This window comes from Janthinobacterium sp. GW822-FHT07H11 (assembly GCF_058798615.1).
The window spans coordinates 172,233-402,918 of sequence record NZ_CM179507.1; the positions used below are offsets into that span (position 1 = coordinate 172,233).

Consider the following 230,686-nt stretch of genomic DNA (forward strand, 5'->3'; position numbering starts at 1 on the left):
CCGTTGGCTTTCAGCTTGGGCAGGGCCGCATCGATCCACTGCTCCGTCCAGCGCAGGTAGTCGGCCACCGACTGCTGGTCCGAGGCATTGCCGTAATCCTTGCCCAGGTTGTACGGCGGGTCCGTCAGGATCAGGTCCACCGAGCCATCGGGAATACGCGCCAGCCCCGCCAGCGCGTCTTCGCAATACACCCGGTTGACCCAGTCCGGCCGCTCCGCCGTTGCCATCATGGCTGCGGCTTCAGACGCAGTTCGGCGCTGCGCGCGTGCGCCTGCAAGCCTTCGCCATACGCCAGCGTGGCGGCGACGCGGCCCAGGGTCTGCGCACCCGCCTCGCTGACGTGGATGATGGACGAGCGCTTCTGGAAGTCGTACACGCCCAGCGGCGACGAAAAGCGCGCCGTGCGCGAGGTCGGCAGCACGTGATTGGGACCGCAGCAATAGTCGCCCAGCGATTCGGACGAAAAACGGCCCAGGAACATGGCGCCCGCGTGGCGGATTTTATCTGCCCACTGCTGCGGATGCTCCGCCGAGATTTCCAGGTGCTCGGCGGCGATGGCATTGGCGATCTCGCAAGCCTCTTCCATGCTGCGCACCTTGATCAGGGCGCCGCGGTCGGCCAGCGAGGTGCTGATGGTGGCCTGGCGCGGCATCGTCGGCAGCAGCCTGGCGATGCTCGCTTCCACTTGCGCGATGTAGGCGGCGTCGGGGCACAGCAGGATGGCCTGCGCCAGTTCGTCGTGCTCGGCCTGCGAAAACAGGTCCATGGCGACCCAGTCCGGGTCCGTCGTGCCGTCGCACAGCACGAGGATTTCCGACGGCCCGGCGATCATGTCGATGCCGACGATGCCGAACACGCGGCGCTTGGCGGCGGCCACATAGGCGTTGCCGGGGCCGACGATTTTATCCACAGCGGCGATCGTCTGCGTGCCGTAGGCCAGCGCGCCGACGGCTTGCGCGCCGCCGATGGTGATCACGCGCGTCACGCCCGCGATCGCGGCGGCGGCCAGCACCATCTGGTTTTTCACGCCATCGGGCGTCGGCACCACCATGATGATCTCGCCCACGCCCGCCACGTGCGCGGGAATGGCGTTCATCAGCACGGACGACGGATACGCGGCCTTGCCGCCCGGGACGTAGATGCCGACCCGGTCCAGCGGCGTGATCTTCTGCCCCAGCACCGTGCCATCGGGCTCGGTGTAGCTAAAACCGCGCAGTTCTTCGCGCTGGCGTTCGTGGAAGGCGCGGATGCGCTGCGCGGCGATCTGCAGCGCCTCGCGCTGGGCCGACGGCAGGCCGTTCAGGGCCGCCTGCAGTTCGGCTTGCGAAATATCAAAGGCCGCCATTTCCGCCGCGCCGCCATGCGGGATGCGGTCGAAACGGTTGGTGTATTCCAGCACGGCGGCGTCGCCGCGCGTTTTCACGTCGGCCAGGATTTTTGCGACCGACGTTTCAATCGCCGCATCGGTGCCCGCCTCGAACGCCAGCAAGGTGTCGAGCGATTGTTGGAAACCATCCTGGCTTGAATCGAGCTTGCGTATCTGTATCGGCATAATCGGCTTTCTGCTACTGAATGTGTTGTCTAGGCTTGCGAGGCGCGTTCAAACGCCTCGATAATCGGCTGCAAGCGCTCGCGCTTGAGCTTTAATGCCGCCTGGTTGACCACCAGGCGCGACGAGATTTCCATGATGTGCTCGACCTCGACGAGGTTGTTCGCGCGCAAAGTGCTGCCCGTGCTGACCAGGTCGACGATGGCGTCCGACAGGCCGACCAGAGGCGCCAGCTCCATCGAGCCATACAGCTTGATCAGGTCGACGTGCACGCCCTTGGCGGCGAAGTGCTCGCGCGCCGTGTGCACGAACTTGGTGGCCACGCGCAGGCGCGCGCCCTGGTGCACGGCCTTTTCATAGTCAAAGCCGGCCTGCACCGCCACCGACATGCGGCAGGAAGCGATATTCAGGTCGATCGGCTGGTACAGGCCTTCGCCGCCGTGTTCGAGCAGGACATCCTTGCCCGCCACGCCGAAATCGGCCGCGCCGTACTGCACGTAGGTCGGCACGTCGCTGGCGCGCACGATGATCACGCGCACGTTCGGATCGTTGGTGGCCAAGATCAGCTTGCGCGAAGTCTCCGGGTTTTCCAGCACCTTGATGCCGGCCGCTTCCAGCAGCGGCATGGTGTCCTCAAAAATGCGGCCCTTTGACAGCGCCAGGATCAGCTGGGAGCTGTCACCGTTGTTCGATCCGTTCATGCTCGTTCCTTGTTATTTAATACGTACGATGTTCGCGCCGACGGCCGACAATTTCACTTCCATGCGGTCGTAGCCGCGGTCGAGGTGATAGATGCGGTCGATCAGGGTTTCGCCGTCGGCGGCCAGGGCCGCGATCACCAGCGAGGCCGAGGCGCGCAGGTCGGTCGCCATCACGGGCGCGCCGCGCAACTGCTTGACGCCGGCGATGATGGCCGTGTTGCCCTCGATGGTGATGTCGGCGCCCAGGCGGTTCATTTCCTGCACGTGCATGAAGCGGTTCTCGAAAATCGTCTCGGTGACGCGGCTGGCGCCATTGGCGATCGTATTGACGGCCATGAACTGCGCCTGCATGTCGGTCGGGAAGCCCGGGTATTCCGTGGTGCGGAAGCTGACGGGGTTCGGACGGGCCGACATTTCGGCGCGGATCCAGTCGGCGCCGAAGGTCATCGTCAGGCCCATGGCGCGCAGCTTGTCGAGCGCCGCGTCGAGGATGTCGGTACGCACGTTGCGCAAGGTGATGTCGCCGCCGGTGGCCGCCACGGCGCACAGGAAGGTACCGGTTTCGATGCGGTCGGCGATCACCGCGTGCGAGGCGCCGTGCAGGGCGTCGACGCCCTGGATCACCAGGCGGCTGGTGCCGATGCCGTCGATCTTCGCGCCCATGGCCACCAGCAGGTGGGCCAGGTCGGTCACTTCCGGCTCGCAGGCGGCGTTTTCCAGGATGGTCTCGCCTTCGGCCAGGGTCGCTGCCATCAGCAGATTCTCGGTGCCGGTGACGGTGATCATGTCGGTGACGATGCGCGCGCCTTTCAGCTTGGCGCACTTGGCGTAGATGTAGCCGGCCTCGATGCGGATCTCGGCGCCCAGCGCTTCCAGGCCCTTGATGTGCTGGTCGACGGGGCGCGAACCGATGGCGCAGCCGCCCGGCAGCGAGACCTTGGCTTCGCCGAAGCGCGCCAGCATGGGGCCCAGCACGAGGATCGAGGCGCGCATGGTTTTCACCAGTTCGTACGGCGCTTCCAGGGTGGTGATGGCGCTGCCGTTGAGGACCACGCGGTCGCCGTCCTGCTGCACTTTCAAGCCCGTCTGGCCCAGCAATTTGAGCATGGTGGCCACGTCGTGCAAATGCGGCACGTTCGTCAGGTCCAGGTCGCCCGCGGTCAACAGGCCCGCGCACAGGATGGGCAGGGCGGCGTTTTTCGCGCCGGAGATGGCGATGTCGCCGTTCAGGCGGTTGCCGCCGTTGATGAGGAGCTTGTCCATGTGCTTATCCTTGGAATTCTTCAGGTGTCAGGGTTTTCATCGACAGCGCGTGGATTTCCTCGCGCATGCGGTCGCCCAGCGCCGCGTAGACGATCTGGTGACGGGCGATCAGGCGCTTGCCGGCAAACGCGGGCGAGACGATCACGGCCTGGAAGTGCTGGCCATCGCCCTCCACTTCGAGGTGCGTGCATTCGAGGCCGGCCGACAGGTAGCCGTGGATCAGTTCTGGAGTGGTGGTCACGATAAGTCCTTGATATTGAATAATGTAGTGATGTGATGTGCCGCAATCAATGGCGCAAACGATAGCCGCTCTTCAGCAGGCGGATCGATGCCAGCGCCAGGATCACGAGGAAGCCGGCGACGATGGATAGGCTGAGCCACGGGCTGACGTCGGAGGTGCCGAAGAAGCCGTAGCGGAAGCCGTCGATCATGTAGAAGAAAGGGTTCAGGTGCGACACCGTCTGCCAGAACGCGGGCAGCGAGTGGATCGAATAGAACACGCCCGACAAAAAGGTGGCCGGCATGATCAAAAAGTTCTGGAAGGCGGCCAGCTGGTCGAATTTCTCGGCCCAGATGCCGGCGATCAGGCCCATGGTGCCCAGCATGGCGGCGCCGAGGAAGGCGAAGATGACGATCCACAGCGGCGCGACAAACGACAGGTCGGCGAACCAGCAGGTGATGGCAAACACGCCAAAGCCCACGGCCAGGCCGCGCGCGACGGAAGCGAGTACATACGCCGAGAAGATTTCCCAGTGCGACAGGGGCGTGAGCAGCACGAACACCAGGTTGCCCGTGATCTTGGACTGGATCAGCGAGGACGAGGAATTGGCAAACGCGTTTTGCAGCACGCTCATCATCACCAGGCCGGGAATCAGGAAGGCCGTGTAGCTGACGCCGGGGCTGGGCTCGACGCGGCCGTCGAGCACATGGCCGAACACCAGCAAATACAGCATCGACGTGAGCACGGGTGCGGCCACGGTTTGCGTCGCCACTTTCCAGAAGCGCAGCGTCTCTTTGTAGACGAGGGTGCGAAATCCTGTCGAAATCATACGGTACCTTTATCCATGATCTGCAAGAAGATATCTTCCAGGTCGGCTTGTTGCAATTGCATTTCATCGATCTCGACACCCGCTTCGCGCAGGCGGGCGAGGATTTTCTCGACTTCGCTGTATTCGTTGACGCGCAGGCTGAACTTGTTCGGCGCCTGCTGCTCTTCCGGGTGCAGCACCAGGTGCCGCAGGTCGGCCGGCAGGCTGCCGTTTTTCAGGTGCAGCTGCAGCTGCGAGCCGGCGATGCGGCGGATCAGCGCCGACATGGTATCGAGCGCCACCACCTTGCCGGTCTTCAGCATGGCCACGCGCTGGCACATGGCTTGCGCCTCTTCCAGGTAGTGGGTGGTCAGCACGACCGTGTGGCCGCCTTCGCGGTTCAGGCGCGAGATGAACTTCCACAGGGTCTGGCGCAGTTCCACGTCGACGCCGGCAGTCGGCTCATCGAGCACGATGACGGGCGGCTTGTGCACCAGCGCCTGCGCGACGAGCACGCGGCGCTTCATGCCGCCGGACAGGGCGCGCATGTTGGTGTCGGCCTTGCCGGTCAGGTCGAGGTTTTCCATGACCTCGTCGATCCACTTGTCGTTGTTCGGCAGGCCGAAGTAGCCGGACTGCAGGCGCAGGGTCTCGCGCACGGTGAAGAAGGGGTCGAACACCAGTTCCTGCGGCACCACGCCCAGGTTGCGGCGCGCGTTGCGGAAGTCCTTGACCACGTCGTGGCCATGGATCTTGACGGTGCCCGCGTCGGGCCGTATCAGGCCGGCGATGATGGAAATGAGGGTGGTCTTGCCGGCGCCGTTGGGACCGAGCAGGCCGAAAAACTCGCCCTCTTCGATGGCCAGCGACACGCCGCCCAGCGCCTTGAGCGATTTATAGCTCTTTTCTACATTCGTGATTTGAATTGCGGTCATGTGCTTGTTTCAAGTGTAATGCGTCTGGTGTGATGCGCCGGTGTCGGGGGTGCGGCAGCCGACAGGCCGGTGCAGGGCGCCGCCTTCGGGCGAGGATGGCGCAACAGTCAATTATAGTTGGAAAATTCGTGGAACACTTGGAGATCAATCCGGCGGCACTGCTGGCCTGGCGGCTTGAAAGCTACTGCTGATGCGGGGAGTGGGACAGGATCAATGATGATGCAGGTCGGACGGGCTGCGTTCGGCGATGCCGCCGGCGCTGGCGCAGTCGTCGGCGCTCAAGGTGCTCGAGACGAGCGAGCAGACGCCATACAACTTGGTGAGGTTTTTCAGATTGTTCGGCAGGTTTTTCAGCTCCAGCACGCCGCCCGCGTCCTGCGCGGCGCGTTGCCACGTCAGCATGACGGAGACGGCGGCCGAATCGACGGCCTTGACGTTGCGCAAGTCGAACTTCGTCTGGCCCGAGCGGATGGCGTCCAGGCCCTGCTCCAATGCCGAGGTGGCATTGTGCACGGTCAGGGAAGTCAGGGACTGCAAGGTGTCGAGAGAGTCGGGCATGGCGTCGGGCTGCGCTGGTCTGGAGCTGGGTCAGGAGCTATATGATAGCCGATTATTTGGCTTTGGCGGCAGGACGGCTGGCCAGTGCCTTGTTTTTTGCCGCCAGGGTCTTGATCAGGCCATCGATGCCGCCCTTGCTGATTTCGCTGGCAAAGCTGCTTTTGTAGGTTTCCACCAGCCACGCGCCCAGCACGTTGATGTCATAGATCTTCCAGCCGGACGGGGTTTTCGCCACGCGGTAGTTCAGGGGCACGGGTTCGCCGCGCGCCACGTTCACCTGCGAGCGCACTTCCACTTCCGTATCGCTCGGGTCGGCGCGCAGCGGCTTGAATTCCACGGTTTCGTTCTTGATCTGCGACAGGGCGCCCGAATACGTGTAGATCAGCAGGGTGCGGAATTCGGCGGCCAGCTGCTTTTGCTGGTCCGGCGTGGCGTCGCGCCAGTGGCGGCCGGCGGCCAGCGAGGTCATGCGCTGGAAATCCACGTACGGCAAGATCTTGCTTTCCACCAATTCGGTGACGCGCTTGATATCGCCGGCCTGGATGGCCTTGTCCGTCTTGGCCGTATCGATCACGTCCTGGCTGATGCGTTTTACCAACACATCCGGCGCTTCCACGGCGGGCGCGGCCTGGGTGGCGGTGGCAAAGGCGATGGTGGCCATCGCGAGCAATTGTTTCATCAATTTCATGGTTCTACCTTTCATGGTGTTGCTATGCACCGGCTGGCGCTGATCGCAGCCGTGGTGTTCTTGTACCGCAGTTTACTCCTGAGGCCTGGCCTCGGAAGCAACGGTATTGCTACCAGATGTTACGAGATCGGCGGCAGCGACCGGTTCGGCCGGGACGGCAGCCGCAGCCACCTGCGGCTGTTTCGCCTCGTCTTCCGATTCGTAGTAGCTGCTGTCGTTCTTCGGCACCTTGCGGTCGCGGCGGTCGGTATCACCATCGAAGACCTTGCTTTCGCGCGCCTGCAGGAAGCCGTCGCGGATGAATTCATAGCGGTCCAGCGCGGCCGCTTCCATCAGGTTCGTCGCGTCGAGCAGCGCGGCGCGCTTGTCGACCACGCGCGTCACCGTGCCGATATTGCGCACCGAGACAGGCTCCTTGTAGCGCCATGGGTCGCCCGTGATGTCGAGCGGCAGGGCGACCGTGTCGCGCACCGTCGATGGGCCCAGCAGCGGCAGCATCACGTAGGGGCCCGGCTGGACGCCGTACCAGCCCAGGGTCTGGCCAAAGTCTTCGTTATGCTTGGGAATGCCCGCCTGTGAAGCGATGTCGATCAGGCCGAAGATGCCGAAGGTCGAGTTCATGCTGACCCGCACGACGTCCTGCAGGCCCGCTTCGCCCTTGCCTTGCAGCAAATTATTCACGGCGCTCCACACGTCGGACAGGTTGCCGAAGAAGTTGCCCACGCCCGTCTGCACGAACGATGGCGTGACCGTCTTGTAGGCCGTGGCGGCCGGCTTGAGCGCCACCTGGTCGACGGTGTCGTTAAACTTGAACATCGCGCGGTTATACCCTTCCAGCGGGTCGCGCGGATTGCTGCCGGTGGCGCAAGCGCTCAGGGTGGCGGCGATGGCCAGGGCCAGGCCGATACGCGCCAGGCTGCCTTTGGTATTCATGGTCGACTCGCTCATTTGCTGTCCTTTCCTTCCGCTGCCTTGCTGTAGATGAACTGATTGATCAGGTCTTCCAGCACTGTGGCCGATTGAGTGCGGGCGATCTTGTCGCCCTCTGCCAGGTTGGCCAGATCACCGCCCGCTTCCAGGCCGATGTACTGCTCCCCCAGCAAACCGGCCGTCAGAATCTTGGCCGAGCTGTCTTTCGGAAATTTATAACCGTCTTCGATGTCGAGCTTGACCAACGCCTGGTAGGTCTTGTCGTCAAACGTGATCTGTGCCACCCGGCCCACCACCACGCCGGCGCCCTTGACGGGCGCTTGAGGCTTGAGGCCGCCGATATTGTCGAACTTGGCACTAATGGTATACGTCTTGCTGAACGACAGCGAGCTCATATTGCCAGCCTTGAGTGCCAGAAACATCAATGCCGCCACGCCCAGCAAGACGAACAAGCCAACCCAGACATCCAAAGATTTACGTTGCATAAACAATCCTAAATAATTTTTACTTGCCGCCACCTGTGCAGACACTGCCCAGGCGGCTAATTTTTACGCCGGTGACGGAATTACTTGCTAAACATCAACGCTGTCATCATGAAATCGAGCCACCACACCATCAGCGACGAAATAACAACAGTGCGCGTGGTGGCGCCCGACACGTCTTCCGGTGTCGGCTGCGCCTGGTAACCCTGGAACAGGGCGATGAAGGTCACCGCAATGCCGAACACCAGGCTCTTGATGGTGCCGTTGCCGACTTCTTTCCAGACATCGACGCCGCTTTGCATCTGCGACCAGAACGAACCTTCATCGACGCCGATCAACATCACGCCAACCAGGTAGCTGCCGATGATGCCGACGGCCGTGAAGATGGCGCCCAGGATAGGCATGGCGACCACGCCGGCCCAGAAACGGGGCGCCAGCACGCGCTGGATGGGGTTCACGGCCATCATTTCCATGGCCGACAACTGCTCGCCCGCCTTCATCAGGCCGATTTCCGCCGTCAGCGAGGTGCCCGCGCGGCCGGCGAACAGCAGCGCCGTGACGACGGGGCCCAGCTCGCGCGTCAGCGACAGCGCCACCAGCAGGCCCAGCGACTGCTCGGCGCCATACGTCGTCAGCGTGTAATAACCCTGCAAGCCCAGCACCATGCCGACGAACAGGCCGGACACGGCGGTAATCACCAGCGAGCGATTACCGATAAAAAACAGTTGCTCGATCACCAGGCGCGGACGGCGCCACAGGCCGCCCGAGGAGGCGATGATGAGAAAGAACGCACGCACGGCAAAGCCGAGGTCTTGTACCGAACGACGCAACCATGCTCCGATCGCCGCCAGGAAACGCGCGATCATCGGCCCGCTCCCGCATGCAGGCCCAGGTCGTCGGCCAGCGACTTGCCCGGATAGTGGAACGGCACCGGGCCATCGGCCTCGGCATTGACGAACTGCTTCACGTACGGATGCGTCGACACGGCCATCTCGGCCGGCGTACCGTGCGCCACAATCTTGCCCGATGACAGAAAATAGACATAATCAGCGATGGCAAAACACTCCTTTACATCGTGCGATACCAGGATAGACGTGGAGCCCAGCGCATCGTTCAGATTGCGGATCAAATTGGCCGTCACGCCCATGGAAATCGGGTCCAGGCCGGCGAACGGCTCGTCATACATGATCAATTCGGGGTCGAGCGCGATGGCGCGCGCCAGCGCGACGCGGCGGCCCATGCCGCCAGAAATCTCGGCCGGCTTCAATTGCGCCGCATTGCGTAAACCCACGGCGTGCAGCTTCATCAGCACCAGGGTGCGGATCAGCTCTTCATTGAGGTCCGTATGCTCGCGCAGCGGGAACGCCACGTTCTCGAACGCCGTCAAGTCCGTAAACAGCGCGCCGTGCTGGAACAGCATGCCCATCTTGCGGCGCAGCTGGTATAACTGCTCCGTCTTGAGCGTATGCACGATCTGGCCGTCGACATTGACGGAACCGGAGCCGGGGCGCAGCTGGCCGCCGATCAGGCGCAGTACGGTCGTCTTGCCACTGCCGGAACCACCCATGACGGCCACAACTTTTCCACGTGGGAAATCCATTTGAAGGCCCGATAAAATCGAACGCTCTCCATAGGCAAAGTGTAAATCACGGATTTCAACAAGATTTGGCACGACGAAGCTCACTATTTTAATGGCGTATTGTAGTGCAGAAACGCCAATCTCTGCTGAGACACCCCCTGGCACGGCCCGGGACAGGGGGAGAATACAACACTAATGAATCGAAAGTCAGATATTTTATTGTAAAAAACGCGAGCCTGCACGTGCGCCGCCCCCACAAACGGCGGCATGACGAAAAGAACAAAGGCCACGACGCATCGCGCGCCGTGGCCCTGGCTTGATCCAGCTCAAATCTTAGCGTGGCAGCAGCGACGATCCCATCAGGAAGGCATCGACGGCGCGCGCGCACTGGCGCCCTTCGCGGATGGCCCACACCACCAGCGACTGGCCACGGCGCATGTCACCGGCCGCAAACACTTTCGGCACCGACGTCTGGTAGCAGCCTTCGCCTTCCGTACTGGCCTTGACGTTGCCGCGCGCATCCGTATCGACGCCGAACGCTTCCAGCACTTGTTGCACAGGTGAAACAAAGCCCATGGCCAGGAAGACCAGGTCGGCCTTCATCTCGAATTCCGAGTTCGGCACTTCGCTCATCTTGCCGTCTTTCCATTCCACGCGGCAGGCGATCAGCTTTTCCACCTTGCCGCCCTTGCCTTCGAAACGCTTGGTGGCCACGGCCCAGTCGCGCTCGCAGCCTTCCTCGTGCGAGGACGAGGTGCGCAGCTTGGTCGGCCAGTACGGCCAGACCAGCGGCTTGTTTTCCTGTTCCGGCGGCTGCGGCATCAGTTCGAACTGGGCCACGGAAGCGGCGCCATGGCGGTTCGAGGTGCCGACGCAGTCGGAACCCGTGTCGCCGCCGCCGATCACCACCACGTGCTTGCCCGTGGCCTTGATCTGGTCCTTGAGCTTGTCGCCCGCGTTGACCTTGTTTTGCAGCGGCAGGAAATCCATGGCGAAGTGCACGCCTTTCAAGTCGCGGCCCGGCACGGGCAAGTCGCGCGGCTGCTCGGCGCCCCCGGCCATGATGACGGCGTCAAATTCTTTTTCCAGGTCTTCCGGGAAAATGGTTTCCTTGGCCCAGTTGTTCACATGGGCGGGGAAATCCTTGCCGACCAGTACGCTGGTGCGGAAGACCACGCCTTCGGCTTCCATCTGTTTTACGCGCAGGTCGATGTGCGATTTTTCCATCTTGAAGTCGGGAATGCCATAACGCAACAAACCACCGACCCGGTCGCTCTTTTCAAATACGGTGACGGCATGGCCGGCGCGCGCCAGCTGCTGCGCCGCCGCCAGGCCGGCGGGGCCGGAACCGACGATGGCCACTTTCTTGCCGGTACTGAAAGAGGCCGGCTGCGGCGTGACCCAGCCGTGCTCCCAGCCCATGTCGATGATCTTGTGTTCGATGGACTTGATGCCGACCGGATCTTCGTGGATGCCCAGGGTGCAGGCCGACTCGCACGGCGCCGGGCAGATGCGGCCCGTAAATTCCGGGAAATTATTCGTCGAATGCAGGGTATCGAGCGCTTCGCGGTAGGCGCCGCGATACACGAGGTCATTCCAGTCGGGAATGATGTTATTCACGGGGCAACCCGTGGTACAGAAGGGAATGCCGCAATCCATGCAGCGCGCGCCCTGCACGGTCGCCTGGGCGTCCGACAGGTGCAAGACGAATTCCTTGTAGTTCTTCAGGCGCGCGGCAGGCTCCAGATAGTGCTCGTCCTGGCGCTTGAATTCCATGAAGCCGGTAATTTTACCCACGATGTTTCCTTTGTATTTGGCTGGCGGGGAGCGGCCTGGCCGCTCCCGTATCATTGTTCTAGCTGGCTCAGGCGGCGACGGCCTGCACTTCCATGGCGGCATCGGCTGCCATTTCGATCAGTGCGCGCTTGTATTCGTTCGGGAAGACCTTCACGAACTTGCCGCGCGCCGCGGCCCAGTCGTCGAGCAGGACGCGGGCACGGGTGCTGCCCGTGTGCTTGAAGTGACGCTCGATCAGGCGCTTGAGGATCACTTCATCGGCTTCCGGCGCGCCGTCGCGGTGCTGGCTGTGCCAGGCGTCGCGGTCGACGTGCTGTTCCGCCGCCGACACGACCTTGTCCAGGCTGACCATGGCCGTGTTGCACTTGCTGGCAAAGTCGCCGGCCGGGTCATACACATAGGCGATGCCGCCCGACATGCCGGCCGCGAAGTTGCGTCCCGTGTTGCCCAGCACTACCACCGTGCCGCCCGTCATGTATTCGCAGCCATGGTCGCCCAGGCCCTCGACCACCGTGGTGGCGCCCGAGTTGCGCACGGCAAAACGTTCGCCGGCCACGCCATTGAAGAACGCTTCGCCGGCGATGGCGCCGTACAGCACCGTGTTGCCGATGATGATGTTGTCCACGGCCCAGCCGCGGAACTCGGTATTCGGCCGCACGATGATGCGCCCGCCCGACAGACCTTTACCCACGTAATCGTTGCCTTCACCCACCAGGTCGATCGTGATGCCGTGCGCCAGGAAGGCGCAGGCCGACTGGCCCGCCGTGCCTTGCAATTGGATGTGGATGGTGTCGTCCGGCAAGCCGGCATGGCCATATTTCTTCGCCACTTCGCCGGACAGCATGGTGCCCACCGTGCGGTTCAGGTTGCGCACGGGCGAGATGAACGAGACGCGCTCGCCCTTTTCCAGCGCCGCGCGCGCTTGCGCGATCAGCTTGTGGTCGAGCGCCTTTTCCAGCGCATGGTCCTGGAATTCCACGTGGCGGCAGGCTTGGCCACTTGGTGTTTCGGGCTTGTGGAAGATGGCCGAGAAGTCCAGGCCCTGCGCCTTCCAGTGCGAAATCGCCTTCGATTTGTCGAGCAGGTCGACTCTGCCGATCAGCTCGTCATACGTGCGGATGCCCAGCTGCGCCATCAATTGACGGGCTTCCTCGGCCACGAAGAAGAAGTAATTGACGACATACTCGGGCTTGCCCGAGAACTTGGCGCGCAAGACCGGGTCTTGCGTGGCCACGCCCACCGGACACGTATTCAAGTGGCATTTGCGCATCATGATGCAGCCTTCGACCACCAGCGGCGCCGTGGCGAAACCGATCTCGTCGGCGCCCAGCAGGGCGGCGATGACCACGTCGCGGCCCGTCTTCATCTGGCCGTCAGCCTGCACGCGGATACGGCTGCGCAAGCCATTCAAGACCAGCGTTTGTTGCGTTTCCGCCAGACCCAGCTCCCACGGCGTGCCCGCATGTTTCACGGACGACAAGGGCGAGGCGCCCGTGCCGCCGTCGTGGCCGGCGACGACCACGTGGTCGGCCTTGGCCTTGGTGACGCCGGCGGCCACCGTGCCGATGCCCACTTCGGACACCAGTTTCACGGAAATCGAGGCGCGCGGGTTGGCATTTTTTAAATCATGGATCAGCTGCGCCAGGTCTTCGATCGAATAGATGTCGTGGTGCGGCGGCGGCGAAATCAGGCCCACGCCCGGCACGGAAAAGCGCAGGCTGGCGATGTATTCGGACACCTTATGGCCCGGCAACTGGCCGCCTTCGCCCGGTTTCGCACCCTGCGCCATCTTGATCTGGATCTGGTCGGCCGAGTTCAGGTAGGCGGCCGTGACGCCGAAACGTCCCGACGCCACCTGCTTGATGCGCGAGCGCATGGAATCGCCTTCCTGCAGCGGAATGTCGACGACGATCTGCTCGGCGCCCACCACCGACGCCATGGTCTCGCCCTGGCGGATCGGGATGCCCTTCAATTCCTGCGTGTAGCGGTTCGGATCTTCGCCGCCCTCGCCCGTGTTCGACTTGCCGCCGATGCGGTTCATGGCGACCGCAAGCGTTGCGTGCGCTTCCGTGCTGATCGAACCGAGCGACATGGCGCCCGTGGCAAAACGCTTGACGATTTCCTTGGCCGGTTCCACTTCATCGAGCGCAATCGCCTTGGTCGGGTCGAGCTTGAACTCGAACAGGCCGCGCAAGGTCAGGTGACGACGGCTCTGGTCGTTGATGATTTGCGCGTACTCCTTATAGCTGGAGAAATTGTTGCTGCGCGTGGAATGCTGCAGCTTGGCAATCGCGTCCGGCGTCCACATGTGGTCTTCGCCGCGCACGCGGAATGCGTATTCGCCGCCCGCGTCGAGCTTATCCATCAGCACGGGATCGTTGCCGAAGGCCAGCGCGTGCAGGCGCAGCGCTTCTTCCGCCACTTCAAACACGCCGATGCCTTCCACGTTCGAGGCCGTGCCCTTGAAGTACTTGTCCACCAGCGACTTGTTCAGGCCGATGGCTTCGAAGATTTGCGCGCCGCAGTAGGACATATACGTGGAAATGCCCATCTTCGACATGACCTTCATCAAGCCCTTGCCGACCGCCTTCGTGTAGTTGTAGATGGCCTTGTCACCGGACAAGTCACCGGGCAAGCCGTGCGCCATCTCGGCCAGGGTTTCCATGGCCAGATACGGGTGGACGGCTTCCGCGCCATAGCCCGCGAGCAGGGCGAAGTGATGCGTTTCGCGGGCCGAGCCCGTTTCCACGACGAGGCCGGTGGACGCGCGCAAACCCTTGCTCACCAAGTGCTGGTGCACGGTGGAGGTGGCCAGCAGCGCCGGGATCGCCACCTGGTCGGCGCAGATGGCGCGGTCCGAGACGATCAAAATATTGTGGCCGGATTTCACGGCATCGACGGCTTCCGCGCACAGCGAGGCCAGGCATGCTTCCACGCCTTCCTTGCCCCAGGCCAGCGGGTAGCAGATATCAAGTTCGTACGACTTGAACTTGCCGCCCGTGTGGGCGCTGATGTTGCGCAGCCGCGCCATGTCGTCAAAGCCCAGCACCGGCTGCGATACTTCCAGGCGCATCGGCGGGTTGACGTTGTTGGTGTCGAGCAAGTTCGGTTTCGGGCCGATGAACGAGACCAGCGACATCACCATCGCTTCGCGGATCGGGTCGATCGGCGGATTCGTCACTTGCGCGAACAACTGCTTGAAGTAGTTATACAAAGGCTTCAATTTGTTCGACATGACGGCCAGCGGCGAGTCATTGCCCATCGAACCCGTCGCCTCTTCGCCGGCCAGGGCCATCGGCGCCATGAGGAATTTCAAGTCTTCCTGCGTATAGCCGAACGCCTGCTGGCGGTCCAGCAACGATGGCTGGGCTTTTTCGCCCTGCGCGCGGTCCTGCTTCGCCTGTCCTTCGGCCAGCTTGATCTCGTCGAGCTTGATGCGCACCGAGTTGATCCACGCCTTGTACGGCTTGGCGTTGGCATAGGTGTTTTTCAGTTCCTGGTCGTCGATGATGCGGCCCGCTTCCAGGTCGATCAGGAACATCTTACCGGGCTGCAAACGCCATTTCTGGATGATTTTCGATTCCGGGATCGGCAACACGCCCGATTCCGACGCCATCACCACCAGGTCGTCGTCCGTGACGATGTAGCGGGCCGGACGCAAGCCGTTGCGGTCCAGCGTGCCGCCGATATGGCGGCCATCCGTAAACGCCATGGCGGCGGGGCCGTCCCACGGTTCCATCATGGCCGCATGGTATTCATAGAAGGCGCGGCGGTTGTCATCCATCGTCGTGTGGTTTTCCCACGCTTCCGGAATCATCATCATCATCGCCTGGGCGATCGGGTAGCCGGCCATCAACAGCAGTTCCAGCGCATTGTCGAAGCACGCCGTGTCGGACTGGCCTTCATAGATCAGCGGGAACAGCTTTTGCAGGTCGTCGCCCAGCACGGCCGACTTCATCACGCCTTCGCGCGCGCGCATCCAGTTGAAGTTGCCCTTCACCGTGTTGATCTCGCCATTGTGCGCGATCAAACGGTAAGGGTGGGCCAGCGGCCATTCGGGGAAAGTATTCGTCGAGAAACGCTGGTGCACCAGGGCCAGGGCCGAGATGCAGCGCGCATCCTGCAAGTCCTTGTAATACACGCCCACCTGGTCGGCCAGCAGCAAACCTTTATAGACGATGGTACGCGCCGACATCGACGGCACGAAGAATTCCTTGCCGTGCAGCAGTTTCAAGGCCTGGATGGCGTGGCCCGACGATTTGCGGATCACATACAGTTTGCGCTCGAGCGCGTCGGTGACCATGATGTCCGGGCCGCGGCCGATGAAAATCTGGCGGATGACCGGTTCCTTGGCGCGCACGGTGGGCGACATCGGCATGTCCGTATCGATGGGCACGTTGCGCCAGCCCAGCACGACCTGGCCCTCGATGCGCACGGCGCGTTCGATTTCCTGTTCGCAGGCGATGCGCGACGCGTGTTCCTTCGGCAAGAAGACCATGCCCACGCCGTATTCGCCAGGCGGCGGCAATTCCACGCCCTGCTTGGCCATTTCTTCGCGGTAATACTGATCGGGAATCTGGATCAGGATGCCGGCGCCATCGCCCATCAGCGCATCGGCGCCCACGGCGCCCCGGTGATCGAGGTTTTTCAGAATCAGCAAACCCTGTTCGACGATCGAATGGGTCTTGTTGCCCTTGATATGGGCGACGAAACCGACGCCGCAGGCATCGTGTTCATTGGCTGGGTCGTACAGGCCTTGCGCTTTCATGGGCTTCTCCGCTGCATATGACTATCGAAAAACTAGAGTAGTGCAACGCAACAAAAAACTCAACTAGAATAATTAGGGTCGGAGTCGAATTAAATTCTATTCCGTCGCTCTAAAAATTTAATAGGGACATAGTCGCAAGCATTTCAATAAAACGTCAGAAACAAACCACTTTTGTTTTAAATGCGAATGCTTTTCAATTGGCGTCGGCGTCGGCGACGCTTTTGCGGGGACGTCCGCGCTTGGCAGGCAACACTTGCCGCTGCATTTTCTGCTCCAGCGCCTGCTTGAAAGCGTCGGAACCCAGGGGCCAGCCCTTCAATACAGCCTGTTCCACCACCTTGACCTGGCTGCTGCCCAGGCCCTGCTCGACCAGGCGCAGATACGCCGCCTCGCGGTCGAACGGCGTATTGCCCAGCGCCCAGTACAGCGCGTGGTCGGTGATGACGGGATCGGGCCGCACGCCCGCATGATGGGCATAGCTGGACCAGGCATGCTCGAGCGCCTGCGCCGCCAGCCCCGTCTGCACGGGCACGCATTCGAGGTAGCGGCAGCAAGTGAGGAAGAAATTGTCGGGATCGATGACGGACGTTTTGTAGCGTCCCTGCCACAACGCCCCTTCGCGGCCGTATTTCTGATTGAAATACGGCACGTAATAGCGTCCCAGCCACTGCATCAGCTGCCCCAGGCCCGTCGCATCGGCTGGCGTGGCCAGCAAATGTAGCTGATCAGGCAATAAAACATAGGCGTGGATGGCCACCTTGAACATTTTCGCGCCTGTTTTCAGCCAGGACAAAAATTGCGCGTAGTCGGCCGCGTCCTGGAACACGGCTTGGCGGTTGCTGCCGCGCTGGATCACGTAATGGGGCAGTGCTGGAATGATGAGACGGGGCAAACGGGCCATGGCAAGTGTCAGTAAATATAGGCTAAGGCCTTGATTTTACACACTCCGGAGCGCAGGACGCGACTCTGACCCTGTTTTATTGAAAATACCGAAAAAAACGATGGACTCTGTCCCTGAATTATCTTGCAGGAGACTAGACACCTTCGCAGGCGGCAAGTTGGTAGTCCCAGCGACCACCCTGATCGAGGCAACTATCGATTTTCCACTCCTTGCGCAGCCAGAGCGCGGCACTGGCCAGTGCAACGATCAACAACAGGCCAGACAGGAATCGCCGTTTCATGCTGGCCGCCTCTGGCGGTCAGGACAGATTAAAACTGGCCGACAGGCTGTAGCCCTCGCCATACGCGCTGCGCAGCGGCAAGTCCTGGCCCAGGCCCGTCTTGGCTTTCTTGCGCAGCCGGTACACGAGCATGTCGACCCGGCGGCCCGCATCGGGGTCTTCGCCGCCCATGCCGGCCACGATGACGTCGCGCGGCACGGGGCGGGTGTTGATGGTCAGCAAGTGCAGGAAGTTGAATTCTTTTTCAGTCAGGGCGATGACGGCGCCCATCAGCTCAAGTTGGCGAGCACTTACTTTCAAGGTCCACTTGCCAGGCTCGGGCACGGGGTCTTGCGGCCCCACGCGGCGGTCGAGCGCCTCGATGTGGGCGGCCAGTTCGGGAAACTTGATCGGCTTGGTCAGATAGTGATCGGCGCCCAGGCGCAAACCGAGGATGCGGCTGTCGAAGGCGACGCGCCCCGTCAGCACCAGCACGCCGATTTGCGGATACAGCTGGCGCATGCGGGGAATGACATTGAAGCCGTCCTCATCGGGCAAGCCCAGGTCCAGCACGACCACGCCGACATTGCCATGGCTCAAAGCCGTCCACATGCCGCCAGCGGAACTGGTGATATGGACTTCGTGTTCGAGCTCCACCAGGAACTCCGCCATGTCTTCGGCGTAGTCCAGATTGTCTTCGACGATCAATATTTTCGTCATTGCTACGCCATTCTTTGTTAGTAAGCAAACCGTGGGCAAACCATGCCATTCACTTCTGCACCATGATGGACGGCGTAATAGGTTTACGTCAAGGAATTATCACGGTTGACTTCAGAGGAAGCAAGGCTTTTCCTTGTATAGACAGGGAGCGGCAGCCAAATGCGGAAAATGGCGCCGCCTTCGGCTAGATTATGCCCGTGCAGGCTGCCGCCGTGCACCTCCACCACGGCACGCGCCATGTACAGACCCAGGCCCGCGCCGGCATGCGTGGCATAGCTTCCACGGAAACCTTTATCGAACAGCTGCGCCAGTTCTTCTTCCCGCAAGCCGGGCCCCGCATCGCGCACGCACAGGGCCACGCCGCCCTCGGGCACCAGCCTGGCCGACACGATGATGCTGCTGCCCGGCGGGCTGAACTTGACGGCGTTATCGAGCAGGATTTTCAGGCACAGGGCCATGCCCGGCACGTCGCAGCGCAGTTTGGCCGGCAAGTCTTCGTCGAGCTCCAGCCGCACCGGGTGGCTGGCGGGCACGCCGGCGGCCGCCTGCTGCAGCAAGGCCAGCGGCGCGATGCCGTCGGCGGCCCGCTCGCGGCCGATGGCCGCCATGCGTTCGGGCGACAGATAGTCGGCTATCATGCCCAGCAGGCGGTCGACGGCCGTCTGGATTTTCACATAGCGCTTGCGCGTGGCCTCGTCGGCGTCTTGCGACGTCGAGACGAGGCGCTGGATGGCGCCATCGATGGTGGCCAGCGGCGTGCGGAATTCATGCGACAGCATCGAGGCGAAGCGCTTCTGCTCCTTTTCGCGCTCGGCGTCCCGCGCGTGCGCCTGCGTCATGTCGCGCACCGTGCCGACGATGCTCATGCCATGGCCCGCCTGGCCCGGGACGATGGTCGAGCTGATTTCCAGTGCCAGCAGGTGGCCGTCGGCATGCGGCAATTCCACTTCGCGCAGCAGCGTCAACCGGCTGGCATCGCCCGCGCGCCAGCGCTGCAGGCGGGCCGGCACCTCGGCCGCCAGGCGTGCCGCGTGCTCGTGCAGGGTGGGCGCGTCGTAACCCGTCATGCGCTGCGCTGCGGGACTGATGTAGCTCAATTCCAGGGTCTCGGCATCGAGCAGGAAGGCCGCGTCGCGGCCGTGTTCAAGCAGCAGGCGGAACCGCGCCTCGCCGGCCCGCGCGCGCAACAGGGCGCGGCGCAACTGGACAAAGCGCAGCGCCATCAGGATGGCGCCGGCAAGCAGCAAAAGTAGAATGGGCAGCATGCGTTACACCTGGCAAGAAAGAATTGCCAAGTATAGAGCCAGCCGCGCCGTTAATCTTCCAGCGGCGCGAAAATCTGCTGCAAGTCTTCCTGCGTGAGGGCCATCTTCTGCGATTCGCCTTCGGCCAGGATCGATTGCGCCAGCTCCGATTTCTTTTGCTGCAGCAGCTGGATCTTTTCTTCCAGCGTGCCCTTCGCGATCAATTTGTAGACGAACACGGGCTTGTCCTGGCCGATGCGCCAGGCGCGGTCCGTGGCCTGGTTTTCCGCCGCCGGGTTCCACCACGGATCGTAGTGGATGACCGTGTCGGCCGCCGTCAGGTTCAGGCCCACGCCGCCCGCCTTCAGGCTGATCAGGAAGATCGGCACGGCGCCCTGCTGGAAGGCCGCCACTTGCGCGCCGCGGTCTTTCGTTTCGCCCGTCAGCAGGGCGTAGGGAATGTCGCGCGATTCGAGTTCTTCCTCGATCAATTCCAGCATGCTGGTAAATTGCGAGAAGACGAGGATCTTGCGCCCTTCGTCGAGCAAGTCTTCCACCATCTGCATCAGGTCGAGCAGCTTGGCCGAACCGGCCGACTGCTTCTTCGCCGGCAGCGATTTGACCAGGCGCGGGTCGCAGCACACTTGCCGCAGTTTCAGCAGCGCTTCCAGGATGACGATCTGGCTGCGCGCCACGCCCTTCTTGTCGATTTCTTCGCGCACCTTTTGATCCATCGCAAGACGCACGGTTTCATACAGGTCGCGTTGCGGTCCTGTCAGCTCCACCTTGCGCACCATTTCCGTCTTCGGCGGCAGTTCCTTGGCCACATTGTCCTTCGTGCGGCGCAGCAGGAACGGTTTGATGCGGCGGTTCAGCAGCATGCGGCGCAGCGGGTCGTCCTGGCGCTCGATCGGATGGCGGAACTGCGTATTGAAGGTCTTCTCGTCGCCCAGCAAGCCCGGCAACAGGAAGTGGAATTGCGACCACAATTCGCCCAAATGGTTTTCCAGCGGCGTGCCGGACAAGCACAGGCGGTGGCGCGCGCGCAGCAAGCCCGCGCTTTGCGCCGCCTTGCTGCGCGTATTCTTGATGTAGTGCGATTCATCGAGGATGACCAGGTGGAAATCGTGCTCGCGCAGCTTTTCCTCGTCGCGCGGCAGCAGCGCGTAGGTCGTCAACACCAGGTCGCAATCGTCGATCTGGTCGAACTGCTGGGCGCGGTCCTTGCCCTGCAGCAGCAGCACCTTCAGGCCGGGCGCGAACTTGGCCGCCTCGTCCTGCCAGTTGCCCATCAAGCTGGTCGGCGCGATCACCAGGGCCGGATGCGTGAGGCGGCCCGCTTCCTTTTCCACCAGGATATGTGCCAGCGTCTGCACGGTCTTGCCGAGGCCCATGTCATCGGCCAGGATGCCGGCCAGGTCGTGGTCGCGCAGGAATTGCATCCACGCCAGGCCATCGGCCTGGTAATCGCGCAGGGTCGCCTGCAAGCCAGCAGGGGCCGCCACTTTTTGCACCGAACCGAACTGGCTCAGCTTGCGGCCCATGGCGCGCAATTGCTCGCCGCCCATCCATTGCATGTCCAGGCCGCGCGCCAGGTCTTCCAGGCGCGCCGCGTCCAGGGTCGACATGCGCACCGCGTACTTGATCTTGTCGCTGAAATACAGTTCGCCCAGGGTATTGAGGATGGGCCGCACCCTGCCCCACGGCAGCGCGACGCGCGTGCCGTCCGGCAAGGTCGCCAGCATCTGGTCATCGTCCGCATGCGCCTCGATGACTTTCGGATTGAAGTCGTTGGGCGCGTTGCGGATCAGCTGCACCAGCACGGGCAGCAGCGGCACTCTTTCCTGGTTGACGACGATGCCCAGTTCCAGTTCGAACCAGGCATTGCCGCTGTCCGGGTCCTGGTCGTCGATCTCCGCGTACCAGTCGCCCACGTCGCTCACGTCGTAACGGTACTTGGCCGTCTTTTCCACGATCCAGCCCTGTTCCAGCAAGGCCTCGATGCCGGTGTCGGCAAAGCGCAGCCATGCCGCCTGCGTGGGCAGCAGCAGGGCGCCCTTCAAGCCGCTCAGCGGGGCGGAAGCGGGCTTCTTGAATTGCAGCTCGGCCAGGGTCGCCAGCGCGCGCGCCTCGTCCGCCGTATTGCGCTGGATAATTTCCGTCACCTCGCCCACCTGGCGCACCACGCGCTGGGCCGGGTCGAACGAGACTCTTTCGCCATCGTAATCGTAGGACAGCACGGCAAAGTCATGCCAGCGCTGCAGGCTGCCATCGGCCAGCATGGCGCTATCGAGCAGCAGCACCGGTTGCGCGCGCACATCCTTGCGCAAGCGCTGCGGCAACGGTTGCGGCAGCGGCATCAAATGCTGCAAGCCCTGCGCCAGCAGCAGTTGCGACACGCGCACCTTGTCGTTCGCGTTCAGGGGCGGCGCCTGCGCCACCAGCGCCTGCAGGTCGGCCAGGGAAATCTCGGAGCCGCCCTGGTTCAGTTCCAGCACGCCGCACGACAGGTTGTCGATGTACCACGGCGGATCGGTGGGCAGCATGTAGTCGATCTGGTCGGCGCCATGGTGCTTCGCGCCTTCCGGCGGATCGACTTGCCAGCCCAGGCGCATGGTCTTGCCCTCGTCGCGCCAGAACAGGCGCGCCGGACGCACGGGACCTTCCTTCAAGGGATACACGAGACCGTTGCCGACGTCGGCCCAGGAATTGGCCCACAACAGCTTGTCTTGCTCGGCCAGCATTTTCAGCAGGGCCGCGCCCACCTTGCCCTTCGGCTCCGTGGCGCTGCCCGTCTGCGAATTCTGGCCGCTGCGCATGGCCACGAAGAAGCGCACGAGGTCTTCGTCGGCGGGCGTCAAAAACGTAGGCGGCGCCGACAGCAGCGAAAAGATCTCGCTGATGGGCGAGGCCGCCGCCACGTCGCCGTTCGGCCGCAGGCGCGCCTTGTACAGGCACAGGGCCACGTGGCGGCCGCCGCTGGTAGGGGCCAGCACGTAGATCAATCGATGCTGGTTGAGTTTGGGATCAGGCTCGGCAATGGTCAGCACGGCCTTCGGATGAGCGGCCGCCTCCACCCGCTGCAGCCAGGTGGCCACGGCATACGGCAAAGGCGCTCCCGGGCTACTTGCCGGGGCAACTGGGGTTTCACTGGTTTCGTCGCGGGTAAAATCCATGGGGCGCATTATTGTGTAAAGGTCGTATCCAAATCGGCAACAGGCAATATTATCCGCCATACAGGCCTTGCTGGCTTGATTCACACACGCTCTTTGAGCAGTTTTAATGCGCGATGCCTAAAAAATAAGTATGTAATACGACACTTGGGGTCCGCTGGCGGAAAAAAAGGCCCGTCATGGGCCTTTTTTGCACCGCCTGTGGAGGGATTATCAGGCCGGCACAGTTTCTTCTTCGGCCACGCTGGCGGCCTCGACTACCGGTGCGGTGCTCGTATCGGCCGGTGTAAAGTTGCGCAAAAACAAGAAAAACTGACCCATCATCTGCGTCCACAATTGCAGATTGATATTCAGGTACTCGCGGCTGACGCCGCCGGCGACCAGCACATCCATTTCCAGCACGACGAAATCGCCATGCTGGGCCACGCGGGCAAAGCGCTTGCTGCGGTGCCATTCGGCCAGCAGGCCATTGGGCAGCTCGCCGCCCTGCACGCGCAGCGGGCAGCTCAGGGTCAGGTCCGCATACTGGCCGGGCGCTGCTTCATTGCCCCACAGCACCTGAAAGCCGATGCCGTGGCTGGCGCTATGCAGGCGTACCACGCCATCGTGCTCGATGCTGGTCACGGCGCAGCCGGCCGTCTTGATGGCGTCGGCCGTTTGTTCGGCGTTCAGGGTGGTCAGCAAGTTGGTGTTGGTGTTTTCCATGGTCATTCCATTTCAGTCAATAAAATTATTGGGGGGCCGGCGCGGGCGCGGCCGGCGTTTCGGTTTGACGCGCATCAAAGCGGCCCTGGTACAGCTGGTCGCCGTACTGCTGGGCGATTTGCTCGAGTTTCACGCGGCTTTGCGCGGCGAACGGCTGGCGCGCCTGCATGACGCCGAGCACGTCGAGGCCTTCATACGCTTGCAGGATGTCTTGCCCGGCCGCATACAGCTGGGCATTCTTGCTTTCGCAGCGCGCCAGCGCGCCGCGCTGCGCCGCCACTTCGCCATCGAGGCGCGCGCGCTCCGCTTCGATCTGCTTGCCCGTGGCCGCCAGCTGCTCGCCGGCCTGGCGGTACTGCGCCAGGCTGGCCGCCGCCTCTTGCGCGGCGGCGGCGCTGCGCTGCTGCTCGGCGGCCAGTTTTTCCCGCTGCGCGCGCTCCTGCGCCAGCTGCGACTGGCTGCGCGCCAGTTCCTTTTTCAAGCCCTCGCTGGCGGGCGCGGCGGCCGGCGCGGCCTTGGCGGCAGGCGCGCCCTTGGCTTTGAGCAATTCCAGCTCGCCGCGCGTCTGCTGCAATTGCGCCGTGACATTGCGCAACTCGGCGCGCAAACGCTCTTCCATGCCTTGCCCCTTCTGGCCCTGCGCCTGGGCCGCGCCACCGGCCAGCAGCATCAGCAGCAAGGCCGGCAGGCGCGTTTTGTTCAGTATCAACATCATGGCTCCTTAGAAACGCGCGTTCAGTTCGAGCTGCAGGGTGTCGATCGACAGGGCCGAACCGAACACTTCGCGGCTCGATGTCCAGCGGCCGCTGAACCAGGTGTTCTTGTCGATCGCATACGCGCCGCCCAGGTAATAGCCGCGCGCATTCGTGCCGCCCAGGTGGAAGGTGGAATCGTTGTAGGCGTCAGGCAAGGCATCCGGTTCGATGCGCTTGTAGCCGAGCAGCACGTTCCAGTCGCCGCGCGCCTGCGTGTTCGCCTTGCCCAGGGTCGCCTGCAGCATGTAGGCATTGCCGCCGCTCCTGAAATCGGCCTGCGACACGCCGCCCGTGCCGCCGAAGTTGTTCATGATGCCGCCCTTGGCGCGCGCCCACATGTCGCTCTTGTCGTAGGCCATGTTGCGCACATAATCGCCTTCGATGCGCAAGTCCGTGCCGCCGGCCACCTTGCTATCCCAGCGCGCATTGATATTGGCCAAGCGGAACTTCGACGCCAGGCCCACGAACTGCGGCTGCGGCGTATTCGCCGGATCGAGCGGGTTCAGCGCGATATTGCGCAGCAGCATCAAGCTATTGCCCTTCTGCATGCTCGACGGACGCGACCAGTCCGTATTGCAGCCATCGGCGCCCGCGTACAGCGCGCACGGCTGCGAATACTCGCCGCTGATGTTGCGGAAGTTGTAATAGGCCAGCGCGCCGCGCAATTGATGGTCGCTATTGATCTTCCACGAGGCGCCCACTTGCGCGCCGAGCAGCCATTTGTTTTCGCTCGACATTTTTGCCTGGCTGCGGCTCGGCGCATTGTCGGACGAATACTCGAGCGGAATGATGCCCAGGGTACCGAACACGGTGACGTCCTTGGCCGCGCCCACCGGCTGCTGCAGCTTGGCGGCGATGCCGTCGAAATTGAGTTCGCTGGAAAACAGTTCGTCGCTGGACACAAATGGGTTGTCGAAGCGGCCCGCCGTCAGTTTCAGCCAGGACGCGGGCTGGTACGACAGCCAGGCCTGGTCGAGCCAGATGTTTTTCTTGCCCAGGCCGCCACCGAGAGTTTGCGTGGTCGACACCGGGCTGTCGTCGTTGCCGCTGGCCAGGCGGATGCCCGCTTGCGTGCTGTCGGAAATATCGGCCAGGATGCCCAGGCGGGCACGCGCGCGCAGCAGGTGCTTGCGGTCTTCGCGCGTATTCAGCAGCGCCGGCAGGGCCAGGTTGGTGTTCGCATTGACGTCGTAGCCGCTGCCGCTGTTGAGCGAACGCCAGTCGATCTCGATATTGCTGTTGGCCATGTCGTAATAGCGCGATTCGTAGCGCGCGCGCACATCGCCTTCGACGCGGATGCGCTTGGTCCAGGCCGGCGTCTCGTTCGGCGCCGCCCAGCCGCCGGCCTTGGCCTCGGCCAGCACCTGCCCCTTGATTTCATCGCGGATCTGCTCGCGCACGGTGTGCGACAGATACGGCACGCGCACGTCGCCCGGCTGCACCTGCGCCAGGGCGGCCGGCGCGGCGGCCGGACGCGCTTGCGCGGCGGCCAGCGCTTCGCTCTGCGCCTGCGCCAGCAGGGCTTCGCCGGCATCCTTGTTCAGGGCGCCGCTCTGGATCAGGCCGCGGATCAGCTTGACCATGGTGCTGTCGGCCGGGACGGCCTGCGCCTGTACCGCGCCTGCCGCCATGCTCAGGGCGAAGGCGGCCAACGCCAGCGGAAGGCGGCGCAGGCGCTGTGGGGAAGAAAATAGGAGGTTCATCGCTTCTTTCGGTAAAAATGAATATGAATTAAGGACACTATGGCCGGCGGCCTTTGATCGACACACGCGCCGGGAAACGCAAGGACGCCGGCGGCCGCTCGTCGGCGCGGAAATCGCGCACCATGGCCAGCACCTGCTCGTCCGTCTGCGCATTGCCCGTGCCCTGCACCAGCTGCACCTTCGTCGTCCTGCCGTCCGCATCGAGCCACAGGTCGACGCGGATGTCGGCGAACGCCAGCTGGCGCGTGCGCGGGTCGCGCGCAAACGCCATCTGCAGGGCGTTGGCGACATAGCGGCCGTACGAGCCGGCGCCGAGGCCGCCGCCACCGCCGCTGCCGCTCATGCCGCCGCCGCGCCCGGCCTGGATGCCGAACGCGTCGCTGCCGGCCTGCGCCGCACCGTCGATGGTGACGGGGTCGCCCTTGTCCGGCGACGGACTTTCCGGCGCATCGTCCATCGGCTTGTCGGCCGGCGTCGGTTCCGGCTCCGACACTTCCGGCACCACCTTGTCGGGCGTCGGTTCCGGCAATTTTTCCGGTTCCGGCGGCGGCGGCGGCGGGGGCGGCAGCATCAGCATCGGCGTGGCCGCCACTTCGCGCCTGGTGGCCGCCGTATCGGACAGCAAGTACCAGAGCAGCGCGGCCAGACCAGCGGCCAGCAGCGCGCCGCCGGCCACGCCGCCCCAGCGGCGCCACCACTGCGCGGCGCCCGACGGTGCCGGCGCCGCCATCTTCATCATCTCGTCACGCTTCACCTTGCGCTCCTCATGCCGGCTTGCCGGTCACCAGGCCCACCTGGTTCAGGTCGATGCGGCGCAGCAGGTCGAGCACTTCGACCACTTTCGCGTATTGCACGGCAGCATCGCCACGCACGATCACGGGAAAGTCGGGCGTCAGCGCCTTTTCCGTGCGCAAGCGCTCTTCCAGCTCGGGCAGGGTGACGGGATAGGCGTCGAGGAAGACCTGGCCGCCGTTGTCGATGGTGATGGCCTTGGTCTTCGGTTTTTCCAGCGCCATGGCCGAGCTGGCCTTGGGCAGGTCGACCTTGATGCCGGGAATGCTGGCGTTGCTGGTCAGAATGAAGATCACCAGCACCACCAGCAGCACGTCGACGAAGGGCGTGATGTTGATGCCGCCGCTACGCTTGCGGGGGGTAAACTTGGCGGAGGTGGCCATGGTTATGCGCCCCTCACGCCTGCTGCAGCACGGGACGCATCTGCCGTCCGTCGCCCTGCTCTTCGGCCAGGCGCGTGGCAAATTCGTCGACGAAGACGGCCATGTCGGCGACGATGGCGTCCGAACGCGACGACAGCCAGTTGTAGCCGAACAGCGCGGGAATCGCCACGCCCAGGCCGGCAGCCGTACACAGCAGCGCCGCCGCCATGCCCGGCGCCACCGAGTTGATGTCCACGGCGCCGGCCATGGCCGCCACGACGAACACCAGCATGATGCCGATCACGGTGCCGAACAGGCCGACATACGGCGCGCCTTCGATGGTGGTCGAGAGCCAGATCATGCGTTTCGACATGCGCTCGCTTTCGCGCACCATCACGCCATCCATGGCGGCGCGGATGGCGCCGATGGTGGCGTTCGAGACGGCGTTCAGGTCGTAGCCGCGGTCGTGGCGGCGGCGCATCTCGTCGATGGCCACGTCATACAAACGCCACAGCGAGGAATCCGTCTTCACGGCGGTGCTCAGCTTGCCGTTGCGCGCCAGGTGGTCGAGCGGCGCGCCGGCCGCTTCGTGGAACGACTGCATGAATTGCGCATTGGCGCGCGCGATGGCGCCATAGCTGCGGCCCTTGCCGATCATGATGATCCACGACAAGACCATCATCAGGCCCAGCACGCCGACGACGATCCAGGCGTCGAGCGGCATGGCGGCGATGATGAAGCCGAAGTGGCTCTTGCCGGCCTGCTGTTCGTCGGCGCCAAACACGGCCAGGCGCGATTCGGAGCCTTGCGAGACGGCGTCGGCCAGCAGCAGCGCGTCGGGACGGGCCGTGCGCGACAGGCGCAGCTCGTCGATGGCGCCCGTGAAGGCGGCCAGGCCGGCGGCGGTGTTGACGTCGGCGCCCACCGAGGCGGCCGTGGCGAACGCCGGCAGGGCGGTGGCCAGCGAGACGGCCGGACGGCCGCCCACGTACAGGGCCACGTTGGCCTTGTCGGCCTTGACGGCCAGGTGCGACCATTGCGCGGCCTGGATCGGCTGGCCCGGCTTGCTGCGCTGGCCATTCACCTGCACGAAGGGCACGCCCTGGTCCACGCCGATCAGCAATTCACTGGCGCCGTCGCGGCGCGCATACAGCACTTGCTGCGCGCCCAGGCTGTCCGGGCGTACCCAGGCCGAGAAGGTGAACGGCGCGCCGGCGGCCAGGGCCAGCGATGGCGAGGCCGGCAGCGTCAAAGGTGCCGTGCCCAGGCGGGCGCCGGCGCCGATGACGGAACCGTCGAGTGCCGGCACGGCCGTCTGGGCGTGGTTGCCATAGGCGGTGCTGTCGCGCGACGGCACGCCCGGTTCGCTGAAGTGGTACACCAGGCTGTAGTCGGGATCGAAGGTGCGCTGGCCGTTGCCGGAAGCGGGCGCCTTCGGGTTGCCGTAGTACATCCACAGCTGCTGCGGCTTGCCGGCCGTCAGGGCGGGCACGTCGACCCAGATCAGGGCGATGCCCAAGAGCGGGTTGAACTGCTCGATCTGGTGGTTCAGGACGGTCTTGTCGTCGCCGGCCACGAAGCGCAAATCGGCGCCGCTGTCGCTGACGCCCTCGAAGTTGAAATTACCCGAATGCAAGCGCAGCAGGACGGGAATGCGGCCGGGATCGCCGCCCACGGCGCCGGCCTTCGGGCCGGCATCGACGGTGACGGGCTTGCGGTAGGCCCAGTCGGGCTGCCACCAGGCATGCGCCAGGCCGGGAACGAGCGTGCCCAGGATCGTGAGCAGGAATAATAAACGTTGCATGACAGTGATTCTCCGAATTAAAGTCTAGAAAAGTGCGGTGCTGGTGAGCTGGCCCGTCAGTAGCTGGCCGACAGGTTGAAATTGATGCGGCGCACGTGTTTGTGCGTGCGCGGGCCCTCGCGCAGCGGATACGACACATCGACGCGGCCACTCAGGTAGCGCAGGAACTGGAAGCTGCTGCCCACGCCCACCGAGGCCAGGCCGAACAGGTCTTTCTGCTCGATCATCGGATCGCGCAGGCGCAGGCGCGCGCCATCGGCAAACGCATACAGGCGCCAGTTTTCCAGGCGGCTGAAATACGTCAGCTGCGGCGTGCGCCATTCGACGCTGCCCGACACGCCGTAGTCGCCCGTGGCCTCGGCCGACAGGTAGCCGCGCACGGAGTTGGCGCCGCCGGCGGCCATCTGCTCGCCCGACACCAGCGCCGCGTCGGCCAGCTGGCCCGACATGCGCCCATGCAGCTGCGCGCCGCTGCCCAGCGTATACGTGGCGTTGGCGTCGCCCTTGAGCACCAGGAAGCTGGGCGAGGCCTTGTAGCGCTTGTCATCGTAGGCGGCGCTGTTGCTGCCGTAGCCGAACGAGGCGCGCGTGCCGGCCACCAGCGACAGGCCCAGGCCGTAGGTCGCCGCCTCCGTCTGCGCAAAGCCGTTGTACGACACGCTCAGGGGCACGTACTTGAGCGGAATAGTGCTGCCCGTGCCATTGAGCTTGAGCGCTTCCTGGTTATCCTTGAAGTCGATGCCGGCGGAAAAGCTGTGCCACCAGATGCCGCTGTTGGGCACCGTGTAATTGAGCTTCATGCCCAGCGCATGGCCCTTGCCCAGCACGCTGGTGCCGCCCGTGCTGGCGACGTTGCTGTTCGATTTATAGCCGTTCGCTTCCACGCTCCAGCCCTGCGTGCCGATCGGCGCCACGTACGAGGCGGACCACACGCGGGTCTGGTTCAGGTCGCCCGGCGTGCCGAAGAAGCTGAGGGTGGCGCTGTGCCCGAGCTGCCACAGGTTGTCGTGGCCGAGCGACATACTGCTGCGCAACTTCTTGGTGTCGGCGCTGTAATCGTTGTTCAGGCCCACGCTGGCGCGCCAGGGGCTGCTGTCGTCCACTTTCAAGTCCACGTCCATGGTGCCGGGCAGGCTGCCCTGCTTGACCAGCGGCATGACCTGGCGCTTGGGACCGCGGTTCAGCGCCGTCAGTTCGACTTGCGCCTGGGTAAAGTCGGGCACCGTGCCCTCCGTCAGGGCCGGCACCTGGCGGCGCACGTCGAGCGGCGAGTTGTATTGCGCGCCGACCACGCGCAGGCGGCCCACCTTGGTTTCGCTCACCTGCAGCACCACCACGCCCTGCTCCACCTGCTGCTCGGGCAAGTCGACGTAGACGGACTGGTAGCCCCGGGCTTGATAGGCCGCAACGAGGGCGTCGCGCGCCCCTTCGACGTCCTTCAGGGTGCGGCCCGGTCCCAGGAAGGGCGAGACGGCCTCTTCGATGGTGCGCGCGTCGAGCACGGTATTGCCGCGCACCAGGTATTCCTCGATGGCGACTTGCCGTTCCGGCGCGGCCACGGGGGCCGCCGCCGGGACGGCATCCTGCGCGCGCGCCATGCCGGGCAGCGCCAGCATGGCCAGGCACAGCAGGCTCAAGGCGGTCGCGGGCGCCTGCGGCGCGCCGTTCCCTCGTTTCTTCATCTCACGCATATTCCATTCACCTCAAATTCAAACGGTTGCCCTACCCGGTATCGCGGCGCCGAACGCTATGCTCGGCAAGACAGTACCTAGACGCACGCCGCACGCACGGACTGCCGTTTGTCATCAAATGTTCATAAAACTCCGGCCGCGACGCTGGCGCCGCGGCCGGAATGACCTCCCCTCAAGCGCTTACGGCGCTCACGGCTGCAGGCCGCGACGCTCGTTTGGCGTCAGCGCCTGCAGTTGCGGCGCCATCAGCGGCCCCGCGCCCAGCACCTGCACCACGCCGGCCGGCTGGTAGCTCGAGGCCTGCGGCTCGCTGCCCTTGCCCTTGCCGATGCCGCCCTCGTCCGCCTGCTCGTTGCCAAAACCCAATACTTTCACGGTGAACAGCGAAGGCAGCGCCTGGCGCGTGGCGGCCCGTTCGCGCTGCAGCACGTCCTGCGCCGCCGTCACGGCTTGCGAGGCGGCCGCGCTGGCATTGCTGAGCGCACCCACGTTCACCGCGGCAATGACCGGCATGCCCGTGGCCTTGCCCTGCACCTGGATGTTTTCCGCGTTGACCACCTGCAAGGCAGCCAGGTTGACGTTGCCCGAGACGCGGATGCCCGCCTCGCCCGCGTCGATGGTGCCCAGCGGGGCGATCAGGTCGATGTCGCCGGGCGGCACCTCCGGGATCGGGTTCAGGGTGGCGATGCCGGCGCCCGTGTTCGGCGTGGTCGGCGACAGGCTGACCAGACCGATGTCGTCGTAGACCCGGCGCTGCGGTGTAAACACCACGGTGGACTTGGAGCCGCGGCCCGCATTGATGTCGCCCTGCGCCGACCAGGCCAGGATGTTGCCGCCAAACGTGGTGAAGATGCGGCTCTGGCCCAGCAGGATGCTGTCCCGGGCGTAGATCTGGATTTCACCGGCGCCCTGCGTCAGCACGCCCGAGCCTTCGCCCGGCACGAAACCGCCATCGACCCCGACCAGGGTGCGCCCGCCCGGCGTCAGGATGTCGATGTTGCCGCCGAAATCGGTGTGGATGCCGGCATCGGCCAGGTCAAACACGGGCCGATGGACGTCACCACCAAGTGCATATTGCTCGCGAGTAAGGTAAGTGACTCCCTTGCGCGGCCGCGTGGTGCTGCCGCCCTCGCTGCCATCCAGATAGTAGGTGGCGCCGCTGAACATGGTCAGGTCGCCCCCATACGTCACGGGCTTGCCCTGCGCATCCTTGCTCGGGAACAACGTAGCGATGGCTTCGCGGCCGCGCAGGTAGCTGCCTTCGCGCACGCCGCCCGCTGCCGTGTATTCGCGCCCGCCAGCCTTGAGTTCGGCGAAATAGACGTTGCGCAGGAAGACACGTTGCTGTTCGGCCGGCAAGGCCGCGAAAAATTTGCGGGCGTCCATGCTGGCGGCGTCGAAAGTCAGCCCGGCGCCATTGCGCTGGCCGGCGCCGTAGCGGGTTTCCAGCCAGTTGACCAGATGCAACTGGCTCGACAGGCCGTACTCGCGCTGCAGGTCGCGCCTGGCGGCACCGATGGTGGCCTGGCTAGTCTTGTCGAGCTCGCTCTGGCGCGCGACCAGGAAGGCGGGCGCACCCGCTGCGTCGCCGCTGTAGCCGAATTCCGTGCGCAGCCAGTCGGCCAGGCCCAGACGGCCGCCATACACGGCCACCGCCTTGCCCGGCTGGTCGGCCAGCGACTTGCCCGGCTCGCTCAGCTTGGCCGGATCGAGGTAGCGTGCGGCGAAGGCAGCGTAATCGGGGCCATGCGCTCCCACCCCGGCAGCGACCACGATGCCGGCGCCGCTGCTGCGGTCGCCCGGTGTGACGTTGGCCACCGGCCCGATGCTCTTCAGCTCGGCCTTGTCTGCCATGTAGATGTCGCGCCCGGCTGTCACCTCCAGCGTGCCGGGACCGGCCACGTAGAAGCTGCTGTAGCGCAGGTCGCGGCCCGCGCTGACCACCGAGACATCATCGGGATTGTTGTGCACCAGCAGATTGCCATTCGCCGTCCCCGTGGTGACGAGGGTCGGTCGCAGCGGCAGCGCCGGGTTGTTGTACGCCACCTGCGAACTCCAGCCCAGCAGGCCATCGGGCGTGCCGTCGAACAGGCCCAGCGCCGTGCCGGAGTTGACGATGTCGCGTCCGGCGCGCAGGGCCACCGGCCCGCCGCCTTCATACCAGGTACTGAGCCGCTCCGTCTTGCCGATACCGCGCGTGATGATCGATCCCGTGCGCAACCCGACAAGATCGCCCTCGGCGGCGTAATAGCGCGCCGGCAACTGGCCCGGCACCGCATAGCCCGACGCGGTCGGCGGCGCAAACGTGAACAGCGGATAGCGTTGCGGCGAGCCGCCCGCATCGCGCGACACGAACAACAGGTCGGGCGCCTGTGCATTCTGGTGCACGTTATGCGTGTACATGTCGCCGTACGCGGTGACGCCGGAAACGCCGGCGAAGCCGGGGTTGAAAGGACTGGGCAGCATGGTCGGGTCGGCGCCCGAAGCCGTCACCGAATAGCCGCCCGCATAGATCGAATCACCGGCCATCAGTTCCAGCTGCCCCGGGGTGCTGCGGGTGAAATGCGGACTCACCGGCGAGGGCGCAAGCAGCAGGCCGGCGGCGGGTCGCAGCGGAACACCCGTAGGGTCTTTGCCGCCCAGGCTCGAGTTGCCGTAGTAGAGGCTGCCGCTGGCCGCGACGGCCCGCAGTTGCGATGGCAGCACGAAGCGCCCGCCGGCGGACGCCTGGTTGGTGCTGGCGCGGTCATCCATCCAGGCGGTGGATGGCGTCAGGTTGCCGCCCGCACTGAACAGGTCGATGGCGGTCGATGGCGTCCACAGCGAGAACCAGCTGTAGCCCTCGCCATCGTGCGCCACCCCTTGCGCGGTGAACGGCGTGCCATTGTTCACTTGCGTGACACGGCCGGCGTCGCCCACGCCGCCGAGCACCAGGTCGCCGCGCGTATCGATACGCACGCCGGCATCGCCCGGCACCAGCACCGGCCCGCCGCCGCCAATCGACGACGTGGCCTTGTAGACCTGGTAGGCGCGCGACTCCTGGTTGTCGCCCTTGTCGAAGCGCAGCTCGATGCCGCCCACCGAGCCGGCCGCCATGCGCATGGCGCCACGCAGGTTGACGAAGGTACTGTTGAGGTCGCTACGGCTGCCTTCGTAGCGGGTCTGCGACGTGACCTCGCCCGTCGGCGTGGCAAACGAACGCACTTCGGCCACCGGGTTCAGGCCGCCGCCGATGCGGAAATCCAGGTCGCCGCCGCCGGTCAAGGTCATCGCCGAACCGTCCGGCGCCACCCGGCCAGTGCTGGCCACCACCAGGTTCAGGCCCTGGCTGCGCGCCACGCTGCTGCCAGACTGGTCGGTGCGCGGCGACAGCATGCCGGCGGCGCCGCCGGCCTCCAGCACCAGGTTGCCGCCGCCCAGGGTGCCGATGCCCGTGAAGCCGGTCATCACCGGCAGCGTCTCGAACAGGTAGTTGCTGCCAATGCCGCCGGCGACGTAGCTGCCGAAGTTGATCCACCAGGCGGTGGGCACGCCGTCAGCCAGGGCGACGGCACTGCCGGTGCCCTGGCGCCACAGCCAGTTGCCAACGCCGGTACTGTTGAGCTGGGGGCGCATGTAGCCGAGGTCGTCCGTGCGGCGCTCACCGCGGGCGGCGCCGACCAGGTCGCCGGTCACGTCGCCTTGGGCGCGCACCAGCACGTTGCCGCCGTGGTCCGTATACCAGGCCTGGTACAGGCTTTGCGCGCCGCCATCGACGTAGGGCTTGAAGGCCGCGCCTTCGGGACCGAGGATGGAACCATTGCGATCAGTCGCGCGCGCCTGCCGGTAGGCGGCGCCAACGTCGGCCGCCTGCGTGCCGGCCGTGTAGACGCCATACGGCGAACTCTGGCTGAAGTTGCCACCGGCCAGCAGATCCAGGTCGCCCGTGCCGGTACGCAGCACGCTGAACAACTGTTGCCGCGCCGGCTTGGGCACCACTGGAAAGCTGCTGCCCTCGGGCAGCCAGGTCACCATGTCGCCATGGCCCCAGCTGTTAATAGCCAGCACCTCCTGTTCGCCCCCCCATTCATCGAGGTCGATCCTCAAACCAGGTGCGCGGCCAATATAGAGTTCTGACTGGCCCATCCAGTAATAGTGGCCCGCCACGCCAGGCGTTGGCGGCACGGCCGCGATGGGCAGGTCGTAGGCCAGGCCCATGCCGTAGTGATGATCCGTCAACAGCAAGCCTGCGTCCGGTGCCCCCTGGCGCAGCGCGCGGCTGTCGGCCGCCTGCGTATCGGCGCCGCCCACCAGGCGCATCGACCACGACTGGGAACCGCTGGCCAGCATCGGCGCCAGGGCCCAGTTGCGTCCCTGGTTGCCGGCCGCGTCACTCGGGCGCAGCTTGACCATATCGGCGCCGTCAGGCAGGCGCACCCAGGTTTCGCTCGGCACCAGCGCGCCCTTGCGCAGGGTCAAATTGCCAGCCAGTATCACGCCATTGGCAGGGGTATCGGGCACGCCATCGCCGTTATAGTCGGGGCTGGGCGTATCGTTGACCGCGCCGATCGGATACGGCAGCGGCACGCCGCCGGGCCAGGTCATGGTGGCGACCTGCATCGGCACCGGCAGGCGGGTGCCGGCATCGAGGCGCATGCCGCTGCTCAGTGTGACGTTGCTGGCCAACACCGTGCCAGCCGCATAGATCACCGCGCCAGCCGCATTGCGCACGGCGCCGCCCAGCACGGTTCCGGCCGGCAACTGCAAGTCGGCCGTCAAGGTGGCCTGCGCCGGCAGCGCCGTGTCGGCGCGCAAGCCCATGGCTTTCATCGGCAGATCGTAGTTCAGGGTGCGGCCGGACTGGAAGAAAGTGTCGTCGGCCAGCGTGACCAACTGGTCATGCGGCACGATGACGTCGGCGCCCCAGGGCACGCGGCCCTTGACCAGCACCCAGCCATTGTCGTCCGGCGTGACCGGCAGGGCCGCACCGTCGAAACCGTCGTTCAAACTGCCGAAGATGTTCAGCTTGCCGCCGGCGCGCAGCACCAGCGCGCCCGCTTCGCCCGAGCCACGCACGGCGGTCTGCCCGGTGTGCGGGTTGACGCTGGCGTAGCGGTAGCCCGACAGGTCGATGTCGCCATCGACATGCAGGTCGCCACCGGGCGTGGCGCTGAGGATGGCCACGCCCGGACGCAGGTGGAAGGCGTCCCGGTAGTTGCGCAGGCCGGACAGGCGGCCATTCATCAGCCCGTCATTCGCCAGGGCGCCCGTCATGAAAGCCACGCTGTCGTCGTGCTTGCGGTCCAGGTAGTCCTGGTCGATGACCTGGTAGGGGCGGCCGTCGGCCGTCGCGTCGGTGCCCGGGCGGGCGTCCGTGTACGACCAGAAGCCGTTGACCGTGATGGCACGGGCGCCGTCGATGGCCAGCGGACCGGCCGCATCAATGGCGACGTCGTTGCCACGAGCGCCGCCCAGGCGTTGCGCGCTCAGTTCCAGCGTGCCCAGCGAGGCGATCCGGTCGGCCTTGCCGGCCGTGCCGGCGCGCAAGTCCATGCGCGCGCCGCTGTCGAGCACCAGGCGGCCGCTGCCGGCATCGATGTCGATCACGGCGCGGTTGGGCGCCTCGATGACCTTGCCATAGCTATCGACCCGCAGCACGCTGCCGTGGGCGTCGAGCACGGCGCTGCCGGCCAGGTGGACGCCGTCGCGCGCGGCCAGGCGGATGCTGCCCACCTGCTCGCCGCTGGCGTCGACGGTGCCATTGACCGTCAGGTGGCCCGCATCGACCGAGACGTTGATTTCGCGTCCGCGCAACTCGTTACCCAGCACCAGGTCGCCCTGCTTGAGCTGGAAGCTGCGGCTGCCGACCAGTCCGCCATCCGTCAGGCGTTGGTTCAGGCCGCCAAAGTCCGCGATATGCTGGCCGCGGATGTCGGCGCCGCCGGCCGCGAACGGCACCTCCGTGCCGCCGGCGTCATAGTGGCCGCTGCTGCCGCCGGCTATGCCGCCCAGCAACGACACCGTGCCGGCTTGCTGGCCCAGCGCCGTGGCGGTCAGCTTGCCGGCGCGGTTCGATACAGCCGAGATGTCGATGCGCGAACCTGCCGCCTGGCGCACGTCGCCGCCGCGGCTGTCGAGTACCACATCGCCACCCCAGCTGTATTTGCTCACGTCGTGGAAGGCGATCTTGCGGCCGGCCAGGTCGAGGCGGGCGGCGTCGCCCAGCAACACGTCGTGCTCGGCCGAGACAGTGAGCTTACCGCTCGGCAACAGCACGGGCGTGTCCAGCGTGACGCTGCGCCCGTCCAGCGCGATCTCCGCGCCCAGCGCACCGGCCAGGGTGGTCGCGTCCTGGGGCACATCCTTGGCCGTGGATGGCCTGGAGACCACGATATCGCCGCCCGCCTTGATCTTGTTGACCGAGCCGGCGTTGCCGGTCAGCAGCGCTGTATTCAGAGTCAGGTTGCCGCCACTGCGCAGGTAGCCCTTGCTGGCCGTATCCCAGCCACTTTGCGACTGATAGACGGCCAGCGAGCCGCTATGGTTGGCCGTGATGCGCTCGGCGGCATTGATGGCGACCTCGCCAAAGCCGAGGATCAGCCGGTCCATGCTGTGAATGGTGTCTGGCCGGCTGTTCGGGCCGTAGCCGAACTCGACCTGGCGGGCGTCGATCTGCAGGCGCCCCTTGCCGCTGCCCGCCCCTTCGGTGGCTGGCAGACCCGGCGCCGTCGTGGCGCCATTCCACACCAGCACGTCGGTCTTGATGCGCGCCACGGCGTCGCTGCCGCCGGCGCCATAGATCGCCGGCGTGCCGATCACCAGGCGCTCCAGCGACGATTTTCCCGTGCTCGCGTCAATGGTCGACAATTCGACGTTGTCATAGAAATTGATGGCGTCGCGCGCCGTCAGCACCAGGTTGTCCAGCGCAGGTGCGCCGGCACTGGCGTCACCGCGCAGCAGGCGGTCGAGGATGCCCTGGTTCAGGGTCAGCCCGGCCGGCAATGCATCGCGCGCAGCCATCGCCGCCAGCGACGCTTCGCTGCCGACGTTGATGCCGCCCACCGCCAGCACCAGGTTGCGGGTGCCGTAGGTGGTGGCGTCGCGCAGCTTGAAGCTCTGGTCCGTGGCGGCGGCAATCGTGCCTTCCGAATACAGCGGCGTCGCGCTGCTGCATGTGGCGCCCGGCGCGCAGGCGCCGATGTCGATGCGGCCCGCCCCGCGGTTCAGATCCGTGCTGAAGGTCGGGGCCAGCATGTCGAGCCGCCCGTTGGAAACGGCCAGCACGCTGGACGCGCCCGGCGCATACACGAAGCCGTCCGACGAATCCCAGGCGGCGGCGCCACGGCCCAGCGTGTTGATGCCGCCGCCCTGCTCGATGATGATGCCGCCGGCTTTGGTATTGGTCACCAGGAAGACCTCGCCGGCCCGCAGCACCGCGCCGTCGCGCAGCACGACCGTACCCGCGCCGCTCAGGAACTGCGCCACGTTGGCTTGCTGGCGGCCGGTGAACGGATCGCTGTAATTAGCCACTGGCAAGCCGCCGATGCCCAGGCGCGGCGCGGCAATGGCGTTCAGGGCATCCACCCCCACCGACGTGCCATCGAAGCCGGCGGTGGGCGCGGCGCCGCTGCCCAGGATTTCATAGTTGCGCCCATAGCCGCCCAGCAGCAGGGCGCTGCCGCCGAAGCCATCCTTGCCAGGCGTGTACTGCGCCTTGCCGGCAAAGCGCAGCGCGTCGGTCGCGGCGCTGCTGTCGCCGGCCACGGGCGCCACCAGGTCGAAGTGCAGCGCCTTGGCGTCGCGTTCGAGCAGCGGACGCGGCACGCCGTCGCGCACGGCCTGGGCCAGCGCGAAGTCGGCGTAACTGGTTTCGTTGAATTGCGAATAGCTGCGCAGCACGTCGGCCGACGTCAGCAGCGCCTGCGATGAGCGCACGTCGCGCTGGCTGGTATTGCTGATGCCGAGTTGCACCGCGGCCGCATACGAACCATTGCGCATGGCCGTGGCCGTCCCCATGGGCATGCCGCCGGCCGCCAGGCCATTGAGTTCGACCCGGAAGGCGCCCGGCAACAGGGCAAAGCTCGACGGCAGCAAGGTGTAGGTGCCGGCCGCCAGGCCAGGCACACCGGCGCCGATGGTGATCTGGCGGCCCAGCGCCGGATCGCCCGCGCCGTTTTCGGCAACGACAGGCGCATAGGCGGCCTGCGGTCCGGCCACGATGGCATAGACGGGGTTGGTGGCCAGGCCGGGCAGCACGAAGCTGCCCTTGGCCGAGGTCTGCACCAGCGGATTGAGACGCGCATCGGTCGAGCCGCCGCGCCCGGCCAGGAAGGCGGCGCCCGTGAGGCTGCCGCCGCCCGTCATGTCGAGCACGGCGCCGTTGCGCACGTCGACGCTCTTGCCGGCGAGCACGATCGCCGGATCGTTGCCCACGCCCTTGTACGCCACGTCGTCGCCGTCATACATGTAGCTGAGGCCGTCGAGCGTGCCGCCGTAAGGCATGACCAGTCCATTCGCGCTGACCGAGGTCACGCTGCCGGGCAGCACATTGAGCTGGCCCGTCACCGCGCCCGAGCCGTTCATGCCCACCGCAATCTTGCCCAGGGGCGCGCGCAGCACGCCGCCCTGGTTCACCGTGGCCGCGCCCAGTTCGAGCGAGCCGAACACCGAGTACGGCATGGCCGGCAGCGGCGCGGACGGATCGCCGGCGCGCTCGATAGTCAGGCTGCGCGCGGGGTCGAACTGGCGTACCATCTGTCCGTACTCGTTGAGCACCGATTTCTGGCCAACGATCACGCGGCCCTTGGCGCCACTGGCAGGATAGATCTGTGCGCCCGCCAGGGTCAGGTTGCCGGGCGTATACAGCGCGGCATCGCCGAGCATGCGGATATCGCCGCTGCTGCGCAGTTCCAGCTCGCCAAAGGCGTCACGCTTGACTTCCAGGTCCTTGGCGACGTTCTGCACGATGCTGCCATTGGCGCCGAAATTGACGATGTTGGCGAGGTCGATCAAGGCGGCATCGAGGGCCAGGCGCGCAGTGTCGGCGACAGCCGGCGTGCCCAGCTTGCCGCCGCCCGCGCCGAGATTGCCCGAACCGTTGACCGGGTTGGGCAGCAAATGGTCATCGGCTTGCGTACGGGTGGTGCCCGACAGGCGGATATACGGCGCCGCCAGCCTGACCTGCGTGGCGGCGCCGGCCTTCTGGCCCAGCGCCAGCGAGGTGGCGGTCAGGCGCAGGCTTTGTCCCAGCGACAGGTCGACATCGCCATCAAAGCTGAGCAAGCCGTTGGCCAGCAAGGCCAGGTGGTCGAAACCGCCGGCCTGGATGCGGTCGACGCCCAGGCGCGCCGCACCATAGCGCAGCGCCGGGTCCCTGTCGCCGGCCACCAGGTCGCTGGCCAGGCCGCTGTCGCCCTGCAGGCGCGACACCACCAGTTCGCGCGGCACGCGCACGGCGTCTTCGACAACGAGTCCCTTCAAGTCGATCTTGCCGACGATGCCGTAATTCGGTGTTTCCAGGTTCAGCGCCAGGGTGCCGCCGGCCGCGCCCGCGCCACCGGCCGCCGCATGCATGCTGCCGTCAAGGAACAGGCCACGGAAGGAGCTGAGCGCGATGCTGCCGCCGTCGCCGGCCACCAGCACGCTGCCCTGGCCGGGCAGGTCAAGCGTGGCCGCTGCGCCGGACGCTTCCAGGCGCGCACCGGGACGCAGCACGACAAAGGCGTCGGCCGCCTCGACCCGGGTGGCGTCAAGCTTGTGCCTGGCGCCGATCTCGATGGTGCCGCCGCTGCCGACATGGCCATACACGCCCCCCTGGGCATCGATGGCGGTGGCCGCGCGGCCGGCCACGTCGAGCACCGCGCCGTCGCCGATCCAGATCGACTGGGCATTGGCGCTGCCATCCGGACGATTGCTCTCGTTACCGGTGACCAGCAGGCCCGGCAGCACGGAAATGCGCCCGCCGGCGGCACTCAGCTTGCCTTCCACCGTGACCTGGCCATTGCCGGTGAGGCTGATGCTCTGCCCCTCGTCCACACGCAGCGCAGCGCCCTGGCCGATCACCAGCGGCGCCTTGGCGCTGCGGGTACCGGCCGCCAACGCGATATCGGCGCCGGCGCGCTGCGTCAGCACGCCCTTGACGGCGTCTTCCTGCCACAGCGGCGCCAGCCACGGCTGCAAGGCGGCGGCCGGATCGGCGCCGCTGGCCAGCGTGCGCGCCGCCGCCGGGTCGGCGCGCAGCACCGGCATCGCCACGTCGATGGCGGCGCCCTGCGCCACCTGCACGCCTTGCTGGCCACTGATGTCGTAGTGTGCGAAGCCGCGCTGGAACAGGGAACTGTCCAATATCAGCAGCGGCTTGATCGCCAGGTCCTGCGGCACGCGGTTGCCGGCCATCAGGCGGTCACCCGCGTTGAGGGTCACGTCCGCCGCAAACGCCGTGCCGGCGGCCACTGTGGCGCTATAGGACGCGACCGGCATGCCGTTCGGAAATGCCGTGGCCGGGACCAGGTAGCCGGAGCCGAGCTTGCCGCGCACGCTGTTCAGCGTGACGCCTGCCGGCACGGTCATGCCGGACATGTACGTGGTGCCATTCGTGGCGCCGATGTAGATGGATTCCCAGCTGACCGAGGCCGGCGGCACCACCCAAGCGGCGGCCAGCGTGTAGGGACGCGACACGCTGAAGTCAGGCAGGTCAAGCAAGGGCTGGCCGGGCGCAAGATGGTTGCTGATATAGCTGAAATCCCTGTCGAGTACCGTGCCGGCCTTGATGGTGAAGGCCTCTGCCAGGGTCAGGTGCACCGGAACGGACTGGCCCGCCGGCAAGATGCCGTTCTCGGCCAGCACGCCGCCACCGATGGCCACGCCGATGCCGGAATCGATGCTCAGCGTGCCGCCGCCCTTCACGCCGTAACCGCGCAACTCGCCGTCCATCACCAGCGCCGCCGAGCCTTTTCCATCGACGTCGTTCTGGTTCGACTTGAGGGTGATGTTACCGCCGCGCCCACCCTGCAGCTTGCCGTTGGCCAGCGTGGCCGCGCCGGACGAGGTGTCGATGACGCTGCCGGCAGCCAGGGTGACGGCGCCGCTGCTGCGCAGCGACACCTTGCCGCCATTCACATACGGCAAGCCGGAAATGTCGCTCGGGTCCAGCTGCAGCTGGCTCCACAGGCCGCGGGTGTCGAGCGTGACGCCGGATGCGACCTGGATGCCGGCCGCGTGGCCCTGCGGTGCCGGCGCGATGGCGGAGTCGAACCAGCCGTTGCCGCCGCTGGCCAGTTTGTTGACGATATCGCCGAGGACGATGCCGCCGCCGCGCGCGCTCAAGCCGGCATTTACCTGCACCTCGGGAGCGTGCAGCGCGATCTCGCCGCCGGGAGCGACTTGCACGGCGGCATCGATGGCGATATCGCCCGTGGCGTAGGCCTTGAAGCCGCCCAGTTGCTGGGCGTTGAGCCAGCCCGCATCGAGGAAGGCCTTGCCGACCAGGCTTTCGGGCATGGCGTCCGGCAGGCCGGGCGCGGCCACGCCGCTGGCGCCGGCCGTGCCGACGCGCAGCGACTGCAGCAGGGCCGTCGGGTTGTCGCGCAACTGTGCGCTGGCGGCATCGAATACCGGCACGATCTGGCCCAGCAGCAATTCTCCCTTGCGGGGCGCCGCCAGCTGCGACTGGCGGTAGCTGTCCAGCGTGGCGTCGCGTGCCGCCTTCTGGCGCTCGCCCTGGAACACGCTCGATTCGATGCCGCCTTCCAGCACCGCGGAACCGGTGCCGACGATGACACGGCCGGCGTCACGGCCCACGATATAGCCGTTTTCCAGGCGTTCGCGCGCGCCGATCAGGGGGTTGGCAAAGTTTTCAGTCGTCCCCTCTCCCCAGCGCTTGTGCAGCGATTCGAAGCCCTGATAGAGACCGGTGTACAACATGTCGCCGGGCGCCGTCGACAATTTGTAGAGCTGGCCATCCTTGCCGCTGAGCCAGCTCTGGCGAATCATCCCGGTCTGCACATCGAAGGTGCCGCCGGAAACATTGAGCGAGGAACCGGCCTGGGTCACCAGTTCGCCGCCCTTGAACGCCACCGTGCCACCCTGCGCCGCCCATTCGCCGATGCCATGGCCACTGGTGTTCAGGTAGCCGCTCACTTCGAGCAAGCCGCCGCCCGTGTACCAGCGGTCGGTAGGATAGCCATTCGTGCCGGCCGCCACCCGCACCAGGTCGCGCCGGTCGACCCACAGGTCGGCGTTGTTGAGCGCCTTGCTGTCGCGGTTGCCGGGCGCATCGCGCTGCTCGTTGCCCTGCGCATTGATCAGCACGTTGTTCGAAGCCATCGCCACGTTGACGCCGACGGCACCGGAAACGTCGATGCTGGCGCCGCGCGCCACGTGCGTGCGGCGCGTGGCCAGCGCATTGACCTGGCCGCCGGTGGCCAGGGTCAGCGAGCCGCTGTCGAAGACGATGTCACGGCCGGAGGCGATCTGGATCAGCGACAGGTCGCGGCGGTTGTAGGCACCGTCGCTGAGCAGGGCTGAATCCTTGATGAGCGCATCGCGCTGCACGTCCAGCGCGGTGGCGCCACTGTCGTCGAGCAACACCGTCGTGAGGCTGTCCGGCGCCAGGGTGACCAGGCCTTCGCTGCCGTCGGCCTTCAGGTGCACGCTGCCACGCGTCGTCACGCTGGTGCTGCCGAGCAGCACGCCGGCCTGCTGCACGTCGCGGCCCGTCAGGGTGATGTCGCCGGTGAGCGCCTGCACCAGGCCGGCATTCGTCACCTTGCCGGCGACGCTCTGCGCGTTGAACTTGACGTCGACCTCGTTGCCGCGCGTGCTCGAGGTCTGGTTGGCGTCCGTCCCCAGCCCCTTGCGGATGACGAAGCTGTCGCCGGCGGCCAGCGTGACCTGGCCGTTCGGCGCCGACAGGCTGCCGCCGTTATGCACTTCGCGCCCGGCCAGCAGCACGTAGCCGCCGCCTTCCGTCACCGTCTGCGGCTTGCGCGTGCTGATCTGCGCGCCGGCCTGCACCACCACGTCGGCCGTGGCGTTGCCATGCGTGGTCACGCTGCCGTTGAGCACCAGGTCGTTGGCCAGCGTGGGCTTGAAGCCCGAGCCGAGGGTTTCGCTGTAGATACCCTTCTTGAATTGACTGTCGCTCATGCCCACGGCGGCGGCCACCAGGCTGCGCGTGTCGACCTGGCTGCTGCCGGAAAACACGATGCCGTTGCGGTTGACCAGCATCACCGTGCCGTCGGCCTTGATCTGGCCCTGGATCTGGCTGGGACGGGCCAGCGGATCGTTGACACGGTTGAGCACGGACCAGTTCGCCAACTGGTCAAATTGCAGGGTGGTATTTTGGCCGATATTCAACGTTTCCCAGTTCAGGATCGCCTTGTCGGCCGTCTGCTTGACGGTGACCACGGTCTTGCCGCCGGCCTGCGCCTGCGTGGGACCGTTCGCATTGAACCAGCCGGCCGTCAGGCTGTTGCTGTCGACTTTCAAGCCGCCTTCGGCCAGGCCTTCCGGCACCTTCGAGCCGGCGGCGATGGCCGCCTGGCGCGCCGCCTGCTGGGCCGCCTGCTGCACGGCAATGGCGCGCGCCGCCAGTTGCAGATTGTTCAGCGAACTTTGCAGCTGCGCATGGGATTTTTGCTGCTGCGCCTGCTTATTGTCCGTCGCGAGGATCGCCTGGCCATTCGGCAAGCGTCCCGTGGTGGTGGCCGCGCCCTGGTTGGCGCCCTTGCCCGCAAACCAGGCGCCGCTGAACGGCTGCTGCGCCTGCGCGCCGCCCGCCTGCAGCAGCAGGGCAATGGCCAGCGCCAGCGGTTTCAATCGCACCGGGCGACCGGTCCGGTTGCCCGCCATGGCGGAGGAGGATGCGTGTTTCGTGACCGACTTGCTTCGCTGCATGGCGACATTCCCTTTTCATGTTCCGTTGCTGACCGATATCGCGAGGCGGCGCGCGGCACGCACGGGGCGGGCGGCAGGCACTGATTCGCGGCTTCCAGCAGCATTGACAGGGAACAAGGTCCGGGACTGCAAAAGGTCATGAAAATGTCATAATTGGCGCCCCGCCTTGGCGCACCGCCTTGGCGCGCCACGGCGGTGCTCAGCCGAACAGCACGATGCCGCCCGGCAAGCGCGTCACTTGCGCGCCATACGCGTCCTGGATCAGGGCGATCACATCGTCGAGCCGGTCCAGCGAAAAACTCGCCTGCACGCGCTGCGTCGCCAGCGCGGCGCGGCGCAGGATCAGCTTGCCGGGGCGGTAGCGGTTCACTTCAACCACCACCTCGGCCAGGGTGCTTTGCTTGAACACCAGCAAGCGCTGGCGCCAGGCGCTGACCTCGCCGCCATCGACCGCGCGCGTGAGGCCGAAATGGTCGGGGCGGTAACGCAGCTGCTCGCCGGCGGCCAGTTCCGCATCGCGCCCCGCCTGCGACACGCGCAGGCGGCCCGCCAGGCAGGTCACGCACACGTCCTGGCCAAACAGGCGGATATTGAAGCGCGCGCTGCCGGCCGACACGGTGCCTGCGCCCGCATGCACGCGCAGGCGCGCCGCGCCGCGCGGGCCGGCCTGGAATTCCGCCTCGCCCGCCAACAGCACCAGCGCCGCCGCACCGTCTTCCTGCGGCGCCGCATCGATGCGCGTCTGCGTATTCATCTGTACCAGCACGCCGCCGTCCAGCGCCAGCGCGCGCTGCTCGCCCGTGCCGGTGGCGTAATCGGCGCCCAGGCCCGTCACGACCGGCCACAGGTCCGTCGGCGGGCGCAGCACCAGCAAGCCCAGCGATGCGGCCACGGCGCCGCCCAGCAGGGCGCGCCGCGCATGGCTCGCCGGCGGCTTTTGCGCCGCCCGCTTGACGGCGCGTGCCGCCGGTGCCATCGCCCCCCACACGGCGCGTGCCTCGGCAAAGGCGTTCGCATGGGCGCGGCTGCGCGCGCACCAGTGGCGGAACACCTGCGCGTCGCGCTCGGTGACCTGGCCCGATTCGAGCCGCACCACCCACGCCTGCGCTTCCTGTTGGATGACACCCATATCGTCTTCCGCTTCGTGTTGTTCAGTCATGCTGTTTAGACGTTTTTCCGGCGCCGGGACCGAAGCGTTGAATGAAATCGCGACCCAGGCGCGCGCAGCAATGTTCCAGGCCGGCGCGCAACTCCTTTTCCACCGTGCGCGCGGAAATGCCGAAGCGTTCGGCGATATCGCGGTGCGCCATCTGGTCGACCCGGGCGGCGATGATGATGGCGCGGCGGCGCTTCGGCAGTTCCTGCAAGGCCCGCTCCAGTTCCTCCAGTTCGGCGCGCGCGCTGAAGGTGCGGGCCGGGTCGGCCAGTTCGTCCGCCATCTCGTACAGGTCGTCGATATCGGGCAGGCTGAGCAGGCGCGCATTGTCGCGGCGTTGATCTTCCGCAATGTTGATGGCGATGCGCATCAGATACGCGGACGGGTAGCTGATCGCCTCGGGCACGTTCATCTTTTCCACTCTTAAATACGTTTCATGCAGCGCGTCATTGGCCAGGTCTTCCGAACCCAGGCGGCGCTGCAGATGGCGGCGAAACTGTCCATAGCGTTCCAGGAACAGATTGCGCAAGGTAACTTTCAGCAATTCCGGCATGTTCAATCCGCCCCGGCCAGGTGCAGATACGGCGCGCAATCGGCGCCGGGATCGGGCCGCGGCGTCAACAGGATAGTCAGCGGCTGCGGCAGGCCCGCCGGCGGCGCGCCATCCATCAGCAGGCTGCGCAAGCGCTGCAGCACGGCGCGGTCGCGCTGCGCCACGCCGCTCGACTCCAGCATGTGCACGGCGCGCACCTTGCCCCGCTCGTCGAGCCACAGCTGGAAGGCCAGGCGGTAGCGGCCGAAGGCATCCGGATGCAAGCGGCACAGGGCGCGCGTGAGCGAACGCTGCAGGATGGCCGCATAGCCTTGCAATGGTGCGGTGGCGGGGGTAACTTCGGCGGGCACAGGCGCCGGCGCCACGGGGGCGTCGGCCAGCGCCAGCAGGGTGAAGGCATTGCTGCCGCTGAAGCGCGCACCCAGCTGCGTACCCGCCAGCAGGCGCTGCAGCGCTTCGGCCGGCGTGTAATCGCCGCGTACGGGTGCCGCCGTGCGTCCCGCCGCCAGCTCGCTGCTGACCAGCACCGAATACCCGGTCACTTCGCCAAACGCCACCAGGGCCGCATCGAGCGGCTGCGCGGGCAGGTCGAAGCGCACGGTGGCCTGCGTGCCGGCGTCATTGCCGGCCGCGCCCGCTGCCGGCCGGATGAATGTCATGAATGTCATCAGCAAACATGCGGACAGGGCCAGGGCGTTGCCTGTTGCGGTGCGGCGGTGAGTTCGTGTCATTTTCCTGGGAAATCAACGAGAGCCTGCTTATGAAGTGTCTTGACTGCAATATTTCAAGCAGAATGGCAAGATGGTAGCTTCATAAAATGACAACTGCATGACATCGGTCACATCGCTGGGGGGCTGCTGTGTCATCACTGCGACATATGACTTTGCTATGCTGGCAGCCTGTCCATCCATTCGGGAGCCGCCATGGCGCGTCTGTTGCTGACTCTTTTACTGGCCTGTGCCACCCTGCCCCTGGCGGCGGCCGAGAACACCGTCGTCGTGAAAGCCGCCGCGCCGGAAAAGGGCTGTGTGGAGGTGGAAATCCATGGCAAGCGCGAACAATCGATGTCTTGCCTCAGCGAAAAGCTGCTGCCGCCTGCCAGCGCCGCGGCCAGGCCTCCGCCCACGCTGTCGGGCGCGGAGGCGAACCTGCAGCGCCCCTCCAACCAGCTGGGCCTGTACAACCGCGCCGCCCTGGAACACCGCATGGGCAATGCCTTTGGCAAATCCGTCACGCCGCAGCGCCCGCCCGCGCCGCAGCCCGCCAGCCCGCTGCTGCCGCCCCGCTGACGCCGTTGTCAACGCACAGTCCATTTGCGCTGTCAAGATTGCGCAATCGCGCCGATTGCGTATCATTCCAGGCTTGATCGCTCTGGAAACAACCCATGCTGCCCACTATCGAACAACGCCTTGCCCTTGAACTTGCCGCCAAACCGGTGCAGGTTGCCGCCGCCATCGAACTGCTCGACGAAGGCGCCACCGTGCCCTTCATCGCCCGTTACCGCAAGGAAGCGACCGGCGGCCTCGACGATATCCAGCTGCGCCTGCTCGAAGAGCGCCTGCGCTACCTGCGCGAGCTGGAGGAGCGGCGCGCCGCCATCGTGGCCTCGATCACGGAACAGAACAAGATGACGCCCGCGCTGCTGGACGCCGTCATGCACGCGGAAGACAAGACGCGCCTGGAAGACCTGTATCTGCCATATAAACAGAAGCGCCGCACGAAGGCGCAGATCGCCATCGAAGCGGGCCTGATGCCGCTGGCCGACGGCTTGCTGGAGAACCCGGAACTGACGCCGGAAATGGAAGCGGGCAAGTTCCTGCGCGAGGCGTTTACCAGTGCCGACGGCAACAACCCGGGCGTGGCCGACACCAAGGCGGCCCTCGACGGCGCGCGCCAGATCCTGATGGAGCGCTTCGCCGAAGACGCAACGTTGCTGCAAACCTTGCGCGAATACGTGCAGGAACACGGCATCGTCGAATCGAAAGTGGTGGAAGGCAAGCAGGACGAAGGCGAAAAATTCGCCGATTATTTCGACTACTCGGAAACCATTTCCACAGTGCCATCGCACCGCGCGCTGGCGCTGCTGCGCGGCCGCCGCGAGGGCATCCTCGACGTCACCCTGCGCCTGGACACGGAAGCGGAAAAACCGAAATGGGATGCGCCGCACAATCCGTGCGAAGGCCGCATCGCCGCCCGCTTCGGCATCAAGCAACAAGGCCGCCCGGCCGACAAATGGCTGGCGGACACGGCGCGCTGGACCTGGCGCGTGAAAAGCTTCATGCACCTGGAAACGGAACTGATGGGCGCGCTGCGCGAACGCTCGGAACTTGACGCGATCAACGTGTTCGCCACCAATCTGAAGGCGCTGCTGCTGGCCGCGCCGGCTGGCCAGCGCGCCACCATGGGCCTCGATCCCGGCCTGCGCACGGGCGTCAAGGTCGCCGTGGTCGACGCCACCGGCAAAGTGGTCGACACGGCCGTGATCTACCCGCACCAGCCGAAGAACGACTGGGACGGCTCCTTGCACACCTTGGGCCGTCTTGCCGCCAAGCACAATGTATCGCTGATCTCGATTGGCAACGGCACCGCTTCGCGCGAAACGGACAAGTTGGCGCAAGACCTGATCAAGCAGCATCCGGAAGCGAAGATGACGAAGATCGTCGTCTCGGAAGCGGGCGCGTCGGTGTATTCGGCGTCCGAGTTTGCCTCCAAGGAATTGCCGGACATGGACGTATCGCTGCGCGGCGCCGTGTCGATCGCGCGCCGCCTGCAAGACCCGCTGGCCGAACTGGTCAAGATTGACCCGAAATCGATCGGCGTGGGCCAGTATCAGCATGACGTGAGCCAAAGCCAGCTGGCCCGCTCGCTCGATGCCGTGGTGGAAGATTGCGTGAACGCCGTGGGCGTGGACGTGAACACGGCGTCGGCACCGCTGCTGGCGCGCGTGTCCGGCCTGTCGGCCAGCGTGGCGCAAAGCATCGTCAGCTACCGCGACATGAAGGGCGCGTTCACCTCGCGCGCCGCGTTAAAGGCCGTGCCGCGCCTGGGCGACAAGACGTTCGAACAGGCGGCCGGCTTCCTGCGCGTGATGGGCGGAGAGAACCCGCTCGATGCTTCGGCCGTCCACCCGGAATCGTACCCGCTGGTGGAAAAGATTTTGGCCGACATCAAGAAGGACATCAAGGCCGTCATCGGTGAAACGGCCCTGCTGAAAACCTTGAGCCCCGCAAAGTATGCGGATGACACCTTCGGCGTGCCGACCATTTCCGACATATTGAAGGAACTGGAAAAGCCGGGCCGCGACCCGCGTCCGGAATTTACCACCGCCACCTTCAAGGAAGGCGTGGAAGAAATCCGCGACTTGCGCCCGGACATGATTCTCGAAGGTGTCGTCACCAACGTGGCCGCCTTTGGCGCCTTCGTCGACATCGGCGTGCACCAGGATGGCCTCGTGCACATCTCGGCCCTGTCGAACACGTTTGTGAAAGATCCGCACACGGTGGTCAAGGCGGGACAAGTCGTGCGCGTCAAAGTGCTGGAAGTCGACGAGAAGCGCAAGCGCATCGCCCTGACCATGCGCCTGACGGACAGCGCGCCGCAGGCGGGCAGCAAGCCCGAGCAAAAGGGCGACCGCAACGACCGCCGCAGCATGGCGCAGCACCAGTCGCAGTCGCGCAACGCGCCCGAGCCGGCCGGCAGCATGGCCGCCGCCTTCGCCAAGCTGCGCGGCTAAGCCCATGGCCGCCGGGCATGACCTTGTCATCCTGGCGGTCGACGCCGCCAGGCCGGATGCGCAGTTGCTGCTCGACGAATTATCGGCAGCCTTGTTGCGCATCAACGGCGACAGCGGCCGCGCCTCCTTCTAAGCGTCAACGTGGCTGACTTGCCCGATTTATGACTTGAGCGCATACCGGTGCCGGCGTTTTCTTATAAAATGACGGCATCTATTTATTTACCCATCAGAGGCAGCTATGAGCGACGTACAAACCTGGATCAAAGAAACCGTGACGAACACGCCAGTCGTGCTGTTCATGAAGGGCACGGCCCAGTTCCCGCAGTGCGGCTTTTCCGGCCGCGCCATCCAGATCCTGAAAGCCTGCGGCGTGGAAAACATCGCTACCGTCAACGTGCTGGATGACCCGGAAGTGCGTCAGGGCATCAAGGATTACTCGAACTGGCCGACCATTCCGCAGCTGTATGTCAAAGGCGAGTTCATCGGTGGTTCCGATATCATGAATGAAATGTTTGAATCAGGCGAGCTGAAGTCCCTGCTCGATGCCTGATAGCCAGCTTGCGCGGCCGCGCCGTATCGTCGTGGCCATCACGGGCGCCACGGGCGCCGTGTATGGCTTGCGGCTGCTGCAATTGCTGGTCGCCATCCCCGGCGTCGAGACGCATCTGGTCTTGTCCGATGCCGCTGTTTTGACCCTGCACCAGGAAACGGGCGTGGGGCGCAAGGACATCGAAGCGCAGGCGCACGTCGTGCACAAGCTGCGCGACATCGGCGCGTCGATCGCCAGCGGCTCGTTTCAATCGGATGGCATGGTCGTCGCGCCGTGCTCGATGAAGACCCTGGCGGCCGTCGCGCACGGCTTGTCCGACAATCTGATCACGCGGGCCGCCGATGTGGTGCTCAAGGAGCGCCGGCGCCTGATTTTAATGGTGCGCGAGACGCCGTTCAACCTGGCGCACCTGCGCAATATGACGGCCGTGACGGAAATGGGCGGCATCATCTTCCCGCCCTTGCCGAGTTTTTACCACCACCCGCACAGCATCGCGGAGATGGTCGACCATACGGTGGCGCGCGTCATCGACCTGCTCGATATCGAGCACAGCCTGGCGCCGCGGTGGCATGGCTTGAAAAACCCGGCCCCGTCAGCAGCAAACTAAAAACTGCATGACAAACTACGCACGCGGCGATGCCTGACAAAAGCGTGACGAGCGCAAGGAAGAGGTGCTCGAGAAGTGCAACCGGACACTATACGGTGAGCATCGCAGACCGCCTATGCCGATGCGCAGCAGCTTAGCTCAGGCATTCACCAATCAACGCTTCTCAAACTGAACGGCACTGGCCTGCTTCAAATCCCTGGCTTCTTCAACCATCCTGCGGTGGGCTATCCGTTTGCGCATCACTTCCGCATGCTGCGCGGCAGTCATGGGCGGCACGGTCATCAAGTCTTTCAGCTGCGCGGTGTTGCTGTAGTTACTTTTCATAAGACGGCTCAAATGCTCGGCTCCGTAGTGGATGAACTGGCTGTTTCTGATGTGATTATGCGCTGGTATTGGCCGCCGCGCTGCTGAGGACGGGATTATTATCGAATAATCCCGCTGCAGCGCAACATGCGAGGTCTTATTGTGCTGCAAAATCATGTCTCCAGTATGACCCTGCGCAAAAAAAAGAACAGTAGATCCGCTACCGGCAAAAAGCGGGCAACGGCGGCGTGTCGACGCCAGAATGCTTACTTTTGGTAGTTGACTCTGACCAGCATGCGAATAAATTCGCGCGCGATTTGCCGATGATGTTCATCTAATCTTTGTAAATCAGCAATTAATTTTACGTCGGCCGACTCAAACCGCGACAAGGCGCTGCCCGCTTCACCGTTCGGCGTGGCACTTTCCGGGCCGCCAAAGCGCAACCATTCAGCAGGCACGCCCAGCCATTGGGCAATCATGCGCAACTTCTCTTGTGTTGGAATTGCTTCACCTACCAACCATTTCCTAGCTGCATGCACGGTAATCGGACGCCCGTCGAAACGGATATTGAATTCCCGGGCCAGTCTGGTCGGGCTGTCTGGAGAATAATGGGCGTTTTTGAGAGCCAACTGAAGTCGCTGGCTGAAGCTTTCGCGTTCGTTAGAAGAATTCATAGGTGTACTATTTCATGTTGTAACATGAAAGTCAGTTTCTTGAATGACCATACAGATTGTTACATTTGAAAAATGCATTAATTAACAATTAACACTCCGGCAGGGCTTTTCAGGTAAAAAACCGGGCCGAATTTTCTCTTGTGATCCTGCGTGGCTTCGGGTCAAATTCGCGGCTGGCCTTGATTTTCGCACTGCAGCACGATTCAAAGCCTCGGTTTGGCACTACAACGTACGGTATCCGATAATGCCCTCGTCTACGGATTCGCGCAATGCTCATGTAATACAATTTCTCGCAGACAAAGTTTTCAGAAGGGCCATTTTGTTTTCAATATAGAAACAGAAATATCAGTGTTCTCCTCGTGATACCTTGTTTTTTGGTCGTTCTCGTTGGCGAGTGTGAGCGCCAAAAATTTTACTGCCATCTTCGTGGGAACAATGTCGTCATTACGCCAAGAAAGCTCTTTTTGGTGTCATCTTGGCCACCAACTCTCGATCTTAAGCGCGTTTGTGCGCGAAGAATCAATTTATTTTCAGTAATTGTTGCCTGAATCGCCAAATCACGGCCCCAACGCCGCAGTTTTTCTTTGTTGCGGTACGGGCAAGGCACGCTACAATAGAGTTGACGTTGACGTAAACGGCACTTTACCGCCCAGCCTGCCCATCAGCACCCGATGCTTTCTACCGACCACCCATGCAACCCTCACCGCCCGCACAGATGACGACCTATACCATTACCGAACTGGCACGGGAATTCGACATCACGGCACGCGCCATCCGTTTCTATGAAGACCAGGGCTTGCTCAGCCCGAAACGCGAAGGCGCGGGCGGACGCAACCGCGTCTACACGCCGCGCGACCGCACCCGCTTGAAACTGACCCTGCGCGGCAAGCGCCTGGGCCTGGCCCTGTCGGAAATCAAGAGCCTGGTCGACATGTATGAAACGCCGAAGGATACGCGCGCGCAGATGGACCGTTTCATCGGCGTGCTGGCGCAGCACCGCCAGACCCTGGAGCAGCAGCGCATCGATATCGAAATGGCGCTGGCGGAAATCAGCGCGCACGAAGAGGCATGCGCGCGCATGCTGGCGGACTTGAACGATGGCAAGGCGCACGCCCTCTAGGAAACGGCGGCCAGGCCCTGCCTGGCCGCGCCGCGCCGTGCGCGCCCTTCGCTTTACGTTTACGTAAACGTCACAACTGAGTATCATAGCTTCACTGACCCGGCATCCATGACCGCCACACTTATAACGACGAGGACGACATGCTCCATCTTCCAGGCTTGACCTTTGACCACGGCGACGACATCGCCTCCTTGCGCGAAGCGATCCAACAATTTGCCGCCGCCGAAATCGCGCCGCGCGCGGCCGACATCGACCGCACCGACCAGTTCCCGATGGACCTGTGGCGCAAGATGGGCGACATGGGCTTGCTCGGCATCACCGTCAGCGAAGAATACGGCGGCGCCGGCATGGGCTACCTGGCGCACATCATCGCCATGGAAGAGATCTCGCGCGCCTCGGCCTCCGTCGGCCTGTCCTACGGCGCCCACTCGAACCTGTGCGTGAACCAGATCAAGCGCAACGGCACGGCCGAGCAAAAGGCCAAGTACCTGCCAAAACTGATCACGGGCGAGCACATCGGCGCCCTGGCCATGTCCGAGCCGAACGCGGGCTCGGACGTCGTCAGCATGAAGCTGCGCGCCGACTTCAAGGGCGACCGCTGGGTCTTGAACGGCACCAAGATGTGGATCACCAACGGCCCTGACGCGGACGTGCTGGTGGTGTACGCGAAAAACGACCTGGAAGCGGGCCCGCGCGGCATGACGGCCTTCCTGATCGAAAAGAATTTCAAGGGTTTCTCCATCGCGCAAAAGCTCGACAAGCTGGGCATGCGCGGCTCGCACACGGGCGAACTGGTATTCCAGGATTGTGAAGTGCCGGCCGAAAACGTGCTCGGTGGCCTGGGCAAGGGCGTCAATGTGCTGATGTCGGGCCTTGATTTCGAGCGCACCGTGCTGTCCGGCGGCCCGCTGGGCATCATGCAGGCCTGCATGGACCTGGTCGTGCCCTACGTGCATGACCGCAAGCAGTTCGGCCAGCCCATCGGCGAATTCCAGTTGATGCAGGGTAAGCTGGCCGATATGTATTCGACCATGATGGCCTGCAAGGCCTATGTCTACGCCGTGGGCCAGGCTTGCGACCGCGCCACCACGCCGGAAGCCGTGCGCCAGTTGCGCAAGGATGCGGCCGGCGCCATTCTGTATAGTGCGGAGAAGGCGACCTGGATGGCCGGCGAGGCGATCCAGGCACTGGGCGGCAACGGCTACATCAACGAGTATCCGGCCGGCCGCCTGTGGCGCGATGCCAAGCTGTATGAAATCGGCGCCGGGACCAGCGAGATCCGCCGCATGCTGATCGGCCGTGAATTGTTTGCGGAAACCAAGTAATCACGGCACGGGTGCGCGGATGTCGACTGGGTGACGAGCCATTGATGCGAGCAGACACATGACGCAAATTGCCTTCCCTAAATTGCTTTCTTCCCAGATCGCATTCGATATTGCGCGCACCATCCGCGAAGGCTTCGACAAGCATTACCGGCTGTTTCGCCAGACCAGCCAGGAAGCCAAGCAGCATTTCGAGCAAGGCGCGTGGCCCACGGCGCAACAAGCGGCCCGCGAGCGCATCGACTTTTATGACAAGCGCGTGCAGGAATGCGTGCAAATGCTCGAAGATGAGTACGAAGAGTCGGAGTTGACCGATGAAGTGTGGCGCGAGCTGAAATTGCACTACATCGGCATGCTGAGCGACCACAAGCAGCCTGAACTGGCGGAAACCTTCTTCAATTCCGTCTGCTGCAATATCCTGCACCGCACCTATTTCCATAACGATTTCATTTTCGTGCGTCCCGTCGTGTCGACCGAATATATCGAGACGGAAGAACCTGCGCCCACCTACCGCGTGTATTACCCGAGCAAGGACGGCTTGCGCTTCACCCTGAAGCGCATCGTGACGAATTTCCAGCTGAACTGCGAATTCGCCGACCTGGAACGCGATGTGATCCAGGTCGAAGCCAGGCTGTACCAGCTGTTTGGCGGCCACAAGCTGGAACCGAACCACCAGATCCAGGTCCTGACGAGCCTGTTTTACCGCAACAAGGGCGCTTACCTGATCGGCAAGGGCATCAACGGCAATGGCGAATATCCATTCGTCGTGCCCATCTTGCACAACCGCCACGGCAAGCTGGTGCTCGACACGGTGCTATTCGAGCAGCAACAGATTGCCGTGCTGTTTTCGTTTACGCGCGCATATTTCCTGGTGGATATGGAAGTGCCGTCGGCCTACGTGCAATTTCTCCGAAGTTTGCTCCCACGCAAGCCACGCAGTGAGATTTATACGATACTGGGCTTGCAAAAACAGGGCAAGACCTTGTTTTACCGCGACTACCTGCAACATCTGAAACACTCCTCGGACCACTTTGAGATCGCCCCCGGCATCCGTGGCATGGTGATGCTGGTGTTTGCGCTGCCGTCGTTTCCCTACGTCTTCAAGGTGATCAAGGATTTTTTCCCGCCGCCCAAGGAAACCACGCGTGCTCAGATCAAGGAGAAGTACTTGCTGGTGAAGCACCACGACCGCGTGGGCCGCATGGCCGATACGCTCGAGTATTCGAACGTGGCCTTTCCCCGCACCCGCTTTGCCGACGAACTGCTGGCCGAGCTCAAACATTTCGCCCCCTCGCTGCTCGAGGAGGACCATGAACAGATCATCATCCGCCACCTGTATATCGAGCGGCGCATGGTGCCGCTGAACATGTGGCTGAGCAATGCCGAAAAGGAAGGCCGCGATGACCTGGTCGAACACGGCATCGTGGAATATGGCAATGCCATCAAGGAACTGGTCGCGGCAAACATTTTCCCTGGTGATATGTTGTACAAGAACTTTGGCGTCACGCGTCATCAGCGTGTCGTTTTTTACGATTACGATGAAATCGAGTACATCACCGATTGCCAGTTCCGCGCCATCCCCGAGGCGCGCACGGAGGAAGAAGAAATGTCGGCCGAACCCTGGTATCCCATCGGCAAGCACGATGTGTTTCCCGAACAATTCGGTCGCTTCCTGCTGGGCAATCCCCGCATCCGCCGCTATTTCATGCAACACCATGCCGACCTGCTGACGGCGCAATACTGGCAGGCGCGCAAGCAGCGCATCCTCGACGGTCATATCGAGGACGTCTTCCCCTATCCGCAGCACCTTCGTTTCTGCAAGCAGCCGCAATTCCCAACCCCTACCGGAGATCCAAATGAATGATCCAGTCGTAATCGTCGGTGCCGCGCGCACCCCCATGGGCGCCTTCCAGGGCGACTTTGCCAACGTTACCGCCAGCGACCTGGGCGCTGTCGCCATCCGCGCCGCCGTCGAGCGCGCCGGTATCGCGCCGGACGCCGTCGAGCACGTCTTTTTCGGCAATTGCCTGATGGCCGGCCAGGGCCAGGCGCCCGCGCGCCAGGCCTTGCGCAAGGCCGGCTTGCCTGACTCCACCGGCGCCGTGACCCTGTCGAAAATGTGCGGCTCGGCCATGCAGACGACCATGTTCGCGCACGACACCTTGCTCGCCGGCAGCGCCGACGTGGTGGTGGCGGGCGGCATGGAGTCGATGACCAACGCCCCCTACCTGGTGCCGAAGGCGCGCGGCGGCTACCGCATCGGCCACGGCATGATCTATGACCACATGATGATGGATGGCCTGGAAGACGCCTACAGCCGCGATGAAAAGGGCAATGCCCGCTCGATGGGCACGTTTGCCGAAGAGTGCGCCAGCCAGTACAGCTTCACGCGCGAAGCGCAGGATGCGTTTGCCATCGAATCCGTGAAGCGCGCGCAAGCGGCCACCAAGGATGGCAGTTTTGCATGGGAAATCGTACCCGTGACCGTCTCCGGCCGCGGCGGCGACACCGTCGTCAGCATCGATGAAGGCCCGCAAAAAGCCCGCCTGGAAAAAATCCCGACGTTAAAAGCCGCCTTCAAGAAGGACGGCACCATCACGGCCGCTTCGTCCTCGTCGATCAACGATGGCGCGGCGGCCCTGGTGCTGATGCGCGAATCGACGGCGAAAAAACTCGGCTGCACCATCCTCGCGAAAATCCACGGCCACGCCACGCACGCGCAGGCGCCGAACGAGTTCACGACCGCCCCCATCGGCGCGGTGAAAAAACTCTACGCCAAGACGGGCTGGAGCAGCAGCAATGTGGACTTGTTCGAGATCAATGAAGCCTTCGCCGCCGTACCGATGGCCGCCATGCACGACCTCGACATTCCACACAGCAAGATCAACATCCACGGCGGCGCCTGCGCGCTGGGCCACCCGATCGGCGCCTCGGGCGCGCGCATCATCGTCACCCTGCTGGGCGCCCTGAAGAAAACCGGCGGCAAGCGCGGCGTGGCGGCCCTGTGCATCGGCGGCGGCGAAGCGACGGCGATGGCGATCGAACTGGTATAAGCGCTTCCTCAGCACGGGCGCGCACCAAGGTTCACGGTGCGCGCCTTTTCATTTGATTATCCAGGGAGAAAAACATGCCTACCGCATTGATCATCGGCGCCTCGCGCGGCATCGGCCACGCAATCGTGCGTCAATACCGCCACGACGGCTGGCGGGTGATCGCCACGGCGCGCACGCCGGACGCCTGCGAGGCCCTCAGGCAACTGGGCGCGGAAGCGCACCAGCTCGACGTGACGGATGTGGAAGGCTGTGCCGGCCTGGGCTGGAAGCTCGACGATGAAAAACTCGACGTGGCCATCCTCAACGCGGGCGTGTATGGCCCCCGCCACGACGGGTTTCCTGCGCAAGCCGATTTTGACCTCGTCATGCACACGAACGTGCTGGCGGCCATGCGGCTGCTGCCGATATTGGCGCCGCTGGTGGCTAACGCCAAGGGCAAGCTGGCCGTGCTGTCCTCGCACATGGGCTCCCTGAGCGAGCGCGGCAACCCCAGCGGTTCGCTGTACCGCGCCAGCAAGGCCGCCTTGAATTCCGTGCTGATCGACACGTCCCTCGTGCATGGCCCGCAAGGCGTCAGCTGCGTCGCTTTCCACCCGGGCTGGGTACGCACGGACATGGGCGGCGCCGGCGCCGATATTTCCCCGGAAGAAAGCGCCGCCGGCATCCGCACCACCCTGGCCAGCCTGCCGGCCACGGACAAGGCCGTGTTCCGCAACTACGACGGCAAGCCCATAGGCTGGTAAGCCCCCGAAGCAACTCCACCATAAAAAATACGAGACGACGTCCCATGATACTCAATGAAGAACAATCGATGATCCAGGAAGCGCTGCGCAGCTTTTCGCGCGAGCGCCTGGCGCCCAACGCGGCCCGCTGGGACAAGGAACATCATTTCCCCAAGGAAGAATTGCAGGAACTGGCCGCCCTGGGCGCCTTTGGCGTGGCCGTGCCGGAAGCGCTCGGTGGCGCCGGCCTCGACTACGTGTCGCTGGCCCTGGTGCTGGAAGAAATCGCCGCCGGCGATGGCGGCACCTCGACCATCATTTCCGTGAATAATTGCCCCGTGTGCAGCATCGCCATGATGTATGCCAACGATGCGCAAAAGGAACAGTGGCTGCGTCCGCTGGCGCAAGGCGCCATGCTCGGTGCATTTTGCCTGACGGAACCGCACACGGGCAGCGACGCCTCGGCCCTGCGCACGACGGCCACCCGCGACGGCAATGAATACGTGCTCAACGGCACCAAGCAGTTCATTACCAGCGGCAAGTACGCGGACGTGGCCATCGTCATGGCCGTGACCGACAAGGCCGCCGGCAAGCGCGGCATCAGCGCCTTCTGGGTGCCGACGAATACGCCCGGCTACATCGTGGCGGGACTGGAACAGAAGATGGGCCAGCACTCGTCGGACACGGCGCAAATCCTGTTCGACAACTGCCGCATCCCGGCGGAAAATCTGATCGGCGAAGAAGGACAAGGCTACAAGATCGCCCTGTCCGGCCTGGAAGGCGGACGCATCGGCATCGCCTCGCAAGCCGTGGGCATGGCGCGCGCCGCGTACGAAGCGGCCTTGCAGTACGCGCGCGAACGAGAAAGTTTCGGCAAGCCCATCTATGAACACCAGGCCGTGCAATTCCGCCTGGCCGACATGGCCACGCAGATCGAAGCGGCGCGCCAGCTGATACGCCACGCGGCGGCCATGAAGGATGCGGGCCTGCCCTGCCTGAAGGAAGCGGCCATGGCCAAGCTGTTTGCGTCGGAAATGGCGGAAAAAGTGTGTTCGGACGCCATCCAGGTGCACGGCGGCTATGGTTATGTGTCCGACTTCCCCGTCGAGCGCATCTACCGCGACGTGCGCGTGTGCCAGATTTACGAGGGCACCAGCGATATTCAGAAGATACTCATCGCCAGGGCTTTATAAAAGCAGTCAAAGTCTCGGCGCCTTGAGCAACCGTAGCGAGCAAGCCCGATATCGGCTTGAGTAACGCAGCCGTACTGAAGTACGGCGAGTAACGCCGAACCGAGAGCGGGCTGCGCAGTAGGTTTATAAACGCGCCCACCAGACGAAAAAAAAGCCCGCTAGCGCGGGCTTCGTTCCAATGTATTACCAATGCTTTAATCGTGTCATGGACGCCAGTGCTATCTGCAAAGTGCCTCCTGATTTTCGGACTCCCATGCTATCTGCATGGTGACTCCAAGTGTAAAATCGACCATCGTATCCGGAATTACAAAATCCATTTCTTCGCACTGTCACGCCATCGACATTACACCTGTCGGTCGCCGCGCTGAAACTGGATGGTGAGATGATTTGTTGCCAAATCTCAATCACTGAACGGAGTATAGCACAGCTTTTTGTGCGGCGCAACAACGAATTGAAGCCATACCTTAAATCAAGTCCTTAGCGCCAGCGGCTTGTCTTCTTCGCCGCCACGGGCCACTCTTTCGTATTCGGAAATCACTTGCGCGCCCAGCAGCAGCAGGGTGGCGCCGATTTCCAGACTGAACATGACGACGATGGCCGTCGTCATCGAGCCATACACGACATTGACCTGCGACAAGGTGGAAAAATACCAGACCAGCACGTGGCGGGCGATTTCCCACAGCAGGGCCGCCGTCACGCCGCCGATCAGCGCATGCGTGATCGACAATCGTCCCACCGGCATGACCAGGTAAATCGAGCTGAGCACGAGAATCTCTCCCGCCAGCCCCAGCAGATACAGCAGCACGCCGGAGACGCCTTCCAGGCCCCAGTCGTGGCGCAAAAAACGCACGCTTTCCTCGCCCATCACCTGCAAACTGCCCGCCACCAGGGTGATGAGCAAGATGCCCACGCCCAGGCACAGGATGTAGCAGTACGGCAGCACGGCGGAAATGAGGAAATGGCGGCGCCGGATGGCGACGCGGTGAATGAAAATCACGCTCATGGCGTTTTCCAGCACGGTAAACGCCAGCGAACTGAAAAACAGCATGGTCAACAGCAGCAGCCAGCCGATCACGCCCCGGTTGTCGAGGAAATGCGCGATCTCGCCCACGATGGCCTTTGATTGTCCCGGCACCAGCCATTCCAGGTAATGGCCGATTGTCTGCAGCAATTCATCCTGCGCGATCACGTGCGACAGGGCCACCACCACCAGCATCAGCAGGGGCACGATGGACAGCAGCGAGTAATACGCGACGGCGCCCGCCAGCAGCAAGCCCTGGTTGGCGCGGAAACCCTTGAGCACCTGCAGCGCGAAGGCCAGCGGGTGGCTGAGGATGTAGGTACTGGCGTGGCGGTTGATCATGGCGGAAGCGGTGTAGAAGGCGGCGCGGCCTCGTGCCACGCCTGATCACACTAGCATACTGACAATCGCCCCGCTGCACCGTACGCTAGCAGACGGCCGGCTCCAGCAGGGTCAGGGTTTGCCGGTCCGCATCCAGGGTCGCCAGTATGCCCATCGGTAGCGTGAACTGGTGGCGGATGTGGCCAAACGAGTAGCCGCTGACGGCCGGCACGCGCAAAGGCAGCAAATGCTGGTCCAGGGTGGCATCGAGGCTCAGCGCCGTGTCGCCCTCGGCCGCCTCGCAATGCTCGAAGATGCCCAGCATCAAGGCCGCCGCGTGCTGGAAACCGACGGACAGGTCGAGCTGGCACAACATGCGGTCGATGCGGTACGGCACTTCATTGATTTCTTCGAGGAACAAGATATGCTCGCGGAAATCGGCCGCATACGGCGTGCCCGCCAGCGCGCTGACCAGGCACAGGTTGCCGCCCGTCAAGCGTCCCGTCGCCTGGCCGCCGTGCACGGTGCGGATGGCGAAGTTCGGCTGCGTCTGCGCGCGGCGGTGGTTGTCCAGCGCCATCGGGATCGTGTAGCTGTCTTGCGGCGTCATCAGCACATTGCGCAGCTGCGTCACCGTGTAATCGGAAAACGTCGATGAAGCCACGGGGCCGTGGAAGGTTACCAGGCCCGTCTGGCTGGCGATGGCCAGGTGCAGGGCCGTGATGTCGGAATAGCCGATCAGCACTTTCGGATTGCGCTGGATCAAGCCATAGTCGAGCAGCGCCAGCAGCGAAATGCAGCCGGAGCCGCCACGGATGGCCCAGATCGCCTTGACGTCGGGATCGGCGAACGCCGCGTGCAGATCGTCGAGGCGCTGCCGCACCGTGCCCGCATAGTTGCCGTGCACGGCGCGGATATTCGCCCCCAGGCTGGCGCGCAGCCCCAGCGATTCGATATTGCGCTGGGCCTGGGCGATGGCGTCTTCATCCGTAAAGCCGCCCGGCGCGATGATGGCGACCAGGTCGCCGTCGCGCAGGCGCGCCGGTTTGATCAATGCGTGGTGCTGTTGCATGCGTTTGTCCCTCCCTTGCGCGGCCGCCGCCCACGCCGGTGTGCCTGCCGCCCCCACGGTGGCGGCCAGCAAGCCGCCGAAGCGGCGCCGGCTGAGATTGGTCTGACTGGACATGCGGCCCTTTCCTGGAATAAAAAACGGCGACGCCAGGCGCCGCCGCACGAGGTTAGCATGCCGGCGGGATCACCGCCGGCAGCGCCGCCTTACATGAACTTGTACTTCAGCTGGAAAGTGAAGGCGCGGCCACGCGGGTCGGCCACGCGGGGGTCCCAGCCGGCGCCCACCACTTCATCCACGTTGTGCGCGGTGAATGGGGGATCGCGGTCGAACAGGTTCTGGATGCCCACGGTGATGGTGGCATTCTTGAAGCCCGTGTACGTACCCGACAGGCTGTACGTGGTGTAGCTCGACACGTCGGGATTGAAGCCTGGCGGTGGCGTACCCTTGCCGTCATTCGGCACCTGGTCCTTGTAGCCGGAAGCAAAACTCTGCACCAGCAAGCCGCTCCAGTCGCCGCGCGAGACGCCAACGCTGGCGTTGTGTTTCCAGCGCAAGTACAAATCACGCGTATAGAAATTGCCAACCAGTTCCTTGTATTCTTGTCCCTTGTATTCGGCAAACTTGAAGCTGTCCATATACGTGCCATCCAGGGTGGCCGTCCATTTCACGTCCTGAACCTTGCCTTCGCCGCGCAAGCCCACGTCCAGGCCGCGCACGCGGCTGCCGCCCGCATTGAACCAGCCCGCTTGCACGTAATCGATGGTGCCATCGGATTTGCGGAAAATATACTGGTTCAGGGCCTGGTAATTGTCCAGCACGACTTTCGGCGTGCGCTTCAGGAGCTGGTCCTGGGTATTGATGGCCCAGTAATCGAGCGAGGCGGAGTAACCCTTCACAGGTTCGATGACGATGCCGACGCTGCCCTGCTTCGACGTCTCCGGCTTCAGGTTCAAGTTGCCGCCCGTCGTGTAACTAAGGCGGGGAATGGAACAGTATTCGGCCACGCCAGGATGCTTGGCGCAGCCTTCCGGGTCCTTCGCGCCATTTGGCAATTCCTGCGTCAGCACGCCCGAATACAGCTGGTCGAAACTCGGTGCCAGGAAGCCCTTGCTGGCCGAGGCGCGGAACAGCACGAAGTCGGCCGGCTGGTAGCGCAAGGCAATCTTCGGATTCGTCGTGGCCCCCACCTGGCTGTAATCGTCACGGCGCACGGCCAATTGCATTTCCAGGTCCTTCATGATGGGCACCAGCAACTCCGCATACACGGCCTTGACGTTGCGGCTGACATCCTTCAAGGCGGCATTTCCTGGCGCCAACAGAATCAGGTTGGCATCGACATCCTGCTCGAAGCTGTAGCCCTCGCGGCGCAAGTCAAAACCGGCCGCCATGGCCACGGCACCAGCCGGCAGCTGGAACAGCTCGCCCGAGACGGAACCGTCGATCTGCGTCAGGGTCGTCTTGCCGTGCTGGAAGGCGCCCCGGAACTTGGTCGACTCGATCAATTGCTTGGCCGCTTCCGTCTGGCCCTGGCCCGCGCCGACCCAGGGATTGATGATGCCTGTCGCCAAGGCCGCGTACAGCTTGTCCGTGTAGGAATAACCTTCCGTCAGCTTGGTCTTGGTCGTGCTCTGCGCATAGGAAACACCGGTCTTGTAATCCCATTTGCCGAAGTTGCCTTCAAAACCCAGCAGTACGCGGGCGTTATCGGTCGTATTTTCCTGCGTGCGGTTGCCCACGTCATTCGCGCGCCATTTGTAGGCAATCGGCTTGCTCTTGTCGAAAGACGGGATAAAGGCCGACAGATCCTGGTAATACGCGCCGCCCACGGGGTAGACGGCCTTGTTGTCGATGCTCGTCTGCACCTGCATCGGCGTCAAAATCGCCGTGGCCTTGGTGCGCGAACCGAGCGCTTCGACAAACATGCGGTGGTCGGGCGCCAGCTTGAACGTGCCGCGCGAGAGGAAATTGGCCCGCTCGACGGGGAATTGCAGCACATAGTCGGCGCCATAGTCGTAGGCGCACGAATACCTGGTGCGCAGCGGCGACGTCACGTCTTTCCACAGTGCCGTCTGATATTGCGACATGCCGGCGACGCTGTCGCACTTGCCCTGGAAGCTCAGCGGATTGGCTTGCAGGTATTTATTCGGGTCGCCCGGCAGCTGGAACGACGTACCCAGCGCCGTACCGGCGCCCGCCATCTGGTTGGCGAACGGCGTGCCCGTGGTATCGGGCGACAGGCCCCGGCCAGGCTGGTAGCCGTTGACGAAGGAGCGATCACGGCCATTGAGCTGCTGCGCTTTATCAACGGTCAAGCTGGCCATGAGGTTGTAGCCGTCCTCTTCCAGCGAACCCGTGCCGGCCAGGATGGCAGCGCGGCGCGTGGCGCCGCCGCCCGCTTGCGTGTCGTTGGTGGAAACGGAGGCTTCCACGCCGCTGTAATTAGTTTTCAGAATGAAATTGATCACGCCGCCGATGGCGTCCGTGCCGTAGATGGCCGAGGCGCCATCCTTGAGGATTTCCACGCGTGAAATCGCCCCCAGCGGTATCGAATTCAAGTCGACGGCACGGCCGCTGGCGCCATGCGTGGCCACGCGGCGGCCGTTCAAGAGCACCAGAGTCGCGCCCGGCCCCAGGCCGCGCAGCGAGGCGAACGAGGCGCCGCCAGCCAGGCGGTCCGCATCGGCGCCAAACACGTTATTGCCAGAAGTCATGTTCTCTGCGCCCGTGCCGTTGGCCGACAGGGTACGCACCAGTTGCTCGGCCGTCGTGATGCCCTGCTTTTCCATCTGCTCAAAGCTGATGACTTGCACCGGCAGCGCGCCTTCCTTGGCCACGCGCTTGATGCTGCTGCCCGTGACTTCTACCCGTTGCATCGCTGGCGCCGCTTCCTGTGCCACGACCGGCCCCACCACCCCTATCAATGCCACCAACTGCGCTAGCTTCTTCAATTTCACTGGTCTCTCCTTGTTGGGCAATCGAAACTTGAGTTCTCAAGTCCAGGCTGTTTTGTAAGGTCGCGGCGTCTGTCTCGCGGTACATTTTTTTATGACGCCAGCGCTTTACTTTATTTGTTTTCATTTTCAGAGTAGCGCGATGCAAGCAGGCCCAGCCAATGAAAAATGCTTTCCTAACCATAACTTTTTGGAATGAATGCCCTTTTCAGCGACGTGGTCACTTGCCTGCGGGGCGGCCCTTGGCGGGATCGACGTCCAGATAGCGCCAGGACGTGAATTCCACGGGGTGGCGCCTGTAGTTTTTTAGCCACGGTTGCTGCAGGTCGGCAGAGATGGGATGCGTCAGCAACACCCACGGCGTGTAAGCGTGGATCAGCTGAAACAGGTCGAAGTACAGACTGCGTCGGCGCGGCGTATCGGATAGCAGGCGCGCCTCCTCATAGCGTTTATTGTAATCGGGCAAGTTGAAGCGGGCATAGTTGGCGCGGCCGACGTTGCCGCCATACAACAATTGCATAAAGTTATCACCATCGGGAAAGTCGGCGATCCAGTTGGTCTCGAACATCTGCACCTTGCCCAGGCGCGACGCCTTGATGATCTCCGTCTTCTTGTCGCTTTTGAACTCCACGCGCAAGCCGATGGCGTTCAGGTTGCGCCGCCACAACTCATCGCGCAGCCGCCCCACCGTGCTCGGTTCCGTATGCATGGTGAGCAGCAAGGGCGTGCCGTCCGGCTGCGTGCGGAAACCGTCGTGCCCCGCCTTGTAGCCAAAGCGCTCCAGCAGGGCGCGCGCCAGCACGGGATCGTAGCCGACGGGGCTGCGGTAATCCTTGTCGTAACCGAGCACATTGGGCGGCAGCGGCGACTGCGCCGGCAAGGCCAGGCCTTTCTTTAATAAGGCGATGTCTTCGCGGCTGTTGTAGCTGAGGGCAATGGCACGGCGCAGGGCCAGCCTGTCCTTGCTCATGCCGCCCAGCACGGGATCGTCCATATTCATCCACATGTAATACGTCTGCAACACGGGAAAGCGCGTCAGCTGCAAGCCCTTGGCGGCCAGCGCCGGTTTCAGGGCGCCGTTTTCCAGCACCATGTCCGTCATCGATTCCGGCACTTGCTCCAGGTAATCGAATTCGCCTTTCAGGAAACCCAGCATGCGCGATTGATATTCCTCAACGATGCGCACCTCGATGCGCTCGACCAGCGGTAATGGCTTGCCTTCCAGCGCGCTGGCGATGGCGCGCGCATCGGGCGGCAAGGCGGCCAGCGCCTTGGCTTCCGTATGGAACACGGTGGCACGGAAAGTCGGATTGGCTTGCAGCACGATCTTGTCGCTGCGCTTCCACTCCCTCACCAGGAACGGCCCCGTGCCCACGGGGTGGTTGCCGATCTGCCCTGCCGCCGGGTACGCTTCAGCCACTTCGCGCGCCACCACGGCAGTGGCCGGCATGGCCAGGTAAAACAGGAAGTTCGGGTCGATGGCGTTCAGGCGGATGCGCAGGGTGTATTTGTCCAGCGCCTGCAGGCCGGCGATCGGCGTGTCGTAGCTGAATCTGGCTTTCAGGGCCGCATCGCCCACCAGCTTACCTTCCAGCAAGAACAGCCACGGCGACTTCAGGGCCGGGTCATACAGCCGCGTCAGGCTGTAGACATAATCCTGCGCCGTCACTTCGCGCGGCTGGCCCTTGAAGGCGGGATCGGGGGTGAAGAAAATACCGGGCTGCAAGTGAAAAGTGTACGTGCGGCCGCCATCTTCCACGGTCGGCAAGCCGCGCGCCGTGTTGCCCTGCAGCTGCACCGGGCGCGCCAGGTAGTCATAGCGCAGCAAGGGGTCAAAGATATTTTCCATCAAATTCAGGCTGGCCAGATCCGAGGCGACGGCCGGGTCCAGGCCCGTCTCGCTGGTGCTCAAAAACAGGTGCAGGGTCTTGTTCGCGCGGGCATCGGCGGCGGCATGCGCGGGCACAGTGAACAGCGTCAACAGGACCAGGCCGGCGGCGCAGGCGGTTTTGCGTAAAAACATCATCAGTGATCCAGTGCAGACAGGGTAAGGAACAGCGGTAAGCGACAGGCATCCCCCACACTACGCGGGCAAGCGACGGGGCGCCAATGAAAACAGGCTGCCAGCTTATAACTTTTTGGCATGCGATTGCTGCATTCTTTCATCAACTCGTATCGGGCTGCCTCTATACTTTGCTTGCAGCACCTTTCACCTCCCCGAATACAGAACTGATCGCATATGGCACTTAATTACATCTGGTCCGGCTTTTTCCTCGTTGGCTTCCTGGCCGCAGTGCTGCAGTGGCTGTTTCTCGGCGATACCGATATCTTCAAGCGCATCATTGACGGCACGTTTGAAACGGCGCGCATGGGCGTGATGGATATCGCCCTGCCGCTGGCGGGCGTGATGACCTTGTGGCTCGGCATCATGAACATCGGTGAAAAGGCGGGCATTGTCGGCTGGCTGGCGAAAGTCATCGCGCCCTTCTTTTCGCGCATCTTCCCGGAAATTCCGAAAGACCATCCGGCGACGGGCCACATGGTGATGAATTTCTCGGCCAACCTGCTGGGCCTGGACAATGCGGCCACGCCGTTTGGCCTGAAAGCCATGGAAAGCCTGCAAACCTTGAACCCGAACAAGGAAGAGGCGACGAATGCGCAAATCATGTTTTTGGTGCTGCACACCTCGGGCCTGACCCTGATTCCGCTGGCCATCATGGCGCAGCGCTCGATTCTCGGCGCGGCCGACCCGTCCGACATCTTTATCCCCTGCATGATCGCCACCTATGTCGCCACCATGGTCGGCATCATCACGGTCTCCATCAAGCAACGCATCAACCTGCTCAACCGGGTCGTGCTGGGCTGGATGGGCGGCATGACGAGCGCCATCGTCGCCATGATCTGGTACTTCACGCAATACCTGACAAAGCAGGAAATCGAGCTGGTCTCGAAAGTGGTCAGCAACCTGGTGTTGATCAGCGTCATCGCCATCTTCATCATCGGCGCCCTGCGCAAGAAGGTGAACGTGTACGACGCCTTCATCGAAGGGGCGAAGGGCGGCATCCAGACCTCGATTACCGTGATTCCCTACCTGGTCGGCATGCTGGTGGCCATCAGCGTGATCCGCAATGCGGGCGTATTCAATTTCATGATGAGCGGCATGAACTGGTTCTTCGCCAACCTGGGCATCAATACAGACTTCGTGCCGGCCCTGCCGACGGCCATGATGAAGCCGCTCAGCGGTTCCGGCTCGAAAGCCATGATGATCGACGCCATGAATACCTACGGCGTCGACTCGTTTGTCGGTCGCCTGGCCTGCGTGTTCCAGGGCTCGGCCGATACCACCTTCTATATCGTGGCCCTGTATTTCGGTTCCGTTGGCATCCGCAAGACGCGCTATGCGATCACGGCCGGCCTGATCGCCGATCTGGCGGGCGTGATCACGGCCGTGTTCGTCGCCTACGTCTTTTTCCATTAAGGAGCATCATGTTACGTCCTGTTCTGCTGGCTGCGCTGTTGGCGGGCCTTGGCCTGTCGACGGCGCAGGCGCAATTGCCCGAATCCGTCAGCCTGCTGCTGCGCAGCGCGAATATCCCCGAAGACGCCATGGGCGCCATCGTCTTGCGCGGCAACACCACCGTGCTGTCGCACGGGGCCGAGCGCAGCATGCAGCCGGCGTCCACCATGAAGCTGGTAACGACGGCCGTGGGCCTGGAACAATTGGGCCCCATCTTCCGCGGCCGCACGGAGCTGCGCACCAGCGCCGACGTCATCAATGGCGTGCTGAAGGGCGACCTGATCCTGCGCGGCGGCGCCGACACGGATTTCAATGCCGACGTGCTGGCCCACATGCTGCAAACCCTGCGCAACCAGGGCATCGTGAAAATCAAGGGCGACCTGATCCTCGACCGCCAGCTGTTCCAGCCGGCGCGGCCCGATATCGGCACGCCGCCGTTCGACGAGTCGGCCGAGTTCCGCTACAACGTCATTCCCGATGCCTTGTTATTGAATACCAATCTGATCGATATCAACATCAGCGCGACGGAGCGGCAATTGAGCTTCCAGATGCAGCCGGCGCTCGAGAATGTCAGCATCACGAGCGACATGAAGCTGGTCAAAGGCAGCTGTGCCAGGTGGGAAGATGGCTGGCGCCCGCCCGAATACCGGCGCGATGCCGGCGGCAAGCTGCAGGTGATACTGCACGGTACCTTCCCGCAAAATTGCAGCAAGGCTACCAGCATCAATGTGCTCGACCGCAACGATTATGCGGACCGTTTATTCCGCGCCACCTGGAAACGCCTCGGTGGCACGATCACGGGCACGGTGCGCGAAGCGCCGTTGACAGGCTTGCCGCCAACGGCCGAACCGGTAGGCACGCGCATGCTGGCCGACCACGTGGCGCGCGCCTTGCCGGAAGTCTTGCGCGATATCAACAAGACCTCCGACAACACCTTGGCCCGCACCCTGTTCCTCAGCCTGGGCAGCTTGCAAAGCGATGGCTGGCTGGGCAGCCGCCCCGTCGCCATGGCGGCGCCGGAAGATACGGCCACGCGCGCGCGGCTAGTCATCCAGGAATGGTTCCAGCGGCACCATATCGATACCCAGGGCATGCTGGTCGACAACGGCTCCGGCCTGTCGCGCACGGGACGCATTGCGCCAGCGCAAATGGCCGGCGTGCTGCAAGCGATGCAGCAAAGCCCATGGGCGCCCGAGTTCCAGTCCAGCCTGCCCATCGTGGCGCTGGACGGCACCATGCGCAAGCGCCTGTTGAACAGTCCGGCCGCCGCGCGCGCCCGCATCAAGACGGGAACATTAAAAAATGTGGTGGCCATCGCCGGCTACGTGCCTGACGCCAACAACCAGCTGTGCGTGGTGGTCGCCATGATCAATAGCGACCTGGTGGGCAACGGCAATGGCCGCGCCGCCGTCGACGCGCTGATCGAGTGGGTGGCCAGGAGCGGCGCCACGCCGGTGGTGGCTGGCCAATAAAAGGGAAGTCAAGTCAGAAAGGCAGCGCGCAGCGCTGCCTTTTTTTCGCCTGTGGCATAGGCAGCGGATCAACAGCCGGGGTCTGACCGTAGCTCGGCGCAGGTCGGTGCAGGCCAGCGCAGGCCGGCGTAGGTCAGGCGTAGGTCGGCTTAGCGCAGCGTAAGCCGACAGCAGCCACCACCGCACCCGACAAAAGCCCCAGACGAAAAAAAACCCCACCGGAGTCCGGCGGGGTTTTCTTCTACTGCGTATAACAAGCCTGACGATAACCTACTTTCACACTGGTTGCAGCACTATCATCGGCGCAAAGTTGTTTCACGGTCCTGTTCGGGATGGGAAGGGGTGGGACCAACTTGCTATGGTCATCAGGCATAACTTGTACCGGCATTTGTCCTCGGTGGAGCGACAAGGCCATGAATCTGGAAGAAGCAAAGATCAAGGGTAATGAATGATAGTATCAACACACACGCAACGTTGTACCGTCTTATCCTCTGTACCTGCTAAGGTTATAGGGACAAGCCGTACGGGCAATTAGTACTGGTTAGCTTAATGCATTACTGCACTTCCACACCCAGCCTATCAACGTCCTGGTCTCGAACGACCCTTCAAAGAGCTCAAGGCTCTGGGAAATCTCATCTCAAGGCAAGTTTCCCGCTTAGATGCTTTCAGCGGTTATCTCTTCCGAACTTAGCTACCCGGCAATGCCACTGGCGTGACAACCGGTACACCAGAGGTTCGTCCACTCCGGTCCTCTCGTACTAGGAGCAGCCCCCTTCAAATTTCCAACGCCCACGGCAGATAGGGACCAAACTGTCTCACGACGTTTTAAACCCAGCTCACGTACCACTTTAAATGGCGAACAGCCATACCCTTGGGACCGGCTACAGCCCCAGGATGTGATGAGCCGACATCGAGGTGCCAAACTCCCCCGTCGATATGAACTCTTGGGAGGAATCAGCCTGTTATCCCCAGAGTACCTTTTATCCGTTGAGCGATGGCCCTTCCATACAGAACCACCGGATCACTATGTCCTACTTTCGTACCTGCTCGACTTGTCAGTCTCGCAGTTAAGCACGCTTATGCCATTGCACTATCAACACGATGTCCGACCGTATCTAGCGTACCTTCGAACTCCTCCGTTACACTTTAGGAGGAGACCGCCCCAGTCAAACTGCCTACCATGCACTGTCCCCGATCCGGATAACGGACCAAGGTTAGAACCTCAAACAAACCAGGGTGGTATTTCAAGGTTGGCTCCACGAGAACTAGCGTCCCCGCTTCAAAGCCTCCCACCTATCCTACACAGATTGGTTCAAAGTCCAATGCAAAGCTACAGTAAAGGTTCATGGGGTCTTTCCGTCTAGCCGCGGGTAGATTGCATCATCACAAACATTTCAACTTCGCTGAGTCTCGGGAGGAGACAGTGTGGCCATCGTTACGCCATTCGTGCAGGTCGGAACTTACCCGACAAGGAATTTCGCTACCTTAGGACCGTTATAGTTACGGCCGCCGTTTACTGGGACTTCAATCAAGAGCTTGCACCCCATCATTTAATCTTCCAGCACCGGGCAGGCGTCACACCCTATACGTCCACTTTCGTGTTTGCAGAGTGCTGTGTTTTTATTAAACAGTCGCAGCCACCAGTTTATTGCAACCCTTTCACCCTCATGGAGTAAACCAATCAAGCTACCGGGGCGTACCTTTTCCCGAAGTTACGGTACCAATTTGCCGAGTTCCTTCTCCCGAGTTCTCTCAAGCGCCTTAGAATACTCATCTCGCCCACCTGTGTCGGTTTGCGGTACGGTCTCGTATGACTGAAGCTTAGAGGCTTTTCTTGGAACCACTTCCGATTGCTTCGTGAACAAGTTCACTCGTCCCATCCCCTTGAATTCCGCGCCCGGATTTGCCTAAGCGCCTTCTATGAGACAGAAACTGACTATTCCAACAGTCAGACAACCTTCCGCGATCCGTCCCCCCATCGCATCATACGACGGTGCAGGAATATTAACCTGCTTCCCATCAGCTACGCATCTCTGCCTCGCCTTAGGGGCCGACTCACCCTGCTCCGATGAACGTTGAACAGGAAACCTTGGGCTTACGGCGTGGAGGCTTTTCACCCCCATTATCGCTACTCATGTCAGCATTCGCACTTCTGATACCTCCAGCATCCTTTACAAGACACCTTCGCAGGCTTACAGAACGCTCTCCTACCATATATATTGCTATATATCCGCAGCTTCGGTGACTGGCTTAGCCCCGTTACATCTTCCGCGCAGGACGACTCGATCAGTGAGCTATTACGCTTTCTTTAAATGATGGCTGCTTCTAAGCCAACATCCTGACTGTTTTAGCCTTCCCACTTCGTTTTCCACTTAGCCAATCTTTGGGACCTTAGCTGGCGGTCTGGGTTGTTTCCCTCTTGACGCCGGACGTTAGCACCCGACGTCTGTCTCCCAAGCTCGCACTCATCGGTATTCGGAGTTTGCAATGGTTTGGTAAGTCGCAATGACCCCCTAGCCATAACAGTGCTCTACCCCCGATGGTGATACTTGAGGCACTACCTAAATAGTTTTCGGAGAGAACCAGCTATTTCCAAGTTTGTTTAGCCTTTCACCCCTACCCACAGCTCATCCCCTAATTTTTCAACATTAGTGGGTTCGGACCTCCAGGGCGTGTTACCGCACCTTCATCCTGGCCATGAGTAGATCACTTGGTTTCGGGTCTACACCCAGCGACTGATCGCCCTATTCGGACTCGATTTCTCTACGGCTTCCCTATGCGGTTAACCTTGCCACTGAATGTAAGTCGCTGACCCATTATACAAAAGGTACGCAGTCACGGAACAAGTCCGCTCCTACTGTTTGTATGCACACGGTTTCAGGATCTATTTCACTCCCCTTCCGGGGTTCTTTTCGCCTTTCCCTCACGGTACTGGTTCACTATCGGTCGATTACGAGTATTTAGCCTTGGAGGATGGTCCCCCCATATTCAGACAGGATGTCACGTGTCCCGCCCTACTTGTCGTACGCTTAGTACCACCGGTCCGATTTCACATACGGGGCTATCACCCGCTATGGCTCCTATTTCCAGAGGATTCTGTTATCGGTCCGACTATCACGTACAGGCTCTTCCCATTTCGCTCGCCGCTACTTTGGGAATCTCGGTTGATTTCTTTTCCTGCAGCTACTTAGATGTTTCAGTTCGCCGCGTTCGCCTTGCATACCTATGTATTCAGTATGCAATACCCTAAAAGGGTGGGTTGCCCCATTCGGAAATCTGCGGATCAAAGTGTGTTTGCTCACTCCCCGCAGCTTATCGCAAGCTACTACGTCCTTCATCGCCTGTAATCGCCAAGGCATCCACCATGTGCACTTATTCGCTTGTCCCTATAACGTTAGCCTCTGATCATCGAAATAATCAAAGAGCGCTACAGGGATAAGAAAGTACAACGTTGTTGCTTGTTTGTTGATACATACAATCATTACCCATCGATTCGCTTTTTACGGCAAACCGATCAATAAATAATCTTTACTTCTTCCAGATTGTTAAAGAACGAAACAGCTTTGATCGCTAAAAGATCAAACCTAAATTCAATCACCACTGTGATTAACTTACGTTTGCACTTTCAAAGTATTGGTGGAGGATGACGGGATCGAACCGACGACCCCCTGCTTGCAAAGCAGGTGCTCTCCCAGCTGAGCTAATCCCCCTGAGATTTTACTAATTAGCTGGTAGGGCTGGTTGGACTCGAACCAACGACCCCCGCGTTATCAACACGGTGCTCTAACCAGCTGAGCTACAGCCCCAACGCGGAACTACTACGACTACTGTTTCTTCTTAATTAAACAGCCGATAAGTGTGAACATTTGATGCGTGAACCGTTACCGGTTCGTGCAAACTCTAGAAAGGAGGTGATCCAGCCGCACCTTCCGATACGGCTACCTTGTTACGACTTCACCCCAGTCACGAATCCTACCGTGGTAAGCGCCCTCCTTGCGGTTAAGCTACCTACTTCTGGTAAAACCCGCTCCCATGGTGTGACGGGCGGTGTGTACAAGACCCGGGAACGTATTCACCGCGACATGCTGATCCGCGATTACTAGCGATTCCAACTTCATGCAGTCGAGTTGCAGACTACAATCCGGACTACGATACACTTTCTGCGATTAGCTCCCCCTCGCGGGTTGGCGGCGCTCTGTATGTACCATTGTATGACGTGTGAAGCCCTACCCATAAGGGCCATGAGGACTTGACGTCATCCCCACCTTCCTCCGGTTTGTCACCGGCAGTCTCATTAGAGTGCCCTTTCGTAGCAACTAATGACAAGGGTTGCGCTCGTTGCGGGACTTAACCCAACATCTCACGACACGAGCTGACGACAGCCATGCAGCACCTGTGTACTGGTTCTCTTTCGAGCACTCCCCAATCTCTCGGGGATTCCAGCCATGTCAAGGGTAGGTAAGGTTTTTCGCGTTGCATCGAATTAATCCACATCATCCACCGCTTGTGCGGGTCCCCGTCAATTCCTTTGAGTTTTAATCTTGCGACCGTACTCCCCAGGCGGTCTACTTCACGCGTTAGCTGCGTTACCAAGTCAATTAAGACCCGACAACTAGTAGACATCGTTTAGGGCGTGGACTACCAGGGTATCTAATCCTGTTTGCTCCCCACGCTTTCGTGCATGAGCGTCAATCTTGACCCAGGGGGCTGCCTTCGCCATCGGTGTTCCTCCACATATCTACGCATTTCACTGCTACACGTGGAATTCTACCCCCCTCTGCCAGATTCTAGCCTTGCAGTCTCCAATGCAATTCCCAGGTTGAGCCCGGGGATTTCACATCAGACTTACAAAACCGCCTGCGCACGCTTTACGCCCAGTAATTCCGATTAACGCTTGCACCCTACGTATTACCGCGGCTGCTGGCACGTAGTTAGCCGGTGCTTATTCTTCAGGTACCGTCATTAGCAGGAGATATTAGCTCCCACCGTTTCTTCCCTGACAAAAGAGCTTTACAACCCGAAGGCCTTCTTCACTCACGCGGCATTGCTGGATCAGGCTTGCGCCCATTGTCCAAAATTCCCCACTGCTGCCTCCCGTAGGAGTCTGGACCGTGTCTCAGTTCCAGTGTGGCTGGTCGTCCTCTCAGACCAGCTACTGATCGATGCCTTGGTAGGCTTTTACCCTACCAACTAGCTAATCAGATATCGGCCGCTCCACGAGCATGAGGTCTTGCGATCCCCCACTTTCATCCTTAGATCGTATGCGGTATTAGCGTAACTTTCGCTACGTTATCCCCCACTCCAGGGTACGTTCCGATATATTACTCACCCGTTCGCCACTCGCCACCAGAGCAAGCTCCGTGCTGCCGTTCGACTTGCATGTGTAAGGCATGCCGCCAGCGTTCAATCTGAGCCAGGATCAAACTCTTCAGTTTAATCTCTGTTACTTTGCCATTTTATTGGCACCGTCTTGCGACGGGTCGCTCACTTCAAAAACAACTGACAGGCCACTACTTGCGTAGCGTCCTATTTCATTTATTTATTCGTGAACATTTGATATTTTAAGTTAGACGCCAATCCGAAGATCGGCGCTGCACTTGCATCAAATGCCCACACTTATCGACTGTTAATTGTTAAAGAACTGTATTCGGTTACTGCTTTCGCGCTATCGACAAAGCGTTGTGTTTGTCAGCTGCGAAGAAGGAAGAGTATGAAGCGTTTCGGCTAATTCGTCAACCTTCTTTTTTACTACCCTCACCGTTTCCAGTGATCCCATTGTTTCGCAAACTGCTGCGTCTCATTGGGGAGGCGAACTATAGCAAAGCGCCCCGGCGGAAGCAAGGGTTTCTCCCCCAATACATGCAATCATTTTCAATTCTCCGGCAATAGTTAATATAAAAGTCAGCTTTCAAATGTGCGACGGCCCATTCATGGTTAAATACATTACCCTGACCATTTGACAATTTACCTGTAGGTTCACTTCGTGCTCCTGAATACCGATCAAATTCTTTCCCTGGCACCCGATGCCAGCTCCGCCAAGGCAGGTAGCCAACTGGCCTCTCCCGCCAAATGGGATAAGCTGGGTCGCTCGGAGACCGCCACCTGGGGCGAATGCAAGGGTAGCGGCAAGGATCCCTACCGCACCCAGATCGACCTGGGCGAGCCCGCCTTCAAATGCTCCTGCCCCAGCCGTAAATTTCCGTGCAAGCATGGACTTGCCTTGTATCTGCTCCTGGCGCAAGACAGCGCCTTGTTCGCGGCGACGGAAGCGCCCGCATGGGTAGGCGATTGGCTGCGCGACCGCCAGCAACGGGCGGACAAAAAACGTTCTGGCGCATCGGAACAGCCGGCCGCGCAAACTGAGGAGCAAGCCGCTACCAGCGCCGTCACCGACCGGAAGCGCGCGGAAAAACGCGAAAACAAGGTGGCCGGCGGCCTGGCCGCACTGCAGACCTGGTTGCATGACCTGGAACGCGAGGGCCTGGCCACCGTGCGCGACCGTGGCCCCGCATACTGGGAAGCCATGGCCGCCCGCCTGGTCGATGCGCAGGCCGCTGGCCTGGCCGGCCGCATCCGGCGCGCCGGCAAGCTGTGCTTTCAAAGCGGCGTGCAAGACTGGAGCCAGCAACTGGGCCGGGAACTGGCCGCTCTATATATGCTCGGCGATGCCTACGCCAGGCTGGAAACGCTCTCGCCCGGCCTGCAACACGATGTGCGGACCCACATCGGCTGGACCACCAGCAGCGACGATGTGCTGGCCCTGGCCGGCGTCACCGATTGCTGGCAAGTACTTTCCCAGCAGCACAGCGAGGAAGACCGCATACGCACGCGCGCCACGTGGCTGCGCGGCGCACGCAGCGGCCGCTGGGCACTGCTGCTGCATTTTGCTGCCGGTCCGCAGGGCTTCGAACAGGCGATCAGCGTCGGCACGCAATTTGAAGGCGAACTCTGCTTCTATCCCGGCGCCTGTCCGCTGCGCGCGCTGATCCGCGAACCAGGCACGACGCTGCCGCTATCGACGTTCCCGACCGAGCAGCCATCCTTCCTGGCCGCAATGGAGTCCTATGCCGACGCGCTGGCGGCGCAGCCGTTCCTCGAGCGCTATCCGCTGGCCTTGTCCGGCATGACGGCGCACATGGAAGACGCCGGCTTGCTGCTGCGCTGTCCCGATGGACGGCCGCTGCCCGTGAGCGCATCGTTCCGCCATGCCTGGCACTTGCTGGCAATCAGCGGCGGCCACCCCGTCACCTTGACGGGCGAATGGGATGGTCGCGCCTTCGCGCCCTGGAGCGTGTGGGCCGACGGCCGCCTGTACAACTTTGAAAGCGATTTTTGCGCATGAGCAAACTCGACGCCGCCCTGCAGATGGGCAGTTCCCGGGCCAAGATTGCCTTCGAAGCAGAATTGCCGGAAGACTTGCGCCCCCTGCTTGCGGACTCTGCCGACGAAGGCAGACTCTGGCGCGCCATCGGCGCACTCGAACTGTGGACGCGGGCCGGCTACCTCCCGCCCGCTGCCGTGTCAGCCACAGCGATTTCCAATACCGATACGCAAGAAGATGCGTTGCGGGCTTGCCCGCCCCGTGCGGAAGCCATGTTGGCGCATCTGCTGCGGGACAGCCATCCGCCATTGCGTGGCGAATGGCTGCGCCTTGCCGCTTTGCACCACTGCCGCATTCCGGCCCGCCTGCTGCCCAGGATGCTGGAAGCGGGCAGCAGCCAGCAGGCGCTACGGCCTGCCATCGTGACCGTGCTGGGTGCGCGCGGCCACTGGCTGGCCCGGCAACATGCGCAATGGACGTGGGCGAGCAGCACGCCTGGCAAGGACGATGGCGACATCGCGGCGCAGTGGGAGGCGGGCACGCTCGCACAACGCATGCTGGCCTTGCGCCAGTTGCGGGCACGCGATCCCGCCGCGGCCTTGCAGTGCCTGCAGGCAAGCTGGAGCCAGGAATCGCCCGAAGACCGCGCGCTGCTCCTGCCCTGTTTGAGCGTCTCGCTGAGCCTGGCCGATGAAGCTTTCCTGGAGGCGGCGCTGGACGACCGCCGCAAGGAAGTCAGGCTGCAGGCGCAACAGCTGCTACGCACCTTGCCCGGCTGCGCGCTGCAACAGCGCATGCTGGAACGGCTGGCGCCATTGCTCCATCTGCAACGGCGCACACTGTTTCCTGACAGCCTAGACGTCGCGCTGCCCGCCGCCAGCGACAAAGCCATGCTGCGCGATGGCATCGGCGCGCAAGGCTGGCCGCAACTGGGCGAGAAAGCAGGCTGGCTGGCCGACATGCTGGCATCGCTGTCGCCGCTGCACTGGAGTGAACTGTTTGACAAGTCTCCCGCACAGTGCCTGAAGTTGGCGCTCAGCAACGAGTTCCACGGCGCCCTGGTGCTGGGATGGAGCAGCGCCCTGCTGCGGCACATGCACGCCGGAACGACCACGCCGGCCGCAGCCGCGGCACTGGGCGACTGGCTGCAGGCGCTGACCTTGCTCTGGCTGGCGACGGATGGCGTGCGCGTCCACTATGCGCGCGATTTTTTCTCCGCCTATGGCGCATTGCCCGCCGCCGACGCGCATTCCCGGCTTGCTCAGCTGGTCGACGCCTGCGGCCCCACGTGGGGCGACCAGCAATTGCCACTGTTGGGCGTGCTGGCCGACGCCGCGCGCGCCTCGCCCGCGCCCTGGCCGGCCACCCTGTCGCTGGCCGTGATGCAGCGCCTGCGCACCGGCCTGCCTGCATTTTCAGTACCTGCCTGGCACTTCAAGCCGACGCTCGAAGCATTTGCGCAAGTACTCGATCCGGCCGCCATGGCTGCCTGCGAAGCCGGCTGGCCGACCGGATCGCCGGCCTGGGCCAGCTGGCAGGCGCCCGTCGACGACATGTTCAGCGTGATCCGTTTCAGGCATGCCTTATCCCTTTCTTTTCAGGAGCAAATTTGATGTCCAGCATTACCAACATTCTTCGCCAGCATGCTGAAAACCAGTTCGCCACGGAACTGGAAGCCTTGATCGCCGCCGACACCCGGCAGCGCCCGCCGCGCTGGAAGATGTCGCCATGGGCAGTCTCCAAGTATTTGCTGGGCGGCAAGCTCGACAACGGCGTCGAGATCACGCCCAAGTACATCGGCAATGCGCGCGTGATCGAAATCGCCGTTGCCACCCTGGCCACGGACCGCGCCCTGCTGCTGCTGGGCGTGCCGGGCACGGCCAAGTCCTGGGTCTCGGAACACCTGGCCGCCGCCATCAGCGGCGACTCGACCATGATCGTGCAGGGTACGGCCGGCACCAGCGAAGAGGCACTGCGTTATGGCTGGAATTACGCGCAGCTGCTGGCGAAGGGGCCATCGCTCGATGCGGTCGTGCCCAGCCCGCTCATGCGCGCCATGCGCGAAGGAAAAATTGCCCGGATCGAAGAACTCACGCGCATCCCCGGCGAAGTGCAAGACAGCCTGATTACCATCCTGTCGGAAAAAATGCTGCCGATCGCCGAGCTCGATGAAGAAGTGCTGGCGCAAAAAGGCTTCAATGTGATCGCCACCGCGAATGACCGCGACCGTGGCGTGAATGAATTGTCGAGCGCACTGAAACGCCGCTTCAACACCGTCGTGCTGCCGTCACCCCGTACGGCCGATGAAGAAGTGCGTATCGTGGAAACGCGCGTTGCCAGCCTGGGGCGCGCCCTGGAATTGCCCGGCGAAGCACCGGCACTGGAAGAAATACGCCGCATCGTGACCGTCTTCCGCGAATTGCGCGAAGGCGTGACGGCCGATGGCAAGACCAAGCTGAAAGGTTCCAGTGCCAGCATGAGCACGGCGGAAGCGATTTCCGTGATCACGCACGGCATGTCGCTGGCGGCCCATTTTGGCGATGGCGTGCTGCGCGGCGCCGACCTGGCGGCCGGCATGGTGGGCGCCATCGTCAAGGACCCGGTGCAGGACCGCATCGTCATGCTGGAATACCTGGAAACCGTGGTCAAGGAGCGCGATGGCTGGAAAGACCTGTATCGCGCTTGCCGCGACGTCATGAATTAAATCCGGACAGGCAACGATGAGCATTCACCTTTTCGGCATCCGCCACCATGGTCCCGGCTGCGCGCGCAGCCTGGTCCGGGCGCTGGAAGCCTTGCAGCCGGACTGCATCCTGATCGAGGGACCGCCCGAAGCGGACGAGCTGATACGCTACGCGGGCGACGCGGACCTGTGCCCGCCCGTGGCGCTGCTCGTGTATGCACCGGCCGAGCCGCGGCGCGCCGTCATGTATCCGTTTGCGGAATTCTCGCCGGAATGGCAAGCCATGCGCTTTGCCCAGGCGCATGGCACCCCCGTGCGCTTTTGCGACCTGCCGCAAGCGCATCGCCTGGCCGGGACCGCGGACGGGAAAGACGTCGAAGCCGACACGCCCGCAAGCGACGAGGACATGCATGCGGACCCGCTGCGCTGGCTGGCCAGTGCCGCCGGCTTTGGCGACACCGAAACCTGGTGGGACCACCTGGTCGAGCAGCGCGGCGACAGCCTGGACTTGTTTGCGGCCATTGCCGAGATGATGGACGTGGTGCGCGGCGAAATCGCACTGCCGCCGAATACGCTGGAAAGCCGGCGCGAAGCCTATATGCGCAGCATGATACGCCAGGCGGAAAAACAGGGACACCAGCGCATTGCCGTCGTGTGCGGCGCCTATCACGTTCCCGCGCTCAAGCAGATGCCCAGCGCCAAGAGCGATGCGGAACTGCTCAAGGGTTTGCCAAAAATCAAACTGGCAGCCACCTGGACGCCGTGGAGCTATGGCCGGCTGACGTTTCGCAGCGGCTATGGCGCCGGGGTCGAAGCGCCAGGCTGGTATCACCATCTGTGGCAACGGCCTGAGCAGGCGGGACTGTACTGGTTGACCGATGTCGCCACGCTGTTGCGCAAGCATGATCTCGATGCGTCGCCGGCCCACACCATCGAAGCCTTGCGCCTCGCCGATACGCTGGCCGCCATGCGCGAGCGTTCGCGTGCGGGCCTGGGCGAACTGCAGGACGCCGTGCGCTCCGTCTATTGCTACGACAGCGAACTGCCGCTGCGCCTGATCGCCTCGGCGCTGCTGATCAACGAACGCCTGGGCCAGGTGCCGGCCAGCGTGCCAACCCTGCCCCTGGTGCAGGATGTGCAGGCGCTGCAGAAGCGCTTGCGCCTGCCGGTGCGCGCCGATGCGAGCGAACTCGCCCTGGATCTGCGTGAAACGGCGCACCTGGAAAAGAGCGTCTTGCTGCACCGCCTGGCCTTGCTGGACATCGGCTGGGGCCGTCGCCTGGGCGTACATGGGAAAAGCGGCACCTTCCACGAACTGTGGCAGCTGGCGTGGGAACCGGAATTTGCCGTCAAGCTGATCGAAGCAAGCCTGTGGGGCAGTACGGTGGCCGATGCCGCCACCGCATGCGCACTCAGCCGCGCGGCCAGCGCCGAGACCTTGCCGCAACTGACAGCGCTGGTGGAAGCGATCCTGCTGGCCGATTTACAAGGCGCCATCGATGGCGTCATGCGGCGCATGCAGGAAGTGAGCGCGACGACGCCGGACCTCGGCTATATGCTGGCGGCCCTGCCGCCACTGGTCAACGTCATGCGCTACGGCAGCGTGCGCGGCAGCGATACCCGTGCCCTGTCCAGCATACTCGACGGCCTGGTCATGCGCGCCTGCATCGCCCTGCCTGCCGGCGTGCGCGCCCTGGCAGACGAAGCGGCAGCAGCGCTCATGCAGACGCTGGTCGGCGCCGACCAGGCCATTCGCCTGGCGCAACGGGCCGATTACCAGGCGAGCTGGTTCACGGCGCTGGAACAGGCGGCCTTGCACGACGCCACGCACGCACTGCTGGCCGGGCGCTGCACGCGCGCCCTCAACGAACAAGGCCACTGGAGCATGGAGCGGACGGCAAGCGAACTGGCCTTGCGCTGCTCCCATGCGCTGCCGCCCTTGAGCAGCGCCCATTGGCTGGAAGGCTTTTTGCATGGCAGCGGCACTTTATTGATACACAATGACGAATTGTGGCGCCTGATCGATGCCTGGCTGGCCGGCTTACCGGCCGATACCTTCATCGAACTGCTGCCCTTGCTGCGCCGCACTTTCGGCGGCTTTGCCGCACCCGAGAAGCGCCAGTTATCGGAACGCGCCAGCCAGGGCGGTGGCACGCAGGTTTCGCTATCGACGAGCATGCCACTGGACGAAACACGGGCGCGGCGCATCTTGCCCACCTTACGATTATTGCTGGATTCCACGCCGGCGCAGGAGCATGCATGAACGATGCAATCAAGACCGGTGAAGCCGCGCGCCGCTGGCGCATGGTATTAGGCAAGACAGATCAACAGGACGAAATCGCCTTGAGCCAGGCCGACCTGGCCATGGACCGCACGCTGGAATCCGTCTACGGCCAGGGAGCGGCGGGTGGACGCGGCGGAAACTTGTCGGCCTCGGCCCCGAATGTGGCGCGCTGGCTCGGCGACATCCGCCAGTATTTCCCCTCCTCCGTCGTGCAAGTCATGCAGAAAGATGCGCTCGAACGCCTGGGCTTGCAGCAAATGCTGCTGGAACCGGAAATGCTGCAAGCGGTGGAAGCGGACGTGCATCTGGTCGCCACCCTGCTCAGCCTGAACCGCATCATGCCAAACAAGACCAAGGCCACGGCGCGGCAAGTGGTCAGCCGGGTCGTGCAAGAACTGGAACGCAAACTGGCCGCGCCGCTGCGCCAGGCCGTGACGGGTAGCCTGAGCCGTGCCGTACGCAATATGCGGCCGCGCCACAATGAAATCGACTGGCTGCGCACGATACGTGCCAATCTGAAGCATTACCAGCCGGAATATCGGACGATCATACCGGCTACCCGCATCGGCTTCGGTCGCAAGGGACAATCGCTGCGCGATATCGTGCTGTGTATCGATCAGAGCGGCTCGATGGCACCATCCGTAGTATATGCCAGTGTATTTGCCGCGGTATTGGCCAGCATCAAAGCTGTCTCCACGTCGGTGGTGGTGTTCGATACGGCGGTGGTCGACCTGACACCATTGCTGGCCGATCCCGTTGACGTGCTGTTCGGCACGCAGTTGGGCGGCGGCACGGATATCAATCGTGCGCTCGCGTATTGCCAGGGTTTGCTGACGCGTCCGCAAGAGACGATTTTTGTGCTGATCAGCGATCTGTATGAAGGAGGCAATAACAAGGAAATGCTGGCGCGGGCAGCCAGTTTGCTGGCCAGCGGCGTGCAAGTCATCGTCTTGCTGGCCCTGGATGACAATGGCGCACCCTCGTATGACCATCACAACGCGGCCCGGCTCGCAGCCATGGGCGCGCCCTGCTTCGCCTGCACTCCCGATCTGTTTCCTGATCTCATGGCCTCGGCCATCAAGCGCAACGATATGACACAATGGGCTGCCCAGGCAGGCATTAACGTTATCGGCGGCACCGAATAGCTGCTGCTGGCAGAGGACAGAAAGGCAGCGCGCAGCGCTGCCTTTTTTTCGCCTGTGGCATGGGCAGCGGATCAACGGCCGGGGTCTGACCGTAGCTCGGCGCAGGCCAGCGCAGGCCAGCGCAGGCCGGCGTAGGTCGGCGTAGGTCGGCTTAGCGCAGCGTAAGCCGACAGCAGCCACCGCCGCGCCCCACAAAACCGCCGGACGAAAAAAAACCCCACCGGAGTCCGGTGGGGTTTTCTTCTACTGCGTATAACAAGCCTGACGATAACCTACTTTCACACTGGTTGCAGCACTATCATCGGCGCAAAGTTGTTTCACGGTCCTGTTCGGGATGGGAAGGGGTGGGACCAACTTGCTATGGTCATCAGGCATAACTTGTACTGGCATTTGTCCTCAGTGGAGCGACAAGGCCATGAATCTGGAAGAAGCAAAGATTGGGGTAATGAATGGTATCAACACACACGCAACGTTGTACCGTCTTATCCTCTGTACCTGCTAAGGTTATAGGGACAAGCCGTACGGGCAATTAGTACTGGTTAGCTTAATGCATTACTGCACTTCCACACCCAGCCTATCAACGTCCTGGTCTCGAACGACCCTTCAAAGAGCTCAAGGCTCTGGGAAATCTCATCTCAAGGCAAGTTTCCCGCTTAGATGCTTTCAGCGGTTATCTCTTCCGAACTTAGCTACCCGGCAATGCCACTGGCGTGACAACCGGTACACCAGAGGTTCGTCCACTCCGGTCCTCTCGTACTAGGAGCAGCCCCCTTCAAATTTCCAACGCCCACGGCAGATAGGGACCAAACTGTCTCACGACGTTTTAAACCCAGCTCACGTACCACTTTAAATGGCGAACAGCCATACCCTTGGGACCGGCTACAGCCCCAGGATGTGATGAGCCGACATCGAGGTGCCAAACTCCCCCGTCGATATGAACTCTTGGGAGGAATCAGCCTGTTATCCCCAGAGTACCTTTTATCCGTTGAGCGATGGCCCTTCCATACAGAACCACCGGATCACTATGTCCTACTTTCGTACCTGCTCGACTTGTCAGTCTCGCAGTTAAGCACGCTTATGCCATTGCACTATCAACACGATGTCCGACCGTATCTAGCGTACCTTCGAACTCCTCCGTTACACTTTAGGAGGAGACCGCCCCAGTCAAACTGCCTACCATGCACTGTCCCCGATCCGGATAACGGACCAAGGTTAGAACCTCAAACAAACCAGGGTGGTATTTCAAGGTTGGCTCCACGAGAACTAGCGTCCCCGCTTCAAAGCCTCCCACCTATCCTACACAGATTGGTTCAAAGTCCAATGCAAAGCTACAGTAAAGGTTCATGGGGTCTTTCCGTCTAGCCGCGGGTAGATTGCATCATCACAAACATTTCAACTTCGCTGAGTCTCGGGAGGAGACAGTGTGGCCATCGTTACGCCATTCGTGCAGGTCGGAACTTACCCGACAAGGAATTTCGCTACCTTAGGACCGTTATAGTTACGGCCGCCGTTTACTGGGACTTCAATCAAGAGCTTGCACCCCATCATTTAATCTTCCAGCACCGGGCAGGCGTCACACCCTATACGTCCACTTTCGTGTTTGCAGAGTGCTGTGTTTTTATTAAACAGTCGCAGCCACCAGTTTATTGCAACCCTTTCACCCTCATGGAGTAAACCAATCAAGCTACCGGGGCGTACCTTTTCCCGAAGTTACGGTACCAATTTGCCGAGTTCCTTCTCCCGAGTTCTCTCAAGCGCCTTAGAATACTCATCTCGCCCACCTGTGTCGGTTTGCGGTACGGTCTCGTATGACTGAAGCTTAGAGGCTTTTCTTGGAACCACTTCCGATTGCTTCGTGAACAAGTTCACTCGTCCCATCCCCTTGAATTCCGCGCCCGGATTTGCCTAAGCGCCTTCTATGAGACAGAAACTGACTATTCCAACAGTCAGACAACCTTCCGCGATCCGTCCCCCCATCGCATCATACGACGGTGCAGGAATATTAACCTGCTTCCCATCAGCTACGCATCTCTGCCTCGCCTTAGGGGCCGACTCACCCTGCTCCGATGAACGTTGAACAGGAAACCTTGGGCTTACGGCGTGGAGGCTTTTCACCCCCATTATCGCTACTCATGTCAGCATTCGCACTTCTGATACCTCCAGCATCCTTTACAAGACACCTTCGCAGGCTTACAGAACGCTCTCCTACCATATATATTGCTATATATCCGCAGCTTCGGTGACTGGCTTAGCCCCGTTACATCTTCCGCGCAGGACGACTCGATCAGTGAGCTATTACGCTTTCTTTAAATGATGGCTGCTTCTAAGCCAACATCCTGACTGTTTTAGCCTTCCCACTTCGTTTTCCACTTAGCCAATCTTTGGGACCTTAGCTGGCGGTCTGGGTTGTTTCCCTCTTGACGCCGGACGTTAGCACCCGACGTCTGTCTCCCAAGCTCGCACTCATCGGTATTCGGAGTTTGCAATGGTTTGGTAAGTCGCAATGACCCCCTAGCCATAACAGTGCTCTACCCCCGATGGTGATACTTGAGGCACTACCTAAATAGTTTTCGGAGAGAACCAGCTATTTCCAAGTTTGTTTAGCCTTTCACCCCTACCCACAGCTCATCCCCTAATTTTTCAACATTAGTGGGTTCGGACCTCCAGGGCGTGTTACCGCACCTTCATCCTGGCCATGAGTAGATCACTTGGTTTCGGGTCTACACCCAGCGACTGATCGCCCTATTCGGACTCGATTTCTCTACGGCTTCCCTATGCGGTTAACCTTGCCACTGAATGTAAGTCGCTGACCCATTATACAAAAGGTACGCAGTCACGGAACAAGTCCGCTCCTACTGTTTGTATGCACACGGTTTCAGGATCTATTTCACTCCCCTTCCGGGGTTCTTTTCGCCTTTCCCTCACGGTACTGGTTCACTATCGGTCGATTACGAGTATTTAGCCTTGGAGGATGGTCCCCCCATATTCAGACAGGATGTCACGTGTCCCGCCCTACTTGTCGTACGCTTAGTACCACCGGTCCGATTTCACATACGGGGCTATCACCCGCTATGGCTCCTATTTCCAGAGGATTCTGTTATCGGTCCGACTATCACGTACAGGCTCTTCCCATTTCGCTCGCCGCTACTTTGGGAATCTCGGTTGATTTCTTTTCCTGCAGCTACTTAGATGTTTCAGTTCGCCGCGTTCGCCTTGCATACCTATGTATTCAGTATGCAATACCCTAAAAGGGTGGGTTGCCCCATTCGGAAATCTGCGGATCAAAGTGTGTTTGCTCACTCCCCGCAGCTTATCGCAAGCTACTACGTCCTTCATCGCCTGTAATCGCCAAGGCATCCACCATGTGCACTTATTCGCTTGTCCCTATAACGTTAGCCTCTCATCATTTTCATGATGAAAGAGCGTTACAGGGATAAGAAAGTACAACGTTGTTGCTTGTTTGTTGATACATACAATCATTACCCATCGATTCACTTTTTACGGCAAACCGATCAATAAATAATCTTTACTTCTTCCAGATTGTTAAAGAACGAAACAGCTTTGATCGCTAAAAGATCAAACCTAAATTCAATCACCACTGTGATTAACTTACGTTTGCACTTTCAAAGTACTTGGTGGAGGATGACGGGATCGAACCGACGACCCCCTGCTTGCAAAGCAGGTGCTCTCCCAGCTGAGCTAATCCCCCTGGGTATTACATGACTGGTAGGTCTGGCTGGACTAGTGTCCACCTTACCCCCGGGCTTGTTTTACTGGTAGGGCTGGTTGGACTCGAACCAACGACCCCCGCGTTATCAACACGGTGCTCTAACCAGCTGAGCTACAGCCCCAACGCGGTGCTACTACGACTACTGTTTCTTCTTAATTAAACAGCCGATAAGTGTGAACATTTGAGGCGTGAACCATTTAACTGGTTCGTGCAAACTCTAGAAAGGAGGTGATCCAGCCGCACCTTCCGATACGGCTACCTTGTTACGACTTCACCCCAGTCACGAATCCTACCGTGGTAAGCGCCCTCCTTACGGTTAAGCTACCTACTTCTGGTAAAACCCGCTCCCATGGTGTGACGGGCGGTGTGTACAAGACCCGGGAACGTATTCACCGCGACATGCTGATCCGCGATTACTAGCGATTCCAACTTCATGCAGTCGAGTTGCAGACTACAATCCGGACTACGATACACTTTCTGCGATTAGCTCCCCCTCGCGGGTTGGCGGCGCTCTGTATGTACCATTGTATGACGTGTGAAGCCCTACCCATAAGGGCCATGAGGACTTGACGTCATCCCCACCTTCCTCCGGTTTGTCACCGGCAGTCTCATTAGAGTGCCCTTTCGTAGCAACTAATGACAAGGGTTGCGCTCGTTGCGGGACTTAACCCAACATCTCACGACACGAGCTGACGACAGCCATGCAGCACCTGTGTACTGGTTCTCTTTCGAGCACTCCCCAATCTCTCGGGGATTCCAGCCATGTCAAGGGTAGGTAAGGTTTTTCGCGTTGCATCGAATTAATCCACATCATCCACCGCTTGTGCGGGTCCCCGTCAATTCCTTTGAGTTTTAATCTTGCGACCGTACTCCCCAGGCGGTCTACTTCACGCGTTAGCTGCGTTACCAAGTCAATTAAGACCCGACAACTAGTAGACATCGTTTAGGGCGTGGACTACCAGGGTATCTAATCCTGTTTGCTCCCCACGCTTTCGTGCATGAGCGTCAATCTTGACCCAGGGGGCTGCCTTCGCCATCGGTGTTCCTCCACATATCTACGCATTTCACTGCTACACGTGGAATTCTACCCCCCTCTGCCAGATTCTAGCCTTGCAGTCTCCAATGCAATTCCCAGGTTGAGCCCGGGGATTTCACATCAGACTTACAAAACCGCCTGCGCACGCTTTACGCCCAGTAATTCCGATTAACGCTTGCACCCTACGTATTACCGCGGCTGCTGGCACGTAGTTAGCCGGTGCTTATTCTTCAGGTACCGTCATTAGCAGGAGATATTAGCTCTCACCGTTTCTTCCCTGACAAAAGAGCTTTACAACCCGAAGGCCTTCTTCACTCACGCGGCATTGCTGGATCAGGCTTGCGCCCATTGTCCAAAATTCCCCACTGCTGCCTCCCGTAGGAGTCTGGACCGTGTCTCAGTTCCAGTGTGGCTGGTCGTCCTCTCAGACCAGCTACTGATCGATGCCTTGGTAGGCTTTTACCCTACCAACTAGCTAATCAGATATCGGCCGCTCCACGAGCATGAGGTCTTGCGATCCCCCACTTTCATCCTTAGATCGTATGCGGTATTAGCGTAACTTTCGCTACGTTATCCCCCACTCTAGGGTACGTTCCGATATATTACTCACCCGTTCGCCACTCGCCACCAGAGCAAGCTCCGTGCTGCCGTTCGACTTGCATGTGTAAGGCATGCCGCCAGCGTTCAATCTGAGCCAGGATCAAACTCTTCAGTTTAATCTCTGTTACTTTGCCATTTTATTGGCACCGTCTTGCGACGGGTCGCTCACTTCAAAAACAACTGACAGGCCACTACTTGCGTAGCGTCCTATTTCATTTATTTATTCGTGAACATTTGATATTTTAAGTTAGACGCCAATCCGAAGATCGGCGCTGCACTTGCATCAAATGCCCACACTTATCGACTGTTAATTGTTAAAGAACTGTATTCGGTGCTACTTTCGCGCTATATCGACAAAGCGTTGTGTTTGTCAGCTGCGAAGAAGGAAGAGTATGAAGCATTTCACTACATCCGTCAACTCCTTCTTTACTACTCATCGCCGTTTCCGGTGATCCTCAAGTGCCGCATTTGACTGCGTCTCATTGGGGAGGCGAACTATAGCAAAGCGCCCCTGTAGAAGCAAGGCTTTTCCGGGGCTTTTGCGGCCAACTGCTACAATTTTGCCCCCTCCGCGCCAAACGGCGCTTGCCTATATATAGAACCATAGAAGATTCACCATGAAACAACAAGCTCAAGGATCAGGCCTGACCCTGAAACGAGCTGGCTTTACCACTGGCTTCGGCGTGCTCGCCGCCACCCTCGGTTCCGCAGTCGGTCTCGGCAACATCTGGAAGTTCCCCTACCTGACGGGCGCCAATGGCGGCGCCGGCTTCCTGCTCATCTATCTGCTCGCTACCTTGTTAGTGGGATTGCCCGTGATGATCGCGGAAATCACCCTGGGGCGCCGCGCCAAGGTCAACCCGATTTCCACCATGGAACGGCTGGCACCGAAGGGCAAGCCCTGGTGGCTGGTCGGCCTCATCGGCATGGTCGCCGCCTTCCTGATCGTCGCGTTTTATTCGGAAGTGGTGGGCTGGGTGTTTGCCTATATCGCCAAGGCCATCGATGGCTCCATCTTGAGCAGCGACAAGCTGGTGACGGAAGCGGCTTTCGCCTCCCTGATCAGCAATCCTTTGCAATCGCTGTTCTGGCAATGGGGCGTGCTGCTGTTTATCGGCGGCATATTGATGCTGGGCGTGACCAAGGGCATCGAGGCGATCGCCAAGAAGCTGATGCCGCTGCTGTTCCTGCTGCTGCTGCTGCTGTGCGCGGTCAGCCTGTCGCTGGACAAGGCGGGCGAAGGCCTGGCCTTTTTGTTCCGTCCGGATTTTTCCAAGCTGACGGCTTCCGTCGTGCTGACGGCCATGGGCCTGGCGTTCTTCAAGCTATCTGTCGGCATGGGCACGATGATGACCTACGGCAGCTATTTCCGTGACGACCAGAATATTCCCGTGACGACCTTGCGCGTGATGGCGGCCGACCTCGGTGTATCGATGCTGGCCGGTATCGCCATCTTCCCCGCCGTATTCACGTTTGGCTTCGCTCCCAGTGCGGGACCGTCGCTGGTGTTCATCACGATTCCGGCCGTGTTTTCGCAAATCCCGATGGGACAAGTGCTGATGGTGGTGTTCTTCATCCTCGCCGCCGTCGCCGCCACAGGGGCGATGCTGTCGCTGATGGAAGTGCCGGTGGTGATTTTCCATGAGCGTTTCGGCTGGACGCGCACCAAGGCCACCATCGTGACCATGCTGCTGCTGGCCGTGCTCGGTTCCGTGTGCGCCCTGAGCAACAGCACCCTGGCGGACTTCAAGCTATTCAATTTGAATATGTTTGATCTGTTCGACTTCGTCTCGTCGAATATCTTCCTGCCCGTGGGCGGCATCGCGATTGCCTTGTTTACCGGCTGGGCCTGGGGCAAGCAGCATTTCATCGAGGCGATCAGCAATCATGGCCAGTTGCAAAATCAAACCCTGGCGCAGGTGCTGCTGTTCCTGCTGCGCTTTGTCTCGCCCGTGCTGATCCTGATCGTGATGCTGAAGGGCCTGAAAGTCTTTTAACTAGAGAACCCGGGTGTAGGTCTGGCGCACCAGCACCCGGTCGCCGCAATCGAAATGCCACCATTCACTGTTGATGCCAAAGAAGCCCGCCTGGAACATGGCGCCGCGCAACAAGCGGCGGTGCGCCACGTGCTCCTGCGTAATTTCCCCCTTTTCCAGCAAGACGAGTTCCAGCGACGGATGCGAGCGCTCACTCAGGTCGTCAAAGCCCGTGCCCATGTCCAGTTCCCTGCCGTCCGGGCCGACGATGGTGATGTCGAGCGCCATGCCGAACGAGTGGATGGAGCCGCGCGACGGCTCGGCGATATAGCCCAGCAACTCCGTTCCCTGCAGCGCATCCCACAGCTGCTGCTGCACCCGCTGCGGGCGCAGGGCGTCGAGCACCAATAAATGATGATCGGGACGCTGCACGGCCAGCCAGGCCACGGCTTTTTCCAGCGCGGCAGCCGCATCGCGGTGCAGCCAGGCGCAATCGATGGGGCTGTATAAGTCGCGGCCAACGAAATTGTCGGGCGTGGCATAGCGCAAGTCGACGGCGATGCCGGCGATGCTGCTCAGATGGCGGAATTGCGGATCGCTGCCGACCGCTTCCAATTGCAAACTTGCAACAGACATCACACTCCTCTTTCCAGGCAGTTGCGCGCCGCCACGCCGATGCTGTCGGCCAGGCGCCGCGCACCATGCGACAGCGGCGAGTGGCTCGCCGTCAATAAATACAGTTGGATCGGTATCGTGGGCACCCAGGGACGGCGCTGCAGCCGCTCCGGCGAACCGGAGGCGGCCGTAAACGGGTCGACCACGGCCATGCCGGCGCCCGCTTCCACCAGGGAACGGGCAATTTGATAGGTCTGCACCACGGTACTGAAGACGGGGTGGATATCCTGCGCCTCGCAGGCGGCGACCACCAGTTCGCCCAGCGGATCGTTGTCCGCATGGCCGATCAGCTCGCCGTTCAGGCCATGCGCCGTCAACGGTGTGCCGCAATCGGCCGCATGCCAGGTGCCGGCCGGCGCGATCACCGTCATGACGCCCTGCGCAATGGGTTCGGCCACGATGCCCGGATGGCGCGGGTCTTGCAGCGACACGGCCAAGTCCGCTTCACCGAGACGCAGGGTATTGACGATCTCGCCCGTGTGGTGGGTAGCCAGCTGGCAACGCGTGTGGGGAAAATCGCGCCGCCACTCCGTCATGGCAAACGGCAAGACGCTGATGGCGAGCGTCGGCGTGGACACCAGGCGGATGGTTTCCACCGCATGACCCTTCAGGCTGGCCGCCAGGCGGCGGATGCCCAATAAATCGCGGTTGAGCTTTTCCGTCTCGACAAACAAACGGTGCGCCTCGGGCTTCGGGTACAGCTTGCCACGCACGCGCTCGAACAGCGGCATGCCCAGTTGCAACTCACAATGCTGCAAGACCTTGGTCACGGCCGGCTGCGAGATATGCAGCACCTGGGCCGCGCCGCTGATGGTACCAACTTGCATGATGGCGTGAAACACTTCGATATGCCGCAGCCGCATGGGCTATTCCTTTACCTTGCTTTGACCGCCTGGGCCGTAAGAGTTCAGCATATAAGAAAAAGGCATGGGCTGGAACGGCGATGCTACTTTGTTGCAACAGCAGGTGTTGCAACAGCTGGCGCCGGCGTCGTCAGCACTTCCAGCAGGGCTGCCGTCTCGCCATCGGGCATGCCATCGAACAGCTTGTTGCGGTACTTCATCTGGAAGGCGATCAGCACATTGCGCGTCGCTTCATCGAACACGCCCGTCTGCGGCGTCGCATAGCCATGCTGGGCCAGCTTTTTCTGGAACCAGACGGCATCCGGCACTTGCTGCTCAAAAAAGAGGCGTTGCGCGGCCACGCGGTTGGCATCGGGCCAGACGATCAGGCCCGCATCGGCCAGTTGACGCCATGGAAACAGCGGACCCGGGTCCTGCTTGCGCTGCGGGGCGATTTCGTTGTGGCCGAGGATATTTTCCGGCGCGATATTGTAGCGGGCCTGGATATCTTTCAGCAGCGGAATCAGCTCATCGATCTGTGCCTGGGAAAACGGATACCAGAGGCGGCCTTCCGGCGTGTCCTTGTAGCCGGGGTTGACGATCTCGATGCCGATCGAGCTGACATTCAACTGTGTATAAGTCTTCCAGTTACTCACACCCGCGTGGTTGGCCTGGCGCGATTCGTCGACCAGCACGTAAAACTTCGGCTTGTCCGTGTCCGTCAGCAAATAATGGCTGCTGACCACTTGTTCCGTCAGGATCTTGATCGAGCGGGGCAGGTCGCTGACCGTGTAATGGATGACGATGAATTTCACGCGCGGGCTCTGGCTGCGCGCCGTCAAGCTATGGTCAAGGTGCGGCGCGGGCGTGGTACAGGCGGAAAGCAGGGCCACCAGCAGGGCGAGGGCGATTTTTTTCATGAAAGATCCGTGTTCGGGTTAATAAAATGTTCAGTTATTGCCAGTACGCTGGCTCGCCGCCCGGGCTGCCACCTTGGCCGCAGCCTCATGCGAACGGGCAACTTTTTGCTCCATCTGCAACGATACGGGCAAAGCGGCCCGCATGGCCAGCGCGATGGCCGGGTGCAACTGCACCGCGCGGCCCGCCAGCACCACGGGACGGGGGCCATGGCGCGCCGTCAGGGCCAGCGCCAATCTTGCCAGTTCCTGGCCCGCGCGCTGCAAGATGTCCAGCGCCAGCGGATCGGTATCCGCACTGGCGGCCACGGCCAGCGCCAGGCGGCCGATGGCGCCCCGCTCCTGGCCATACATGAAGGCGCGCGACAGCGACCAGTCGCTGCCGCCGACATGCGCAAACACGGCCCCGGCCATGGGCGAGGCTTGCCAGCTGCCGGGCGCCTCGTCTTCGCGGCGCCAGATGTGGCGCAAGGCTTCGCGCGCGATCCAGTAGCCGCCGCCGCCATCGTCGAGCAGCACGCCGCGCCCGCCCGCGCGGTGAAACACGCCCTCCGCATCGATCCAGGCGGCAATCGAGCCCGTGCCAGCGTAGACCAGATAACCTTCCCCTGGTTCAAAGCTGTCGCGATAGGCGATTTCAATGTCGTTGCCCAAGCTGACGTCAGAGGCGTCCAGCGCCAGCAAGGTAGCCAGCGTTTGCGCCAGCGCAAGGTCGTCGCCACCAAAACCCGTCAAGCCCGCCACCACGGCGCGCGGCTGGCCGACGGCCAGCACTTGCTTGCACAATGTTGCAAACGTGGCGTGCACGGCGGCGCGGCCCGCTTCGCTGCTCATTTGCAAGGCAGACAAACCTTCCACGGCCCCGTCGGCCACGATGGCGCCATCGGCGGTGGCCAGGGCCCAGCGCGTCTGCGTGCCGCCCGCGTCGATGCCCAGCCCGAGCACGGCAGTATCAGTATTGGTTGCAGGGAAGGAAATCATGGCATGAGTGTAAAGCCAAGCGGAGCTTGCAGGCATGAAAGCTTGCGCATGTTTCATGCCTGCAGGTTATGGACTGCCGGCGAGCCGGCAAAGTTACTTGGCGGCGGCCGTAAACGGTGCGCGCACGGTGACGCGGGGGCTTTCATTGCCGAGACGGTCCACGGCGCTGACCACCACCGCATTGACTTTACCAGTGGCATCATCAACCAGGGTCAGCTCGCCCTGCACGCCCGTGACCACGGTGAAGCGCCAGTCTTCGCCATAGCGGGCCCAGACGGCGTACTGGGCCACGGGCTTGCCGCCGCCCGCCGTCAGCTTGACGTTCAGGCTGGTGGAATCGCGGCGCAAGGACAGCACGGGCGTGCCCGGCGCTTCCTTGCCCAGCCATGGCGTGGCGGGGATCAGGGCCGGGCTTTGATACACGCTCGCCTTGAGTTGCTCGCTGACACCTTTGCGGTTCTGCATCAGGGGCACCATGCTGAAATGCACTTGTCCATTCGCGCCGGGGCGCGTGCGCGTCACTTCGATCTGCTTGATGATCTCTTGCGGCGTGAAGGACTTGGCGGAATTGTCGATGCGGCTCGTATATAAACCGGGCCACACGTGGCGGCCATACGGGTTTTGCGCCAGCCAGTAGTCGAGCAGCACGCTAAACGCTTGCGGCGCCTGCGCCACGGGCCAGTACAGCTGCGGCGACAGGTAATCGAGCCAGCCCTTGGCCAGCCACAATTCCGCATCCGCATACAATTTGTCGTACTGGCTGAAGCCGACGATACCGGCAGGGCGGCGGTCGGGACGGCCGATGCCGAACGGGCTGATGCCGAAACGCACCCAGCTCTTTTCGCGGTGGATGCCGGTATACAAGGCTTCGATCAGCTGGTTGACGTTCTGGCGGCGCCACGAAGCGCGGTCCAGCTGGCCGCCGGCCAGCAGATATTGCTGCCACGATGGTTCATCGGGGAAGGGCAGTTCGCGCTTGGCGCCGCCATTGCCCGCGTCCAGCGCGGCCGTCTCGGCTCCCGCACCGGCCCCAGGCGCGTCGATCGGATACGGATAAAAATAGTCGTCGATATGCACGCCGTCGATATCGTAGCGGCGCACCACATCAAGCACCACATCCGTCGTGTGCTTGGACGCGGCCGCATCGCCCGGGTCCATCCACAGGTAGCGGCCGTATTGCTTGACGGACGCCGGGTTGGTGGACGCGAAACTGTCGCGCGCCAGCGGCGACTTGGCCGTCGCGTGGCGTGCCCGGTAGGGGTTGAACCAGGCGTGCAACTCCAGGCCGCGTGCATGCGCCTGCGCCACCCAGAAGGCCAGCGGGTCATACAGGGGCAACGGCGGCTGGCCTTGCTTGCCCGTCAGGTATTCCGACCATGGCTCCAGCTGCGATGGGTAAATCGTGTCCGCGCTGGGCCGCACCTGCAGCACAATCGCGTTCAGATTCAGGGACTTGGCGCGGTCGAGGATGGCGATCGCTTCCGCTTGCTGCTTGGCGACAGGCAAATTGCTGCGGCTGGGCCAGTCGATATTGGCGACCGTCGAGACCCAGGCGGCGCGAAATTCGCGCGGCGCCGGCGGCGGCACTTCGCCCGTGATGTGCTGCACGGGTGGCACGGCCGGCAAGCCCGCTTCGCCCGGTGTCACTGCGGAGGGCATTTTGGTGCTGGTACAACTGCTGAGCAATGTGGCGGCGGCCAGCGCGGCCAGTACGCCGGCCGTGGCGCCCAGGCGTTTTTTCAAAGTAGACAACAAAACAATTCCTTGCAGTGGTGGAGCGCAGGTCTATCGGTGGGGCATTTTACTGTGCGCCCGCCATCCTTGCGGGCGCACCGTTCAAAAGAATCAGGCCTCGGCCTTCTTGCCGAATTCCGGGTCGATCTTGACCAGCGCGGCCATGATGAAAGCGGGAATCGTGGCGATGCAGATCCAGATGAAGAAGTGCTGGTAGCCGAGCATTTGCTGTATCCAGCCGCTGGCCATGCCAGGCAACATCATGCCCAGGGCCATGAAGCCCGTGCAAATGGCGTAATGGGCCGTTTTATGGGCACCATCGGAGACCATGATCATGTACAACATGTACGAGGCGAAACCGAAGCCGTAACCGAATTGCTCAAGCGCAATGCCCCCCGCGATCACATAAATGCTGCTGGGCAAGGCGCTGGCCAGGTAGACGAAGACCAGGTCGGGCAGGTGGACGGACAGCACCATGATCCACAGGCAACGTTTCAAGCCGAAGCGGGAAATGATGAATCCGCCCAGCAAGCCACCGAGGGTCAGGGCGATCACGCCAATGGTGCCGTAGACGAGGCCCACCTGTTCCGTGCTCAGGCCCAGGCCGCCCTTGGCGACGGGGTCGAGCAGGAAGGGCGCGGCCAATTTCAGCAGTTGCGCTTCGCCGAGGCGGAACAGCAGCAAGAAGCCGAGGATGACGAGAATATCCTTCTTCCTGAAAAACGCGGCAAAAGTGGCGACGAACTCCTGCAGCGGGGAAATACCAGCGTCCTGGATGCTGGGGCGGTCATCCCTGGGCTTCGGCAAGACGAAGTAGTGGTAGAGGAAGAGGGCGATGAACAGGCCCGCCAGAATCGCGAACACGACGGACCAGGCCAGCTGCACATTGCCCGTCGCATGCGTCAAATAGCCGGCAAGAAACACCAAGCCGCCCTGGCCGGCGATCATCGCCAGTCGGTAAAACGTGCTGCGCACGCCGACGAAGGCCGCCTGTTGGTGCTCTTCCAGGCCCAGCATATAAAAGCCGTCGGCGGCGATGTCATGCGTGGCGGAACTGAAGGCCATCAGCCAGAAGATGGCCAGGCTGATCTGGAAAAAGTGGGGCAGGGACGTCGTCAGGGCCACCAGCGCCAGCGCGGCGCCGATCACCAGTTGCAGGCCGACGATCCAGAAGCGCTTGGTGCGGTACATATCGATGAAGGGCGACCACAGGGGCTTGATGACCCACGGCAAGTACAACCAGCTCGTATACAGCGCAATATCCGTATTGGAAAAGCCGTAATTCTTGTACATGATCACGGACAAGGTCATGACCACGACATAGGGTATGCCCTGGCCGAAATACAGGGAAGGAATCCACAGCCATGGGGTTTTCGCGCGCGCCGCGACGGGTTGTTTCACTAGCTCCATACATCCTTCTTTGTCTCCCAGACAGAAGAATGCCGCGCCATCGGATCACGCCGCCAGTGCCGCCCGCACACTGCCGTCCGCGCCGGCCAACAATGCCTGTGCCTGGTTTGTGTTGATTTTTTTGATCAAGGCAACAATCGCCACCTTGACGTGATAGTGGCATTGCTCCAGCACGGTCCTGGCCTGCGCCTCGTCGGCGCCAGTGGCATGCATGGTCAGACTCAGCGCCCGGCGCATCAGCTTGGCGTTGGTCGGCTTCAAGTCTACCATCAAGTTTCCGTAAGTTTTGTGCAAACCCACCATCAGGGCGCTGGAAATCGTGTTCAGGGTGATTTTTTGCGCCGTGCCCGCTTTCAGGCGCGTGCTGCCGGAAATGACTTCCGTGCCTGTGTCGAGCACGATGCCGCATTGCGCCTCGTGCGCCACGGGAGCATCCATATTGTTGGCGATGCCGATCGTCAAGGCGCCCGCCTGGCGCGCGGCCAGCAGGGCGCCCAGCACGTAAGGCGTGGCACCGGAGGCGGCCAGCAAGATCACCACATCATTTTCCTGCGGCTGCAGGGCCAGCACATCGCGCTCGCCTTGCTGTACATCATCTTCCGCCCCTTCGACGGCCGTAAACATGGCGCCGGCGCCGCCGGCCAGGATGGCGACGGCCCGCTCGGGCGGCCAGGAAAACGTGGGAGTCAGCTCAACGCTGTCGAGCACGCCCAGGCGTCCCGACGTGCCCGCGCCCACGTACAGCAGGCGACCGCCGGCGACGATGCGGGGCAGGGCGGCCGTGATGGCGGCGGCGATTTGCGGCGAGGCCAGCCGCACGGCCTCGACGGCCCAGAACTGGTCATCGACCAGCGCCGCCACCAGTTGCTCCACCGGATACAGGTCCAGATCCGGATGCCGCCGGCTCGGGGTTTCAGTTTTCAACATGATTTCAGAACATGGTTGAACGTGAAACCAGTTTAATACCGATGTGCAAGATCAGCCATGAAAGGATGGCGGGCGGGCATAACGGGAGTTTATGGCTAATGCAGGACGTGGTGTACTACTTGTACTTCGATACGCTCCCGTTTGTGTCTATACTTGGCTTCGACGCCAACATCCACGACACGCCCCATGATCGCTCACCAATTGCTGTTCCTGTTTAGCGCCCTGGGCGCCATCAACGGCATGTTCCTGGCCGTCTATTTTTTCAGCCGCCGGCCTCGCTGCCTGGCCGATTGCATGCTCGGTGCATTGCTGCTTGCCGTGGGGGTGCGCACCGCCAAATCCGCCTTCCTTTACTTCAACCCGGCGATCGCCATCGAATTCCGCCAGCTGGGCCTGTCGGCCTGCCTGCTGATCGGTCCCTTGACCTATCTCTATGTGCGCGCTTTCATCACCGGACTCGCGCAACAGCCTGCCGGGCAACAATGGCGCTGGCATCTCGGCCTGTCCTTCCTGCTGATAGGCATAGGCGTTGCCTTTCCGTATGCCGCGTATCCTGCTGCGTGGGACCGTTCCAGCCATGCCATTCATGTGTTCTGGCTAGGCTACCTGCTGGCAACTGCCAAGTTGCTCTGGCAAAGCCGCCATGCATGGCTGAACGACGGACAGCGGATGGCGACCGGCAGCATGCTAATGCTGAGCGTCTTTGCAGGCAGCTGCGTCATGCTGGCGGCGTACGCAAGCACGCCGTTCACGTCGTATATAGTCGGCGCCCTGTCGTTCACCTTCTCGCTGCATGTCGCCGTCATGGTCTTTTTGCTAAGAAAGGAAATCTCGACGCCTGCCGAGTCGAAGCCAAAGTACCAGAACAGCCGCCTGACGCACGACGATGCGCTTGCCGTACTCGCTGCGCTGGAACAACAGATGAGCGGGCAGAAATCCTATCTGAATCCAAACCTGACCCTGGCCCAACTGGCCAAACGGGCGGGGTGCACGCAGGCGCAGGTGTCGCAGGTATTGAATGACAAGCTGAGCAAGAGCTTCACTACCTACGTCAACGAATACCGTATCGCCGAAGCGAAACAGGTCTTGGCCGACGAACCGCAACTGAACATGGATATCGTTGCCGAGCGCTGCGGCTTCAATTCCAGTTCCACCTTCTACTCGGCCTTCAAGAAAGTTGCTGGGCAGACTCCCGCCAGCTTCCGCGCCCAGCCCAGCCAGGCGGCCACGGCCATTTCCGCATAAAACCGCTCCGGAATCGCCATTCCGGAGTCTGAAATCCTGTTTGGCGACATCCATTCCCCTGCATTTCGATAACTTATCGAGCACCAGCGACCTGAAATAGTCGTTGCTCCGATAAACGCAGTTCTACATGCAGGGTAAATCCATGATTCAGTTTTTATTGCGAACGATACTCGCCTGTTGCTTGCTCGGCAGCGCCGCCGCCGGCACCGCCGCCACCGCAGACCAGGACGACAATGCCATCCGGGAAACCGTGCGCTTGTATCTGCATGGCACCAGCTTCAACGTCCAGGACGAGATCAAGCAAGCCTTCCATACCACCGCCCGTCTTTACCTGGACGGCAAAAACGATACGGAATGGGAACTCAGCGGTCCGGAATACGCCAAACTCTTTTCCCCAGAGAAAATAGGGCAATTCAATGGGCGCCACGGGCGACTGATCAAGGTGGAGGTGAGCGGCAAGGTGGCCACCGCCAAGGCCGAGATCCACATTCCCCAGCAAGGGGTGCGCTATGTGGATGTCTTTCTTCTGAAAAAGATCGCCGGCAACTGGAAGATCGTCAGCAAGTCGGCCGATCGCGAGCCCGCAGCCCCGCGCCAGGCACGCAAGGTGCTGCTGGTCGTATCAAATGTGCATCAATATCCGGGCACAAAAATTAACGCGGGCAATAATTTTCCCGAACTGGCTTATACCTATGATGCCTTTCGCAAAGCAGGCTACGCGGTCGACTTCGTCAGTCCCGAGGGGGGCGCCATTCCCCTGGAAATGATCGTCACGTCGGACGAGTTGCTTAAAAAGCATCTATACGACAGTGATTTCATGTGGGCACTGGCCCATACCAAGCCCGTTTCCGAGGTCAGGGCCGACGAGTATGCGGGCATGGCTTTCGTCGGCGGCGGCGCGGCCATCGTCGGCATCCCGGAGAACAAGCCGCTGCAGGACATCGCCATGCGCATCTACGAACAGCAAGGCGGGGTGATCGCGGCCATCTGCCATGGCACCGAGGGCATCAAGAACCTGAAGCTCAGTGACGGCACTTTCTTGATCCAGGGCAAGGTGCTCACCTCGTTCCCCGATGCGTACCTCAACAAGGAATCGCCGGTATACAAGGCCTATCCGTTTTCGGCGGAAGCGAGCATCAAGCGCCATGGCGGCATCTTCCGGCACGGCGCCAACGGCGAGAGTCACGTCGAAGTCGATGGCCGGCTGGTGACCGGCATGAGCTGGGAGTCGTCCGTGGGCGTGGCCGAATCGATGATCCGCCTGTTCGCGCAGTAGATTCAGGGAGCGCGGCGCATTTCGGCCACAAAATCGTAATGATCGCTGCGGCAATACGAATGCGTGAGTTCCACCGCTTCGCCCGACTCCAGGTAGGCGATGCGCGTGATGAACAGCACGGCCTGGCCATCGGGGATGCCCAGCTGTTCGGCCAGCACATCCGTCGCATTCATGGCGCGGATGTGCTGCAAGGCGCGCACGGGCGCCTTCTTGATGCGGTTCAGGTACTCATACAGCGAGTCGCCCACGGCGGCCGGGTCCGGCACCACGCTGAAGGGCAGCACGCTCACTTCATACGCCATCACCACGTCGTCGGCCAGGCGCAAGCGCTCCAGGCGCGCCACCTTGGTATTCTGGGCCAGACCCAGGCTCAGCTGCTCGTCGCTGCTGGCGATGACGACATCGCGCTTGAGCCAGCGCGAGCCGGGACGGTAGCCGCGTTGCTGCAGCTGCTCGGAAAAGCTCGACAGGTTCGACAGCGGCTGCTCGATGCGCGGGGCAATATAGTTGCCCGAACCACGGCGGCGCACGACGAGGCCTTGCTCGACCAATTGATCGATGGCCTTGCGGGCAGTCACGCGCGATACGTCGAGCAGTTCGGACAGGGTACGTTCGGATGGCAGGGCCTGGTCTACCTGGTAGCGGCCGTTGCGTACGTCATCGCTCAGCTTGCGGGCGATCTGCATATATAAAGGCGAATTGTCATTTAAATCGACCTTGAGTTCTACGCTGGTCTGGCTCATACAGTTCTCCTTGTATGACTAGTGTAATAGCGATGGCGCTTGCGCGTATCCCGTCCACCCATGAATAAATGGAAAATGGGCATAAATAACGGTTATACACTTTAAAAAACAATGTTTTACCGTACGTATAGCGTTGCATTATAGATAAATAAGCAATATTTATTGGCGTAGTCAACCATCCCGCCCTATGCTGGTGACACCTCCATCGCACCGCGAAACAGGGAAACATGCACATGACGGGCTTACTGGGCTTACTGGGCTTGCTGCTGCTGGGCGCGAGCTCGAGCACCCTGGCCGCCATAGGGCGCAGCGAGGAATGAACCTCACGGCGCTCTACCGTGGTGCGATGGACAACACTCAGTCCCTGCCTTGAAATAGTGCATTCCTGAAAGTTATGGCCGCACCATGATGTTTCATTGGCTGCCGGGATGAGCAGCCTCTAAGCTCTCATCGAATGCTTCCGCACCATGGGAGCGCAACGCAGTGAGGCAACATGCAGCAACACGTCATCATCATCGGCGGCGGCGTCGTCGGTCTGACTTCGGCCTGGTGGCTGGCCGAGGCCGGCTACAGGGTCACGCTACTGGAACGCAATGAACAGGTGGCGATCGCCGCCAGCTACCGCAATGGCGGCCAGCTCAGCTATCGCTATGTGGCACCGCTGGCCGACGCGGGCGTGCCCTTGAAAGCCCTGCAATGGCTGCTGCAGAAAGATGGCCCGCTGCGCTTCCGTCCCGAGGCGGACTGGCGCCAATGGCGTTGGCTGGCCAGTTTCTTGCGCAATTGCAACAGCGCCAGCAATGCCCGCACGACGGCCAAGCTGCTGCAACTGGGCGAATTAAGCCGCGCCGGCATGGCGCAGCTGGAATTGACGGTGGCGCCCGAAGCGTATGCCTGGCGCGACGCGGGCAAACTCATCGTCTACCGCTCGCCCGCCATCTTCCAGCGGGCCGTGGCGCGGCCGGAATCGGAAGAGGCGCGCATCGTCTTGTCGCCGCAGGAAGCCGTACAGCGCGAACCGGCGCTGGCCGCCTTGCAGGGCGCACTGGCCGGCGGCATTTTTACGCAAGGCGAGGCGGTGGCCGATTGCCACGCTTTTTGCCTGGCGCTGGAAGCGCGCTTGCTGCAGCACCCGAATTGTTCGCTCATCTTGAAAGGCGAGGCGCGCCGCCTCCTCACGCACAAGGGCAGGATCACGGGCGTCGACACCAGCCTGGGCCTGCTGCAAGCGGACCATTATGTGCTGGCAGCCGGCATCCAGAGCCGCGACCTGGCCGCCACGGCGGGCGTCTACCTGCCTTTGTACCCGCTGAAAGGCTACAGCCTGACGGCGCCCATCCGCGCACAGGACCGGGCGCCCGAGATCAGCATCACGGATTTCGAGCGCAAGGTGCTGTATGCGCGCATAGGCGGCGACTTGCGCGTGGCCGCCATGGTCGATATGGTGGGCGCCGACAACCGCATAGCCTGGAACCGCATCGCCGGCCTGACGCGGCTGGCGCGCGAAGCCATGCCGCACGGCGCCGATTACGACCAGGCCACGGCCTGGGCCGGCCTGCGCCCCGCCACGCCGAACAGCGCGCCGCTGGTGGGCGCCAGCAAAGTGGCGAACCTGTGGCTCAACGTGGGCCACGGTCCGCTGGGCTTTACCTTTGCCGCCGGCACGGCGCGCATCCTGGCCGATTTGATGCAGAACAAGGCGCCGCCGTTCGCGCTGGACTTCCTCAGTCCGAAAAAATAGCCGCCAAGGCGGCGCGCACGCGCTGCTGCCGATATGGCGGATAATTGCGGAACTTTCCTGTTCCCTCTTTTCTGTTCCATATTGCCACGCATGCCCACACCTTCGAAATTGTCCGCCTGCCCCTGCGGCGGCGCCTCCTACGCCAGCTGCTGCGGCCCGTATATCGCGGGCGACGCCTTGCCGCCCACGGCCGAAGCCCTGATGCGCTCGCGCTACACGGCGTTTACCTTGCGCGACGAGCCCTATCTGCGCGCCACCTGGCATGCCAGCACCCGTCCCGCCGACGCCTTGTTTGCCGAAGAAGAAAAAGTCCACTGGCTGGGACTTGAGGTAAAATCTGCTTTACGTTTACGTCAACGTAAAGCAGAATCAGCAGATCAAGCCGAAGAGATACACCGCGACACCGTGGAATTCGTGGCCCGCTACAAGGTCAACGGCCGCGCGCACCGCCTGCATGAGGTGAGCCGCTTCGTGCGCGAGGCGGGCGAGGGCGGTGGCACCCTGCGCTGGTTTTATCTCGACGGCAGTTTTCCCGAATAGCGCGACCCGAGAGACCGGGCGATCATAAAAAGGAACCGCAATGCCGCACATCGAAAGCAAACTCAATCCGCGCAGTGAAGATTTCAAGGCCAATGCCGCGGCCATGCAAGCCATCGTCGACGATTTGCGCGACAAGGTGGAAAAGATCGCGGCCGGCGGCGGCGAAGCGGCGGCGGCCAAGCACCTGGCGCGGGGAAAACTGCTGCCGCGCGACAGAGTCCAGATGCTGCTCGATCCCGGCACGCCCTTCCTCGAGTTTTCCCAGATGGCGGCCTACGCCATGTACCAGGACGCCAAGGGCGTCGACGCGGCGCCCGCCGCCGGCATCATCACCGGCATCGGCAGGGTCTCGGGCCAGGAATGCGTCATCGTCTGCAACGACGCTACCGTCAAGGGCGGCACCTATTACCCGATGACGGTCAAAAAGCATTTGCGCGCCCAGGAAATCGCCGACCAGAACAACCTGCCCTGCATCTACCTGGTCGATTCGGGCGGCGCCAACCTGCCGAACCAGGACGACGTCTTCCCCGACCGCGACCATTTCGGCCGCATCTTCTATAACCAGGCGAATCTGTCGGCCAAGGGCATCCCGCAGATCGCCGTCGTGATGGGCTCTTGCACGGCGGGCGGCGCCTACGTGCCGGCCATGAGCGACGAATCGATCATCGTCAAGGAGCAGGGCACGATCTTCCTCGGCGGCCCGCCGCTGGTCAAAGCGGCCACGGGCGAAGTGGTGACGGCCGAAGACCTGGGCGGTGGCGACGTGCACACGCGCTTGTCGGGCGTGGTCGACCACCTGGCGCAGAACGATTTGCACGCGCTGTCGCTGGCGCGCACCATCGTCTCGAACCTGAATCGCAAAAAACCGCAGCAGATGGCGTTGCGCGAGTCCGTCGAGCCGAAATATCCGACGCAGGAACTGTATGGCGTGATCCCCGTCGACACGCGCAAGCCGTTTGACGTGCGCGAGGTGATCGCGCGCATCGTCGACGGCAGCGATTTCGACGAATTCAAGGCCCGCTACGGCACCACCCTGATCTGCGGTTTCGCGCACATCTATGGCGTCAAGGTCGGCATCATCGCCAATAACGGCATCCTGTTCTCCGAATCGGCCTTGAAAGGCACGCATTTCATCGAATTGTGCTGCCAGCGCAAGATCCCCCTGGTGTTTTTGCAAAATATCACGGGCTTCATGGTGGGCCGCAAATACGAAAACGAAGGCATCGCCCGCAATGGCGCCAAGATGGTGACCGCCGTGGCCACGGCGGCCGTGCCGAAATTCACGGTGATCATCGGCGGCAGCTTCGGCGCCGGCAACTACGGCATGTGCGGCCGCGCGTTTTCCCCCCGTTTCATGTGGATGTGGCCCAATGCGCGCATTTCCGTCATGGGCGGCGACCAGGCGGCCTCCGTGCTGGCCACCGTCAAGCGCGACGGCATCGAAGGCAAGGGCGGCGCATGGAGCGCGGACGAGGAAGCGGCGTTCAAGCAGCCGATCAAGGAGCAATACGAACACCAGGGCCACCCGTACTACGCCACCGCGCGCCTGTGGGACGATGGCGTGATCGACCCGGCCGACACCCGCATGGTGCTGGGCCTGGGCCTGTCGGCGGCGCTCAACGCGGAAATTCCGGACACGAAGTTCGGCGTATTCCGCATGTAAGCGGCATTCAGGGAGAAGATCATGGAATTTGAAACCTTAAAGCTGGTCATCGAGGGCAATGTCGCCACCGTGACCCTGAACCGCCCCGACGTGCGCAATGCCTTCAACGAGACGACGATCGCCGAACTGGCGCGCGCCTTCGAGGGGCTGGGACGCAGCGAGATGGTGCGCGCCATCGTGCTCGCGGCCAATGGCGCGGCTTTTTGCGCCGGCGCGGACCTGAACTGGATGAAGAAGATGGCCGGCTATACGCATGCCGAAAACCAGGCCGACGCGCTGCAGCTGGCGCAGATGCTGCGCACGATTTACCTGTGTCCGAAACCCGTCGTGGCGAAGATCCAGGGCGACTGTTATGCGGGCGGCATGGGCCTGGTCGCCGCATGCGATATCATTCTGGTTGCGGAAGACGTGCATTTCTGCCTGAGCGAAGTGCGGCTGGGACTGATCCCGGCCACTATTTCACCGTATGTCATCAAGGCCATGGGCGAAAACGCGGCACGCCGCTATTTCCTGACGGCGGAGCGATTCTCCGCCCGGGAAGCGCTGCGCATCGGCTTTGCCCACGAGGTAGTCGAGGCAAGCGCGCTGGACGCGAAAACGGCCGAGGTGCTCAAGGCGCTGACGGGCAACAGCCCGCACGCCGTGGCGCAAGCGAAAACGCTGGTGCGCGAAATCGTTGGCCAGCCCGTCGACGATGCGCTGCTGGCGGACACCGCCGAGCGCATCGCGCAGATCCGCGCCTCGGAGCAGGGACGCGAAGGCGTGCAATCCTTCCTCGACAAGCGCAAGCCGGGTTGGCTCATGGGCTAGTTAATAGTCCAAAGCTCATGGATTAAGAAAATCATTGGAGCAGTTTTGAAAGCAGAAAAACAATCGGGCTGGGTCGAACGCAGTCTGCGCAGCGTGTGGCATCCGTGCACGCAAATGCAGCATCACGAGACTGTACCGCTCATCCCCGTCAGCCATGGCCGCGGCGCCTGGCTGTATGACCACGAAGGACGACGCTACCTGGACGCCATCAGCTCCTGGTGGGTGAACCTGTTCGGCCACGCCAATCCGCGCATCAATGCGGAACTCAAGGACCAATTGGACCGGCTGGAACACGCGATGCTGGCCGGTTTCACGCATGAACCGGTGATCGAGCTGTCGGAAAAGCTCTCCGCGCTCACCAATGGCGTGCTCGGTCACAGTTTTTATGCGTCCGACGGCGCCTCGGCCGTGGAAATCGCCCTGAAAATGAGCTTTCACGCCTGGCGCAACAGCGGCAAGAGTGAAAAACAGGAATTCGTCTGTTTAAAAGGCAGCTACCACGGCGAAACCATCGGCGCCCTGGCCGTCACCGACGTCGCCCTGTTCAAGGATGCCTACGGTCCCCTGCTGCGCGCCACGCAGACGGTGATGTCGCCCGACTTCCGCCAGGCGGCTGACACCGAATCGGCGCAGGACGTGGCCCGCCGCGCCGCCACCGACGTGGAACGGCTGTTCCAGGAAAAAGCGGACAAAATCGCCGCCATCATCATCGAGCCGCTGGTGCAGTGCGCCACCGGCATGGCCATGCACGACCCGCTGTACCTGTCGCTGGTGCGCGACCTGTGCGACCGTTATCAAGTCCATCTGATCCTCGACGAAATCGCCGTCGGCTGCGGCCGCACGGGCACCTTCTTTGCGTGCGAGCAGGCCGGCATCTGGCCCGACTTCGTCTGTCTGTCCAAGGGCATCAGCGGCGGCTATTTGCCCCTGTCCCTGGTGATGACGCGCGAAGATATTTATCAGGCGTTCTACAGCACCGACGTGCGCCGCGGCTTTTTGCATTCGCACTCGTACACGGGCAATCCGCTGGCCTGCCGCGCGGCGCTGGCGACGCTTTCCATCTTCGAGGAAGACGACGTGCTGGCCACCAACCGCGTGCGCGCCGACAAGATCACGCAAGCCCTGGCGCCGCTGGCGCAGCATGAAAAAGTCAAGCATTTCCGCCAGCAGGGCATGATCTGGGCGTTTGACGCCGTCGATGCGGCGCCCGATTTTTCGCGCCGCTTCTTCAGCACGGCGCTGGAACACGAACTGCTGATGCGCCCCATCGGCTCCACCGTGTACCTGATGCCGCCCTACATCCTCGACGACGCAGAGATCGCGGGCCTGGGCCGGCAGACCTTGGCCGTCTTCAACAAAGTGATCGGAGCCTGAGATGGAACTGCTCACGCGCTTGAAACAGCAATTGCAGGGGCTGGAAGAGCGTAGCCTGATCCGCCGCCGCCGCACCGTCGACACGCCGTGCGCGCCGCGCCTGACGGTCGATGGCCGCGACATGCTGGCCTTCTGCAGCAATGACTACCTGGGCCTGGCGTCGCATCCGCGCATCGTCGCCGCGCTGAAAGAGGGCGCCGACCTGTATGGCGCCGGCAGCGGCGCGTCGCACCTGATCAGCGGCCACAGCCGCGCCCACGCACAGCTGGAAGAACGGCTGGCGACGTTTGTCGGCGCCAACCTGGAAAACGCGCGCGCGCTGTATTTCTGCACCGGCTACATGGCCAATCTGGCCGTGCTGACGGCCCTGTCGGCGGGCGATGCGGAAGCCGAGATCTTCTCGGAAGCGCTGAACCACGCTTCGCTGATCGACGGCACGCGTTTGTCCCGCGTCAAGACGCGCGTGTATCCGCACGCGGACCTCGATGCCCTGGCGGTGCTGCTGGCGGCCAGCACGGCACAAACGAAAATCGTCGTCACCGACAGCGTCTTCAGCATGGATGGCGACCTGGCGCCGCTGCCCGCGCTGCTGGCCCTGTGCGAGCGCTATGGCGCCTGGCTGGTGGTCGATGATGCGCACGGCTTCGGCGCGCTGGGCACCAATGGCCGTGGCGCCCTCGAACACTTCGGCCTGCATTCGCCCTACCTGGTCTACGTGGGCACGCTGGGCAAATCGGCCGGCGTGGGCGGCGCCTTTGTTTGCGCACATGAAGCCGTGATCGACACGCTGATCCAGAAGGCCCGTCCCTACATCTTCACGACGGCGGCCGCGCCCGCGCTGGCGCACGCGCTGCTGGCCAGCCTGGACATCATCGCCGGCGAGGAAGGCCGGCAGCGCCGCGCCCACCTGGCGGCGCTGGTGGCGCAATGGAACGAGGGCTTGCAGCTGCAACGCTGGCAAGCCTTGCCATCGCTCTCCGCCATCCAGCCCGTCATCATCGGCGAGAATGCGGACATGCTCGATATCGCCGCCACCCTGTACCAGCAAGGCCTGTGGGTCGGCGCCATCCGCCCGCCTACCGTCCCTGCCGGCACGGCGCGCCTGCGCGTGACCCTGTCGGCCGGCCACACGGCGCAGGAAGTGGCGCAATTGATCAACGCAGTCAACACCCTGGAAAGGACTCGCCATGAGCCTTGATGACCCCATCGTGGCGGAAGTGCTGGCGGACCTGGCGCCGGCCGTGCAGCCTGCGCCGGCAGCCACCGGCCTGCCATCGCGCTTTGCCTGTTTCGTCACCGGCACCGACACGGAAATCGGCAAGACCTTGACCTCGTCGGCCCTGCTGCATGCGCTGGTGGCGCGCGGCGTGCGCGCCTGCGGCATGAAGCCCGTGGCCGCCGGCGCCGAGATGCGCGACGGCGAACTGCATAATGAAGACGCCGACAGCCTGATCGCCGCCGGCAACGTCACCATGCTGCGCAATATCACCACGCCCTACATGCTCAAGGAACCGGCCGCGCCGCACATCGCCGCCGCGCTCGAAGGCGTGCGCATCGAATCGGTGCCCATCCTGGCCGCCTACCTGGAAATCGCCGCCGCCTCGGACGCCGTCGTGGTCGAAGGCGTGGGCGGATTCCGCGTGCCCCTGTCGCCCGGTTTCGATTCGGCCGACCTGGCGCAGCAGCTCGATCTGCCCGTGATCCTCGTGGTTGGCATGCGTTTGGGCTGCATCAGCCAGGCCTTGCTGACGGTGGAAGCCATCGAAGCGCGCGGCCTGACGGTGATCGGCTGGGTCGCCAACACCCTGGAAGTGGAAATGCGCTTCCTCGACGAAAATATCGATGCGCTGATCGAGCGCATCCCGGCGCCGCTGCTGGGCAGGGTGCCGCGCCTGGCGCAACCGAGCGCGGAAGCGGCGGCCGCGTATCTCGATTTCACCGGCTTGCCCAACTGGCCGGCGCAGCATCCCAACACTTAATGTAGCTAAAAAATAGAAACGAAGGAATCACATGTCTCACGTCCAAGAAGCAGCAAAAACCGTCGAACTGCACCGCCCGGCAGCGCGTATCACCGTGCCCGAAGCGGCTACCTGGCCCGTCGCCGACGTGCTGGCCCTGTTCGACCTGCCATTCAATGACTTGATGTTCAAGGCCCAGCAAACCCACCGCGTCAACTTCCCCGACGGCGACGTGGAACTGGCGACCCTGTTGTCGATCAAGACGGGCGGCTGCGAGGAAGACTGCGGCTACTGCCCGCAGGCGGCCCGCTACGACACGGGCGTGGAAGCGAAGAAAATCCTCGACATCGACACGGTGCTCGACGCGGCCCGCCAGGCGAAAGCCAACGGCGCCACGCGCTTCTGCATGGGCGCCGCCTGGCGCAGCCCGAAAGAGCGCGACATGGAAAAAGTCGAAGAGATGGTGACCAAGGTCAAGGCGCTGGGCCTGGAAACCTGCGCTACTTTGGGCATGCTGGAAGAGGGACAAGCGGACCGCCTGAAAAACGCGGGCCTGGACTTCTACAACCATAACCTCGACACGGCGCCCGAGTTCTACGACAACGTCATCTCCACGCGCGAATACCAGGACCGCCTCGATACCTTGGGCCGCGTGCGCGAAGCGGGCTTGAAAGTGTGCTGCGGCGGCATCGTCGGCATGGGCGAAACGCGTCTGCAGCGCGCGGGCCTGATCGCCCAACTGGCGAACCTGAATCCGTATCCGGAATCGGTGCCCGTCAACCACCTGGTGCAGGTGGAAGGCACGCCTTTGTATGGCATGGAAGCGCTCGACCCGTTCGAATTCGTGCGCACGATCGCCGTGGCCCGCATCACCATGCCGAAAGCGCGCGTGCGTTTGTCGGCCGGCCGGCGCCAGATGGGCGAAGCCGTGCAAGCCATGTGCTTCCTGGCCGGCGCCAACTCCATCTTCTACGGCGACAAGCTGCTCACCACCGACAACCCGGAAGCGGAAGACGACCGCGTCTTGTTGAACAAACTGGGCCTGCAGACGCGCGGCGCCATGCTGGACTCGGTACAGAAAGAGAAGTGCGGCTGCTGATGACAGCCTTGTCGGGTTACGCCGTGCCGGCTAACCCGACCTACGATATCGAGCCTCACCATGCGTAGGTCGGTTTAGCGCAAAGCGCGTAAACCGACAAACCAGCAGACAACGTCCACCAAGAGACAGCTGCCCCTTTTTGAGAGAATAGAGAGAGACCATGTTCACTAAAATCCTGATCGCCAACCGCGGCGAAATCGCCTGCCGTGTCGCCGCTACCGCCCGCCGCATGGGCATACAGACCGTCGCCGTGTATTCGGAAGCGGATGCCAACGCCAAGCACGTCGCCGTGTGCGACGAAGCGGTGCTGATCGGCCCTGCGCCGGCCAAGGAAAGCTATCTGTGCGGCGACAAGATCATCGCCGTGGCGCTGGCCACGGGCGCCCAGGCGATCCACCCCGGCTACGGCTTTTTGTCCGAAAACGCCGACTTCGCCGACGCCTGCCAGGCGGCGGGCCTGGTCTTCATCGGCCCGCCGGCCTCCGCCATGCGCGCCATGGGCTCGAAATCGGCGGCCAAGTCGCTGATGGAGAAAGCCAACGTGCCGCTGGTGCCCGGCTACCACGGCGAGAATCAGGATGCGGACTTCTTGCACGGACAAGCCGACAAGATCGGCTACCCCGTGCTGCTGAAGGCGTCCGCCGGCGGCGGCGGCAAGGGCATGCGCGTCATCGAGAACAGCGCCGACTTCAAGGCGGCGCTGGCCTCGTGCAAGCGCGAAGCGATCAGCTCTTTCGGCGACGACAAGGTACTGGCTGAAAAATACCTGTCACGCCCGCGCCATATCGAAATCCAGGTGTTTGCCGACACGCTCGGCAACTGCATCTACCTGTTCGAGCGCGATTGCTCGGTGCAGCGCCGCCATCAAAAGGTGCTGGAAGAGGCGCCGGCGCCGGGCATGCCGGCGGAGCGCCGCGCCGCCATGGGCGAGGCGGCCGTCGCCGCCGCCAAGGCCGTCGGCTACGTGGGCGCGGGCACGGTGGAATTCATCGCCAACCAGGACGGTTCGTTCTATTTCATGGAGATGAACACGCGCCTGCAGGTGGAACACCCGGTGACGGAAATGATCACCGGCACCGACCTGGTGGAATGGCAGCTGCGCGTCGCCTTTGGCGAGCCGCTGCCGAAAAAACAAAGCGAATTGACGATCCATGGCCACGCCATCGAAGCGCGCATCTATGCGGAAAATCCTGAAAAGGGCTTTTTGCCGTCGATCGGCACCCTGCGCCACATGCAGTCGCCGCAAGCCGTCACGTTCGAGCTGGGCGGCACCGTGGTGCCGGCCGCCGTGCGCATCGATTCGGGCGTGCGCGAAGGCGACGCCATCTCGCCATTCTACGACCCGATGATCGCCAAGCTGATCGTCTGGGGCGCGGACCGCCGCGAGGCGCTGGCGCGCATGGCGCAGGCGCTGGCCGACTACCAGATCGTCGGCCTGGCCAGCAATATCGCCTTTTTGAAGCGCCTGGTGGAAGGCCAGGCGTTTGCCAGCGCCGACCTCGATACGGGTTTGATCGAGCGCAATCAGGCGTCGCTGTTCCCCGCCCTGCAGGCGGCGCCCGACACGGCCCTGGCGCTGGCGGCAGTCAGCCTGCTGACGCAAGAAAAAGCGGCGTCCGAAGCGCAGTCGAGCAACCCCGCCGACCCGTGGGGCAATGCCCTGGGCTGGCGCCTGAACAGCACCCTGGGCCGCAGCCTGGCGTTCGCCGATGAATTCGCGCTGGCCGGCGACAGCAAGGCCTATGCCGCGCGCATCGCCTACAAGACCGATGGCTGGCTGTTCAACGGCCAGCCCCTGAGCTTGACGGCGCGCAAAGGCAACGAGCTGCACATCAAGCTCGGTGAGCGTGCCGTGCACGGCACGGTGCTGCGCGACGGCGAGCAGTTCCACGTATTCACCGGCGGCTTGCACTACACCCTGCATTACAGCGACCCGATGGCGCATGCGGGCGAAACGGAAGCGGAAGGCGGCCGCCTGACGGCGCCGATGCCGGGCAAGGTCGTCGCCGTGCTGGTGAACAAGGGGCAAGACGTCAAGAAGGGCGAGCCGCTGGTCATCATGGAAGCGATGAAGATGGAGCACACGATCGCCGCGCCGCACGACGGCCTGGTGGAAGACGTGCTGTATGCGGTCGGCGACCAGGTGGCCGACGGCGCGCCGCTGCTGGCCTTCAAGGCTGCCGCGTAAGGGGCGCCCTTGGAAACGTCCATGCGCATTCTTTTACAACGGTCGGACGGCAAGGAAGCGGCGTGGATCAGCGATTTCCGCGACTTGCTGCCCGAAGCCGAGATTGTCTTCTGGCGCGAAGGCGAGACCTTCGCGCCGTGCGACTACGCCGTCGTGTGGCAGCCGCCCGCCGCCATGCTGCCCGCATTGAGCGAAGTCAAGGCCATCTTCAACACGGGCGCCGGCGTCGACGCGCTGTTGAAGTTCGGCGACGCGCTGCCCGCCCACGTGCCGCTGGTGCGCCTCGATGACGCGGGCATGGGCGTGCAGATGGCCGAATATGTGAGCCACGCCGTGCTGCGCCACTTCCGCCGCTTCGACGACTACGAGGCGCAGGGCCGCGCCGGCATCTGGCAGCCGCTGCCCGCCTTCGACAAGATGGATTTCCCCGTCGGCGTGCTGGGGATGGGCGTGCTGGGCACGCGCGTGCTGCAGGCGCTGGCGCAGTTCGAATTCCCGCTGCGCGGCTGGAGCCGCAGCCAGAAGCACATCGATGGCGTGGCGTGCTTCGCGGGCGAGGAGGGGCTCGATGCCTTCTTGCGCGGCACGCGCGTGCTGGTGTGCATGCTGCCGCTCACGCCGGACACGCACAACCTGCTCGACCGCGCCCGCCTGTCCATGCTGCTGCCGGGCGCCTACGTCATCAACGTCGCGCGCGGCGCGCATCTGGCCGAGCCGGACTTATTGACCCTGATCCGCTCCGGGCATATCGCCGGGGCGACCCTGGACGTGTTCCGCAACGAGCCGCTGCCGCAACAGCACCCGTTCTGGCAAGAACCGCGCATCACCATCACGCCGCATATTTCGGCCGCCACCCTGCGCCGCGAAAGCGTGGCGCAGATCGCCGCCAAGATGCGCCGCCTGCACGCCGGAGACTCTGTCGCCGGCACCGTCAACCGTTTGCAAGGATATTGAGATGAACCCTATTACCAGTTTGCCCAGGCAGGTCAAGATCGTCGAAGTGGGTCCGCGCGACGGCCTGCAAAACGAGAAGGAAACCATCAGCGCCGCCGTCAAGATCGAGCTGGTCGACCGATTGACCCTGGCCGGCTTCGCCAATATCGAGGCGGCGTCGTTCGTCTCACCGAAATGGGTGCCGCAGATGGCCACCAGCGCGGAAGTGATGGACAAGATCGCGCGCCGCCCGGGCACCATTTATTCGGCGCTGACGCCGAACATGCAGGGTTTCGAGGCCGCGCTGGCGGCGAAGGCCGATGAAGTGGTGATCTTCGGCTCGGCATCGGAAGCGTTCTCGCAAAAGAACATCAATTGCTCGATCGCCGAATCGATCGCCCGCTTCGAAGGCGTGGCCAAGGCGGCCAAGGAACACGGCCTGCGCCTGCGCGGCAGCATCAGCTGCGCCTTCGGCTGCCCCTACCAGGGGGACGTGCCGCTCGATGCCGTGGCCGACGTGGTGGGCCGCATGCGCGACCTCGGTTGCGACGAGATCGACATCGCCGACACCATCGGCGTGGCCACGCCGAGAAAGACGCAGGCGGTAATGCAGCGCGCCATTGCGGCTTTCCACGTGGGCGGCCTGTCCGGCCACTTCCACGACACCTACGGCCAGGCGCTGGCGAATATCTACGCCAGCCTGGAGGTGGGCATTGCGATTTATCATTCGTCGGTGTCAGGCCTGGGCGGCTGTCCGTACGCCAAGGGCGCCACCGGCAACGTGGCCACCGAGGACGTGCTGTACATGATGCAGGGACTGGGCATTGCCACCGGCATCGACCTGGACCTGGTGGTGGACGCGGGGCAGTTCATCTCGCAGCAGCTGGGGCGCAAGGGCTCCAGCCGCGCCGGCAATGCGATTGCGGCGAAACGCCTCGCGGCGTAGGTCGGATTAGCGTGGCGGAGCCACGCGTAATCCGACGCCACCCGGGCCATGGCCAACACTGTTGTCGGGTTACGCGCTTTGCGCTAACCCGACCTACCCGACCAATGTGACCCGCAACATGACCCATACAGACGAAAAAAAACCCAAGAGCCGAAACTCTTGGGTTTTTTTCTACAAATTTGGTCGGAGTACAAGGATTCGAACCTTGGACCCCCTGGTCCCAAACCAGGTGCGCTACCGGGCTGCGCCACACTCCGAAGACCAAGATAATACAGGCCGTATCGACTTCGGTCAAGGGTCAGGTGAAACTCTGTGTAAATTATTTACGCGCGGCACTGCAACTCATGTATTTTTCAAAACGATGCAAGTATGCGACACTGGCTTGGCAGGTTTTCCCGACACACATGAAGGCGACGACGGCAATGGAGTTCAGGATAGAAAGAAGCGACGATGGCAGGCCCTTGCCGAATCGCCGCGGCATCGCGCTGGGCGTCGGCGTGTCCTTGCTGCTGCATGGCGCCTTGATCTACCTGTGGCGTTATGTGCCGCCGCCCGCGCCGCCGGATGCGGCGCCGCGCGTGGAATCGATCGCCGTGTGGATACGTCCGCTGGCCGCCAAGCCCCCGCCGCCTGTCGAGGTGGTCAAGCCGAAGCGCGAAGCCAAACCCGTCAGCAAGCCGAAACACGCCACGGCCCGCGAAACACCGGCGCCAGCCACCGCGCCAGCATCCAGCCCGCAAGCCATCACGGTTGTCCCGGCCTCACCGGCCATGCCGGCGGCCAGTCCCGACACCTTCAGGCAAGAAACTGCGGAAACGCCGAAGTTCGACATGGATGCGGCCAGACGCACGGCACGCAAGATGGCGGGCGAACGCGACCCGTCCAAGGTGGGCACGGCCGTGGGGCAAATCCCCGACAAGCCGCTGCAAACGGAAACCCAGCTGGCGCGCGACATTGCGCAAGGCAAACGCGGCGATTGCCGCACCGCCTATTCCGGGGCAGGCTTGCTGGCGCCCGTGCTGATGTTGCTGGACAAGAAGGATAGCGGTTGCAAGTGGTGAAAATTTAATAACATACCCACTTGGGCATGATCCTACCCAAAATGGGTATGTTGGAAAAATTATTCCTGCCCCTTCAACTGCAACGCCCGCTCATACAGGGCGTTTTTCTTGCGGCCCGTGATTTGCGCCGTCAGATTCGCCGCTTGCTTGACGCTGCATTCGGCCAGCAGGATATTGAGGATGCGTTCCGCTTCCACGTCTTCCGCGTCCTGCGCTTCGGTGGCGCCTTCGAGCAGGATGACGAATTCTCCCTTTTCGCGGTGCGCGTCGGCACGGATCCAGCTTTCCGCTTCCGACAGGGGGCAGCGGTGGATTTCCTCGAACAGTTTCGTCAGCTCGCGTGCGAACACCACCTGGCGTGTCGGCTCGAACGCTTCGGCCAGGGCCGTGGCGCAATCGAGGATGCGGTGCGGCGCCTCGTAGAACACCATGGTCGCCGTCACGCCGCGCAGGCTGTGCAAGATGTTTTCGCGCTGCTTGGACTTGGCCGGCAGGAAGCCGACAAAGTAGAACTGGTCATTCAACAGGCCGCTGGCGGAAATGGCGGTGATGGCCGCCGACGGGCCGGGCAGGGGCAGCACGCGCAGGCCCGCCGCGCGCACGGCGTCGACGATGCGCGCGCCGGGGTCGGAGACGGCCGGCGTGCCCGCGTCGGAGACGAGGGCGATGCGTTCGCCCGCGTGCAGGCGCGCGATCAAAGTCTGCGCCACTTCGCGCTCGTTATGTTGATGTGCCGCAATCAATGGCTTGTTCAAGCCAAAGCGTGTCATCAGGTGCGCCGTATTGCGCGTATCTTCACAGGCGACGGCATCGGCAAGGCTCAGCAAGTGCAGCGCGCGCAGGCTGATATCGGTCACATTGCCGATCGGCGTGGCCACTACATACAATGTTGCGATAGGATAGACCTGGTGCGCGGCCTCTGTCATGATGGGCAGGCTGGCGATGGAACTGATTTCTTGTACGGTCATTTTGGAGGTTGAATGCTTGCTAATAGTGTGAAGTTACTGCTTGTTTGTGCCGCGACCGGCATGCTGAGCGCTTGCAGCACGCCTTGCGACGCGCCCGGGCAATTGTGCGCGCCTATTGAATCTAACACAAGGGCGCTGCCGCCACCGAAGCCGCTGCCGCCCAAGCCACAAGCGCCCGAACCGGTGACGTTTGCCGTGGCCGTGCCCGATATTACCGCGTATGACGGCAATGGCGCGCCGCTGGCGCCCATCAGCACCAAGCCGGCCACCGGCACGCCGCAGGACATGCCGGCCGCCACGGCGCCGGCGCCGGCCGACGGCAAGGTCCACCACATCGGCCTGCTGCTGCCGCTGCGCTCGGACACCCTGGGCCCGGCCGCCGAATTGCTGCGCGCCGGCTTCATGGCCGCGTATGAACGCGACCGCAGCGGCTTCGAAGTGACGGTGATCGACACGGGCGACGGCAGCACCGACGTGCTGAACAAGTTTGCGCAAGCACAAGAAGAACAGGACATCGTCGTGGGGCCGTTGTCGCGCTCGGCCGTCACGGCCGTGGCGAACAGCGACCTGGTACGCAAGCCGACGATCGCCCTGAACCACCCGGACAACCGAGGCGAGGCGCGCCTGCCGGCCAAGCTGCTGGTGATGGGCCTGTCGATCGAGGCGGAAGCGCGCCAGGTGGCCGCCTGGGCCGCCAGCGAACAGCCGGGCGCCAGCGCGCTGATCCTGTCGGCCGGTTCGCCGTCGCAGCGCCGCACCAGCGCCGCCTTCAAGCAGGAATGGCTGCGCCAGGGCGGCAAGGTCGAGGTGATGGACTTGACGGCCACGAATGGCTACCTCGGCGATGCCGAGCTGGTGCAGCTGCGCGCGCGCCTGGCCGCCACGCCGCCGGGCCTGCTGTTTGCCGCGCTCGACGCCGACCAGGCGCGCCAGCTGCGCGTGGCCATCGGCAGCGAGCTGCCCCTGTACGGCACCTCGTCACTGAACCCCGGCGCCGGGCGCGGCGCCAGCGGCCCCGAACTCGATGGCGCGCGCCTGCTGGACCTGCCATGGCAGGTGCAGCGCGACCATCCGCAGGTGATGGTGTATCCGCAACCGCCGCAGCCGGGCGAACGCCGTCTGACGGCCGACATGGAACGCCTGTACGCGCTGGGCATCGATGCCTTCCGCGTGGCGCGCGAAGTGGCGCTGCGGCCGAATGCGCCGTTCACGCTCGATGGCGTGACGGGCCGCCTGGCCGTGCGCTTTGAGAACGATCAAAGCGTGTTCGAACGCACGGAACAGGCCGCCACCTACCAGCAGGGCGTGCTGGGCACCTGGCCGCCGGCCGCGCCCGCGCCTGTCGCCTTGCCACCGGCCCAATAAGGACACGCCATGCCACCCCTGCCGTTCCAGAATAAGCAGGCACGGGGACGACAGGGAGAAGACGATGCGCTCGCGTATCTGCTGCTGCAAGGCTTGGTGCTGCTGGAACGTAATTATCTATGCAAGGGCGGCGAGCTGGATCTGGTCATGCGCGATGGCGACGCCATCGTTTTCGTCGAAGTGCGGCTACGCAGCCGTGCCACCTTCGGCGGCGCCCTGGCCAGCATCACGCCGGCCAAGCAGCGGCGCATGGTGGTGGCGGCGCAAACCTGGCTGCTACGGCAAAAAACCGTGCCGCCTTGCCGTTTCGATGCGCTGGCCATCGATGGCGGGCGCATCAGCTGGCTGAAGAACATCCTCGATATGTAAGCATTTTTAACAGTGCTTGTCCGCCATGCCGCGCGCCTGCACTATAATCGGCAGACTATGAATAATCAACGCATCCTCTCGCACTTCCACGAAAGTGCCGAACTCAAGATCCAGGCCGCCACCGTACTGGCGCAACCCATTGCGCAGGCGATCGACCTGATGTTTTATGCATTGTCCAACGGCAACAAGATTCTCGCCTGCGGCAATGGCGGTTCCGCCGCCGACTGCCAGCATTTCGCAGCCGAGCTGGTAGGCCGCTTCGAGCGCGAGCGCTTTCCGCTGCCGGCCCTGGCGCTGACGACGGACACCTCGATCCTGACGGCCGTGGCCAACGACTACAGCTACCGCGAGATTTTCTCGAAGCAGGTGCAGGCCTTCGGCCAGGCCGGCGACATCCTGCTGGCCATTTCCACGTCGGGCAATTCGGCCAACGTGATGGCGGCCGTGGAAGCGGCGCTCGAGCGCGAAATGCGCGTCGTGGCGCTGACGGGCAAGGACGGCGGCGCCATCGGCAAGATGCTGACGGACGCCGACGTGCATATCTGCGTGCCGGCCGAACGCACGGCGCGCATCCAGGAAGTCCACCTGACCACCATACACTGCATCTGCGACGGCATCGACGTCGCGCTATTCGGAGGAGACGTGAATGACTAAATTCGGTACTGGCCCAGGCTGGAAACGCGTACAACGCCCGCTGGCCACCGCACTGCTGTGCGGCGCCATGCTCACTTCGCTCACCGGCTGCATCGAACTGATGGTCGGTGGCGCCGTGATGGGCGGCGTTGCCGCGGCGGACCGCCGCACCCTGGGTGCCCAGACCGAAGACAAGTCGATCGCCCTGAAGGGCGAGTCGCGCGTCCCCTCCATCGTCGGCGACGCCGGCCATGTGAATGTCACCAGCTTCAACCGCCGCGTCCTGCTGACGGGCGAAGTGCGCGACGAGGCGATGAAAAACGCCGTCGAACGCGAAGTGCGCAATATCGAAGGCGTGGAATCGGTGGCCAATGAGCTGATCATCGCCGGCCCCGCCAGCTATACCTCGCGCTCGAACGATGCCTTGATCACCACCAAGGTCAAGGCCAGTCTGGTCGACATGAAAACCATCTCGGCCGCCTCGTTCAAGGTCGTCACGGAAAACGGCACCGTCTTCCTGATGGGCCGGGTCACCCAGCGGGAAGGCACGGTCGCCTCCGACGTGGCGCGCGGCGTAGGCGGCGTGCAGAAAGTGGTCAAGCTGTTCGACTACATCTCGGAAGCGGAACTGAAGCAATTGCAGCCCGATCCGGCACCGGCACGCACCACCAGCACGGTCAGCGATACGGTACAGCAGTAAGCGTTCTCCCCCATCCGGCCTACGGCGCCAGACTGACGATGCGTCTATAATGGACGCATCGTAGCGCTACTCTATTAAAAACCATGTCAACTTCGCCCTCCGCAAGCAAGTCCTGGATCAAGCCAGCCCTCATTGCCGTCTTCGTGGCGGGCGTGGCGGCGGCCGGCTATCTGTCGCTGAACGACAAGCAAAGCGCGCCGGACGTGACCTTCCACGGCATCCATGGCGAGAAGATCACCTCGGCCAGCCTGCGCGGCAAGGTGGTCATGGTCAATTTCTGGGCCACCTCGTGCACGACTTGCGTGGCGGAAATGCCGGACATGATCGACACCTACAACAAGTACAAGGGGCAGGGACTGGAATTCGTGGCCGTGGCCATGAAATACGATCCGGCCAACTACGTGCTGAACTTCGCCGAAACGCGCCAGCTGCCGTTCAAGGTGGCGCTCGACGTGACGGGCGAGGCGGCCAAGGCCTACGGCGACGTGGCGCTCACGCCCACCACCTTCGTGCTCGACAAGCAGGGCAAGATCCTCAAGCGCTACGTGGGCAAGCCGGAATTTGCCGAACTGCATAAACTACTCGAAACGGCCATCGCCGGTTAAACGTCTCACATAAGCTACTGCGCGTCGCGATTTGCAGCCTGCGATGCTCACTGTGCTCAAGCACAGTTCCGCTTCTCTGCCGCAACTCACTTTCGCTCGCTACGCTTCTGTGAGGCGTTGAAGGCGAGGAGAACACGGCACAAAACCCTGTTGCCAAGTGTTGCCAAACCGTTATAACCTTCCCAGGCGTGATTCCATTCACCTTGTGAAGGCCAGCCGTGTCCCCAGCCGCTCAATCGCTCGACCCGCAGCAACTCAAAGCCTGGCTGCTTGCCACCGGGAACAAGGACGCCACGGCGTTCCGCCAGCTATATAACTCCACATCATCGAAACTATTTGGCTACACCCTGCGTATATTGCATAAGCAAGAGCTCGCTGAAGAAGCCTTGCAAGAGGGGTTCGTCGCCATCTGGAACAATGCCGCCGCTTACCAGAGCCATCTGGCCGCGCCGATGACCTGGATGGCCACCATCGTGCGCAACAAGGCGTTCGATGTGCTGCGGCGCAGCGACGATACCGTGGAAATCGATGCCGAACAGTTTGATAGCGAAGTCATGAATGCACTGCGGGACCCCCAGGCCACGCCGATCGAATCGCTGCAGCTGAGCGGTGACGCCAAGGCGCTGGCGTTTTGCATGTCGGCCCTGGAAGGGCTGCACCGGCAGGTGGTCGCCCTGGCCTTCTATCACGACCTGTCGCACAGCGAAGTGGCGCAGCAGATGTCGCTGCCGATCGGCACCGTGAAGACGTGGATACGCCGCAGCCTGGAACGGCTGCGCACGTGCCTGGCAAAACGGGAGGCATCATGAATATCCGCGGCAATGACGCGCTGCGCCAGAAACTGGCGGCCGAATACGTGCTGGGCACCCTGAAAGGGGGCGCGCGGCGGCGTTTCGAAGGCTGGCTGCACAACGACGCCGACTTGCGCAATATCACGGACGAATGGCGCCAGCGCCTGGAACCGATGGCGGAATTCGCCACGCCCGTGGCGCCGCCCAAACGCGTGTGGCAACAGATCGAGCAGCGCCTGCACCTGGCGCCGCAGGGCGGCTGGTCCTTGTTCGGCGACTCGCTGTCGTTCTGGCGCGGCCTGGGCATGGCCTCGAGCGCCATCGCCGCGCTGCTGGTGATCGTCGTGGCCACGCGCGTGATGGACGCGCCGCAGATCAGCCATGTGGCCAGCCTGACGGACGAGAAAGCGCAAACGGCCCTGCTGCTGACGGCCGACAGCCGCCACGGCGCGCTCGAGGTACGCATGGTGGGCAACGCGCCCGTGCCTGCCGACCGCGACCTGGAACTGTGGGCCGTGCCGAAGAGCGGCAACCCGCGCTCCCTGGGTTTACTCGCCGACAAGGGCAATATAAAACTGGCCCTGTCCCGGCGCGCCATCGGCAACGACGTGGCCTTGCTGGCCGTTACCCTGGAGCCGAAAGGCGGTTCGCCGAATCCGGATGGACCGACGGGGCCGGTTCTCTACAAGGGTAACTGGGTAAAAATATAGTCTTACTTAGGATACAGAATCATCTGCGTGCAGCGGAACAGGGCAATGGTCTTGCCCGTTTCCTTGCTTTTCACCACGGCATCCCACACCTGCGTGTTGCGGCCCTTGTGCTCGACCTTGGCCGTGCAGGTGAGCGTGCCTTCGCGGGCCGTGCCCAGGTGGTTCGATTTCAGTTCGATGGTCGTGAAATTGTTGGCGCCCTCGGGCAGGTTGACGATGCAGCCATAGCCGGACGCCGTGTCGGCCAGGGTCACCACGCTGCCCGCGTGCAGATAGCCGTTCGGCGCCAGCAAATGCGGCAAGACGGGCAATTCCGCCGTCAGCTGGCCGTCGCCCACGGCCGTAATGACGATGCCCAGGTGGCCGGGCAGGCGGCCCGTGCCGCGTTCATTCAACATTGCTACGGTGATCTCGGGATTGCTCATGGTCTCTGCTTTTCCTTGTTGTCGTGGTCATGCCGGACAGCGGCAAGGCTGCCGGAAAATACTATGATGATAGCAATTTTCCCGGCAACGGTTTGGCGGCCGCTTATTTCCGGCCGCGCCGCCGTTTCCACCACACCAGGGTGCCCGTCAGCAGGAACAGCAGCGGCATCAAACCGAAGACGGTAATGAAGGCGCGCCCGGCCACGCCAAACGCCTGGCCCGTATGCAGGGGAAATTGCCAGCCCAGGAAAACGTCGCCGGCCGGCGCCCGCAAGGGATCGCGTATGCGCAGGGGCAAGCCGCTGCGCGCATCGAGGGTGATGCGCGTGGCGCCGTCGCCGTGGGCGATTTCGCCGGGCTGGCGCACGCGCACGTCATACGGCTGGTCCTTCTTGCCCGGCAGCACGATGCGCGACACGCGCGCCTGCGGATACAGCTGCTGCGCGGCGGCCATGGCCTGGCCCGCATCAAGCACGGCGCCGTCCCGGGCCACATTTTTCAATTTTGCCGTGTCCGGCACCGTCGACACGAGTTCCACCAGGGGCACGATCAATTGCGGCAAATTGAAATAGATGCCGGAAAAGGCGATCACGGCCAGCACGGGCGCGGCAAAGAAGCCCGCCGCCTTGTGCAAGGTGTAGTTAAAACGGGGCCAGGAGCCGCCATGCGACACGGTCAGGGCGCGCTTGATCGCCGTCCACTGCAGGCGCGGCCACCACAGGTAGATGCCGCTCAGGGCCATCAGCAGCAGGGCCACGCCCGAGATACCCGTGATGGTCTTGCCCACGTCGCCGGACAATAGATAGCGGTGCAAATGAAACATGCCCGACATCAGCAATGGGCGCGTGAGGCCGAAGCGGCCCCAGTCGCGCTCGCCTTTGACTTGCAAGGTGTAGGGGTCGACCATCACCTGGCGCACGATGGCCTGGCTGAAGAGGGACGGCTTTCCCGCCTGGCGGTACGAGGCCACGTACACGTCGCGCGCATCGGCGGGCGGATTGAGCTGGCTCGGCTTGCCGTAGGCGGGGTCGGCCGCGAGCCCATCCACCACCGCCTGCAGCGTGCGCGGCGTCACCTGGAACACCTGGCCGGGCGCGGGCGTGCTCGCCTGCAACAAATTCGGATTCAGATACGCGTCGAGTTCCGGCATCCAGGCGATGGCGGAACCCGTCAAGCCCAGCAGGACGAACAGGGCGCCGAACCACAGGCCCACGTACAGGTGCAGTTTGCTGAGCAACCATTGGATCGGGCGTCGGGACATGGAAACTTTGGGAAATTTGGGCTGCGGAACGATAGCATGAAAGCTCCGCAGAGAAAATCATGCGCGGCCAGAAAGCGGCAGACCACACAACACGCTCATGGCAACGCCGGCATCGGGTAAAAACGAGCGTTCCGGCACCATCAGCGAGCGCATCGGCATCGCGTGGTCATGTTGCGCGGCATACACTTTCCCCTATACTTATCGAAAGGAAAATTATGACAGCCTCCCGTCTCCTCGCCGCCACCTTGGGCCTCGCCCTTCACCTGGGCGCCCACGCCGCCGATTTCACGGTGACCAGCACCGACATCGCCCCCGGCCAGACCCTGGCTTCCGCGCAAGTATTCCAGGGTTTCGGCTGCACGGGCGGCAACCTGTCACCGCAATTGTCGTGGAGCAACGCGCCGGCCGGCACCAAAAGCTACGCCATCACCGTGTACGACCCGGACGCGCCCACGGGCAGCGGCTGGTGGCACTGGAGCGTGTTCAATGTGCCGACCAGCACCACGTCCTTGCCTGCGGGAACGACAACGTCCACCTTGCCGACCGGCGCCGTGCAAGGACGCAACGATTACGGCGACAGCGCCTACGGCGGCGCCTGCCCGCCACCGGGCGACAAGGCCCACCGCTACCAGATCACCGTGTGGGCGCTAAAAACGGAAAAATTGCCATTGGATCAACAGACTAGCGGCGCCATGCTCGGCTACATGCTCAACGCGAACGCGCTGGGCAAGGCGCAGCTGACGGGACTGTATGGCCGATGACATGGAAGCGGTGGCCCTGAGCGAGCTGCGCATCGCCCACGGCACCATCGAGGTGCGCCGCGCGCAAACCCTGCGCCGCGTGCCCGTCTTCCAGAGCGCCCTGTGCCGCGTACGGCAGGGAACGAAACTGCTGGAATGGGGCGCGCGCCAGGCCCATGCCGGCACGCACGACGTGGTGCTGATGCCGGCGGGACAGGAACTGGGCGTGGCCAACCTGCCCGGCGCGCAGGGTTACCGGGCGGAAGTGCTGAGTTTTTCGCCGGCCCTGATCGCCCGTTTCCGCGCGCGCCATGGCGGCCTCGTCGATACCCAGCTGCGCCAGGCGGCCACGGCCAGCCTGTGCGTGCCGCTCGACGTACATGCGGCGCTGGCCTGGGACCAGCTGACGGCCAGCCTGGCGGGCAGCACACCGCCCGCGCTGCTGGCGCACCAGGCGGAAGGCTTGCTGCTGGCCCTGGCACTGGGCGGCCATTGCGGCCCGCTGCTGCTGGACCGCCGCGATCCGCTGGCCGCGCGCGTGCAGCAAGCGCTGCTGCTGGACCCGGGCGCCGACTGGAGCGTGGCCAAGGTCGCCAGCCATCTGCACCTGGGCGCCTCGACCCTGCGCCGCCAGCTGGCCCTGGAACAGCGCCATTTCCGCGCCATCCTGGAAGACGTGCGGCTGGGCCTGGCCTTGCAGGAATTGCAATCTGGAATCTTGCCCATCGGAGACATCGCCGCCGCCTGCGGCTATGCCTCGCCCTCGCGCTTCGCGGCCCGCTTCCGCCAGCATTACGGCCTGTCGCCGCGCGAGCTGCGCGCCACCTTGTAAGGCCGCGCTGGCGCAAATGACGCAACAAGCGCTGACAAGGCGGCGATTTTCTTGCTACTATGCGCCCATGTCTTCCCGCCAGCCCACCCGCAAGCCTACCCCGGCGTCCGCCCTCGCGCGCACGCCGTGGCAGCTGTGCGTGGCCCTGTTCAGCGCGCTGGCCCTCGTGTTCCTGCTGTCGACGGCCGCCTCGCACCTGCACAAGACGACGCTCGACGCGGAAGAGTGCGCGCTGTGCGCCACGGTCATCGACAAGGTGGCCGACATCGCCGTGCCGCCGGCCATCGCCGAGCCGCCCGCCCAGTTACTGCCGTACCGCTTGCTGGCCCTCGCGCCCGCCACCCTGGCGCCCGTCGCCGCCCTCGTCCTGCCGCCCGTGCGCGGCCCGCCTGCCGCCTCGCTGTAGTTCCCACGCCGTTTTTATCCTTTTCAGGCTGCCCCTTGCCGCACTTTGATGCGCGCCGGGCCGCCTGGCGTTGACTATTTTCGAGGTTTACCATGCAACACACACCACGCCTGAGCGCGCTGTCGCTCGCCCTTGCCAGCCTGTTTAGCTTTTCCGCCCACGCCGCCGAGCCTGCCGAAGCCAGCGCCGCGACGGATGCGGCCCCGCCCGAAATGCAAAAGGTCGAAGTCACCTCCGCCCATCTGAAAAGCGCGCGCATCGAACTGTCGCCGAAAGTCGGCACCACCATCTACAGCATCGACAGCCACATGGTCGACATGCTGGGCCAGGGCGACAACACGCCGTTCAATGAAGTGCTGCTGCGCCTGCCTGGCATATCGCAGGATTCGAAGGGTTCCGGCGCCCTGCACGTGCGCGACGACCATGCCAACGTGCAATACCGCATCAATGGCGTACAGTTACCCGAAAGCATCAGCGGCTTCGGCCAGTCGATCGACACGCGCTTGATCGACAAGACGGATTTCATGACGGGCGCCTTGCCGGCCCAGTTCGGCCTGCGCACGGCCGGCATCGTCGATATTGAAACGAAGGAGGGCGGACTGACGCCTGGCGGACGCATCGGCATCATGGTGGGCAGCCACGACCACGTGGAGCCGAGTGCCGAATTGTTCGGCAGCGTGGGCAAGTTCAATTACTACCTGTCCGGCAGCTACCTGGGCAATGCGCTGGGCGTGGAAAACCCGCAGGCCACGCGCAGCGCCCTGCACGACAAGACGCGCCAGAACAAATCGTTCGGCAGCCTGTCGTATTTTCTCGATGACAACACGCGCCTGGGCGCCATGTTCGGCACGTATAACGGCCGCTTCCAGATCCCGAACAACCCGGACCAGGCGCCGGCATTCAGCTTGGCCGGCCACAGCGACGCGCAGGCGGGCACGTCCACGCTGCCGTCGTCGCAGCTGAATGAAAACCAGCGCGAAGTGAACCGTTTTCTCGTGCTGTCGCTGCAAAAAAGCCTGGGCGACGTCAATTACCAGGTATCGGCCTTCCACCAGTATTCGGAACTGCACTTCACGCCCGACGCCATCGGCGACCTGATCTACAACGGCGTGGCCTCCGATGCGCGCCGCGCCAACAGCGCTTCCGGCGCCCAGTTCGACATCAGCTACAAGCTGCACCAAGACCACACCGTGCGCGCGGGCCTGGCCTACACGCGCCAGAAGACGACCAGCGACAACACGGTGGCCGTGTTCCCCGCCATTGACGGGGCGCAAACCTCCACCACGCCGGTCAGCATCCTGGACAACAGCGGCAAGACGGGCACCCTGGCCAGTGTCTACCTGCAGGATGAATGGCATATCAGCAAGCCCTTGACCCTGAACTACGGCGCCCGCTTCGACAAGGTCTCGGCCTACACGAACGAGCAGCAATGGAGCCCGCGCGTGAACCTGGCGTACCAGATCGCGCCGGGCACGGCCCTGCACGCCGGCTATTCGCGCTACTTCACGCCGCCGCCGCAGGAACTGGCCGCGCAAGCCAGCATCGACCTGTACGCGAACACGACGAATGCGCCGGAAATCGGCCAGTCCGACAACGTCAAGGCCGAGCGCACGCACTACTATGACGTGGGCATCAGCCACCAGGTCAATGCAAAACTGACCGTGACGGCCGATGTGTACTATAAAAAGATCAACAACCTGCTCGATGAAGGCCAGTTCGGCCAGGCACTGATCCTGACGCCCTTCAACTATGCGGACGGCTACGCCAAGGGCCTGGAACTGTCGGCCATCTACAGCGAGAAAAACTGGGGCCTGTTCCTCAACGCCAGCACGCAAAAGGCGCAGGGACGCAACATCAATTCGGGGCAAGCCCTGTTTGGCGCCGATGAGTTGAACTACATCAGTAGCCACTATGTCTACCTCGATCATGACCAGAAATACACGCTGTCCGGTGGCGGCCATTATCACTTTGGCGACTCGCAAGTGAGCGCTGACTTCCTCTACGGCAGCGGCCTGCGCATGACACCGGACGGCGGCGCACCGAATTCCGGCCATTTGCCCAGTTACTTCACCGTCAACACGGCGCTCACGCACACGTGGAAGAACACGCCCGTGGGCAAGGTGGAAGGACGGCTGGCCCTGATCAACCTGTTCGACAAGTCGTACCTGCTGCGCGACGGTTCCGGCGTGGGCGTGGGCGCGCCGCAGTATGGCGCCCGCCGCAGCCTCTATGCCGGCCTGACCACAAGCTTCTAAAAGTTACGCGCGAAGACAGCGGCAGGGAGCAACGCCTGCCGCTGTCGGTTGCCGTTGAGAAACGATCTCGCGGCGTCTATCGGGATGCTGTTTTAATGGGGAATATCGGCGATGGGTAGCAGCATGGTCAGCGGATCATCGGGGAAAGGCGTAAAACCATACTGTTGATAAAACTGCGTGCCTTGCGGCTCTTTGGCATCGACAAACAGGGCAAAGCCACCCACCTCCGCTGCGGCCGATTGCACGCGCTTCATGGCCGCTACCAGCAACAATGCGCCAAAGCCGCGACGCTGATGCCGCTGCGCGACAGCAAGCCGCGCCAAGGTAAAGCCGGGTACGTTGCTGGGCAACTTCTTCATCATGGCGACGGGAATAGCCTCCCTGGGGGTCATGCTACGAATCGCCAGTGAGAAATAGCCAATAATTTCCGTAGGATCAGTTTCATCGACCAGCACGAACGTGCGCGATGCGCCATGCCGCTGATGCTGCCTTGCTGTTGTCTGCAACCACGTATCGAGTACCGCTGTGCCGCAATGAAAACTTGTTACATCATGTATTGCTTTCAGTACTGTCACGAAGTACGCCATTCTCTACTTTCTGTGCATAATTTTCAAAAGCCTTGGTCAAAGCCGCATTCGGCCCCTGCGGGTTTTCCAGCAAATCAATCATCATGGCGGCGTCGCGGCGGGAATAGCGGATCAGGTATTCGCGATCGATGATCATTTCCGCCTTTTCCAATGCAGCTTGCACGAGGAATTGATTCAAGGTAGCGCCGGTCAGCTCAGCCGCTTCTTGAAGTTTCTCGGCAATTGAGCCGGAAACCCTGGCCGTAATACGGCCGCGTTCTTCAGTCACACTCATTATTGGGCTCGTGTCGTCGGGTTTGTTCGGGTGTCGTCGGATATCACTATGAGCATAGCACAGGACGGAGACAAAACAAGCCAATATGGAGACAAAATGTCACCACTATTCATTAGCCCAGTTGATTTCGGCATGGCCATGCGCCTGCAGATACGCATTCGCCTGGCTGAACGGCTTGCTGCCAAAGAAACCTTTGCTGGCCGACAAGGGAGAGGGATGCGGCGCCGTCAGCACCAGGTGCTTGCCGGGGTCGATCAAAGTGCGCTTGGCTTGCGCATAGCCGCCCCACAGGATAAAGACCAGGTGTTCGCGCTCGGCGGACAGTTGGCGAATCGCGCTGTCCGTCAGCTTTTCCCAGCCCTTGGCCGCGTGCGAGCCGGCCGCCCCCGCGCGCACCGTCAGCACGCTGTTGAGCAGGAACACGCCTTGCTGCGCCCAATCGGACAAATCCGTGCGCGTACGCGCCACGCCCACGTCGCTGTGTAATTCCTTGAAGATATTCTGCAGGCTGGGCTGCGGCGGCGCGCCTTCGGGAATCGAAAAGCACAGCCCCATGGCGGCGCCGGGCGTGTGGTACGGGTCTTGCCCCAGGATCACGACTTTCACTTGCTCGAACGGCGTCAGGTCGAAGGCGCGGAAGATGTATTTACCCGGCGGGAAACACGGTCCCGCCGCATATTCCGCCTTGACGAAGGCGGCCAGGCGTTCCCAGTAGGGCTGGGCGAATTCCCCTTCCAGCCGCGCCTTCCACGATGCGTCGATGCGTACGTCCATGGCTCCCCCGTCAATCATGTTTTTAAAACATCATTGATCAGTATAGCCGCGTCACGTCCGGCACCACGTTACGGTACGGCTGGGCAATGCCTATTTGTCGTCATAGTGATAACGGCAGGCCGCCACGTAGATGCAGCCCGCGTCGGGCAGATACACGAGCCGGCGCTGGCGGTCGATGCGGCGCGACCAGAAACCCGTCAAATCGCCTTTCAGCGGTTCCGGCTTGCCCGTGCCCTTGAATGGATCGGCCAGGCATGCATCGAGCAAGTCATTGATTTTTTGCAGGATTTTCAGGTCGCTCTCTTGCCAGAACAAATAATCTTCCCAGGCATGATCGGTCCAGGCCAGCACGGCGGCGCGCGCCTGCTGCTTGTTGTCAGTCTTCCGGTTTTTCATGCCGCGCCAATGCCCGTGGCTGCGCCTTGCCCGCCCTGATCTGCGCCACGGACGCCATCAGGCGGCTGGCATTCTTTGCCGTGCCCAGCAAATACAGGGTTTCCTCGATGCTGTTGTAGTCCGACAAGGACAGCATCACCACGTGTTCGCCATTCACGCGCGTGATCACGGTGGGCGTGTGGTCGTTGCAGACGTCGTCCATCACGCTTTTCAGGCCCGCGCGCGCCTCGCTGAAAGTCAGGATATTCATGCCGTGCCACCGCTCCATGGAAAGTACATGCCAATAATTGTACAGGATGTTGTACATCACCTCAATCAGGCAAAAAAAACCGCCCGGCTGATGAACTGACCCCAAATAGTTGGACGGTTTAGTTTGCTTACCAGGTGGCCAAGGGCTGGGTTCTGTATTGCACAGGACTCAGCCCTTTTAACTTGAGTTTGATACGCTCGTGATTATAGTAGTGGATGTACTGTTTGATGCCGCGCTGTAGTTCGTCGACGCTGCTGAACTTGTTCAGGTAGAAGAACTCTGTCTTGAGCACGGCAAAGAAGCTTTCCATGGCCGCGTTGTCGAGGCAGTTTCCCCGGCGGGACATGCTTTGCGCGACGCCCTTATCCCGCAGCATTTTCTGGTAAGCCGGCATCCGATATTGCCACCCCTGGTCAGAGTGCAGCATGGGCTTGTCTTTCGCCGTCAGTTTGGCCAGCGCCTTCTCGAGCATCGAGCTCACCAGTTTGAACACGGGCCGCCTGGCCGTTTCAAACGCCACGATTTCGCCGTTGTACAGGTCCATCACCGGCGACAGATACAGCTTCTCGCCGGCGACGTTGAACTCCGTCACGTCCGTCACCCACTTCTGATGGGCTGCCTGCGCCTGAAACTGGCGCTGTAAGACATTCGCCGCCGCCTGCTCCACCTCGCCTTGATACGAGCGATACTTCTTGGGACGCACCAGCGACCTTAATCCGAGCTGCACCATCTGCCGTTGGACAGTCTTATGATTGACTTGCCGGCCCAGTTGCCGAATCGCAAGCGTCACGCGTCGATATCCATAACGCCCTTGATGAAGGGCAAAAATGGATCGAATTTGTTGCTTGAGTGCCTGATGCTTGTCGGCTACCTGCGCAACCTTCTGCTGATAGTAAAAGGTGCTGCGCGGCAGCCCCGCGAGCTTGAGCAGGTCCGCCAGCGGAAATTGTTGCCTTAGCTCACCAACTACTTGCGCTTTTTGCGCGCTGTCGTTCGCTGTTCTTGCTGCTGAACCAAGGCTTTTAACTTTTTTAGATAGGCATTCTCCATGCGCAAGAAATTCACCTCGGCGAGCAGTTCTTCGCGGCTACGGGTTGCATCGTCGATATGCGGTTGAGGCTGGGGCGGTTGAGAAGTCGGCATTTTTTTGGGTTTGCCGCGCTGTCGCGGCATCAGGGCGTCGATACCACCATTATGATAGCAGCGCTCCCAGACAGGCAGGCAAGAGGGACTGCGGATATTGAATACCGCCGCGGTCTGACGATAGGAGAGCCGGTTGGCCCACATGTGCTCCAACACCTGTAATCTGCGCTCAACCGGATAGTGGGTGAACTTCTTCTCCAGGCCAGCCTGTCCATGAGCAGCATACAAATTGCGCCAATGTTTGATCATCGAAGGGTGCAGGCCATGCTCGGTGGCGATGGCCTTGATGCCGGCCTCACCCTGCAGGCAGTGCTGGAGCACATCCAGTTTGAACTGCGTACTGTACTTCGCCATAGAAAAACCCCGAAAGTTGGTGTCCAACTTTCGGGGTTCAGTTCACTGAAGCGGACGGTTTTTGATACGGCGCAAGGTGCTTAGAAATTCAGCGCCGATTCCACGCCGGCGCTGTGCGCCTGTTCATCCGCATGGTACGAGCTGCGCACCATGGCGCCCACGGCGGCGTGGGTGAAGCCCATTTTATACGCTTCTTCCTCGAACATTTTAAACACGTCCGGGTGCACGTAGCGGCGCACGGGCAGGTGGCTGTTCGATGGCGCCAGGTACTGGCCGATGGTCAGCATGTCGATATCGTGCTCGCGCATGTCGCGCATCACTTGCAGGATTTCCTCGTCCGTCTCGCCCAGGCCCACCATGATGCCGGACTTGGTTTTGACGTCAGGGTACATGGCCTTGAAGTCCTTCAGCAGCTTCAGCGAGTGCATGTAGTCGGAACCGGGACGCGCTTCCTTGTACAGGCGCGGCGCCGTTTCCAGGTTGTGGTTCATGACGTCAGGCAAGCCATCCTTGAACAACAGCAGGGCTTTTTCCAGGCGGCCACGGAAGTCGGGCACCAGCACTTCGATGCGGGTGTTCGGCGACAGGGCGCGCGTTTGCTGGATGCACTCGACGAAATGGCCGGCGCCGCCGTCGCGCAAGTCATCGCGGTCGACGGAAGTGATGACGACGTAGTTCAGGCGCAGCTTGGCGATGGTTTTCGACAGGTTGGCCGGCTCTTCCTTGTCCAGCGGGTCCGGACGGCCATGGCCGACGTCGCAGAACGGGCAGCGGCGCGTGCACTTGTCGCCCATGATCATGAAGGTGGCCGTGCCCTTGCCGAAGCACTCGCCGATGTTCGGGCAGCTGGCTTCCTCGCACACGGTGACGAGCTTGTTTTCGCGCAGGATATCCTTGATTTCATAGAAACGGGTCGAAGCCGAGGCGGCCTTGACACGGATCCAGTCCGGCTTTTTCAGGCGCTCGACTTGCTCGATCGGAATGATCTTGATCGGGATGCGCGACGTCTTGCTGGCGCCTTTTTGCTTTTCGCTCGGGTTGTACGCAGGAGCGGCAGTAGCGGCGGGGGCGGTGCTGGAAATGGTCTCAGAAGTCATGGCTGCAAGCCCTTGAAGGGCGTGTTGGTTTGTTTGCTCAGGCATCCGCTGCCTGAGGCGCGCCTGCGGCGCTGTTTACTTCGCTTACATCGAGTAATACGGTCAATTCCTGGGCCAGGGCCCGCTGCACCTCGGCCAGCGGCGCCGCAACGCCCATGCTGCGCATGTCCACCGTCTTCAGGCCGGAATAGCCGCAGGGGTTAATCCAGGAAAACGGCGCCAGGTCCATCGCCACGTTGAGCGATACGCCATGGTAGGTGCAGCCGTTGCCGCGCACTTTCAAGCCCAGCGCGGCGATCTTCGCACCCTTGTCTGGTCCGCCGGCAATATAGATGCCAGGCGCGCCATCGATGCGTTCGCCAGCGAGATTATACGCCGCCAGCACGTTGATGATGGCTTGCTCGATTTTATGCACGAACTGGCGCGCATACAGCTTGCCGCCCGGCTTGTTGCGGCGCAAGTCCATCAGCAGGTAAATCACCACCTGGCCGGGGCCATGGAACGTCACTTCACCGCCCCGGTCCGTCTGCACCACGGGCACGTTCTCGGCGCCGGCCAGCAGGTGGCCGCGGTCGGCCGCCAGGCCCAAGGTAAATACGGGCGGATGCTCGACGATCCACAGTTCGTCGCGCGTGTCCGTCGTGCGCGCATCGGTAAACGCGCGCATGGCGGCAAAGGTCGGCTCGTAATCGACGCGGCCCAGCTCGCGGATCAGCGCCGTTTCGGTGCGGGTGGTGGTCATGACAGATTCTGTAATCAGCTGCCGGCGCCCTGCGGACGCTGCGGCGAAGCCGTGATTATAAGCCAGGCCGCCGAATCATTCAGCCTCGGGCGCCGGCGGCAACAGCAATCTGCCCAATTTTTGCGCAGCATGGCGTATCTGGGCCCCATTCAGGGCCGTGTAGCCAAGCAGCACGGCCGGCGCCAATTTTGCGCTATGGCAAAAGTCGCCGAGCGGCTGCAGCGCCAGCCCGTCCTGCGCCGCGCGCGCGCAAAACGCCCGCTCGTCGCTGTCCGGCGGCAGCCACAGCACGCAATGAAAGCCCGCCTGCTGGCCGGAAATGGTGTAGCGCCCGGGGGCAATCTGCTCGAGGCAGGCCAGCAGCAGGTCGCGCCGCTCCTTGTAGGCCAGCCGGGCCTGGCGCAGATGGCGCACGAAGGCGCCTTCCTCCATCCAGGCGGCCAGCGCCAGCTGCTGCGTCACGCCCACGGAACGGCCCGTCAACTGCACGATGCGCAGCAGCTGCGGGCGCAAGGGGGGCGGCAGCACCATGAAGCCCACGCGCAAGCCCGCGAACAGGGTCTTGTTAAAACTGCCGCAATAAATCACGCGCTGGTATTGGTCCAGCGCCTTCAGCGCCGCCAGCGGCGCGCTCTGGTAATTGAATTCGCTGTCGTAATCGTCTTCCACCACCCAGGCACCGCTGTCATTCGCCCATTCCAGCAAGGCCAGGCGGCGCGTGACGGACATGGTCACGCCCAGCGGCGACTGGTGCGCCGGCGTCACATAGGCCAGGCGCGCGTCGGCATGCAGGCGCAAGGCCGCGCAATCGATGCCTTCGCCATCGACGGCGATGTCCACCGGCACGGCGCCGGCCAGGGCGAACAGGGCGCGCGCGGCCGGGTAGCCAGGTTCTTCCAAGCACACCTTGTCGCCATCGCGCACGATGCCGCGCGCCAGCAAGTCGATCGCGTGGCGGATGCCCGTGGTGACGATGATGTCTTGCGGGTCGCAGCGGATGCCGCGGTACTTGCCGAGGAAGTCGGCGATCTGCTGGCGCAACTGGGGCAGGCCGGCCGGATCGGCGCTGCACAGCTGCTCCGGCGTGGCGGCGGCCAGCGCCCGCGTGGCGCATTTCGACCAGGCGGCCATGGGAAACAGGCTGGCATCGGCGCGCCTGGCCACGAACGGCAAGCCATCGCGCACCCCCGTGTCCGGGGCGGGCGCGGGCACCCTGGCCGGCGCGGCCAGGGTGGTATCTGCAAATCCTGCCATCAAAAAACGTTCCGGCACCACGGCGCACACGCGCGTGCCGGAACCGGGCACGCGCGTCACATACGCTTCCGCGTGCAGGCGGTCGAACACGGTTTCGATGGTGCCGCGCGACAGTTCCCACCGTTCGGCCAGGGTGCGGCTCGACGGCAGCCGGCTGCCGGCCGGCAGCATCTTCGTCAGGATGGCCGAGCGCAGCGCCTCATAGGCGCCATCCTGCTTGTTGACGCCAGCCTTGTCGAGCCAGCTGGTGGGGCGGGGCAAGTCCAGCGTATGCGGTGATTTTCCTCGCGGCATGGTGACGATTATCCAAGTGGTCCAATGAATTTTATGGCATACGGCACTTCGCATTACACCACAACCATTCTACTCTGCCCGTTCCGCTGCACCAGCCTGGCGCATCATGGACACAACCGTGTGGAAAACATGACTAAAAGTAAGACTTTACCCCTGTGGGCCTGGGGCGGCATCGTGCTGCTGCTGGTCTGCCTGTCGCGCATCAGCATCGACATCTATTTGCCTTCGCTGCCGGCCATGGCCGACGCCCTGCATGCCAGCGATGCCCAGTTACAACTGACCCTGAGCCTGTTCATGGCCGGCTCGGCCGCCTCGATGCTCGCTTGCGGGCCGCTGGCGGACCGCTGGGGCCGGCGTCCCGTGCTGCTGGCCGGCACGGGCATTTTTGTGCTCGCCAGCATCGTCTGCACCTTCACCAGCGATGTGCACGTGCTGATCGCCGCGCGCCTGCTGCAGGCGTTAGGCGGCTGCAGCGGCACCATCATCGGCCGCGTGATGGTGCGCGACCGCTTCGACCCCGCCACGCAGGCGCGCATGCTGGGGCAAATCTCGATGGCGATGGGCTTGTCGCCTATCCTGGCGCCGCTGGCCGGCAGCGTGCTCGACGCGGCCTTCGGCTGGCGCGCCGTCTTCGGCGTGCTGTGCCTGCTGGGCGCGCTGTCGCTGTGGCTGATCGCCGCCTGGGTACCGGAAACCAAGCCGGCCAACGTCGTGCCACAGGGCAATACCCTGGCGCTGTACCGGCGCCTGCTGGGCGACAGATATTTCCTGCGCTATGCGCTGGCCATCGGCTGCGTGTATTGCACGTATTTCCCCTTCATCGCGGAATCGTCCGTGCTGTTGCAACGGGGCATGCATCTGTCGCCCGGCGCGTATGCGCTGGTGTTCGCGCTGACGGTGAGCGGCTATATCGCGGGGTCGAGCCTGTTCCGCGCGCTGGGGCCGCGCCTGGGCGCCGATTACCTGCTGGGCGTGGCGGTGCTGCTGAATGTGGCGGGGGCGGCCAGCCTGTTGCTGGCGGGTACGTTAGCGCCGCGGCACGTGGCGTCGCTGGTGGCGCCCATGCTGCTGGTGATGGTGTCGGTGGGCATGGCGATTCCCGCCTGCCAGCTGGCCGTGCTGCAGCCATATGGTGCCCAGGCGGGCAGCGCCTCGGGCCTGTTCTTCTTCGTGCAGATGGCGATCACGGCCGCCTGCGGCGCCGTCATCGCCGCCATCACGGACGGCAGCGAAAAACCGCTGCTGTGGGTGACGGCGGCGGCCAGTGGCGCCTTTGCCGCCGTCTGGCTGCTCACGAAGCGCCGCGCCGGCGTGGCGGCAGCCAGTCTTACATGACGATCTTGACCATCGGGTGGCCCGACAGCGCCATGTACAGGGCGTCGAGCTGTTCGCGGCTGATGGCGCGCACGGTGACGGTCAGGCCCGTGTAATTGCCCTTGGGCGATGGACGCTCTTCCATGCGGCCCACGTGAAAGGTCGGATCGTGGCTGATCACCAGTTCCAGCATGGTCGGCGCGAAGTCGACATGCGTCGGGCCCATGATCTTGATGGGAAAGTCGCTCGGGTATTCGATCAGCGATTCGCTGGGGGGGATCGTTTGCATAGTCATTCCAATCAGTGCCGATGAAAACAGGCGGCGCGGCAGAAAGCGCGGCACCTGCATAAAGGCGTATTGTAGCCAACTTTGCGGCCGGCTGCGGCCCGCCCCATGGGCCCGGGGCGGCGGCAAAAAAAAGCCAGCTGGAGGAGCTGGCCAAAACTATTTCGCGTGAGCAAAATAGCCGGAAAAATCGGTGCTGCCACACCGCGTGGCATTGCGCTGTACCGCAATGTGCCTACTGTAGACACAACACCGCCGCCTTGCCTCCGGCATGTGATGAACTGCGCATTGTGCGGCCTGAACGGCAAAAAATGGCATCCAGGCGAGGGCACGGCGTCAGCGGTCCGCTTCCTGCATCCGGCCATTGCGGCTCGAATTGCCGCGCTCATTGCCCCGCTCGCGTGGTGGACCGCCGCGCTCGCCAGCGCGCGCTTCCGGTGCGGGACGGGCCGCGGGCGGCGCGGCGGGCGGCGGCGCGGGGCGGGCCAGCGGTGCCGGTGCCGGTGCCGGCACGGGGGCGGCGGGCGGCGCGGGCCGGGGCACCGCCGCCGGGGACGGCGCGGCAGGCGGCGCCGTTTGCAGTACCTCGCGGCGGTTGCCGCGCTCCCAGCGCCCGCCTTCGGGACGCGGCACGTCGGGCGAACGCTCGATCCGGGGCGCATCGGCAGGACGTTGCTGCGGCCGCTCGCCTGCCGGGCGCTCCTCGCCACGCCAGCCCGGATGGCGTGCCACATGGTCATGCACGGGCGGCAAGGCGGGCACGGCCGGCATCAAGGGCTGTGCCGGCACGGGAGGCACGGAAGGCGCAGGCGGCTGGGGCGGCGTGGCCGGCACGGGCGGGTGGTGCGGCAGGGCCGGGCGCCATGCCGGGCGCCCTGGTTCGTCGTCCGTCTGCAGGCGGCCCGGACGGTTGCCCCATTCGCGCCGCGGCGCGTCATTGCGACGCGGTTCGCCTTGCGGGCGCTGCCAGCTGGACGCGGGCGGCGGCGCCGTACTCAAGGGCATGTTCTGCATGACCGGCGCCGGCATCGTGGTGCGGTCGCGGCGCGGCACGTCCACCGTGCGGTGCGAGCCGAAGCGGTCTCCCGGCAGCATGCTCAAGCCTTCGCGGCGTTCGCGTTCGCCGGACACGGGACGGCGTCCCTCGGCCACGCGGTTGACGCGGCGCTCATACTCGGGGCTGACGCGGTAGCCCGGCACATAGCGGTCGCGCGGCGAAAGGGGAAACCAGCCCACGCCGGGATGCGCTCCCGCGGCCGGGCGCTGGCCGTGCCGCGGCCAGTGATCGCCGCCCACCCAGCCCACCAGGGCTGGCGCCCAGGCGCCGCGCGCGCGCTCGCGGCCCGGCGCCCAGCCCCAGCGCCGGCCCACCAGCACCCAGCGGCCGTAATGCGACGGCGCATAGCCCCACGGCGCATTGTCGACCCAGGTCCAGCCCCACGGCGCGACCCAGGTCCAGCGGCCATCGCTATACGGCGCCCAGCCCACGGGCACCGCGCGCGGCAGCCACAGCGGGCCATAGTCGGCGTCGTCCTGCCAGGCGCCGTAGCGGTCCAGCTCTTCATAGCCGGTCGTGTCTTCCGTGACATAGCGCAGGGCCGGCGTGGCCAGCGGCAGCGCCTCGGGCCAATTGTCGAAGGCCACGCGCTGCAAGGGTCCCGTGCGCACTTCATCGTCCGTCAGTTCCGCGCGCTTGCCGGCACGCAAGGTCACGCTGGCCGTGGCGCCATCGACATCGGCCGTGCCTTCGAGCACGCTAACCACGCTGGTGCCAGGCTGGCGCTCGGCATCGATGCGCACCCAGCCCGGCTGGGTCATGGTCACGCGCGCCTGGCCGGTCGTCAGTTCCAGGCCGCGCAGCGCATCGGGATGGCGCACGCGCACGCTGACGCTGCCATAGCTGAGGTGCAATCTGAAACTGTCGTCGTCAAGCTCGCTCACTTCCAGCTCGGAATCGCCATCGAGGCGCACGGCGGCCGCGCCCACGCGCAATTCCGCCAGCGCGCCGCGCATGGTGCTCAGGCGGTTGTCGGTGGTCACCGGCCAGTTCAGCAGGGCATTTTGCGCCTCGCCATCGCCGGCGCGCACCAGCACCTGGCCCTCGACCGTGGAAAGGCGTCCCACGCGCGCGGGCGGATCATCGGCCAGGGCCAGGGAACAGGCCGAGGACAGCAGCAAGGCGCACAGGGTTTTCAGGAAGATCGGACGCATGGCGGCGCTCCAGGCAGGACAACATGATGACACGGTCATTACAGCGCGATCGCAGGCGCGCCACAAGCGGGCTTACAAATGTTTGCAAATCGAATAATAAGCAAGGCGTGCCCGGGCGCCGCCTCAGCTGGCAGCGTGCGCGCCCCGCTTGACGAAGAACAGGGCCGCGCCCACGGCCATCAGCAGGCCGCCAAAGAAGCGGTTCTGCTTTTTCACGGCGCGCGCATCGCGGAAGAAACGCTGCATCGACGACGCCAAAAAGGCGTAGCTGTGCATGACGAGCAGATCGATCGTGCACATGGTCACGGCCAGGATCAGCAGCTGCGGCAAGACGGGAGCGCTGGCGCTAATGAATTGCGGCAAGACCGCCACCATGAAGATGATGCCCTTCGGATTCGTCACATTGGTCAGAAAACCCGTCAGCACGCGCCGGCGCAGCGACGGCAGCACGGCGGCCGCATGCAGGTCGCCCGTCACGGCCACCTTGGCGCGCCACTGCGACAGGCCCAGGTAGATCAAATACAGCGCGCCGACCGTCTTGACGATATTGAAGGCCACTTCGGAGGCCAGCAGCAGGGAACCGACCCCGGCGCCGGCGATGAACAGCACCACCAGCAGCCCCAGTTGCAGGCCGAGGATGGTGGCGCTGGCCTTTCTCACGCCATACGACAGGCCATGCGACATCGACAGCACGGCGCCCGAACCGGGCGAGACGGCGATGATGGAGGCGGCGATGACAAAGGTGATCCAGGTGGCGAAATGCATGCGATGTCCAGAAAATGGTGACAAGAGGCAATTTTACCCCGGCCAGTGCGGCCCTGCCGGCCCGGCCTGGGGTAAGATCGCATGCACGCGCTAGCTGCGCTTTTCCTTGCACGACAACCAAGAATAACACATGAAAAACAACACTTTCCTAGCCCAAACATTCCCTGCCACCACCGTGGGAGCGCGCTGAGATGGCCGGCTCCAGCCTGCTGGCCCTGCTCGACGACATCGCCAGCATCCTCGATGACGTTTCCCTGATGACCAAGGTGGCCGCCAAGAAGACGGCCGGCGTGCTCGGCGACGACCTGGCCCTGAACGCGCAGCAGGTGGCCGGCGTGCGCGCCGAGCGCGAACTGCCCGTCGTCTGGGCCGTCGCCGTCGGCTCGCTGAAGAACAAGGCCATCCTCGTGCCGGCCGCGCTGGCCATCAGCGCGTTCGCGCCCTGGGCCATCACGCCGCTCTTGATGGTGGGCGGCGCCTACCTGTGCTTCGAAGGCTTCGAGAAAATCGCCCACCAGTATTTGCACCCGGACGACAGCCACAAGGCCGAACTGGCGCAGGCGCTGCGCGACCCGCAGGTCGACCTGGTGGCGCTGGAAAAGGACAAGATCAAGGGCGCCATCCGCACCGATTTCATTTTGTCGGCGGAAATCATCGTCATCGCGCTGGGCACGGTGGCCACGGCCACCTTCGCCGAGCAGGTGGCCGTCGTCGTCGGCATCGCCCTCATCATGACGGTGGGCGTATACGGCCTGGTGGCCGGCATCGTCAAGCTCGACGACGCCGGCTTTTACCTGGCCGCGCGCAAGGGCGCGGGCACGCTGATGGACGGCGTGCGCGGCCTGGGCCGCATGCTCGTCTCGGCGGCGCCGAAACTGATGAAATTCCTGTCCATCGTGGGCACGCTGGCCATGTTCATGGTCGGCGGCGGCATCTTGACGCACGGCTGGCCGTGGGCCAGCGCCATGCTGCACCACGCGGAAGAGGCCGTCGGCGGCGTGGCCGGCATCGGCCCCGTGCTGGCCGCCGTCACGCCCAGCCTGATCAACGCGGTGGCCGGCGTCATCGCCGGCGCCCTGGTGCTGGCCGGCGTCACCGCCGTGTCGGCTTTGTTGCGCATGATCAAGCCAAGCAAATAGGCTTTCTGGTCTGATGGGGCGGCAGGCGCATCCGTGCCTGCCGCCCCGGCCATGCCGGCGGCGCCCGCTGCCCATGGAGACCCTATGCAGACTTCCCCCGCCCCACGCCCCAGCAGCGCCTTCATCGGCGCGTCCTGGGCGGCATTGCTGATCGGCATCGTCACTTATCTGTCCGGCCTGTGGAACGCCACGATGGTGCTCAATGAAAAGGGCTATTACTTCACGATCCTCATGTACGGCCTGTTCGCCGCCATCTCGCTGCAAAAGTCCGTGCGCGACCGCGCGGAAGGCATCGCCGTGACGGGGATTTACTTTGGCCTGTGCTGGATTTCCGTGCTGCTGGCCTTGCTGCTGCTGACGGTGGGCCTGTGGAACGCCGCCCTGCAAAACAGCGAAAAGGGTTTTTATGCGATGGCGTTTTTACTCAGCCTGTTCGCCGCCGTGGCCGTGCAAAAGAATGTGCGCGACGTGGCGCGGGCCGTGGCCGCCACGCCGGCCCAGGCGCCGGGAACCTGAGCGCCGCCGGCCGGTCTATCTGCTTTTGCGTGAAGGCGGCAGGAGGACGCGGTGGGCGATCTGCAAAAACGTTTACAGATGGCGCTGGAAGCGGCGCACATGGCGATCTGGGATTCGCGCATCGTCGATGGCCAGGTCATCGACGGCACGGTCAGCTGGTCGGCCAAGGGCGCGGCACTGCTGGGCCTGGAAGAACGCGCGCTCACGCAATCGTTCCGCGATTTCCTCGTCTGCGTGCTGGCGCCTGACCGCGAAAAAGTGGTGCACGTGCTGCAGCAGGGCGTGGATCACCGCGATGGCTACGAGCTGCAGTACCGCATCGCCTGGCCCGACGGCAGCGAGCACTGGCTGGCAGCCAAGGCACAGGTGTTCCTGGATGCTGGCGGCCAGCCGGCGCGCACCCTGGGCATCATCTGGGATGTCACCGAACACATGCTGCGCGAAAACATGATCGCCGAGCGCAAGGAACTGGCGGAAGTGACGCTCAGCTCCATCGGCGACGGCGTGATGACCACCGATCCCCTCGGCAAGACGCGCTACCTGAACCGCGTGGCCGAACAGCTCACGGGCTGGACCTGCCAGATGGCGCAAGGCGTCGACATCCGGCAGACGCTCAGCCTCGTCGACGAACGCACGGGCGAGGCGCTCGAGCACGTGGCCATGAAATGCCTGCAGCAGCGCCAGGCCATCGGCACCTCGTCCCACACGCAACTGATCACGCGCGAAGGCCGGCGCATCGCCATCGAAGACTCCGCCGCCCCCATCTGGTCGCACGACAGGAACCTCCTGGGCGCCGTGGTGGTCTTTCGCGACGTCAGCCATGAACGCAAGCTCAGCGCGCAACTGTCGTGGCAAGCCACGCATGACGCGCTCACCGGCCTGATCAACCGGCGCGAATTCGAGCGCCTGGTGGCCGACGCCCTGCACTCGGCCAAGCAACAGGGCCACGTGCATGCGCTGCTGTACCTGGACCTGGACCAGTTCAAGGTCATCAACGACACCTGCGGCCACGGCGCCGGCGACGTCCTGCTGCGGCTGCTGGCCAAGATGCTGCAGGGGCGCATGCGCGACAGCGATATCCTGGCGCGCCTCGGTGGCGACGAACTCGGCGTGCTGCTGCCGCACTGCCCGCCCGACCGCGCGCGCCAGATCGGCGAACAGCTGCGCCTGGCCATCCGCGATTTCCGTTTTGCCTGGGACGAACGCAGTTTCGAGTTGGGCGCGAGCATCGGCATGGTGGAAATCAACCAGGACAGCAAGTCCATGAGCGAACTGCTGAGCGCCGTCGACCAGGCTTGCTACTTGGCAAAAGAGCAGGGCCGCAACCGCCTGCACGTGTACCAGGAATCGGACGTGGCGCTGGCGCGGCGGCATGGCGAAATGCTGTGGATTTCGCGCCTGAACGAAGCCTTCACGCACGACTATTTCCGCCTGTACGCGATGCCCATCGTGCATTTGCGCGACCAGCCGGAAAGCCACGACGAAGTGCTGGTCCGCATCCGCACCGGCGCGGGCGACCTGGTGCTGCCCGGCGCCTTCATCCCGGCAGCCGAACGCTACGACATGATGCTGTCCATCGACCGCTGGGTGATCCGCGCCGTCTGCCAGCACATCCGGAGCGTGCGCGACAGCCTGCCCCCGCTCGCCGCCATGTCGGAAAGCCGGCGCCGCGCACCGGCCCTGTATTCGGTCAACCTGTCGGGCATGTCGCTGGCGGACACGGGCTTGCAACATTACATCACCGAACAGTTCGTGCAATATGCGATCGCCCCCGAGCAGATCTGCTTTGAAATCACGGAAACGGCCGTCATCGGCAACCTGCCGCAGGCGCAGGTGTTCATGCACAAGCTCAAGGCGCTCGGCTGCCGCTTCTCGCTCGACGACTTCGGCAGCGGCTTTTCCTCGTTCGGCTACCTGCGCGCCCTGCCCGTCGACTACCTGAAGATCGACGGCGTCTTCGTGCGCGACATCGCCAGCAATGCCATCAACCGCGCCATGGTCAAGGCCATCAATGACGTCGGCCACGTGATGGGCCTGCAGACGGTGGCCGAATACGTGGAAAACGAGGCCACCCTGGCCGTCATCCGCGAACTGGGCGTCGATTACGCACAAGGCTACGCCGTGGGCGGCTTGCGTCCCCTGACGCCGGGCATGGATTAGCCGCCGCCGGCAACCAGTACCTTTAAAACAATGCATCATTGCTATCGCTAAATGCGTGCTGGCATGGCCAATCTGGAGGATTTTGATCTACATCAATAAATTTGCGTAGTCGACTCCTTACACTGATCTCCGTTCTTGCAATCGTGCAAGTCTTACTCACCAATTGCTTATTTAACTGATCAGGAAGCCGCGACCATGCGCCAAAATTTGCCAGTGACTAACCGCGAAGTCCTCGTCCTCGACGACCAGGCCATCGTGTCGAAAACGGATATGAACGGCAATATCGTGTATGTGAATCCGTACTTCAGCCAGGTCAGCGGCTTCAGCGAGGCAGAACTGCTCGGTTCGCCACAGAATATCGTGCGCCACCCGGACATGCCGGCCGAAGCGTTTGCCGACCTGTGGGCCTCGATCCAGGCGGGCACGCCGTGGACGGGACTGGTCAAGAACCGCTGCAAGAACGGCGATTTTTACTGGGTGCGCGCCAACGTCACGCCCATCCGCGAAGCGGGCAAGACCATCGGCTACATGTCCGTGCGCGTGAAGGCCGACAAGGACCAGGTGAAGGCGGCCGAAGAGGCGTATGCGGCCATCCGCAGCAAGCAGGGCGGCAAGATCATCATCAAGCATGGCCAGATCGTGCGCCCGGGCCTGGCGCACCTGCTGCACAGCCTGACGCACATGTCGCTCAACCTGCGCATCTGGGCCGCCACCTCCATCGTCAACTGCTTGCAATTGCTGGTGTGCATCATCAGCCTGTTCGCCAGCGGCGGCAAGATCACCAATTACGCCATCTTCGGCGCCACCCTGTTCGGCTTCCTGATCAACGTCTTCCTCTGGTACACCTTGCGCATGTCCGTGCTCAAGCCGCTGGGCAAGGCCCTGAACGGCGCGCGCGCCATTGCCGCCGGCGACCTGTCGGGCAGTTTCGAGACGGACAGCACGGATGAAATGGGCCAGCTGCTGCGCGCGCTGCAGCAGATGAACAGCAACCTGATCGCCACCATCCGCGACGTGCGCATCAACGTCGAGACCATGGCCGTGGCCACCAAGCAGATCGCCGTCGGCAATATGGACTTGTCGGGCCGCACGGAATCGCAGGCGGCCAGCCTGGAAGAGACGGCCTCGAGCATCGAGGAATTCTCGTCGACCGTGAAACAAAATGCGGACAACTCCGTGCAGGCCAACGAGCTGGCCGTGGCCGCCTCGAAAGTGGCCGTGCAGGGCGGCGAGATCGTCGCCGACGTGATCACCACCATGGACGACATCAACACCTCGTCGAAGAAGATCGTCGACATCATCGGCCTGATCGAAGGCATCGCCTTCCAGACCAACATCCTGGCGCTGAACGCGGCCGTGGAAGCGGCCCGCGCCGGCGAGCAGGGCAAGGGCTTCGCCGTGGTGGCGGGCGAGGTGCGCAGCCTGGCGCAGCGCTCGTCGGTGGCGGCCAAGGACATCAAGCAGCTGATCGAAATTTCCGTCGGCAAGGTGGGCGCCGGCATGCTGCAGGTCAACCGCGCCGGCGCCACCATGGAGCAAGTGGTCAGCTCGGTCAAGCAAGTGACGGCCATCATGCAGGAAATTTCCATCGCCTCGCGCGAACAGAGCATCGGCGTCGACCAGGTCAACCAGGCCATCGCCCACATGGACCAGGTGACACAGCAGAACGCAGCCCTGGTGGAAGAAGCCGCGGCGGCGGCCACGCGCCTGGCGGAAGAAGCGGCCAGCCTGTCGCAAGCCGTCAGCCTGTTCAATTTCGGCAAGATGCCGCCGCCACGCCGCGTCGCCATGCCTGGCGGCAAGTCTGGCGCCACGGGCGCCGCGAATACCGGCAAGCCCGCCGGCATGAAACGCCTGGCCGCCTAAGCGGACGGCCCACTCTACTCAAGAATCGAAACACACCATGCCTACACTACTCAGCAGTGCTTCCGCCGAACTGGACGCGGTCGTCGAATTCGACCCTGTCATCATCGGCAAGATGAGCCAGTCCGGCCCCCGCTACACCTCGTATCCGACCGCCGACCGCTTCAGCGCCGATTTCGGCTATGGCAATTTCCTCGAAGCGCTGGCCGCGCTGCGCATGCGCGGCGGCCGGCGCCCGCTGTCGCTGTACGTGCACGTGCCGTTCTGCGACACCCTGTGCTACTACTGCGCCTGCAACAAGATCATCACGAAAGACCGCAGCAAGGCCGCCACCTACCTCAGTTACCTGAAGCAGGAAATCGCCATGCAGGGCAAGCTGTTTGCCGGCATGAACCAGATCGAGCAATTGCACTTCGGCGGCGGCACGCCGACCTACCTGAGCGAAAAGCAGATGGACGAGCTGATGCTGCATTTGCGCCAGCATTTCGAATTTGCCTCCGATGAAGACGGCGAATATTCGATCGAGATCGACCCGCGCACGGTGTCGCGCGAACGCGTGTTTTCCCTGCGCGCGCAAGGTTTCAACCGCATCAGCCTGGGCGTGCAGGATTTCGACGCCGACGTGCAGAAGGCCGTCAACCGCATCCAGCCGGAAGCGGAAACGGTGGCCATCATGCAGGCGGCGCGCGACGCCGGTTTCCGCTCGATCAGCATCGACCTGATCTACGGCCTGCCCAAGCAAAGCCTGGAGACGATGACGGAAACCCTGCGCAAGGTGATCAACGCCAGCCCCGACCGCATCGCCCTGTACCACTACGCGCACATGCCGCACCTGTTCAAGCCGCAGCGCCGCATCCTCGACGCCGACATGCCCGACAGCGCCACCAAGCTGGCCATGCTGGGCCTGTGCATCGCGCGCCTGACGGCCGCCGGCTATGTCTACATCGGCATGGACCATTTCGCCAAGCCGACGGACGACCTGGCCGTGGCGCAGCGCCAGGGCCGCTTGCACCGCAACTTCCAGGGCTACTCCACGCGCGCGGAAGCGGACCTGATCGCCTGCGGCGTGTCGGCCATCAGTTCCGTCGGCGCCGTCTACAGCCAGAATGAAAAGACGCTCGACGCCTACTATGAAAAGCTCGACGAAGGCGTGCTGCCGATCGCGCGCGGCATCAAGCTCGATACGGACGATTTATTGCGCCGCATCATCATCCAGATGCTGATGTGCAACTTCGAATTGTCGATCGCCACCATCGAGCAGGCGCACCCCGTCAAGTTCCGCAGCTATTTCGCCGCCGAGCTGGAAAAGCTGCGCGAACTGGCGCGTGACGGCTTGCTCGTCATCGAGGAAGACTGGCTGACGGTGACGCCGAAAGGGCGCTTGCTGATCCGCAATATCTGCATGGTCTTCGACCGCTACCTGACCATGGCGCGGGCGAATGCCACGCCGGACGCGCCGCAGCCGCTGCGCTACTCGAAGACGGTGTAACGCCGCGCAATGAACGCCCTGAGCCTCCTGCCGCTGTTCATGGTCGGCCTGGCCGGCAGCGTGCACTGCATCGGCATGTGCGGCGGCATCGTCGGCGCCCTGTCGCTCAGCGGCGGTGCCGCTCCCGCGCCGGCGCGCCCGGTGATCGCCATCGCCGTGGCGCGCCCCGCATTGCAGACAACCGCGCAGACCAATGTGCTGCGCGTGCTGGCCTACAACGGCGGGCGCATAGTCAGCTATATGCTGGCCGGCGCCCTGGCCGGCAGCCTGGCGGGCGCGGGCATGCTGCACATGGCGTCCCTGCAAGTGGCCGGCTACTGGCTGGCCAACCTGATGCTCGTCGCCCTGGGCCTGTACCTGATGGATGCCTGGCGCGGCCTGGCGCACCTGGAAGCGGCCGGCAACGTCATCTGGCGCCGCGTGCGTCCCCTGCTGAAACCGCTGATGCCGATGGACACGCCGCTGAAAGCGCTGGCCGTGGGCGGCCTGTGGGGCTGGGTGCCGTGCGGCATGGTCTACAGCGCGCTGCTGACGGCCATGATGCAAGGTTCCGCCCTGAGCGGCGCGGCCGCCATGGGCGCCTTCGGCCTGGGCACCCTGCCCACCCTGCTGGGCATGGGCTTGCTGGGCACGCGGCTGCGCGCGCAGATGCAGCGCCGTCCCGTGCGCATCGCCAGCGGCGTGCTGGTGCTGGGCTTTGGCTTGCTGGGCCTGCTGCGCGCCGCCAATGGCGTGTCGCTGGGCTGGCTCGACGCCCTGTGCGTCACGGGCCATCCATGAAAAGACGCATGAAAACAAACCTATGAATGCTGTTCTACAACCGTCCGCCTGCTTCCATTGCGGCTTGCCCGTGCCCAGCGGCTCGAGCTGGAACGTCACCATCGACGACGCGCCGCGCGCCATGTGCTGCCCCGGCTGCGAAGCGGTGGCGCAAACCATCGTCGACATCGGCCAGAGCGCGTATTACCGCGACCGCGACGAATACGCCGTCAACGCGGCCGGCGCCGCCATGCTGCCGCCCGAGCTGCGTTTGTACAGCAATGACGACGCGCAATTTGCGCGCGACGCCAGCAGCTGCGAAGCGACGCTCTCCGTCGAAGGCATCCGCTGCGCCGCCTGCGTCTGGCTGATCGAGCGCCAATTGACGCGCCTGCCCGGCGTGCAGGCGGCCAGCCTGAACGTCGCCACCGAGCGCCTGTACGTGCGCTGGAGCCGCGCCGAATGCGAGCCGGGCGACATCCTGCAAGCCGTGCGGCAAGTCGGCTACACGGCCTATCCCTACGACGCCGTGCGCCATGGCGAGCGCCTGCAAAAGGCCAGCAAGACGCTGGGCCGCCAGCTGTTCGTGGCCGGCCTGTCGATGATGCAGGTGATGATGTACGTGGCGCCGTCCTACCTGGCGGCCGAGGACGGCACCCTGGACGAGAATATGGCCAGCCTGATGCGCTGGGCCAGCCTGCTGCTCACATTACCGGCCATCTGCTATTCGGCCATGCCGTTTTTCCAGGGCGCCTGGGCCAGCCTGCGCGCGCGCACCCTGGGCATGGACGTGCCCGTGGCGCTGGGCATCCTGGCCGCCTTCTTTGGCAGCGTGGTGGCGACGTTTACGGGCCGCGGCGAGGTGTATTACGACTCGGCCACGATGTTCATCTTCCTCTTGCTGTGCAGCCGCTATTTCGAGCTGCAGGCGCGCCGCAAGGCGGCCTCGGCCCTCGAGCGCCTGCAGCATGCCTTGCCCGCATCCGCCTCGCTGATGGCGGGCTTTCCCGACAACCGCGCCACCACCCTGGTGCCGGCCGGCAGCCTGGCCGTCGGTGACGTGATTCTCGTCAAACCGGGCGAGGCCATCGCCGCCGACAGCGTCATCATCGAAGGCAACAGCGCGCTCGATTTATCGCTGCTGACGGGCGAGAGCGCGGCCCAGCGCAGGAAAACGGGCGAGCGGGTGCCGGGCGGCGCGATCAACGCCAGCGCGGCGCTGATCTTGCGCGTGCTCAAGCCGGCGCGCGACAGCACCCTGTCCGACCTGCTGAAACTGATCGAGCGGGCCGGCAGCGGCAAGCCGCAGATCGCGCAGTGGGCGGACAAGGTCGCCGCCTGGTTCGTGCTGGGCCTGCTGCTGTTCGCCGTCGCCGTGTTCGCCTTCTGGAGCTGGCATGATGCGGCGCAAGCCTGGCCCGTGGCGATTGCCGTGCTGGTCGTGTCCTGTCCCTGCGCGCTGTCTCTCGCCACGCCGACGGCGCTGGCGGCCGCCACCGACAGCCTGCTGCGGCGCGGCGTGCTGATCGTCCAGCCGCATGTGCTGGAAACCCTGCACCGCGCCACCCACATCGTCTTCGACAAGACGGGGACATTGACCCTGGGCCGCCCCGTACTGAAACAGATCGAGGGCCTGGACGGCATGCCGGAAGACGATTGCCTGCAGCTGGCCGCCGCGCTGGAAGCGGGCAGCGCCCATCCGCTGGCGCAAGCCATCCTTGACGCCGCCGAAGGGTTGCCAGGACAGCCGCCGCGCGCGCATGTGGAGCACTTGCAGGAAGTGCAGGGCCAGGGTCTCGAAGGCATCGTCGACGGCGTGCGCTACCGCCTGGGCAACGCGGCCTTTGTCGCCGCCATCGCCGGTCCGCCGCTGGGCGACACGGCCGTCGGCATGCAGGGCATGACGCCGCTGTACCTGGGCACGCAGGGCCGCTGGCTGACGCGTTTCCTGCTCAGCGATGCGCTGCGTCCCGAGGCGCGCGACGTGGTCGCGTATTTCCAGCAGCGCGGCAAGCAGGTGGTGCTGCTGAGCGGCGACCAGGAAGCGCTGACGCAAAGCGTGGCGACGGAACTGGGCATCAACACGGCCTGCGGCGAATGCCTGCCCGACGAAAAGCTCGACTTCGTGCAGCAGCTGCAGGCGACGGGCGCCGTGGTGGCGATGGTGGGCGACGGCATCAACGACGCCGCCGTGCTGAGCGGTGCCGACGTGTCCTTCGCCATGGGTTCCGGCGCCGCGCTGGCGCAGGCGCATGCGGACACGGTGCTGCTGTCGAGCCAATTGGTTTCCGTGCTCGACACGGCGAAGACGGCCGCGCGCAGCATGCGCATCATCCGCGAAAACCTGGGCTGGGCCACGCTGTACAATCTGACGGCCATCCCGGCCGCCGCGCTGGGCTTTTTGAACCCCTGGCTGTCCGGCGTCGGCATGGCTGCCAGCTCGGCGGTCGTCATCGCCAACGCCCTGCGCCTGCGGAAAGCCTGAACCATGGAAGCACTGTATCTCCTCATCCCCTTGAGCGTCGTGGTCGTGTTCATCGCGCTATGGGTGTATTTCACCGCCTCGGACAGCGGCCAGTTCGACGACCTCGTCGGACCGGGCCTGCGCGTGCTGCAGGATGACGATACGCCGCCGGAAGCGGCCGCCCCGCCGGCGCCTCAGCGCGAATAACCCTGCGCGCCCCACCAGGTGCGCCAGGCGCAGCGCGGCCAGCACGCAATAGGGGCGCGGCGGGCAGGCAGACACGATGCGGTCGTTGACGGGATTCAGATGCTCGATGTGGATGAACAGGAAGAGGGCGTCCGACAGACCCTCGCCCCACAGATCCGGCAGCGAGGAGCAGCCATTGGCGAACGGGCCGCCGCCCCAGTAAGCGTGTTCGTTCAGGTAGACCGCATCGCCATATTGCTGCAATTCCCTGTCGCTGGCCTTGTAGCCCCAGCGGAACTGGATCACGGGCGAGAAATGCGCTTGCGGCCCGATAAAGGTGGCGGCCGTGTAGTCGGGATCGACATAGCCGTCATCGCTCAGTTCGCTCCGATAGCCCACCGGCGTCAGCTGCCCCGCCTGCGCCGTGGCATGGACCATATGCTCGTCGCAGCGCTTCATGCGCGTGTTCAGGACCTGGCACAGGCCGGCTTCGGCCGCCCGGTACCACTCACCGTCGGAATTGACGCCATGCACGAAGATGACGATGCCCGGCGATGGCATCTGCTGCAGGCAAGCGAGCTTGCCGTGATCGAACAGGGTCGTGCCCTCGGCCTTGCCGACGACCAGGTCTACCTGGGCGGCAAACGGGTCGCGGCGTTCGGGCTCTTCCATGGCGGGCCTTGGGCGTGTCTGGAGCAGCCACTGTAAGCCCTTGCCTCTGCGCATGTTTTACGCCATCTCAAGCCAGCTGTTGCAGGGATCTTGCATGGCTTTTTTTGCCCGGCAGATCACTTTATTTCGATGTCAGTTAGCTACGCTTATTTCATATAGGGAATTTTGATCCACATCAAAGTTTTTTCGCGGTCAAACACTTACTCTCTGGCCACCATCATAAATAGTAATTCCAGGGAGAGTCTTTGTGGATCAATCGCTGAACTATAACTACAAGATCGTGAAGCAATTCGCGGTCGCTACTGTGGTATGGGGCATCATCGGCATGCTGGTTGGCGTTATCATCGCCGCTCAGCTGGCCTGGCCTGCCCTGAACCTCGACATACCTTGGCTGACATACGGACGTTTGCGTCCGCTGCACACGAATGCGGTGATTTTCGCCTTCGGCATCTGCGGCCTGTTCGCCACCTCGTACTACGTCGTGCAACGCACCTGCCAGGTGCGCCTGTTTTCCGACAAGCTGGCCGCCTTCACGTTCTGGGGCTGGCAAGCGGTGATCCTGTGCGCCGTCGTCAGCCTGCCCATGGGCTTGACCCGCGGCAAGGAATACGCCGAGCTGGAATGGCCTATCGCCATCCTCATCGCCGTCGTCTGGATCGCCTACGCCATCGTGTTCTTCGGCACCTTGATCAAGCGCAAGGTCAAGCACATCTACGTGGCCAACTGGTTCTTCGGCGCCTACATCCTGGCCGTGACGATTTTGCACGTGGTCAATGGCGCCGTCATGCCAGCCTCGTTCACCAAGTCGTATTCCGCCTATGCGGGCGTGCAGGACGCCATGATCCAGTGGTGGTATGGCCATAACGCGGTGGGCTTCATCCTGACCGCCGGCTACCTGGGCATGGTCTACTACTTCATCCCGAAACAGGCCGAGCGCCCCGTGTACTCGTACCGTTTGTCCATCGTCCACTTCTGGGCGCTGATCTTCACCTACATGTGGGCGGGCCCGCATCACCTGCACTACACGGCATTGCCTGACTGGACGCAATCGATCGGCATGGTCTTCTCGCTGGTCCTGCTGGCACCAAGCTGGGGCGGCATGATCAACGGCATCATGACCCTGTCGGGCGCCTGGCACAAGCTGCGCACCGACCCGATCCTGAAATTCATGATCGTTTCGCTGTCGTTCTACGGCATCGCCACCTTCGAAGGTCCGATGATGTCGATCAAGACCATCAACTCGCTGTCGCACTACACCGACTGGACCGTTGCCCACGTGCATGCGGGCGCCCTGGGCTGGGTGGGCTTCATCACCATGGGTTCGATCTACTACCTGCTGCCGCGCCTGGCGGGCCGCACGCAGATGCACAGCACGCGCCTGGTCGACGTGCACTTCTGGGTGGCCACCATCGGCATCGTGCTGTACATCGCGGCAATGTGGATCGCCGGCGTGATGCAGGGCCTGATGTGGCGCGCGGTCAATCCGGACGGCACCCTGACCTACACCTTTGTCGAGAGCGTGAAAGCAACGTATCCGTACTACGTGGTGCGCGTGGCCGGTGGCCTGCTGTACCTGTCGGGTATGTGCATCATGGGCTACAACACCTGGATGACCTTGCGCGGCAGCAAACTCCCCGTCGCCCGCATTCCGGAACTGAACGCGGCGCACGCCTGATAGGAGCAAAAGCAAATGAAATTTTCACATGCATGGATTGAAAAAAACCCCTGGCTGCTGATCGCCCTGGTCACGGTGGTGATCAGCATCGGCGGCGCCGTCGAGATCGTTCCCCTGTTCTTCCAGAAGAGCACGACGGAACCGGTCGCCGGCCTGAAGCCGTATTCGCCGCTGCGCCTGGCGGGCCGCGACATCTACGTGCGCGAAGGCTGCTACAACTGCCACTCGCAGATGGTGCGTCCGCTGCGCGCGGAAACGGAACGCTATGGCCACTATTCGGTCGCCGGCGAGTTCGTGTATGACCGTCCGTTCCAGTGGGGTTCCAAGCGCACGGGGCCGGACCTGGCCCGCGTCGGCGCCCGCTACAGCGATGAATGGCACCGCACGCACTTGAACAACCCGCGCGACGTGGTGCCCGAGTCGAACATGCCGGCCTACCCCTGGCTGGCGAAGACCAAGCTGGTGCCCGACGACATCATGCCGAAGATGCGCGCCCTGAAGCGCCTGGGCCAGCCCTACAGCGATGAAGAAATCGCCGCCGGCCCAGCCCAGCTGCAGGACAAGACGGAAGAAGACGCCCTGGTCGCCTATCTGCAAGGCCTCGGTACATTAATCAAAACAAGGAATTAGCATGGCAATCGAGAACCTGTTTGACAGCGCCAGCAGCGTCATGACGGTGGTTTCCTTTATGACATTCGTGGGCATCCTGTGGTGGACGTTCAGCCGCAGCAATGGCGACTTCGACGCGGCGGCACGCCTGCCGTTCGCCGACGAGGCGCTCGACTATCCGGCCGATGCCGTGCCGGCACAAGAGGAGCGCAACCATGGCTGACTTTACCAATGGCTTCTGGAACATCTACATCATCGTGCTGTCCCTGCTGGGCATCATCGGCTGCGGCGTGCTGCTGTACTCGCAGTCGAAAGTGAAAGTGGCCGCCGGCGCCCCCGCCGACGGCACCACGGGCCACGTCTGGGACGAGGACTTGAAGGAACTCAACACGCCGATGCCGCGCTGGTGGATGTGGTTGTTCTACATCACCATCGTCTTCGCGCTGGCCTACCTGTTCCTGTATCCGGGCCTGGGCACCTATGCCGGCAGCCTGGGCTGGAAATCGACGGGCCAGTACGAGGAAGAGCTGAAGAAGGCGGAAGCCGATTACGGCCCCCTGTTCAACAAGTACCTGAGCCAGGATATCAAGACGGTAGCTGCCGATCCGCAAGCGCAAGCCATCGGCCAGCGCCTGTTCCTGACCTACTGCGCGCAATGCCACGGTTCGGATGCGCGCGGCAACAAGGGCTTCCCCAACCTGACGGACAAGGACTGGCTGTATGGCGGCGATCCTGCCACCATCAAGACCACCATCATGCATGGCCGCAATGGCCAGATGCCGCCGATGGGTGCCGCGCTCGGTTCCGAAAAAGACATCGAGAACGTGGCCCACTACGTGCTGAGCCTGTCCGGTTCCACCTCGGACCCCGTCAAATCCGTGCTGGGCAAGGGCAAGTTCGGTGCCTGCATGGCCTGTCACGGCGCCGATGCCAAGGGTAACCCGATGCTGGGCGCGCCCAACCTGACGGACAAGATCTGGCTGTACGGCGGCAGTGCTGATACCATCATGGAAACGGTCCGCAAGGGACGCAACAACACCATGCCGGCCTTCAGTGACTTCCTCGGCGAATCGAAAGTCCACGTGCTGTCGGCCTATGTCTGGAGCCTGTCGAATCCCCAGACGCCCGTGAAATGATGTAATGGAACCTCAAGTCATCAAGATGTATGCGGCCCGCGAGCAAATCTATCCTCGCGAGGCCAAAGGACGCTACGCTACCTGGCGATGGGTATGCGTCTGGCTTACCCAGCTGGCGTTCTACGGCTTGCCGTGGCTGAACTGGAATGGCAGGCAAGCCCTGCTGTTCGATTTGACCACGCGCAAGTTCTACATTTTCGGCGTCGTGCTGTGGCCCCAGGATTTCATCTATCTGGCGGCCCTGCTGATCATCTGTGCCTATCTGCTGTTCCTCGTCACGGCCATTGCGGGGCGGGTCTGGTGCGGCTTCTCCTGCCCGCAAACGGTGTACACGGAAATCTTCCTGTGGGTCGAGCGCCGCATCGAGGGCACGCGCAGCGCGCGCATGGCCCTCGACAAGCAGGGTCCGTCCCTGCGCAAGACGGCCAAGAAGACGGCCAAGCACCTGGTGTGGGGCGCCATTGCCCTGTGGACGGGCTTTACCTTTGTCGGCTACTTCACGCCGATCAAGGAACTCGCGCATTCCGTGCAAACCCTCAACTTCGGTCCCTGGGAATGGTTCTGGGTGCTGTTCTACAGCCTGGCAACCTACGGCAACGCGGGCTGGCTGCGCGAGCAGGTGTGCAAATACATGTGCCCCTACGCGCGCTTCCAGAGCGCCATGTTCGACCAGGACACCCTGATCATCACCTACGATGCCAAGCGCGGCGAACCACGCGGCGCCATGAGCAAGAAGGCCGGCAACAACGACAAGCTGGGCGACTGCATCGACTGCACCCTGTGCGTGCAGGTGTGTCCGACCGGTATCGATATCCGCAACGGCCTGCAGTATGAATGCATCGGCTGCGCGGCCTGCGTCGATGCCTGCAATACCGTGATGGACAAGGTCGAGCGGCCGCGTGGCTTGATACGCTACAGTACCGACCATGCGATGGAAAACAACTTCAATTCGAAGCAGATCCGCCAGCGCGCCATGCGCCCGCGCGTGCTGATCTACACGTCCATCCTGGCCCTGATCATCATCGCCGTGTGTACCTCGCTGGCCCTGCGCACGCCGCTGAAGATGGACGTGATCCGCGACCGCGGTTCGATGGGACGCGAAGTGGAAGACGGCATGATCGAAAACGTCTACCGCCTGCAGATCATGAACACCTCCGAGCAAACCCAGCATTTTAAAATCAGCGCTTCCGGCTTGCCGGGCCTGACCTTGCTGACGCGCGAGGAAGTGACCTTGCAGCCGACGGAAACGCTGGGCTGGCCGATCCGCCTGCGCGTGCCGCACGGCGTGGGAGAAAAGGGGTCGAACAAGATCGCAATCGAGTTGCAATCGCTGGACGACCCGTCGCTGCATGTGCGTGAAAGCGCGGTCTTCATCGTGCCGCGGTGATGTTGATTTGGGGTCGGACCCTCCGGGTCCGACCCCGGTATTTCGCCGCAGGGGTATCATCAATCATGCGCTAGGGTCACTTGATTTTCAACCCGGAAGCAAAAGCTGGGGTCAGACCCAAAGGGTCCGGCCCCAAGGAGAACACAATGTCCGACAGTCTGAAACTGCAACCTCCCGTTGCACCGTGGTACAAGCATCGCTGGCCATGGCTGCTGATGATCGGTCCCGGCCTGTCCGTGGTCGTCGGCAGCTTCATGGGCTATATTGCGTTTACGCAACCCGATGCGCTGGTGGTGGGCGATTATTACAAGCAGGGCAAGGCCATCAACCAGGATTTGAAGCGCGACACGGCCGCCAGCAACCTGGCCATGGACACCAGCCTGTCCTACGACGTGGCGCAGGCGCGCCTGGCCGGTTCCGTGCACAGCTTCGGCAAGGCCTACCAGGGCCCGCTGCAACTGCACCTGGCGCATGCGACCCTGCCGGAAAAAGACATCAAGCTGCTGGTGCAGCCCGATGCCCAGGGTAATTTCTCGGTGGCGCTGCCGATGCTCGAGCGCAGCCGCTGGCAGGTACTGGTGGAAAACGACAAGCGCGAATGGCGCCTGTCCGGCATCTGGACCTGGCCGCTGCAGCGCAGCATCGCGCTGCACGCCGATGAAGAGCTATAACGTACAGCGCCGGGAAAAAACCGTAGCGAGCGGCAGTGATTTGTGGCTAAGAAGCGCAGCTGTGCTAGAGCACAGCGAGCATCGCAGGCCGCAAAGCGCGACGCGCAGCAGGTTTTGACGGTGCTGTTATTTGCAGATGTCGGTGCCGGCCGTAATGGCCTTCAGTTTGGCTGGCTGCAAGATCTCGATCTCGCGGTTGGAGACGCGCAGCCAGCCTTCCTTCTTAAATTTCGACAATAAACGGCTGACGCTCTCGATGGTCAGGCCCAGGTAATTGCCGATTTCCTCGCGCGACATGCGCAGCTGGAACTTGCTGCTCGAATAGCCGCGCGCTTCATAGCGCGACGCCAGGTTGACGATGAAGGCGGCAAAGCGCTGCGTCGCCTGCATGTTACCCAACAACAACATGACACTTTGCTCACGCGTGATTTCCTGGCTCATCATGCGGTGGAAATGGCGCAGCAGGGTCGGCATATTGCCCAGCAATTGTTCCAGGCTGGAAAACGGGATTTCACATACTTCGCTGTCTTCCAGGGCCACCGCATTACAGTGGTGGCGGTCGGCGCTGATGGCATCCATGCCCAGCAGTTCGCCGGCCATCTGGAAACCCGTCACCTGCTCTTCGCCGCCCGGATTGATCTGGTAGGTCTTGAAGTGGCCCAGGCGGATCGCATACAGGTTCTGGAACGAGTCGCCGATGCGGAACAGCGAAGCGCCGCGCACGATCTTGCGGCGGCGTCCGATAATCTGGTCCAGCCTGTCCATGTCGCCCACATCGAGCCCCATCGGCAGGCACAATTGGTGCATGCTGCAGGTCGAGCATCGCGCACGCAACGCTTCCACGGTCACTGTGGGCAAGGTTGGAGAGAGTAGCGCTTCAGTCATGTCGGTACCTTTTAGAAAATGCAACAACAAGTTTACTGCATACACGGTTGCCGTGTGCCAATTTCACCGTAATTTCGCCGAATAAACGACGTCTTGCATTTAATTATATGGCAACATCGTCAAAAGACCATGTGGGGAGGGGAAATTGCGCGGTGGCGCTTGCCAAGCTGGGGTATTGATAGGAAAATTCTTGACAGCATTATCTGCCTCTGCCGCCTGTGCCGCCCGGTACTGAAAAGGAAACTATGAAGCCTCTCGGCATAAAAGCAAAAGTCGCGCTGGCAACCAGCCTGACCTCGATCGCCATGATTGCCCTGGTTACCATGATACAGGTGCGGCACATGCGCGACGACTTCACCAAGGTACTGCTGAGCCAGCAGTCGGCCCTGATCACCCGCACGGCCGCTGAACTCGATGACAAGCTGGCCATGCTGCTGCAGATCGTCACGCTGACGGCCAGGCAGCAGCCGCCCGAATTGATTGCCCAGCCCGCCCAGTTGCGCCAATATTATTCGCGCCGCTCGATGCTGGTGCTGTTCGACGACGTGCTAGTGCTGGACGCGCATGGCGCCGTCGTGGCCGACATGCCGGAAGTGGCGGGACGCGCTGGCATCAACGTCGCCGAGCGCGAGTATTTCCAGACCGTGCTGCGCACGCGCCAGCCCATGATCACCGAACCGATGCTGGGCAAATCGAGCGGCCTGCCCATCGTGCAGATGGCGGCACCCGTGCTGGGCGCCGACGGCCAGGTGGCCGGCGTGGTGATCGGCGTGCTGCGCCTGTACAAGGACAACCTGCTGGGCCGCCTGCGCACGGAAAAGATCGGCAAGAGCGGCTATTACTTCATCCTCACGCGCGGCGCCGTGCCGCGCTACGTGCTGCATCCCGATACCAGCCGCTTGCTGCAGCCGCGCCAGCCGAACGCCAACCTGACCACCACGCAGCTGCTGAAGGACGACGGCGAAGGCAGCATGGTCAGCACCAACAGCCGCGGCATCACGGCCGTCAACAGCTTCAAGCGCCTGAAGTCCGTAAACTGGCTGCTCGCGGCCTCGCTGCCCATCGATGACGCCTTCGAACCGTTCGACGGCGTGCTATACCGGCTGGTGCTGTGGAGCACCCTGGCCTCGCTGCTGGCCGCGGCAGTGCTGGGCTGGGTCACCGTGCGCCTGCTGTCGCCGCTGGTGCGCCTGCGCGACACCCTGCAAGCGCTGCGCAGCAGCGGCAGCCGCTTCACCCCCGTGCCGGTGCAGCAGCGCGACGAGATCGGCGAACTGACGGAAGCGTTCAACGGCCTGATGAGCGAACGCGACCGCCTGCAGCAGGAGCTCGAATCGCGCGCGGCGGAACTGGAACAGGAACGCGACCGGGCCGAGGCGGCCAACCGCGCGAAGAGCGATTTCGTGGCCAATATGAGCCATGAAATCCGCACCCCGCTCAATGCCGTGCTGGGCATGGTGTATCTGCTCGGAAATACCAAGCTCGATACGGAACAGCGCAAGTATCTGACCATGGTGCGCGTGGCGGGCCAGTCGCTGCTGGGCATCCTGAACGACGTGCTCGACTATTCGAAGATCGAGGCGCGCCGCATGGAATTGTCGCCCGTCGAATTCGACCTCGACGAAGTCATGAATACGCTGGCCACGACCATGACCATGAATGCGGGCGAGAAGGAGCTGGAGCTGGCCATCGCCGTCGAACCCGACGTGCCGCGGCGCCTGCTGGGCGATGCCCAGCGCCTGCAGCAAATCCTCGTCAACCTGGCCGGCAACGCCATCAAGTTTACCGAGAGCGGCGAAGTGGTGGTGGCCGTCAGCCTGGCCGAGAAAGACAAGGGGCGCGCCTGGCTGCGCTTCGAAGTGCGCGATACGGGCATCGGCATGACAGAATTACAACAGCAGCAGCTGTTTGCCGCGTTTTCACAAGGCGACCAGAGCATCACGCGGCGCTTCGGCGGCACGGGCCTGGGCCTGGCCATCAGCAAGCAGCTGATCCACATGATGGGCGGCGAAATCGCCGTCGCCAGCAGCGAAGGCAAGGGCAGCCGCTTCTGGTTCAGCGTGCCCTTCGAGATACTGGCGCAGCCAGCCGAAACGCGGCGCACGCCGACCCTGGGCCAGCTGCGCCTGCTGGTGGCCGACGATAACCGCACCACGCGCGAACTGATCGTCAAACTGATCGAAGCGTGGGGCTGGAACGCCGACGAGGTCGATTCCGGCTTTGCCGCCATCGAACTGTACCGCGAGCGCCTGGCGCAGCAGCAGCCCTACGACGTGGTGCTGGCCGACTGGCACATGCCCGTCATGGACGGCCTGGCCACGGCCAAGGCCATCCGCCAGGCGGCCGCCGGCCAGCGCCAGCCCATCGTGGTGATGGTCAACGCCTTCGCCCGCAATCACCTGGAAGAAATCTCCAGCGCGGCCGAGGCCGACGTCGTGCTGATGAAGCCGATCACGGGTTCGAGCCTGTTCGACGCCCTGCACCAGGCGCTGATCGCCAAGCATGAGGGCGGCGAGCAGCGCATCCTGCACCAGCCGCTGGGCACGGAACTGGCCGGCGTGCATTTCCTGCTGGTGGAAGACAACCACCTGAACCAGGCCGTGGCGCGCGGCATCCTCGAACACATGGGCGCTACCCTGGACGTGGTCGGCGACGGCCTGCAGGCCGTGGAACGGCTGCGCACGGAAGCGCTGCGCTACGACATCGTGCTGATGGACATGCAGATGCCTGTCATGGACGGCTTCAGCGCCACCCACATCATCCGCACGGAACTGCGCCTGACCTTGCCCGTGATCGCCATGACGGCCGGCGTGCTGGCCTCCGAACGCGAGCGCTGCATGACGGCCGGCATCAGCGACTTCATCGCCAAGCCCGTGGTGGTGGAAGAGATGATGGCCGTGATCGCGCGCCACCTGCCGAAGCGGCCACAGCTGCAGGCGGCCGAGCCGGCGCCGGCCGTCGATGAAGAGGTGTTTTCCATGGCGCCGCTGATGCGCGTGATGGGGCGCGACGCCAAGGGACGCGGCGTGCTGCGGCGCATGGTGGAAGATGCGCTGAACAAGGGCATGACGCCCTTGCGCGACGCCGAAACGGCCTTGCAGGCGGGCCGCCACAGCGACGTGGCGCGCATCCTGCACAGCATGCGCGGCTCCGTGGGGACGCTGGGCACGAAGCGCCTGATCCGCGCCGCGTTTGCCACCGAGGAAGCCATCGACGCGGGCCGCCTGGACGAGGTACCGGCGCTGCTGGCACAGGCGGCGCAGGAACTGGAACGGGTGCTGGCAGCGGCGGCGGATTGGTTGTCCAGGCTGAAGGATTAAGCCTGCAACGTAAAACTGGGGTCAGACCCGCCGGGTCTGACCCCGGAACCTTGTCGGATTACGCGCTTGCGCGCTAATCCGACCTACCCCATTTACGCCGGCACGCCCAGGATCACGCTGGACGCCTTGAAAATCGCCGTCACATTGCTGCCGATCTCGATGCCCAGCTCGCTGCTGCTCTGGTTGGTGATGATGGCGGCGATCGTGCCGCCATGCGGCAGGTCCAGCACCACTTCCGTGTTCACGGCGCCCGTCTGCACGCGCGTCACCAGCCCGGCCAATTGGTTGCGCGCCGAAAAGCGCGCGCCGGCGCTGTCGGCCACGAGGATGATGGACGAAGCCTTGATCAGCGCAAACGCTTCCGCACCGGGCACCAGGCCCAGGCTTGCGCTGCTGCCCTGCGTGACGATGGCCACGATGTGCTGGCCGCCCGGCAGTTCCAGGGTCACTTCATCGTTGACGGCGCCCTGTTTCAGTTCGGCCACCTTGCCGAGGAATTGATTGCGTGCCGTGGTTTTCATGGCCATTCTCCGTATGAGTAAAAGATCGTCGGCGATGCCTTCGGCCTGGCTGCCCAGCTGGCGCAGGTAGCGGGCATGCTCGCGCTCGATGATACGGAAATTGTCGACCAACTGGCGCCCCCGCTGCGTCAGGCGCGTGCCGCCGCCGCCCTTGCCGCCCGTCAGGCGCTCCACCAGCGGCTCGCCGGCCAGGTTGTTCATCGCGTCGATGGCGTCCCAGGCCGCCTTGTAGCTCATCTTCACAAGCTTGGCCGCCTGCGTGATGGAGCCGCACTCGGCGATGGCGCCCAGCAATTCCACCCTGCCGGCGCCGCCCAGGTGCTCACCGCCCACCGTCATCCATACCGAGCCTTGCAGGCCGATTTCCGCTGCCGCTGATTTATCCAATGCGTTCACCCCATGCCTTATTTTTTTCCATGCTGTCAATTTGTCCGTCACGCAAGTAAAGCACATGCTCACCCAGGATGCGCGCATCTTCCGGATCATGTGTGATCAGGATCATGGGCACGTCCAGGCGCTGCTGCCACTGGCTCAGTTCCAGCCGCATTTTGACACGCAGGGCCGGATCGAGGGCGGCAAACGGCTCGTCGAGCAGCAACGCGGCCGGCTCGGCCACGAGCGCCCTCGCCAGCGCCACCCTCTGGCGCTGGCCACCGGACAACTCGTCGGGATACTGGTGCGCCAGTTCCTGCAAGTGAAACGCGTCGAGCCAATGCTCGACCTTCTGCAATTTTTCGCGCGCGCGCGGGTTGAACCAGCCGCGGCTCAGGCCAAAACCCACGTTCTGGCGCACCGTCAGGTGCGGGAACAGCGCGTAATCCTGGAACAGGTAGGCGACATTGCGCTGCTGCGGCGGCAAGTTGATGCCGGCGGCCGAATCGAACAGGGTGCGCCCGTTCAGGCGGATATGGCCCGCCTCCGGGGTGAAGAGTCCGGCAATGGCTTTCAGGGTCATGCTCTTGCCGGCCCCGGAGGGGCCATACACGGCGATGCGCTGGCTGCTGGACGTGCATTGCACATGCATGTCGAAACGGCGTTTGCCGGAGCGCAAGGTGGCGCGGATGTCGAGGTCGAGTTGCATGGGCGTCATTTGTGTACGATGCGCCCGGGCGCCAGGCGGCCGGCGGCCAGCAGCACGGCGATGCAGACGAGCGAGGTGATCAGCACCAGCATGTTGGCGGCGTCATCCTGGCCCGCCTGCACGGCTTCATACACGGCCACCGACAGGGTCTGCGTCTTGCCGGGAATACTGCCGGCCACCATCAGCGTGGCGCCGAATTCGCCGAGCGCGCGCACGAATCCCAGCAGCACGCCGGCCAGGATGCCGCGCCAGGCCAGCGGTAACGTAACGCGGAAGAAAATCGCCAGCTCCGAAATGCCCAGCACGCGTGCCGCCTGCTCCAGCTGGCCGTCAACGGCCTCGAAGGCGGCGCGCGCGGGCTTGAAGACGAGGGGAAAGGCGACCACGGTCGAGGCGATCACGGCGCCCTGCCAAGTAAAAATGAGGTTGATGCCGAAGTTATCCTGCAGCCAGATGCCCAGGGTGCCGCGCCGGCCCAGCAGCACCAGCAGGTAATAGCCGAGCACGGTGGGCGGCATCACCATCGGCAGGGTCAACAGGGCGTCGAGCAACTCGCGCCCGGGAAAACGCGCGCGCGCCAGCAGATAGCCCGTACCGATGCCGAGCAGCAAATTGAGCGCCGTGGCCCAGGCCGCTACTTTCAGCGACAGGGCCAGCGCGGTCCAGGCGATATCCATGCGGGCGCGGTGGCCTTAGGGTTTCTTGAAGCCGTACTTGGCCAGGATGGCTTGCGCCGGCGCCGTCTGCAGGTAGCTGACGAAGCGCTTCGCTTCGGCCGCATTGCCGCTGCCCTTGATGGTGGCGATCGGGTACAGCACGGGCGCGTCCAATGGCACGTCCAGCACGACGTTGACCTTGTCTTTCATGATGGCCGCGTCGGTGGCGTAGACAAAGCCCGCATCGACTTCGCCGCGCGCCACGTAGTCGAGCGACTGGCGCACGTTCTGCGTGCCGATGGCTTTCGGCTGCACGGCGTCCCACAGATTCGCCTTCTTCAGCGCGCCTTCCGAATAGCGGCCGACGGGCACGCTGGCCGGATTGGCGATGGCCACGCGGGTCACGCCCTTGTGCGTCAGGTCACTCAAGCTCTTGATGCCCAGCTTGCTATCGTGCGGCACGATCAGCACCAGGCTGTTGCCGACGAAATCCTGCCGGTCGGCCGGCAGCACCAGGCCCTGCTTTTGCGCCGCATCCATGGTTTCCTGGTCGGCCGAGGCAAACACGTCCACGGGCGCGCCCTTGACGATCTGCTGCAGCAGCACGCCCGAGGCGGCAAAGTTCAAGGACACCTTGCTGCCCGGATACTGTGCCTCGTAGCTTTGCGCCGCATCCTTGAATGCGTTCGTCAGGCTGGCCGCGGCCGACACCACCACTTCGCCGGCAAGGGCGGAGGTAGCGGCGGTGGCGAGCAGGGTGGCGCCAAGCAGGCGGGCGAGGGAGGTGAGGCGCATGATCGTATCCTTGATGAGAAGAGAACCAGGCCCGTAATATACACCGATATATAGCGTTCTGCCATTGCACAGATCAAGCCGGTACCAAGCCGATTCCCTGATATACTGTATATAAACACAGTATATCGAGGTGAGCCATGGAATTGACGGACAAGCTGGAAATCCTGGCCGACGCGGCCAAGTACGATGCGTCCTGCGCCAGCAGCGGCGCACCGAAGCGCGATTCCATCGGCAAGGACGGTTTTGGCGCCACCTCGGGCATGGGCATTTGCCACAGCTACACGCCGGACGGGCGCTGCGTCTCGCTGCTGAAAGTGCTGCTGACCAATTACTGCCTGTACGATTGCCAGTACTGCGTCAACCGCCGTACCTCGAACGTGCCGCGCGCCCGCTTTACGGTGGCCGAAGTGGTGAAACTGACCAGCGACTTTTACCTGCGCAACTACATCGACGGCCTGTTCCTCAGTTCCGGCATCATCCGGTCGGCCGACTACACGATGGAGCAGCTGGTGCAGGTGGCGCGCGAGTTGCGCGAAGTACACCAGTTCCGCGGCTACATCCACCTGAAAACCATCCCCGATGCGGACCCCGCCCTGGTCGCGCAGGCGGGCCGCTATGCCGACCGGCTCAGCGTCAACATCGAATTGCCGACCCAGGACAGCGTGCAAAAGCTGGCGCCGGAAAAGAGCGTGCACACGATCAAGCTGGCCATGGGCGCCATCCGTCGCAAGCTCGATGAAAAGGCCGAAGAACCGCGCTCTCCCCGCTTCGCGCCGGCCGGGCAAAGCACGCAGATGATCGTCGGCGCCGACGCCAGCGACGACCAGCAGATCCTCGCCACGGCCGAGACCCTGTACGGCAGCTATAAACTCAAGCGCGTGTACTACTCGGCCTTCAGCCCCATCCCCGACAGCCCGAAAAGCGTGCCGCTGGCGCCGCCGCCCATGCTGCGCGAACACCGGCTGTACCAGGCCGATTTCTTGCTGCGCAGCTATGGTTTCCAGGCCAGCGAACTGCTGCCCGCCAGCGGCGGCAACCTGGCGCTCGACATCGATCCGAAACTGGCTTGGGCGCTGGCGCACCGCGAACATTTTCCGCTGGACTTGAACCGCGCGGCGCAGCACATGATCGCCCGCGTACCGGGCATCGGCCTGCGCAACGCGCAGCGCATCGTCGACCTGCGCCGCTTGCGCCAGGTGCGCTATGCCGACCTGTCGCGCCTGCGCTGCAGCATGAAAAAGATTGCCCCGTTCATCATCACGGCCGATTACTTTCCCGCGCGCGACACCACCGCTTCGGAACACCTGCGCCGCGCCATGGCCGATGCACCGCAGCAAATGAATCTGTGGCCGGAGTTGCAGGCGGCATGAGCAGTGTCGTCCGGCTGGCGCAATCGTTCGACGCGTGGCGCGCGGCGGCGCGCGAACTGATCGCGCGCGGCGTGCCGCCTGCGGAAGTGGCCTGGCAATCGCAGCCCGGCGAGGGCGACCTGTTTTCCTCCACGCCAGAGGCCACGGATACCAACGCGCCACTACTGCGCCTGCCCCGCCAACTGGTGGCATTGCTGGAGAGCGCCGCCTGTTTCAACGTGCATGACCGCTGGGCCTTCCTGTACCAGGTGCTCTGGCGCTGGCAGCAGGGCCAGCACGACGTGGTGTCGCCGGCCGACGCGGACGGCGCGCGCCTGCACGCCATGGTCAAGGCCGTGCGGCGCGAGGAGCACGACATGCATGCGTATGTGCGCTTCCGCGAGCGGCCGGACAGTGACGGCGCGCCCCGTTTTGTCGCCTGGTTCGAGCCCACGCACGAGGTGCTGCCGCAGGTGGCGCGCCACTTCGCGCGCCGCATGGGCTCCATCAGCTGGATGATCGCCACACCGGATGCCAGCATGCTGTGGGATGGCGCCACCTTGCACGCGGGACCGGCCCTGCTGCGTGGCGCGGCCGACATCGACGATGCGGGCGTAGCGCTATGGCTCACCTACTACCGCAGCATCTTCAATCCCGCGCGCGTGAATGCCGACTTGCTGCACAGCCATATCCCCTCGCGCTTCTGGAAAAATTTACCCGAAGGCGCCATCGTGCCCGCCATGCTGAGCGGCGCAGCCAACGGCGAGCGGCGCACGGGCCAGACGGCCAGCGTGGGACAGCGCCAGGGCGCCGCCATGATCCAGATCAACTCCGAGCGGGCCCAACCCGCGCGCGCGACTGCCACGACGCTGGACCAGTGCCGCCGCTGCGAGTTATGGAAGAGCGCCACGCAAGCCGTGCCCGGCACAGGCCCGCACACCGCCCGCATCATGCTCGTCGGCGAGCAGCCGGGCGACCAGGAAGACCTGGCCGGACAGCCGTTTGTCGGCCCGGCCGGCGCCGTGCTGGACCAGGCCATGCAGGAAGCGGGCCTGGCGCGCGACAGCATCTATCTGACCAATGCCGTCAAGCATTTCAAGTGGGAACCGCGCGGCAAGCGCCGCCTGCACAAGACGCCTGCGCAGCGCGAAATCCTCGCCTGCCGCGGCTGGCTGGAGGAAGAGCTACGAAGCGTGCAACCGCAGGTGGTCGTGGCGCTGGGCAGCACGGCATTAAAATCCGTACTGCAGGATGGCGCGGCCAGCATGACGCCGCTGATCGGCACGCCCATCGAACGCGACGGGCGCTGGGTGGTGACCGTGTATCACCCGTCGTACGTGCTGCGCGCACGGGACGAAGAGAGCCGGCGCCAGGCCTACGCGGTGATTGTCGATGGCTTGCGGCAGGCGCTGCGGCTACTGCAGGAGCCGCATCACGGCGTCGTCACCGGCACTTCCTGCGCCTCGTCGCGCCGCGCATAGCGCTGCGCGATCACGGCACAGATCATCAGCTGGATCTGGTGGAACAGCATCAGCGGCAAAATCACCATGCCCAGCGAGTGCGTGGCAAACAAGACCTTGGCCATGGGCACGCCGCTGGCCAGGCTTTTCTTCGAACCGCAAAAGACGATGGCGATCTCGTCTTCCTTGTTAAAGCCCAGGCGGCGGCTGATGAATGTCATCAGGCCCAGGACCAGGGCCAGCAGCACGATGCTGAACACGCCCAGGGCGACCAAGGTTTCCACCGAGATCGTGTGCCACAGGCCTTCGCTGACGGCTTCGCTGAAGGCCGTATAGACCACCAGCAAGATCGAGCCCTGGTCGACGAATTTCAGCATGGCCTTGTGGCGGTCGACCCAGCGGCCTATCCAGCGGCGCAGGAACTGGCCGGCCAGGAAGGGCAGCAGCAATTGCATGACAATCGACAATACCGCGTCCACCGACGACTTGCTTTCCGCGCCCTTGGCCACCAGCAAGCCCACCAGGATGGGCGCGAGGAAGATGCCGATGAAATTCGAGGCCGAGGCGCTGCAGATGGCGGCTGGCACATTGCCGCGCGCCATGGCCGTCAAGGCGATCGACGATTGCACGGTCGATGGTAGCGCACACAGGAACAGGATGCCCACGTACAGCTCGGGCGTGAGGAAGGTCAGCGCCAGCGGCCGCAGGGCCAGGCCCAGCAGGGGAAACAAAATGAACGTGCTGGCCAGCACCAGCAAATGCAGGCGCCAGTGCATGACGCCGGCCACCACGGCTTCGCGCGACAGCTTGGCGCCGTGCAGGAAGAACAGGGCGGCGATGGCCACCGTGGTGATATGGCCGAAGACCACGGCCGTCTGGCCCGTGCAGGGCAGGAAACTGGCCAGCGCCACGGTAACGAGCAGGGCGATGGTGAAATTGTCGGGTTTCAGATTGCGCAGCAGGGCGGCGGGGGAAAAAGAAGACATGCGGTAGCCTGGTAGCGGCCCAGCCTTGCAACACTGCGCCATGGATGACAAAAAGCGCCGGAAACGGCGCCAGTGCTGGCTATTCTAACCCCATTGCCGAGCTACCTGCCTGCAAGCAAGCGTGGCTTGTGGACACAATGGCACAAAAAAATGCCCTGTCCGCAGACAGGGCAACCCGGAGTAAAGTACAGCGCGAGGGCAATTAGCCGGCGGCTTTGACTTTCAGCTCGTTCTTGATTTCTTTCACGCCGCTCACGGAAGCGACGATCTGCACGACGCGGTCACCCGCTTCGGCGCTCGGCACGTCGCCCGACAGGACGACCACGCCTTGCTGGGTTGCTACCTTGACTGGCAGGGCAGCGGCTTGCGCATCGGCGCTCAGGGCGGCCTTGGCCGAGGAAGTGATGGTTTCATCAGGGACGGCGGCGGCAGCGTTGGCGGCCACGACGGTGTCAGCAGGAGCTTGTGCTTTTGGGGCGGAGTCAGCTGCATGCGAAGCGGTGATCGAAGCGCCCGACAGTACGATAGCGGCGACCAGGGTATTGAACAGTTTCGATGTTTGCATGGTAGTTCCTCTCAATGAAGTTAAAAGCTTCTTACTTGGATAAAGCAACACTTTGAAGCGTCACACCTACCCATACAGCAAGCGCCGTGCCAGCTTTTAAATTTCATTTAAAATCAATAACTTACATGAAGACTCGATTTTTCCAGTGCGTTTCAGGCGCATCCGGCACGAAAAACCGGGCTTTTTGTCGCCTGCCAGCGACAGCTTGTGGCAACAATATCAATGTTTCAGGCTAAGTCGCTGATTTACAACACCTTATTTTTGTCGCTAATCAGCGACAGGGTCGCCGTCAAGCCGGAACAGGGCTGGCGTCAGCTCGTATTTCTGCAGTAAACGGTAGAACTCCGTGCGGTTGCGGTCGGCCAGGCGGGCCGCGTCGGCCACGTTGCCGTCCGTCAGGCGCAGCAATTGGATCAGGTAGTCGCGTTCGAAGCGCTGCTTGGCTTCGTTATAGCTGAGCGCTTCGAGCGAGGGCACGCGCAAGGCCCGCTGCACCAGGGACAAGGGCACCAGCGGCGCCGTGGCCAGCGCGCACACCTGCTCGACCACATTGACCAGCTGGCGCACGTTGCCGGGCCAGGGCGCCGCCACCAGGGCCGTCAGGGCGTCGGGCGCGAAGCCGTTCAGCGGCTTGTCGTACTTGGCGGCCAGCTTCTGCAGGAAATGGTTCGCCAGCAAGGCGATGTCTTCGCGGCGCTCGGCCAGCGGCGGCAGGGTCAAGGTCACTACGTTCAGGCGGTAATACAGGTCTTCACGGAATTGCCCTTCCGCCATGGCCACATCGAGGTCGCGGTGCGTGGCCGACAGCAGGCGCACGTCGACGGGCCGGGTCTGGTCGGCGCCGACGGGGCGCACGGCCCGCTCCTGCAGCACGCGCAGCAGTTTCACCTGCAGCGGCAGCGGCATGTCGCCGATCTCATCGAGAAACAGGGTGCCGCCATCGGCCGCCTGGAACAAACCTTCGCGGTTGCCGACGGCGCCCGTAAACGAACCTTTGACGTGGCCGAACAGTTCCGATTCGAGCAGCTGCTCGGGAATGGCGCCGCAATTGACGGCGATGAACGGCGCCTTGGCGCGGCGGCTGGCGTTGTGCAGCGCGCGCGCCAGCAATTCCTTGCCCGTGCCGCTGGGGCCGCGGATCAGGATGCTGGCGTCGGAGCCGGCCACCAGCTTGGCTTCGGCCAGCAGCTCGGCCATCTGCGCACTGCGGCTGATCAGTTCGGCACGCCAGCTTTCGTCGCCGGACGCCGGCGCCGGCATGACGGTGGACAGGTTGACGGCGCAGGCCACTTTTTCCATCAAGAGCTTGCCGTCGAACGGTTTCGTCAGGTAGGCAAACGCGCCGCGCGCCGTCGCCTCGACGGCGTCGGGAATGGTGCCATGCGCCGTCAAGAGAATCACGGGCAGGGCCGCGTGCTGGCGGCGGATTTCATCGAACAGGGCCAGGCCGTCGCGGCCCGGTAGTTGCACGTCGGTAATGACCAGGGCCGGCAACTCCACGGCCAGGCGCGCCAGTGCCGCTTCCGCGCTGCCCACGGCCGTCACGCGGTAATTGCCCGCTTGCAGGCGGATGGTCAGCAGGCGCAGCAGGTCAGGATCGTCGTCGACCAATAAAATGTGGGCGTGCTCGCTCATTTCGACACTCCCGCGGCGGGCCGCACGGACAGGCTGCGCTCGATGTTTTTCAGCGCTTCCAGTTTTTCATTGAGCAAGTCGATGCGGCGCTGGGCGTCGCGCAGCTGGGCATTGAGCTTGTCGAGGCTGTCTTCCTGGCGGCGCAGCTCCGCATACTGGCCGCCGAGCAATTGCGCCAGCGGCGCCAGCAGTTGCGCGTCCTTGCCGGTGGCCGTGGCCAGCGGTTCGAGCAGCGCCTGCGCGCGGGCCAGGTCGCCCGGCGCGCGCACGCTGGCGTGCAGCATGGCGCGGCGGATGGCGTTCTGCGGCGCCGTGTCGGCCTTGGCCAGGTCCAGCTGGGCCTTCGCCAGTTCCGACGGCGTCATCAGGCGCAAGGCGTTCTGGTACGCCAGCAGTTCGGCCAGCTGGGGGTCCATCACCACCACCACGCGGGGCGGCGTCTGCACCAGCACGGGCGTCTGTTTGGCGGGCTTGCTGGCGCAAGCGCCCAACAGCAGCGCACAGGCGGCCATGGCGGCCACGGAAATTCTCGTCATCATAAAGGCAGTTCTATCCGAAAATGCGCGCCGGCGGGGCGCGGTAAAAGAGTGACGCTGCCATCGTGGGCGGCGATATATTCACGCACGATGGACAGGCCGATGCCGTTGCCGTTGCGCGCGCCGCTGGCCTGGCGCACCCCCTGGTAAAACGGTTCGAAGATGCGCTCGGCGTCCTCGGGCGCCACGCCGCTGCCTTCGTCGATGCAGTCGATGCGGGCGCGGCCATCCTCGCCCGACAGCGCAAAATGCACGGTGCCGCCTTCCGGGCTGAAGCGCACGGCGTTCGACAGCAGATTCGCCAGGGCGGTGGCCAGCTTGTCGCGGTCGGCCTGCACGATCAGCGATGCACCCTGCACCTCGACCCTCAAACGGCGTGCCTGCCATTGCAGGCGCTGCCCGGCCACCACATCGTGCAGCAAGACCAGCAAGTCGACCTTGCTGTGCGCCAGGTGCTGGGCGTCAAAGGCGGCGGTATTGTAGCGCAGCAAGTCCTCGATCTGCGTTTGCAGCGAGGCCGTGTTTTGCCGCAGGATGCCGGCGATTTCGCGCTGGCCCTCGCTGAGCTTGCCGGCCACCTCGTCTTCCAGCAGGGCCACGCCTTCGCGCAGGGCCGCCAGCGGCGTTTTCAGCTCATGCGAGATATGGCGCAGGAAGCGTTCCTTGTCGGCATCGAGGTCCGCCAGGCGCTGGCGCAGCCAGTCCAGCTGCTGGCCCAGGCGGCGCGTGTCGGCCGGGCCACCGACGACGATGGGCTGGTCGTAGCGCTTGTCGCCCAGGCGCTCGATGGCCGTCTTGATGCGGCGCAAGGGGCGCGACAGCAGGAAGCCGAAGCAGGTGGCCAGCACGGCCGCCAGCAGCACGGCGCCGATGACCAGCGCGCTGAGCAGGCGGCGCTGGCGCTCGAGCTCCACCAGCAGCGCATCGTTGCGGCTGCCGATGGCCGTCTTGCTTTCGCGGGCCAGGCTGTCATTGATCTGCGTCATGCGCGCAAACGCGCGGTAGACGACGGCATGGCCGTCGCGCTTGCGGCGCTTGCCGGCCTGCAATACTTCCCACGCCGCTTGCGCCTGCGCCGTCCACTCGTCGGCCAGTTGCGGCGCGAAATGGGGCGTGGCGCGGTTCAGCGACTGCAGCGCCGCCGTGGCGTCGGCGCGGGCGGCCGCAAAGCGCTCGCGGAACACGGGGTCGTCCAGCACAAGGAATTGCCGCGCGCTGCGCTCCATGGCCAGGGTGCGCTCGGACAGGCGCTGCGACTGTTCCGTCAGGGTGATCGCCTGCGCCGCCGTCTCACGCCCCAGCCGCGCCAGGTGTTCCAGGGTCAGCAAGGCTTGCACGGAGGTGGCCGTCAAAATGCCTGCCGTCAGGATGAAGGCGGCAAATAACAGTTGGCGGAAAGAAAGTCTGGACAAGATGCGGCCTTCGCTACAGTCTGGTGAAAAACCGCATGGTACGCGAAGCGCCGATTCGCGGACGCCAGCCACCACGAAATGATCAATTTTGCAACACTGTGGCTTTTCCGGCCGCCAGCGAGTCCCCGTCGGCGAGGCAGGACTACTCCTAGTACAATAGGGAAAAACTTCACACAGGCATCAAAGTGCCCCTCCGCCTTGGCGGCAGGCCCTGGCAATACGCCGTGTTGCCCCCAGATGTGATGCATGTCCACCGACCATCCGACTCACCTACCGCAGAGATCCCATACCGCATGAGCACATTTGAAAAAGTCAGCAGCAACTTCATTCCAGTCTTGCAGGCGACCATCGAGCAATATGTCGACCCCGCAACGGGCATGCGCCATATCCACATGCATACCGAGCAGGCTGAAATGGTGTTCCTGGTGGCCTTTCCCACTGTGCCCGAAGTGAGCGACGGGCGCGCCCACATCCTCGAGCACCTGGCCCTGTGCGGCTCGGCCCGCTACCCGGTGCGCGACCCCTTCTTCTCGATGCTGCGCCGCTCGACGGCCACCTTCATGAATGCGATGACCTATCCGGACCGCACCGTGTACCCGTTCGCCAGCACCGACCGCAAGGATTTCTTCAACCTGCTCGACGTGTACCTGGACGCGGCCTTCTTCCCCAACCTCGATTACCTGAATTTCCGCCAGGAAGGCTGGCGCCATGCGTTTGAAGGCGACAAGCTGGTGTACCAGGGCATCGTCTTCAATGAAATGAAGGGCGCCTTCAACAGCCCCATGCGCGCACTCGACAGCGGCATCGCCAGCACCTTGCTCAAGGGCACGACGTACGAAGTGGAATCGGGCGGCGATCCCCTCGTGATCCCGGAACTCACGCATGCCATGCTCAAGGAATTCCACGCCAGCCACTACCACCCGTCGCAAGCCGTGATCATGACCGCCGGCAATATCGAAGCGTCGGCCGTGCAGGAACAGGTGGCCGAGCGCGTGTTGTCCAAGCTCAGCGGCTTTAGCCCGCGCCGCCTGCCGCAGCTGGCACCCGCGTGGACGGCGCCGCAGGAAAATGTGGTGAAAATTCCATCGCAGGAAGCGCGCGACGACGAATTCGGCCTGCAATTCGCCTGGCTGATGGGCGAGTCGAGCGACCCCATCGCCTACTACCACGCCCATTTGCTGTCGCACGGCTTGCTGGGCGAATCGTCGGCGCCCGTCATGCGCGCCATGGAATCGGCCGGCTATGGCCGCCCGTCGGACATGAATGGCCGCGACGCGGGCATCCGCCAGATGGTCTTCCACATCGGCATGGAAGGCTTGACGGAAGAACAGATCGCCGACGCGCACCAGCGCATCTGGACGGCTTTGGAAGAGACGGCGCAAGAGGGCATCCCGGCCGCCGTGCTGCACGCGGCCTTGCGCGACATCAAATACAGCCAGCGCGAAATCAGCAGCGGCCGCATGCCTTACGGCCTGGGCCGTTTGCTGCACGCCTTGCCGCTGGCCATGTATGACGGCAACGTCATGGATGCCTTCGACAATGCGGCCATCCTGGAAACGCTGGAACAGCAGATCGAGGACCCGGCATTCTTCAAGCAGCTGGTGCGCGAGCTGATCGCCAACCCGACCCGTTTGACCACGCGCGTGGTGCCCGATGCCGCCTTCTTCACCGACCGCGCCGCGCAGGAAGACGCCAAGCTGGCGGCCCTGCAGGCGAAGCTGACGGAGGCCCAGCGCGAACATATCGTCGCTGAATCGGCCGCGCTGGAAGCGCATCAGCAATTGCCGTCGAATTCCGAAGTGCTGCCGCGCATCCGCCCGGGCGACGTCAGCGCGCTGCCGCGCCCGGCGCTGCCGATTCCGCCCGCCGTCGACGGCGCCGTGGCCTTCAGTATCGCCTCGAACGGCATCAGCTATGCCAACGTGCTGTACGACGTGTCGGGCTTGCCGGAAGCGTCGTGGCCATGGCTGCGTTTATATACGGACCTGGCGCCGGAACTGGGCGTGGGCGACATGTCCTTCGACGACGCCAGCGCCTGGCGCCAGAGCATGGTGCCCTCGTTCCACATCGGCCTGGAAGCCATTCCCCGCCCGGAACAAACGATGCGCGTGGAACTGTCGTTCTCGGCCAGCGGCTTGCGCGAAGAACACGCGGCCATCGCCGCCGTCCTGTCGGCCTGGATCGCCAAGCCCCGCTTCGATGAAGAGGAACGCCTGGCCTTCCTGATCGAAAGCCTGGTGCAGGACAAACTCTCCAGCCTGGCCGAATCGGGCAACCGCTACGCCATGCTGGCCGCCTGCGCGCCGCTGTCGCCGACGCGCCGCTTCGACGACATCGTCGGCGGCCCGGCCGCCTTGCCGTTCTACCGCCGCTTGCAGCAACTGAGCAAGACCTCGGCCGGCTTGCAGGAAATCGCGCGCGAACTCGACACCCTGCATGCGCACATCATCGCCCAGCCGCCGACCGTGCTGTGCGCCGGCCTGGAGCAGGATGGCATCACCCTGGCCCGTTTGCTGGAATTGCCGGCGGCCAGCAAAGATGCGGCCGCGCCAGCCGTTGCCGCCGCACCTGCCGCCTTGCCGCTGGCCAACACGGCCCTGCATGCGACGAGCCAGATCAACCATTGCTTCGTCGCCTGGCCCGTGCCCGGCGTGCACAGCCCGGACGCCGCGGCGCTGGCCGTGGCCGCCGAACTGATGACCAACCAGGTGCTGCATACGGCCCTGCGCGAAAAAGGCGGCGCTTATGGCGGCAGCGCCAGCTATGCGGCCGGTGCCGGCACGTTCATCCTCAGCTCCTACCGCGATCCGCGCCTGGCCGGCACGTATGCCGACTTCGGCACGACGCTGGAGCAGATCCTCGACGGCGATTTCTCGCAGGAACAGGTGGAAGAAGCCATCATCTGCGTCATCAAGGGCCTCGACAAGCCGCATTCGCCGTATGCGGAAGCGCTGACGGCGTGGAACATGCGGCAGCGGGGCACGACGGAAGCCGTGCGCCAGCAGTTCCGCACCGGCGTCCTCAATTGCACCCTGGCGCAGATCAAGGCGGTCACGCGCACCTGGCTGAAAAACGGCCAGCCTAGCCGCGCCGCATTCGCGGGCAACACCACGCAAGACCTGGCGGGCCTGGAGGTGGTCGATCTGCTGGCGCTGGCTTCCTAAGCTGGCCGGAGACGTCGGATTACGCGCGGCTTTGCCGCGCTAATCCGACCTACCCGATCTGCCTGAGCCGTAGCGTAAGTCGGATTAGCGGCGGCACGCCGCGTAATCCGATACCACCACCGATCAGCCAGGTACGGCGCCTGCTTCCATATACATCAATTCCCATTGATGCCCATCAAGGTCCTGGAAACTGTGGCCATACATGAAGCCGAAATCCATCGGCTCCTTGTAGAGGCTGCCGCCTGCCTGGACGGCTTTCGCCACCAGCTCATCGACTTCGCCCCGGCTCTCGGCCGACAGGCACACCAGCACTTCCGTCGCCACCGTGGTGTCGCACAGCTGCTTGGGCGTGAATTGCTTGAATTTGTCGTGCGTCAACAGCATGACGAAGATATCGTCGGCAACGATCATGCAGGTTGCCGTTTCATCCGTAAAATGGGCGTTGAAACTGAAGCCCAGCGCCGTGAAAAACGCCACCGAACGTTCGAGCGACTGGACGGGCAGATTGACAAAGATTTTGCGGGCCATCATGTCTCCTTGTGGGTCGTTTGATTGATTGCTGCCCGCCGATTCTACACCGGCGGTTTACCTGCCCGCGCGCCCCACGCTCTTCGGCGCGTAGCCGAAATAGCGGCTGAACGCGGCACTGAAATTGGCCGGGTGGCGGTAGCCCGTTTGCCAGCCCGCCTGCGCCACCTGGCAACCATTTTCCAGCAATAACTTTGCCCGCTGCATGCGCAGCGCCAGCAAGGTGCGCTGGGGGCTGTCGCCATAGCGGTAGCGCCATCCCTGCTTGAGCTTGAACAGGCTCAGGCCCGCTTGCGCACACAGGTAATCGAGCGTGAGCTCCTGCGCCATCTGTTCCTGCATCAGCGCGTGGACGCGCTCGAGTTTGAGGATATCGGCCTCGCTCCAGCGCCGCACGGCAACCGGCGGCGGCCGCAATCCCCGCAACTGTTCCGCCAGCAGGCTGAGCACGCCGATATGCACGGCCAGCGGGTCCGTCGCGCGCAGCAGCGAGCGGGCGTGCAGGGCGCTGGCCGCCGTGGTGGCCGCATGCGCCAGCTGGCGCGCGCCGCCATGGGGCAGCAAGGACATCAAGCCCTCCGGCCAGTAGCGCGCCAGCGCGTCTTCATCGACCAGCACGCGCAACTGCGCCGCCCGTTGGTTCGCCTCAAAACGACGCTCGCCGCTGACGTGGTGAAACGCCGTCACCGTCGTATGGCCGCTCCGGAAACGCAATTGTCCGCCATCGCGCGTGGTGTAGCCGGATGCGCCTTCCAGGCCGATGGTGATCACCAGGCCGCCCGCGTCGTCATGCTGCGATTGCTCGACGAGCGCGAGCCGCGGGCGGTAATCGGAATGCACGAGCCGCACGCCCTGGTCGACCTGGCGCTGGTCGGCGCGACACTCGCCCATCGCCTGGTCCAGCTGACGCCGCGTCCAGCCCGCCGCTTCCCTGTCCTGTTCCGCCATGGCTCCTCCTGTTTTCCCGCGCACCGTCCTGCATACGAAAAACGCCGCCTCGCATACAAATGCAAATGATAATTATTCGCATTGTTGCATAAAATAAGCCTCATGCCCACTTTTGCAGGAGCCTTGCCAGCATGATGCCTTTTCTTTCCCCCCGTCCCTGGCGGCCGCGCCATGTCGTGCCGGTCCTGTTGCTTTCGCTGCACGCTGCCGTGCAGGCCGAGGACAATGCCATACCCCTGGTAACCGTCAGCGCCAGCAAGCAGCTGCAATTGCTCGACCGCGTAGCAGCGAGCGTGACGGTGCTCGACGATGAGCACCTGCAAGCGGCTGGCGCGCGCGGGCTGGAAGACGTGGGCAGACTGACGCCCGGGCTATCCTTCCAGCCCTTCGGCCAGGCTGGCGTGCTGTCGCCCGTGATGCGCGGCATGACGGCGAATTTCTTTGCCTTTTCCAGCGCCACCTTGCTGCTCAACGATGGCGTGCCCGTGCTGATGGCGCAGGGTTTCGACGACAACCTGCTGGGGGTGGACAGGGTGGAAGTGCTGCGCGGCCCGCAGGGCACCTTGTACGGGCGCAATGCGGAAGCGGGGGTGATCAATATTTATTCGAACATACCCGGCAACGCCCCGCGCAGCAGCGTGGAAGTGGAGGCCGGCAGCCGCAACAAACGCGCGCTGCGCGCCGATCTGAGCCGCGCCCTGGTCGCCGACCGCCTGTATGCCAGCATCAGCGGAGAAAAACGCCGCCAGGACGGTTTTATCGCAAATGGCCATACGGGCCGCAAGGAGGACGGGCGCGACAGCGAAAATCTCAAGCTGGCCCTGCGCTGGACGCCCGATGCGCTGACGGACGCCATCGTGCGCTACCGGCATTTTTCCTACGACGATGGCGGCGCGCTCTGGGCCGCTCCCACGGCCGCGCGCGCCACCGTGCAATCGGGCACGCCCAGCTGGAACCATATGCGGGGCAGCAGCGTCTCGCTCGACGTGGCGCGGCAACTGGCGCACGGCATCAAGCTGCGCGCCATCACGGCACGCAGCGACGTGTTCGACAAGGCGCGGCAAGATACGGATTTCCGCCCCGCCGACCTGCTGCACATCGCGCGCGACCACCATTTCCGCACCACCTCGCAGGAAGTGCGCCTGGAGGGGCGGCTGGGTACGGCGCAATGGCTGGCGGGCCTGTATGGCGACCGCGACGACCATGACTTGCTGAACGAACAAAAACTGCCGATGGCCCTGAGCCGCAGCGCAGCCAAGCTGGGGGGCAATTCGACGGCGCTATTCACGGACTGGACCATGCCCCTGGGCGGCGCCTGGAGCATCAACGGCGGCGCGCGCTACGAGCGCGACAAGGTGCGCTACAGCACGCCTGCGGGCGCGCGCCAGGACAGCGCCTGGAGCCGGCTGACACCCAAGCTGGCCGTGCAATATCAGGCGGCACCGGCGCTGCTGCTGTATGCCAGCGCCAGCGAAGGCTTTCGCGCGGGCGGCTACAACGTCTTCGCGCCCTCGTCGCGCTACACGGCGTTCTCGCCGGAAACCGTGCGCGCGCTGGAACTGGGCGCGAAAGGCCGGCTCGCCGGCAAGCGCCTGCGCTACGCGGCGGCCGTCTACCGCATGCAGGTAAATGACATGCAGGTGCAGCAAATGCCCAGTCCCGGCCTGGTCTACCTGACGAACGCGGCCAGCGCCCGCTCCACGGGTGCGGAAGCGGAGCTCGATTACCTGCTCGGCGGCGGCTGGCAGCTGCAGGCGGCGCTGGCGCTCAACCGCACACGCTTCGGGCGCTTCCGCGATGGCGCCAACGACTATGACGGCAAGCACAACCCGTTCGCGCCCGACCGCAGCGGCCAGCTCGCCTTGCGCCACGACACGGGTAGCGGCTGGCATGGACAGGCTGCGCTCAGCGGCACCGGCGCCATCTTCCTCGATGCGGCCAACCGCTACCGGCGCAAGGGCTATGGCTTGCTCAACCTCCATGCCGGCTACCGCACGGGTGCCTGGGATGTGAGCGCCTATGTCAACAACCTGGCGGATCGCCGCTACGACGCGGTGGGCTACCAGAACGGCATCGTCACCGTCGTCAGCCCGCCGCGCGAAGCGGGCCTGCGCCTGCGCTGGTCACGCTAATTTACTGTCATTATTCGAAAGGACATCGTATGGCATTCAACACCCCCCATGCACTGCAACCCTACTGGGACCTGGCTGTCGCGCCGGTCCAGGCGGACGCGCTGGCCGCCGCCCTGGAACTGGACATTTTCGAGGTGCTGGCCACGCCGCACACGCCCACGCAGCTGGCCGACGCCTTGTCGCTGCATGCGCCGCATACGGCCCTGCTGCTGGAATTACTCTGGAGCATGCAGGTGCTCGAACGCGACGGCGCCACAGGCACGGGCGACAGCGAATCGAGCTACCGCTGCACGGCGACGAGCTTGCAGTATTTTTGCCGTGCCTCCGTGGCCTTTTGCGGCGATGCCTGGCTGTACCGGCTGCACGCGCTGCGCCATTTCGCCACGCAGCTGGGCACGCTCGTGCGCGAGGGCGGCAAGGCCTCGCCTTCCCCCGGCAATATCGCCAATGGCGTCAACTGGGCCACCGCCGCGCAGCAGCAGATCGGCCAGGAACAGCGCGCCGTCACCATGCGCGCCGCGCTGTCCGTGATGGAGCGCATCGCGCCGTTTGCGAGACGCGATACGGCGCTGCGCCTGCTGGACCTGGGCGGCGGTCCCGGCTGGGTGGCCATTGCGCTGGCACAAGCGCATGCGGGCTTGCGCGGCTGCGTCTTCGACTGGCCGGAAACGGTGGCCGTGGCCGCCGCCAATATCGCCCATGCGGGCCTGTCGGAGCGCCTCGATACCATCGGCGGCGACCTGGAAAGCGACGCTATCGGCAGCGGCTACGACATGCTGTGGTGCTCATCCGTGCTGCATTTCGTTCCCGACATGCCGGCGGCCCTGCGCAAGATGCATGCGGCCCTGCAACCGGGCGGCGTGCTGGTGTGCGTGCAGGCGGAAATCGCCCCGACGCCGGACGATGCGGCCAGGGTGCTGCCCTACTATTTGCCCATGCGTATGCTGGGACGCGCCGTCACCCGGCAAGGGGAACTGGCACGGCACTTGCGCGACGCCGGCTTTATCCGCATCGAGCAATACCAGGCCAGCGACTTCCCCATGGCGCCCGTGCAAGTGTTGATCGCCCGCAAGGATGGACTGTGAAGCCGGCCCTGCGCGTCACGCTGCTGCATGCGCTGTTCGGCTGGCTCAACCTGTCCCTGACGGCGCCCGGCATCTATCTGTGGCTGGGCTTGCCGTTAATCATGCGCCAACATGGCTGGTCCGGTCTCGATATCGGCCTGTTCCAGCTGGCAGGCTTGCCGGCACTGTTCAAGTTCGCGCTGGCCTTGCCTGTCGAATGCCTGCGCGGCCCGGCCGATGCCGGCACGCAGCGCTACCGGCCCTGGGCGATTGCGCTATGCCTGTTGCTGGCGGCGGTGATGCTGCTCATGGGATGGCGCGAACTGCTGCACAGCCGCGGCGAACTGTTCGCGCTGGCGTGCGCCGTCGCCTTGCTGACCACCTGGGCCGACATACCCGTCAATGCGCTGGCCATCCGCGTGCTGCCCGAAGCACAGCGCCTGCGCGCGGGGGGCATCCGTTCCGCAGCCATGTCGCTGGGCGCCATCGTGGGCGGCGGCGTCATGCTGTTGCTACAGACGCGCTGGGGCTGGCGCGCGCCATTCTGGCTGATGGCAGCCGCGATTGCCGTCGGCGCGGCGGGCCTGGTCCTGCTGGGGAAAACGGCAGGCACGCCCCATGCCAGCGACGCCACAGCGTCCCCGGGAGCAGACTGGCGCGGCTATTTCGCACAGCCAGCCGCATCGCGCTGGAATGCCTTGCTGCTGCTGTGCTTTCCCTTTATCGGCAGTGCCTGGTTTTACCTGAAGCCGCTGCTGCTCGACCATGGTTTTGCAGCCCAGCAAGTGGCGCTGATCGCCGGTGTCGGCGGCGGCGGCGTGGCGGCGCTGGCCAGCCTGCTGGCCGTGCGCATAACGCAGTGCATCGGCGTCGCCACGGCCTTGCCCGCCGTGACGCTATTGAGCCTGCTGGCGCTGCTGGCCCTGGTGCTGGCCGTGCTGCTGCAGGCGCCGCCGGCCGGCTTCATCGCCGCCGCCCTGCTGGTGGCGCTGGCCATGGGTGCGGCGGCCAGCCTGGCATTCGGCCTGATGATGTATTTCGCACGGCCCGGCCATAGCGCCGCCGATTACGGCCTGCAGGCGAGCCTGTTCGCGGCGGGCCGCCTGCTGGTGCCGCTGGCGGCCGGCGCCCTCCTCGACCAGATCGGCTATGGCGGCATGCTGCTGGCGCTGGCCGTGGCGATGGCGGGCGTGACCATGCTGGCATTCGACAGCCGCGCGCTGATCGCCCGGCAAGCGGCCAGTTGACCCTGCCCCGGCGTATCGCCACGGCGTCGCAGACGCGGCGCCAACGGCGCGCCTGCCGCCCGCGCTGGGGCCGGCAAATGCCGGCGTCCCGCGGCGCCGGATCATCGCATCACTGTTCGACAAAAAAACCGTCAGTTTCCGGTGATGCAATCTTCAAGCGGCCCGTTCCAACACAGTAAAAAGGATGGGCATTGATGCCTGTCAATCCAAAAACACAGGTCTCGCCACCAATGAATTCGTCGATTACGGCAGCAATCACAGCGCTATTGGGGGCAGCTTGCTGCAAGTCCTTGAACCACGCGTCGGCATACTCCCCGGCAGGAATCTGGCCCACATGCGCATAGCTGCCCAGGGAAGCATGATCAGCCGCATAAATAAAGCATTTGTCGTAGCCAGCGGCGATTGACGCCAGCAGCATTTGCCGGTAACAGCGTTCGGTGCCGACCGCAGTCATATTGGCTGGCCCCCATGTATTTTTATCGGTGCTACCTGTCATATTGAACTCGGTATTCCATACGGGGCCGGTCCATCCAACCCTGGCGACAGCCCACTTCACGCGATTGCCGGTCAAGGTCAGGTCGCCGATGATAGTGTTGTTCGGGTAAGCAGCATCGGCTGCCGGGTTGCCGTAACCGGCCTTATCCAGCAAAGCCTTGTCCACCGTCTTGCTGTCAGGTGGAGCACCCGGCCCACCGCGCCGGGAAAACGACCCATAATTGTGGTGGGCCAGGACATCGATGTAATCTTTGCCGGTCTTGCCGGCACCATCCCCCCGGTTCCCCACAGTGACCGGATGCTGGGCACTGGCATTCAAGAAAGCTGCGGCAAGAGACGCTTCCCCTCCCTGAAACGGCGGACTGCATACCAGGATCGCCAAGCCCTTCTCGGCGACCAGATCCTTGGCGAAGCGACACAATACCGCCAGATTATTTATAAAACCGGTACTGTAGGTGCTGGCATTGCTCGCAAAATAATCTTGCGAATCAAAATAACTAATCGGAATATTAGTTGCCGCAAAATAGTCCGGCCCAGCTTCATTCGCTACTTCCAGCGCACCCAAGGTATCGCCATACACGCTGGCGACATCGAGCAAGGCGCCAAGGAAATTTTTAATACGCACGTAATAAGCAGTGGAATTCGCCGATAAAAACTCGCCAGTGGACAAGCCTTGCTCTACGAACATTCCGGCTTGCCCATCTTTCGCCTCCACATACGTCATGCTGTTCAAACTCAAGTTCAGCAGTACGCGCACACCCTTGGCACGGGCACTGCCTAGCAAAAGCTGTAATTTGGAAAAATCATAGGAGCCGTCCGGCCTGAGCATGCCTGTGTAAAATTTCTGGCCAGTCTTTTTCCCATATTGGCTGTTGGGGCGACTCCCAATATTTGCGGTGAGGCCTGCCGACGTAAAAATTCCCTCGAATATGCGGCCGTGGATATTCGGATCAAAGGCACGGACCCAGCCTATACGTCCATCGTATTCCGTATGCCAGCGGGAAGGATTATTGGAATAAAAAAAACCGGGCTTGGCGGGATTCACCGAGGGATCGTAGGGCCAGCGAATGTAATGGATACCAAAATCGTCTTTGCTGAGTTCACGGCGGGCAGAAATGGCTGCAGGCGCCGGTATATTTCGAATCGTTTCCACCGGGCCATCCGGTTGCTGCGCCACTACCACGACAGCACGTTCACTGTCATAAGAAAAACATATGGATGCAGTGCCTGTCTGTCCCACATAACAGTTCATCCAGCTTAACTCGGCTGGCGGAGTCAGGCCCGCCAAAGAATGGCCTTCTGCAAAGTTTGCCGCCAGGGCACGCGTTTTGCGTACGATGTCATGCAAATGTGCTGCCACGTTCGTGTTCAAATTGAAATACACGTCTTTCGCGCCATCAACACTAACGCCAGCGCTGCTGAAATACTGACCTGCAGCCATAATGCCCAGTTGTCGAGGATCCATTGCATTGTTTGTGAAAAACATTTTCGCGATATCGAATCCGCCAGAACCGGCAGCATCAGGACCAACGATGACGTCGCCGCCAATGGCAGCGTACGTCCCGCTCGCCATGGCAGGGCCACTCATGCCATACACCGTCGCCAGGCGATTATCTGGCGGCATGGCGACCAACGGCGCCCACAAGATGGATAGCGAGCCCGCATGAACCTGCGCGCTAATTTCCTGTCCATTATTAACGGCAAGTATTTGCTCCGTGCCAGCGATAGCATTCCTGCGTAAAAAGATCCAGACCCAGCGTCCCGTTTTGGCAAATGCGGAATACTCGGAGTTCGCCCCCTGACGTGCGGCAATCACTTCGGAAGACTGTCCGACAAACTTGGGCATGAGAAGGCGAATACAACCGGGATTCGCGAACGACGGCCCTTCATAGCCCAACCATAGAGGTGGTCCCGCCGCATTCGCCACCGTCAGAAGACGCAACGGCTTCGGACCAGGCGCTCCATCCTGTATTCTGACCAAGATACCCAAAGTCCAGGCGGAACCCGACAAATCCACCGCAGGCAGCGTGACCGTGGACCCCATCGCCGATAGTCGCAAGGTTTGCTGCAGTAGCGAAATATAGACATCGGTATTGCTCAATCCATCACCATTGCTCACGTCAACAACGCCCGCGCTTGCGCCATTGTTCGGCATCTGCAAAGTCAGCGTTGCCGCTGCACCCGCGATCGACTGCAGCACCTGCGCACCGCCGCCAAGCCGGAATACATTGGTCACCGCAGTATTGGCGCCAACGGACCTGCCCGACGGATTGGCGGCGTGGGCAGGCGAAAAGAATCTGCCCGGCGACACGGCCCCCATCGTCAGCGTTGCTACACCTATTCCTGTTTTGAACAGAAAATGCCGTCGGGATGGTCGATACATAGGGAAATACCTGCATGACAACTAACTGGTTTAGCGCAGCCGGATGGATAGCACATCAAAAAATATTATCATAATTAATTGCATTTATTGCACTTTTCAATGGCGATATTTCCAATGCCAACAGTAAGGCAGGTCCGATACTGACGCCAACCGCCGCCGCCCCATCGCTCCATCGCTCCATCGCCTATGCGATCGGGCAGCCGGCCGACGTGGATGTCAATGAAATCGTGCTGCGCCCCGCGGCGCTGGCGTCTTAAGCGGCATCCTGTTGCAGCGACTCGATGATCAGGCCGGCCAGGCGCTCGACGGGCGGCCTGGGCACGGTTGATGCGTGCAGCAATTCCAGCGACAGCGGGGGCAGGGCCGGCAAGCCCGCCGCCACAGGGTCGAGCGCACGCACGGAAGGCGGCAAGCCCAGGCCCGTGCGCACCGTCACGCCCAGCCCTGCGGCGGCGGCGGCCCACAGGCCGGCCAGGCTGGGACTGGTAAACGCGATGCGCCAGGCGATGCCCGCCCGGTCCAGCGCCTGCGTGGCGCAGCGCTGGAACAGGCATTCGCGGTCGAACATAATCAGGGGCAAAGGTTCGCCCGGCTCCGCTTGCCATGCCAGGCTGGACGAGGCGATCCAGCGCATGCCCGGCTCGGCGATGCGCTGGCGCTGCTGCGGCGGATACTCGGCCACGTCGGCGATGCAGGCGCCACCCCACAGCAGGGCCAGGTCCAGCTGGCCCATGGCGAGCCGGTCCATCAGTTCCGTGTTGCGCGCCACGTGCGCCTCGATGCGCACTTTCGGATGCGCGCGGGCAAAGCGCCCCAGCACCTCGGGCAGCAAGGCTTCGCCGAAATCCTCCTGCAAGCCGAGCTTGATCCAGCCGTCCAGCTCCACGCCGCGCAGGGCGACGGCCGCCTCATCGTTGAGTTCCAGCAAGCGGCGCGCATAGCCGAGCAAGACCTCGCCGGCCGGCGTCAGCGCCAGCCCCCGGCCATCCTTGCGGAACAGGGGCAGGCCCGCCTGCTCCTCGAGTTTTTTCAGCTGCGCGCTGACGGCCGACGTCGAGCGGCCTACCTTGTCCGCCGCGCGCGCAAAGCTGCCCAGCTCGATGCCAGCCACATAGCTGCGCAGGAAGGCGATGTCGAAATTAAGCAGGCTCATGGGGCAAATGCAATCGTTCGGTTTTATGAGATGGTGTGGCATAAATTATCTGATATTCAAAACGATCGTACTGCGCAACACTGTCAGGGTCAACCACTTTCCTCTCCCTGCCATGAACACCAGTTGCCAAGCCATTCCTGTTCCTGTCCCCGTCGCCGCGCCCGTGCTGGGCACCGCCCACCGCTGGAAAGTGCTGGCCGTCGGCGTGGCGGCCAATGCCAGCTTTTCCGCCGCCGCCAACGGCATGCCCACCACGGCCATCTGGCTGCGCAGCGGCTATCACCTGAGCAATACGGAACTGGGGGTGGCGCTGGGCGCCATGGGCCTGGGCGTGGCCCTCACCGAACTGCCGTGGGGCATGGCCACCGACCGCTGGGGCGACCGGCCCGTGCTGCTGACGGGCTTGCTGGGCACCATGCTGGCGCTGCTGGCCCTGCTGTTGTGGATCACGCCGCACGGCGGCGCGGTGCCGCCCTTATGGGCACTGGCGGCGGGCTTGGCGCTGGTGGGCGTGCTGGGCGGCAGCGTCAACGGCGCCAGCGGCCGCGCCGTGATGCGCTGGTTCGGCCCGGGCGAACGCGGTTTCGCCATGAGCATCCGCCAGACGGCCGTGCCGCTCGGCGGCGGCCTCGGCGCCCTCATCCTGCCCAGCCTGGCATCGCGCTATGGCTTCATGCCCGTGTTTGGCGCCCTGGCCCTCGTATGCGGTCTGTCGGCGTTTTTTACGTGGCGCTGGATGCATGAGCCCGATTTCTCTGCCGAGGCCGCCACGGGGCCGCAGAATGCGTCCACAAGCCTGTCCGGGGGCAAGCCGCCGCCGCCAGCGCAAGGTCCGCTCAAAAACCGCAAAGTCTGGCGCATGGTGGCCGCCATCGGCTTGCTGTGCGTGCCGCAGTTTGCCGTGCTCAGCTATGCCACCGTCTTCCTGCACGACCATGGCCACCTGGGCCTGGCCGCCATCACGACCGTGATGGTGGCCCTGCAGGCGGGCGCCATGGTGATGCGCATCTGGAGCGGACGCCACACGGACCGCCACGCGAACCGGCCCGCTTACCTGCGCGGCTCGGCCCTGGTGGCGCTGGCCGCGTTCGTCTTGCTGGGATGCATCGCCTGGCTGGAGGCGCCAGGCTGGCTGTTGATGGCCGCCGTGGTACTTGCCGGCATCGCCGTGTCCGCCTGGCATGGCGTGGCCTACACGGAGCTGGCCACGGAAGCGGGCGGCGCCAGCGCGGGCACGGCCCTGGGCATGGCGAACACGGCCGTCTACGTGGGCCTGTTCCTCACGCCGATGGCCATCCCGCACCTGCTGGCGGCCAGCAGCTGGCCCGTCGTATGGTGGCTGGCGGGACTGGTGGCGCTGCTGACCTGGCCCCTGTTTCCCAAGGCTCAGGGCAGCACGCTGATCCGATAGACGCAGCGCATCGCATTGGCCAGCACGTGCTGTTCGCGCACGATGCTGGCGTTCGGTCCCACCACTTCCTGGAACAGCTGCAGTTCGGAGCGGCAAAAGCCCTGGCAGGTGCGCGCGGCGGCGCAGATGGGGCAGTGGTCTTCGATCAGCAGCCAGTCGTCGCCATCCGCTTCCACGCGCGCCATATAACCCTCTTCATCGCGCACGCTGGCCAATTGCCGCAGCCGCGTGGGCAAGTCCGGCGCCGAGCACGCGAGCGCATACGCGCTGCGGCTTTCCTCTTCGCGCTGCGTGATCAGTTTATCCAGCCCCGCCTCGCCGAACAGCTGGCGCACCGAGCCGATCAGCTTGATCGTCAGCTGCGCATGCGTGTCGGGAAAGCGCGCATTGCCCGCCTCCGTCAAGACCCAGTTCTGGCGCGGCCGTCCGGCGCCCGCCTGCGCCTGCTGGCGGCCCTCGATCAGGCCCGCCGCCACCAGCTTTTGCACCTGCTGGCGCGCCGCCTCGCCCGTCATGTCCAGGGTCTTGGCCAGGGTGGCCGTGGAGACGGGTCCCTTGGTCTTGATGAAATACAGGATGCGCTCCGTCGTTTGCGGCGCCTCGCTATTATCCAAACGTTTACTTGTGTAATTCATTTCGCTCAACTATCATGGGGCCAGTTAACCAACTAATTGCTTGCATAATAGGCCGGTAGCTCCCCGCTGTCGAGGAATTTCCACGCCTGCATGCCGGCAAGGTACTCTTTTGACAGGATTTTCCCATGCAACTGTCTCACTCCATCTGGCTGTTTCACGTCATCCTCGCCACCGGCCTGGCCACCTGGCTAAGCCTGGCCGCCATCAACAACCTGCACGCCTTCCACGGTTCCGTCTGGGCCATCGGCAACACCATGCGCATGGACCCGCTGCGCCAGGACCCGACCATCCAGACGCCGCTGCTGCGCCGCGCCCTCACCTCATTGACCTTGCACCGGCTGGCGCTGGGCGTGGTGCTGGCGCTGCAGTTGCTGGCGGCCATCGCCGCCTGGACCGGCGTGGCGCTGTTGCTCGGCGACGGCCTGGCCGCCGCCTTGCCCTGGCTGAACCTGGCCCTGTGCGCCATGGCCGCCTTCTTGCTGCTGATGCACCTGGGCGGCCTGTGGTTTGGCTACTGGATCGCGCAGGAAGGCTTGCAGACGACGCACCTGGTGCTGCTGCTGTGGACCATCGCCCTGTTTGTACTCTTCAACGCGCAGCGGACCTGACCAGCCTCCGCTGCGCCTCTTCTTTTCTCCCTTTTACTGCTGTAAAGGACTTCATCATGAATACGAAAATCGTCGGCGCTTCCGCGCTGGCCATCACGCTCGCCATCGCGGGCGCCGCCCTGTATCCCCGGGCAGATTCGCATGCGGCCGATGCCGCCGCCTACCCGGCCACCAAGGTGGCGCTGGTGCCCGTGGTGCTGGGCACGCAGGAACGTTTTTTTACCGGCGTGGGCGAACTGGAAGCGGCGCGCCAGGTGCAGGTGGCCGCTGAAACGGGCGGCCGGGTCACGCACATCCTGTTCGAATCGGGACAAAGCGTGGCTGCCGGCGCCGTGCTGGTCAAGCTCAATGATGCGCCGGAACAGGCGGCCCTGCTGCGCCTGCGCGCACAGCTGAAGAATGCGGAAAGCAGCCATGCGCGCACCGCGCAGATGGTCAGGGAAAAGGCCGCCACGCAGGAGCAATTGGATAGCGCCCTGGCCGCGCGCGACGCGGCACTGGGCGAAGTGCGCCAGACGGAAGCGCTGATCGCGCAAAAGACCATCCGCGCACCGTTCGCGGGCCAGCTGGGCATCCGCAAGGTGCACGCGGGCCAATACCTGAACGCGGCCGATGCCGTCGCCAGCCTGATCGATACGAAGTCGCTGCTGGTGAACTTCGCGCTCGATGAACAGAGCAGCGCGAAGCTGGCGCCGGGGCAGGCCGTGCAAGTGCTGGTGGACGCCTATCCGGGCGACGTCTTTACGGCGAAGATCAATGCCATCGATCCGCTGATCGCCCGCTCGCGCATGGTGCAGGTGCAGGCGGCGCTGGGCAATCCGCGCGGCGCCTTAAAAGCCGGCATGTACGCGAATGTGCGCGTGGCGCGCGAAGCGGGCCGGCAGTTGACGGTGCCGGAAACGGCGGTGACCTACAGCGCGTATGGCGACACGGTGTTCGTCGCGCAGCAGGAAGGAAAACAGCCGCTCACCGTCAAGCGCGTGGGCGTCAAATTGGGCGAGCGGGCAGGGGGCCGGGTGGAAATCACCAGCGGCCTGCGCGAAGGGCAGCGCGTGGTCGCCTCGGGCCAGCTGAAGCTGGCCGACGGCATGGCCGTGCAAGCCGTGGCCAACACCCTGGACGAGGCCAAGCGCGCCGCGCCCAAGGCCGGTTCTTGAGGGAAGGCCGTCACCATGAAATTTACCGACTTATTTGTGCGCCGCCCCGTGCTGGCGCTGGTGATCAGCACCCTGATCTTGATGCTGGGCGTGATCGCCATCAAGCAGCTGCCGATACGCCAATACCCGATGCTCGAATCGTCCACCATCACCATCGCCACCGCCTATCCGGGCGCGTCGGCGGAACTGATGCAGGGCTTCATCACGCAGCCGATCGCGCAGGCCGTGTCGTCCGTGGAAGGCATCGATTACCTGACCTCGTCCTCGGTACAGGGCAGCAGCAAGGTCACCGTGCGCATGGAGCTGAACCGCGATTCCACGCAGGCATTGACGGAAGTCATGGCCAAGGTCAACCAGGTGCGCTATAAATTGCCGGAAGGCGCATTCGATCCCGTCATCGAACGCTCGGCCGGCGAGTCCACGGCCGTCGCCTACGTCGGCTTTTCCAGCGACAGCGTGTCGGCGCCGGCCCTGACCGACTACCTGGCGCGCGTGGTGCAGCCGATGTTTACCACCATCGAAGGCGTGGCCAAGGTGGAAGTCTATGGCGGCCAGCAGCTGGCCATGCGCTTGTGGATAGACCCGGCCAAACTGGCCGCGCGGGGCCTGACGGCCGCCGACGTGGCCGACGCCGTGCGGCGCAATAACTACCAGGCGGCGCCGGGCAAGGTGAAGGGGCAGTTCGTCGTCTCCAACATCAGCGTGAACACGGATCTGACCAGCGTGGCGGAGTTCCGCGACATGGTCGTGCGCAAGGGCGGCGAGGCAAAGGACAGCGCTGCCCTCGTGCGCTTGAAGGACGTGGGCACGGTGGAACTGGGCGCCGCCGCCACGGAGACGAGCGGCATCATGGATGGCGTGCCGGCCGTGTACCTGGGCCTGCTGCCCACGCCGGGCGGCAACCCGCTGGTGATCGTCGACGGCATCAAAAAACTGCTGCCCGAAATCCAGAAAACCCTGCCGCCCGGCGTGAAGGTCGAACTGGCATTCGAGACGGCGCGCTTCATCCAGGCCTCCATCGACGAGGTGGCGCACACCCTGCTCGAAGCGCTCTTGATCGTCGTCATCGTCATCTATTTGTGCATGGGTTCCCTGCGCTCGGTGCTCATTCCCGTGGTGACGATACCGCTGTCGATGCTGGGCGCGGCGGCGCTGATGCTGGCCTTCGGCTTCAGCATCAATCTGCTCACTTTGCTGGCGATGGTGCTGGCCGTGGGCCTGGTGGTCGACGACGCCATCGTGGTGGTGGAAAACGTGCACCGGCATATCGAGGAAGGCAAGACGCCGGTGGCCGCCGCGCTGGTCGGCGCGCGCGAAGTGGCCGGCCCCGTGGTCGCCATGACCATCACCCTGGCGGCCGTGTATGCGCCGATCGGCATGATGGGCGGACTGACAGGCGCGCTGTTCAAGGAATTCGCGCTGACCCTGGCCGGCGCCGTGGTGGTGTCGGGCGTGGTGGCGCTGACCTTGTCGCCCGTGATGAGTTCCTTCCTGCTGCAATCGAAGCAGACGGAAGGGCGCATGGCGCGCGCCGCCGAGCATTTCTTTGGCGGCCTCACGGACCGCTATGCGCGCCTGCTGGACCGCTCGCTGCACCACCGCTGGATCAGCGCCGGCTTCGCCCTGCTGGTGATGATCAGCCTGCCCTTCCTGTACCTGCTGCCGCAGCGCGAGCTGGCGCCGGCGGAAGACCAGGCCAGCGTCTTGACGGCGATCAAGGCGCCGCAGCATGCCAACCTCGATTACGTCGAACGTTTTTCATACAAGCTCGATGATATCTACAAAAATATCCCTGAAACGGATTCGCGCTGGATCATCAACGGCGGCGAAGGCCCCGCGTCCAGCATCGGCGGCATCGTCCTCAGGCCATGGGCCGAGCGCGCGCGCAACGCGGCCGTCATCCAGGCCGAACTCCAGCACGCCGCGGGCGACGTGGAGGGCACCAGCATCTTCGCCTTCCAGCTGGCGCCCCTGCCGGGATCGAGCGGCGGCCTGCCCGTGCAGATGGTGCTGCGCAGCGCGCAGGACTACGCCACGCTGTTCCGCACCATGGAAGACGTCAAGCAGCGCGCGCGCGATAGCGGCCTGTTTGCCGTCGTCGACAGCGACCTCGATTACAACAACCCCGTCGTCAAAGTGCGCGTGGACCGCTCGAAGGCCAACAGCCTGGGCATCCGCATGCAGGACATCGGCGAATCGCTGGCCGTGCTGGTGGGCGAGAATTACCTGAACCGCTTCGGCATGGATGGCCGCGCCTACGACGTCATCGCGCAAAGCCCGCGCGAACAGCGGCTCACGGCGCAGGCGCTGACGCAACAGTACGTGCGCGCCGACGATGGCAGCCTGCTGCCGCTGTCGGCCGTGGTCTCGGTGACGGAACAGATCGAACCGAACATGCTGGCGCAGTTCAACCAGCAGAATGCGGCCACCTTCCAGGGCGTGCCCGCGCCCGGCGTGACCCTGGGCGACGCCGTCGCCTTCCTCGACGGCGTGGCCAAGACCCTGCCGCCCGGCTTCAGCTACGACTGGCAGTCGGACGCGCGCCAGTTCGCCACGGAAGGCAATGCCCTGCTGCTGGCCTTCCTGGCGGCCGTCGTCGTGATCTACCTGGTGCTGGCGGCGCAGTACGAAAGCCTGATGGACCCCTTGATCATCCTGATCACGGTGCCGCTGTCGATCTGCGGCGCGCTGATACCGCTGGCGCTCGGCTACGCCACCGTGAACATCTACACGCAGATCGGCCTGGTGACCCTGATCGGCTTGATCAGCAAGCACGGCATCCTGATGGTGGAATTTGCCAACGAATTGCAGGTGCATGAACAGCTCGACCGCATCACGGCCATCCGCAAGGCGGCGCAGATCCGCCTGCGCCCGATCTTGATGACGACGGCCGCCATGGTGGTGGGCCTGGTGCCGCTGCTGTTCGCGTCCGGCGCGGGCGCCAACAGCCGTTTCGGCCTGGGCGTGGTGATCGTCTCGGGCATGTTGATCGGCACCTTCTTCACGCTGTTCGTGCTGCCCACCGTGTACACCTTTCTGGCCCGCCGCCACACGGCCGACCATGCCACGCCGCGCGCGCGCGACCTGTCGCAGGCGCTGGCGCACAACGAGATCCTGAAGGACCCATCATGAGCGCTCCCCGCTACGTTTTCTCCTGTTTACCGTTGCTGCTGGCCGCTTGCGCCGTCAGCCCCGCCTATGTCACGCCGGGCACGCCCGACGTCCAGTTGGCCAGCCCGCAGCAGGCGCAGTTTGCGCCAGCTCAAGCGGCCACCAGGGACGCCGCCTGGTGGACGTTTTTCGACGATGCGCGCCTGTCGCAGCTGATCGCCAGCGCGCTCGAACACAACCTCGATATCGCCCAGGCGCAAGCGAATCTGCTGGCCGCGCGCGCCGTCTTCGACGAGCGCCGTCTCGATGAACTGCCCACCGTCACGGGCCAGGCGGGCTGGCAGCGCACGGTGCGGCAAGACACGCCCGACAGCCGCGCCGCCACGGCGAATACGCGCGTGGGTTTCGATGCGCAATGGGAGATCGACCTGTTCGGCCGCCTCGCGCACATTTCCCGCTCGGCGCAGGCGCGCGCCGACGCGGCGCAGGCGGACTTGCGGCAGGTGCAGCTGACGATCGCCGCCGAGGTGGCGCGCAATTACTACGAGGCGCTGGGCTACCAGCAAAACCTGGCGCTGACGCAGGCGCAGATACAAAGCTGGCGCGATACGGTGGCATTGACCGACGCGCGCATCCGCGCCGGCAGCGGCTTGCCGGAAGAGCGCCACAATGCGCTGGCCAACCTGGCGCGCAGCGAGGCGGCCTTGCCGCCCTTGCAGGCGGGGTTACGCCAGGCGCAGTACCGGCTCGATGTGCTGAGCGGACAAGCGCCGGGCGCCATCGCCCTGGCCACGGCGCCGCGGCAGGAAGCGCCGCTGGCCGGCCAGTTGCCGCTCGGCGACGTGAACCGCCTGATCAAGCAGCGGCCCGACGTGGTGCGCGCCGAGCGCCTGCTGGCCGCCTCCAGCGAAGACGTGGGGGCGGCCACGGCCGACCTGTATCCGCGCCTGAGCCTGGGCGGCTTCCTCGGCTTCTTCGCGCTGCGCGGCAGCGGCGTGTTCGATGGCGGCGCGCGCGCCTTCGAAGTGGCGCCCTCCGTCAGCTATCCGGCCTTCCGCCTGGGCAGCGTCAAGGCGCGCTTGCGCGGCACGCGGGCCGAGGCGCAGGGCGCGCTGGCGCGCTATGAACAAACGATGTTATTGGCGCAGGAAGACGTGGAAAACGCCGTCACGCAGCTGGCGGAAAACCAGGCGCGACTAGCTTCCCTGCTGGCATCGGCGCGCCACGGCAACGCGGCGCTGGGCATCGCCAGCACGCGCTACCAGGGCGGTGCCGGCAGCTACCAGGCGGTGCTGGAAAACCAGCGCGCCTTGTTCGATATCCGGCGCGAAGCGCTGCAGGCGGAAACGGCGTCCTACATCGATGCGATCGCCCTGTACAAGGCGCTGGGATGGGGGCACACTATGTGATCTTTTAAGCTCGTAAAGGCACGCGATGTTCACGCAAGGCAGCTGGCTGAATCCACCGGAAAATTTCACCCGCGACGCGGCGCAACTGCGCGTGACGACCGATGAAAAAACGGATTTCTGGCGCAAGACTCAATATGGTTTTATCCGCGACAGCGGCCACTTTTTCGGCACGGAAGTCACCGGCGATTTTACGGCGCAGCTGCACGTGGCGGCGCAGTATTGCGCGCTCTACGACCAGGCCGGCATGATGGTGCGCATCGATGCGCAACACTGGATCAAATGCGGCGTCGAATTTTCCGACGACCAGCTGCTGTTGAGCACGGTATTGACCTTGGACAAATCGGATTGGGCCGTCAGCCTCGCGCCCGCCATGCCGGACGGTTTCTGGCTGCGCGTGACGGTGGAAAAGGGCGTGATCCGGGTGCAGTATTCGACCGATGGATCACGCTGGCCGCTGCTGCGCCTGGCGCCGTTTCCCGAGGCCAGCCACTACCGCGTCGGCCCCATGTGCTGCACGCCGGAACGCGGTGGGCTGGAAGTGGTGTTTTCGCAGTTTTCCACCGGTCCCGCGCTGCAAAAAGCGTTGCATGATTTGAGCTGATTTTCCAGCATACCATCACCGCTGTTTATTCATGCTGGTTGAGCGAGCGGTGCACGTCTTTCGACTCGTTGCGCCCCGGCCTGTCATCGGCCAGCTTGCCCGCTTCGCTGTGCGGCTGCTGGGCCACGCCCTTGACGTGGTCGCGGTGTGCCGGCTGGCCCAGCGTGGGCATGTTTTCCTGCTCCACGGCGCCGGGCTCACGCCGTGGCGTGATCACATTGTTCGCCCAGTGGCCGCTGGCGACATTGCCGCTGGCGGGCTTGCCGCCGCCCTGGTTGGCATAGGCGTCGCCGTCCGCCTTGGCGGCATCGGTCTTGTCCATGCGGCGATTGTGGGTCTGGTCCGCGGGCTTCAAGGGGATATCGTTCATCGCGCTTCTCCTGCCAATAGTCGATAAAATCCCATCTTGAGCCGATAATTCCTACTGCGCAGCCAGCGCGCGCCTAGTCTTCCTGTAGGAAAATGCCGCGCGCGGCGCTGCTTTACGCAGTCGCCGGCGCCGCCCACGTCTCGTGCAGATGGCGCCACAGCAGGGCACCGGCAGGCGTTTTTTCATACACGACGGTCGACAGCCGCTCCGTGTTTTCTACGCCGGGCATGGACTGGAATTCGCGGTAGGAGACGGTGGCGCCAGCCGCGCTTTCCTGGATTAAAACGAGGTCGGAAAGGCGCATCTGCAGGCCGGGACGGCTGCCGCCGGCGGCGCGGAAAAACGTTGTCAAGCCGGCGCCATCGAGCTGCCTGCCGCCGGGCGCCACCATCGTGAAATCAGGCGAGAAACGCGCGAGCAAACCGGCGCAGTGTTCCGGTGCCGTGGCGACGCCGGAAAGCCACTCGCGGATCAGCACATGCGTGGATAAAACGTCGTCAAAATAAAGATTTGTAGAATTCATTTTTTGCTTGCTCCATGGTGATGTAAAAGGTCGAGAACGGCGCGATTGTCGATGCGCAGGCACAGCGCCACAGGCAATGCGCACGAAGCGGCGGCCAGCGCGAAACACCAGTGAAAAACCCGCGCCGCGCGCGCCTGCAGGGCAGGGTCGTCCAGGGTGGCGATGCCCTGCGCCGCCAGCATGCCGTTGAGCAGCACGCCGAGCAGTGCCACGCCCAGGCAAAAGCCGAGCTGACGGTTGATGTTCCACACGGCGCTGGCCTGGCTCAATTGCCCGTCCGGCGTGCGCAAGAAGGCCGTGCTTTGCGCCGTGCTGCTGCACAAGCCGCCGCCAAAACCCATCACGGCATATGCGCCGGCCAGCCAGAATAACTGGGCCGCCGAGTCCACCCGCAGCAGCATCAGCATGCCCGCCGCCTGCAGCAAGGCACCGGCGATGAACAGGGGCTGCGGCCCCACGCGGCGATAGCTTTTGCCGGTCAGCGCAATGGCCGCAAACGAGGCCAGCGCCCACGGCAGCATCAGCGCGCCCGCCGCCGACGCCGACATGCCCAGCACGCCCTGCAGGTACAGCATGGCCAGCAGGCTCACGCCCATGAAGACGCCCGGCACCAGCAGGTACATGAGCATGGCAATGCGCAGCAGCGGTTCGGCGGCCAGGCGCAGGTTGAGCAGCGGCGTCGATTTGCGCAGCGCGCCGCGCACATAGCCCCAGGCGCAGGCGGCGCCCAGCGCCAGCACGGCCGCGCCAGCGGCCACGTCGCCCGGCGTGCCCAGCATGGTCAGGCCCAGCAGCAGCAGCAAGATCGCCGTGCTGCCCGCCAGCAGGCCGCCCACGTCGAGACGCGGCACGGCCGCGCGCGGCGGGTCGGGGTGCAGCCAGCAGGCGGCCAGCAGCAGCGCCAGCGCGGCGAACGGCACGTTCAGGTAAAAGATCGCGCGCCACGACAGGCTGTCGACGATCACGCCGCCCAGGGCGGGCGAAAGGGCGGGCGCCAGCAGGCCGACCAGCATGATGACGGACGACAGGCCGGGGCGCTCGGCAGGCTGGTACAGCTGGTAGGTCATGCTCTGCCCCAGCGGAATGAGCAGGCCGCCGCCCAGGCCCTGCACGCAGCGCCAGGCGATCAGCGCCTCGATCGATGGCGCCAGGCCGGCGCCGATGCTGGCGAACAAAAAAGTTAGCAATGAAGCCATGAACACGGTTTTGCTGCCATAATAGGCAGCAAGCCAGGCGCTGGCGGGGATGACGATGGTCAGGCCGAGGATATAGCCGGTGCTGATCCAGGCCAGCTGCGCCACCGAGGCGCCAAACGCGTGGCCGATGTCGGGATAGGCCACGCTGGTGATGAACATGTTGATCAGGTCGACGAAAAACCCCAGCAGATAGATGGCTGCGACCTTTTTGCGGTAGTCCATGGTGCTCCGAATGGCAAACGGCCAGCTTAAGCGCCGCAGGCCATTTGCGTAACGGGCCAGCCCCGATTACACTGTCAAAGAAATTTTGACAAACCTCTGGAAGCCGCATGTTTACGCATTCTTATTTATGATCAGTCTCGACCGCCTGGGTATTTTCATCGCCATCGTCGACGCCGGCTCGCTGACGGCCGCCGCCGCCGTGCTGGGCCAGAGCAAGGCCGTCGTCAGTTTTAATTTGAAACAGCTGGAAGCGGAGCTGGGCGTGTCGCTGCTCACGCGCAGCACGCGCAGCCTGGCGCTGACCGACGTGGGGCGGCGCTTCTACGAAGATTGCCAGCGCGTGCTGAGCGAAGCGCACGGCGCCATCGAGACGGCGCGCCAGGGCCACGGGGGCTTGCGCGGCACCCTGCGCCTGACCACCACCGTCGAGTACGGCAGCCGCACGGTGATTCCCGCGCTGATCGCCTTCGCCGCCGCCCACCCGCAGCTGCAGATCCAGCATTCGTCCTCGTCCTCGCATGAAGACCTGATTTCGGGCCGCTACGACCTGGCCATCCGCATGGGTTCGCTCAACGATTCGAGCTACCGCGCCGCGCTGATCGAACCGTACGCGATCTGGCCCGTCGCCTCGCCCGCCTACCTGGCGAGCCTGCCCGGCCAGGGCATCGCCACCTTGCCCGACTTGCAGCGCGCGCGCTGGCTGGCGCACAGCAGGCTCAGCTCGCCGCTGCGCTGGGACGTGCGCACGCCCGACGGCGGCATGGACTTTGCCGCCCAGGACGACGCCGTCATCCAGTCCGACTCCGCCTCGGCCCTGCTGGGCTTTGTCCTCGGCGGCTGCGGCGTGGCCCTGCTGCCGCAGTGGCTGGTGGAAGCGGAAGTGCGCGCGGGCCGGCTGCGCCACCTGCTGCCCGATGTCGTCTTTCCGCCGCAGGGCGTGTATGCCGTGTATCCGCATACCCAGCACATTGCGGAAAAAGTGCGCGCCTTTATCGACTTTTTGCGCGCCTTCGTCGGTACGCCGGACTGAGGTTCCACGTGGCGCCATGGCATCCATGTCACGCTGTAAACAGTTGTTGGACACAACGATTTCCAAAGGGCAAACGGGCGCCCCTTGCGCATTTCGCGGCCTACACTGCGGATAGTTTGTTCATCGATAGGAGACCATCATGGCACACACTTTGGCAGCAGTATTTGCGCAACGCGACGCGGCCGAGCGCGCGCGGCAGGAACTGATCACGGCCGGCCTGACCAGCGCCAACATCCGCCTGCACGAGGCACATGGCGATGGAGACATGCGGGAAGAGCGTCGCGACGACGACAGCCTGCTCGACAGCATCAAGCATTTCTTTACGGACCTGTTCGGCAGCCACGACGACCGCCACGTGTATGCGGAAGCCGTGCGGCGCGGCCATGTCGTGCTGACCCTGGAAGGGGCCAGCGACGCCGACATCCAGCGCGCCACCGACATCGTCGAACGCTACAGCCCCATCAACATCGACGAGCATGCGGACCACTGGCGCGCCAGCGGCTGGCACAGCGCCGGCGGGCACGCGCGCGACGACATGCGCCAGGGCGCCAGCATGCAGTCGGGCGCGCCATCGCAGCAGGGCACGCCCGTCGGCAATGTGAACCAGCAGGATGCCTCGTCACGGCAATTTGCGGGCAGCCTGCCGCAGGAAAGCCCGCGCGGCGGCGCCAGCGTGCGCCACTATCCCGGCGCCGACAACCTGCCGCGCACCAGCGACGACGACGAGCAGTACTACCAGGCCCACTGGAGCAGCGTGTACGCGGCCGGCGGCGCGCGCTTCGAAGACTACGATCCCGCCTACCGCTATGGCCACTCGATGGCGGGCAGCGACAGCTACCGGGGGCAAAGCTGGGAGCAGGTGGAGGCCGAGCTGCGCAGCAACTGGGAGCACACGTATCCGCAGTCGGCGTGGGACGACTTCAAGGCGGCCGTCAGGCATGGCTGGGAGCGCGTGACGTCCTGACGCCGCGCGCTGGCGGGTCCGCCCTGCGCGCGCCCGTCAGCGCCCTTCGCCGGTCAGCGTGAGGAAGTGGTTGAGGATGTGGAAGTGGTCTTCGAAGAACTGCTCTTCCATGTCCGGCAGCGACGTCACGGGCACCCATTGCGCCAGCGCCGCGTCGTCGGCCGCCGTCACGGCGGGCAGCTGGCGCGTCTGCAGGTCAAAATAATGCGCATGCGTGATGGTGCGCCCGCGCTGGCTGCGGTCCGGGTGGTCGAACACGGCCACGCCGACCAGCGACTCGACCAGGGTGGGCGCCAGCACGCCCAGCTGCGTCTCTTCGGCCAGTTCGCGGATGGCGCCCTGCAACAGCCGTTCGCGCGGCTCCAGGAAGCCGCCCGGCAGCGCCCACAAGCCCTTGCCCGGATAGCCGCCGCGCTTCACCAGCAGCACGTGGCCGCCCGTCTGCACCAGTGCGTCGACGGTGCTGAAGATGGGCGGATACGGCGCCGCGCGCCAGCGCGCCTTGTACGCTTCGATGGCGCGGTGCTCGTGCACCAGCGGCGCATACCACGGCAGCATGGTCCAGGCCTTCAGATACTGGCCGATGGCGGGCGGCAGCAGCTGCGCCACGGCGCTCAGCGACACGGCCACGTCCTCGGCTTCGAACAGCACCTTGCGGATGGCCGTCGCGCCGATCGGTGCGCCGGGGTCGATCTCCTGGTTCAGCAGCTGCCAGTGCGGGAAGTGGTGCAGATAATAGCTGGTGGCGTCCTTGAAGCAGGCGACCAGGGTCAGGCGCTGCGCCTGCGGCACCGCTTCCGCCACGGCGCGCCGCACGGCGTCGGCCCACAGGCCATCGTCGTAGTAATCGCGCACGGCCACGTAGCGCACGCGCGCACGCTGCGCCTCGGGCAGGGTGGCGGCGATCATGGCGGCCCGCTCCTGCCACGTAAACGGGTTCTTCGGGCTGCGCGCGTGGAAGGCCGAGCCGAGCACCACCACCACCTGCGATGCCGTGGCCAGCGCCGCCTGCAGCAGGCCAGCATGGCCATTGTGAAACGGCTGGAAGCGGCCGATCAGGATGGCCGCGTCAAAGGAAGGTACTGTCATGCGTCGTCTCCGGTGGGGTAGCGGGCGGCGATCGGCAATTGGCGCCCGCTGCCGAAGGCGCGCGAGCGCACGCGGATGATGGGCGCCGCCTGGCGCCGTTTGTATTCGTTGCGGGCGACCAGGCCGAGGATGCGCGTGACGAGCGCGCGCCCCTCGTGCGTCTCGCGCAGCTGGTCGACCAGGGCCAGCGCCTGCGCGCTTTCTTGCGCCGGCAGGCGGCGGCCCTCGATATGCCACTTTAAAATTTCATCGAGCAGCGGGTAGGGCGGCAGGCTGTCCGTGTCGCGCTGGCCCGGCGCCAGTTCCGCCGATGGCGGTTTATCGAGCACGGCGGCGGGTATCAGTGCGCGCCCGGCGCTGGCGTTCATATGGCGCGACAGGGCGAACACCTCCGTTTTATACAGGTCGCCGATCAGGCCCAGGCCCCCGTTCGTGTCGCCGTACAGGGTGCAGTAACCGACCGAGATTTCGCTCTTGTTGCCGGTGGTGAGCAGCAGGGCGCCAAAGGCGTTCGAATATTCCATCAATATCGTGCCGCGCACGCGCGCCTGCAGGTTTTCCAGCGGCAGCCCCTGCAGCTTGCCGTCGAAGGCCTGGGCATAGCCGGCTTCATATTGCGCCACGATGTCGCGTATCGGGTGCGTGTACAGGGTGATGCCGAGGTTGGCGCACAGGGCGACGGAATCGGTGACGGAGCCGGCGCTGGAAAAGACGGACGGCATGGTGATGGCCACCACCTTGTCGGCCCCCAGCGCCTCGACGGCCAGGGCCAGGGTCAGCGCCGAATCGATGCCGCCCGAGCAGCCGACGACGACTCGCGTAAAACCGCAGCGGCGCGCATAGTCGCGCAAGCCCAGCACGATCTGGCGCCGCGCAAACTCCACGGCGGGGATGCCGTCCGGATCGGGCACGGGGAAGGGCTGGCCATCGGATTGCGCGAAACGCCCATCGGCAAAACGCAGCAATTGGAAATCCTCGACGAAGCGGGCCGCCTCGAACTGCAGGCCGCGCGTGGGCGAAATGGCGAACGAGGCGCCGTCGAACACCAGCTGGTCCTGGCCGCCCACCTGGTTGACGAACAGCAGGGGCAGATTCACGCGCGCGCAGGCGGCGCCAAACACGGCGTGGCGCTGCGCGCGCTTGCCGATGTCGGACGGGCTGGCATTGATGCTGACGACGAGGTCCGGCCGCGCCGCGTGCAGGGCCTCGAACGGGTTGACGGCATAGGCACGGCCATCGTCGTTCCAGCCATCCTCGCAAATCATGAAGCCGACCTTGCAGTCGGCGATAGCGAGGGTGCAGGCGCCGGGCGGGCCCGGCTCGAAATGGCGGCCTTCGTCGAAGATGCCGTAGGTCGGCAGCAGCTGCTTGTAGTATTCGGTGACGATGCGCCCGTCGCGTATGGCCAGCAAGGCGTTGTACAGGGGCTTGCCGACGCCGGGATTGGGGCGCGCCGTGCCGAGGACGGTGACCAGTTCCGGCCAGCGCGTCGATGCCTGCAGCAGGCTATCGAGCGCCTGCTGCAGGCCGCGCAGGAAGGCGGCATCCTCGAACAGGTCGCCCGGGTAATATGCGCACAGCGACAGTTCCGGGCACACCAGCAGGTCGGCGCCATCGCTGCTGGCGCGGGCCATGCACGCGGTGATGGCGGCGACATTGGCGTCGAAGTCGCCCACCGTGGGGTTGAGTTGGGCGAGGGCGATGGTCAGCATGGTGATCCTTCAATTGGTTCCGCTTGAAACCACTATCCTGCCTGAAAAATTTTCTGAGCGTACTGATGCAATCGTGCAAGCCTGCCGATCCAGTCCCTACAAGGTCTTCAGCCAGGCCCGCAAGCGCGTGCGCGCATTCGCATACGGCGACGCCGTATTGAACTGGATCATGCGCCCCATCGTGTAATGCATGTACCAGGGCTGGCCATACAGTTGCGCATCGTCGTGCGCGTCGATCAGCGCCAGCAGCCGGTCTTTCGCCTGTGCCAGGCGCTGCAGCAAGTCGTCCATGCTGAGCTCAGCATAGTCCGCATAGAAGCGCTGCGCCAGAGCGCCGAGAGCGTTCCACGTGAAACCTTCGGCGGGAAAGGCGATGTCCTCGATGCGTTTGCCGTCGCGCAGCTGCGCGTGCCAGTGCAAGACCAGCTCGTTCCAGCCCACCAGGTAGGCGAGCAGGTCGCACACGCTCATGCGCGTGCCCTTCACTTGCCCTTCCAGCACGGGATCGCGCGCCAAGGCCGGCGGCACGCGCGCCAGTTCCTGCACCAGTTTTGCGTACGTGCTGTTGATGGCGTCGACGAGTTCCTGCTTGCTGTCCGGGATCGCCATCACGCCGCCTTCACGACAGGCAAGCCGGCCGCCTGCCAGTCGTCGTAGCCACTGCCGAGGCGGCGCGCAGGCAAGCCGTGCAGGCGCAGGGCCGCCACGGCCTGCACGGACAGCACGCAATACGGGCCGCGGCAATACGCGGCGATCTCCGCGTTCGCGGGCAATTCGCCCAGGCGGCGCTGCAAGTCATCAAACGGGATATTGATCGCACCGGGCAAGTGGCCGGCGGCAAACTCCTGCGCGGGACGCACGTCGAGCACGGTGATGCTGGCTTCCTGCATGCGTTCCAGCAACTCGTCGCCCGTGATCGCTTCCACATGGTCGCCCCGGCCCAGCGCCTGCAATTCGCTGCGCTGGTGCTGCGCATACAGGTCCAGTACAGCGAGCAGTTGCACGATGGGACCGCTACCGAGCCGGTACAGCACGCGCTTGCCGTCGCGCCGCGCCTGCACGAAACCGGCGCGCCGCAGCTGCTGCAGATGCTGCGAGGTGTTCGCCACGGACAGGCCCGTCAACTCCACCAGCTGCTCCACCGCATACTCGCCGTGCGCGATCTGTTCGAGCAGGCGCAAGCGCGGCGCGCTGCCTAAAACATGGGCAAACCCGGCGGAACCGGTGAGCAATTCGAGATCGGCATTTTTCATTGACATGATGCTAGCACCCTTATAACATTCAAGCAATCAATTGAATGTTAGGGGCGGTAATGCAAATACTCTGGTTCGATGCGCTGATGATCGGCGTGGGCGCGACGGCGGTGATGGATGTGTGGGCGGTGGCATTAAAGCGCTTCTGGTGCATACCCTCGCTGAACTTTGCCATGGTGGGGCGCTGGCTCGGCCATTTACCGCGCGGCACTTTGCGCCACGTCAACATCGCCCAGGCGGCCCCCGTGCGCGATGAAGCCATCCTGGGCTGGACCGCCCATTACGTGATCGGCGTGCTGTTTGCGGCCGTGCTGCTGGCGCTGGTGGGACAGGAGTGGGTACAACAACCGACGTTCGCGCCGGCCCTGCTGGCGGGCCTCGTGAGCGTGGCCGCGCCGTTTTGCATCTTGCAGCCGGGCATGGGCGCCGGCCTGGCCGCCAGCAAGACGCCGCATCCGAACGCCGCCCGCCTGCGCAGCCTGATGGCGCATACGGCGTTCGGCGTCGGCCTGTACCTGGCGGCGCTGCTGTGGTCGACCGTGCGCTGACTTGTCCGGCTAGCTCGTCAGCGGCGGCACGGGGGCGGGTGCCGCCGTCGGCACCGCCACCGCCGGGATCAGCGACGCCTCGGGCTGCGCCGGCACGGTGCTCAGCACCATGGTGCTGGGCTTGGCGATCGCGATATGCGCCGCGTCCAGGCGCTTGAGCAGCTCGAACAGCAGGGCGCTGCGGATGCCCGACGTCAGGCGCGGCGACGCGGCATAGCCGGTGGCGTTGAACAGCAACAGGCCGTTGTCGATGCCGTCGAGCTGCACGTTGGGCGCCGGCGTGTCGAGCACGTCGGGATTGTCGACAAACGCGGACAGGATCAGCGCGCGCGCCGCCTGCGCATCCGTGCCCAGCGGCAGCGGCAGCTTGACTTGCACCAGGCCCAGGGGATTGGCCAGGGTCACATTGCGCACCGTCTTGGTGATGAATTCCGAGTTCGGCACGATCACCGTGGACCGGTCGCCCAGTTGAATTTCCGTGGCGCGCACATTGATGCGGCGGATATCGCCCTCGACGCCGCCCAGCGAGACCCAGTCGCCCACCTTCACGGGCCGCTCGGCCAGCAGGATCAGGCCCGAGACAAAATTCTGCACCACCGCCTGCAGGCCGAAACCGATACCCACCGACAGCGCCGACGCCACCCATGCGATGCGTTCCAGGCCGATGCCGGCCGCCGACAGGGCCAGCGCCACGGCCGTCACGCCGCCCACATAGCCGAACAGGGTGATGAAGGACATCTGCATGCCCGCATCGAGGTTCGTGGTCGGCAAATAACTGTTCTGCAGCCAGCGCTTGAACAGGCCGATGCCGATGAAGGCGAGCACCAGCACCAGCAGCGCCTGGATCACGGCGCCCGGGCGGATCGCCACTTCGCCGATGGCCAGGCCATCCTGCAGCTTGCCGACCCGCTGGAACAGCTCGCCCGGACCTTCGCCGAACGGCGCCAGCAACAGCATCAGCGCCAGCAGCACGACGATGGCGCGGCCGATGCCCGACAGCAGCACGGCCGCCTGGTCGCGCGCCTTGGGCGTGGCCAGCACGGGGTTGGCCGCGTCCGGCGGCGGCGGCGCGGACGCCAGCAGCATGCAGATATCGTCGAGCAGCACCGTCAGCAGATAGGTGCTGCACACCACCACCATGACCCAGGCGATCTGCTTGGTGACGAAGCTGCCGAACGCGACATAGCCGACCAGCAGGCTGACCAGGCTGGACGCCAATGTCAGCCACAGCAGCAGCACCACGCCGCGCAGCCACAGCGGCGTCACGGGCGAAGCGGGGTCCGCCGCGCGCACCTGGCGCCAGCAGCGCTCGGCGCGCAGCAAGCCGAATGCCACCGTCATGCTCAGCACCAGCGCCACGATGCAATTGACGGCCACGGCCGTCGACAGGCCCGCATTGATGACGATGGAAACGCGTTCGGCCGTCCACACCAGCACCACCACCAGCGCAAACACGGTGGGATACTGGCGCATGCGGTGCGCCAGCGCATCGGACAGGGGCAGCAGGCGCCACGAGGCGTGGTTGGGCGACAGCAGCGCGTGGCCCAGGCCCGCCGTGAAGCCGGCGAAACAGATGATGCCGATCAAGCTGCTCAAGAAGACATCGGTCTTGTCGGAAACATGGCCATCCCAGCGCAAGCCCAGCGCCAGCAATTCGGCCACCAGGCCGGGCGTGGCCAGGGCCAGCAACAGCACGGCCAGCGCATGCAGCGAGCGGCGCAGGCGGCCGTGCGGCACGCGCGTGGACGTGAGCAGCAGCAGATAGCGCGACATCCACACGCTGGCCGCCAGCAACAGCACGATGCCGGCCAGGATGCCGCCCCACACGGACAGCGGCGTTGCGCGCGCCGCGTCCACCAGTTCCTGCCCCAGATTATGCAGGCGCTGCATATTTTGCGGCAATTCCGCATGCAGCTGCTTCCAGAACGAACTGGCGAGGATGGAGGCCGTGCGCTCGCCCAGGCGCGCCTGCAATTGCGCGCGGCGCACCGTCGACACTTGTTCGGACGCTTGCGTGGCCTCGACCGACAGCAGCCGCGCCAGTTTTACCTGCGCATCGAGGCCGCTGCTGGTGCGGTCCAACTGGCTGCGCTGCGCCGCCACGTCGGGCGCATCCTTGGCGCCCGCCACCGGCTTGCCCAGCTCGGCCAGCCGCGCCTGCACGCTGGCCAGCATCGGCTCCAGCGTGGCTGCCACCTTGTCCGCCTCGGCACTGGCCGCCAGCGCGTCGGCCTTCATTTGCGACAGCGCCGCGTCCGGCACATCGGCGTCGCCGTCGAGCGTCTTCTGGATGACCGTGATCTGCTTGCGCAAGCCATCGAGGCGCTGGTCGGCCGTGGCGGCATCGTCGGCGGGCTGCGCCCAGGCGGGCGGCGTTGACAATGAGCAAGCCAGCAGCAAGGCCAGCAGGAAGGGGAAGCAACGGAGACGGAAAGAAGTCATGCGGACCTATGGCTGAAAATGAGAAAAACGGCCGGATTGGCAGCGGCGCCGGTCATGGCGTGCTGCCCGGCGGGTGCCTGCCAATATAGCTGAAAACACCGGCAAGCCACAGGATAAGCGGAACTGGCGTGTGCTTCCAGGCGCGACTAGGCATATTGCCCTATGGAAATATCATTCGAAAAGGTCTAGGATCGTCGTCCGCTTGGCGGCGCGGCAGCCATCTGCACGCCGCCGACCTTTTCACCATTCCCTCCGTATCGAGACAGCCATGAAGTTTTTATCCAACCTGACCATCGGCACACGCCTTGCCGTGGGCTTTGGCGCCATCGGCGCCATGCTGATCATCATCTCTTGCCTGGGCATTGCCATGCTGGGCAAGATCAACCAGGGCACCGGCCATATCGTGCATGACAGCATGCCGAAGATCGCGCTCGCCAACAGCGTGTCGGCCAACATCAACGACATCGCCATTGCCCTGCGCAACATGATGCTCAGCGCCGATCCGGCCGACCAGCACAAGCAGACCGACGCCATCCTGGCCGCGCGCCAGGCGGCGGCCGGCAATCTCGGCAAGCTCGCCAGCATGCTCGATTCCGAGCGCGAACGGGCCTTGCTGGCGAAGATGAACGACGCCAACACGCGCTACGCGCAGGGGCAGGAAGCGCTGCTGGATTTGATCAGGAGCGGCACCCCGGACGACAGCAGCGCCTACCTGTACGGCCAGCTGCGCCCCGTATTACTTATCTATAAACAATTGATTGCCGAACAGATCAGTTTGCAAAACACCCTGGCCACCACGGCGGGCGAGAACGCCAACACCACCTATGCCAACACGCGCACCTTGCTGATCGGCATGTCGCTGGCGGCGCTGGCCATCGCGGCGGCGTTAGCGTATGGCATCACGCGCTCGATCACCGGTCCCGTCGCCACGGCGCTGCAAGTGGCCAACACGGTGGCCGCGGGCGATTTGCGCAGCCAGATCGCCGTGCACACAGACGATGAAATGGGGCAACTATTGCAAGCGCTCAAGCGCATGAACGACAACCTGGCGCACACGGTCGGCACGGTGCGTGCCGGCACGGAAACCATCGCCTCGGCCTCGTCCGAAGTGGCGGCGGGCAGCCTGGACCTGTCTGCACGCACGGAGCAGCAAGCCAGCTCGCTGGAAGAGACGGCCTCGTCCATGGAAGAGCTGACCTCGACCGTCAAACAGAATGCCGACAATGCGCGCCAGGCGCACGTGCTGGCCGACACTGCCTCCGGCGTGGCGCAGCGCGGCGGCGCCGTCATCGCGCAAGTGGTGGCGACGATGCGCCAAATCGACGCCTCGTCAAATAAAATTGCCGACATCATCGGCGTCATCGACGGCATCGCCTTCCAGACCAACATTCTGGCCTTGAACGCGGCCGTGGAAGCGGCGCGCGCGGGCGAACAGGGCCGAGGCTTTGCCGTGGTGGCCACGGAAGTGCGCAGCCTGGCGCACCGTTCGGCGGCGGCGGCCAAGGAAATCAAGACCTTGATCGACGACTCGACCCAAAGCGTGGCGGCCGGCAGCGAGCTCGTACACCAGGCCGGCAACACCATGACCGACCTGGTCGACAGCGTGCGCCGCGTTACCGACATCATGGAAGAGATCACCTCGGCCAGCGCGGAGCAGACGGCAGGCATCGAGCAAATCAACCAGGCCATCAGCGAGATGGACAACGTCACCCAGCAAAACGCGGCCCTGGTGGAAGAGTCGGCCGCGGCCGCCGCTGCCATGCAGGAGCAGGCGGCTACCCTGGCGCAGGTGGTGAGCGCGTTCAAGCTCGATGCCGGCGCACCGGCAAACAAACCGCCAGTCGCCGCGACCACAGCACCGCGCCAGCACGCCATCGTCCTGCGCGTGCCGGCGGCCAAAAAAGCTGCGCCCGCAGCAACTGCCTCTGCCGACTGGGAAGAGTTCTAAGGCCGCATTGAAAACGCCACAGACACTTGCCGGTGTCTGTGGCGTCATGCAGCATAGGCTGCTTCCTGTTACGCGACCGTATGCAGGTCAATACAGTGGCACACGATGCCGCTCAGTACGGCAAGGCAAAGCTCGCCTATTCGGTATTTCCCCAGCCTGCTACGAGATTTCTCTGCGGATGATTTCTGCGCCGGCGCTGAGCGCATGCAATTTCCCTCTTGCCACGCGGCGCGACAAGGGCGCCATGCCGCAGTTGGTGCTCGGGTAGAGCTTGTCCGCATCGACAAAGCGCAGCGCCTTGCGCAGGGTGTCGGCCACTTCCTCCGGCGTTTCTATGGTATTGCTGGCCACGTCGATGGCGCCGACCATCACTTTCTTGCCGCGTATGAGTTCAATCAGGTCGATGGGCACGCGCGAGTTGTGGCATTCCAGCGAGATGATGTCGATACTCGATTGCTGCAGCTTGGGGAACGATTCCTCATATTGACGCCACTCTGAGCCCAGCGTATTTTTCCAGTCCGTATTGGCCTTGATGCCGTAACCATAGCAAATATGCACGGCCGTTTCGCATTTGAGCCCTTCGATCGCCCGCTCCAGGGTGGCGATGCCCCAATCATTGACTTCATCGAAGAACACATTGAATGCGGGTTCGTCGAACTGGATGATGTCGACGCCGGCCGCCTCGAGTTCCCTGGCCTCCTGATTGAGGATCTTGGCGAATTCCCAGGCCAGTTTTTCACGGCTTTTATAGTGGCTGTCGTACAGCGTATCGATCATCGTCATCGGACCTGGCAGCGCCCATTTGATCGGCTGCGTGGTTTGCTGGCGTAAAAACCTGGCGTCATCGACAAACACCGGCTTGGGGCGGCTCACGGCGCCCACGACGGTCGGCACGCTCGCATCGTAGCGGTCACGAATGCGGACGGTCTCGCGTTTGTCGAAATCGACGCCGCTCAGATGCTCGATAAACGTGGTGACAAAATGCTGGCGGGTTTGCTCGCCGTCACTGACGATATCGATGCCTGCCTGCTGTTGTTCCTGCAGCGACAAGCGCAAGGCATCTTGTTTGCCCTCGATCAATTCCTCGTCCTGTAATTTCCAGGGCGACCAGAGTTTTTCAGGCTGCGCCAGCCAGGAAGGTTTGGGCAGGCTGCCGGCAGTGGACGTAGGCAATAATTTTTTCATGATGGTGATTTCGTATATTGTGATTAATCAGCGAGCGTGGCGGCAGCCCATTGTTCCAGAACATGCTTGTAGGGCTTGATGAAGTGCTCTTCCGTATATTTGCCCTGCTTGACGGCCAGCTCGCTGCGCTCTTCCCGGTCATAGACAATTTGCGTCAATGAATAATCCTGGTTCTTCAGGCTGGGCTGATAAAACTTCCCCGCCGCGGCATTGGCGTTGTAAATCTCGGGCCGATAAATCTTTTGAAAGGTTTCCATCGTGCTGATGGTGGCGATCAGCTCCAGATTGCTGTAGTCGGCCAGCAGGTCGCCGATAAAATAAAACGCCAGCGGGGCGGCACTGTTTGGCGGCATGAAATAGCGCACTTGCATGCCCATTTTCTCGAAATAGGCATCCGTCGAGGAGAACGCGTTTTGCTGATACTCGACGCCCAGGATGGGGTGCTGGTTTTCCGTCCGCCGATAGGTCTTGCTGCTCGAAGCGCTGAGGCAGATGACCGGCGGCTTGCTGAAGCGCTCTTGATAAGCATCGGATCTGACAAAGTGCTTGAACAGCTTGCCATGAAAATCGCCGAAGTCCTCCGGTGCGCTGAAGGTGGATTGATTGTTGTTGTGCTCTGGCAGCAGCACGCTGAAGTCGTAATCGCGCACGTAGGAGGAGAAATTATTCCCCGCAATGCCCTCGATGCGTTGTCCGGTTTTTTTATCGATAATATTCGGCTTCAATATCTCGATCAGCGGGATATTGCCGCCTTCGATATCGATATTCAGCTCGACGGAAATGATTTCGAGTTCGACAGAATAACGGTCTGCCTTCGGGTTGTCCCAATGCGCCAGGCTGTTGAAGCGGCTGTCGATCATTGTCAGGGTGTTGCGCAAGTTCTCCTGGCGGCTCTTTCCCCTGGCCAGATTGGCAAAGTTGGTCGTCAGGCGCGTATTGTCCGATGGATGATAGTTTTCATCGAAAACAATGCTCTTGATGCTGAATACAAAATCGTTGCTCATGGTGATCTGCTGTCCTGATTTCTGCGAAAAGGTGAATGTGTTGATTGGTGACCGTGGCAACGCGTCTCAGGCGGCGGCCAGCTCGTCAACCGTGGCCGCTCGCGCAGGGCGCGCCATGTCGATCAAGGGCAAGGCCCGCTGCACCGCCAGTGCGGCCCGCTGGAGCAGGGCCGCGTCGTGCAGGCGGTAGTCAAGGAAATCCTTGTCCGTCGCGTAGACGCCCAGCGGCAAGGTGCGCGCCTGGAAAAAGCTGAACAGCGGCCGCAACTGGTGGTCGATCATCAGGGCATGGCGCTCGCTGCCACCGGTGGCCGCCAGCAAGACCGGTTTGTCGATCAAGGCGTCCTGATGAATGAAGTCGAAGAAGTGCTTGAACAGCCCCGTGTACGAGCCGCGATAGACCGGTGTGGTCACCACCACGATGTCAGCTTGCTCGACGGCAGCAAGTTCGCGCTCCACCGTCTCGGGCAGCTGCGAGCGCCAAGTCGCGCCGGCCAGCTGCGGTGCCAGCTGGCCCAGTTCGACCAGGTGTTGCTCGCACAGCACTTCGTCGGCGATCAGGTCCATCAGGTGCTCGGCCAGGGCGGCCGCCTTGGAAGGGCGTTGCAGCCCGCCGGAAACGGCGACGATACGCAGGGGACGTGTCATGTTTGCTTTCATAGGGAGTGATGCGCGAAGGCGAAGAATGCCGGCAACAGGGAAATGGATGATAGCGGGAGGAATCGATGAAGTATAATGGTCATATTTCATACATCCATGAATATGGCTCATTCCAATGCTTGAACGCATCCACCTCAGCATCGTCCAGCAAGTCGAAAAACAAGGCTCGTTGACGGCCGCCGCAGGCGTGCTGCACCTGACCCAGTCGGCCCTGAGCCACAGCATGAAGAAGCTGGAGCAGCAGCTGGGCACCGACGTCTGGCTGCGCGAAGGGAGAAATTTGCGCCTGACGCAGGCTGGCCAGTACTTGCTGGCGGTGGCGAACCGGGTGCTGCCGCAGCTGGACCTGGCCGAAGAGCGCCTGGGCCAGTTTGCGCAGGGCGAGCGCGGCGCGCTGCGCATCGGCATGGAATGCCACCCCTGCTACCAGTGGCTGCTCAAAATCGTGTCCCCGTATCTGGCCGCATGGCCCGACGTGGATGTGGACGTCAAGCAGAAGTTCCAGTTCGGCGGGATCGGCGCGCTGTTCGGCTACGAGATCGACCTGCTGGTCACGCCCGACCCGCTGTACAAGCCGGGGCTGACCTTCGAACCCGTGTTCGACTACGAGCAGGTGCTCGTCGTGGCCAAGGGCCATGCGCTAGCTGGGGCGGCGTATGTGCAGCCGCAGCAACTGACCCGGGAAGTGCTCATCAGCTACCCCGTGGACATCGAACGCCTGGACATCTATAACCAGTTCCTCTTGCCGGCCGGCGTCACGCCCAAGCGCCACAAGGCCATCGAAACGACCGATATCATGCTGCAAATGGTGGCCAGCGGCCGCGGCGTGGCCGCCCTGCCGCGCTGGCTGGTCGAGGAATATGCGGCCAAGATGGACGTGGTGCCGGTGCGGCTGGGCGCGCGCGGCATCGCCAAGCAGATCTTCCTGGGCGCACGCGAGACGGACACCGCCATCGACTATGTGCGCGCCTTCATCGCACTGGCGCGCCAGCCTGTCGTTGCGCAGGGAAGCTAAGCACGCACGCCGGTTCGCCGGGGCCGGCTACCGCGCGCCTTCCATGGCTTCCACGGTGTCGAAAAGACGCGCCAGCGCGCTTTCCATGGCGCCGGCCGTAGCGTCGCCGCTCTGGTTGGTGATGATGAAGACGCCAAGCTGATATTTGGGAACGATGTAGGCGTAGCTTTGCGCACGCGGCACGCCGCCATGGTGGACATAATGCGTGCCCAGCTGGCGATTGCTGCCGATGTTCCAGAAATAGCCGATGCTGAAGTCGTCCTGAAAGCGGACCAGCGGCTGGTGCGATTCGACGACGGCGGGATGGGCGCTCAACTGCAGGCGCAGGTACTTTGCCATGTCCGGCATCGTCGACTTCAGGTTACCGGCCGCCCCCCAGGGCAGCTGCGGCATCGGCGTGGTGACGACGGGATTGTCGCTGTGGTAGCCGGGCGCCAGCCGGCCGGCATCCTGGGCGGTGATGCTCAGCCTGGTATCGTGCATGCCCGCTGCGCGCGCGAGCCATTGCGTGAGCAGGACGTCATAAGGCATGCCGTAGATTGTTTCGAGCGTGTGCGCAATGAGTTCCGTACCGGCGCTGGAATAGGCGTAATCCTTGCCGAGCGGGCCTTTGATGCTGACCGTGTGCAAGTCCTGCCAGAATTGCCGTTGCCCGTAGCCGGCGTAGGCGGCATTGAGCTTTGCCGGCGTGGCGTGTGCCGTGAAATCCTTCAAGACGGTGTTTACCTGCAATGGCAGCATGCCCGGCATATTGCTCGTGTGCGTGATCAAGTGGCGCAGGCGTATGGGCTCCCCCTGCGACTGCAGGTTCGGGTAGGCGGCCGGCAGATACATTTGTATGGGATCGTCGAGCGCCGCCTTCCCATCGAGCACGGCCTTCGCCAGCAGCAGGCCGGCAAAAGTCTTGCTGACCGAGCCGATTTCATACAGCGTCGTATCGTCCGGCGGATTGGCTTTGCCGGTCTCCAGCTCGCCTTGATGCAGCATGAATTGCTTGCCGCGATACACGACGGCAATCGAAGTCGCGTGCAGCAATGGCGACTGCAGCAAAGTGGTCGCGGTCTGGCGCATGGCCGCAGGAATGTCGTGCGCAGGTGCCGTGGCTGCGGGCTTGCAAGCTGCCAGCACGAGTGTCATTCCAGTCATGATTGCGGCGAGTTTGTTCATCATGCGCACCATCGAAGGGGGAGGGGCATTCTCGCACAACGGGTTCTGCGGCGGCAGAAAAAAGTCATGCGTATGAATTTTCCAGGTAGAAAGAAAACGCCACCTGGCGGTGGCGTTTTCTTTCTCTTCCTGATGGCCTGGGCGGCGCCCGGCCGGCTTATTCCACCGTCACCGACTTGGCCAGATTCCTTGGCTTGTCCACGTCCGTACCGCGCGCCAGCGCCGTGTGGTACGCCAGCAGTTGCAAGGCGCACACGTGCAGGATAGGCGACAGATCGCCGTAGTGCTCGGGCAGGCGGATGACGTGCAGGCCTTCGCCGGAGCTGATGCGCGAATCGACGTCGGCAAAGACGTACAATTGGCCGCCGCGGGCGCGCACTTCCTGCATGTTCGATTTGAGTTTTTCGATCAGGGCGTCGTTCGGCGCGATGGTAACGACCGGCATTTCATTCGTCACCAGGGCCAGCGGGCCGTGTTTCAGTTCGCCGGCCGGATACGCTTCGGCGTGGATGTACGAGATTTCCTTCAGTTTTAATGCGCCTTCCAGGGCGATCGGGTAGTGCATGCCGCGGCCCAGGAAGAGGGCGTTTTCCTTGCGCGCGAACTCCTCGGACCAGGCGATGATCTGCGGCTCCAGCGCCAGCACGGAAGCGATGGCGACGGGCAGGTGGCGCATGGCTTTCAGGTGCGCCGCTTCCTGCTCTTCGGACAGGTGGCCATTGACTTGCGCCAGGCACAGGGTCAGCAGGAACAGGCCCGCCAGCTGCGTCGTGAACGCCTTGGTCGACGCCACGCCCACTTCCACGCCGGCGCGCGTGATGTAGGCCAGCGCGCATTCGCGCACCATGGCGCTGGTGGCCACGTTGCAGATGGTCAAAGTGTGCTGCATGCCCAGGCTGCGCGCATGTTTCAGCGCGGCCAGGGTGTCGGCCGTTTCGCCGCTTTGCGAAATCGTCACCACCAGCGTGTTCGGGTGCGGCACGCTGTCGCGGTAGCGGTATTCGCTGGCCACTTCCACGCTGACGGGCACCTTGGCGATCGCTTCGATCCAGTACTTGGCCGTCATGCCCGCATACGAGCTGGTGCCGCAGGCGAGAATCAGCACGCGGTCGATCTGCTTGAAGATTTTATATGCGTCGTCGCCGAACAGTTCCGGCATGATGCCCGTCACGCCTTCGAGCGTGTCGCCGATGGCGCGCGGCTGCTCAAAAATTTCCTTCTGCATGTAGTGGCGGTACGGGCCCAGTTCGGCCGCGCCCGTGTGCGCATGCACGGTTTTGACTTCGCGCTCGACGGGCTTGCCGTCGACGTCGACGATCCAGCAGCGCGACAGTTGCAGGTCGACCACGTCGCCTTCTTCCAGGTAGATGATCTGGTCGGTCGTGCCGGCCAGCGCCATGGCGTCGGACGCGACAAAATTTTCACCATCGCCCAGGCCGACGATCAGGGGCGAGCCCTGGCGCGCGGCCACCACGCGGTGCGGCTCGTCGCGGCAGAAGACGGCGATCGCGTACGCGCCGTCGAGGCGTTTCACGGCCTGCTGCACGGTTTCGAACAGGTCGCCGTTATACATGTGCTCGACCAGGTGGGCGATCACTTCCGTGTCCGTCTGGCTCTGGAAGACGTAACCGAGGGCCGTCAGTTCGGCGCGCAGTTCGTCGTGGTTTTCGATGATGCCGTTATGCACCAGCGCCACGCGGGCGTTCTCTTCCGTCGGGGAAAAGTGCGGGTGGGCATTGAAGGAGACAGGGGCGCCATGCGTGGCCCAGCGCGTGTGGGCGATGCCCGTGAAACCGCCGAGGCCTTCTTCGCCGATCTGCTTTTCCAGCTCGGCCACGCGCGAGGTGGAGCGCGAACGCTGCAAGCGGCCATCGGCGTGCAGGGCGATGCCGCAGGAATCGTAGCCGCGGTATTCCAGGCGCTTCAAGCCTTCGAGCAGGATGGGAGTGATATTACGTTGCGCTACTGCGCCGACGATGCCGCACATGGAAACCTCTGGTTAAATAATAATCAATGCACGCATGCTAAAGCAGAGTGTATGAAATATGCTTTCTAAATCCAGCTATTTTTGACTGAATATTTCATGTATATTTGGTGATGAAATATTATTTCATTTAAAGACGATTTATTTTCATATTCGATAAAATCATGAACGATAGCACTATTACCCTCGATGACATTGATCGTCGCATCTTGAATGCCTTGCAAGTTGACGCATCACAAACCAACAGTGAGCTGGCGCAAGAAGTTCATGTGTCGGCACCCACCTGTTTGCGCAGGGTCAAGCATTTACGGGAAAGCGGCGTGATCGAACGGCAAGTGGCCATCGTCGCGCCGCATCTGGTGGGCGCGCGCCTGACGGCCATCGTCGACATCACGCTCGACGTGCAGGCGTTTGAGCGCATGGCCGAGTTCGAGCAACTGGTGGCAAACGAGCCCGCCGTGCTGCAATGCTACCGGGTCTCGCCCGGTCCCGACTTCGTGCTGATCGTGCAGGTGGCCGACATGCCCGCCTACCATGCGCTGGCGCACCGCCTGTTTGCCACGCACGCCAATGTGCGCAACGTGAAAAGCTACTTTTCCACCTTTCGCAGCAAGTTCGAAACGCGCATCGCCGTGTGACACAGGCGGGCAGACAAGTTATCCCGGCTTATCCCGGTCTTTCCGCCCGCTTATGCACAAGTTTATCCACAACACAAAAATCACCAATTTCCACCGCCCCCACATCGAGCCGCGCATGCCATCGATCCCTGCATGCGCATCAGCTCCCAGGCAAAACTTATCCCGGCTTATCCATCGCTTACCCACCTGTTAATCACAGGCTTTTGCACAGATCTATCCACAGCCAGACTGCACAAGCAGAGCTTGAATATCCTTGCAATACAATGACTTGCAAGTTATCCATGGCTTATCCGCCAATTACGCACAAGTTTATCCACAGTACGGGCAGGCAAAAATCCTGCATGCCTTTTTCATCGGTGCAGGCTGGCCTGCACGCGGCAGCGGCAAGGCCCACCCGATCATTTATCCCGCCTTTTCCACCGTTTATACGCAGCTTATACCGTGCTTATCCATCACTTTTCCGCATGCTTGTTCACACCTTTATCCACACGCCAAGATGCAGCGGAATGCTCGCTTGAAGTAAGGCACCCGACTTATCCCGGGTTGCCAGCCCATTCTCCACAGGATTATCCACAGGCGTAAAAAAACGCCGCCAGCCCGGAATGAACTGAACCCCGAAAGTTGGACACCAACTTTCGGGGTTTTTCTATGGCGAAGTACAGTACGCAGTTCAAACTGGATGTGCTCCAGCACTGCCTGCAGGGTGAGGCCGGCATCAAGGCCATCGCCACCGAGCATGGCCTGCACCCTTCGATGATCAAACATTGGCGCAATTTGTATGCTGCTCATGGACAGGCTGGCCTGGAGAAGAAGTTCACCCACTATCCGGTTGAGCGCAGATTACAGGTGTTGGAGCACATGTGGGCCAACCGGCTCTCCTATCGTCAGACCGCGGCGGTATTCAATATCCGCAGTCCCTCTTGCCTGCCTGTCTGGGAGCGCTGCTATCATAATGGTGGTATCGACGCCCTGATGCCGCGACAGCGCGGCAAACCCAAAAAAATGCCGACTTCTCAACCGCCCCAGCCTCAACCGCATATCGACGATGCAACCCGTAGCCGCGAAGAACTGCTCGCCGAGGTGAATTTCTTGCGCATGGAGAATGCCTATCTAAAAAAGTTAAAAGCCTTGGTTCAGCAGCAAGAACAGCGAACGACAGCGCGCAAAAAGCGCAAGTAGTTGGTGAGCTAAGGCAACAATTTCCGCTGGCGGACCTGCTCAAGCTCGCGGGGCTGCCGCGCAGCACCTTTTACTATCAGCAGAAGGTTGCGCAGGTAGCCGACAAGCATCAGGCACTCAAGCAACAAATTCGATCCATTTTTGCCCTTCATCAAGGGCGTTATGGATATCGACGCGTGACGCTTGCGATTCGGCAACTGGGCCGGCAAGTCAATCATAAGACTGTCCAACGGCAGATGGTGCAGCTCGGATTAAGGTCGCTGGTGCGTCCCAAGAAGTATCGCTCGTATCAAGGCGAGGTGGAGCAGGCGGCGGCGAATGTCTTACAGCGCCAGTTTCAGGCGCAGGCAGCCCATCAGAAGTGGGTGACGGACGTGACGGAGTTCAACGTCGCCGGCGAGAAGCTGTATCTGTCGCCGGTGATGGACCTGTACAACGGCGAAATCGTGGCGTTTGAAACGGCCAGGCGGCCCGTGTTCAAACTGGTGAGCTCGATGCTCGAGAAGGCGCTGGCCAAACTGACGGCGAAAGACAAGCCCATGCTGCACTCTGACCAGGGGTGGCAATATCGGATGCCGGCTTACCAGAAAATGCTGCGGGATAAGGGCGTCGCGCAAAGCATGTCCCGCCGGGGAAACTGCCTCGACAACGCGGCCATGGAAAGCTTCTTTGCCGTGCTCAAGACAGAGTTCTTCTACCTGAACAAGTTCAGCAGCGTCGACGAACTACAGCGCGGCATCAAACAGTACATCCACTACTATAATCACGAGCGTATCAAACTCAAGTTAAAAGGGCTGAGTCCTGTGCAATACAGAACCCAGCCCTTGGCCACCTGGTAAGCAAACTAAACCGTCCAACTATTTGGGGTCAGTTCAGAAAGGCTGGCGGCGTCATGCGTACTGAAGAGCGCTAGCTTACTTCTTGATTTTCACGGGACGCGTCCAGCCGTCGATGGTTACTTGCCTGGCGCGCGAAATGGTCAGCTTGCCGGCCGGCGCGTCTTTCGACAGGGTCGTGCCGGCGCCCAGGGTGGCGCCCTTGCCGACGGTGACGGGGGCGATCAGCTGGCTGTCGCTGCCGATAAACGCGTCGTCTTCAATCACCGTGCGGAACTTGTTGACGCCATCGTAGTTGCAGGTGATCGTGCCGGCGCCGATGTTGACCTTCGAGCCGATGGTGGCGTCGCCGATGTAGGCCAGGTGATTGGCCTTGCTGTGCGCGGCGACCTGGCTGTTTTTCACTTCGACGAAATTACCGATATGCACGTCTTCCGCCAGGACCGTGCCCGGGCGCAGGCGCGCGTAGGGGCCGATGAGGGAGGCGGCGCCGACGACGGCGTCCTCGATATGGCAGAAGGGCTTGATGTGCGCGCCAGCGGCCACCGTGGCATTGATGATGACGTTGTTGGCGCCCACGCGCACGCCGTCGCCCAGTTCCACTCTGCCTTCGAACACGCAGCCGACGTCGATAGTGACATCGCGGCCGCAAATGAGTTCGCCGCGCACATCGATGCGGGCCGGATCGAGCAGGGTCACGCCCCGTTCCAGCAAGGCTTGCGCGATATTGTTCTGGTGGATGCGTTCCAGCTGGGCCAGCTGCACCTTGCTGTTGACGCCGGCCACTTCCCACACGGCGCCCGGCTGGGCCGAGGTGACGGGCACGCCATCGGCGACGGCCTGGGCGACGATATCGGTCAGATAGTATTCCCCTTGCGCATTGTTGTTCGACAGCGCCGACAGCCATTGCTTCAGCTGCACGGTGGGCGCGACCATGATGCCGCTATTGATTTCGCGGAGGGTGCGCTCTTCTGGCGTGGCATCCTTTTCCTCGACGATGCGCACGATGGCGCCCTGGTCACGCACGATGCGGCCCAGGCCGAAAGGATCGTCCTGTTCCACCGTCAGGATGGCCAGCTTGTCGCTGCCGGCCGCATCCACCAGTTTTTGCAGGGAAACCGCGCTGGTCAGCGGCACGTCGCCATACAGGATCAGGGTCGGCACCGATTCGTCGAGCAGCGACACGGCTTGCTGCACCGCATGGCCCGTACCCAGCTGCTGCGCCTGCTCGGCGGCATCGACGGCCAGGCCATGGTCCGTCTTGTAGCCGTCAAGCAACTTGAGCACCGCAGCGCCCCCATGTCCGTAAATCACGCATAATCGGGACGGCGCCAGACTGCGCGCCGTATCGATCACATGCGACAGCAGCGGCTTGCCAGCCAGCGGGTGCAGTACTTTTGGCAGTGCCGACTGCATGCGTTTCCCCATACCGGCGGCGAGAATGACAACGTTCATAGACCGTATTTATTTATCAAGTTAAGAATATGAAAAAGTTTAACACGCAAGCCCCGTCTTCCACGCCCTTCAGCCGCTTTCGCTATGCCGTGCTGGCCGTGATGCTGGTCATCGTCGCCGGCTGCAGCGGCCTGCGCCTGGCCTACAACAACGGCGACACCGTGCTGTACTGGTGGCTGAACGCGTATGTCGACCTGGACCGCGACCAGAAGGGCTGGGTACGCGACGATATCGGCAAGCTGTTCGACTGGCACCGCAACACCCAATTGAAGGATTACGTGGAAATCCTGCGCACGGGCCAGAAGCAGCTGCAAGGCAATGTCACGCAGGCGGACCTGATGGCCGACTACGGCGAGATCAAGCACCGCACCCAGGCGCTGCTGCTGAAGGCGGCGCCCGACCTGGCCGAGCTGGCCCGCTCGCTCAAGCCGGAACAGATTGCGCAGATGGAAAAGAAGTTCAAGTCGAACAATGAGGACTATCGCAAGAAATACCTGAGCGGCGACAAGGAAAAGCGCCAGAAGCTGCGCTACAAGAAGGCCATGGAGCAATTCGAGCTGTGGTTCGGCGGTTTCAGCAGCGAGCAGGAAGCGATCATCCGCAAGGCCTCCGACGCGCGTCCGCTGGACAATGAGATCTGGCTCGACGAGCGCATGCGGCGCCAGCAGAATGTCTTGAACCTGATCAAGAAAGTGCAGCAGGAAAAGCTCGGCAAGGACGCCACCGTGACCCTGATCAATACCCTGATCAAGGACAGTTTCGAACGCCTCGAGCATTCCGAGCGCAAGGCCTTCTTTGATGCTTACCAGGACAGCACGGCGCAGATGGTCTTGACGGTCATCAAGATCGCCACGCCCGCGCAAAAAGCCCACGCCGTCAAGCGCATGCAGGGCTGGATCGACGATTTCAATTCCCTGGCCACGCAAGCCAAATAGACAGGCAGCGCCAGCAGGGGGGAGGGGGCCATATGCTATAGTGGCCGCCACCAAATTGAAGAAATGGAACGCCTGACAAAACCTGCTGCGCGTCGCGATTTGCGGCCTGCGAGGCTCACTGTGCCTTCGCACAGCCGCGCTTCTTGGCCACAACGCACTGCCGCTCGCTATGGTTTTGTCAGGGGTTTTAAATGCCCATGCAAAAGAAAACTAAGAAACCCGCCAAAGTCCCCGTCCACCACGCGCCGCCACCGAACCAGGTGCGCATCATCGGCGGCCAGTGGAAGCGCTCCGTGCTGCCTGTCTTGCAGGCACTGGGCTTGCGCCCGACGCCGGACCGCGTGCGCGAAACCGTCTTTAACTGGATCAACCACTTGCGCGACGGCGACTGGTCCAACGCCCAGGTGCTGGACCTGTTCGCCGGCAGCGGCGCACTGGGCTTCGAGGCGGCCAGCCGCGGCGCCGCGTCCGTCACCATGGTCGACACGCACACGCCGGTGATCCGCCAGCTGGAAGAGAACAAGGTGAAATTGCACGCCGACAACGTGCACCTGCTGCGCGGCGACGCCCTGCTGACGGCGCAAGGCCTGGCCTCGCGCGGCCAGCGTTACGACCTGATCTTCCTCGACCCGCCGTACCAGCAGGATTTCCTGGCCAAGGTCTTGCCGCTGTGCGCCAAGCTGCTCACGGAAGGCGGCATGGTGTACGCGGAATCGGGCTTGCCGCTGGTCTTCGAGGAGCACAGCGCACTGGACAAGCCCGAGTGGATGGCACCGTGGGAAGTCATCCGCGCCGACAAGGCGGGCACCGTTTATTATCATTTGCTAACTTACAACAAAGTGCCGGCAACTGCCTGAATCTGCCTATAAATGAGGCAAAAAAGCTCCCTGGCCCGAGGCGAAGCACCAATTTCAGGCATAATGCGCGTCTATATTGGTGCATCATCAGGGAGCCGCAATGGTTGTAGCCGTTTATCCAGGAACATTCGATCCACTCACGCGCGGTCATGAAGATCTGGTGCGCCGCGCATCGGGCCTGTTTGACAAGCTGATCGTCGGTGTGGCCGACAGCAAGAACAAGCAACCGTTTTTCTCGCTCGACGAACGCCTGGAAATCGCCAATGAAGTGCTCGGTCACTATCCGAACGTGCAGGTGGAAAGCTTTTCCGGCCTGCTCAAGGATTTCGTGCGCAAGCACGAAGCGCGCGTCATCGTGCGCGGCTTGCGCGCCGTCTCCGACTTCGAATACGAATTCCAGATGGCGGGCATGAACCGCTACCTGCTGCCCGATGTCGAAACCATGTTCCTGACGCCGTCCGACCAGTACCAGTTCATTTCGGGCACCATCGTGCGCGAAATCGCGGCGCTGGGCGGCGACGTCTCCAAGTTTGTCTTCCCCTCGGTGAACCGCTGGCTGCAAAACAAGATTGCCGCCAATGCGGCATCATCGCAATAAGTAAGAGTGAAATCATGGCATTACTGATCACCGACGAATGCATCAATTGCGACATCTGCGAGCCCGAGTGCCCGAATGACGCGATCTACATGGGCGCGGAAATCTACGAAATCGATCCCAACAAGTGCACCGAATGCGTGGGGCACTTTGACGAGCCGCAATGCCAGCAAGTGTGTCCCGTCAGCTGCATCCCCTTCAATCCCGCCTGGCGCGAAAGCCCGGAGCAATTGATGGCCAAGTACGAACGCCTGCAGGCGGAATTGCCAGCGGCCAAGGCCTAAGCGGCCGTCGTCCCCTCACCGCCGCTCCGCGCGGCCCTCTTTTGCCAACTGTTCTACACTGTGTGCAGACTTATCCACAGCACATGGTTTCCACGGAGGTAGAAGATGCAAATACGCACATCCCGTCTGGGCCGCTCCCTGGCTTGCGCCTGCCTGTGCGCCGCCCTGGCGCAAGCAGCGCTGGCCGTCGAGGTGGGCGGCATCAGGCTGGACGACACGGTGCAACTGGCCAGCCGCGAGTTGAAACTCAACGGCGCCGGCGTGCGCTACAAGGTCATCTTCAAGGTCTACACGATCGCCCTGTACCTGCCGGAAAAGAAAACCCAGCTGGCCGACATCCTGGCGCTCTCCGGGCCGCGCCGTCTGGAAATCGTCATGCTGCGCGATATCACTTCCGACGAACTGGGCAAGGCCTTCATGCAAGGCTTGAACCGCAGTTCCGACCAGGCCGACCGCACGCGCCTGCTGAGCCAGACGATGCAGTTCGGCGCCATGTTCGAGATGGTGCCGGGCCTGAAAAAGGGCGATATCCTCACCGTCGACTGGCTGCCGGAAGAGGGAACGTTATGCAAGCTGAACGGCAAGCAGGTGGGCAACCCCGTGCCGGACCTGGCCTTTTACAATGCGCTGCTGAAAATCTGGCTGGGCGCCCATCCGGCCGACACTCTCCTGCGCGCGCACTTGCTGGGTGAAACTGCCTGACTGACAACGCGGGCGTAAAAAAAGCCGGTGCATGCACCGGCTTATCTTTTTGCAACAGTTTATCGCCTAGGCACGCGTGGACAGGGCGCGCAGTTCGGCCGCATTGCTTGGCGACACGCCATCCATCTTGCCCAAGGTGCGCTGGAGCGCCTGCGCTTCGCGCATCTGCTGCCTGGCCAGCCGCTGTTCACGGCTCAGCTTGGGGCGCACGACCAGCACCATGGCGCGCGCAATGCCTACCAGCAAAGGCTTGAAGAGCATCACGACAGCACCCACGGCCACGCTGGCGAGGGCGATTTGCAAGACGTTCAGCAACGAGATCTCCAGCACGGGTGCGGATACTGCGTACAGGGCGGAGGCGAAGGTAGACATACTGTTCCAGTGCATTATAGAATTTGCCAGTACTATAGTGCAGTGCAACATATAAATCTAATTCCATTTCTTGATACCAATTATATGAATCATGAATGGAAAACTGTAATATTTTTTTACGAGTGAAAATATTCGTGCCCGGCGCGGTTTACACTCTTAAGTAATCAATCACCTGACTTCAACTTTTATCTTGGGCTTTCCATGAGTTTTCTGACGCTGGATCTGAACTTGCTGCGCGTTTTCGACGCCGTCATGACGGAACAAAACCTGACGCGCGCAGCCGGCCACCTGGCGATGACACAGCCGGCGGTATCGAACGCCATCAAGCGCCTGCGCGAAAGCCTCGGGGACGAATTGCTGATCCGCACGGCGTACGGCGTGAAACCCACGCCGCGCGCCGAAGCGCTGTGGCCGTCCGTGCGCTCGGCCCTGGCCAGCCTGGAAGCGGCCGTCACGCCGGAAACCTTCGATGTCTCGAAAACCCATGCCACCTTCCGCATGGCCATGGCCGATGCGACGGCCGCGTTCTGGCTGCCCTCGCTGATGCGCTCGATCGAAAGGGAAGCGCCGGGCGTGAACGTGCGCATGATGCCGCTGACCACGCGCGAACCGCGTCCGATGCTGCTGCGCGGCGACATCGACCTGGCCGTCGGCTTCTTTCCCGGCGTGGCGGCGCAATTGTCGAGCGACACCAGCTCGCCCATCCGCCATGAGCGCCTGTATTCGGGCAAGTATGTGTGCGTGATGCGGCGCGGCCATCCGCTGGCCAAGGTGGAACTGAACCTGGACAACTACTGCGCGGCAAATCACTTGCTGGTGAGCTTTTCCGGGCGCGCCCATGGCCTCGTCGACGAAGCGCTGGCGCAGATCCACCGCGAGCGGCGCATCTTGCTGACGGTGAACCAGTTCTTCACGGCCGGGCGGGTGGTGGCCAATTCCGACCTGATCACGGTCTTGCCGCGCCATCTGATCGCCTCGACGGGCATGACGGAGTCCTTGCTGTACAAGGACTTGCCGTTCACCTTGCCGGCCGTCCACCTGGACATGCTGTGGCATGAGCGCGACGCGCGCAGCCCTGCCCACAAATGGCTGCGCAACCACCTGGAAGAAATGAATACGCCGACCCTGCGCTCGGCCACGGCGGCCGGCGGCGGCGTGGCGCCCAAGCCGCATATCGAATAAGTTTGTGCCGGCCCCCAAAAAAACGCCTGATGCGATATCAGGCGTTTTTTTTATGCATGACTACTCGAGCGGTAGCCAATTCTGAAGCCGCCCCAGTGCTTGCCCTCGACGTGGATGGGCACGGATAAATCGTGCATGACTTCGCCCGTGTCGCGCTTGTACGTCTGCAACAGGAAAGGCCTGGTGTTGCTGCCGCAGCGCGCCCCCGTGCGGTCGCTGAAGATGCGCTTGGTGCGGTTGTTAATGATGTCGATATCGTAGTCGCCCGTCAGCGGCTGGGAAAACTTCTTGTTGTGAGTAGGAAAATAGCCATTGTTGTCGACGGCCCCCGCGTACGCCAGGTGCGGCATGGCGGCCAGCACGCCTTCCTGCAGGTCGGGCAAGACCTTGTCCGTGAATGCATCGAATTGCGTGTTGTGCTTGGGCGGATTGGTATTCGGTATCGGGCGGTAGTGGCGGTCGAACAGCGCTTCGCGCGTGATGCGCCCCGCAGCGATGGCTTGCTCGAACAATTTGCCGACATCGTGCGCGGCGCGCTGGGCCACGATGCGGATCTCGTCGTGCGGCGTGGCCACGCTCGATTCACCGAGCGCGCTGGCGATGACTTCCGCGCGCTCGGCCAGGGCCATGGCCGATTGCGTGGCGCGCGGCAATTCGGCATTGGTCGACAACAAGCTGTCGCGGATCTGCAGGATGGCGTCGGCAATCAGCTGCGTCGTATCGACGTGCTCGCGCGAGGCGCGGGCGATCTGGCCGATCTCGTCTTCCGACACGCCCGAGGATTCCTCGATATGGCTGAGCGAGGCATGCACGCTTTCCACGTTGCGCGCCGCTTCCGTCACGCCCGATGCCAGCGAGACCATACCGCGCGCCGCTTTTTCCGACTGTTCATTGATTTCGCGCACCATCAGGCTGATTTCATCGGACGCTTCCTTGGTGCGCTGCGCCAGTTGCCGCACTTCGCCCGCCACCACGGCAAAACCGCGGCCGTGCTCGCCCGCGCGGGCCGCTTCGATGGCGGCATTCAGCGCCAGCAGATTGGTGCGCGCGGAAATATCGGAAATGGCTTCCGTGAAGCCGGTGATGCGCCGCGATTTTTCCTGCAGGCTCAGCATGACGCTGGAGGCGCCTTGCGCTTCTTCGCGCGCGCTGTTGATGCGCCGCAATCCCTGGTCCACCTCGGCCCGCGCCGCCACGCTCTCCTCGCGCACGCCGGCGGCCACCTTGGCGGCCCGCTCCGCGTTGGCGGCAATCTTTTCGGTGGTAACGGCATTCTGTCCGGAACTGTCGGCGATCTCGCTGGCCGTCTGCACGTCCAGTTCCACCTTCTTTTTCACGGAGTCGACAAAATACGAGGTTTCCGCCGCGCCTATCATGATGGCGTCGGTGGCGCGCCCCACGGTGTCGGCAAACTGCAGCAGGCCGGATTCGCCTTGCGCGCGGCCGGCCAGCGCCAGCAGCACGGCGCCCGCCAGGGCCGACACGCCGGCAATCAGATAGGGAGGGGCGCTGCCGCCTGTCGCCAGCTGGAACAGATATACCAGGCAACAGGCCACGACCACGGCCGCCACAGTCATTACAAAGAAACGCACCAGCTGATGCTGCAACTGCTTCATTTGTCCCCCGCTGCGAGTGCCCGTCCACGCTCCCATGGAGCGCGGTGCAGCCGGATGCGGGTGGGCACGATTGCACACGTCGCAGCCTGAACGTAACGTCTGCGCGTCGTGTCAGGCGGCTGCCGGATGGCAGAATTGTAGTTCTACCCTACAACATTTGTTCCGATAGCTCAATCGGAAAATCCGGCGCGCTGCACCGAGGTCACTTAATCGGCAGTTTGGTCGTGTTTTTGACCTCTTCCATGACGGCATAAGTGTGGGTTTCCCGCACACCTTTCTGCAACAGCGTCTTGCCGAGGAATTCGCGGTAGGCGGCCATGTCCTTGACGCGCGCCTTGACCAGGTAATCGAAGCCGCCGGCCACCATATGACATTCCAGTACCTCTGGAATGATTTGTACGCTATGCTTGAAGGCGTCGAATACTTCCGGCGTCGTGCGATCGAGCACGACCTCGATGAACACCAGCAGCGACACGTCGAGCAGCTGCGGATTGAGCTGGGCCGTGTAGCCCATGATATAGCCCGATTCGTGCAGCTTGCGCACGCGCTCCAGGCAGGCGGCAGGCGACAGGTTGACGCGCGCGGCCAGTTCCACATTGCTGATGCGTCCATCGCTCTGCAATTCCATCAAGATTTTCTTACTGATCTTGTCCAGCATTACCATCACCCCCAAATTAATATTATTTGGTTAAATTGTCGCATCAAAAACTATCTATTGCTAGTCCCCTGTATTACCAGAATTAATCCATAAGAATCCCCTTTACAATCGAATCATCTTAACGTCCGACTTTCTGTATTTTTTTGCACCAAAAAAGGGCAAGAATTACCGCGAGTTTCGTCCTATTTTTCCTTGTAAAGAGCTCCTATGCACCCTGCAGGCCCCTCGGCTTTTACCCCGATTCCCTTTGCCGCGCTCCAGGCGGAAATCCTGCCCGAAGCGACACCGTCACGCGCCGCCGTCACCGCCGCCTATAGGCGCGACGAGGTTTCCGCCGTCCAATGGCTGCTGCAGCAAGTGCGTGCCAGCAGCAACGCAACGACGGCCGAGGGGCAGGCATTGGCGCACCGACTGGTGTCGGCCGTGCGCCAGAAACGCACGCGCGCCTCGGGCGTCGATGCACTGATGCATGAGTTCTCGCTGTCGTCGGAAGAAGGTGTTGCATTGATGTGTTTGGCCGAAGCGCTGTTGCGTATACCCGACAGTCAAACAGCCGATCGCCTGATCGCCGACAAAATCAGCAAGGGCGACTGGCGCAAGCACCTGGGCGAATCGCCGTCGCTGTTCGTCAACGCGGCCACCTGGGGCTTGCTGATCACGGGCAAACTGGTCAGTACCAGCAGCGAATCGGGCCTGGGCTCGGCCATGACCAAACTCATCGCCAAGGGCGGCGAACCGTTGATACGCAAGGGCGTCGACCTGGCCATGCGCATGCTGGGCAACCAGTTCGTGACGGGGCAAACCATCGAGGAAGCGCTGAAAAACAGCCGCGACAATGAAACGCGCGGCTACCGCTATTCCTACGACATGCTGGGCGAGGCGGCGCTGACGGAAAGCGACGCGGCCAATTACTATGCCTCGTACGAAACGGCGATCCACGCCATCGGCAAGGCCTCGAATGGCCGCGGCATCAAGAACGGCCCCGGCATTTCCGTGAAACTGTCGGCCCTGCACGCGCGCTACAGCCGCGCCCAGCGCGCGCGCGTGCTGGCCGAATTGCTGCCGCGCGTCAAAGCGCTGCTGCTGCTGGCAAAGCAGTACAACATCGGCTTCAACATCGATGCGGAAGAAACGGACCGCCTGGAACTGTCGCTGGACCTGATGGAAGCCCTCGCCTTTGATGCCGACCTGGCCGGCTTCGACGGCATCGGCTACGTGGTGCAGGCGTATCAGAAGCGCTGCCCGTTCGCCATCGATTACCTGATCGACCTGGCGCGCCGCAGCGGCCGCAAATTCATGGTGCGCCTGGTGAAGGGCGCGTATTGGGATGCGGAAATCAAGCGCGCGCAAGTCGATGGCCAGGAAGGCTATCCCGTCTATACGCGCAAGGTGTACACGGACGTGTCCTACCTCGTGTGCGCGCAAAAACTGCTGGCGGCAAGCAGCCTGATCTACCCCCAGTTTGCCACCCACAATGCGCAGACGCTGGCGACCATTTATACGTGGGCCAGGCGCGACGGCGTCACCGACTACGAATTCCAGTGCCTGCACGGCATGGGCGAGACCCTGTACGACCAGGTGGTCGGCCCGGCCAACCTGGACAAGCCTTGCCGCATCTACGCGCCCGTCGGCTCGCATGAAACCCTGCTGGCCTACCTGGTGCGCCGCCTGCTGGAAAACGGCGCCAACTCGTCGTTCGTCAACCAGATCGTCGACGAAAGCGTGGCCATCGATAGCCTGATCCGCGATCCGCTGGAACTGGCGCGCCTGCAGGGCGGCTTGCCGCACCCGTCGATTCCCTTGCCGCTCGATATGTTTGGCAGCGAGCGCAAGAACTCCGCCGGCCTCGACCTGTCGAATGAAGACACCTTGCGCGCGCTGGCCGCCGGCCTGGCGCAGCCGCAGCGGTGGCATGCCGCGCCGCTGATCGATGGCGCCGTCAGCCTGAACGCGCCCACGCAAACGCTGCACAATCCGGCACACAACGACGACCAGGTGGGCAAGGTCACGGAAGCGGGCCCGGCCGACGTGGAAACGGCGCTGGCCAGCGCCAGCGCGTATGCGATGGATTGGCAAACCACAGAGCCGTCGCTGCGCGCGCAGGCCCTGCAGCGCGCCGCCGACCTGTTCGAGGAACATCACATCGAACTGATGGCCCTGGCCGTGCGCGAAGCGGGCAAGTCGCTGCCGAACGCCATCGCGGAAATCCGCGAGGCCGTCGACTTCCTGCGCTATTACGCGGCGCAGGTGGAACACGCGCCGAACACCCTGGCGCTCGGTCCCGTCACCTGCATCAGCCCATGGAATTTCCCGCTGGCCATCTTCACGGGCCAGCTGGCCGCCGCCCTGGCCGCCGGCAACGTGGTGCTGGCCAAGCCGGCCGAGCAGACGCCGCTGATCGCCTGGCGCGCGGTGCAGTTGCTGCACGCGGCCGGCGTGCCGCGCGGCGCGCTGCAATTCCTTCCCGGCAGCGGCGAGGTCGTTGGCGCCGGCCTGTGCAATGACACGCGCGTGAAAGGCGTGATTTTCACGGGCTCGACGGAAGTGGCGCAATTGATCAACCGCAACCTGGCCGCGCGGGCCGTGGCCGAAGGCATCGACATTCCGCTGATCGCCGAAACGGGCGGCCAGAATGCCCTGATCGTCGATTCCTCGGCCTTGCCGGAACAGGTGGTGCAGGACGTGATGTCGTCGGCCTTTGATAGCGCCGGCCAGCGCTGCTCGGCCTTGCGCGTGCTGTTCCTGCAGGAGGAAATCGCCGACAAGACCATCAGGATGCTGAAGGGCGCGATGCAGGAATTGCGCGTTGGCAATCCTGACCGCCTGGCCACCGATATCGGCCCCGTCATCGATGCGGAAGCGCAAGGCAATCTGCTGGCGCACATCAACAAGATGAAAACCGTGGCCATCGATCATTTCTCGCTCGACTTGCCTCCCGTCAAAGGCACGTTTGTCGCCCCGACCGTGCTGGAAATCAAGTCACTGGAGCAATTGACGCAGGAAGTCTTCGGTCCCGTGCTGCACGTGATCCGCTACAAGCGGGCCGAACTGCCGCAACTGGTGCAATCGATCAATGACAGCGGTTACGGCCTGACCCTGGGCATCCACACGCGCATCGATGAAACCATCGCTTTCATCACCCAGCGCGCGCACGTGGGCAATATCTATGTCAACCGCAACATCGTCGGCGCCGTCGTCGGCGTGCAGCCGTTCGGCGGCGAAGGCAAGTCGGGCACCGGTCCGAAGGCGGGCGGGCCCTTGTACCTGAAACGCCTGCAGCGCAATGCCGCGGCCGGCACGCAGCATCAGCGCCAGGCACCGCCGGCGCTCGACGCGCTGACCGTGTGGGCGAAAATGCATGGCCACGACAAGATCGTGCAGCTGGCACAGGAATACGCGCGTACCACCTTGCTGGGCAGCACCACCGTCTTGCCGGGCCCGACGGGCGAACGCAATACCCTGAGCTTTGCGGCGCGCGGCACGATACTGTGCGCGGCGGCCACCTCCGGCACCTTGATGAACCAGCTGGCGGCGGTTTTGGCGACGGGTAACGAGGCGCTGGTGCTGGCACAATCGACCAGCCTGATTCCGGGCGACTTGCCGGCGGCGCTGAAAGACCGCATCCAGGTCGTCAGCGATATCGCGTCCGTCCAGCACGCATTCCAGATCGCCATGATCGAGCCGGCCCTCGATGGCCAGCTCAAAGCGCTGCTGGCGGCCCGTGAAGGTGCCCTGGTGGCCACCATCGCCACCACGCAGGACGATGCCATCCCCCTGTGGCGCCTGGTCGCCGAGCGGGCGCTGTGCGTGAATACGACGGCGGCCGGTGGTAACGCCAGTTTGATGATGCTCAGCGTCTAACATTTAAGCAGGTCAGCAACGCAAAAGGGCAGAACCAGTGGTTCTGCCCTTTTTTTATGCACGACGCGCCCGGAAATCAGCTTGCCAGGCGCTGGCACAGCTTTTGGACCACGCCGAACGCATACGGCGACGCGACGGATTGCACGAAACGCATGAAGTCGACGGCCGCCTCGTCATTCGCCTTGTCGGAAATGGTGCGCATGACCGTAAACGGCACACCGAGTTCAAAACACACTTGCGCGACGGCGGCGCCTTCCATTTCGACGGCCAGCAGATCCGGGATATCCGCTTTCAGCTGCTTGATATGCGCGGCGCTGCTGATGAACTGGTCGCCGCTGGCGATCAGGCCACGGTGCACTTTGGCGTGCCGCAAGCCAAATGCCGCGATATCGGCCGCCTTGAGCACGCTGGAAACATCGTCGCGCAGGAAATCTTGCGCGGCGCCAGACAATTGCGAACTGAGTTCCAGGTCCGTGGCGAAGCGCTGCAAGCCTGTCAGCGGCACCTCGAAGCGGGGAAACAGCGGGCGGGCGTCCATGTCGTGCTGGAGCAGCGATTCGGCCACCACGATGTCGCCCACTTGCACGTGCGGATCGCCACTGCCGGCCACGCCGGTGAAGACGATGTGGGTAACTCCATACTTTTCCACAAGCATGGCAGCCGTCATGGCGGCGGCAACCTTGCCCAGACGCGACAGGACGCACACAGCGTCGATATTCCACAGGGTGCCCAGGGTGTAGTCGCGCATGCCGTGCGAACGCCTCTGGGGGCCTTGCATGGCTTCTACCAGCCCCTGCTGTTCTTCGTGCAAGGCACTGATGATGCCTAAACGCATTTTTTTGTGTGAATTCATGCTGTTTTTACAGGTTTTCAGGATTGCCAGACGGTTTACATGGTGAAAACAGCCGTTCCGGCGACTTTTCCACCGTCCGCGTTTGTTTCTGTGTTTTAAATAAAGATGTATACATAAAAATAGTAATGATAGTAAACGGCCATTTTTTTGTGGATAAGTCGGTATACCGTTGAAAAATCATCGACTTAGCGCACAAAAAAGTACGCGCATAAACATTGTATCCAGACAGGACTTGTTTGGGATAAAAATCGGCTTGTGGACAAAGAAGGACTTTTCCCACATCTCATCCTGTGGATATGCAGGCACTTATCCACAGCAGCAAGCAAAAATCGCGGTTTTTCTTGCTGTCGTGGCATGTTTGACGGGGTTGGCGTGCATGAATCCCTGTCTGGCAATCAATGCTGAGCGATCACCAGCGCGGTTCTTTCGCGAACATTGGCGTCCAGCGGATTCCTGGAAGACGGTGTGGCAGTGGGTCGCGCTGTTGCCGTTGGCTTTTTTTTTGATGTTGTTTGCACGCTTTTTGGAAATATCCGCGGACTTCCGTTTTTTTTATCGGTTTACAATAGATCTATATATAAAAATAGTAGTAATAGTAAACGCGGTTTTTTCTGTGGATAAGTCGCTTTTTTTCAACAGGATCAAGCGTTTACACCAAAAATAAGACCTGCATAATCGCTGTATGGCGCGAGGAGCAAAATTGTATAAAATGCGGGCCTGCGCATAACTTCGTGTTTACTCACAAGTCATCCTGTGGATATCAAGTGACTTATCCACAATCGTCTCCCATCCCCCCATCTTTTTGACCGCATGCGCCTTGCCGGCATGGCGCCTGGTAAGGCCCGTTGACATTTCTATTTTGCAAAACGGTTTGGCAGTGCTGTGCGCGTGTCGCTGGCCGTGCCGGTTTTCGTCGCTCAGTTGTTGGCTGGATTTTTTTTGCGCATAGAAGACGCTTGCGTTTTTTTTACAGGCAGAAGGAGCTCAGGCTGTTGTCGGGCGAAGGCAGGCAAAGTGCGCGTTGTCGGGTTTACCTTAACAAGATCATATAAAAGAATAGTAATAGTAGTTAACGGTGGCATCTTCTGTGGATAAGTCCCGATTTATCCTTGTAAACAATCGCTTGGCGCACGGATA

180 protein-coding genes, 5 tRNA genes, 6 rRNA genes and 2 pseudogenes (1 of these 193 running past the window's edge) are annotated in these 230,686 nt (G+C 63.2%); 88 read left to right on the plus strand and 105 right to left on the minus strand.

The window, feature by feature from the left end; all coding sequences use genetic code 11:
* The 31 genes from AC3RCJ_RS00765 to AC3RCJ_RS00915 form a co-directional block, all read right to left on the minus strand.
* Positions 1-227, minus strand: partial view of a DNA-methyltransferase gene (locus tag AC3RCJ_RS00765; RefSeq protein ID WP_492962157.1) — the 5' end (the start) only. 760 nt of this gene lie to the left of the window's left edge; 227 of the gene's 987 nt are visible here — the first part of the coding sequence; the start codon lies at positions 225-227; its stop codon lies off the left edge, out of view.
* Positions 227-1,552: a histidinol dehydrogenase gene (gene hisD, locus AC3RCJ_RS00770; protein WP_492962042.1), complete on the minus strand. Its 1,326-nt coding sequence runs from the start codon at positions 1,550-1,552 to the stop codon at positions 227-229. Before hisD ends, AC3RCJ_RS00765 begins: the two co-directional genes overlap by 1 nt.
* 29 nt (positions 1,553-1,581) lie before the next feature.
* Entirely contained in the window at positions 1,582-2,250 is a 669-nt protein-coding gene (gene hisG, locus AC3RCJ_RS00775) for an ATP phosphoribosyltransferase (protein ID WP_070219646.1), read from the minus strand.
* Between the two features lie 12 nt (positions 2,251-2,262).
* Entirely contained in the window at positions 2,263-3,513 is a 1,251-nt protein-coding gene (murA, locus tag AC3RCJ_RS00780; RefSeq protein WP_076569461.1) for a UDP-N-acetylglucosamine 1-carboxyvinyltransferase, read from the minus strand.
* Between the two features lie 4 nt (positions 3,514-3,517).
* Complete coding sequence (locus tag AC3RCJ_RS00785) at positions 3,518-3,754, minus strand: BolA family protein (protein WP_010402134.1); 237 nt, start codon at positions 3,752-3,754, stop codon at positions 3,518-3,520.
* 46 nt (positions 3,755-3,800) lie between these two features.
* Positions 3,801-4,562 carry an ABC transporter permease gene (locus tag AC3RCJ_RS00790; protein WP_076569463.1) on the minus strand — a complete coding sequence of 254 codons (762 nt, stop codon included), beginning with the start codon at positions 4,560-4,562 and terminating at the stop codon, positions 3,801-3,803.
* The gene (locus AC3RCJ_RS00795) at positions 4,559-5,476 is read right to left on the minus strand and encodes an ABC transporter ATP-binding protein (protein ID WP_086147040.1); all 918 of its coding nucleotides are present in this window, start codon (positions 5,474-5,476) and stop codon (positions 4,559-4,561) included. Before AC3RCJ_RS00795 ends, AC3RCJ_RS00790 begins: the two co-directional genes overlap by 4 nt.
* Before the next feature lie 210 nt (positions 5,477-5,686).
* Positions 5,687-6,034 (minus strand): STAS domain-containing protein, encoded by a 348-nt coding sequence (locus AC3RCJ_RS00800; RefSeq protein ID WP_492962039.1) that lies wholly within the window; start codon positions 6,032-6,034, stop codon positions 5,687-5,689.
* Between the two features lie 52 nt (positions 6,035-6,086).
* Entirely contained in the window at positions 6,087-6,722 is a 636-nt protein-coding gene (locus tag AC3RCJ_RS00805; RefSeq protein ID WP_492962037.1) for an MlaC/ttg2D family ABC transporter substrate-binding protein, read from the minus strand.
* Positions 6,723-6,794: 72 nt separating this feature from the next.
* A complete protein-coding gene (locus AC3RCJ_RS00810) occupies positions 6,795-7,670 on the minus strand; it encodes an MlaA family lipoprotein (RefSeq protein ID WP_492962035.1) in 876 nt (291 codons plus the stop codon).
* Positions 7,667-8,137, minus strand: coding sequence for an outer membrane lipid asymmetry maintenance protein MlaD (gene mlaD / locus AC3RCJ_RS00815; RefSeq protein WP_492962033.1), 471 nt, complete (start codon positions 8,135-8,137; stop codon positions 7,667-7,669). Before mlaD ends, AC3RCJ_RS00810 begins: the two co-directional genes overlap by 4 nt.
* Positions 8,138-8,217: 80 nt before the next feature.
* On the minus strand, positions 8,218-9,000 hold the full coding sequence (gene mlaE, locus AC3RCJ_RS00820) for a lipid asymmetry maintenance ABC transporter permease subunit MlaE (protein ID WP_492962031.1): 783 nt from the start codon (positions 8,998-9,000) through the stop codon (positions 8,218-8,220).
* Positions 8,997-9,806, minus strand: a complete 810-nt coding sequence (locus tag AC3RCJ_RS00825) for an ABC transporter ATP-binding protein (RefSeq protein ID WP_492962030.1) — start codon at positions 9,804-9,806, stop codon at positions 8,997-8,999. The genes mlaE and AC3RCJ_RS00825 overlap by 4 nt, the downstream gene beginning before the upstream one ends.
* 240 nt (positions 9,807-10,046) lie before the next feature.
* Positions 10,047-11,510, minus strand: coding sequence for a glutamate synthase subunit beta (locus tag AC3RCJ_RS00830; RefSeq protein WP_492962028.1), 1,464 nt, complete (start codon positions 11,508-11,510; stop codon positions 10,047-10,049).
* A gap of 67 nt (positions 11,511-11,577) precedes the next feature.
* Positions 11,578-16,278, minus strand: coding sequence for a glutamate synthase-related protein (locus AC3RCJ_RS00835; protein WP_492962026.1), 4,701 nt, complete (start codon positions 16,276-16,278; stop codon positions 11,578-11,580).
* Positions 16,279-16,471: 193 nt separating this feature from the next.
* Entirely contained in the window at positions 16,472-17,179 is a 708-nt protein-coding gene (locus AC3RCJ_RS00840) for a transposase (RefSeq protein WP_492962024.1), read from the minus strand.
* 133 nt (positions 17,180-17,312) lie between these two features.
* Positions 17,313-17,459, minus strand: coding sequence for a hypothetical protein (locus AC3RCJ_RS00845; RefSeq protein WP_492962022.1), 147 nt, complete (start codon positions 17,457-17,459; stop codon positions 17,313-17,315).
* Between the two features lie 18 nt (positions 17,460-17,477).
* A complete protein-coding gene (locus AC3RCJ_RS00850) occupies positions 17,478-18,158 on the minus strand; it encodes a response regulator transcription factor (RefSeq protein WP_034753797.1) in 681 nt (226 codons plus the stop codon).
* Between the two features lie 83 nt (positions 18,159-18,241).
* Positions 18,242-19,423, minus strand: coding sequence for a PAS domain-containing sensor histidine kinase (locus AC3RCJ_RS00855; RefSeq protein WP_492962020.1), 1,182 nt, complete (start codon positions 19,421-19,423; stop codon positions 18,242-18,244).
* A 50-nt stretch (positions 19,424-19,473) separates the two neighbouring features.
* Positions 19,474-22,578, minus strand: a complete 3,105-nt coding sequence (locus AC3RCJ_RS00860) for a DEAD/DEAH box helicase (protein WP_492962018.1) — start codon at positions 22,576-22,578, stop codon at positions 19,474-19,476.
* 210 nt (positions 22,579-22,788) lie between these two features.
* Positions 22,789-23,280: a YbjN domain-containing protein gene (locus tag AC3RCJ_RS00865; RefSeq protein WP_492962016.1), complete on the minus strand. Its 492-nt coding sequence runs from the start codon at positions 23,278-23,280 to the stop codon at positions 22,789-22,791.
* Between the two features lie 25 nt (positions 23,281-23,305).
* Positions 23,306-23,995: a hypothetical protein gene (locus tag AC3RCJ_RS00870; protein WP_492965264.1), complete on the minus strand. Its 690-nt coding sequence runs from the start codon at positions 23,993-23,995 to the stop codon at positions 23,306-23,308.
* A gap of 6 nt (positions 23,996-24,001) precedes the next feature.
* Positions 24,002-25,738 (minus strand): putative porin, encoded by a 1,737-nt coding sequence (locus AC3RCJ_RS00875; RefSeq protein ID WP_492964297.1) that lies wholly within the window; start codon positions 25,736-25,738, stop codon positions 24,002-24,004.
* Between the two features lie 37 nt (positions 25,739-25,775).
* Positions 25,776-26,492 (minus strand): energy transducer TonB family protein, encoded by a 717-nt coding sequence (locus tag AC3RCJ_RS00880; protein WP_492965062.1) that lies wholly within the window; start codon positions 26,490-26,492, stop codon positions 25,776-25,778.
* Between the two features lie 10 nt (positions 26,493-26,502).
* Positions 26,503-26,913 carry an ExbD/TolR family protein gene (locus AC3RCJ_RS00885; protein ID WP_436475989.1) on the minus strand — a complete coding sequence of 137 codons (411 nt, stop codon included), beginning with the start codon at positions 26,911-26,913 and terminating at the stop codon, positions 26,503-26,505.
* Positions 26,914-26,926: 13 nt separating this feature from the next.
* Entirely contained in the window at positions 26,927-28,696 is a 1,770-nt protein-coding gene (locus AC3RCJ_RS00890; protein WP_492965065.1) for a DUF2341 domain-containing protein, read from the minus strand.
* Between the two features lie 56 nt (positions 28,697-28,752).
* Positions 28,753-30,378, minus strand: coding sequence for a ShlB/FhaC/HecB family hemolysin secretion/activation protein (locus AC3RCJ_RS00895; protein ID WP_492965265.1), 1,626 nt, complete (start codon positions 30,376-30,378; stop codon positions 28,753-28,755).
* A 198-nt stretch (positions 30,379-30,576) separates the two neighbouring features.
* The gene (locus AC3RCJ_RS00900; protein WP_492964217.1) at positions 30,577-44,262 is read right to left on the minus strand and encodes a filamentous hemagglutinin family protein; all 13,686 of its coding nucleotides are present in this window, start codon (positions 44,260-44,262) and stop codon (positions 30,577-30,579) included.
* Between the two features lie 199 nt (positions 44,263-44,461).
* The gene (locus AC3RCJ_RS00905) at positions 44,462-45,421 is read right to left on the minus strand and encodes a FecR family protein (protein WP_492964216.1); all 960 of its coding nucleotides are present in this window, start codon (positions 45,419-45,421) and stop codon (positions 44,462-44,464) included.
* On the minus strand, positions 45,414-45,971 hold the full coding sequence (locus AC3RCJ_RS00910; RefSeq protein ID WP_492964215.1) for an RNA polymerase sigma factor: 558 nt from the start codon (positions 45,969-45,971) through the stop codon (positions 45,414-45,416). The genes AC3RCJ_RS00905 and AC3RCJ_RS00910 overlap by 8 nt, the downstream gene beginning before the upstream one ends.
* Positions 45,972-45,973: 2 nt before the next feature.
* A complete protein-coding gene (locus AC3RCJ_RS00915) occupies positions 45,974-46,630 on the minus strand; it encodes a secretin and TonB N-terminal domain-containing protein (protein WP_492964214.1) in 657 nt (218 codons plus the stop codon).
* A 264-nt stretch (positions 46,631-46,894) separates the two neighbouring features.
* Between AC3RCJ_RS00915 and AC3RCJ_RS00920 the strand changes: the two genes are divergently transcribed.
* From AC3RCJ_RS00920 to AC3RCJ_RS00940, 5 genes are all read left to right on the plus strand, one after another.
* Positions 46,895-47,260, plus strand: a complete 366-nt coding sequence (locus tag AC3RCJ_RS00920) for a hypothetical protein (RefSeq protein WP_492964213.1) — start codon at positions 46,895-46,897, stop codon at positions 47,258-47,260.
* Positions 47,261-47,355: 95 nt separating this feature from the next.
* Positions 47,356-49,704: a Tex family protein gene (locus tag AC3RCJ_RS00925; RefSeq protein WP_492964212.1), complete on the plus strand. Its 2,349-nt coding sequence runs from the start codon at positions 47,356-47,358 to the stop codon at positions 49,702-49,704.
* Between the two features lie 4 nt (positions 49,705-49,708).
* Positions 49,709-49,837, plus strand: a complete 129-nt coding sequence (locus AC3RCJ_RS00930) for a hypothetical protein (RefSeq protein ID WP_492964211.1) — start codon at positions 49,709-49,711, stop codon at positions 49,835-49,837.
* Positions 49,838-49,942: 105 nt separating this feature from the next.
* Positions 49,943-50,254 carry a Grx4 family monothiol glutaredoxin gene (gene grxD / locus AC3RCJ_RS00935; protein ID WP_034753766.1) on the plus strand — a complete coding sequence of 104 codons (312 nt, stop codon included), beginning with the start codon at positions 49,943-49,945 and terminating at the stop codon, positions 50,252-50,254.
* Positions 50,247-50,861, plus strand: coding sequence for a UbiX family flavin prenyltransferase (locus tag AC3RCJ_RS00940; protein WP_492964210.1), 615 nt, complete (start codon positions 50,247-50,249; stop codon positions 50,859-50,861). Before grxD ends, AC3RCJ_RS00940 begins: the two co-directional genes overlap by 8 nt.
* Before the next feature lie 153 nt (positions 50,862-51,014).
* Here AC3RCJ_RS00940 and AC3RCJ_RS00945 read toward each other — a convergent pair whose 3' ends face one another.
* The gene (locus tag AC3RCJ_RS00945; protein WP_492965820.1) at positions 51,015-51,341 is read right to left on the minus strand and encodes a hypothetical protein; all 327 of its coding nucleotides are present in this window, start codon (positions 51,339-51,341) and stop codon (positions 51,015-51,017) included.
* A gap of 89 nt (positions 51,342-51,430) precedes the next feature.
* Positions 51,431-51,838: a hypothetical protein gene (locus tag AC3RCJ_RS00950; protein ID WP_034753756.1), complete on the minus strand. Its 408-nt coding sequence runs from the start codon at positions 51,836-51,838 to the stop codon at positions 51,431-51,433.
* A gap of 715 nt (positions 51,839-52,553) precedes the next feature.
* Between AC3RCJ_RS00950 and AC3RCJ_RS00955 the strand changes: the two genes are divergently transcribed.
* The 6 genes from AC3RCJ_RS00955 to AC3RCJ_RS00980 all read left to right on the plus strand — a co-directional run bounded on the left by AC3RCJ_RS00955 (position 52,554) and on the right by AC3RCJ_RS00980 (position 59,248).
* Complete coding sequence (locus tag AC3RCJ_RS00955) at positions 52,554-52,958, plus strand: MerR family transcriptional regulator (protein WP_492964219.1); 405 nt, start codon at positions 52,554-52,556, stop codon at positions 52,956-52,958.
* Positions 52,959-53,098: 140 nt separating this feature from the next.
* Positions 53,099-54,283 carry an isovaleryl-CoA dehydrogenase gene (locus AC3RCJ_RS00960; protein WP_086137446.1) on the plus strand — a complete coding sequence of 395 codons (1,185 nt, stop codon included), beginning with the start codon at positions 53,099-53,101 and terminating at the stop codon, positions 54,281-54,283.
* Between the two features lie 58 nt (positions 54,284-54,341).
* Positions 54,342-56,144, plus strand: a complete 1,803-nt coding sequence (gene aceK, locus AC3RCJ_RS00965; protein ID WP_492964209.1) for a bifunctional isocitrate dehydrogenase kinase/phosphatase — start codon at positions 54,342-54,344, stop codon at positions 56,142-56,144.
* On the plus strand, positions 56,137-57,333 hold the full coding sequence (locus tag AC3RCJ_RS00970) for an acetyl-CoA C-acyltransferase (RefSeq protein WP_492964208.1): 1,197 nt from the start codon (positions 56,137-56,139) through the stop codon (positions 57,331-57,333). The genes aceK and AC3RCJ_RS00970 overlap by 8 nt, the downstream gene beginning before the upstream one ends.
* 74 nt (positions 57,334-57,407) lie before the next feature.
* Complete coding sequence (locus AC3RCJ_RS00975; RefSeq protein ID WP_492964207.1) at positions 57,408-58,076, plus strand: SDR family oxidoreductase; 669 nt, start codon at positions 57,408-57,410, stop codon at positions 58,074-58,076.
* Positions 58,077-58,120: 44 nt separating this feature from the next.
* Entirely contained in the window at positions 58,121-59,248 is a 1,128-nt protein-coding gene (locus AC3RCJ_RS00980) for an acyl-CoA dehydrogenase family protein (protein ID WP_492964206.1), read from the plus strand.
* 469 nt (positions 59,249-59,717) lie between these two features.
* Here AC3RCJ_RS00980 and AC3RCJ_RS00985 read toward each other — a convergent pair whose 3' ends face one another.
* The 4 genes from AC3RCJ_RS00985 to AC3RCJ_RS01000 form a co-directional block, all read right to left on the minus strand.
* The gene (locus tag AC3RCJ_RS00985) at positions 59,718-60,611 is read right to left on the minus strand and encodes a YihY/virulence factor BrkB family protein (RefSeq protein ID WP_492964218.1); all 894 of its coding nucleotides are present in this window, start codon (positions 60,609-60,611) and stop codon (positions 59,718-59,720) included.
* An 85-nt stretch (positions 60,612-60,696) separates the two neighbouring features.
* Positions 60,697-61,776 (minus strand): S66 peptidase family protein, encoded by a 1,080-nt coding sequence (locus AC3RCJ_RS00990; RefSeq protein WP_492964205.1) that lies wholly within the window; start codon positions 61,774-61,776, stop codon positions 60,697-60,699.
* Positions 61,777-61,865: 89 nt separating this feature from the next.
* A complete protein-coding gene (locus AC3RCJ_RS00995; RefSeq protein WP_492964204.1) occupies positions 61,866-64,616 on the minus strand; it encodes a TonB-dependent receptor in 2,751 nt (916 codons plus the stop codon).
* Between the two features lie 217 nt (positions 64,617-64,833).
* Positions 64,834-66,639, minus strand: coding sequence for an ABC transporter substrate-binding protein (locus AC3RCJ_RS01000; protein WP_492964203.1), 1,806 nt, complete (start codon positions 66,637-66,639; stop codon positions 64,834-64,836).
* Positions 66,640-66,852: 213 nt separating this feature from the next.
* Between AC3RCJ_RS01000 and AC3RCJ_RS01005 the strand changes: the two genes are divergently transcribed.
* Both AC3RCJ_RS01005 and dacB read left to right on the plus strand, forming a co-directional pair.
* Complete coding sequence (locus tag AC3RCJ_RS01005; protein ID WP_492964202.1) at positions 66,853-68,091, plus strand: nucleoside recognition domain-containing protein; 1,239 nt, start codon at positions 66,853-66,855, stop codon at positions 68,089-68,091.
* Between the two features lie 8 nt (positions 68,092-68,099).
* A complete protein-coding gene (gene dacB / locus AC3RCJ_RS01010) occupies positions 68,100-69,602 on the plus strand; it encodes a D-alanyl-D-alanine carboxypeptidase/D-alanyl-D-alanine endopeptidase (RefSeq protein ID WP_492964201.1) in 1,503 nt (500 codons plus the stop codon).
* Positions 69,603-69,859: 257 nt separating this feature from the next.
* Here the strand turns inward: dacB and rrf (AC3RCJ_RS01015) are convergent.
* The 5 genes from rrf (AC3RCJ_RS01015) to AC3RCJ_RS01035 all read right to left on the minus strand — a co-directional run bounded on the left by rrf (AC3RCJ_RS01015) (position 69,860) and on the right by AC3RCJ_RS01035 (position 75,037).
* Positions 69,860-69,972 (minus strand): 5S ribosomal RNA (gene rrf / locus AC3RCJ_RS01015).
* 140 nt (positions 69,973-70,112) lie between these two features.
* Positions 70,113-72,988, minus strand: a 23S ribosomal RNA gene (locus tag AC3RCJ_RS01020).
* A 248-nt stretch (positions 72,989-73,236) separates the two neighbouring features.
* A tRNA-Ala gene (locus AC3RCJ_RS01025) sits at positions 73,237-73,312 on the minus strand.
* A gap of 19 nt (positions 73,313-73,331) precedes the next feature.
* A tRNA-Ile gene (locus tag AC3RCJ_RS01030) sits at positions 73,332-73,408 on the minus strand.
* Between the two features lie 98 nt (positions 73,409-73,506).
* Positions 73,507-75,037 (minus strand): 16S ribosomal RNA (locus AC3RCJ_RS01035).
* Together the 16S, 23S and 5S rRNA genes with 2 tRNA genes alongside form the textbook arrangement of a ribosomal RNA operon.
* A 548-nt stretch (positions 75,038-75,585) precedes the next feature.
* Here AC3RCJ_RS01035 and AC3RCJ_RS01040 point away from each other — a divergent pair.
* From AC3RCJ_RS01040 to AC3RCJ_RS01060, 5 genes are read left to right on the plus strand one after another with little or no spacing between them, the layout of a single operon-like run.
* Positions 75,586-76,944, plus strand: a complete 1,359-nt coding sequence (locus AC3RCJ_RS01040; RefSeq protein ID WP_492965104.1) for an SWIM zinc finger family protein — start codon at positions 75,586-75,588, stop codon at positions 76,942-76,944.
* Positions 76,941-78,536 (plus strand): DUF5691 domain-containing protein, encoded by a 1,596-nt coding sequence (locus tag AC3RCJ_RS01045; RefSeq protein ID WP_492965105.1) that lies wholly within the window; start codon positions 76,941-76,943, stop codon positions 78,534-78,536. The genes AC3RCJ_RS01040 and AC3RCJ_RS01045 overlap by 4 nt, the downstream gene beginning before the upstream one ends.
* Before the next feature lie 8 nt (positions 78,537-78,544).
* Positions 78,545-79,627: an ATP-binding protein gene (locus AC3RCJ_RS01050; RefSeq protein ID WP_492965108.1), complete on the plus strand. Its 1,083-nt coding sequence runs from the start codon at positions 78,545-78,547 to the stop codon at positions 79,625-79,627.
* 16 nt (positions 79,628-79,643) lie between these two features.
* Complete coding sequence (locus tag AC3RCJ_RS01055; protein ID WP_492965106.1) at positions 79,644-81,869, plus strand: DUF5682 family protein; 2,226 nt, start codon at positions 79,644-79,646, stop codon at positions 81,867-81,869.
* Positions 81,866-83,035 (plus strand): VWA domain-containing protein, encoded by a 1,170-nt coding sequence (locus tag AC3RCJ_RS01060; protein WP_492965107.1) that lies wholly within the window; start codon positions 81,866-81,868, stop codon positions 83,033-83,035. The genes AC3RCJ_RS01055 and AC3RCJ_RS01060 overlap by 4 nt, the downstream gene beginning before the upstream one ends.
* Positions 83,036-83,294: 259 nt before the next feature.
* On the opposite strand, the gene rrf (AC3RCJ_RS01065) is transcribed toward AC3RCJ_RS01060, so the two are convergent.
* The 5 genes from rrf (AC3RCJ_RS01065) to AC3RCJ_RS01085 form a co-directional block, all read right to left on the minus strand.
* Positions 83,295-83,407 (minus strand): 5S ribosomal RNA (gene rrf, locus AC3RCJ_RS01065).
* 136 nt (positions 83,408-83,543) lie between these two features.
* Positions 83,544-86,419: ribosomal RNA gene (locus AC3RCJ_RS01070) — 23S ribosomal RNA — on the minus strand.
* Between the two features lie 249 nt (positions 86,420-86,668).
* Positions 86,669-86,744, minus strand: a tRNA-Ala gene (locus AC3RCJ_RS01075).
* A gap of 65 nt (positions 86,745-86,809) precedes the next feature.
* Positions 86,810-86,886, minus strand: a tRNA-Ile gene (locus AC3RCJ_RS01080).
* Between the two features lie 100 nt (positions 86,887-86,986).
* Positions 86,987-88,517, minus strand: a 16S ribosomal RNA gene (locus AC3RCJ_RS01085).
* Between the two features lie 501 nt (positions 88,518-89,018).
* Between AC3RCJ_RS01085 and AC3RCJ_RS01090 the strand changes: the two genes are divergently transcribed.
* Positions 89,019-90,398 (plus strand): sodium-dependent transporter, encoded by a 1,380-nt coding sequence (locus tag AC3RCJ_RS01090; RefSeq protein ID WP_492964200.1) that lies wholly within the window; start codon positions 89,019-89,021, stop codon positions 90,396-90,398.
* On the opposite strand, the gene AC3RCJ_RS01095 is transcribed toward AC3RCJ_RS01090, so the two are convergent.
* The 7 genes from AC3RCJ_RS01095 to AC3RCJ_RS01125 form a co-directional block, all read right to left on the minus strand.
* Positions 90,399-91,013, minus strand: a complete 615-nt coding sequence (locus AC3RCJ_RS01095) for a M15 family metallopeptidase (protein ID WP_492964199.1) — start codon at positions 91,011-91,013, stop codon at positions 90,399-90,401.
* Complete coding sequence (locus AC3RCJ_RS01100) at positions 91,013-91,915, minus strand: LysR family transcriptional regulator (RefSeq protein ID WP_492964198.1); 903 nt, start codon at positions 91,913-91,915, stop codon at positions 91,013-91,015. The genes AC3RCJ_RS01095 and AC3RCJ_RS01100 overlap by 1 nt, the downstream gene beginning before the upstream one ends.
* Before the next feature lie 83 nt (positions 91,916-91,998).
* Entirely contained in the window at positions 91,999-92,814 is an 816-nt protein-coding gene (locus AC3RCJ_RS01105; protein ID WP_492964197.1) for an N-acetylmuramoyl-L-alanine amidase, read from the minus strand.
* A 30-nt stretch (positions 92,815-92,844) separates the two neighbouring features.
* Complete coding sequence (locus AC3RCJ_RS01110) at positions 92,845-93,792, minus strand: N-acetylglucosamine kinase (RefSeq protein WP_492964196.1); 948 nt, start codon at positions 93,790-93,792, stop codon at positions 92,845-92,847.
* A gap of 93 nt (positions 93,793-93,885) precedes the next feature.
* Positions 93,886-95,547 (minus strand): glycoside hydrolase family 10-like protein, encoded by a 1,662-nt coding sequence (locus AC3RCJ_RS01115; protein WP_492964195.1) that lies wholly within the window; start codon positions 95,545-95,547, stop codon positions 93,886-93,888.
* Between the two features lie 90 nt (positions 95,548-95,637).
* Positions 95,638-96,936 carry an MFS transporter gene (locus AC3RCJ_RS01120; protein ID WP_492964194.1) on the minus strand — a complete coding sequence of 433 codons (1,299 nt, stop codon included), beginning with the start codon at positions 96,934-96,936 and terminating at the stop codon, positions 95,638-95,640.
* Between the two features lie 45 nt (positions 96,937-96,981).
* Positions 96,982-97,863, minus strand: coding sequence for an N-acetylmuramic acid 6-phosphate etherase (locus AC3RCJ_RS01125; RefSeq protein WP_492964193.1), 882 nt, complete (start codon positions 97,861-97,863; stop codon positions 96,982-96,984).
* 186 nt (positions 97,864-98,049) lie between these two features.
* Between AC3RCJ_RS01125 and AC3RCJ_RS01130 the strand changes: the two genes are divergently transcribed.
* The gene (locus AC3RCJ_RS01130; protein WP_492964192.1) at positions 98,050-99,108 is read left to right on the plus strand and encodes a helix-turn-helix transcriptional regulator; all 1,059 of its coding nucleotides are present in this window, start codon (positions 98,050-98,052) and stop codon (positions 99,106-99,108) included.
* A 127-nt stretch (positions 99,109-99,235) separates the two neighbouring features.
* A complete protein-coding gene (locus AC3RCJ_RS01135; protein ID WP_492964191.1) occupies positions 99,236-100,384 on the plus strand; it encodes a nuclear transport factor 2 family protein in 1,149 nt (382 codons plus the stop codon).
* Positions 100,385-100,386: 2 nt separating this feature from the next.
* Here the strand turns inward: AC3RCJ_RS01135 and AC3RCJ_RS01140 are convergent, their stop codons facing one another.
* The gene (locus AC3RCJ_RS01140) at positions 100,387-101,127 is read right to left on the minus strand and encodes a GntR family transcriptional regulator (protein ID WP_492964190.1); all 741 of its coding nucleotides are present in this window, start codon (positions 101,125-101,127) and stop codon (positions 100,387-100,389) included.
* Positions 101,128-101,620: 493 nt separating this feature from the next.
* Here AC3RCJ_RS01140 and AC3RCJ_RS01145 point away from each other — a divergent pair, with 493 nt between their 5' ends.
* The 11 genes from AC3RCJ_RS01145 to AC3RCJ_RS01195 all read left to right on the plus strand — a co-directional run bounded on the left by AC3RCJ_RS01145 (position 101,621) and on the right by AC3RCJ_RS01195 (position 114,379).
* Positions 101,621-102,868 (plus strand): D-amino acid dehydrogenase, encoded by a 1,248-nt coding sequence (locus AC3RCJ_RS01145; RefSeq protein WP_492964189.1) that lies wholly within the window; start codon positions 101,621-101,623, stop codon positions 102,866-102,868.
* A gap of 90 nt (positions 102,869-102,958) precedes the next feature.
* Entirely contained in the window at positions 102,959-103,408 is a 450-nt protein-coding gene (locus AC3RCJ_RS01150; protein WP_492964188.1) for a YchJ family protein, read from the plus strand.
* A 40-nt stretch (positions 103,409-103,448) separates the two neighbouring features.
* Positions 103,449-105,071 carry a carboxyl transferase domain-containing protein gene (locus tag AC3RCJ_RS01155; protein WP_492964187.1) on the plus strand — a complete coding sequence of 541 codons (1,623 nt, stop codon included), beginning with the start codon at positions 103,449-103,451 and terminating at the stop codon, positions 105,069-105,071.
* A gap of 21 nt (positions 105,072-105,092) precedes the next feature.
* The gene (locus tag AC3RCJ_RS01160; RefSeq protein ID WP_492964186.1) at positions 105,093-105,881 is read left to right on the plus strand and encodes an enoyl-CoA hydratase/isomerase family protein; all 789 of its coding nucleotides are present in this window, start codon (positions 105,093-105,095) and stop codon (positions 105,879-105,881) included.
* A 45-nt stretch (positions 105,882-105,926) separates the two neighbouring features.
* Positions 105,927-107,255 carry an adenosylmethionine--8-amino-7-oxononanoate transaminase gene (gene bioA, locus AC3RCJ_RS01165; protein WP_492964185.1) on the plus strand — a complete coding sequence of 443 codons (1,329 nt, stop codon included), beginning with the start codon at positions 105,927-105,929 and terminating at the stop codon, positions 107,253-107,255.
* A 1-nt stretch (position 107,256) separates the two neighbouring features.
* On the plus strand, positions 107,257-108,453 hold the full coding sequence (bioF, locus tag AC3RCJ_RS01170) for an 8-amino-7-oxononanoate synthase (protein WP_492964184.1): 1,197 nt from the start codon (positions 107,257-107,259) through the stop codon (positions 108,451-108,453).
* Positions 108,443-109,234, plus strand: coding sequence for a dethiobiotin synthase (bioD, locus tag AC3RCJ_RS01175; RefSeq protein WP_492964183.1), 792 nt, complete (start codon positions 108,443-108,445; stop codon positions 109,232-109,234). Before bioF ends, bioD begins: the two co-directional genes overlap by 11 nt.
* A 31-nt stretch (positions 109,235-109,265) precedes the next feature.
* Complete coding sequence (gene bioB, locus AC3RCJ_RS01180) at positions 109,266-110,312, plus strand: biotin synthase BioB (protein ID WP_492964182.1); 1,047 nt, start codon at positions 109,266-109,268, stop codon at positions 110,310-110,312.
* Between the two features lie 160 nt (positions 110,313-110,472).
* A complete protein-coding gene (locus AC3RCJ_RS01185; RefSeq protein WP_492964181.1) occupies positions 110,473-112,500 on the plus strand; it encodes an acetyl/propionyl/methylcrotonyl-CoA carboxylase subunit alpha in 2,028 nt (675 codons plus the stop codon).
* A 21-nt stretch (positions 112,501-112,521) separates the two neighbouring features.
* Entirely contained in the window at positions 112,522-113,454 is a 933-nt protein-coding gene (locus tag AC3RCJ_RS01190) for a 2-hydroxyacid dehydrogenase (protein WP_492964180.1), read from the plus strand.
* 1 nt (position 113,455) lies between these two features.
* Positions 113,456-114,379 carry a hydroxymethylglutaryl-CoA lyase gene (locus tag AC3RCJ_RS01195; protein ID WP_492964179.1) on the plus strand — a complete coding sequence of 308 codons (924 nt, stop codon included), beginning with the start codon at positions 113,456-113,458 and terminating at the stop codon, positions 114,377-114,379.
* Positions 114,380-114,559: 180 nt separating this feature from the next.
* On the opposite strand, the gene AC3RCJ_RS01200 is transcribed toward AC3RCJ_RS01195, so the two are convergent.
* Positions 114,560-114,636 (minus strand) — tRNA-Pro (locus AC3RCJ_RS01200).
* Positions 114,637-114,840: 204 nt separating this feature from the next.
* On the opposite strand from AC3RCJ_RS01200, the gene AC3RCJ_RS01205 reads away from it, so the two are divergent.
* Positions 114,841-115,440 carry a hypothetical protein gene (locus AC3RCJ_RS01205; protein WP_492964178.1) on the plus strand — a complete coding sequence of 200 codons (600 nt, stop codon included), beginning with the start codon at positions 114,841-114,843 and terminating at the stop codon, positions 115,438-115,440.
* Between the two features lie 59 nt (positions 115,441-115,499).
* Here AC3RCJ_RS01205 and rsmI read toward each other — a convergent pair whose 3' ends face one another.
* Complete coding sequence (rsmI, locus tag AC3RCJ_RS01210; protein ID WP_492964177.1) at positions 115,500-116,408, minus strand: 16S rRNA (cytidine(1402)-2'-O)-methyltransferase; 909 nt, start codon at positions 116,406-116,408, stop codon at positions 115,500-115,502.
* A gap of 201 nt (positions 116,409-116,609) precedes the next feature.
* On the opposite strand from rsmI, the gene AC3RCJ_RS01215 reads away from it, so the two are divergent.
* From AC3RCJ_RS01215 to AC3RCJ_RS01245, 7 genes are all read left to right on the plus strand, one after another.
* Positions 116,610-117,773 (plus strand): penicillin-binding protein activator, encoded by a 1,164-nt coding sequence (locus AC3RCJ_RS01215; RefSeq protein WP_492965266.1) that lies wholly within the window; start codon positions 116,610-116,612, stop codon positions 117,771-117,773.
* A 9-nt stretch (positions 117,774-117,782) separates the two neighbouring features.
* Positions 117,783-118,142, plus strand: a complete 360-nt coding sequence (locus AC3RCJ_RS01220; RefSeq protein ID WP_492964175.1) for a YraN family protein — start codon at positions 117,783-117,785, stop codon at positions 118,140-118,142.
* Positions 118,143-118,199: 57 nt separating this feature from the next.
* Positions 118,200-118,796: a phosphoheptose isomerase gene (locus AC3RCJ_RS01225; protein ID WP_034752465.1), complete on the plus strand. Its 597-nt coding sequence runs from the start codon at positions 118,200-118,202 to the stop codon at positions 118,794-118,796.
* Positions 118,789-119,475, plus strand: a complete 687-nt coding sequence (locus AC3RCJ_RS01230; RefSeq protein WP_492964174.1) for a BON domain-containing protein — start codon at positions 118,789-118,791, stop codon at positions 119,473-119,475. Before AC3RCJ_RS01225 ends, AC3RCJ_RS01230 begins: the two co-directional genes overlap by 8 nt.
* An 83-nt stretch (positions 119,476-119,558) precedes the next feature.
* Positions 119,559-120,080, plus strand: a complete 522-nt coding sequence (locus AC3RCJ_RS01235) for a peroxiredoxin family protein (RefSeq protein ID WP_492964173.1) — start codon at positions 119,559-119,561, stop codon at positions 120,078-120,080.
* Positions 120,081-120,298: 218 nt separating this feature from the next.
* Positions 120,299-120,889, plus strand: coding sequence for a sigma-70 family RNA polymerase sigma factor (locus tag AC3RCJ_RS01240; protein ID WP_492964172.1), 591 nt, complete (start codon positions 120,299-120,301; stop codon positions 120,887-120,889).
* Positions 120,886-121,581 (plus strand): anti-sigma factor, encoded by a 696-nt coding sequence (locus tag AC3RCJ_RS01245; RefSeq protein ID WP_492964171.1) that lies wholly within the window; start codon positions 120,886-120,888, stop codon positions 121,579-121,581. Before AC3RCJ_RS01240 ends, AC3RCJ_RS01245 begins: the two co-directional genes overlap by 4 nt.
* A 2-nt stretch (positions 121,582-121,583) precedes the next feature.
* Here AC3RCJ_RS01245 and AC3RCJ_RS01250 read toward each other — a convergent pair whose 3' ends face one another.
* Together AC3RCJ_RS01250 and AC3RCJ_RS01255 are read right to left on the minus strand one after the other, a co-directional pair.
* The gene (locus tag AC3RCJ_RS01250) at positions 121,584-122,006 is read right to left on the minus strand and encodes a PaaI family thioesterase (protein ID WP_492964170.1); all 423 of its coding nucleotides are present in this window, start codon (positions 122,004-122,006) and stop codon (positions 121,584-121,586) included.
* A 103-nt stretch (positions 122,007-122,109) separates the two neighbouring features.
* Positions 122,110-123,267, minus strand: coding sequence for a PepSY-associated TM helix domain-containing protein (locus tag AC3RCJ_RS01255; protein ID WP_492964169.1), 1,158 nt, complete (start codon positions 123,265-123,267; stop codon positions 122,110-122,112).
* Between the two features lie 215 nt (positions 123,268-123,482).
* Between AC3RCJ_RS01255 and AC3RCJ_RS01260 the strand changes: the two genes are divergently transcribed.
* From AC3RCJ_RS01260 to AC3RCJ_RS01275, 4 genes are all read left to right on the plus strand, one after another.
* Positions 123,483-124,028 carry a YbhB/YbcL family Raf kinase inhibitor-like protein gene (locus AC3RCJ_RS01260; protein ID WP_492964168.1) on the plus strand — a complete coding sequence of 182 codons (546 nt, stop codon included), beginning with the start codon at positions 123,483-123,485 and terminating at the stop codon, positions 124,026-124,028.
* Positions 124,018-124,839, plus strand: coding sequence for a helix-turn-helix transcriptional regulator (locus AC3RCJ_RS01265; protein ID WP_492964167.1), 822 nt, complete (start codon positions 124,018-124,020; stop codon positions 124,837-124,839). The genes AC3RCJ_RS01260 and AC3RCJ_RS01265 overlap by 11 nt, the downstream gene beginning before the upstream one ends.
* 67 nt (positions 124,840-124,906) lie before the next feature.
* Positions 124,907-125,245, plus strand: coding sequence for a hypothetical protein (locus AC3RCJ_RS01270; RefSeq protein ID WP_492964166.1), 339 nt, complete (start codon positions 124,907-124,909; stop codon positions 125,243-125,245).
* A gap of 92 nt (positions 125,246-125,337) precedes the next feature.
* Positions 125,338-127,500, plus strand: a complete 2,163-nt coding sequence (locus tag AC3RCJ_RS01275; RefSeq protein ID WP_492964165.1) for a TonB-dependent receptor — start codon at positions 125,338-125,340, stop codon at positions 127,498-127,500.
* A 92-nt stretch (positions 127,501-127,592) separates the two neighbouring features.
* On the opposite strand, the gene AC3RCJ_RS01280 is transcribed toward AC3RCJ_RS01275, so the two are convergent.
* The 9 genes from AC3RCJ_RS01280 to pdxR form a co-directional block, all read right to left on the minus strand.
* A complete protein-coding gene (locus tag AC3RCJ_RS01280) occupies positions 127,593-128,075 on the minus strand; it encodes a GNAT family N-acetyltransferase (RefSeq protein WP_492964164.1) in 483 nt (160 codons plus the stop codon).
* Positions 128,050-128,361: a type II toxin-antitoxin system TacA family antitoxin gene (locus tag AC3RCJ_RS01285; RefSeq protein ID WP_071650246.1), complete on the minus strand. Its 312-nt coding sequence runs from the start codon at positions 128,359-128,361 to the stop codon at positions 128,050-128,052. The genes AC3RCJ_RS01280 and AC3RCJ_RS01285 overlap by 26 nt, the downstream gene beginning before the upstream one ends.
* Before the next feature lie 105 nt (positions 128,362-128,466).
* The gene (ung, locus tag AC3RCJ_RS01290) at positions 128,467-129,135 is read right to left on the minus strand and encodes a uracil-DNA glycosylase (protein ID WP_492964163.1); all 669 of its coding nucleotides are present in this window, start codon (positions 129,133-129,135) and stop codon (positions 128,467-128,469) included.
* A 90-nt stretch (positions 129,136-129,225) separates the two neighbouring features.
* Positions 129,226-129,531: a Txe/YoeB family addiction module toxin gene (locus tag AC3RCJ_RS01295; protein ID WP_492964162.1), complete on the minus strand. Its 306-nt coding sequence runs from the start codon at positions 129,529-129,531 to the stop codon at positions 129,226-129,228.
* Complete coding sequence (locus AC3RCJ_RS01300) at positions 129,512-129,781, minus strand: type II toxin-antitoxin system Phd/YefM family antitoxin (RefSeq protein ID WP_141171183.1); 270 nt, start codon at positions 129,779-129,781, stop codon at positions 129,512-129,514. The genes AC3RCJ_RS01295 and AC3RCJ_RS01300 overlap by 20 nt, the downstream gene beginning before the upstream one ends.
* A gap of 127 nt (positions 129,782-129,908) precedes the next feature.
* Positions 129,909-131,278, minus strand: a protein-coding gene (locus AC3RCJ_RS01305; protein WP_492965081.1) for an IS3 family transposase whose coding sequence is annotated in 2 segments (ribosomal slippage) — positions 129,909-130,804 and positions 130,804-131,278 — 1,371 coding nt in all. Because the reading frame shifts where the segments join, the coding sequence is not laid out codon by codon here.
* A gap of 80 nt (positions 131,279-131,358) precedes the next feature.
* Positions 131,359-132,375 carry a lipoyl synthase gene (lipA, locus tag AC3RCJ_RS01310; RefSeq protein WP_035823261.1) on the minus strand — a complete coding sequence of 339 codons (1,017 nt, stop codon included), beginning with the start codon at positions 132,373-132,375 and terminating at the stop codon, positions 131,359-131,361.
* Between the two features lie 37 nt (positions 132,376-132,412).
* A complete protein-coding gene (gene lipB / locus AC3RCJ_RS01315; protein ID WP_492965150.1) occupies positions 132,413-133,117 on the minus strand; it encodes a lipoyl(octanoyl) transferase LipB in 705 nt (234 codons plus the stop codon).
* Positions 133,118-133,192: 75 nt separating this feature from the next.
* Entirely contained in the window at positions 133,193-134,665 is a 1,473-nt protein-coding gene (pdxR, locus tag AC3RCJ_RS01320) for a MocR-like pyridoxine biosynthesis transcription factor PdxR (protein ID WP_492965151.1), read from the minus strand.
* A gap of 129 nt (positions 134,666-134,794) precedes the next feature.
* On the opposite strand from pdxR, the gene AC3RCJ_RS01325 reads away from it, so the two are divergent.
* Positions 134,795-136,000 (plus strand): multidrug effflux MFS transporter, encoded by a 1,206-nt coding sequence (locus tag AC3RCJ_RS01325; protein WP_492965152.1) that lies wholly within the window; start codon positions 134,795-134,797, stop codon positions 135,998-136,000.
* Here the strand turns inward: AC3RCJ_RS01325 and AC3RCJ_RS01330 are convergent.
* The 3 genes from AC3RCJ_RS01330 to AC3RCJ_RS01340 form a co-directional block, all read right to left on the minus strand.
* Complete coding sequence (locus tag AC3RCJ_RS01330; protein ID WP_492965153.1) at positions 135,993-136,268, minus strand: DUF493 family protein; 276 nt, start codon at positions 136,266-136,268, stop codon at positions 135,993-135,995. The genes AC3RCJ_RS01325 and AC3RCJ_RS01330 overlap by 8 nt on opposite strands.
* Positions 136,269-136,601: 333 nt before the next feature.
* Positions 136,602-138,476, minus strand: coding sequence for a DUF6600 domain-containing protein (locus AC3RCJ_RS01335; RefSeq protein ID WP_492965267.1), 1,875 nt, complete (start codon positions 138,474-138,476; stop codon positions 136,602-136,604).
* A 123-nt stretch (positions 138,477-138,599) separates the two neighbouring features.
* Positions 138,600-139,241: a LysE family transporter gene (locus AC3RCJ_RS01340; RefSeq protein ID WP_492962821.1), complete on the minus strand. Its 642-nt coding sequence runs from the start codon at positions 139,239-139,241 to the stop codon at positions 138,600-138,602.
* 191 nt (positions 139,242-139,432) lie between these two features.
* Between AC3RCJ_RS01340 and AC3RCJ_RS01345 the strand changes: the two genes are divergently transcribed.
* The 8 genes from AC3RCJ_RS01345 (at position 139,433) to ccoS (ending at position 149,838) form a co-directional block, all read left to right on the plus strand.
* Positions 139,433-140,380 (plus strand): DUF808 domain-containing protein, encoded by a 948-nt coding sequence (locus AC3RCJ_RS01345; RefSeq protein WP_492962819.1) that lies wholly within the window; start codon positions 139,433-139,435, stop codon positions 140,378-140,380.
* Between the two features lie 84 nt (positions 140,381-140,464).
* On the plus strand, positions 140,465-140,896 hold the full coding sequence (yiaA, locus tag AC3RCJ_RS01350) for an inner membrane protein YiaA (RefSeq protein ID WP_492962817.1): 432 nt from the start codon (positions 140,465-140,467) through the stop codon (positions 140,894-140,896).
* Between the two features lie 51 nt (positions 140,897-140,947).
* Positions 140,948-143,056 carry an EAL domain-containing protein gene (locus AC3RCJ_RS01355; protein ID WP_492962815.1) on the plus strand — a complete coding sequence of 703 codons (2,109 nt, stop codon included), beginning with the start codon at positions 140,948-140,950 and terminating at the stop codon, positions 143,054-143,056.
* Positions 143,057-143,251: 195 nt separating this feature from the next.
* Entirely contained in the window at positions 143,252-144,922 is a 1,671-nt protein-coding gene (locus tag AC3RCJ_RS01360; RefSeq protein ID WP_492962813.1) for a methyl-accepting chemotaxis protein, read from the plus strand.
* Between the two features lie 37 nt (positions 144,923-144,959).
* The gene (hemN, locus tag AC3RCJ_RS01365) at positions 144,960-146,408 is read left to right on the plus strand and encodes an oxygen-independent coproporphyrinogen III oxidase (protein ID WP_492962811.1); all 1,449 of its coding nucleotides are present in this window, start codon (positions 144,960-144,962) and stop codon (positions 146,406-146,408) included.
* Between the two features lie 9 nt (positions 146,409-146,417).
* Entirely contained in the window at positions 146,418-147,188 is a 771-nt protein-coding gene (locus AC3RCJ_RS01370) for a sulfite exporter TauE/SafE family protein (RefSeq protein WP_492962809.1), read from the plus strand.
* Positions 147,189-147,210: 22 nt separating this feature from the next.
* Complete coding sequence (locus AC3RCJ_RS01375) at positions 147,211-149,652, plus strand: heavy metal translocating P-type ATPase (RefSeq protein WP_492962807.1); 2,442 nt, start codon at positions 147,211-147,213, stop codon at positions 149,650-149,652.
* 3 nt (positions 149,653-149,655) lie between these two features.
* Positions 149,656-149,838, plus strand: a complete 183-nt coding sequence (gene ccoS / locus AC3RCJ_RS01380) for a cbb3-type cytochrome oxidase assembly protein CcoS (protein ID WP_100875003.1) — start codon at positions 149,656-149,658, stop codon at positions 149,836-149,838.
* A gap of 18 nt (positions 149,839-149,856) precedes the next feature.
* Here the strand turns inward: ccoS and AC3RCJ_RS01385 are convergent.
* Positions 149,857-150,543 (minus strand): annotated as a pseudogene (locus AC3RCJ_RS01385) (T6SS effector phospholipase Tle3 domain-containing protein); the annotation flags it as partial.
* 193 nt (positions 150,544-150,736) lie between these two features.
* On the opposite strand from AC3RCJ_RS01385, the gene ccoN reads away from it, so the two are divergent.
* From ccoN to AC3RCJ_RS01415, 6 genes are all read left to right on the plus strand, one after another.
* Positions 150,737-152,164: a cytochrome-c oxidase, cbb3-type subunit I gene (gene ccoN, locus AC3RCJ_RS01390; RefSeq protein ID WP_046681775.1), complete on the plus strand. Its 1,428-nt coding sequence runs from the start codon at positions 150,737-150,739 to the stop codon at positions 152,162-152,164.
* Positions 152,165-152,179: 15 nt separating this feature from the next.
* Positions 152,180-152,794, plus strand: a complete 615-nt coding sequence (gene ccoO / locus AC3RCJ_RS01395; RefSeq protein WP_070223252.1) for a cytochrome-c oxidase, cbb3-type subunit II — start codon at positions 152,180-152,182, stop codon at positions 152,792-152,794.
* Between the two features lies 1 nt (position 152,795).
* Positions 152,796-152,996, plus strand: a complete 201-nt coding sequence (locus AC3RCJ_RS01400) for a cbb3-type cytochrome oxidase subunit 3 (protein ID WP_492962804.1) — start codon at positions 152,796-152,798, stop codon at positions 152,994-152,996.
* A complete protein-coding gene (gene ccoP / locus AC3RCJ_RS01405; RefSeq protein ID WP_492962802.1) occupies positions 152,989-153,909 on the plus strand; it encodes a cytochrome-c oxidase, cbb3-type subunit III in 921 nt (306 codons plus the stop codon). The genes AC3RCJ_RS01400 and ccoP overlap by 8 nt, the downstream gene beginning before the upstream one ends.
* A 4-nt stretch (positions 153,910-153,913) precedes the next feature.
* A complete protein-coding gene (ccoG, locus tag AC3RCJ_RS01410) occupies positions 153,914-155,296 on the plus strand; it encodes a cytochrome c oxidase accessory protein CcoG (protein WP_492962800.1) in 1,383 nt (460 codons plus the stop codon).
* 146 nt (positions 155,297-155,442) lie between these two features.
* The gene (locus tag AC3RCJ_RS01415; protein ID WP_492962798.1) at positions 155,443-155,967 is read left to right on the plus strand and encodes a FixH family protein; all 525 of its coding nucleotides are present in this window, start codon (positions 155,443-155,445) and stop codon (positions 155,965-155,967) included.
* A gap of 126 nt (positions 155,968-156,093) precedes the next feature.
* Here AC3RCJ_RS01415 and fnr read toward each other — a convergent pair whose 3' ends face one another.
* Entirely contained in the window at positions 156,094-156,852 is a 759-nt protein-coding gene (gene fnr / locus AC3RCJ_RS01420) for a fumarate/nitrate reduction transcriptional regulator Fnr (protein ID WP_492962796.1), read from the minus strand.
* 245 nt (positions 156,853-157,097) lie between these two features.
* Here fnr and AC3RCJ_RS01425 point away from each other — a divergent pair, with 245 nt between their 5' ends.
* Positions 157,098-160,172, plus strand: a complete 3,075-nt coding sequence (locus AC3RCJ_RS01425; RefSeq protein WP_492962794.1) for a response regulator — start codon at positions 157,098-157,100, stop codon at positions 160,170-160,172.
* A 92-nt stretch (positions 160,173-160,264) separates the two neighbouring features.
* Here the strand turns inward: AC3RCJ_RS01425 and AC3RCJ_RS01430 are convergent, their stop codons facing one another.
* Genes AC3RCJ_RS01430 through modA form a run of 4 tightly spaced genes read right to left on the minus strand, consistent with a single transcriptional unit; the run spans position 160,265 to position 163,225 of the window.
* On the minus strand, positions 160,265-161,032 hold the full coding sequence (locus AC3RCJ_RS01430) for a TOBE domain-containing protein (RefSeq protein ID WP_492962827.1): 768 nt from the start codon (positions 161,030-161,032) through the stop codon (positions 160,265-160,267).
* A gap of 40 nt (positions 161,033-161,072) precedes the next feature.
* Entirely contained in the window at positions 161,073-161,774 is a 702-nt protein-coding gene (locus tag AC3RCJ_RS01435; RefSeq protein WP_492962792.1) for a sulfate/molybdate ABC transporter ATP-binding protein, read from the minus strand.
* A 5-nt stretch (positions 161,775-161,779) separates the two neighbouring features.
* Positions 161,780-162,451 carry a molybdate ABC transporter permease subunit gene (modB, locus tag AC3RCJ_RS01440; protein WP_492962790.1) on the minus strand — a complete coding sequence of 224 codons (672 nt, stop codon included), beginning with the start codon at positions 162,449-162,451 and terminating at the stop codon, positions 161,780-161,782.
* A gap of 15 nt (positions 162,452-162,466) precedes the next feature.
* Complete coding sequence (gene modA / locus AC3RCJ_RS01445; protein WP_492962788.1) at positions 162,467-163,225, minus strand: molybdate ABC transporter substrate-binding protein; 759 nt, start codon at positions 163,223-163,225, stop codon at positions 162,467-162,469.
* Between the two features lie 137 nt (positions 163,226-163,362).
* Here modA and AC3RCJ_RS01450 point away from each other — a divergent pair, with 137 nt between their 5' ends.
* Both AC3RCJ_RS01450 and AC3RCJ_RS01455 read left to right on the plus strand, forming a co-directional pair.
* Positions 163,363-164,595, plus strand: a complete 1,233-nt coding sequence (locus AC3RCJ_RS01450) for a putative DNA modification/repair radical SAM protein (protein ID WP_492962786.1) — start codon at positions 163,363-163,365, stop codon at positions 164,593-164,595.
* The gene (locus tag AC3RCJ_RS01455) at positions 164,592-166,055 is read left to right on the plus strand and encodes a UdgX family uracil-DNA binding protein (protein WP_492962784.1); all 1,464 of its coding nucleotides are present in this window, start codon (positions 164,592-164,594) and stop codon (positions 166,053-166,055) included. Before AC3RCJ_RS01450 ends, AC3RCJ_RS01455 begins: the two co-directional genes overlap by 4 nt.
* Here AC3RCJ_RS01455 and AC3RCJ_RS01460 read toward each other — a convergent pair.
* The 5 genes from AC3RCJ_RS01460 to AC3RCJ_RS01480 form a co-directional block, all read right to left on the minus strand.
* The gene (locus AC3RCJ_RS01460) at positions 166,007-167,020 is read right to left on the minus strand and encodes a bile acid:sodium symporter family protein (protein WP_492962782.1); all 1,014 of its coding nucleotides are present in this window, start codon (positions 167,018-167,020) and stop codon (positions 166,007-166,009) included. The genes AC3RCJ_RS01455 and AC3RCJ_RS01460 overlap by 49 nt on opposite strands.
* Before the next feature lie 202 nt (positions 167,021-167,222).
* Positions 167,223-167,585 carry a BON domain-containing protein gene (locus AC3RCJ_RS01465; protein ID WP_034752546.1) on the minus strand — a complete coding sequence of 121 codons (363 nt, stop codon included), beginning with the start codon at positions 167,583-167,585 and terminating at the stop codon, positions 167,223-167,225.
* A 267-nt stretch (positions 167,586-167,852) separates the two neighbouring features.
* Positions 167,853-169,220 (minus strand): sigma 54-interacting transcriptional regulator, encoded by a 1,368-nt coding sequence (locus tag AC3RCJ_RS01470; protein WP_492962780.1) that lies wholly within the window; start codon positions 169,218-169,220, stop codon positions 167,853-167,855.
* On the minus strand, positions 169,217-169,759 hold the full coding sequence (locus AC3RCJ_RS01475; protein WP_492962778.1) for a hypothetical protein: 543 nt from the start codon (positions 169,757-169,759) through the stop codon (positions 169,217-169,219). Before AC3RCJ_RS01475 ends, AC3RCJ_RS01470 begins: the two co-directional genes overlap by 4 nt.
* A complete protein-coding gene (locus tag AC3RCJ_RS01480; RefSeq protein WP_492962776.1) occupies positions 169,756-171,168 on the minus strand; it encodes a HAMP domain-containing sensor histidine kinase in 1,413 nt (470 codons plus the stop codon). The genes AC3RCJ_RS01475 and AC3RCJ_RS01480 overlap by 4 nt, the downstream gene beginning before the upstream one ends.
* A gap of 293 nt (positions 171,169-171,461) precedes the next feature.
* Here AC3RCJ_RS01480 and AC3RCJ_RS01485 point away from each other — a divergent pair, with 293 nt between their 5' ends.
* The gene (locus AC3RCJ_RS01485; protein WP_492962774.1) at positions 171,462-174,332 is read left to right on the plus strand and encodes an insulinase family protein; all 2,871 of its coding nucleotides are present in this window, start codon (positions 171,462-171,464) and stop codon (positions 174,330-174,332) included.
* A gap of 123 nt (positions 174,333-174,455) precedes the next feature.
* Here AC3RCJ_RS01485 and AC3RCJ_RS01490 read toward each other — a convergent pair whose 3' ends face one another.
* Together AC3RCJ_RS01490 and AC3RCJ_RS01495 are read right to left on the minus strand one after the other, a co-directional pair.
* Positions 174,456-174,860 carry a VOC family protein gene (locus tag AC3RCJ_RS01490; protein ID WP_492962772.1) on the minus strand — a complete coding sequence of 135 codons (405 nt, stop codon included), beginning with the start codon at positions 174,858-174,860 and terminating at the stop codon, positions 174,456-174,458.
* A gap of 57 nt (positions 174,861-174,917) precedes the next feature.
* Positions 174,918-175,808 carry a helix-turn-helix transcriptional regulator gene (locus AC3RCJ_RS01495; RefSeq protein WP_492962770.1) on the minus strand — a complete coding sequence of 297 codons (891 nt, stop codon included), beginning with the start codon at positions 175,806-175,808 and terminating at the stop codon, positions 174,918-174,920.
* 131 nt (positions 175,809-175,939) lie between these two features.
* Between AC3RCJ_RS01495 and AC3RCJ_RS01500 the strand changes: the two genes are divergently transcribed.
* From AC3RCJ_RS01500 to AC3RCJ_RS01510, 3 genes are read left to right on the plus strand one after another with little or no spacing between them, the layout of a single operon-like run.
* A complete protein-coding gene (locus AC3RCJ_RS01500; RefSeq protein WP_492962768.1) occupies positions 175,940-177,940 on the plus strand; it encodes a TonB-dependent receptor in 2,001 nt (666 codons plus the stop codon).
* A 29-nt stretch (positions 177,941-177,969) separates the two neighbouring features.
* Positions 177,970-179,025: a class I SAM-dependent methyltransferase gene (locus AC3RCJ_RS01505; RefSeq protein ID WP_492962766.1), complete on the plus strand. Its 1,056-nt coding sequence runs from the start codon at positions 177,970-177,972 to the stop codon at positions 179,023-179,025.
* A complete protein-coding gene (locus AC3RCJ_RS01510; protein WP_492962764.1) occupies positions 179,022-180,251 on the plus strand; it encodes an MFS transporter in 1,230 nt (409 codons plus the stop codon). Before AC3RCJ_RS01505 ends, AC3RCJ_RS01510 begins: the two co-directional genes overlap by 4 nt.
* Before the next feature lie 109 nt (positions 180,252-180,360).
* Here AC3RCJ_RS01510 and AC3RCJ_RS01515 read toward each other — a convergent pair whose 3' ends face one another.
* The gene (locus AC3RCJ_RS01515) at positions 180,361-183,129 is read right to left on the minus strand and encodes a hypothetical protein (RefSeq protein WP_492962762.1); all 2,769 of its coding nucleotides are present in this window, start codon (positions 183,127-183,129) and stop codon (positions 180,361-180,363) included.
* 158 nt (positions 183,130-183,287) lie between these two features.
* On the opposite strand from AC3RCJ_RS01515, the pseudogene AC3RCJ_RS01520 reads away from it, so the two are divergent.
* Positions 183,288-183,386 (plus strand): annotated as a pseudogene (locus tag AC3RCJ_RS01520) (oxidoreductase); the annotation flags it as partial.
* Here the strand turns inward: AC3RCJ_RS01520 and AC3RCJ_RS01525 are convergent.
* On the minus strand, positions 183,383-184,282 hold the full coding sequence (locus AC3RCJ_RS01525) for a LysR substrate-binding domain-containing protein (RefSeq protein ID WP_492962760.1): 900 nt from the start codon (positions 184,280-184,282) through the stop codon (positions 183,383-183,385). The pseudogene AC3RCJ_RS01520 and the gene AC3RCJ_RS01525 overlap by 4 nt on opposite strands.
* Before the next feature lie 112 nt (positions 184,283-184,394).
* Here AC3RCJ_RS01525 and AC3RCJ_RS01530 point away from each other — a divergent pair, with 112 nt between their 5' ends.
* A complete protein-coding gene (locus AC3RCJ_RS01530) occupies positions 184,395-185,693 on the plus strand; it encodes an MFS transporter (RefSeq protein ID WP_492962758.1) in 1,299 nt (432 codons plus the stop codon).
* Here the strand turns inward: AC3RCJ_RS01530 and AC3RCJ_RS01535 are convergent.
* Positions 185,669-186,328, minus strand: coding sequence for a helix-turn-helix transcriptional regulator (locus tag AC3RCJ_RS01535; RefSeq protein WP_492962756.1), 660 nt, complete (start codon positions 186,326-186,328; stop codon positions 185,669-185,671). The two genes, AC3RCJ_RS01530 and AC3RCJ_RS01535, sit on opposite strands and share 25 nt — an antisense overlap.
* 125 nt (positions 186,329-186,453) lie before the next feature.
* Between AC3RCJ_RS01535 and AC3RCJ_RS01540 the strand changes: the two genes are divergently transcribed.
* Genes AC3RCJ_RS01540 through AC3RCJ_RS01560 form a run of 5 tightly spaced genes read left to right on the plus strand, consistent with a single transcriptional unit; the run spans position 186,454 to position 193,214 of the window.
* Positions 186,454-186,936 carry a DUF2165 family protein gene (locus AC3RCJ_RS01540; RefSeq protein ID WP_492962754.1) on the plus strand — a complete coding sequence of 161 codons (483 nt, stop codon included), beginning with the start codon at positions 186,454-186,456 and terminating at the stop codon, positions 186,934-186,936.
* 56 nt (positions 186,937-186,992) lie between these two features.
* Positions 186,993-188,093, plus strand: a complete 1,101-nt coding sequence (locus tag AC3RCJ_RS01545; RefSeq protein WP_492962752.1) for an efflux RND transporter periplasmic adaptor subunit — start codon at positions 186,993-186,995, stop codon at positions 188,091-188,093.
* A 15-nt stretch (positions 188,094-188,108) separates the two neighbouring features.
* The gene (locus AC3RCJ_RS01550) at positions 188,109-191,225 is read left to right on the plus strand and encodes a MexW/MexI family multidrug efflux RND transporter permease subunit (RefSeq protein WP_492962750.1); all 3,117 of its coding nucleotides are present in this window, start codon (positions 188,109-188,111) and stop codon (positions 191,223-191,225) included.
* Positions 191,222-192,613 (plus strand): efflux transporter outer membrane subunit, encoded by a 1,392-nt coding sequence (locus AC3RCJ_RS01555; protein ID WP_492962748.1) that lies wholly within the window; start codon positions 191,222-191,224, stop codon positions 192,611-192,613. The genes AC3RCJ_RS01550 and AC3RCJ_RS01555 overlap by 4 nt, the downstream gene beginning before the upstream one ends.
* Positions 192,614-192,638: 25 nt before the next feature.
* Positions 192,639-193,214 carry a DUF1349 domain-containing protein gene (locus AC3RCJ_RS01560; RefSeq protein ID WP_492962746.1) on the plus strand — a complete coding sequence of 192 codons (576 nt, stop codon included), beginning with the start codon at positions 192,639-192,641 and terminating at the stop codon, positions 193,212-193,214.
* A gap of 25 nt (positions 193,215-193,239) precedes the next feature.
* Here the strand turns inward: AC3RCJ_RS01560 and AC3RCJ_RS01565 are convergent, their stop codons facing one another.
* From AC3RCJ_RS01565 to AC3RCJ_RS01575, 3 genes are all read right to left on the minus strand, one after another.
* Positions 193,240-193,584 carry a hypothetical protein gene (locus AC3RCJ_RS01565; protein WP_492962744.1) on the minus strand — a complete coding sequence of 115 codons (345 nt, stop codon included), beginning with the start codon at positions 193,582-193,584 and terminating at the stop codon, positions 193,240-193,242.
* Between the two features lie 112 nt (positions 193,585-193,696).
* On the minus strand, positions 193,697-194,107 hold the full coding sequence (locus AC3RCJ_RS01570) for a hypothetical protein (RefSeq protein ID WP_492962742.1): 411 nt from the start codon (positions 194,105-194,107) through the stop codon (positions 193,697-193,699).
* Entirely contained in the window at positions 194,104-195,525 is a 1,422-nt protein-coding gene (locus AC3RCJ_RS01575) for an MFS transporter (protein WP_492962740.1), read from the minus strand. Before AC3RCJ_RS01575 ends, AC3RCJ_RS01570 begins: the two co-directional genes overlap by 4 nt.
* A gap of 127 nt (positions 195,526-195,652) precedes the next feature.
* On the opposite strand from AC3RCJ_RS01575, the gene AC3RCJ_RS01580 reads away from it, so the two are divergent.
* Entirely contained in the window at positions 195,653-196,555 is a 903-nt protein-coding gene (locus AC3RCJ_RS01580; RefSeq protein WP_492962738.1) for a LysR family transcriptional regulator, read from the plus strand.
* Between the two features lie 139 nt (positions 196,556-196,694).
* The gene (locus tag AC3RCJ_RS01585; protein ID WP_492962736.1) at positions 196,695-197,519 is read left to right on the plus strand and encodes a hypothetical protein; all 825 of its coding nucleotides are present in this window, start codon (positions 196,695-196,697) and stop codon (positions 197,517-197,519) included.
* Between the two features lie 36 nt (positions 197,520-197,555).
* Here the strand turns inward: AC3RCJ_RS01585 and AC3RCJ_RS01590 are convergent, their stop codons facing one another.
* From AC3RCJ_RS01590 to AC3RCJ_RS01605, 4 genes are all read right to left on the minus strand, one after another.
* Positions 197,556-198,608 carry a bifunctional nicotinamide-nucleotide adenylyltransferase/Nudix hydroxylase gene (locus AC3RCJ_RS01590; protein WP_492962734.1) on the minus strand — a complete coding sequence of 351 codons (1,053 nt, stop codon included), beginning with the start codon at positions 198,606-198,608 and terminating at the stop codon, positions 197,556-197,558.
* A complete protein-coding gene (locus AC3RCJ_RS01595; protein ID WP_492962732.1) occupies positions 198,605-200,320 on the minus strand; it encodes an NAD+ synthase in 1,716 nt (571 codons plus the stop codon). Before AC3RCJ_RS01595 ends, AC3RCJ_RS01590 begins: the two co-directional genes overlap by 4 nt.
* 96 nt (positions 200,321-200,416) lie before the next feature.
* On the minus strand, positions 200,417-200,929 hold the full coding sequence (locus tag AC3RCJ_RS01600; RefSeq protein WP_492962825.1) for a ClbS/DfsB family four-helix bundle protein: 513 nt from the start codon (positions 200,927-200,929) through the stop codon (positions 200,417-200,419).
* Entirely contained in the window at positions 200,929-201,573 is a 645-nt protein-coding gene (locus AC3RCJ_RS01605; RefSeq protein ID WP_492962730.1) for an ArsR/SmtB family transcription factor, read from the minus strand. The genes AC3RCJ_RS01600 and AC3RCJ_RS01605 overlap by 1 nt, the downstream gene beginning before the upstream one ends.
* A gap of 59 nt (positions 201,574-201,632) precedes the next feature.
* Between AC3RCJ_RS01605 and AC3RCJ_RS01610 the strand changes: the two genes are divergently transcribed.
* On the plus strand, positions 201,633-202,121 hold the full coding sequence (locus AC3RCJ_RS01610; RefSeq protein ID WP_492962728.1) for a DUF2938 domain-containing protein: 489 nt from the start codon (positions 201,633-201,635) through the stop codon (positions 202,119-202,121).
* A gap of 9 nt (positions 202,122-202,130) precedes the next feature.
* Here the strand turns inward: AC3RCJ_RS01610 and AC3RCJ_RS01615 are convergent, their stop codons facing one another.
* Entirely contained in the window at positions 202,131-204,563 is a 2,433-nt protein-coding gene (locus AC3RCJ_RS01615; protein ID WP_492962726.1) for a DUF3772 domain-containing protein, read from the minus strand.
* Positions 204,564-204,831: 268 nt separating this feature from the next.
* Between AC3RCJ_RS01615 and AC3RCJ_RS01620 the strand changes: the two genes are divergently transcribed.
* Complete coding sequence (locus tag AC3RCJ_RS01620) at positions 204,832-206,511, plus strand: methyl-accepting chemotaxis protein (RefSeq protein WP_492962724.1); 1,680 nt, start codon at positions 204,832-204,834, stop codon at positions 206,509-206,511.
* Between the two features lie 159 nt (positions 206,512-206,670).
* On the opposite strand, the gene AC3RCJ_RS01625 is transcribed toward AC3RCJ_RS01620, so the two are convergent.
* The 3 genes from AC3RCJ_RS01625 to msuE all read right to left on the minus strand — a co-directional run bounded on the left by AC3RCJ_RS01625 (position 206,671) and on the right by msuE (position 209,348).
* Positions 206,671-207,696 carry a methionine synthase gene (locus tag AC3RCJ_RS01625; protein ID WP_492962722.1) on the minus strand — a complete coding sequence of 342 codons (1,026 nt, stop codon included), beginning with the start codon at positions 207,694-207,696 and terminating at the stop codon, positions 206,671-206,673.
* A gap of 23 nt (positions 207,697-207,719) precedes the next feature.
* The gene (locus AC3RCJ_RS01630; protein WP_492962720.1) at positions 207,720-208,700 is read right to left on the minus strand and encodes a DUF1852 domain-containing protein; all 981 of its coding nucleotides are present in this window, start codon (positions 208,698-208,700) and stop codon (positions 207,720-207,722) included.
* Positions 208,701-208,766: 66 nt separating this feature from the next.
* Complete coding sequence (msuE, locus tag AC3RCJ_RS01635; protein WP_492962718.1) at positions 208,767-209,348, minus strand: FMN reductase; 582 nt, start codon at positions 209,346-209,348, stop codon at positions 208,767-208,769.
* A gap of 127 nt (positions 209,349-209,475) precedes the next feature.
* Here msuE and AC3RCJ_RS01640 point away from each other — a divergent pair, with 127 nt between their 5' ends.
* Positions 209,476-210,375, plus strand: a complete 900-nt coding sequence (locus tag AC3RCJ_RS01640) for a LysR family transcriptional regulator (protein WP_076564724.1) — start codon at positions 209,476-209,478, stop codon at positions 210,373-210,375.
* Positions 210,376-210,402: 27 nt separating this feature from the next.
* Here AC3RCJ_RS01640 and AC3RCJ_RS01645 read toward each other — a convergent pair whose 3' ends face one another.
* Positions 210,403-211,521 (minus strand): serine hydrolase domain-containing protein, encoded by a 1,119-nt coding sequence (locus tag AC3RCJ_RS01645; protein ID WP_492962715.1) that lies wholly within the window; start codon positions 211,519-211,521, stop codon positions 210,403-210,405.
* Between the two features lie 178 nt (positions 211,522-211,699).
* Entirely contained in the window at positions 211,700-213,529 is a 1,830-nt protein-coding gene (gene glmS, locus AC3RCJ_RS01650; protein ID WP_492962713.1) for a glutamine--fructose-6-phosphate transaminase (isomerizing), read from the minus strand.
* Between the two features lie 161 nt (positions 213,530-213,690).
* Here glmS and AC3RCJ_RS01655 point away from each other — a divergent pair, with 161 nt between their 5' ends.
* From AC3RCJ_RS01655 to AC3RCJ_RS01665, 3 genes are all read left to right on the plus strand, one after another.
* On the plus strand, positions 213,691-214,164 hold the full coding sequence (locus tag AC3RCJ_RS01655; RefSeq protein WP_492962712.1) for an Lrp/AsnC family transcriptional regulator: 474 nt from the start codon (positions 213,691-213,693) through the stop codon (positions 214,162-214,164).
* A 253-nt stretch (positions 214,165-214,417) separates the two neighbouring features.
* A complete protein-coding gene (locus tag AC3RCJ_RS01660) occupies positions 214,418-214,687 on the plus strand; it encodes a hypothetical protein (protein WP_492962710.1) in 270 nt (89 codons plus the stop codon).
* A 125-nt stretch (positions 214,688-214,812) separates the two neighbouring features.
* Positions 214,813-216,182, plus strand: a protein-coding gene (locus AC3RCJ_RS01665; RefSeq protein ID WP_492965081.1) for an IS3 family transposase whose coding sequence is annotated in 2 segments (ribosomal slippage) — positions 214,813-215,287 and positions 215,287-216,182 — 1,371 coding nt in all. Because the reading frame shifts where the segments join, the coding sequence is not laid out codon by codon here.
* 75 nt (positions 216,183-216,257) lie between these two features.
* On the opposite strand, the gene glmU is transcribed toward AC3RCJ_RS01665, so the two are convergent.
* Positions 216,258-217,634 (minus strand): bifunctional UDP-N-acetylglucosamine diphosphorylase/glucosamine-1-phosphate N-acetyltransferase GlmU, encoded by a 1,377-nt coding sequence (glmU, locus tag AC3RCJ_RS01670; protein WP_492957549.1) that lies wholly within the window; start codon positions 217,632-217,634, stop codon positions 216,258-216,260.
* 29 nt (positions 217,635-217,663) lie between these two features.
* Between glmU and AC3RCJ_RS01675 the strand changes: the two genes are divergently transcribed.
* From AC3RCJ_RS01675 to AC3RCJ_RS01695, 5 genes are all read left to right on the plus strand, one after another.
* Positions 217,664-218,569 (plus strand): DUF6279 family lipoprotein, encoded by a 906-nt coding sequence (locus tag AC3RCJ_RS01675; protein WP_492957551.1) that lies wholly within the window; start codon positions 217,664-217,666, stop codon positions 218,567-218,569.
* A gap of 197 nt (positions 218,570-218,766) precedes the next feature.
* On the plus strand, positions 218,767-219,426 hold the full coding sequence (gene rsmD / locus AC3RCJ_RS01680) for a 16S rRNA (guanine(966)-N(2))-methyltransferase RsmD (RefSeq protein WP_492957553.1): 660 nt from the start codon (positions 218,767-218,769) through the stop codon (positions 219,424-219,426).
* 100 nt (positions 219,427-219,526) lie between these two features.
* Positions 219,527-220,024, plus strand: coding sequence for a pantetheine-phosphate adenylyltransferase (gene coaD, locus AC3RCJ_RS01685; protein WP_034752633.1), 498 nt, complete (start codon positions 219,527-219,529; stop codon positions 220,022-220,024).
* 14 nt (positions 220,025-220,038) lie between these two features.
* Complete coding sequence (locus AC3RCJ_RS01690) at positions 220,039-220,305, plus strand: YfhL family 4Fe-4S dicluster ferredoxin (protein WP_077398358.1); 267 nt, start codon at positions 220,039-220,041, stop codon at positions 220,303-220,305.
* Between the two features lie 105 nt (positions 220,306-220,410).
* Entirely contained in the window at positions 220,411-221,007 is a 597-nt protein-coding gene (locus AC3RCJ_RS01695; RefSeq protein WP_492957556.1) for a chalcone isomerase family protein, read from the plus strand.
* Between the two features lie 66 nt (positions 221,008-221,073).
* Here AC3RCJ_RS01695 and AC3RCJ_RS01700 read toward each other — a convergent pair whose 3' ends face one another.
* Positions 221,074-221,379 (minus strand): hypothetical protein, encoded by a 306-nt coding sequence (locus AC3RCJ_RS01700; protein WP_492957558.1) that lies wholly within the window; start codon positions 221,377-221,379, stop codon positions 221,074-221,076.
* Positions 221,380-221,580: 201 nt separating this feature from the next.
* Between AC3RCJ_RS01700 and AC3RCJ_RS01705 the strand changes: the two genes are divergently transcribed.
* Positions 221,581-222,561, plus strand: coding sequence for a LysR family transcriptional regulator (locus AC3RCJ_RS01705; protein ID WP_071325928.1), 981 nt, complete (start codon positions 221,581-221,583; stop codon positions 222,559-222,561).
* A gap of 50 nt (positions 222,562-222,611) precedes the next feature.
* Here AC3RCJ_RS01705 and AC3RCJ_RS01710 read toward each other — a convergent pair whose 3' ends face one another.
* Both AC3RCJ_RS01710 and AC3RCJ_RS01715 read right to left on the minus strand, forming a co-directional pair.
* Positions 222,612-224,177 (minus strand): methyl-accepting chemotaxis protein, encoded by a 1,566-nt coding sequence (locus tag AC3RCJ_RS01710; RefSeq protein WP_492957560.1) that lies wholly within the window; start codon positions 224,175-224,177, stop codon positions 222,612-222,614.
* A gap of 202 nt (positions 224,178-224,379) precedes the next feature.
* On the minus strand, positions 224,380-224,835 hold the full coding sequence (locus AC3RCJ_RS01715; RefSeq protein ID WP_010393827.1) for an Lrp/AsnC ligand binding domain-containing protein: 456 nt from the start codon (positions 224,833-224,835) through the stop codon (positions 224,380-224,382).
* 207 nt (positions 224,836-225,042) lie between these two features.
* On the opposite strand from AC3RCJ_RS01715, the gene putA reads away from it, so the two are divergent.
* Positions 225,043-228,696: a trifunctional transcriptional regulator/proline dehydrogenase/L-glutamate gamma-semialdehyde dehydrogenase gene (gene putA / locus AC3RCJ_RS01720; protein ID WP_492957563.1), complete on the plus strand. Its 3,654-nt coding sequence runs from the start codon at positions 225,043-225,045 to the stop codon at positions 228,694-228,696.
* Positions 228,697-228,772: 76 nt separating this feature from the next.
* Here putA and AC3RCJ_RS01725 read toward each other — a convergent pair whose 3' ends face one another.
* Complete coding sequence (locus AC3RCJ_RS01725; protein ID WP_492957565.1) at positions 228,773-229,531, minus strand: 5'-methylthioadenosine/adenosylhomocysteine nucleosidase; 759 nt, start codon at positions 229,529-229,531, stop codon at positions 228,773-228,775.
* Positions 229,532-230,686: the final 1,155 nt, after the last annotated feature.

Coding starts and splice junctions, on each gene's coding strand:
- bioF (WP_492964184.1), top strand. CDS start 107,257: ATGGAACTGCTCACGCGCTTGAAACAGCAATTGCAGGGGCTGGAAGAG.
- AC3RCJ_RS01585 (WP_492962736.1), top strand. CDS start 196,695: ATGGCACACACTTTGGCAGCAGTATTTGCGCAACGCGACGCGGCCGAG.
- AC3RCJ_RS01625 (WP_492962722.1), bottom strand. CDS start 207,696: ATGAAAAAATTATTGCCTACGTCCACTGCCGGCAGCCTGCCCAAACCT.
- AC3RCJ_RS00850 (WP_034753797.1), bottom strand. CDS start 18,158: ATGACGAAAATATTGATCGTCGAAGACAATCTGGACTACGCCGAAGAC.
- hisD (WP_492962042.1), bottom strand. CDS start 1,552: ATGCCGATACAGATACGCAAGCTCGATTCAAGCCAGGATGGTTTCCAA.
- AC3RCJ_RS01195 (WP_492964179.1), top strand. CDS start 113,456: ATGAACCCTATTACCAGTTTGCCCAGGCAGGTCAAGATCGTCGAAGTG.
- AC3RCJ_RS00885 (WP_436475989.1), bottom strand. CDS start 26,913: ATGGCCACCTCCGCCAAGTTTACCCCCCGCAAGCGTAGCGGCGGCATC.
- bioD (WP_492964183.1), top strand. CDS start 108,443: ATGAGCCTTGATGACCCCATCGTGGCGGAAGTGCTGGCGGACCTGGCG.
- ccoO (WP_070223252.1), top strand. CDS start 152,180: ATGAAATTTTCACATGCATGGATTGAAAAAAACCCCTGGCTGCTGATC.
- AC3RCJ_RS01155 (WP_492964187.1), top strand. CDS start 103,449: ATGCCGCACATCGAAAGCAAACTCAATCCGCGCAGTGAAGATTTCAAG.
- ccoG (WP_492962800.1), top strand. CDS start 153,914: ATGGAACCTCAAGTCATCAAGATGTATGCGGCCCGCGAGCAAATCTAT.
- AC3RCJ_RS00940 (WP_492964210.1), top strand. CDS start 50,247: ATGCCTGATAGCCAGCTTGCGCGGCCGCGCCGTATCGTCGTGGCCATC.
- AC3RCJ_RS00945 (WP_492965820.1), bottom strand. CDS start 51,341: ATGATTTTGCAGCACAATAAGACCTCGCATGTTGCGCTGCAGCGGGAT.
- AC3RCJ_RS01090 (WP_492964200.1), top strand. CDS start 89,019: ATGAAACAACAAGCTCAAGGATCAGGCCTGACCCTGAAACGAGCTGGC.
- AC3RCJ_RS00865 (WP_492962016.1), bottom strand. CDS start 23,280: ATGGAAAACACCAACACCAACTTGCTGACCACCCTGAACGCCGAACAA.
- AC3RCJ_RS01450 (WP_492962786.1), top strand. CDS start 163,363: ATGGAATTGACGGACAAGCTGGAAATCCTGGCCGACGCGGCCAAGTAC.
- AC3RCJ_RS01060 (WP_492965107.1), top strand. CDS start 81,866: ATGAACGATGCAATCAAGACCGGTGAAGCCGCGCGCCGCTGGCGCATG.
- AC3RCJ_RS01545 (WP_492962752.1), top strand. CDS start 186,993: ATGAATACGAAAATCGTCGGCGCTTCCGCGCTGGCCATCACGCTCGCC.
- AC3RCJ_RS00845 (WP_492962022.1), bottom strand. CDS start 17,459: ATGAAACGGCGATTCCTGTCTGGCCTGTTGTTGATCGTTGCACTGGCC.
- ccoS (WP_100875003.1), top strand. CDS start 149,656: ATGGAAGCACTGTATCTCCTCATCCCCTTGAGCGTCGTGGTCGTGTTC.
- AC3RCJ_RS01640 (WP_076564724.1), top strand. CDS start 209,476: ATGCTTGAACGCATCCACCTCAGCATCGTCCAGCAAGTCGAAAAACAA.
- AC3RCJ_RS01105 (WP_492964197.1), bottom strand. CDS start 92,814: ATGAAAAAAATCGCCCTCGCCCTGCTGGTGGCCCTGCTTTCCGCCTGT.
- AC3RCJ_RS01135 (WP_492964191.1), top strand. CDS start 99,236: ATGCAGGGTAAATCCATGATTCAGTTTTTATTGCGAACGATACTCGCC.
- AC3RCJ_RS01005 (WP_492964202.1), top strand. CDS start 66,853: ATGGCACTTAATTACATCTGGTCCGGCTTTTTCCTCGTTGGCTTCCTG.
- AC3RCJ_RS00970 (WP_492964208.1), top strand. CDS start 56,137: ATGAATGATCCAGTCGTAATCGTCGGTGCCGCGCGCACCCCCATGGGC.
- AC3RCJ_RS00860 (WP_492962018.1), bottom strand. CDS start 22,578: ATGGATTTTACCCGCGACGAAACCAGTGAAACCCCAGTTGCCCCGGCA.
- AC3RCJ_RS01610 (WP_492962728.1), top strand. CDS start 201,633: ATGCAAATACTCTGGTTCGATGCGCTGATGATCGGCGTGGGCGCGACG.
- AC3RCJ_RS01710 (WP_492957560.1), bottom strand. CDS start 224,177: ATGAAGCAGTTGCAGCATCAGCTGGTGCGTTTCTTTGTAATGACTGTG.
- AC3RCJ_RS00930 (WP_492964211.1), top strand. CDS start 49,709: ATGGCCGCCGGGCATGACCTTGTCATCCTGGCGGTCGACGCCGCCAGG.
- AC3RCJ_RS01330 (WP_492965153.1), bottom strand. CDS start 136,268: ATGCAAACGATCCCCCCCAGCGAATCGCTGATCGAATACCCGAGCGAC.
- putA (WP_492957563.1), top strand. CDS start 225,043: ATGCACCCTGCAGGCCCCTCGGCTTTTACCCCGATTCCCTTTGCCGCG.
- AC3RCJ_RS01575 (WP_492962740.1), bottom strand. CDS start 195,525: ATGGACTACCGCAAAAAGGTCGCAGCCATCTATCTGCTGGGGTTTTTC.
- AC3RCJ_RS01145 (WP_492964189.1), top strand. CDS start 101,621: ATGCAGCAACACGTCATCATCATCGGCGGCGGCGTCGTCGGTCTGACT.
- AC3RCJ_RS01000 (WP_492964203.1), bottom strand. CDS start 66,639: ATGATGTTTTTACGCAAAACCGCCTGCGCCGCCGGCCTGGTCCTGTTG.
- dacB (WP_492964201.1), top strand. CDS start 68,100: ATGTTACGTCCTGTTCTGCTGGCTGCGCTGTTGGCGGGCCTTGGCCTG.
- coaD (WP_034752633.1), top strand. CDS start 219,527: ATGGTTGTAGCCGTTTATCCAGGAACATTCGATCCACTCACGCGCGGT.
- AC3RCJ_RS01515 (WP_492962762.1), bottom strand. CDS start 183,129: ATGTATCGACCATCCCGACGGCATTTTCTGTTCAAAACAGGAATAGGT.
- AC3RCJ_RS01675 (WP_492957551.1), top strand. CDS start 217,664: ATGAAAAAGTTTAACACGCAAGCCCCGTCTTCCACGCCCTTCAGCCGC.
- AC3RCJ_RS01630 (WP_492962720.1), bottom strand. CDS start 208,700: ATGAGCAACGATTTTGTATTCAGCATCAAGAGCATTGTTTTCGATGAA.
- AC3RCJ_RS01490 (WP_492962772.1), bottom strand. CDS start 174,860: ATGGCCCGCAAAATCTTTGTCAATCTGCCCGTCCAGTCGCTCGAACGT.
- AC3RCJ_RS00920 (WP_492964213.1), top strand. CDS start 46,895: ATGGCGCGTCTGTTGCTGACTCTTTTACTGGCCTGTGCCACCCTGCCC.
- AC3RCJ_RS01590 (WP_492962734.1), bottom strand. CDS start 198,608: ATGACAGTACCTTCCTTTGACGCGGCCATCCTGATCGGCCGCTTCCAG.
- AC3RCJ_RS01535 (WP_492962756.1), bottom strand. CDS start 186,328: ATGAATTACACAAGTAAACGTTTGGATAATAGCGAGGCGCCGCAAACG.
- AC3RCJ_RS01190 (WP_492964180.1), top strand. CDS start 112,522: ATGCGCATTCTTTTACAACGGTCGGACGGCAAGGAAGCGGCGTGGATC.
- AC3RCJ_RS00840 (WP_492962024.1), bottom strand. CDS start 17,179: ATGGCCCGTTTGCCCCGTCTCATCATTCCAGCACTGCCCCATTACGTG.
- AC3RCJ_RS01430 (WP_492962827.1), bottom strand. CDS start 161,032: ATGACGGTGGGCGGTGAGCACCTGGGCGGCGCCGGCAGGGTGGAATTG.
- AC3RCJ_RS01455 (WP_492962784.1), top strand. CDS start 164,592: ATGAGCAGTGTCGTCCGGCTGGCGCAATCGTTCGACGCGTGGCGCGCG.
- AC3RCJ_RS00910 (WP_492964215.1), bottom strand. CDS start 45,971: ATGCCGGAATTGCTGAAAGTTACCTTGCGCAATCTGTTCCTGGAACGC.
- AC3RCJ_RS01655 (WP_492962712.1), top strand. CDS start 213,691: ATGAACGATAGCACTATTACCCTCGATGACATTGATCGTCGCATCTTG.
- AC3RCJ_RS01725 (WP_492957565.1), bottom strand. CDS start 229,531: ATGCGTTTAGGCATCATCAGTGCCTTGCACGAAGAACAGCAGGGGCTG.
- AC3RCJ_RS01700 (WP_492957558.1), bottom strand. CDS start 221,379: ATGTCTACCTTCGCCTCCGCCCTGTACGCAGTATCCGCACCCGTGCTG.
- AC3RCJ_RS01335 (WP_492965267.1), bottom strand. CDS start 138,476: ATGCGTCCGATCTTCCTGAAAACCCTGTGCGCCTTGCTGCTGTCCTCG.
- AC3RCJ_RS00805 (WP_492962037.1), bottom strand. CDS start 6,722: ATGAAATTGATGAAACAATTGCTCGCGATGGCCACCATCGCCTTTGCC.
- lipB (WP_492965150.1), bottom strand. CDS start 133,117: ATGACCACCACCCGCACCGAAACGGCGCTGATCCGCGAGCTGGGCCGC.
- AC3RCJ_RS01505 (WP_492962766.1), top strand. CDS start 177,970: ATGGCATTCAACACCCCCCATGCACTGCAACCCTACTGGGACCTGGCT.
- AC3RCJ_RS01285 (WP_071650246.1), bottom strand. CDS start 128,361: ATGAGTGTGACTGAAGAACGCGGCCGTATTACGGCCAGGGTTTCCGGC.
- murA (WP_076569461.1), bottom strand. CDS start 3,513: ATGGACAAGCTCCTCATCAACGGCGGCAACCGCCTGAACGGCGACATC.
- AC3RCJ_RS00915 (WP_492964214.1), bottom strand. CDS start 46,630: ATGACATTCATCCGGCCGGCAGCGGGCGCGGCCGGCAATGACGCCGGC.
- AC3RCJ_RS01460 (WP_492962782.1), bottom strand. CDS start 167,020: ATGTCTTCTTTTTCCCCCGCCGCCCTGCTGCGCAATCTGAAACCCGAC.
- AC3RCJ_RS01580 (WP_492962738.1), top strand. CDS start 195,653: ATGATCAGTCTCGACCGCCTGGGTATTTTCATCGCCATCGTCGACGCC.
- AC3RCJ_RS01465 (WP_034752546.1), bottom strand. CDS start 167,585: ATGCAAACATCGAAACTGTTCAATACCCTGGTCGCCGCTATCGTACTG.
- AC3RCJ_RS01425 (WP_492962794.1), top strand. CDS start 157,098: ATGAAGCCTCTCGGCATAAAAGCAAAAGTCGCGCTGGCAACCAGCCTG.
- AC3RCJ_RS01045 (WP_492965105.1), top strand. CDS start 76,941: ATGAGCAAACTCGACGCCGCCCTGCAGATGGGCAGTTCCCGGGCCAAG.
- AC3RCJ_RS01470 (WP_492962780.1), bottom strand. CDS start 169,220: ATGAGCGAGCACGCCCACATTTTATTGGTCGACGACGATCCTGACCTG.
- AC3RCJ_RS01570 (WP_492962742.1), bottom strand. CDS start 194,107: ATGAATTCTACAAATCTTTATTTTGACGACGTTTTATCCACGCATGTG.
- AC3RCJ_RS01265 (WP_492964167.1), top strand. CDS start 124,018: ATGGCCGATGACATGGAAGCGGTGGCCCTGAGCGAGCTGCGCATCGCC.
- glmS (WP_492962713.1), bottom strand. CDS start 213,529: ATGTGCGGCATCGTCGGCGCAGTAGCGCAACGTAATATCACTCCCATC.
- AC3RCJ_RS01360 (WP_492962813.1), top strand. CDS start 143,252: ATGCGCCAAAATTTGCCAGTGACTAACCGCGAAGTCCTCGTCCTCGAC.
- AC3RCJ_RS01615 (WP_492962726.1), bottom strand. CDS start 204,563: ATGACTTCTTTCCGTCTCCGTTGCTTCCCCTTCCTGCTGGCCTTGCTG.
- AC3RCJ_RS01565 (WP_492962744.1), bottom strand. CDS start 193,584: ATGAACGATATCCCCTTGAAGCCCGCGGACCAGACCCACAATCGCCGC.
- aceK (WP_492964209.1), top strand. CDS start 54,342: ATGACGCAAATTGCCTTCCCTAAATTGCTTTCTTCCCAGATCGCATTC.
- AC3RCJ_RS01245 (WP_492964171.1), top strand. CDS start 120,886: ATGAATATCCGCGGCAATGACGCGCTGCGCCAGAAACTGGCGGCCGAA.
- AC3RCJ_RS01120 (WP_492964194.1), bottom strand. CDS start 96,936: ATGGAGCTAGTGAAACAACCCGTCGCGGCGCGCGCGAAAACCCCATGG.
- AC3RCJ_RS00905 (WP_492964216.1), bottom strand. CDS start 45,421: ATGACTGAACAACACGAAGCGGAAGACGATATGGGTGTCATCCAACAG.
- AC3RCJ_RS00790 (WP_076569463.1), bottom strand. CDS start 4,562: ATGATTTCGACAGGATTTCGCACCCTCGTCTACAAAGAGACGCTGCGC.
- AC3RCJ_RS00925 (WP_492964212.1), top strand. CDS start 47,356: ATGCTGCCCACTATCGAACAACGCCTTGCCCTTGAACTTGCCGCCAAA.
- fnr (WP_492962796.1), bottom strand. CDS start 156,852: ATGACTGAAGCGCTACTCTCTCCAACCTTGCCCACAGTGACCGTGGAA.
- AC3RCJ_RS01560 (WP_492962746.1), top strand. CDS start 192,639: ATGTTCACGCAAGGCAGCTGGCTGAATCCACCGGAAAATTTCACCCGC.
- AC3RCJ_RS01325 (WP_492965152.1), top strand. CDS start 134,795: ATGACTAAAAGTAAGACTTTACCCCTGTGGGCCTGGGGCGGCATCGTG.
- AC3RCJ_RS01715 (WP_010393827.1), bottom strand. CDS start 224,835: ATGCTGGACAAGATCAGTAAGAAAATCTTGATGGAATTGCAGAGCGAT.
- modA (WP_492962788.1), bottom strand. CDS start 163,225: ATGCGCCTCACCTCCCTCGCCCGCCTGCTTGGCGCCACCCTGCTCGCC.
- AC3RCJ_RS01275 (WP_492964165.1), top strand. CDS start 125,338: ATGCAACACACACCACGCCTGAGCGCGCTGTCGCTCGCCCTTGCCAGC.
- AC3RCJ_RS00835 (WP_492962026.1), bottom strand. CDS start 16,278: ATGAAAGCGCAAGGCCTGTACGACCCAGCCAATGAACACGATGCCTGC.
- AC3RCJ_RS01705 (WP_071325928.1), top strand. CDS start 221,581: ATGAGTTTTCTGACGCTGGATCTGAACTTGCTGCGCGTTTTCGACGCC.
- glmU (WP_492957549.1), bottom strand. CDS start 217,634: ATGAACGTTGTCATTCTCGCCGCCGGTATGGGGAAACGCATGCAGTCG.
- AC3RCJ_RS01160 (WP_492964186.1), top strand. CDS start 105,093: ATGGAATTTGAAACCTTAAAGCTGGTCATCGAGGGCAATGTCGCCACC.
- AC3RCJ_RS00955 (WP_492964219.1), top strand. CDS start 52,554: ATGACGACCTATACCATTACCGAACTGGCACGGGAATTCGACATCACG.
- hemN (WP_492962811.1), top strand. CDS start 144,960: ATGCCTACACTACTCAGCAGTGCTTCCGCCGAACTGGACGCGGTCGTC.
- modB (WP_492962790.1), bottom strand. CDS start 162,451: ATGGATATCGCCTGGACCGCGCTGGCCCTGTCGCTGAAAGTAGCGGCC.
- AC3RCJ_RS01260 (WP_492964168.1), top strand. CDS start 123,483: ATGACAGCCTCCCGTCTCCTCGCCGCCACCTTGGGCCTCGCCCTTCAC.
- AC3RCJ_RS01500 (WP_492962768.1), top strand. CDS start 175,940: ATGATGCCTTTTCTTTCCCCCCGTCCCTGGCGGCCGCGCCATGTCGTG.
- AC3RCJ_RS01340 (WP_492962821.1), bottom strand. CDS start 139,241: ATGCATTTCGCCACCTGGATCACCTTTGTCATCGCCGCCTCCATCATC.
- AC3RCJ_RS00875 (WP_492964297.1), bottom strand. CDS start 25,738: ATGAACCTCCTATTTTCTTCCCCACAGCGCCTGCGCCGCCTTCCGCTG.
- AC3RCJ_RS00980 (WP_492964206.1), top strand. CDS start 58,121: ATGATACTCAATGAAGAACAATCGATGATCCAGGAAGCGCTGCGCAGC.
- AC3RCJ_RS01140 (WP_492964190.1), bottom strand. CDS start 101,127: ATGAGCCAGACCAGCGTAGAACTCAAGGTCGATTTAAATGACAATTCG.
- AC3RCJ_RS01540 (WP_492962754.1), top strand. CDS start 186,454: ATGCAACTGTCTCACTCCATCTGGCTGTTTCACGTCATCCTCGCCACC.
- AC3RCJ_RS01690 (WP_077398358.1), top strand. CDS start 220,039: ATGGCATTACTGATCACCGACGAATGCATCAATTGCGACATCTGCGAG.
- AC3RCJ_RS01250 (WP_492964170.1), bottom strand. CDS start 122,006: ATGAGCAATCCCGAGATCACCGTAGCAATGTTGAATGAACGCGGCACG.
- AC3RCJ_RS01495 (WP_492962770.1), bottom strand. CDS start 175,808: ATGGCGGAACAGGACAGGGAAGCGGCGGGCTGGACGCGGCGTCAGCTG.
- rsmD (WP_492957553.1), top strand. CDS start 218,767: ATGCAAAAGAAAACTAAGAAACCCGCCAAAGTCCCCGTCCACCACGCG.
- AC3RCJ_RS00990 (WP_492964205.1), bottom strand. CDS start 61,776: ATGTCCAGTCAGACCAATCTCAGCCGGCGCCGCTTCGGCGGCTTGCTG.
- mlaD (WP_492962033.1), bottom strand. CDS start 8,137: ATGCAACGTAAATCTTTGGATGTCTGGGTTGGCTTGTTCGTCTTGCTG.
- ung (WP_492964163.1), bottom strand. CDS start 129,135: ATGGACGTACGCATCGACGCATCGTGGAAGGCGCGGCTGGAAGGGGAA.
- AC3RCJ_RS00810 (WP_492962035.1), bottom strand. CDS start 7,670: ATGAGCGAGTCGACCATGAATACCAAAGGCAGCCTGGCGCGTATCGGC.
- AC3RCJ_RS01095 (WP_492964199.1), bottom strand. CDS start 91,013: ATGTCTGTTGCAAGTTTGCAATTGGAAGCGGTCGGCAGCGATCCGCAA.
- AC3RCJ_RS01110 (WP_492964196.1), bottom strand. CDS start 93,792: ATGATTTCCTTCCCTGCAACCAATACTGATACTGCCGTGCTCGGGCTG.
- AC3RCJ_RS01270 (WP_492964166.1), top strand. CDS start 124,907: ATGTCTTCCCGCCAGCCCACCCGCAAGCCTACCCCGGCGTCCGCCCTC.
- AC3RCJ_RS00960 (WP_086137446.1), top strand. CDS start 53,099: ATGCTCCATCTTCCAGGCTTGACCTTTGACCACGGCGACGACATCGCC.
- AC3RCJ_RS01435 (WP_492962792.1), bottom strand. CDS start 161,774: ATGCAACTCGACCTCGACATCCGCGCCACCTTGCGCTCCGGCAAACGC.
- AC3RCJ_RS01550 (WP_492962750.1), top strand. CDS start 188,109: ATGAAATTTACCGACTTATTTGTGCGCCGCCCCGTGCTGGCGCTGGTG.
- ccoP (WP_492962802.1), top strand. CDS start 152,989: ATGGCTGACTTTACCAATGGCTTCTGGAACATCTACATCATCGTGCTG.
- AC3RCJ_RS01415 (WP_492962798.1), top strand. CDS start 155,443: ATGTCCGACAGTCTGAAACTGCAACCTCCCGTTGCACCGTGGTACAAG.
- msuE (WP_492962718.1), bottom strand. CDS start 209,348: ATGACACGTCCCCTGCGTATCGTCGCCGTTTCCGGCGGGCTGCAACGC.
- AC3RCJ_RS00895 (WP_492965265.1), bottom strand. CDS start 30,378: ATGAAGAAACGAGGGAACGGCGCGCCGCAGGCGCCCGCGACCGCCTTG.
- hisG (WP_070219646.1), bottom strand. CDS start 2,250: ATGAACGGATCGAACAACGGTGACAGCTCCCAGCTGATCCTGGCGCTG.
- AC3RCJ_RS01220 (WP_492964175.1), top strand. CDS start 117,783: ATGCCACCCCTGCCGTTCCAGAATAAGCAGGCACGGGGACGACAGGGA.
- bioB (WP_492964182.1), top strand. CDS start 109,266: ATGTCTCACGTCCAAGAAGCAGCAAAAACCGTCGAACTGCACCGCCCG.
- AC3RCJ_RS01485 (WP_492962774.1), top strand. CDS start 171,462: ATGAGCACATTTGAAAAAGTCAGCAGCAACTTCATTCCAGTCTTGCAG.
- AC3RCJ_RS01100 (WP_492964198.1), bottom strand. CDS start 91,915: ATGCGGCTGCGGCATATCGAAGTGTTTCACGCCATCATGCAAGTTGGT.
- AC3RCJ_RS01695 (WP_492957556.1), top strand. CDS start 220,411: ATGCAAATACGCACATCCCGTCTGGGCCGCTCCCTGGCTTGCGCCTGC.
- grxD (WP_034753766.1), top strand. CDS start 49,943: ATGAGCGACGTACAAACCTGGATCAAAGAAACCGTGACGAACACGCCA.
- AC3RCJ_RS01300 (WP_141171183.1), bottom strand. CDS start 129,781: ATGAATATCCTGACTTTCAGCGAGGCGCGCGCGGGCCTGAAAAGCGTG.
- AC3RCJ_RS01235 (WP_492964173.1), top strand. CDS start 119,559: ATGTCAACTTCGCCCTCCGCAAGCAAGTCCTGGATCAAGCCAGCCCTC.
- AC3RCJ_RS01055 (WP_492965106.1), top strand. CDS start 79,644: ATGAGCATTCACCTTTTCGGCATCCGCCACCATGGTCCCGGCTGCGCG.
- AC3RCJ_RS00985 (WP_492964218.1), bottom strand. CDS start 60,611: ATGATCAACCGCCACGCCAGTACCTACATCCTCAGCCACCCGCTGGCC.
- AC3RCJ_RS00795 (WP_086147040.1), bottom strand. CDS start 5,476: ATGACCGCAATTCAAATCACGAATGTAGAAAAGAGCTATAAATCGCTC.
- AC3RCJ_RS01225 (WP_034752465.1), top strand. CDS start 118,200: ATGAATAATCAACGCATCCTCTCGCACTTCCACGAAAGTGCCGAACTC.
- rsmI (WP_492964177.1), bottom strand. CDS start 116,408: ATGACCGTACAAGAAATCAGTTCCATCGCCAGCCTGCCCATCATGACA.
- AC3RCJ_RS01230 (WP_492964174.1), top strand. CDS start 118,789: ATGACTAAATTCGGTACTGGCCCAGGCTGGAAACGCGTACAACGCCCG.
- AC3RCJ_RS01370 (WP_492962809.1), top strand. CDS start 146,418: ATGAACGCCCTGAGCCTCCTGCCGCTGTTCATGGTCGGCCTGGCCGGC.
- AC3RCJ_RS01125 (WP_492964193.1), bottom strand. CDS start 97,863: ATGTTGAAAACTGAAACCCCGAGCCGGCGGCATCCGGATCTGGACCTG.
- AC3RCJ_RS00870 (WP_492965264.1), bottom strand. CDS start 23,995: ATGATGTTGATACTGAACAAAACGCGCCTGCCGGCCTTGCTGCTGATG.
- yiaA (WP_492962817.1), top strand. CDS start 140,465: ATGCAGACTTCCCCCGCCCCACGCCCCAGCAGCGCCTTCATCGGCGCG.
- AC3RCJ_RS01185 (WP_492964181.1), top strand. CDS start 110,473: ATGTTCACTAAAATCCTGATCGCCAACCGCGGCGAAATCGCCTGCCGT.
- AC3RCJ_RS00855 (WP_492962020.1), bottom strand. CDS start 19,423: ATGCTGCCCATTCTACTTTTGCTGCTTGCCGGCGCCATCCTGATGGCG.
- AC3RCJ_RS00900 (WP_492964217.1), bottom strand. CDS start 44,262: ATGCAGCGAAGCAAGTCGGTCACGAAACACGCATCCTCCTCCGCCATG.
- AC3RCJ_RS01255 (WP_492964169.1), bottom strand. CDS start 123,267: ATGTCCCGACGCCCGATCCAATGGTTGCTCAGCAAACTGCACCTGTAC.
- AC3RCJ_RS01555 (WP_492962748.1), top strand. CDS start 191,222: ATGAGCGCTCCCCGCTACGTTTTCTCCTGTTTACCGTTGCTGCTGGCC.
- AC3RCJ_RS01375 (WP_492962807.1), top strand. CDS start 147,211: ATGAATGCTGTTCTACAACCGTCCGCCTGCTTCCATTGCGGCTTGCCC.
- AC3RCJ_RS01475 (WP_492962778.1), bottom strand. CDS start 169,759: ATGATGACGAGAATTTCCGTGGCCGCCATGGCCGCCTGTGCGCTGCTG.
- AC3RCJ_RS00975 (WP_492964207.1), top strand. CDS start 57,408: ATGCCTACCGCATTGATCATCGGCGCCTCGCGCGGCATCGGCCACGCA.
- AC3RCJ_RS00890 (WP_492965065.1), bottom strand. CDS start 28,696: ATGCAACGTTTATTATTCCTGCTCACGATCCTGGGCACGCTCGTTCCC.
- AC3RCJ_RS01345 (WP_492962819.1), top strand. CDS start 139,433: ATGGCCGGCTCCAGCCTGCTGGCCCTGCTCGACGACATCGCCAGCATC.
- AC3RCJ_RS01530 (WP_492962758.1), top strand. CDS start 184,395: ATGAACACCAGTTGCCAAGCCATTCCTGTTCCTGTCCCCGTCGCCGCG.
- AC3RCJ_RS01600 (WP_492962825.1), bottom strand. CDS start 200,929: ATGGCGATCCCGGACAGCAAGCAGGAACTCGTCGACGCCATCAACAGC.
- AC3RCJ_RS01130 (WP_492964192.1), top strand. CDS start 98,050: ATGATCGCTCACCAATTGCTGTTCCTGTTTAGCGCCCTGGGCGCCATC.
- lipA (WP_035823261.1), bottom strand. CDS start 132,375: ATGACTTCTGAGACCATTTCCAGCACCGCCCCCGCCGCTACTGCCGCT.
- AC3RCJ_RS00950 (WP_034753756.1), bottom strand. CDS start 51,838: ATGAATTCTTCTAACGAACGCGAAAGCTTCAGCCAGCGACTTCAGTTG.
- AC3RCJ_RS01645 (WP_492962715.1), bottom strand. CDS start 211,521: ATGACTGGAATGACACTCGTGCTGGCAGCTTGCAAGCCCGCAGCCACG.
- AC3RCJ_RS01595 (WP_492962732.1), bottom strand. CDS start 200,320: ATGCTGACCATCGCCCTCGCCCAACTCAACCCCACGGTGGGCGACTTC.
- AC3RCJ_RS01150 (WP_492964188.1), top strand. CDS start 102,959: ATGCCCACACCTTCGAAATTGTCCGCCTGCCCCTGCGGCGGCGCCTCC.
- AC3RCJ_RS01605 (WP_492962730.1), bottom strand. CDS start 201,573: ATGAAAAATGCCGATCTCGAATTGCTCACCGGTTCCGCCGGGTTTGCC.
- AC3RCJ_RS00800 (WP_492962039.1), bottom strand. CDS start 6,034: ATGCCCGACTCTCTCGACACCTTGCAGTCCCTGACTTCCCTGACCGTG.
- AC3RCJ_RS01620 (WP_492962724.1), top strand. CDS start 204,832: ATGAAGTTTTTATCCAACCTGACCATCGGCACACGCCTTGCCGTGGGC.
- AC3RCJ_RS01295 (WP_492964162.1), bottom strand. CDS start 129,531: ATGAAAAACCGGAAGACTGACAACAAGCAGCAGGCGCGCGCCGCCGTG.
- AC3RCJ_RS01525 (WP_492962760.1), bottom strand. CDS start 184,282: ATGAGCCTGCTTAATTTCGACATCGCCTTCCTGCGCAGCTATGTGGCT.
- mlaE (WP_492962031.1), bottom strand. CDS start 9,000: ATGATCGCGCGTTTCCTGGCGGCGATCGGAGCATGGTTGCGTCGTTCG.
- AC3RCJ_RS01400 (WP_492962804.1), top strand. CDS start 152,796: ATGGCAATCGAGAACCTGTTTGACAGCGCCAGCAGCGTCATGACGGTG.
- pdxR (WP_492965151.1), bottom strand. CDS start 134,665: ATGCCGCGAGGAAAATCACCGCATACGCTGGACTTGCCCCGCCCCACC.